203 protein-coding genes and 2 pseudogenes (1 of these 205 cut by a window edge) are annotated in these 230686 nt (G+C 38.5%); 106 read left to right on the plus strand and 99 right to left on the minus strand.

Translation table 11 applies throughout. The features are described 5' to 3' along the window. The coding region (locus AAEU29_RS10785) for an MFS transporter (RefSeq protein ID WP_421973793.1) at positions 1–567 on the minus strand (567 nt) is incomplete at its 3' end. 174 nt (positions 568–741) lie between these two features. Between AAEU29_RS10785 and AAEU29_RS10790 the strand changes: the two genes are divergently transcribed. From AAEU29_RS10790 to AAEU29_RS10800, 3 genes are read left to right on the plus strand one after another with little or no spacing between them, the layout of a single operon-like run. Next, positions 742–2082 carry a GH1 family beta-glucosidase gene (locus AAEU29_RS10790; protein ID WP_421973341.1) on the plus strand — a complete coding sequence of 447 codons (1341 nt, stop codon included), beginning with the start codon at positions 742–744 and terminating at the stop codon, positions 2080–2082. A gap of 42 nt (positions 2083–2124) precedes the next feature. Then, positions 2125–3135, plus strand: a complete 1011-nt coding sequence (locus AAEU29_RS10795) for a LacI family DNA-binding transcriptional regulator (RefSeq protein ID WP_421973342.1) — start codon at positions 2125–2127, stop codon at positions 3133–3135. Further along, a complete protein-coding gene (locus AAEU29_RS10800; protein WP_421973343.1) occupies positions 3125–4696 on the plus strand; it encodes a sugar porter family MFS transporter in 1572 nt (523 codons plus the stop codon). Before AAEU29_RS10795 ends, AAEU29_RS10800 begins: the two co-directional genes overlap by 11 nt. On the opposite strand, the gene glsB is transcribed toward AAEU29_RS10800, so the two are convergent. From glsB to AAEU29_RS10830, 6 genes are all read right to left on the minus strand, one after another. Next, positions 4693–5610, minus strand: coding sequence for a glutaminase B (glsB, locus tag AAEU29_RS10805; RefSeq protein WP_421973344.1), 918 nt, complete (start codon positions 5608–5610; stop codon positions 4693–4695). The two genes, AAEU29_RS10800 and glsB, sit on opposite strands and share 4 nt — an antisense overlap. Positions 5611–5730: 120 nt before the next feature. Then, the gene (locus tag AAEU29_RS10810; RefSeq protein ID WP_421973345.1) at positions 5731–7572 is read right to left on the minus strand and encodes a YfiR/HmsC family protein; all 1842 of its coding nucleotides are present in this window, start codon (positions 7570–7572) and stop codon (positions 5731–5733) included. A gap of 73 nt (positions 7573–7645) precedes the next feature. Continuing rightward, on the minus strand, positions 7646–9661 hold the full coding sequence (locus AAEU29_RS10815; RefSeq protein WP_421973346.1) for a TonB-dependent receptor plug domain-containing protein: 2016 nt from the start codon (positions 9659–9661) through the stop codon (positions 7646–7648). A gap of 195 nt (positions 9662–9856) precedes the next feature. Beyond that, positions 9857–10717, minus strand: a complete 861-nt coding sequence (locus tag AAEU29_RS10820; protein ID WP_421973347.1) for a DNA alkylation repair protein — start codon at positions 10715–10717, stop codon at positions 9857–9859. 3 nt (positions 10718–10720) lie between these two features. After that, entirely contained in the window at positions 10721–10951 is a 231-nt protein-coding gene (locus AAEU29_RS10825) for a hypothetical protein (protein WP_421973348.1), read from the minus strand. Between the two features lie 82 nt (positions 10952–11033). Continuing rightward, positions 11034–11354: a hypothetical protein gene (locus tag AAEU29_RS10830; protein ID WP_421973349.1), complete on the minus strand. Its 321-nt coding sequence runs from the start codon at positions 11352–11354 to the stop codon at positions 11034–11036. 218 nt (positions 11355–11572) lie between these two features. On the opposite strand from AAEU29_RS10830, the gene AAEU29_RS10835 reads away from it, so the two are divergent. The 3 genes from AAEU29_RS10835 (at position 11573) to AAEU29_RS10845 (ending at position 13668) form a co-directional block, all read left to right on the plus strand. Further along, positions 11573–11881, plus strand: a complete 309-nt coding sequence (locus tag AAEU29_RS10835) for a putative signal transducing protein (protein WP_421973350.1) — start codon at positions 11573–11575, stop codon at positions 11879–11881. Between the two features lie 252 nt (positions 11882–12133). After that, positions 12134–12763: a glycine-rich domain-containing protein gene (locus tag AAEU29_RS10840; protein WP_421973351.1), complete on the plus strand. Its 630-nt coding sequence runs from the start codon at positions 12134–12136 to the stop codon at positions 12761–12763. 296 nt (positions 12764–13059) lie between these two features. Next, positions 13060–13668 (plus strand): hypothetical protein, encoded by a 609-nt coding sequence (locus AAEU29_RS10845; RefSeq protein ID WP_421973352.1) that lies wholly within the window; start codon positions 13060–13062, stop codon positions 13666–13668. Here AAEU29_RS10845 and AAEU29_RS10850 read toward each other — a convergent pair. From AAEU29_RS10850 to AAEU29_RS10860, 3 genes are all read right to left on the minus strand, one after another. Then, positions 13625–14056, minus strand: coding sequence for a hypothetical protein (locus AAEU29_RS10850; protein WP_421973353.1), 432 nt, complete (start codon positions 14054–14056; stop codon positions 13625–13627). The two genes, AAEU29_RS10845 and AAEU29_RS10850, sit on opposite strands and share 44 nt — an antisense overlap. 107 nt (positions 14057–14163) lie before the next feature. Further along, on the minus strand, positions 14164–15003 hold the full coding sequence (gene fghA / locus AAEU29_RS10855) for an S-formylglutathione hydrolase (RefSeq protein ID WP_421973354.1): 840 nt from the start codon (positions 15001–15003) through the stop codon (positions 14164–14166). A gap of 85 nt (positions 15004–15088) precedes the next feature. Then, positions 15089–16237: an S-(hydroxymethyl)glutathione dehydrogenase/class III alcohol dehydrogenase gene (locus AAEU29_RS10860; RefSeq protein WP_421973355.1), complete on the minus strand. Its 1149-nt coding sequence runs from the start codon at positions 16235–16237 to the stop codon at positions 15089–15091. Between the two features lie 185 nt (positions 16238–16422). On the opposite strand from AAEU29_RS10860, the gene AAEU29_RS10865 reads away from it, so the two are divergent. Beyond that, positions 16423–17298 carry a LysR family transcriptional regulator gene (locus tag AAEU29_RS10865; protein WP_421973356.1) on the plus strand — a complete coding sequence of 292 codons (876 nt, stop codon included), beginning with the start codon at positions 16423–16425 and terminating at the stop codon, positions 17296–17298. Between the two features lie 44 nt (positions 17299–17342). On the opposite strand, the gene AAEU29_RS10870 is transcribed toward AAEU29_RS10865, so the two are convergent. After that, positions 17343–17792: an RDD family protein gene (locus tag AAEU29_RS10870; protein WP_421973357.1), complete on the minus strand. Its 450-nt coding sequence runs from the start codon at positions 17790–17792 to the stop codon at positions 17343–17345. 477 nt (positions 17793–18269) lie between these two features. Here AAEU29_RS10870 and AAEU29_RS10875 point away from each other — a divergent pair, with 477 nt between their 5' ends. Next, positions 18270–20354 (plus strand): S8 family serine peptidase, encoded by a 2085-nt coding sequence (locus tag AAEU29_RS10875; protein ID WP_421973358.1) that lies wholly within the window; start codon positions 18270–18272, stop codon positions 20352–20354. A gap of 64 nt (positions 20355–20418) precedes the next feature. Here AAEU29_RS10875 and AAEU29_RS10880 read toward each other — a convergent pair whose 3' ends face one another. Further along, positions 20419–22419: a winged helix-turn-helix domain-containing protein gene (locus AAEU29_RS10880; protein WP_421973359.1), complete on the minus strand. Its 2001-nt coding sequence runs from the start codon at positions 22417–22419 to the stop codon at positions 20419–20421. Positions 22420–22537: 118 nt separating this feature from the next. On the opposite strand from AAEU29_RS10880, the gene AAEU29_RS10885 reads away from it, so the two are divergent. Further along, positions 22538–23419 carry a CE1 family esterase gene (locus AAEU29_RS10885; protein WP_421973360.1) on the plus strand — a complete coding sequence of 294 codons (882 nt, stop codon included), beginning with the start codon at positions 22538–22540 and terminating at the stop codon, positions 23417–23419. A 4-nt stretch (positions 23420–23423) separates the two neighbouring features. Then, positions 23424–24221 (plus strand): hypothetical protein, encoded by a 798-nt coding sequence (locus tag AAEU29_RS10890; RefSeq protein WP_421973361.1) that lies wholly within the window; start codon positions 23424–23426, stop codon positions 24219–24221. Between the two features lie 127 nt (positions 24222–24348). On the opposite strand, the gene AAEU29_RS10895 is transcribed toward AAEU29_RS10890, so the two are convergent. Next, entirely contained in the window at positions 24349–27408 is a 3060-nt protein-coding gene (locus AAEU29_RS10895) for an efflux RND transporter permease subunit (protein WP_421973362.1), read from the minus strand. A gap of 11 nt (positions 27409–27419) precedes the next feature. Next, a complete protein-coding gene (locus tag AAEU29_RS10900; protein WP_421973363.1) occupies positions 27420–28520 on the minus strand; it encodes an efflux RND transporter periplasmic adaptor subunit in 1101 nt (366 codons plus the stop codon). 133 nt (positions 28521–28653) lie between these two features. On the opposite strand from AAEU29_RS10900, the gene AAEU29_RS10905 reads away from it, so the two are divergent. Further along, on the plus strand, positions 28654–29277 hold the full coding sequence (locus AAEU29_RS10905) for a TetR/AcrR family transcriptional regulator (RefSeq protein WP_421973364.1): 624 nt from the start codon (positions 28654–28656) through the stop codon (positions 29275–29277). A gap of 460 nt (positions 29278–29737) precedes the next feature. Here AAEU29_RS10905 and AAEU29_RS10910 read toward each other — a convergent pair whose 3' ends face one another. Next, positions 29738–30244, minus strand: coding sequence for a hypothetical protein (locus tag AAEU29_RS10910; protein ID WP_421973365.1), 507 nt, complete (start codon positions 30242–30244; stop codon positions 29738–29740). A 299-nt stretch (positions 30245–30543) separates the two neighbouring features. Further along, the gene (gene norR, locus AAEU29_RS10915; protein ID WP_421973366.1) at positions 30544–32130 is read right to left on the minus strand and encodes a nitric oxide reductase transcriptional regulator NorR; all 1587 of its coding nucleotides are present in this window, start codon (positions 32128–32130) and stop codon (positions 30544–30546) included. A 182-nt stretch (positions 32131–32312) separates the two neighbouring features. Here norR and AAEU29_RS10920 point away from each other — a divergent pair, with 182 nt between their 5' ends. From AAEU29_RS10920 to hmpA, 3 genes are read left to right on the plus strand one after another with little or no spacing between them, the layout of a single operon-like run. Then, positions 32313–32606 (plus strand): hypothetical protein, encoded by a 294-nt coding sequence (locus tag AAEU29_RS10920; RefSeq protein ID WP_274763119.1) that lies wholly within the window; start codon positions 32313–32315, stop codon positions 32604–32606. 8 nt (positions 32607–32614) lie between these two features. Beyond that, a complete protein-coding gene (locus AAEU29_RS10925) occupies positions 32615–33832 on the plus strand; it encodes an NnrS family protein (protein WP_421973367.1) in 1218 nt (405 codons plus the stop codon). Between the two features lie 56 nt (positions 33833–33888). Continuing rightward, a complete protein-coding gene (hmpA, locus tag AAEU29_RS10930; protein ID WP_421973368.1) occupies positions 33889–35079 on the plus strand; it encodes an NO-inducible flavohemoprotein in 1191 nt (396 codons plus the stop codon). A 102-nt stretch (positions 35080–35181) separates the two neighbouring features. On the opposite strand, the gene AAEU29_RS10935 is transcribed toward hmpA, so the two are convergent. After that, positions 35182–35904: a LytR/AlgR family response regulator transcription factor gene (locus tag AAEU29_RS10935; RefSeq protein WP_421973369.1), complete on the minus strand. Its 723-nt coding sequence runs from the start codon at positions 35902–35904 to the stop codon at positions 35182–35184. A gap of 2 nt (positions 35905–35906) precedes the next feature. Further along, positions 35907–37004, minus strand: a complete 1098-nt coding sequence (locus tag AAEU29_RS10940) for a sensor histidine kinase (RefSeq protein ID WP_421973370.1) — start codon at positions 37002–37004, stop codon at positions 35907–35909. Between the two features lie 242 nt (positions 37005–37246). Between AAEU29_RS10940 and AAEU29_RS10945 the strand changes: the two genes are divergently transcribed. From AAEU29_RS10945 to AAEU29_RS10955, 3 genes are read left to right on the plus strand one after another with little or no spacing between them, the layout of a single operon-like run. After that, positions 37247–38230, plus strand: a complete 984-nt coding sequence (locus AAEU29_RS10945) for an SDR family oxidoreductase (protein WP_421973371.1) — start codon at positions 37247–37249, stop codon at positions 38228–38230. Positions 38231–38245: 15 nt separating this feature from the next. After that, a complete protein-coding gene (locus AAEU29_RS10950) occupies positions 38246–39592 on the plus strand; it encodes an NTP/NDP exchange transporter (protein WP_421973372.1) in 1347 nt (448 codons plus the stop codon). Between the two features lie 33 nt (positions 39593–39625). Beyond that, positions 39626–40411: a class I SAM-dependent methyltransferase gene (locus AAEU29_RS10955; protein WP_421973373.1), complete on the plus strand. Its 786-nt coding sequence runs from the start codon at positions 39626–39628 to the stop codon at positions 40409–40411. 129 nt (positions 40412–40540) lie between these two features. On the opposite strand, the gene AAEU29_RS10960 is transcribed toward AAEU29_RS10955, so the two are convergent. After that, entirely contained in the window at positions 40541–41383 is an 843-nt protein-coding gene (locus AAEU29_RS10960) for a LysR family transcriptional regulator (protein ID WP_372771467.1), read from the minus strand. A 141-nt stretch (positions 41384–41524) separates the two neighbouring features. On the opposite strand from AAEU29_RS10960, the gene AAEU29_RS10965 reads away from it, so the two are divergent. From AAEU29_RS10965 to AAEU29_RS11005, 9 genes are all read left to right on the plus strand, one after another. After that, positions 41525–42121, plus strand: coding sequence for an aminomethyltransferase family protein (locus AAEU29_RS10965; protein ID WP_421973374.1), 597 nt, complete (start codon positions 41525–41527; stop codon positions 42119–42121). 250 nt (positions 42122–42371) lie between these two features. Continuing rightward, the gene (gene gcvT, locus AAEU29_RS10970) at positions 42372–43454 is read left to right on the plus strand and encodes a glycine cleavage system aminomethyltransferase GcvT (RefSeq protein WP_421973375.1); all 1083 of its coding nucleotides are present in this window, start codon (positions 42372–42374) and stop codon (positions 43452–43454) included. Between the two features lie 52 nt (positions 43455–43506). Next, on the plus strand, positions 43507–43896 hold the full coding sequence (gene gcvH, locus AAEU29_RS10975; protein ID WP_010558681.1) for a glycine cleavage system protein GcvH: 390 nt from the start codon (positions 43507–43509) through the stop codon (positions 43894–43896). 244 nt (positions 43897–44140) lie between these two features. Next, complete coding sequence (gcvP, locus tag AAEU29_RS10980) at positions 44141–47035, plus strand: aminomethyl-transferring glycine dehydrogenase (RefSeq protein WP_421973376.1); 2895 nt, start codon at positions 44141–44143, stop codon at positions 47033–47035. Between the two features lie 109 nt (positions 47036–47144). Then, positions 47145–47333, plus strand: a complete 189-nt coding sequence (locus AAEU29_RS10985) for a hypothetical protein (protein WP_421973377.1) — start codon at positions 47145–47147, stop codon at positions 47331–47333. A 403-nt stretch (positions 47334–47736) separates the two neighbouring features. Beyond that, positions 47737–48690: a hypothetical protein gene (locus AAEU29_RS10990; protein ID WP_138631186.1), complete on the plus strand. Its 954-nt coding sequence runs from the start codon at positions 47737–47739 to the stop codon at positions 48688–48690. Further along, positions 48687–49226, plus strand: coding sequence for a hypothetical protein (locus tag AAEU29_RS10995; protein ID WP_421973378.1), 540 nt, complete (start codon positions 48687–48689; stop codon positions 49224–49226). The genes AAEU29_RS10990 and AAEU29_RS10995 overlap by 4 nt, the downstream gene beginning before the upstream one ends. Positions 49227–49601: 375 nt before the next feature. Beyond that, on the plus strand, positions 49602–50288 hold the full coding sequence (locus AAEU29_RS11000) for a hypothetical protein (RefSeq protein ID WP_421973379.1): 687 nt from the start codon (positions 49602–49604) through the stop codon (positions 50286–50288). Beyond that, positions 50288–50764, plus strand: a complete 477-nt coding sequence (locus AAEU29_RS11005) for a hypothetical protein (protein ID WP_421973380.1) — start codon at positions 50288–50290, stop codon at positions 50762–50764. Before AAEU29_RS11000 ends, AAEU29_RS11005 begins: the two co-directional genes overlap by 1 nt. Positions 50765–51257: 493 nt before the next feature. Here AAEU29_RS11005 and AAEU29_RS11010 read toward each other — a convergent pair whose 3' ends face one another. After that, positions 51258–51845 carry an outer membrane beta-barrel protein gene (locus AAEU29_RS11010; RefSeq protein WP_421973381.1) on the minus strand — a complete coding sequence of 196 codons (588 nt, stop codon included), beginning with the start codon at positions 51843–51845 and terminating at the stop codon, positions 51258–51260. A 69-nt stretch (positions 51846–51914) separates the two neighbouring features. Here AAEU29_RS11010 and AAEU29_RS11015 point away from each other — a divergent pair, with 69 nt between their 5' ends. Together AAEU29_RS11015 and AAEU29_RS11020 are read left to right on the plus strand one after the other, a co-directional pair. After that, positions 51915–52889: a transposase gene (locus tag AAEU29_RS11015; protein WP_421973382.1), complete on the plus strand. Its 975-nt coding sequence runs from the start codon at positions 51915–51917 to the stop codon at positions 52887–52889. A gap of 462 nt (positions 52890–53351) precedes the next feature. After that, positions 53352–54233 carry a nuclease-related domain-containing protein gene (locus AAEU29_RS11020; RefSeq protein ID WP_421973383.1) on the plus strand — a complete coding sequence of 294 codons (882 nt, stop codon included), beginning with the start codon at positions 53352–53354 and terminating at the stop codon, positions 54231–54233. Positions 54234–54430: 197 nt separating this feature from the next. Here the strand turns inward: AAEU29_RS11020 and AAEU29_RS11025 are convergent, their stop codons facing one another. Continuing rightward, positions 54431–54856 (minus strand): SMI1/KNR4 family protein, encoded by a 426-nt coding sequence (locus AAEU29_RS11025; protein WP_421973794.1) that lies wholly within the window; start codon positions 54854–54856, stop codon positions 54431–54433. Between the two features lie 149 nt (positions 54857–55005). On the opposite strand from AAEU29_RS11025, the gene AAEU29_RS11030 reads away from it, so the two are divergent. Continuing rightward, complete coding sequence (locus AAEU29_RS11030; protein WP_421973384.1) at positions 55006–55980, plus strand: transposase; 975 nt, start codon at positions 55006–55008, stop codon at positions 55978–55980. Between the two features lie 110 nt (positions 55981–56090). Next, positions 56091–57137, plus strand: a pseudogene (locus AAEU29_RS11035) (transposase). Positions 57138–57575: 438 nt separating this feature from the next. On the opposite strand, the gene AAEU29_RS11040 reads toward AAEU29_RS11035, so the two are convergent. Next, positions 57576–58475 (minus strand): LysR family transcriptional regulator, encoded by a 900-nt coding sequence (locus AAEU29_RS11040; RefSeq protein ID WP_421973385.1) that lies wholly within the window; start codon positions 58473–58475, stop codon positions 57576–57578. A gap of 171 nt (positions 58476–58646) precedes the next feature. Here AAEU29_RS11040 and AAEU29_RS11045 point away from each other — a divergent pair, with 171 nt between their 5' ends. Further along, a complete protein-coding gene (locus tag AAEU29_RS11045; protein ID WP_421973386.1) occupies positions 58647–59609 on the plus strand; it encodes an alpha/beta fold hydrolase in 963 nt (320 codons plus the stop codon). Between the two features lie 212 nt (positions 59610–59821). Here AAEU29_RS11045 and AAEU29_RS11050 read toward each other — a convergent pair whose 3' ends face one another. Further along, positions 59822–61858 carry a winged helix-turn-helix domain-containing protein gene (locus tag AAEU29_RS11050; RefSeq protein ID WP_421973387.1) on the minus strand — a complete coding sequence of 679 codons (2037 nt, stop codon included), beginning with the start codon at positions 61856–61858 and terminating at the stop codon, positions 59822–59824. A gap of 146 nt (positions 61859–62004) precedes the next feature. Between AAEU29_RS11050 and AAEU29_RS11055 the strand changes: the two genes are divergently transcribed. Then, entirely contained in the window at positions 62005–64320 is a 2316-nt protein-coding gene (locus AAEU29_RS11055) for a CocE/NonD family hydrolase (RefSeq protein ID WP_421973388.1), read from the plus strand. Positions 64321–64469: 149 nt separating this feature from the next. Here AAEU29_RS11055 and AAEU29_RS11060 read toward each other — a convergent pair whose 3' ends face one another. Next, complete coding sequence (locus AAEU29_RS11060; RefSeq protein WP_421973389.1) at positions 64470–65369, minus strand: tetratricopeptide repeat protein; 900 nt, start codon at positions 65367–65369, stop codon at positions 64470–64472. 345 nt (positions 65370–65714) lie between these two features. On the opposite strand from AAEU29_RS11060, the gene AAEU29_RS11065 reads away from it, so the two are divergent. Then, positions 65715–66797, plus strand: a complete 1083-nt coding sequence (locus AAEU29_RS11065; RefSeq protein WP_421973390.1) for a hypothetical protein — start codon at positions 65715–65717, stop codon at positions 66795–66797. A 101-nt stretch (positions 66798–66898) separates the two neighbouring features. Here AAEU29_RS11065 and AAEU29_RS11070 read toward each other — a convergent pair whose 3' ends face one another. The 3 genes from AAEU29_RS11070 to AAEU29_RS11080 form a co-directional block, all read right to left on the minus strand. Beyond that, positions 66899–68161, minus strand: coding sequence for a serine hydrolase domain-containing protein (locus tag AAEU29_RS11070; protein ID WP_421973391.1), 1263 nt, complete (start codon positions 68159–68161; stop codon positions 66899–66901). Between the two features lie 86 nt (positions 68162–68247). Further along, positions 68248–69207: a helix-turn-helix domain-containing protein gene (locus AAEU29_RS11075; protein WP_421973392.1), complete on the minus strand. Its 960-nt coding sequence runs from the start codon at positions 69205–69207 to the stop codon at positions 68248–68250. A 269-nt stretch (positions 69208–69476) separates the two neighbouring features. Next, positions 69477–70607, minus strand: coding sequence for a serine hydrolase domain-containing protein (locus tag AAEU29_RS11080; RefSeq protein ID WP_421973393.1), 1131 nt, complete (start codon positions 70605–70607; stop codon positions 69477–69479). Positions 70608–70928: 321 nt separating this feature from the next. Between AAEU29_RS11080 and AAEU29_RS11085 the strand changes: the two genes are divergently transcribed. Beyond that, a complete protein-coding gene (locus tag AAEU29_RS11085) occupies positions 70929–71858 on the plus strand; it encodes an ATP-grasp domain-containing protein (RefSeq protein ID WP_421973394.1) in 930 nt (309 codons plus the stop codon). Between the two features lie 332 nt (positions 71859–72190). On the opposite strand, the gene AAEU29_RS11090 is transcribed toward AAEU29_RS11085, so the two are convergent. Further along, entirely contained in the window at positions 72191–74767 is a 2577-nt protein-coding gene (locus tag AAEU29_RS11090) for an AMP-binding protein (RefSeq protein WP_421973395.1), read from the minus strand. Positions 74768–74962: 195 nt separating this feature from the next. Here AAEU29_RS11090 and AAEU29_RS11095 point away from each other — a divergent pair, with 195 nt between their 5' ends. From AAEU29_RS11095 to AAEU29_RS11120, 6 genes are all read left to right on the plus strand, one after another. Further along, positions 74963–76672: a vWA domain-containing protein gene (locus tag AAEU29_RS11095; RefSeq protein ID WP_421973396.1), complete on the plus strand. Its 1710-nt coding sequence runs from the start codon at positions 74963–74965 to the stop codon at positions 76670–76672. A 19-nt stretch (positions 76673–76691) separates the two neighbouring features. Then, positions 76692–77318, plus strand: a complete 627-nt coding sequence (locus AAEU29_RS11100; protein ID WP_421973397.1) for a sigma-70 family RNA polymerase sigma factor — start codon at positions 76692–76694, stop codon at positions 77316–77318. Further along, the gene (locus tag AAEU29_RS11105) at positions 77315–77956 is read left to right on the plus strand and encodes a hypothetical protein (protein ID WP_421973398.1); all 642 of its coding nucleotides are present in this window, start codon (positions 77315–77317) and stop codon (positions 77954–77956) included. The genes AAEU29_RS11100 and AAEU29_RS11105 overlap by 4 nt, the downstream gene beginning before the upstream one ends. Before the next feature lie 582 nt (positions 77957–78538). Beyond that, a complete protein-coding gene (locus tag AAEU29_RS11110) occupies positions 78539–81061 on the plus strand; it encodes a PKD domain-containing protein (protein ID WP_421973399.1) in 2523 nt (840 codons plus the stop codon). Positions 81062–81680: 619 nt separating this feature from the next. Next, positions 81681–83213 (plus strand): LruC domain-containing protein, encoded by a 1533-nt coding sequence (locus AAEU29_RS11115; protein WP_421973400.1) that lies wholly within the window; start codon positions 81681–81683, stop codon positions 83211–83213. A gap of 2 nt (positions 83214–83215) precedes the next feature. Next, positions 83216–83662, plus strand: a complete 447-nt coding sequence (locus AAEU29_RS11120; RefSeq protein ID WP_421973401.1) for a hypothetical protein — start codon at positions 83216–83218, stop codon at positions 83660–83662. A 279-nt stretch (positions 83663–83941) separates the two neighbouring features. On the opposite strand, the gene AAEU29_RS11125 is transcribed toward AAEU29_RS11120, so the two are convergent. Beyond that, positions 83942–84703: a substrate-binding periplasmic protein gene (locus tag AAEU29_RS11125; protein ID WP_421973402.1), complete on the minus strand. Its 762-nt coding sequence runs from the start codon at positions 84701–84703 to the stop codon at positions 83942–83944. A gap of 124 nt (positions 84704–84827) precedes the next feature. On the opposite strand from AAEU29_RS11125, the pseudogene ppiC reads away from it, so the two are divergent. Together ppiC and AAEU29_RS11135 are read left to right on the plus strand one after the other, a co-directional pair. Beyond that, positions 84828–85107, plus strand: a pseudogene (gene ppiC, locus AAEU29_RS11130) (peptidylprolyl isomerase PpiC). Between the two features lie 667 nt (positions 85108–85774). Beyond that, a complete protein-coding gene (locus AAEU29_RS11135; RefSeq protein ID WP_421973403.1) occupies positions 85775–86722 on the plus strand; it encodes a hypothetical protein in 948 nt (315 codons plus the stop codon). 422 nt (positions 86723–87144) lie between these two features. On the opposite strand, the gene AAEU29_RS11140 is transcribed toward AAEU29_RS11135, so the two are convergent. From AAEU29_RS11140 to AAEU29_RS11150, 3 genes are read right to left on the minus strand one after another with little or no spacing between them, the layout of a single operon-like run. Beyond that, positions 87145–87936, minus strand: coding sequence for a heme ABC transporter ATP-binding protein (locus AAEU29_RS11140; RefSeq protein ID WP_421973404.1), 792 nt, complete (start codon positions 87934–87936; stop codon positions 87145–87147). A gap of 1 nt (position 87937) precedes the next feature. Then, a complete protein-coding gene (locus tag AAEU29_RS11145) occupies positions 87938–88993 on the minus strand; it encodes a FecCD family ABC transporter permease (protein ID WP_421973405.1) in 1056 nt (351 codons plus the stop codon). Further along, the gene (locus AAEU29_RS11150) at positions 88994–89911 is read right to left on the minus strand and encodes a heme/hemin ABC transporter substrate-binding protein (RefSeq protein ID WP_421973406.1); all 918 of its coding nucleotides are present in this window, start codon (positions 89909–89911) and stop codon (positions 88994–88996) included. Between the two features lie 62 nt (positions 89912–89973). Here AAEU29_RS11150 and AAEU29_RS11155 point away from each other — a divergent pair, with 62 nt between their 5' ends. The 7 genes from AAEU29_RS11155 (at position 89974) to AAEU29_RS11185 (ending at position 96177) form a co-directional block, all read left to right on the plus strand. After that, on the plus strand, positions 89974–90708 hold the full coding sequence (locus tag AAEU29_RS11155; protein ID WP_421973407.1) for an energy transducer TonB: 735 nt from the start codon (positions 89974–89976) through the stop codon (positions 90706–90708). 15 nt (positions 90709–90723) lie between these two features. Beyond that, positions 90724–91233 (plus strand): MotA/TolQ/ExbB proton channel family protein, encoded by a 510-nt coding sequence (locus AAEU29_RS11160; RefSeq protein WP_421973408.1) that lies wholly within the window; start codon positions 90724–90726, stop codon positions 91231–91233. Further along, positions 91226–91633, plus strand: coding sequence for a biopolymer transporter ExbD (locus AAEU29_RS11165; RefSeq protein WP_421973409.1), 408 nt, complete (start codon positions 91226–91228; stop codon positions 91631–91633). Before AAEU29_RS11160 ends, AAEU29_RS11165 begins: the two co-directional genes overlap by 8 nt. A 190-nt stretch (positions 91634–91823) precedes the next feature. Continuing rightward, entirely contained in the window at positions 91824–93926 is a 2103-nt protein-coding gene (locus AAEU29_RS11170) for a TonB-dependent receptor domain-containing protein (protein ID WP_421973410.1), read from the plus strand. 10 nt (positions 93927–93936) lie between these two features. Then, on the plus strand, positions 93937–94992 hold the full coding sequence (locus AAEU29_RS11175) for a hemin-degrading factor (RefSeq protein WP_421973411.1): 1056 nt from the start codon (positions 93937–93939) through the stop codon (positions 94990–94992). Between the two features lie 256 nt (positions 94993–95248). After that, positions 95249–95653, plus strand: a complete 405-nt coding sequence (locus tag AAEU29_RS11180; RefSeq protein ID WP_421973412.1) for a TspO/MBR family protein — start codon at positions 95249–95251, stop codon at positions 95651–95653. Positions 95654–95745: 92 nt separating this feature from the next. Then, the gene (locus tag AAEU29_RS11185) at positions 95746–96177 is read left to right on the plus strand and encodes an acyl-CoA thioesterase (protein ID WP_421973413.1); all 432 of its coding nucleotides are present in this window, start codon (positions 95746–95748) and stop codon (positions 96175–96177) included. Between the two features lie 39 nt (positions 96178–96216). Here AAEU29_RS11185 and AAEU29_RS11190 read toward each other — a convergent pair whose 3' ends face one another. Further along, positions 96217–97740 (minus strand): LytR/AlgR family response regulator transcription factor, encoded by a 1524-nt coding sequence (locus AAEU29_RS11190; RefSeq protein ID WP_421973414.1) that lies wholly within the window; start codon positions 97738–97740, stop codon positions 96217–96219. Positions 97741–97896: 156 nt separating this feature from the next. On the opposite strand from AAEU29_RS11190, the gene AAEU29_RS11195 reads away from it, so the two are divergent. After that, the gene (locus tag AAEU29_RS11195) at positions 97897–99363 is read left to right on the plus strand and encodes an alpha/beta fold hydrolase (RefSeq protein WP_421973415.1); all 1467 of its coding nucleotides are present in this window, start codon (positions 97897–97899) and stop codon (positions 99361–99363) included. Between the two features lie 141 nt (positions 99364–99504). Here AAEU29_RS11195 and AAEU29_RS11200 read toward each other — a convergent pair whose 3' ends face one another. Together AAEU29_RS11200 and AAEU29_RS11205 are read right to left on the minus strand one after the other, a co-directional pair. After that, positions 99505–100590 (minus strand): M35 family metalloendopeptidase, encoded by a 1086-nt coding sequence (locus tag AAEU29_RS11200; protein WP_421973416.1) that lies wholly within the window; start codon positions 100588–100590, stop codon positions 99505–99507. Between the two features lie 337 nt (positions 100591–100927). Then, complete coding sequence (locus tag AAEU29_RS11205) at positions 100928–102118, minus strand: DUF418 domain-containing protein (protein WP_421973417.1); 1191 nt, start codon at positions 102116–102118, stop codon at positions 100928–100930. Between the two features lie 214 nt (positions 102119–102332). Here AAEU29_RS11205 and AAEU29_RS11210 point away from each other — a divergent pair, with 214 nt between their 5' ends. Continuing rightward, positions 102333–103706 (plus strand): S41 family peptidase, encoded by a 1374-nt coding sequence (locus AAEU29_RS11210; protein WP_421973418.1) that lies wholly within the window; start codon positions 102333–102335, stop codon positions 103704–103706. 101 nt (positions 103707–103807) lie between these two features. On the opposite strand, the gene AAEU29_RS11215 is transcribed toward AAEU29_RS11210, so the two are convergent. Together AAEU29_RS11215 and AAEU29_RS11220 are read right to left on the minus strand one after the other, a co-directional pair. Further along, a complete protein-coding gene (locus AAEU29_RS11215; RefSeq protein WP_421973419.1) occupies positions 103808–103948 on the minus strand; it encodes a hypothetical protein in 141 nt (46 codons plus the stop codon). Positions 103949–103974: 26 nt separating this feature from the next. Further along, the gene (locus AAEU29_RS11220) at positions 103975–104115 is read right to left on the minus strand and encodes a hypothetical protein (RefSeq protein WP_421973420.1); all 141 of its coding nucleotides are present in this window, start codon (positions 104113–104115) and stop codon (positions 103975–103977) included. Between the two features lie 344 nt (positions 104116–104459). Between AAEU29_RS11220 and AAEU29_RS11225 the strand changes: the two genes are divergently transcribed. The 3 genes from AAEU29_RS11225 to AAEU29_RS11235 all read left to right on the plus strand — a co-directional run bounded on the left by AAEU29_RS11225 (position 104460) and on the right by AAEU29_RS11235 (position 108576). Next, positions 104460–105941, plus strand: a complete 1482-nt coding sequence (locus AAEU29_RS11225; RefSeq protein WP_421973421.1) for a serine hydrolase domain-containing protein — start codon at positions 104460–104462, stop codon at positions 105939–105941. A gap of 142 nt (positions 105942–106083) precedes the next feature. Continuing rightward, positions 106084–107970: a hypothetical protein gene (locus tag AAEU29_RS11230; RefSeq protein WP_421973422.1), complete on the plus strand. Its 1887-nt coding sequence runs from the start codon at positions 106084–106086 to the stop codon at positions 107968–107970. A gap of 72 nt (positions 107971–108042) precedes the next feature. Next, entirely contained in the window at positions 108043–108576 is a 534-nt protein-coding gene (locus AAEU29_RS11235; protein ID WP_421973423.1) for a DUF3750 domain-containing protein, read from the plus strand. A 104-nt stretch (positions 108577–108680) separates the two neighbouring features. Here the strand turns inward: AAEU29_RS11235 and AAEU29_RS11240 are convergent, their stop codons facing one another. The 4 genes from AAEU29_RS11240 to AAEU29_RS11255 form a co-directional block, all read right to left on the minus strand. Further along, entirely contained in the window at positions 108681–112484 is a 3804-nt protein-coding gene (locus tag AAEU29_RS11240; RefSeq protein ID WP_421973424.1) for an Ig-like domain-containing protein, read from the minus strand. A gap of 116 nt (positions 112485–112600) precedes the next feature. After that, positions 112601–113368: a hypothetical protein gene (locus AAEU29_RS11245; protein WP_421973425.1), complete on the minus strand. Its 768-nt coding sequence runs from the start codon at positions 113366–113368 to the stop codon at positions 112601–112603. Positions 113369–113593: 225 nt separating this feature from the next. Continuing rightward, entirely contained in the window at positions 113594–113992 is a 399-nt protein-coding gene (locus AAEU29_RS11250) for a hypothetical protein (RefSeq protein WP_421973426.1), read from the minus strand. 138 nt (positions 113993–114130) lie between these two features. After that, complete coding sequence (locus AAEU29_RS11255) at positions 114131–114685, minus strand: hypothetical protein (protein WP_421973427.1); 555 nt, start codon at positions 114683–114685, stop codon at positions 114131–114133. A gap of 278 nt (positions 114686–114963) precedes the next feature. Between AAEU29_RS11255 and AAEU29_RS11260 the strand changes: the two genes are divergently transcribed. The 4 genes from AAEU29_RS11260 (at position 114964) to AAEU29_RS11275 (ending at position 117845) form a co-directional block, all read left to right on the plus strand. Next, entirely contained in the window at positions 114964–115698 is a 735-nt protein-coding gene (locus tag AAEU29_RS11260) for a hypothetical protein (RefSeq protein WP_421973428.1), read from the plus strand. 123 nt (positions 115699–115821) lie between these two features. Further along, positions 115822–116277 carry a hypothetical protein gene (locus tag AAEU29_RS11265; RefSeq protein WP_421973429.1) on the plus strand — a complete coding sequence of 152 codons (456 nt, stop codon included), beginning with the start codon at positions 115822–115824 and terminating at the stop codon, positions 116275–116277. A gap of 140 nt (positions 116278–116417) precedes the next feature. Then, positions 116418–117224 carry a nickel-binding protein gene (locus AAEU29_RS11270; protein WP_421973430.1) on the plus strand — a complete coding sequence of 269 codons (807 nt, stop codon included), beginning with the start codon at positions 116418–116420 and terminating at the stop codon, positions 117222–117224. A 258-nt stretch (positions 117225–117482) separates the two neighbouring features. Next, on the plus strand, positions 117483–117845 hold the full coding sequence (locus AAEU29_RS11275) for a DUF6172 family protein (RefSeq protein ID WP_421973431.1): 363 nt from the start codon (positions 117483–117485) through the stop codon (positions 117843–117845). 97 nt (positions 117846–117942) lie between these two features. Here the strand turns inward: AAEU29_RS11275 and AAEU29_RS11280 are convergent, their stop codons facing one another. Then, a complete protein-coding gene (locus AAEU29_RS11280; protein ID WP_421973432.1) occupies positions 117943–119247 on the minus strand; it encodes a DEAD/DEAH box helicase in 1305 nt (434 codons plus the stop codon). A gap of 213 nt (positions 119248–119460) precedes the next feature. Beyond that, entirely contained in the window at positions 119461–121116 is a 1656-nt protein-coding gene (locus AAEU29_RS11285; RefSeq protein ID WP_421973433.1) for a flagellar assembly protein A, read from the minus strand. A 350-nt stretch (positions 121117–121466) separates the two neighbouring features. Here AAEU29_RS11285 and AAEU29_RS11290 point away from each other — a divergent pair, with 350 nt between their 5' ends. Then, entirely contained in the window at positions 121467–123392 is a 1926-nt protein-coding gene (locus AAEU29_RS11290; RefSeq protein WP_421973434.1) for a S9 family peptidase, read from the plus strand. A 113-nt stretch (positions 123393–123505) separates the two neighbouring features. On the opposite strand, the gene AAEU29_RS11295 is transcribed toward AAEU29_RS11290, so the two are convergent. The 3 genes from AAEU29_RS11295 to AAEU29_RS11305 all read right to left on the minus strand — a co-directional run bounded on the left by AAEU29_RS11295 (position 123506) and on the right by AAEU29_RS11305 (position 125104). Further along, positions 123506–123673: a hypothetical protein gene (locus AAEU29_RS11295; protein ID WP_199775893.1), complete on the minus strand. Its 168-nt coding sequence runs from the start codon at positions 123671–123673 to the stop codon at positions 123506–123508. Positions 123674–123957: 284 nt separating this feature from the next. Continuing rightward, positions 123958–124170, minus strand: coding sequence for a transcription antiterminator/RNA stability regulator CspE (gene cspE, locus AAEU29_RS11300; RefSeq protein ID WP_372765976.1), 213 nt, complete (start codon positions 124168–124170; stop codon positions 123958–123960). A gap of 286 nt (positions 124171–124456) precedes the next feature. Further along, complete coding sequence (locus AAEU29_RS11305) at positions 124457–125104, minus strand: peroxiredoxin-like family protein (protein WP_421973435.1); 648 nt, start codon at positions 125102–125104, stop codon at positions 124457–124459. 106 nt (positions 125105–125210) lie between these two features. Between AAEU29_RS11305 and AAEU29_RS11310 the strand changes: the two genes are divergently transcribed. Further along, positions 125211–126086 (plus strand): LysR family transcriptional regulator, encoded by an 876-nt coding sequence (locus AAEU29_RS11310; protein ID WP_421973436.1) that lies wholly within the window; start codon positions 125211–125213, stop codon positions 126084–126086. A gap of 10 nt (positions 126087–126096) precedes the next feature. Here AAEU29_RS11310 and AAEU29_RS11315 read toward each other — a convergent pair whose 3' ends face one another. From AAEU29_RS11315 to AAEU29_RS11335, 5 genes are all read right to left on the minus strand, one after another. Further along, positions 126097–127602, minus strand: a complete 1506-nt coding sequence (locus AAEU29_RS11315; RefSeq protein WP_421973437.1) for a tetratricopeptide repeat-containing sulfotransferase family protein — start codon at positions 127600–127602, stop codon at positions 126097–126099. After that, the gene (locus AAEU29_RS11320; RefSeq protein WP_421973438.1) at positions 127603–130047 is read right to left on the minus strand and encodes a TonB-dependent receptor; all 2445 of its coding nucleotides are present in this window, start codon (positions 130045–130047) and stop codon (positions 127603–127605) included. Between the two features lie 316 nt (positions 130048–130363). Then, the gene (locus AAEU29_RS11325) at positions 130364–131644 is read right to left on the minus strand and encodes a M23 family metallopeptidase (RefSeq protein ID WP_421973439.1); all 1281 of its coding nucleotides are present in this window, start codon (positions 131642–131644) and stop codon (positions 130364–130366) included. Position 131645: 1 nt separating this feature from the next. Continuing rightward, complete coding sequence (locus AAEU29_RS11330; RefSeq protein WP_421973440.1) at positions 131646–132959, minus strand: peptidoglycan DD-metalloendopeptidase family protein; 1314 nt, start codon at positions 132957–132959, stop codon at positions 131646–131648. Next, complete coding sequence (locus AAEU29_RS11335) at positions 132956–133327, minus strand: BlaI/MecI/CopY family transcriptional regulator (RefSeq protein WP_421973441.1); 372 nt, start codon at positions 133325–133327, stop codon at positions 132956–132958. The genes AAEU29_RS11330 and AAEU29_RS11335 overlap by 4 nt, the downstream gene beginning before the upstream one ends. Before the next feature lie 229 nt (positions 133328–133556). On the opposite strand from AAEU29_RS11335, the gene AAEU29_RS11340 reads away from it, so the two are divergent. Next, the gene (locus tag AAEU29_RS11340; protein ID WP_421973442.1) at positions 133557–133811 is read left to right on the plus strand and encodes a hypothetical protein; all 255 of its coding nucleotides are present in this window, start codon (positions 133557–133559) and stop codon (positions 133809–133811) included. A 76-nt stretch (positions 133812–133887) separates the two neighbouring features. Here AAEU29_RS11340 and AAEU29_RS11345 read toward each other — a convergent pair whose 3' ends face one another. After that, positions 133888–134646 (minus strand): substrate-binding periplasmic protein, encoded by a 759-nt coding sequence (locus tag AAEU29_RS11345; RefSeq protein ID WP_421973443.1) that lies wholly within the window; start codon positions 134644–134646, stop codon positions 133888–133890. A gap of 119 nt (positions 134647–134765) precedes the next feature. Then, positions 134766–135074 carry a hypothetical protein gene (locus tag AAEU29_RS11350; protein WP_421973444.1) on the minus strand — a complete coding sequence of 103 codons (309 nt, stop codon included), beginning with the start codon at positions 135072–135074 and terminating at the stop codon, positions 134766–134768. A gap of 475 nt (positions 135075–135549) precedes the next feature. On the opposite strand from AAEU29_RS11350, the gene AAEU29_RS11355 reads away from it, so the two are divergent. Then, the gene (locus AAEU29_RS11355; protein WP_274761261.1) at positions 135550–136608 is read left to right on the plus strand and encodes a zinc-binding metallopeptidase family protein; all 1059 of its coding nucleotides are present in this window, start codon (positions 135550–135552) and stop codon (positions 136606–136608) included. 83 nt (positions 136609–136691) lie between these two features. On the opposite strand, the gene AAEU29_RS11360 is transcribed toward AAEU29_RS11355, so the two are convergent. From AAEU29_RS11360 to AAEU29_RS11370, 3 genes are all read right to left on the minus strand, one after another. Beyond that, positions 136692–138074: a Na+/H+ antiporter NhaC family protein gene (locus AAEU29_RS11360; RefSeq protein ID WP_421973445.1), complete on the minus strand. Its 1383-nt coding sequence runs from the start codon at positions 138072–138074 to the stop codon at positions 136692–136694. 354 nt (positions 138075–138428) lie between these two features. Then, positions 138429–139091 (minus strand): substrate-binding periplasmic protein, encoded by a 663-nt coding sequence (locus AAEU29_RS11365; RefSeq protein WP_421973446.1) that lies wholly within the window; start codon positions 139089–139091, stop codon positions 138429–138431. A gap of 266 nt (positions 139092–139357) precedes the next feature. Beyond that, positions 139358–141541: a winged helix-turn-helix domain-containing protein gene (locus AAEU29_RS11370; RefSeq protein WP_421973447.1), complete on the minus strand. Its 2184-nt coding sequence runs from the start codon at positions 141539–141541 to the stop codon at positions 139358–139360. A gap of 221 nt (positions 141542–141762) precedes the next feature. On the opposite strand from AAEU29_RS11370, the gene AAEU29_RS11375 reads away from it, so the two are divergent. The 3 genes from AAEU29_RS11375 to AAEU29_RS11385 all read left to right on the plus strand — a co-directional run bounded on the left by AAEU29_RS11375 (position 141763) and on the right by AAEU29_RS11385 (position 144173). Beyond that, positions 141763–142641, plus strand: coding sequence for an alpha/beta hydrolase (locus AAEU29_RS11375; RefSeq protein ID WP_421973448.1), 879 nt, complete (start codon positions 141763–141765; stop codon positions 142639–142641). After that, on the plus strand, positions 142641–143501 hold the full coding sequence (locus AAEU29_RS11380) for a TolB-like translocation protein (RefSeq protein ID WP_421973449.1): 861 nt from the start codon (positions 142641–142643) through the stop codon (positions 143499–143501). The genes AAEU29_RS11375 and AAEU29_RS11380 overlap by 1 nt, the downstream gene beginning before the upstream one ends. 213 nt (positions 143502–143714) lie before the next feature. Continuing rightward, complete coding sequence (locus AAEU29_RS11385; protein ID WP_421973450.1) at positions 143715–144173, plus strand: XRE family transcriptional regulator; 459 nt, start codon at positions 143715–143717, stop codon at positions 144171–144173. Here the strand turns inward: AAEU29_RS11385 and AAEU29_RS11390 are convergent, their stop codons facing one another. The 4 genes from AAEU29_RS11390 to AAEU29_RS11405 form a co-directional block, all read right to left on the minus strand. Further along, positions 144174–144950 (minus strand): substrate-binding periplasmic protein, encoded by a 777-nt coding sequence (locus AAEU29_RS11390; RefSeq protein WP_421973451.1) that lies wholly within the window; start codon positions 144948–144950, stop codon positions 144174–144176. A 93-nt stretch (positions 144951–145043) separates the two neighbouring features. Next, complete coding sequence (locus AAEU29_RS11395; protein ID WP_421973452.1) at positions 145044–145817, minus strand: substrate-binding periplasmic protein; 774 nt, start codon at positions 145815–145817, stop codon at positions 145044–145046. 124 nt (positions 145818–145941) lie between these two features. Next, on the minus strand, positions 145942–146718 hold the full coding sequence (locus AAEU29_RS11400; RefSeq protein WP_421973453.1) for a substrate-binding periplasmic protein: 777 nt from the start codon (positions 146716–146718) through the stop codon (positions 145942–145944). 127 nt (positions 146719–146845) lie between these two features. Continuing rightward, a complete protein-coding gene (locus AAEU29_RS11405; protein ID WP_421973454.1) occupies positions 146846–148027 on the minus strand; it encodes a PQQ-dependent sugar dehydrogenase in 1182 nt (393 codons plus the stop codon). Here AAEU29_RS11405 and AAEU29_RS11410 point away from each other — a divergent pair. Continuing rightward, entirely contained in the window at positions 148012–148455 is a 444-nt protein-coding gene (locus AAEU29_RS11410; RefSeq protein WP_421973455.1) for a hypothetical protein, read from the plus strand. The two genes, AAEU29_RS11405 and AAEU29_RS11410, sit on opposite strands and share 16 nt — an antisense overlap. A 53-nt stretch (positions 148456–148508) precedes the next feature. Here AAEU29_RS11410 and AAEU29_RS11415 read toward each other — a convergent pair whose 3' ends face one another. Together AAEU29_RS11415 and AAEU29_RS11420 are read right to left on the minus strand one after the other, a co-directional pair. Then, on the minus strand, positions 148509–148805 hold the full coding sequence (locus AAEU29_RS11415) for a DUF6482 family protein (RefSeq protein ID WP_421973456.1): 297 nt from the start codon (positions 148803–148805) through the stop codon (positions 148509–148511). Positions 148806–149085: 280 nt separating this feature from the next. Continuing rightward, the gene (locus tag AAEU29_RS11420) at positions 149086–149667 is read right to left on the minus strand and encodes a hypothetical protein (RefSeq protein ID WP_421973457.1); all 582 of its coding nucleotides are present in this window, start codon (positions 149665–149667) and stop codon (positions 149086–149088) included. Between the two features lie 393 nt (positions 149668–150060). Here AAEU29_RS11420 and AAEU29_RS11425 point away from each other — a divergent pair, with 393 nt between their 5' ends. The 5 genes from AAEU29_RS11425 to AAEU29_RS11445 all read left to right on the plus strand — a co-directional run bounded on the left by AAEU29_RS11425 (position 150061) and on the right by AAEU29_RS11445 (position 154011). Continuing rightward, positions 150061–150933 carry a hypothetical protein gene (locus tag AAEU29_RS11425; RefSeq protein ID WP_421973458.1) on the plus strand — a complete coding sequence of 291 codons (873 nt, stop codon included), beginning with the start codon at positions 150061–150063 and terminating at the stop codon, positions 150931–150933. Between the two features lie 288 nt (positions 150934–151221). Next, a complete protein-coding gene (locus AAEU29_RS11430; protein ID WP_421973459.1) occupies positions 151222–152055 on the plus strand; it encodes a DUF3626 domain-containing protein in 834 nt (277 codons plus the stop codon). A gap of 79 nt (positions 152056–152134) precedes the next feature. Then, positions 152135–152974, plus strand: a complete 840-nt coding sequence (locus AAEU29_RS11435) for an alpha/beta hydrolase (protein WP_421973460.1) — start codon at positions 152135–152137, stop codon at positions 152972–152974. Between the two features lie 225 nt (positions 152975–153199). Beyond that, positions 153200–153463, plus strand: a complete 264-nt coding sequence (locus AAEU29_RS11440; RefSeq protein ID WP_274761247.1) for a hypothetical protein — start codon at positions 153200–153202, stop codon at positions 153461–153463. Then, complete coding sequence (locus tag AAEU29_RS11445) at positions 153463–154011, plus strand: hypothetical protein (protein ID WP_421973461.1); 549 nt, start codon at positions 153463–153465, stop codon at positions 154009–154011. Before AAEU29_RS11440 ends, AAEU29_RS11445 begins: the two co-directional genes overlap by 1 nt. Before the next feature lie 90 nt (positions 154012–154101). Here the strand turns inward: AAEU29_RS11445 and AAEU29_RS11450 are convergent, their stop codons facing one another. Further along, positions 154102–154458 (minus strand): winged helix-turn-helix transcriptional regulator, encoded by a 357-nt coding sequence (locus AAEU29_RS11450; protein WP_421973462.1) that lies wholly within the window; start codon positions 154456–154458, stop codon positions 154102–154104. Positions 154459–154561: 103 nt separating this feature from the next. Here AAEU29_RS11450 and AAEU29_RS11455 point away from each other — a divergent pair, with 103 nt between their 5' ends. From AAEU29_RS11455 to AAEU29_RS11465, 3 genes are all read left to right on the plus strand, one after another. Next, complete coding sequence (locus AAEU29_RS11455; RefSeq protein ID WP_421973463.1) at positions 154562–155320, plus strand: SDR family NAD(P)-dependent oxidoreductase; 759 nt, start codon at positions 154562–154564, stop codon at positions 155318–155320. A 42-nt stretch (positions 155321–155362) separates the two neighbouring features. After that, positions 155363–156016 (plus strand): cupin domain-containing protein, encoded by a 654-nt coding sequence (locus tag AAEU29_RS11460; protein ID WP_421973464.1) that lies wholly within the window; start codon positions 155363–155365, stop codon positions 156014–156016. A 262-nt stretch (positions 156017–156278) separates the two neighbouring features. Beyond that, entirely contained in the window at positions 156279–156692 is a 414-nt protein-coding gene (locus AAEU29_RS11465; protein ID WP_421973465.1) for a hypothetical protein, read from the plus strand. 31 nt (positions 156693–156723) lie between these two features. Here AAEU29_RS11465 and AAEU29_RS11470 read toward each other — a convergent pair whose 3' ends face one another. Further along, entirely contained in the window at positions 156724–157497 is a 774-nt protein-coding gene (locus tag AAEU29_RS11470) for an alpha/beta hydrolase (protein WP_421973466.1), read from the minus strand. A 401-nt stretch (positions 157498–157898) separates the two neighbouring features. Between AAEU29_RS11470 and AAEU29_RS11475 the strand changes: the two genes are divergently transcribed. Beyond that, positions 157899–158195 carry a hypothetical protein gene (locus AAEU29_RS11475; protein ID WP_421973467.1) on the plus strand — a complete coding sequence of 99 codons (297 nt, stop codon included), beginning with the start codon at positions 157899–157901 and terminating at the stop codon, positions 158193–158195. A gap of 13 nt (positions 158196–158208) precedes the next feature. On the opposite strand, the gene AAEU29_RS11480 is transcribed toward AAEU29_RS11475, so the two are convergent. Next, positions 158209–159018, minus strand: a complete 810-nt coding sequence (locus AAEU29_RS11480) for a sulfite exporter TauE/SafE family protein (protein WP_421973468.1) — start codon at positions 159016–159018, stop codon at positions 158209–158211. Between the two features lie 556 nt (positions 159019–159574). Between AAEU29_RS11480 and AAEU29_RS11485 the strand changes: the two genes are divergently transcribed. Both AAEU29_RS11485 and AAEU29_RS11490 read left to right on the plus strand, forming a co-directional pair. Beyond that, positions 159575–160549: a DUF1852 domain-containing protein gene (locus AAEU29_RS11485; RefSeq protein WP_421973469.1), complete on the plus strand. Its 975-nt coding sequence runs from the start codon at positions 159575–159577 to the stop codon at positions 160547–160549. Between the two features lie 24 nt (positions 160550–160573). Further along, on the plus strand, positions 160574–161608 hold the full coding sequence (locus AAEU29_RS11490; RefSeq protein WP_421973470.1) for a methionine synthase: 1035 nt from the start codon (positions 160574–160576) through the stop codon (positions 161606–161608). A gap of 158 nt (positions 161609–161766) precedes the next feature. Here AAEU29_RS11490 and AAEU29_RS11495 read toward each other — a convergent pair whose 3' ends face one another. From AAEU29_RS11495 to grxC, 4 genes are all read right to left on the minus strand, one after another. Then, positions 161767–163368 carry a M56 family metallopeptidase gene (locus AAEU29_RS11495; protein WP_421973471.1) on the minus strand — a complete coding sequence of 534 codons (1602 nt, stop codon included), beginning with the start codon at positions 163366–163368 and terminating at the stop codon, positions 161767–161769. Between the two features lie 11 nt (positions 163369–163379). After that, positions 163380–163751: a BlaI/MecI/CopY family transcriptional regulator gene (locus AAEU29_RS11500; RefSeq protein WP_274761236.1), complete on the minus strand. Its 372-nt coding sequence runs from the start codon at positions 163749–163751 to the stop codon at positions 163380–163382. 173 nt (positions 163752–163924) lie between these two features. Then, a complete protein-coding gene (locus tag AAEU29_RS11505) occupies positions 163925–164512 on the minus strand; it encodes an HvfX family Cu-binding RiPP maturation protein (protein WP_421973472.1) in 588 nt (195 codons plus the stop codon). Positions 164513–164523: 11 nt separating this feature from the next. Next, entirely contained in the window at positions 164524–164769 is a 246-nt protein-coding gene (grxC, locus tag AAEU29_RS11510; protein ID WP_421973473.1) for a glutaredoxin 3, read from the minus strand. 62 nt (positions 164770–164831) lie between these two features. Here grxC and AAEU29_RS11515 point away from each other — a divergent pair, with 62 nt between their 5' ends. Beyond that, positions 164832–165767: an AraC family transcriptional regulator gene (locus AAEU29_RS11515; RefSeq protein ID WP_421973474.1), complete on the plus strand. Its 936-nt coding sequence runs from the start codon at positions 164832–164834 to the stop codon at positions 165765–165767. An 8-nt stretch (positions 165768–165775) separates the two neighbouring features. On the opposite strand, the gene AAEU29_RS11520 is transcribed toward AAEU29_RS11515, so the two are convergent. Next, complete coding sequence (locus AAEU29_RS11520; RefSeq protein ID WP_421973475.1) at positions 165776–166243, minus strand: YHS domain-containing (seleno)protein; 468 nt, start codon at positions 166241–166243, stop codon at positions 165776–165778. Positions 166244–166368: 125 nt separating this feature from the next. Beyond that, positions 166369–167169 carry an ion transporter gene (locus tag AAEU29_RS11525; protein ID WP_421973476.1) on the minus strand — a complete coding sequence of 267 codons (801 nt, stop codon included), beginning with the start codon at positions 167167–167169 and terminating at the stop codon, positions 166369–166371. 256 nt (positions 167170–167425) lie between these two features. On the opposite strand from AAEU29_RS11525, the gene AAEU29_RS11530 reads away from it, so the two are divergent. Then, positions 167426–168253: a DUF417 family protein gene (locus tag AAEU29_RS11530; protein WP_421973477.1), complete on the plus strand. Its 828-nt coding sequence runs from the start codon at positions 167426–167428 to the stop codon at positions 168251–168253. 19 nt (positions 168254–168272) lie between these two features. Here AAEU29_RS11530 and AAEU29_RS11535 read toward each other — a convergent pair whose 3' ends face one another. The 3 genes from AAEU29_RS11535 to AAEU29_RS11545 all read right to left on the minus strand — a co-directional run bounded on the left by AAEU29_RS11535 (position 168273) and on the right by AAEU29_RS11545 (position 171134). Then, positions 168273–169031 carry a substrate-binding periplasmic protein gene (locus tag AAEU29_RS11535; protein WP_421973478.1) on the minus strand — a complete coding sequence of 253 codons (759 nt, stop codon included), beginning with the start codon at positions 169029–169031 and terminating at the stop codon, positions 168273–168275. A gap of 53 nt (positions 169032–169084) precedes the next feature. Continuing rightward, positions 169085–169843 carry a substrate-binding periplasmic protein gene (locus AAEU29_RS11540; protein ID WP_421973479.1) on the minus strand — a complete coding sequence of 253 codons (759 nt, stop codon included), beginning with the start codon at positions 169841–169843 and terminating at the stop codon, positions 169085–169087. Between the two features lie 103 nt (positions 169844–169946). Then, on the minus strand, positions 169947–171134 hold the full coding sequence (locus AAEU29_RS11545) for a helix-turn-helix domain-containing protein (protein ID WP_421973480.1): 1188 nt from the start codon (positions 171132–171134) through the stop codon (positions 169947–169949). Between the two features lie 309 nt (positions 171135–171443). On the opposite strand from AAEU29_RS11545, the gene AAEU29_RS11550 reads away from it, so the two are divergent. From AAEU29_RS11550 to AAEU29_RS11560, 3 genes are read left to right on the plus strand one after another with little or no spacing between them, the layout of a single operon-like run. Then, positions 171444–172622 (plus strand): hypothetical protein, encoded by a 1179-nt coding sequence (locus AAEU29_RS11550; RefSeq protein WP_421973481.1) that lies wholly within the window; start codon positions 171444–171446, stop codon positions 172620–172622. Beyond that, complete coding sequence (locus tag AAEU29_RS11555; RefSeq protein WP_421973482.1) at positions 172622–173890, plus strand: DUF885 family protein; 1269 nt, start codon at positions 172622–172624, stop codon at positions 173888–173890. The genes AAEU29_RS11550 and AAEU29_RS11555 overlap by 1 nt, the downstream gene beginning before the upstream one ends. 9 nt (positions 173891–173899) lie before the next feature. Beyond that, positions 173900–175306 (plus strand): PDZ domain-containing protein, encoded by a 1407-nt coding sequence (locus tag AAEU29_RS11560; protein WP_421973483.1) that lies wholly within the window; start codon positions 173900–173902, stop codon positions 175304–175306. Between the two features lie 21 nt (positions 175307–175327). On the opposite strand, the gene AAEU29_RS11565 is transcribed toward AAEU29_RS11560, so the two are convergent. Further along, on the minus strand, positions 175328–176749 hold the full coding sequence (locus tag AAEU29_RS11565; protein WP_421973484.1) for an alanine/glycine:cation symporter family protein: 1422 nt from the start codon (positions 176747–176749) through the stop codon (positions 175328–175330). Between the two features lie 113 nt (positions 176750–176862). Further along, a complete protein-coding gene (locus AAEU29_RS11570; protein WP_421973485.1) occupies positions 176863–179103 on the minus strand; it encodes a TonB-dependent receptor plug domain-containing protein in 2241 nt (746 codons plus the stop codon). Between the two features lie 222 nt (positions 179104–179325). On the opposite strand from AAEU29_RS11570, the gene AAEU29_RS11575 reads away from it, so the two are divergent. The 7 genes from AAEU29_RS11575 to AAEU29_RS11605 all read left to right on the plus strand — a co-directional run bounded on the left by AAEU29_RS11575 (position 179326) and on the right by AAEU29_RS11605 (position 191503). Next, complete coding sequence (locus AAEU29_RS11575) at positions 179326–180348, plus strand: sensor domain-containing diguanylate cyclase (RefSeq protein WP_421973486.1); 1023 nt, start codon at positions 179326–179328, stop codon at positions 180346–180348. Positions 180349–180576: 228 nt separating this feature from the next. Beyond that, positions 180577–181413: an MBL fold metallo-hydrolase gene (locus AAEU29_RS11580; protein ID WP_421973487.1), complete on the plus strand. Its 837-nt coding sequence runs from the start codon at positions 180577–180579 to the stop codon at positions 181411–181413. Positions 181414–181415: 2 nt separating this feature from the next. Beyond that, positions 181416–183002 (plus strand): HD domain-containing phosphohydrolase, encoded by a 1587-nt coding sequence (locus tag AAEU29_RS11585; protein WP_421973488.1) that lies wholly within the window; start codon positions 181416–181418, stop codon positions 183000–183002. 68 nt (positions 183003–183070) lie between these two features. After that, positions 183071–183868, plus strand: coding sequence for an adenylate/guanylate cyclase domain-containing protein (locus AAEU29_RS11590; protein ID WP_421973489.1), 798 nt, complete (start codon positions 183071–183073; stop codon positions 183866–183868). A 61-nt stretch (positions 183869–183929) separates the two neighbouring features. Next, positions 183930–186131: a UDP-forming cellulose synthase catalytic subunit gene (gene bcsA, locus AAEU29_RS11595; RefSeq protein ID WP_421973490.1), complete on the plus strand. Its 2202-nt coding sequence runs from the start codon at positions 183930–183932 to the stop codon at positions 186129–186131. Further along, positions 186128–188311, plus strand: coding sequence for a cellulose biosynthesis cyclic di-GMP-binding regulatory protein BcsB (locus AAEU29_RS11600; RefSeq protein ID WP_421973491.1), 2184 nt, complete (start codon positions 186128–186130; stop codon positions 188309–188311). Before bcsA ends, AAEU29_RS11600 begins: the two co-directional genes overlap by 4 nt. 6 nt (positions 188312–188317) lie before the next feature. Further along, entirely contained in the window at positions 188318–191503 is a 3186-nt protein-coding gene (locus tag AAEU29_RS11605; RefSeq protein WP_421973492.1) for a cellulose synthase subunit BcsC-related outer membrane protein, read from the plus strand. Positions 191504–191541: 38 nt separating this feature from the next. On the opposite strand, the gene AAEU29_RS11610 is transcribed toward AAEU29_RS11605, so the two are convergent. Beyond that, positions 191542–192420: a LysR family transcriptional regulator gene (locus AAEU29_RS11610; RefSeq protein ID WP_421973493.1), complete on the minus strand. Its 879-nt coding sequence runs from the start codon at positions 192418–192420 to the stop codon at positions 191542–191544. A 111-nt stretch (positions 192421–192531) separates the two neighbouring features. Here AAEU29_RS11610 and AAEU29_RS11615 point away from each other — a divergent pair, with 111 nt between their 5' ends. Continuing rightward, positions 192532–193140 (plus strand): glutathione S-transferase family protein, encoded by a 609-nt coding sequence (locus tag AAEU29_RS11615; protein ID WP_421973494.1) that lies wholly within the window; start codon positions 192532–192534, stop codon positions 193138–193140. Between the two features lie 39 nt (positions 193141–193179). Here AAEU29_RS11615 and AAEU29_RS11620 read toward each other — a convergent pair whose 3' ends face one another. The 5 genes from AAEU29_RS11620 to AAEU29_RS11640 all read right to left on the minus strand — a co-directional run bounded on the left by AAEU29_RS11620 (position 193180) and on the right by AAEU29_RS11640 (position 196281). Beyond that, a complete protein-coding gene (locus AAEU29_RS11620) occupies positions 193180–193797 on the minus strand; it encodes a hypothetical protein (RefSeq protein ID WP_421973495.1) in 618 nt (205 codons plus the stop codon). Then, positions 193790–194347 (minus strand): RNA polymerase sigma factor, encoded by a 558-nt coding sequence (locus tag AAEU29_RS11625; protein WP_421973496.1) that lies wholly within the window; start codon positions 194345–194347, stop codon positions 193790–193792. Before AAEU29_RS11625 ends, AAEU29_RS11620 begins: the two co-directional genes overlap by 8 nt. Positions 194348–194425: 78 nt before the next feature. Then, complete coding sequence (locus tag AAEU29_RS11630; protein ID WP_421973497.1) at positions 194426–195064, minus strand: TonB family protein; 639 nt, start codon at positions 195062–195064, stop codon at positions 194426–194428. Positions 195065–195174: 110 nt separating this feature from the next. Further along, a complete protein-coding gene (locus tag AAEU29_RS11635; protein WP_421973498.1) occupies positions 195175–195783 on the minus strand; it encodes a superoxide dismutase in 609 nt (202 codons plus the stop codon). A gap of 36 nt (positions 195784–195819) precedes the next feature. Further along, the gene (locus tag AAEU29_RS11640; protein WP_274759814.1) at positions 195820–196281 is read right to left on the minus strand and encodes a hypothetical protein; all 462 of its coding nucleotides are present in this window, start codon (positions 196279–196281) and stop codon (positions 195820–195822) included. A gap of 283 nt (positions 196282–196564) precedes the next feature. On the opposite strand from AAEU29_RS11640, the gene AAEU29_RS11645 reads away from it, so the two are divergent. Further along, complete coding sequence (locus AAEU29_RS11645) at positions 196565–197419, plus strand: hypothetical protein (RefSeq protein WP_421973499.1); 855 nt, start codon at positions 196565–196567, stop codon at positions 197417–197419. Here AAEU29_RS11645 and AAEU29_RS11650 read toward each other — a convergent pair. Beyond that, positions 197409–198341: a LysR family transcriptional regulator gene (locus AAEU29_RS11650; RefSeq protein ID WP_421973500.1), complete on the minus strand. Its 933-nt coding sequence runs from the start codon at positions 198339–198341 to the stop codon at positions 197409–197411. The two genes, AAEU29_RS11645 and AAEU29_RS11650, sit on opposite strands and share 11 nt — an antisense overlap. Positions 198342–198464: 123 nt before the next feature. Here AAEU29_RS11650 and AAEU29_RS11655 point away from each other — a divergent pair, with 123 nt between their 5' ends. The 4 genes from AAEU29_RS11655 to AAEU29_RS11670 all read left to right on the plus strand — a co-directional run bounded on the left by AAEU29_RS11655 (position 198465) and on the right by AAEU29_RS11670 (position 202735). Next, positions 198465–198683, plus strand: coding sequence for a hypothetical protein (locus AAEU29_RS11655; protein WP_421973501.1), 219 nt, complete (start codon positions 198465–198467; stop codon positions 198681–198683). A 3-nt stretch (positions 198684–198686) separates the two neighbouring features. Further along, positions 198687–199619, plus strand: a complete 933-nt coding sequence (locus AAEU29_RS11660; RefSeq protein ID WP_421973502.1) for a sodium-dependent bicarbonate transport family permease — start codon at positions 198687–198689, stop codon at positions 199617–199619. A gap of 451 nt (positions 199620–200070) precedes the next feature. Then, positions 200071–202305 carry an ATP-binding protein gene (locus tag AAEU29_RS11665; protein ID WP_421973503.1) on the plus strand — a complete coding sequence of 745 codons (2235 nt, stop codon included), beginning with the start codon at positions 200071–200073 and terminating at the stop codon, positions 202303–202305. A 136-nt stretch (positions 202306–202441) separates the two neighbouring features. Beyond that, positions 202442–202735 carry a flagellar biosynthetic protein FliQ gene (locus AAEU29_RS11670; protein ID WP_421973504.1) on the plus strand — a complete coding sequence of 98 codons (294 nt, stop codon included), beginning with the start codon at positions 202442–202444 and terminating at the stop codon, positions 202733–202735. 65 nt (positions 202736–202800) lie between these two features. Here AAEU29_RS11670 and AAEU29_RS11675 read toward each other — a convergent pair whose 3' ends face one another. The 3 genes from AAEU29_RS11675 to AAEU29_RS11685 all read right to left on the minus strand — a co-directional run bounded on the left by AAEU29_RS11675 (position 202801) and on the right by AAEU29_RS11685 (position 205603). Beyond that, positions 202801–203568, minus strand: a complete 768-nt coding sequence (locus AAEU29_RS11675; protein ID WP_421973505.1) for a DsbC family protein — start codon at positions 203566–203568, stop codon at positions 202801–202803. A 123-nt stretch (positions 203569–203691) separates the two neighbouring features. Next, positions 203692–204708 (minus strand): winged helix-turn-helix domain-containing protein, encoded by a 1017-nt coding sequence (locus tag AAEU29_RS11680; protein ID WP_421973506.1) that lies wholly within the window; start codon positions 204706–204708, stop codon positions 203692–203694. Positions 204709–204856: 148 nt separating this feature from the next. Further along, positions 204857–205603, minus strand: a complete 747-nt coding sequence (locus AAEU29_RS11685; protein ID WP_421973507.1) for a transporter substrate-binding domain-containing protein — start codon at positions 205601–205603, stop codon at positions 204857–204859. 351 nt (positions 205604–205954) lie between these two features. On the opposite strand from AAEU29_RS11685, the gene gshB reads away from it, so the two are divergent. Beyond that, entirely contained in the window at positions 205955–207001 is a 1047-nt protein-coding gene (gene gshB, locus AAEU29_RS11690; RefSeq protein ID WP_421973508.1) for a glutathione synthase, read from the plus strand. Between the two features lie 179 nt (positions 207002–207180). Continuing rightward, on the plus strand, positions 207181–209148 hold the full coding sequence (locus AAEU29_RS11695) for an LTA synthase family protein (RefSeq protein WP_421973509.1): 1968 nt from the start codon (positions 207181–207183) through the stop codon (positions 209146–209148). Between the two features lie 49 nt (positions 209149–209197). Here the strand turns inward: AAEU29_RS11695 and AAEU29_RS11700 are convergent, their stop codons facing one another. The 8 genes from AAEU29_RS11700 to AAEU29_RS11735 all read right to left on the minus strand — a co-directional run bounded on the left by AAEU29_RS11700 (position 209198) and on the right by AAEU29_RS11735 (position 218260). Continuing rightward, the gene (locus AAEU29_RS11700; protein WP_421973510.1) at positions 209198–210097 is read right to left on the minus strand and encodes a hypothetical protein; all 900 of its coding nucleotides are present in this window, start codon (positions 210095–210097) and stop codon (positions 209198–209200) included. Positions 210098–210218: 121 nt separating this feature from the next. Next, positions 210219–210452: a hypothetical protein gene (locus AAEU29_RS11705; protein WP_421973511.1), complete on the minus strand. Its 234-nt coding sequence runs from the start codon at positions 210450–210452 to the stop codon at positions 210219–210221. 267 nt (positions 210453–210719) lie between these two features. Then, the gene (gene yiaY / locus AAEU29_RS11710) at positions 210720–211868 is read right to left on the minus strand and encodes an L-threonine dehydrogenase (RefSeq protein ID WP_421973512.1); all 1149 of its coding nucleotides are present in this window, start codon (positions 211866–211868) and stop codon (positions 210720–210722) included. 391 nt (positions 211869–212259) lie between these two features. Beyond that, entirely contained in the window at positions 212260–213531 is a 1272-nt protein-coding gene (locus tag AAEU29_RS11715) for a serine hydrolase domain-containing protein (RefSeq protein ID WP_421973513.1), read from the minus strand. 36 nt (positions 213532–213567) lie between these two features. Then, positions 213568–214170, minus strand: a complete 603-nt coding sequence (locus AAEU29_RS11720; protein WP_421973514.1) for a hypothetical protein — start codon at positions 214168–214170, stop codon at positions 213568–213570. A gap of 17 nt (positions 214171–214187) precedes the next feature. Further along, entirely contained in the window at positions 214188–214415 is a 228-nt protein-coding gene (locus tag AAEU29_RS11725; protein WP_421973515.1) for a helix-turn-helix domain-containing protein, read from the minus strand. Positions 214416–214903: 488 nt separating this feature from the next. Next, positions 214904–216187 carry a hypothetical protein gene (locus tag AAEU29_RS11730; RefSeq protein ID WP_421973516.1) on the minus strand — a complete coding sequence of 428 codons (1284 nt, stop codon included), beginning with the start codon at positions 216185–216187 and terminating at the stop codon, positions 214904–214906. Between the two features lie 189 nt (positions 216188–216376). Then, on the minus strand, positions 216377–218260 hold the full coding sequence (locus AAEU29_RS11735; RefSeq protein ID WP_421973517.1) for a tetratricopeptide repeat protein: 1884 nt from the start codon (positions 218258–218260) through the stop codon (positions 216377–216379). Between the two features lie 286 nt (positions 218261–218546). Here AAEU29_RS11735 and AAEU29_RS11740 point away from each other — a divergent pair, with 286 nt between their 5' ends. Together AAEU29_RS11740 and AAEU29_RS11745 are read left to right on the plus strand one after the other, a co-directional pair. Further along, positions 218547–218885 carry a MaoP family protein gene (locus AAEU29_RS11740; protein ID WP_421973518.1) on the plus strand — a complete coding sequence of 113 codons (339 nt, stop codon included), beginning with the start codon at positions 218547–218549 and terminating at the stop codon, positions 218883–218885. Then, positions 218875–219015 (plus strand): hypothetical protein, encoded by a 141-nt coding sequence (locus tag AAEU29_RS11745; RefSeq protein WP_274759834.1) that lies wholly within the window; start codon positions 218875–218877, stop codon positions 219013–219015. Before AAEU29_RS11740 ends, AAEU29_RS11745 begins: the two co-directional genes overlap by 11 nt. Positions 219016–219034: 19 nt before the next feature. Here the strand turns inward: AAEU29_RS11745 and AAEU29_RS11750 are convergent, their stop codons facing one another. After that, positions 219035–219901, minus strand: a complete 867-nt coding sequence (locus tag AAEU29_RS11750) for a class II glutamine amidotransferase (protein WP_421973519.1) — start codon at positions 219899–219901, stop codon at positions 219035–219037. Positions 219902–220179: 278 nt separating this feature from the next. Here AAEU29_RS11750 and AAEU29_RS11755 point away from each other — a divergent pair, with 278 nt between their 5' ends. Beyond that, on the plus strand, positions 220180–220971 hold the full coding sequence (locus AAEU29_RS11755) for a polysaccharide deacetylase family protein (protein WP_421973520.1): 792 nt from the start codon (positions 220180–220182) through the stop codon (positions 220969–220971). Positions 220972–221091: 120 nt separating this feature from the next. Here the strand turns inward: AAEU29_RS11755 and AAEU29_RS11760 are convergent, their stop codons facing one another. After that, positions 221092–221559, minus strand: a complete 468-nt coding sequence (locus AAEU29_RS11760) for a nucleoside deaminase (protein ID WP_421973521.1) — start codon at positions 221557–221559, stop codon at positions 221092–221094. A 2-nt stretch (positions 221560–221561) separates the two neighbouring features. Beyond that, positions 221562–222233, minus strand: a complete 672-nt coding sequence (locus AAEU29_RS11765) for an FMN-dependent NADH-azoreductase (RefSeq protein ID WP_421973522.1) — start codon at positions 222231–222233, stop codon at positions 221562–221564. Positions 222234–222345: 112 nt separating this feature from the next. Between AAEU29_RS11765 and AAEU29_RS11770 the strand changes: the two genes are divergently transcribed. The 4 genes from AAEU29_RS11770 to AAEU29_RS11785 all read left to right on the plus strand — a co-directional run bounded on the left by AAEU29_RS11770 (position 222346) and on the right by AAEU29_RS11785 (position 227091). Beyond that, a complete protein-coding gene (locus AAEU29_RS11770) occupies positions 222346–223194 on the plus strand; it encodes a LysR family transcriptional regulator (RefSeq protein WP_421973523.1) in 849 nt (282 codons plus the stop codon). Positions 223195–223371: 177 nt separating this feature from the next. Continuing rightward, positions 223372–224376: a tetratricopeptide repeat protein gene (locus AAEU29_RS11775; RefSeq protein WP_421973524.1), complete on the plus strand. Its 1005-nt coding sequence runs from the start codon at positions 223372–223374 to the stop codon at positions 224374–224376. 220 nt (positions 224377–224596) lie between these two features. Continuing rightward, positions 224597–226717 carry a methyl-accepting chemotaxis protein gene (locus AAEU29_RS11780; RefSeq protein ID WP_421973525.1) on the plus strand — a complete coding sequence of 707 codons (2121 nt, stop codon included), beginning with the start codon at positions 224597–224599 and terminating at the stop codon, positions 226715–226717. A 197-nt stretch (positions 226718–226914) separates the two neighbouring features. Then, positions 226915–227091, plus strand: a complete 177-nt coding sequence (locus AAEU29_RS11785) for a hypothetical protein (RefSeq protein ID WP_421973526.1) — start codon at positions 226915–226917, stop codon at positions 227089–227091. A gap of 180 nt (positions 227092–227271) precedes the next feature. Here the strand turns inward: AAEU29_RS11785 and AAEU29_RS11790 are convergent, their stop codons facing one another. Further along, positions 227272–227892: a hypothetical protein gene (locus tag AAEU29_RS11790; protein ID WP_421973527.1), complete on the minus strand. Its 621-nt coding sequence runs from the start codon at positions 227890–227892 to the stop codon at positions 227272–227274. A 10-nt stretch (positions 227893–227902) separates the two neighbouring features. Continuing rightward, positions 227903–229282: an Lcl C-terminal domain-containing protein gene (locus AAEU29_RS11795; protein WP_421973528.1), complete on the minus strand. Its 1380-nt coding sequence runs from the start codon at positions 229280–229282 to the stop codon at positions 227903–227905. Positions 229283–229766: 484 nt separating this feature from the next. On the opposite strand from AAEU29_RS11795, the gene AAEU29_RS11800 reads away from it, so the two are divergent. Together AAEU29_RS11800 and AAEU29_RS11805 are read left to right on the plus strand one after the other, a co-directional pair. Further along, complete coding sequence (locus AAEU29_RS11800; protein WP_421973529.1) at positions 229767–230495, plus strand: DUF4956 domain-containing protein; 729 nt, start codon at positions 229767–229769, stop codon at positions 230493–230495. Between the two features lie 2 nt (positions 230496–230497). After that, positions 230498–230686, plus strand: partial view of a CotH family protein gene (locus AAEU29_RS11805; protein ID WP_421973530.1) — the beginning only. It continues 2448 nt past the right edge of the window; 189 of the gene's 2637 nt are visible here — the first part of the coding sequence; its start codon is at positions 230498–230500; its stop codon lies beyond the right edge, outside the window.

Raw genomic sequence — 230686 nt, forward strand, 5'->3', positions numbered from 1 at the left:
AGCGGTACCATCATGACTTTGATTAGCGCTATCGGCAGAGAAGAAAAGTGCCGCGCCAAATAATGGTGCAACCGTGGTCCCTAATGAGTTAAATGCTTGGGTTAAGGTTAAACGAGACGGCGCAGTTTTAGGGTTACCTAAAGCACTGACATAGGGGTTTGCAGATACCTGTAAAATAGTAATACCACTGGCTAATACAAATAAGGCCATTAAGAAAAGTGCATACATGCCTGAGGTTGCCACAGGGTAGAATAACAAACACCCGAAACAGGCGATTGCTAAGCCGGTAACAATGCCTTTTTGATAACCAATAAGCCCCACCAATTTACCCGCAGGTAGCGAGACAATAAAGTAAGCACTAAAAAAGCAAAACTGAATAAGCATTGCTTGGGTGTAATTAAGGGTAAAAGCTTCTTTTAAGTAGGGAATTAAAATGTCATTAAGACAGGTAATAAAACCCCACATAAAAAAGAGGCTAGTTAAAGCAACGAGCGCAAACTGGGTGTTAGAGGTGTTATTTGCCTCAACTTGCACGGTCTGATTTAGTGGATTGGGTGAACTCACAATGATCTCCAGTTGATTTTTTTGTTGTAAGCGCTTACATTTAATTATGTAAGCGCTTACATTTATAGTTTGATAATTGCAGAAAGCGTTTAAAATATCAAATAGAAATCGGATTTTGATTCGCTAATTTTCAAGTGTCAGCTATTAAAATCACAATAAAACAAGGTGTTAATGACCATGAAGCATTTTCGCTTAGCCAAGACAAGTAACATGATGCAGCGAGATTTTACATTTGGTGTGGCCACATCGTCATACCAAATTGAAGGTGCGCGTAATACACGATTAAAGGCAAACTGGGACACCTTTTGTGAAAAAGATGGCACTATCGCAGATAACAGCAATGGCGATGTAAGTTGTGAGCATGTAACCCACTGGCAACAAGATGTTGCCATCATGGCCGATATTGGTGTTGATGCGTACCGTTTATCATTGTCATGGTGCCGCGTTATGTTAGAAGACGGTACGGTAAACCTTGAAGGTGTTAAGTTTTACATCAACTTATTTCAAGCCTTAAAAGCGCATGGTATTAAGATTTTTGTGACGTTTTATCATTGGGATTTACCAGATTATCTTGATAGACAAGGTGGCTGGTTAAATCGTCAAACAGCCTATGAGTTTGCCAATTATGTAGAAACAATCACGCCTTACATTTCACCTTATGTTGATTCATTTGCTACGTTAAATGAACCTTTCTGCTCTGCTTATTTAGGTTATGAATTAGGTATTCATGCGCCAGGGCATACCGACCAAAAAGCAGGTAAGGTAGCAGCGCATCATTTGTTTTTAGCTCACGGTTTGGCAATGGAAATTCTAAATCGTTTAAGCCCAAGTACTGAAAACGGCATTGTGCTTAATTTCTCGCCTTGTTACCCATTAACAGATTCAATTGAGGATGCTATTGCCTGTCGCCATGCGGATGAATATTTGAATTTGTGGTACTTAATGCCGTTACTGGAAGGGCGTTATCCAGACATTGTTAATCTGTTGCCTGAGGACGTTAAGCCGGATATCGCCGCAGGTGATATGGCAATTATATCTGCGCCACTAGACTTTATTGGTATTAATTATTATACCCGCAAGGTGTATCAAGCAGGCAATAATGTACTGTTTAAAGAAGTAGACTCAAATGAATATGCAAAAACAGCAATGGGCTGGGAAGTTGTACCAAGTGCTTTTTTTGATTTACTGACTGACTTAAATAAGCGCTTTGAATTACCAAATATTTATATCACTGAAAATGGCGCTGCATTTGATGATGAAATCACTGATGGTGAAGTAATAGACCTAGCGCGTTTTGATTACATTGATGAACATTTACTTGCTGTAGAACAAGCAATTCAGCAAGGGGTGCCAGTAAAAGGGTATTTTGTTTGGAGTTTATTAGATAACTTTGAGTGGTCAGAAGGGTATACTAAACGCTTTGGCATAGTGCATGTGGATTACGAAACACAAAAACGCACGCTTAAACACAGCGCGCTTGCATACAAAGCACTAATAAACGCTAGAAATTCAAACTAATAACTATTAAATTTATTGAATGTAGAAGCAGTTTTCTTTTTTATGGCAACTATTTACGAAGTATCAAAAGCCGCTGGGGTATCGTTAGCAACCGTTTCACGTGTGATAAACGGCAATGCGAGAGTGAGCGAGCGCACTAAAGAAAAAGTGCATAAAGCCATGGCCGAGCTTGGTTATAAACCCAATGCAATTGCACAGTCACTCGCCTCAAATCGCAGTAATAGTGTGGGCTTGTTGGTGTCTGAACTGCACGGTTCATTTTTTGGCGACATGATGAGCTCAATAGAATCTATGCTGCGTGATGCTGGCAAGCATGTAGTGATAACCGCAGGCCACAGTGAAGCCGAAAAAGAAAAACAAGCCATTGAATTCTTAATTAGCCGCCGCTGTGATGCACTAATATTAAATGCGGAAGCAGTCTCTGAAGAGTATTTAAAATCCTTACTCGACAACAATATTGAGATCATTCTGATCAACCGAAATATCGAATCTCTACAAGAGCGCTGCATTGTGCTTGATAACCAATTAGGCGGTTATTTAGCAACCAAAGCGGCGATAGAGCAAGGACATCGTAATATTGCCTACATCAGCGGCCCGCATTTTAAAGAAGATGCACAGCAGCGTTTAGCTGGGCACAAACAAGCACTTGAAGAAGCAGGAATTTCGTTTGATAGCAGTTTATGTTTTGAAGGCGGATACCATGAATCAGAAGGGCAAGATGGGTTTAATACCTTGTTTAAACAAAATAACACATTTACCGCATTAATTTGTGCAAATGATGAAATGGCGTCTGGGGCAATGACGGCCGCCCGTGAGCATGGTCTTAGTATTCCAAACGATCTATCGATTATTGGCTTCGATAATGTGTTATTTGCCCGTTACTTATATCCAAAACTCACAACCGTTGATAACCCGATTGCGAAAATGGGTGAAATGGCTGCTAATTGGGTGCTCAGCAATATTTATAATACGAAAACGTCAACGCCAATTAATCATCTATTTAAACCAGAACTAATAATTCGTGACTCTCTCGGAGCTTTGCATGCTGACTAATCGAATCTCTCCCTCAGCTAAATTTGCGCTTATTGCCTCGTTTGGCGGGTTTGTATTTGGTTTTGATGCCTCGGTAATCTCCGGTGCAATCGGCTTTATTTCAGAGCAATTTTCGCTCGATGAATGGCAACAAGGGTTAGTTGTAAGTGCGCCTACCTTAGGTGCAATTATTGCCAGTTTTTTTGCTGCTTTTTTAAGTGATCAATTTGGCCGTCGCAATACCTTAATTGCGGTTGCTTTGTTATACATCTGTTCTGCTTATTTTTCTGCTGTCGCTTTTGATTTTGAAAGTTTAGTTTTGGCGCGTTTTATTGGTGGTTTAGCGTTTTGTTCTCTGCTTATCACGCCCATGTATATCGCTGAGATTAGTTTGGCGAAATCGCGCGGTAGGTTAGTGTCTATCAACCAATTGAATATTGTAATTGGTTTATCGGTGTCGTATTTTTCAAACTACTTTTTACTGCAACTGGGCCATTCAGAAGGTAACACGTTAACGCTTTTTGGTACGCAGGCTGAAACATGGCGCTGGATGTTAGCATTAGAGTTAGTACCAGCGGCAGTGTGGTTTTTAGCACTTTTTTTATTACCGAAAAGCCCGCGCTGGTTGGTGCTCAAAAACCATCACTCGGATGCAAAAGCAGTACTCAAGCGATTGTTTTCGCAAACAGATGTAGACGCACAGCTTGAAGAAATAAGTGTGATTGATCAAAAACAGAGTGCTTTTTTCACCCGTTTAAAAGGTTTATTTTCAGGTAAAGTACGATTAGCTCTGTTGATGGGAATAACCCTTGCGATAGCCCAGCAAATATCGGGTATCAATGTTATTTTCTTTTATGCACCAGTAATTTTTGAGCAAAGTGGTATTGGTACTGATGCTGCGTTTTTACAAGCAAGTTGGATTGGCGCAATTAATGTATTGTTTACCCTTGTCGCGTTGATTACGATTGATCAATTTGGCCGAAAGCCATTACTTATTATTGGTTTGGTTGGGGTTTGTGTAAGCATGCTGATTTGTAGCTATGGCTTTAAACAAGCAACTTATCAAATTAATGATAAAGATGTGGCAGCGTTAGCAGAAACCCATCAAGAGTTAAATACGGCTAATCTATCGCCGCTATTAGCTAAAGTGTATACCTCTGATATTGCATTTAAAAATGCGGTGATTGAGGCCATCGGTGAACAGCAATTTCGGCAATTTGGTAGTGACATTTTAATGCGCGCTACCGATATTAATGCGGCGCTTGTGCTCTTTGGTATCACAGCATTTGTTGCGTCTTTTGCTATGTCGCTGGGGCCTGTAATGTGGGTATTTTTCTCAGAGGTATTTCCAAGCGAATTGCGTAGTATTGGCATTTCCTTTTTAGCGTTGATTAACAGTGGTGTGAGCTTTTTGGTGCAATTAGTATTTCCTTGGGAGCTTGCAACCTTAGGTGCGGCAACCACCTTTTTAATTTATGGTGTGTGCGCATTGTTTGCCTTGGTGTTAATCGTTCGCTTTTTGCCTGAAACCAAAGGGCAGTCACTTGAATATGTGAACCAAGCCAAAGCTTTGGAAAACTAAAATAACTGTATTTCCATTTCTTTGGCGAACATTTCAAGTGCGTGTAAGCCTGCAATCGAGTTGCCATATTGATTTAATTCAGGCGACCAAACAACGACTGTGTAGCGCTCTGGTACTATAGCTAAAATTGCGCCACCAACCCCCGATTTACCTGGCATACCAATGCGATAAGCAAAATCACCCGCGGCATCATATAAACCACTGGTAAACATCAGCGAATTAAGCTGTGAGTTTTGTTTGCGCGAAATAAAGGTTTCTTTTGTAGTTTGCGAAACACCTTTATTGGCTAAAAAACTAAAGGTTTTAGCTAGTTCAACAACGTTCATTTCTATGGCACAGTATTTACAATAATTGCTCAGCACGGCATCTACATCGTTATCAAAATTGTTAAACGACTTCATTAAGTTAGCCATTGCGGCATTACGAAATCGATGCTTGAACTCAGATTTGGACACAAACTTATTAAAATTGATTTTACTGTTGCCGGAGAGCTGTCGCACTGTTTCTAAATAATGATGTAATGGTGCACTTACGCGTGATTGAAGCGCGTCACACACGGCAAGGGCACCTGCATTGATAAATGGATTGCGCGGTACGCCATTTTCCATTTCAAGCTGAATAAGTGAGTTAAACGCCGTACCTGATGGCTCTTTTCCTACACGTTGCCACAAAGATTCACCATAGCGTTGTAATGCAAGCGAAAGCGTAAGTACTTTTGAAATTGATTGGATGCTAAAGCGTGTTTTAGCATCCCCTGTGGTATAAATTTCACCATCAACAGTGAGTACTGCCATAGCAAATTGTTGCGGGTTAATCTTGGCTAGCTCAGGAATGTAATTGGCAACGTTGCCTTGACCAAATAGCGCTTGGCATTGGGTATTTATCGTTGATAGCAATGAAGCGATTTGTGTCATTTGGTTTCCTGAGTAATTTTAGTGAGACGTATCACTATAAAATAATTTAATGACCTTTCACCAACGAAAAGAACTAATTTGAACAGCTTAGAAAATCTAATAAGTGACTTGAAATAAAGCTTATTTGCTGGCGGTGTCTAAGCGTTTTGGAAATTGCACTTGAAAGTGCGCACCACTATCGCATTCAAGTAATTGAATAGAACCTTTTAATTTTTGGCTAGTTAGGTTGTAACAAATACTTAAACCAAGCCCTGTTGAACCTGCATGACGGTTTGTTGTGAAAAATGGGTCAAAAATTTTATCGCTTAACGCGTTATCAATGCCAATACCATTATCTAAATAATCAATGTGTATTTGCTGTTGGTGTTCAGAGATTGTGATGGTAATTTTACCGGCAACATTCTCTTTAAAGCCATGAGTGATAGAGTTTATGATAAGGTTTGTGAATATTTGCGATATCACACCCGGATAGTTATAAACCACAAATGTACTATCACAAATGATTTCGACTTCAATGTTTTGCCGCTTGATTTGGTGACGTAAACTGATCACAACCTCGTTTAGATATTCAACTATTTCAAACTCTCTTGCCATTTCAGAAACTTGGTCAACCGATACTTGTTTAAAACTTTTTATCAGTTCGGCGGCGCGACATAAGTTCTTAAAGACAATATTGGTTGCTTCAATTTGTTCGTTAAGCACTAGCTCGAATTTTTTACTCGATAGTTTTTGATCTTTAAAATCGGCAAATAGATCGGTTGTAATCTCACTTAAGTGAGATATTGCGGTAATCGCAGAACCCAGCGGCGTATTTACTTCGTGAGCAACCCCTGTAACGATCCCGCCAAGTGAAGCCATTTTTTCTGATTCGACTAATTGTTTTTGAGTGGAAACAAGGGCGAGATTTACTTCTTCTAACTCTTGGTTATGGGATGCCAAAATTTGGTTGAGCGTATGTTTCTTTTTATTAAAGTACCAAAGACTTATAGCCAAAATAGCAAACGCCAACAGGCCAAGTAAACTGAGCATTAAGTTGTGCGTGGTCGTTTGAACTTGCTGCTCCTTTGTTAGAAGGGCTTTTTCTTTATCACTCAATTGACCCTCAAGTGATTTCAGCGTATCAAGCTGCTCTTGAATGCGTTGTTGGTTGTTTTTAACTTGTAAATTAAGTGCGGTTTTATCGGATGCAATTTTAGTAAGGGCTGTTTGTTGCTCTTCAAGTGCCAAAGTGTTTTTATCAAGCGCTTGTTGTGAGTTATTTAAATCAATTTCTAGTTGGGCAAGGGCATTTTGATATTTTTCTTCAACTTGCTTAAAGTTTTTGATTAGCTTTTCGTATTCGCTGTTTTTTTCGTTTATTTCCAGTTGTTTTTGATTAATGACGAGTTGTTTTTCGGCAATGTTTTTATTCTGAGAATTTATTCGCTCGTTAAGTTTATCAATAAGTTGTGATGATTCTGAAAGTTTAAAGGACATTTCTTTAACCATATTGGCAACATCAATTTCTGAGCCGCCAAGTAGCACAATGTTTTTATCAATTTTTAAGCCTTGGTATAACAAGTTATAGCGATTTAATTTAAACGACAGTGTTTGATTAGCTGTTTTAAAAAAATTAATACCGATTAGTTTGTTGTCTGTCACATTTTCTGTAATCAGTAAAATTGGGCGTTTTTCTATACTGGCTTGAAGCTGGGGTAATAGTTCATTACGGCTTTTATCCACCACTAAAATATCCATTTGTGTACTATTTACTTCTCTGGGGGTTGAAAGCCGTGAAAGTTTAAAAGGGCCTGCTTGTTTGATGTTTAAAGCCATGTCATTAAGGCTTTGCCAATAAGCATCATCATCACCTAAGTAGGCAATATCAACGTGTTTTAAAGGCGTTGGCCAACTAATAAATTGCGAAAACTGACCGATAAACGCAGATTTTAATTTTGTTTCTTCAACGGTTTTTTCTGCCATTGCTGGCATCAACAAAAATAATAAAAAAATTACAAAAATAATCCGTGAAGAATAATTCAATTCGCCCCCTTAACTAAAATGCCCATTTTATTGTTACGCTCGCATTTCGCCCTTTTAATGGAATGCCATCAGAAAGCGATGGGGTGATTGAAGGGTTATAAAATGTTTCATTTAGCAAATTATTGATACTTAATTGCGTGGATACGTTGCTACTTATGTTATAGCTTATAAAGCTGCGCCAATACCAAAAAGCGTCTAGCTCTTTTGTTTCAGTGAGACTAATTGGTGTTTGCCTTTTTGAGCGATAGGTGCCTGAAATACCGATTTGAAAAGACTCAAAGCGGTGATCAAGTTGCATACTTGCTAAGGTATCTGAGTCTTTAAATGCGGATTTTGGTAATTTAGTAAAGTGCGTTGCAGTAGTGCGAAGACGGGTTTTTTCTGCAATTTGCCATACTAATTCCGTTTCTATTCCGTGGCCGTACTCACTATCCCCATTTACTTGACCATTCAATCCATTAACTAAGCCATTGATGATGGGGTTTTTAAATTCGTTATAAAAAAGGTCGATAGAGAACCAAATAGTTTGCCCTGTATATTGGGCTATAAAGTCTGTAGTTTTGATCCTTTCACTTTCTAAATAGGCATTGCCAGAGCGGCTAATACCACTAAATAGTGTAAGTTCGCTTAATTCTGGGGCGCGAAATGCTTCACCATAAAGTAGCTTTAGTTGCCAATGAGTGTCTGCTAAGTAAACTAAGCCAAGTCTAGGTGTAAATTGAGAATCAAGATCTGGGTATTGATCTAATCGACCACCAACTATCCAATTAATTGCTCCCATATTACTTTGTAGCTGTAAATAAGCACCGTAAAATGGTTGAGACTGCTCACCACCCACTTTAATTTTGTAATCGACATTTGGGTAATAATCTACCGGGAACTGCCTTGACAACACTGCCGCTAAATCAAAGTTAGTAAACCCTTCTGCACGTGATTCTTTATTGTATTGCCACTCTAAGCCAAATTGCATTTCGTAGGTTTGATTGATTTGCCAATTATTATTAAACGCAGTAAGTACCCGGTATGAATCAAGAGCGCCGTAACCATGTAAAGGGGCATCGCTGCTAGGTTCACTAATAGCAGAAAATGCGCCTGCCAGTGAGCTTTGATTGCCGTTGATAAGTTCAGTTTTTAAATAATCTAATGATACCGAGGATGACACCTCTTCAAATAAATCAATTTTTTGCTCGGTAAATAAAAATAAAGCGCTATGAGAGGAGAAGTTATATAGATTACTGGTTCTTGCAGTATGATAAAAATTCTCCATATCAATTTCACGGTAATGCAGTTGATATCGACTGCGTTCATCACTTAAAGCAAGTTGCAGTGAAGATAGCTCGAATGGGTCATCTGTTTTAAACGGTTCGCCTGTAAATACGTCTTTAATTTGGTAATCATCCCCTTGGCTTTTAACTTTATTTACTTGAACATCAAACTGATAGTCATAGAGGGATTGGCTATATGCCGCGAATATGTCGTAGTTAATTTCATTGCCTGTAGCAATGTTCACTTCTTTTGCTTCTTTCCTAGTAATAATATTAATAACGCCAGTAAAGGCATTACTGCCATAAATAGAAGAGCCAGGTCCTCGAATAATTTCAAGTCTTTCAACATGATGAAGCGAGAAATTAGCAAGAAGCGTGGCGTTGCCTGAGCGGGGATCATTTATTTTATGGCCATCCAATAAAAAGAGAATTTTTTTAGAGGATGCACCAAATGTTAAACCGCGCGATGATGCAGAGTATTCATAGGGATAATTACTGTAGCGGGTGACTTGGTAGCCCGGCACGTATTCAAGGATTTCATGTAAAAAGCGCACACCTAGCGCTTCAATTTCGTCACGGGAAAAAATAGTCACAGGAGCAGGAATATTTGAAATATCTTTTTCGGTAAGTGTGCTAGTGGCTATTTTTATTGAAAGCAAATCTTGTAAGTTAAGATTATAAACATCGACGTCTTCATCAGCATAAGCGGGTAGTGCAGTTAGACACAATGCCAGTAAAAATCTATTTTTGCCGCTTTTAGTCATCCAAATCACTTTAATAAGGCATTTAATTAAGCTGCTATTAATGCACAAAGGGGTTTGTTAATTAACACGCTCTTTAGTTGATAAAGTATAGTCAATAATTAAATAAACGGAGGAAATGAAAAGGGATTTTTAATTAAAATTCGATAAAAAAGGATTCATCAAGAGGCTAACTGGAAGAGGCCGTTATAAAAGCATTTATTTAGCAGCGATACGTATTGCTAAAGCACGCTCAACATTTTTCTTAGCGTAATAACGCACAGCATGGCGAATAAGCCATTTTAATTCAGCATTTGCGCCTTCTAGCCATGATTCGAGAAGATCAAAAACCAAACTAGGGTGATCTTTTGCAATATCGCCTAGGCTATTTGCCACGCTCCGCCTGACATACAAGCTAGAGTCATCTTTTAAATGGCTTAGCAAAGGTAAAATTGGCGTAGGATCTTTAATAATTTCAGGTAATCGTTTGCCCCATGGCAGTTTAGGACGAGTACCTTCTGATACTAAACGTCTAATATGGCGGTTGCGGTCGAATTGCCAATCTTTTAGTGTTTCTAAGGTGCGCGCTTGTTGTTCTATTAAGAAAGGGCGAATACAAAACTCAGCACTAAATCGCTGGGTCAATTCATATTGTGCTTTCATTGAAATATCGAAAGGGTCGATACCATCGTTATACTTGGCATCTAGACCATATTGTGCAATGTAAAAACTGTGAGGTAAGTAAAAAAAACCAGCAAGTCCAAACTCTTCTGAAGATTCATCCGCGTCGATTAACGTTTGTGTCAGTATGTTGATAGCAGCCTGATAATTTGAGGGTAAAAATTGATGAAGTACATTGGCAATAAATTGACCTTTTGCCATTAAGGCAAGACCTTCAGGTGCGTTTAAGCACTCTTTAACAAATGCATCACTATCAAAGTTACTGTGCACAATCTCAATATTTCGTGCAAGATAATGAATCGCGTTGTCATTAAGTAAATCGGCTAAAGAGCTGCCTTTTGCAATCGCCCGAGGCGCATCAGGAATGGTAGCGGTGGTGAACAATGGCAGTGATATCATGAGTTAATTGTCTTCTTCAAGCTGAGCTTTTTGGTCATTCTTGAGAGCTAACTTAAAGGCAACAATAACCAGAGCAAACATTAAAAAAGGCAGTGCAGCTAAACTATATTCAGCCCAGGCTTTGTCATAAAAAACCGGTTTCATAATAAAGTGGCCTGCGATCACCAAAATAATGGCAATTAGCAGAATCGGAATTGTGATCAACTCACTTTTGATTTGTCCTTTGCTTCGCATGGTTTTACTTATTTGTTGGTTATTGGTTAAGTTTATCGGCTTTTTAAGCACAGCAATATAATGTAAATCAAGTTTATTAAGCTCATTCAAGCAAAGTAAGCATTTTCGTTATGGATTCTTTGCTTATTTCGCCCATTAACTCACTGTTATTTAATGCGTACAAAAAATCTTCTATTTCATATGAGTCAATTGCTTGCTGATTTTCGATAATAGCTGCCCACAAAGTCAGGTCGTCATCATCAATTGCATTATTTAGAAATTTGGTTAATACGTTTTTTAGATGAGATTTGGTAGCTCTCAGTGGTAACACGTTTATCGATGGCTGCTTTGCTAAAATAAGGTAAGCATTGTTAATGTTGTCACCATAGGTAATCAGTTGGCTTAAAGCTTGTTCGTAAGTCATTTCAATGCTCATAAATCATTGGTATGTTAATTGGCGATTGTGTGATTTTATCTGTAAGTTTAGAAAATAGCAGTGCGTCGACAATGTTATTTAGCCTTTACGCCTCATTTTATGTTGCTCAGTGGCTATTGAGAAAAAGTCGTATTTATAGGGCATTCAAACATTAATATGAAATCACCACGCTAAATCTGCTATTGTGAAAATTAAAAAGGTACTCAATGACCCTCGTTTACACCCACGAAAATTTAACCTTGGTGATGAACATCAATACCGCTCTGCATAATGCTGGTATTAAAACGCAGATTAAAAATCAGTATGCGGCAGGTGGGCGAGGCGAGATCCCGTGTTTTGAAACTTGGCCAGAAGTATGGGTTACTTCACAGTTTCAATTAAAGCAAGCACAAGAAATCGTTGCAAATATTATGTCTCAAGAGCATCAGCCAGATTGGTATTGCCAAAAATGTAATGAACAAAATGGTGCAGCATTTGATTTTTGTTGGCAGTGCGATACTGCAAAACCACATTAGCGACACTTTAAAACTGTAAATATGTAGCTAAATTTGATGTGATTAAACTAATTAAAGTGTGCCTTTCTTGAGTTTCTTTTTCTAATCTTCTTTTATTTTTACGTCTCTTGAACGCTATTTAATTAATGTGTTGTTTAAAGTAAGCGAATTGTTAAAAAGCAATTACAATTAAAAAGTAAACTTTATGTTACTTTTTTGGTCAACTAAGTTAATATTGTATCTACTATATCTTTCGTAGTTGTTTGAGGCGTTATGTCTGCGTTTATTATTATCAGTATGTTACTCGCAATTATAACTGTTTTATTTTTCGCTATTAGTTATAAAAGCAATCAACATACCTTTATTGAAACTTATAAAATGCCAAAGAATATTGCACTTTCTTTGCGCGAACATTATCCGCAGTTGTCCAAAGAGCAATGCGAGCTCGCTATTGAAGCATTAAAAGAATATTTTTTGATCTGTAATTTAGCGAATGGTCAATTGGTTGCAATGCCTTCTAAAGTGGTTGATGTGGCTTGGCATGCCTTTATTTTAAATACCAAAGAATACAAATCGTTTTGTAGAAAAGCGTTTGGCCGTTTTTTACATCATACTCCATCAAGCACCTCAGTTATTTCTGAGCAAATGAACACAAGTTTAAAACGCACATGGCAAATTACCTGCCGTAGAAATTACATAGATGCAAACAGCCCTGATAAACTACCTCTGTTATTCTCAATTGACGATATGGTTAATATTAAAGAAGGATTCAAATACACTTTAGCTAAGTGTCCAGAAAAAGGGGTGGTCAGTGTATCGCTATTTAGCGATGAAAAAAGCGGCACTTTATCAGAGCATAAAGCTACTCATTCTTTAGGGTGTGGTGGCTACGCCAGTCAATAAGAAACTTTTTTAGCCTATCTCCAGATCACATTAAAATTGAGAAGCGCTTACAAAAAAGTGCAGCTCGTTAAACTCTATTTACAAACAACGGGATTAGTTGTTTAACTGAATGATACAATGTTTTATGGTTTGTATATTCATTAAATTTTTCAAGAAACTATTGCTTTTAATATGATTGAGTCTCTAAGTCCTGCCTTATTAGTCGTCTTTATTCTGGCATTTTTTGCTTGGTACATTGCGTTTGTTATGTTTACTACTCGGCCTAAATTTCAAAAATCCGATGAAATCTAAACATCATGTATGATTCTTTTGTTGATTGGTATTGGTCGATTTTTCGTGTAGGGCCAAGTTATGGGGCATTTGCGACCCAAATTGCTGCTTTTTTTTCTTGGCTTATGTTATTTGCTTCAGGCCTTGCTTTTGTGAGGGTGTTTAAACAGCAACTTCCTTTATTTATAGGTTGGGTATTTGCCATTATTGCACTTTCTTATTCGACCACAGATATTGTTATTGCCAGCTTGTATGATTTTTATCGCTATTTTGATAGCAATCAAGATTATCGCGCTATTGCTATTAGTTACACCATTTTAGATAGTATTACTGCAATTATGGTGCTCTTGGTTATGCAGCGTTTTTGCTTGTCAGCTAATCGTTATATTGCCACTGTTGATTTGATTGTTATGATCCTTTTATGTAACGGTGCAGCGCATTTCATAGTAAATGGTTATTACATGATGTTTGATAATAGTGAGAATGAATTAATGGCGATGCTTTATTCCGCAACCATCATGTTTAATGACACTTTATTAGTTGCGTTAATGTTTTTCCCTAAGCTTGGTCAAAAAATCTCGAACAGAATATTTAAAAAGCAATCTGGCTTAGTAGCGCAGCATCATTCAGCTTAATATGGGCAAAAGCATCCTCAATACACTGCTCAGTAAACAGTTTGTAGTGGATGTTCGCCTCTTTTGTTAAGGCAATAAATTCCTTAAGCTGGTGAGAAGTTTGATTTTCTAGATCACTTACTACTATCGCAACCGAGCAATGGACGGGTAACAGTTCATTGCTTGAAATTCCTTTAGCTAATGAATGCCAAATGGATTTATCACCGGTTAATTTATCGACACCTGTAAAATCATAAAAGCCATTCAGCCCTGGGCGGTAATTTTTATCAGCCATTAGTTCGAGCGTGTGTTGATAGATATTTTCAAAAGAAATACCTTGATGCATCTTACAAAAAACAGCGTTTTTGTCGCTGTGAATGGTGTAGGGTATAACAGCAGGCTGACTCATAAAACACTCCTTATTAATGTATTAATATTACCCAATTTATGAGAATTTACACAACTGACTGAGCGAAAAGTACAGGCTTTAGTAAGTATAAAGCCTGTAAATATATCTTAGGCAAACAAATATTTACTATGAAAAGTAAGATGCTCGTTGATAAATGATTGGATAAAGTAATAGCTGTGGTCGTAGCCTGGTTGCATACGCAAGGTGATATCCGTATTACTTTGTTTTGCTGCTTCTAGCAGGTTTTCAGGCTTTAGTTGTTCAGTTAAAAAGCCATCAGCATCACCTTGGTCAACTAAAATCGGCAAGTTTGAAGCCTGCTTTTTAAGTAGCTCTGATGCATCATACTCAAGCCACAACTCTTTATTTGAGCCTAAATAATATGTAAACGCTTTTTGTCCCCAAGGGCAATTAATTGGGTTAGAAATAGGGCTAAATGCTGAGATAGCACGGTAGCTATTTTGGTTTTTAAGGCCAACGGTGAGAGCGCCATGTCCGCCCATACTGTGACCTGAAATAGATTTCACTTTCGTTACAGGGAAATGTTGCTCAATGAGTGCAGGCAATTCATCCACAATGTAATCGTACATATGATAATGGGCTGACCAAGGTGCTTGCGTAGCATTTAGATAAAACCCTGCGCCTTTTCCTAAATCGTAGCCTTCATCATCGGCTACATCTTCACCGCGCGGGCTTGTATCAGGCGCGACAATGGCAATACCCAGCTCGGCAGCTTTGGCAAAGGCCCCTGCTTTTTGCATAAAGTTTTCATCAGTACAGGTTAAACCTGATAGCCAATAAAGCACAGGTACTGGCGTTTCTGCGGTTGCGTTAGGTGGTAAAAAAATAGCAAAGCGCATGTCACAGTTTAAACGAGAAGATGAGTGACTATATTGTTTGTGCCATCCATCACATACTTTTGCTTTACTTAACACTTCTAAAGACATGTTGATCCCTTATAAAAGCGCCTAATTTAAGTTAGACGCTTTAACAAAATTGCTGTGGAAATCGAAAATAAACGCTTAATTCAGGTTATTTATCCATATGAACAACTGAGCGAATGCTTTCACCTTTGTGCATAAGGTCAAACGCATCATTAATCTCATCCAGTGCCATAGTGTGAGTGATAAATTCCTGTAAACCAAACTCACCCGCTAGGTATTGTTCAACAATGCCCGGTAATTGAGAGCGGCCTTTAACGCCACCAAATGCAGTACCACGCCATACACGACCTGTTACTAATTGGAAAGGACGTGTTGAAATTTCTTGGCCAGCACCGGCAACACCAATAATTACTGATTCACCCCAACCTTTATGACAACATTCCAGTGCTTGGCGCATCACATTGACATTACCAATACACTCAAATGAATAATCCACGCCGCCATCAGTCAGTTCAACAATGACTTCTTGAATTGGCTTATCGAAGTTTTGTGGATTAATGACATCTGTTGCACCAAGTTGTTTTGCTAAATCAAACTTAGATTCGTTGATATCAATACCAATAATACGACTTGCACCTGCCATGCGAGCACCAATAATTGCGGATAAACCAATACCGCCTAGACCAAAAATCGCAACAGTATCGCCTTTTTCAACTTTGGCAGTATTGAGCACCGCACCCATACCTGTAGTTACACCACAACCCAGTAAACATACTTCTTCAAGAGGGGCTTCTTTATTTACTTTTGCCAGTGAAATTTCTGGTAATACAGTGTATTCAGAAAAGGTAGAGCAGCCCATGTAGTGATAAATAGGTTCACCGTTTAGTGAAAAACGAGTTGTACCGTCAGGCATTAAACCTTTACCTTGGGTTTCACGTACAGCTTGGCAGAGGTTAGTTTTGCCTGATGTACAGAATTTACACTCGCCACACTCAGCTGTGTAAAGGGGGATTACATGATCGCCAACCGCAACACTGGTAACGCCTTCACCCACCATTTCAACAATGCCGCCACCTTCGTGACCTAAAATTGAAGGAAAGATCCCTTCAGGATCATCACCTGAGAGTGTGAAGGCATCTGTATGGCATACACCTGTTGCAACTATACGTACAAGTACTTCGCCTTTCTTTGGAAGTTGTACATCAACTTCTTCCATTTTTAGTGGTTCACCAGCAGCCCATGCAACAGCTGCTTTTGATTTAATCGAAGTTTGGCCTGGTTTAATTTCTAACGCCATAATCTGTTTCCCATAAGTGATTTACAGTTGCCTTAATAGTGTGAGCTATAAAGGCTAGTTCATTTGCTACTTTGTTGTTAAGTAGTTTATTTATTTCTTTAGAAAAGATAATCATATTATTTTGAAAATTATTATTTCATATATGTAATAATCAAGTTTAATTAATACCAAATTTAAGGTGTGAAATGGATTGGGCAGGCGTCAGTGAATTTGTTGCAGTTGCACAAACGCAAAGCTTTACTGCGGCAGCAAGTAAACTTGGCATATCAGTAGTTTATGTTAGTCGCAAAGTTAATGCGCTAGAGCAGCGATTAGGCGTTAAGTTACTCAAACGAACCACCCGTAAAGTGTCGCTAACTGAAATGGGGCAACAGTTTTATTATGACTGTAAGCCTTTGGTTGAAGGGCTTGCGCAAGCTGAATTAAATGTTAGTAGTATTCAGCACGGCATTGCTGGGCAAATACGTGTAACTGCGCCGGTAACGTACGGTGAGCGTTATATTGCACCGCTTGTAAATACGTTTTTAACTTTGCATGCGCAAATAGAAGTGGATCTTGTACTTACCAATCAAAAACTAGATTTAATTGATGGTGGTATTGATATTGCCATTCGCTTAGGTCATTTAAGTGATTCAAATCTAATGGCGAAAAAACTAGCTTCACGGCAAATGTTTGTTTGTGCGAGCCCACAGTATATTGCACAACATGGTGAACCTCATACCTTGTCAGAACTTAACTTGCACCAATGTCTGGTTGGCAGTAATGACTATTGGCGCTTTTTGTATCAAGGCAAAGCGCGCAATATACGTGTAAATGGTCGCTTAAAATGTAATTCAGGAGTGAGTTTATTAGATGCCGCAATCAGTGGTTTAGGCCTTGCACAGTTACCCGATTACTATGTTGGAGAGGCGTTAAAACAAGGAAGTCTAGTTGAAGTATTACCCAATTATCGCGATAAAGAAGAAGGAATTTGGGCACTTTATGGTCACAATCGTGCATTACCCTCTAAGCTCGATTTATTTATTCGCTTTTTACAAGAAAACATAAAAAAGCCCGCATAATGCGAGCCAAAGTTAGGAAGTCTATTTGCTGTGAAAAGGCGCTATTAAGATTGTTTTACTACTACTGTACCTGCAATAAGGTCGTGCCAAGTACGGTTTTTCTCATCAATTGCTGCCCATAAAAAGCCTAATCCAAGTGGCAACGCTGAAATATAATAACCAATGTAACGAATAACACTTTGACCAACACTTGGCTTTTCGCCTGTTGTTGCGTCAAGTACCTTACTGTCCACAGCCATTTTCCCTGGGGTAGCTGCTTTATAAACCCAGAACATCACCGTCAAAATAAAAGGTAAAATTTCGTGGTTCATAAACTCATTAAATTCGAAAAAGTTAAATGGGCTCCATGACAAGTAATTTTCAAAAAAGGTGAATGCAAAAGCGGCAATTACCAATGAAAATAATATTCCATCAATGATAAGCGCTGCAAAACGTCTAAAAAAGCCTGCATACTCCACCTGTGCTGGTACTGTTTGATAGTGATACTGTGTCATAGTGATTTCTCTTTGCTTCCTGGTTGATGACTTCATACTAGTTTGCAATGAGCAATAAATTGTCAAAAAGTGAATAACGGTCGAATTTGGTTGTTAGCGGCAAAGTTGGCTGATTAATTTTAATGGTTTGGCTAACTGGCTGTTGAATTGCTTACAACAAGGGTTAAAGTTTCTTGGTTTGCTTGTTTTTTATACCAAAAAAATATTTAAAAGATGCTCTGGTTATAACTGGCGGTAACAAAATATTTACATTTCCAAGCTTAGAGTTTTTGCTCTCTGATAAAACCCCTTAAATGGGTACAAATATTCTAAATCTTTCCCGTAAAGGCAATTTTACATGCCAGTTTTTATGTTTATTTTCATTTGTTTACATATGAAATTACAATTGACAGCGTTGTCTATTTTCTGTTTTTGTGACTCTTGTAAATAGTTTGTTAACTGTTTGCATTACTTCACAACAACATTAAGGCAATAGTTATGAAAGCAAAATTTAATAAAACAACACACGCTTTATTACTTTGCAGTACCTTCGCAGGCACAGCGTTTGCGGCGGATAAAGTTTCGTTAGATACAGATAGCTCCGAGCGATTTATTGTTACATTAAAAGCAGATTCACTGAACATTGAACTGCCTGTAACTGCAGATACAAAACAATTACGCGAACTTAAGCACAATCAATTGCAGTCAGTAGCAACTAGCGTTGGTGCTAAAACAATACACGTACTGCCAAGCACAAACTCTGTGGCAGTCGAACTCACCCAAGCAGAGCGAAATGCTTTACTACAACGTGCCGATGTGCAGTCAGTAGAGGTTGATCCAAAGCGCTACCTTCTTGCAGAAAGTACACCTTATGGCATTGGTATGGTGCAGGCTAATCAGCTAAGTGACAATTTAACCGGAAATCGCAAGGTGTGCATTATGGATACCGGTTACCAATTAGGTCACCCTGATTTACCATCTAATGGTATTACCGGTGATGATGGTTACGGCAGCAATAATACGGGCAATTGGTATAACGATGGCAATGGTCATGGTACCCATGTTGCAGGTACCATTGCGGCAATTGGCGGTAACGGGCAAGGTGTGGTTGGGGTAAACCCATCAAACCAGCTTGGTCTTCACATTGTTAAGGTATTTAACGATCAAGGAAATTGGGCGTATGGCTCTGACTTAATCCGAGCAATTGAGCAATGTCAGCAAGCGGGTGCCAATGTAACCAGTATGAGCTTAGGTGGTTCGGGTCAATCAAGCGCCGAGCGCCAAGCATTTGCAAATAGTTACGCGCAAGGCATGTTACACATTGCCGCAGCAGGTAATGATGGCAATAGTTCAATGAGCTATCCAGCATCGTACGATGCCGTAGTGTCAGTAGCGGCGGTTAATAGCAGTGAAAGCAAAGCGTCGTTCTCACAATATAACAGCCAAGTAGAAATTGCTGCGCCTGGGGTTAGTGTTAACTCAACTTGGATCAACAGTGGCTATAAAAGTATCAGTGGTACGTCAATGGCAACGCCCCATGTGTCAGGCGTTGCGGCACTTGTTTGGAGTCATTTCCCAAATTGTTCAAACCAACAAATTCGTGATGCTCTAAATGCAACGGCCAAAGATAAAGGTGCCACAGGGCGCGATACCTCTTACGGCTATGGCATAGTGCAAGCTAAAGCTGCGTATGATTATTTAGCTAGTAGTAGCTGTGGAGGAGGTACTGGAGATGCAAAGCCTGTAGCCAATTTTGCGGTACAAGTATCTGGTAAAACAGCGCAATTTAGTGATAGCTCAAGCGATGATAAAGGCATTACAAGTTATGCATGGCAATTTGGTGACGGTGCAAGTAGTACAAGCCAAAATCCTAGTCACACCTATAGTGTTGCAGGTGATTACACGGTAAGCCTCACCGTTACCGATACAAAAGGGCAAACAAATAGCAAAACACAGCGCATTACAATTAGTGACGACAGCACGGGTGGCTGTAACGGGTTAGCTAATTGGTCAGCGGCAACTGCTTATAAAGTGGGTGATAAAGTCGCTTATCAAAGCAATCAATATGAAGCCACTTGGTGGTCAACGGGGGCACAGCCAGATGTGTATACCAATGTTTGGAAACGCACAGGTGCGTGCTCTGGTGGCGGTGGTGAAAATCAAGCACCGGTTGCTAACTTCTCATTTAATGCTACTGGCTTAGACGTGTCATTCGCACAAGCTGCAAGCGATGATAAAGGTGTTGTTAGCTATGCATGGGATTTTGGCGACAATACATCAAGTAGCGCAGCTAATCCAAGCCATAGTTATGCGCAAGCAGGTACGTATTCTGTAAGCTTAACAGTAGCGGATAGTGAAGGACTAACTAACACCAAAACACAGTCAATTACAGTGAGTAGCGATACGGGTGGTAATGGGTGTAATGGGGTAGTTGCATGGACGGCAAGTGCAATTTTCCTTGCCGGTGAGCAGGCATCTTACAATGGTCGCTTATACACAGCCCAGTGGTGGACACAAGGCGCAAATCCAGAGCAAAACTCAGGCCCTTGGGATGTCTGGCAAGATGCTGGCGCATGTAAATAACATCACAAACGAGTCATAATGGTTCCATTCTATATGGAACAAGGCAACCAATTGGTTGCCTTTTTTAATGGGTGCTTGAACTAATATTGATACGCCAAATTTGGCTTACTTGGTTGTCGAGTAAACTACAGTAAAGTTGTTCGTTGATAATAGACATACGGCAGACATTTGCACTGTAATTAGCTAACTCAACAATAGGTGAAATAGTTTTATCTCGGGTATCAAAAGCAACATACTGCTTGTATTTAGGGTAAATAATTTTATTATTTACCAGCTGCCAATTGCGCCATTGCAATAATGGGAATTCTTCAATTACGACTTCTTCTGTCTTTGAATCTAACGTTTTAAATAAACCATCTTGGCTGAATTTAGTGTAATAAAGAGTGTTTTTGTCAAAATAAAAACTATAACCACCATTAAACGTTATTTGCAAAGCAGTGTTTGAAGAATCGCTTATTTGCCAAATATTCCATGCTTGTTGATGCTCAGCACTGACGTATAAGTTGCTATTATCATCAAAACCAACAAAGTGAATCGCGCTAAAATGATGTTTAATATGCTGCCATTTGGCGTTATTAAAATCATAAATATACAGCTCATCATTAATATTAGCGGCAAGTTTAGATGCATCAAAAGCCCACGCTAAATTAGATACATAGGTGATTTGCTCGTCAAAGGGCAGTATTTCTGAACTATTAGCTGAACTAATTCTAATACTGAGCTTGCCATTTAACGATTCAACATAAGCAATGCGTTCATCTATTGGCGAAGCAGTAAATTGCATTATTGTAGCCTGGCGCTGAGTAAGTGCTAAAGGTGCTTGAACGTCAGTGAGCTGATATAAGTTTGAGATAACTGAATAGTGCTCAGCATAAAGTGCATTATTGCTAGCAAAAATTCGGTTAAAGGTATCAGAATAATCTAGCTGTGAGAGCGTTTGGTTTGTTACGTCGAACTGATACAAACCACTTTTTGCGGAAATTAATAGAGTTTGGTTATGCCAAGTTACGGATATAACATCATCTAAAAGCGGTGCATTATAACTTTCAGAGCGATTATCTATATCGAGTAACACTAACCTGTCTGGCTCTGTGGCATGGTAATTAATATAGGCAAGTGTGTTGTTATTGAGTGCAAACACGCGGTGACCTAATGTATTGCCAACGCTTTCTGGGTGAGTGAGTTGTTGTTGCCGCTTTGTTTGAGTATTTAATACCATCAATTTATAAGGTGACGAGTCACTTTCTCGGTAAGGGTAAATTAGGCGGTCGTTTTCACCAAGTGCAAGGTGCGAAATAACACTATTAGCGCAATCAACTATTGTGGTGATTTTTTTTGTTTTAATTTTAAATTCAACAACTTCACATTTTCGTTCAGTTAAATCCATCAGTCTAGCTAAATAGATTGTATCGCCACGTGCGATAACATCTGTGTAGTATGCTGAGCTTTCAAATAATGGGCTTAGGCTGCCATCTTTTTGCACAATAACGACTTGGCTTAAGCCGTCATTACTTTTTTTATGTAATGCATAAAGGGTTTTTGATGCTTCATCGAAATAGGGATTAAACGTAACGCCTAGTTGCTCAGTTAAAATAGTGCGGTCGGTTAATTCAAGCGTCTGAGAGACGGGTTTTGGCTTTAATAAAACAAAAATAGCAAACACTAAAAGTGCTGCTACAACACCAAAAAACGAGTTTAAATTTGATTTGGACTGAGTAGTTTTGGATATCACAGGTGATTTGTTTTCACTTGCTATTGGGGTTGCAGCAAAGCGATAGCCAATTTTACTAACGGTTAAAATATATATCGGCTGGGAAGGGTTTGGTTCTATTAGTTTTCTAAGCTGGCTGATAGCGCGATTGACAGCCGCATCACTTACTACTCTGCCTTGCCACACATGTTCAATTAGTTCATCTCGCGATAGTGCCCGTTCGCTATTTCGGCAGAAAAAAATCAATAACTCAAATAGCTTCGGCTCGCATTCAACCACCTTTCCGCTGATGGTTAGGGTATTTGTTTGCGTATTAACTTGAATAGCACCAAAGCTAAATGAAGTTCCTATCATTTTGATTTTGCTAGTTATTATAATTTCATTATCAAATTATCATAACTTAATTAAGCCACAATAACAGCTTTTGATTAGTTTTAATCTCGTTTTTTATGGCAAAACTGAGATTAGCAAAATGAAAAAAATAACCCCAATTTTAGTACTAACTACATGCCTTATTTCAGCGTGTGGTGGCGGTGGAAACAAAAAAGTAAACGCCCCATTTATAGAATCAAATAATAAGGATACTTTATGTGCTGCGCGCGCTATTCCCGAAGGGTCAACTTGCGTCAGTGTAGATGGGCGAGAAAACTTAGTTTTTGGCGATACGAACAAAGAGTACAAAGGGCTGATCCTTACTTTGCATGGCGCGCCCGGTTATATGGCAAAAGTAGCCGGAATTTTCGATGCAAGCATGCTCGAAGAAAAAGGGTACTTAGTAATTAGTCCAAATGGTAATGGCAGTGCATGGCAATGGGATAGTAAAACAAACAGCAATACCAGCGATGATACCCACTACATTTCAAATTTGATTGATTACGCCCATGCCAATTACACCATTAATGGTGATAAAGCACGTATATTTGGTTATTCGGCTGGTGGTTTTATGGCTTATACCTTAGCGTGTCAAATTCCTGAAAAACTAGAGGGGATCGTATCATTGGCGGGGCAATTTAGAGGTGATTTTAATGCTTGTACGACTGCTACCGCAGTTGCAATTCACCATTTGCACAGCCCAAGCGATACTGATGTGCCAATTAATGGCCGAGCATATGGCAATATTGCCAGTGTTGAAGATACACTGAACCACTGGCTTACAATTAATGGCTGTGCATCGCAATTTGAGCAAACGAGCCATCCAGCGGTTACAACAAGTAGTAGTGGCACTGTTACCAATACGTGGCAAAATTGTGCAAGCCCAGTTGCATCTTCAAAACTCTTTTCTGTTCCTCATGAATCAGATTATTTAGCAGACAAATTATATGTAATTTATCAGCAAAGTATGGCGCTGGAGTAAGATTATGCGTTTGATTATACTCGTTATATTAAGTGCATTTATCATAGCGTGCTCCGACTCAGCAACACCAACAATTGCATTTGAACCAATTAGTAGTAAGGGCGGTGGGCAAGTCGAACCGCAAAGTAATGAGGCTGTGCCAAACAACCAAAGCCTAAACGCTTATCGAATTGCGCTAACAGGCAATAGTCATGTTTCAGGGTTAGGAAATACTGTTACAGCAGTTATCAAACAAATTACACCTGAGAAAACTGCTGAAAATAAAGTCATCGGGCATGGTTTTTTAGATGTTAGTTTTGCCAGCAATAGCGCACTTCAAATGCTTGCTAATGAAAACTGGTCGCACATTATTTTGCAAGGGCAAAAATACTCACAATCTCGTACTACTAACTACTCAACAAGTGCTGCACAAAATTGGATTGCAAGGGCAAAAGATGCTGGCGTTACACCGATTTTATTTCCTGAACATCCACAGCGCGGTGATAGCACTGAGGCAGAATATGTCTACGGCCTTCATCAAAGTATTGTTGCAAAACAAGCAAGTTGCATAGCGCCTGTAGGGCTTGTTTGGGATAAGGTATTACAACTAATGCCACACCTTAAACTGCATGCTGACGATGGTAATCATGCATCATCACTTGGCAAGTATTTAACGGCATTGGTATTTGCAGAGGTGATTACAGGTCAACGTATTGATTCAGTAGCATTAATGCCGATAACAGGCCTTTTGCCCGATGAGCAATTGTTGATGGCGCAAGTGGTCTCTGAAATGGTCTATCAACATCCTTCTTGCCCTTTTTAATGTAATAAGCGCTAATAAATTAGCGCTTTTATGAGTTTCCCTAAAGTGAGCGTATAAACTTACAACGTTAATACGCTTGGCAAGCACAAGGTTTTTGTTAAAAAACTCTTGTGCTTTTTTACATGCGTTAGTCTTGCTTTTTAACGCGGTAGAACCCAGCATAAAGCGCTGGAACTACACCCAAGGTTAAAACCGTGCCTACGCCTAAACCAAAGGCAATTACACAGGCCATACCGTAAAACAGTGGATCTTGACCAATAATCAGCGGCAGTAATCCCATCATGGTAGTGATGGTGGTCATCGCAATTGGGCGAAGACGCGTTAAGCATGCATCAATAATGGCTTGATACTCGCCCTTGCCTTCTGCTTGTTCAATTGCAATGCGGTCGATTAATACAATGGCGTTGTTGATAATAATACCCGCAAGGCTGTAAAGGCCAAGTGTTACCATAAAACCAAAGGGCGCTTGCATTAACAGTAAACCAATCACCGCACCAATAAATGAAAGCGGAATAGTAAGCGAAATCACCATGGCTTTTCTAAACGAATTAAACTGCGCCACCAATAAAATAATAATAAAGCCAAGTACCATCGGCATATTAGCGCTAAGCGCTTTTTGCCCCGCCTTTGACTCTTTAATTACACCGTCGTATTCAATGGTGTGATTAACTGGTAAGTCGTGTTTAAGCAATTGAATTTGCTCATCGACAAGGGCTTTAAAATCTTCCGCAGAAAGCTTGGTGTTGCGCGCTTCAATGCTAATGGTGCGGAACATATCTTCATGATGAATAATCGAAAACTGATTAATAGGCTCAAAGTCAGCAACTTGAAAAAGCGGTACGGCACGGTCAGATTTTTCTGAATAAACATTTAACGTACGCAATCTATCTAAACTATTACGCTCGTTTTCACCGGCGCGCAGCACAATTGGAATAATTTCATCTTGATCACGGAAGTTAGTAATTACACCGCCGCTAAAGTAGCTTTCTAGGGCTTGTGCGATTTCGCTTGAGGTAAGCCCAGCACGTTTTGCTCGGTGCTGGTCTACTTTAACCGAGATTTTAGTAATCAAATTTTCCCAATCGGTACGCACGTTTAATGAGTTTGGTGCGGCATGTAATACCGCCATAATTTCTTGCGCTTTTTGGTAAATAACCTCTTTATCAGGGCCTTTTACCTGTACTTTTAAAATAGACGAATCCGACGGCCCTAAGAACATTTTGCGCACACGTGCTGATACATTTGGAAAGCGCGCCTCAATTTGCGTATCAAGTTCTAATACCCGCGAGGCAATATCTGTTTCTGGCGTTACATTAAGTACAATAAAGCCTTTATTTTCAGCTGGATCTTCAGGGTTAAGCGAGAGTACGAAACGCGGGCCGCTAAAGCCAACATAACCCGAGAAGCTTTCAATATAGTCAAACTGCTGCTTATTGTTTAACCAAGTGAAAATCTCTTGCATTTGACGATTAGTTTCGCGCGATGATGTCCCGCGTGGCAAATCGATGTTTACGAGTACTTGAGTACGATCTGAATTTGGGAAAAACTGTTTGGCAACAAATTTCATTGATGCCCCAGCGCCAATAAATAGCACAAACATCGCCGCCATAAACAGGGCTTTGTGTTTTAACACCCAATGTAAAAATTGCTCGTATTTCGCATAGTAACTGTTTAGTTTGCCAAATTCATTGCTATCGCTACTGGTGGTTTTTGGCACTTTAATAAAGTAGTAACTTAAAATTGGCGTTACTGTCAGTGCTAATACCCAGCTGCTTAGCAAGGTAATTAAAATCACCAATGAAATTGAACGGGTGTATTCGCCCGCAACATGCTCTGCCAGCATCAGTGGTAAAAAGAATAAAATGGTAGTGGCTGAAGAGCTAAGTAGCGGAATTGCCAACTCTTTACACCCTTGCACCATGGCATTGTAGCGGTCGATGCCAAGCTCTAAACGGCGTTTAAAATCTTCGGCAATAACAATGCCGTTATCAACCAATAAACCAAGTGAAATGATAAGCGTTGCCAAGCTCATGCGCTCAAGCTTAATGCCGCTGTATTGCATAATGGCAAGCGTTACCAGCATAACAAGTGGCACAATGGCACCCACAATTAAGCCGGTGCGTAACCCTAAAAACAGGATCACAACCACTAGCACAATCGCCAGTGTTTGCAGCACATTAATTGATACGCCTTTTACGGTTTTCGCAACTTGGTCGGCCTGATAAGTGGCAATATCCAATTGATAACCAATGGGTAATGTCTGTTCAATGTCTGCAATTTTAGCTTTAAAACGCGGTGCAAATTCTAAAATGTTGTATTCAGGCAGCATTGCATTAGCGAAGAAAATCGCTGGTTTACCATTAAAATACGCCAATTTATCAGGTGGGTCGATAAACCCTTTTTTAATCGTGACGATGTCTTTAAGGGCAATAAAATCTTCAGTACCTGGAATGGTGATATAGGTATTTTCAATGTCTGGAATGCTATTAAAATTACCCGTTGGCTCAATAATAAAGCTGCGGCTTCCAGTATCAACACGGCCACCTGACTGCACTATATTTTGTTTTTGCAGCTCGCTGATAAGTGCTAGTGGCGAAATGCCAAGCTGTGCCAATTTTGCATTAGACGCTTCAAGGTAAATACGCTCGGCTTTAGCGCCTAAAATCTCAATTTTTTTAGTGCCTTCAACACCGTAAAGGGTGTCGCGAATATGCTGTGCAATATCGTACATTTCGGCCATATCAAAGCCATCGGCAGTGAGCGCAAGAGTGATCACTGATACATCACCAAACTCATCATTTACATACGACGGCAAAGTGCCTTGTGGCAGTTTACCTTGGGCATTATTTACCTTATTACGTAAGTCTTGCCAAATATTGTCGAGGTTAAAATAGCGGTCGTAAATTTTAACGTGAATAGTCGAAAGACCAGTGGAAGATGACGACTTAATCTCTTTTACTTCCGGAATTTTTCGGATTTCTTCTTCTAATTTTCGCGTGATCAATTGCTCTACACGGTCCGGCGCCATGCCCGGAAATTGCGTGCTAACAATGGCCTCACGAATCGTAATGGTGGGATCTTCCTGCGCGGGCAGGGTGAAGTAGGCAAAAATGCCGTTTAGCATTAATAGCGCCACCACAAGTAATACGGGTTTTTTATAATTAAACGCCAAAGCGGTAATATTCATATTCCCGCTCCTTAGTTAAAACGCTGCACGGCGTTATCAAGCAGCGATACTTTTTGCCCGTCGCGTAAAAACGCAATGCCAGCTGTGGCAATAATCTCATTATCCTGTAAACCGCTTGAAATTAACACTTGGTTATTAATAACGTTTTCGGTTTGTACAAAGCGCTTTTCCAATAGTTGCGTGTTAGGGTCAAAAACAAAAACAAATGCCTTTTGCTTGATGTCGGCGCCAAGGGCACTTACCGGAATACGAATACTTGGGCCGGTATAACCTGTGCGGCCAACGCCTTGATAAACAAATTCCACTTCGGCAGTCATGCCGGCGCGCAGCACAGAGTTTTCTTCATCAAGAATAACTGTAACAGGGAACGCATTGGCAGATTCTGCGCGGGTGCCTTTTTCTGAAATATGCCCTTTCATCGACAGTTGTGGCATTACAGGGTAGGTTACTTTTAAGGTCATATCGCTGTTTAAGTCATGGATTATGCTCTCAGGCACCATTACACGTACTTCAAAGCCGTGTTGGCCTTCAATTTCAAATACCGATTGGCCAGCAGCAACTTGCTGCGAGGGTTCAATTAAACGTTTGGTGATTACGCCATCGTATGGAGCCAGTAATTCACTATCTTGCACGTTTTTGCGCGCAATATTAAGCTGAGCATTGGCAACATCCACAGCACTTTTGGCAGATTCAAACGCTGATTTTGAATTATCAAAACCTGATTTAGATACTAAACCTTGTTCGCTCAGTTTTTTGTAACGCTCATATTCATTTTGCGCTTCTTGAAGCGCCGCTTCGGCTTGTTTCACCTGGGCTGATGCAGATTCAAAACTTAACTGAAATGTGAGTTGATTAAGCTTGGCAAGAGGTTGCCCTTTACTCACCGTATCACCTAATTTTACAAACACCTTTTCAACTTTACCGTTTACTTCAAAGCTTAAGTTGGCATTTTCAACGGGGGCAACAATACCCGAAAGTGTACGCACTTGTTCAAAGTTTGAGGTTTTTACCGCTGTCCATGCGATTGGGCGGATAGGAGGTTCAGAGTGTTCGATTTCTTTTGAACAGCCAACAAGCGTGAAAATACACGCAACAAGGTAAAGTAAACGCATAACGGTTCCTGTAAAAAGTGCTAATTTTATGAGCACAAATTGAGTAAATTAATTTGGTACTATGCAGTACCAAATATTTTGGTACCATGTAGTACCAAAGTCAACCATGTTTTTTCATTTAATAGGTACAGTCTTGAGTTTAGAACAAATTTTAAATGCAAAGCCGTTATCAGAGCGCGGTAAAAAAATCCTCGCGGTAGCACAAATGCTATTTTTAGAACATGGTTACGACAATACCTCCCTTGAAATGATAATTAGCGAATCGGGCGGATCAAGGCGCAACATTTACAGTGAGTTTGGTAATAAAGAAAAGCTACTGCTTGCTGTTATTCGTGAAAAAGCCGAAGTGCAAGTGGGCACTTTGCTTAATATTGATTACGACTTGCCGCCGCAACTAGCATTAAGCCGCGTATGTTATGGTTTTGCGCAAGGCTTTTTATCAGAAACTATGGTGAAATTGTTCCGCTTAGTGACCAATATTGTACCCAAGCTGCCGGAAGTTGGTGAGCTTATCTATCACTTTGGCCCGTTACGAGGCAGCATTCCGCTGGCAAAATACTTAACCCATTTGCACCAGCAAAATATACTTGATGTAGACGACGCCGAATTTGCCGCAAAGTTATTGATTGAAATGATTAAAGGGCGTTTACACATTAAAGCGGTATTGCTACCAAACGAGGCAATTAGCGAGCAAGAAGTGCGAGAGCATGTTGATAAAGCCGTCGCCCGCTTTTTAAAAGCGTATGCAACGGCTTAGTACCTGAAGCTGTCATTCGTAACGCCGTAAATAAACGACAAAAATTAGTTGGCTAAAATTTGTGAGGCACGAACAAAGCAAACAGTTTCTTGTCCGCGCTTTTAATTTACTTTGTTATACAACCTATTTCTTTTTGCTTCTGTCTAACAAAGTGACAATCAACGAAATCAGCAGTGAACAAGGCAACGTAATAGCCAAAGTGTAAAGTAAATTTAATAATGTGACGTCTTTTAGACCACCATCCCCGAAGACCTTTATAAATGCAATAAGCAAAATCGACAACTCTAGGAAAATTGTATTCCTAAGTACTGAGTCCCAAAAAGGTGATTTACTAAATTTAAATTTCGTCATTTGCTCATGGGTGTATAACGCTTGCCGTAAACGGCACAAAATAGCAGGCTAAAATTAGCGACGAAGGAGCACAAGCCTGCTGTTTTGTGTCCCTGGTTTAACGGCCTTGTTAGCAGTTGCTTTGTTTCCGCCATGCTCTGATTTTTTTAACTAAAGAGACTTCATTTTCACCAGCTACTGAAGAGCCATAGAACTGCGGGTTAATTTTGAAACCATAAGGCCCCATAACTCTGTACTCTGGAGCAACTGAGATAATTACGAGACCAGCTTTTAGACCTCCAGTAGCCCTATGAACTGGATTTTTGCAACCTCTCACGGCTTTTTTAGGTATGGTCTTCATCCCAAAAACTGTGCAAACCTTTAAAGAATCTGAGTTAAGTTCCAATGCTCTACCTCTTGGTAAGAACAGCATTATTTGATAACCAAATTCACACAATACAATCCATATTAGACACGCAACAAAAACAATAAAGTAAAAATCACTTAACTCGTTAAAATTAACAACGCTATCAACAACATCTTGCCACAAAACATTGATCAGCCACACTCCACCAATAAAAAGAAGTATGTTCAGAATTAATGTTGATAATTTGAAGGTAAAATTTTCGTTGTTCACTTTTGACTGCTAACAGTTTATTAAGAGGCAAGTTGCCTCTTTTTCTACCGCAACAACGCCTGTTTACATACTGAAGCAATTTATAACACTAATAATTAGTTGTTACTAGTCAGATAGTTATTTGAAAATTAACATTTTATCAGTTGCAAAAAACAGGCAAATTGCCTGTTAATATTATTAAGGGGGAAATAATCATTAAGAAATGGAATAAGCATATTTTTTTACTTCTAACAACTAAGAGTTTGAAATGTGCATTGAGTAATTTTTCCAACGTCCGCTATTCGCTCCTAAGCGTCAAATCAACTAATCTGTTTCGTCACACTAATACCTAAGCGTTTTGCAAGGCGAGTTAAATTAGCGCGGTCGGTGTTAAGCTCTCGTGCTGCGGCTGACCAATTTCCGTTATGGTTGGAAAGTGTAATTCGTATCATCTCGCTTTGAAAACGCTCTGTGGCCTGTTTTAAACTTTCATCTGGTTTTAGCAAAAATTGCTGCGTTTGAATTGGGTTAGCCTTTGGCTCATCGCTACTTGTGCCGTCAATTGCAAGTTCTCTGACTAATTCACCGCAATCAATCGGGTTAATTATTACAATGGGAGATTTGGCATTTACCGATGCTTTAAGTGCCGCACGACTTATCACATGCTCTAGTTCGCGCACATTGCCCGGCCAGTGATAGGCATTTAAATAGGGTAGAGCGTCTTTGGCGATTTTAAGTTGTTGCAAGCCAAGTTTGCGCCGCGATTGCTCAACAAAATAGCCTGCCAACAAGGCAATATCGCCATTTCGAGCACGCAGTGGTGGAATGTTAACGGGGTAAACGCTTAAGCGGTGAAATAAATCGGCGCGAAAGTTGCCGTTACTAACTTCGTCTGCTAAATCACGGTTAGTGGCGGCGATAACCCGCACATCAACATAATGAATATCATCTTGGCCAACAGGTTGTATTTCATTGGATTGCAGTGCGCGTAGTAGTTTACTTTGCGCTGCAAGTGGCAGCTCGCCCACTTCATCTAAAAATAACGTGCCGCCGTCGGCCAACACAAATTTACCTGCGCGATTTTTATCGGCACCGGTAAAGGCGCCTTTCACATGGCCAAATAACTCGCTTTCAATTAAGTTTTCGGGCAGGGCGGCACAGTTTACATACACCAAAGGTTTATCGGCGCGGCTCGACTGTAAGTGTAAGCGCCGTGCAATAAGCTCTTTACCTACGCCTGTTTCGCCTTGAATAAGCACGCTAAACGGTGATGCAGCGACTAAATTAACTTCTTGTTTAAGCTTTACCATGGCTTGGCTGTCGCCAATTAATTCGTTGCCATCTCGGGCGATAGCTTCTTGACTAAGCTCTGCCATTAGTAAATGCGAGCGCGAATTACGCTGCTCTAATTCATCGAGTGTAAGGGCAATTTTTAAGGTAGCTGCAGCGATGGCGGCTAAGGCATCAAGCTTGTCTTGGCCTAAATCGTCAAAAGCGTTGGGCTTTAGTGAGTCAAAGGTCAAAATGCCAATTAAACGCTCGGCAAAATAAAGTGGTAAGCCCATACAAGCGTGAATAGGTAAATCCCCGGGGTGATCAGCAACTAGCCCATCATATGGGTCGGGTAAGGGGCTGGATGATGCAAAACGCACAGGCCCTTTTGATTCACAAATTGCCGCAAAACGCGGATGCTCGCTAATAACAAAACGCCTGCCGAGTGTGTCGGGTGTAAGCCCTTTAATCGCCAGTGGCTTTAATACCTCGCCACGCATAGCCAACAGTGCAATGGCCTCGCACTCAATTACCGTCGCAAGCGTTTGTAACAGTTGTTCAAATCGGTCTTGATTATCGAGACTGGTCACTTGCGCTTTTGCAAATTCCACTAAGGTTAAAGAGTTAATTGCCATACAAAACCACCTAAAAACACACCTGTGTCATTATGACTTGTTTTTTCGGTGTGTCAAATTGACTAATTTGTTGGTGTTTAACGGTACTTATTTTGATTAACTATATGATTAATATCAATAAAACATTATTGGCATTGTTGCTGCTATATCAAGCTGAATTTAAATGAAATTAAGGCTTAATTATGCAGCAAGTTGTTAATGAGACTGCTTTTATCAATCACGAGCGTGCGCTAACGCTTCCAAATAAAAACAAAAAAAATGTGTTTGGTTTTACTAAGCAAGTGGGTAATTGGTTAATGTTAGTTCCTGTTAGTTTGTTTATTAGCTGTTTGCTAATCAGTTACCCATTTGCTGAGTATTTTTCAATGTCTCAGCAAATTGCCGCTCATATCGGTACTATGGTGTTTCCTGCATTTTTTAAGATTGGCTATGTTGTGCGCTGTATTGGGCAGCATGGCTTAGGTCAACGTGTGTAGGTGGTTCGATGTTAAATATTCAAGAACCACACGCGCAAGATAACGAAGCCGTTGGCGCATTTTCAGAACACGCCTTTTTTCAATTGGCATTTCGCTCAAGCTTTATTTTAGGAGCAATCGCATCAATTTTAGCCATGATAATGTGGCTTGGCTTCTTAAATGCGTGGTGGCAGTTAAATCCAACAGGCTTAACCCCAACGGTATGGCATTTACACGAAATGTTATTTGGCTTTGGTGCCACCATTGCAACAGGCTTTGTATTAACCGCGGTGCAAACATGGACTGGCAGGCCAAGTATACAAGGGGCACCCTTGATTGCCTTGGTTGGCCTTTGGCTCATTATACGCGCGCTGTTTTTTGTTAATTCAACGGCAAGTGTCATTTTAGCTACCGTGCTGCAAAGTATTTGGTGGATATGCATTATCGCTGTGTATGCATACATAGTTTTGCTTGCCAAAAATCGTCGTAACTACTTATTTATCCCTTTATTTACGGTGATGGCGCTACTTGAAATGGTGCTACTGGTAAGTGAACTCACCATAGATACAGCACAGGCACTGCATATTGGCCGTACTATGGTGCTGATGTTTGGCATTTTAATGGGCATTGTGGGTGGGCGTGTTATTCCGTTTTTCACACGTAACGGTGCCAAGCTTAAAGAAGTGTCGCATCCGCCTTTGCTTGATACGCTGTTATTGGTTGTTTCCATACTCGGCACTTTAGTATTTTTTAGCCATTTCTATATTTCCCTGCCGTTATCACCTGCGTATTTAATGATTGCTGCAGGCTGCTTGCACCTTGCAAAGCTGGGTTTTTGGCAAAGTAATAAAACGCTCGGTATCTCTCTTTTATGGTCATTACATTTAGCATACGGCGCACTTGGTCTTGGTCTTATTTTACTTGGTGCGAGCTATTTTACGCCGCTTATTCCTTTTAGTTCAGGGCTTCATGTGATCACTGTTGGCGCCATGGGGCTGATGATTTTATCTATGATGAGTCGCGTTTCGCTTGGCCATACAGGGCGAGTATTAATACCCAAAGTGATTATGGGTAAAGCTTTTTTACTGCTTTTTCTTGTAGCCGTTACACGTGCATTACTACCTGCAATCGGGCTTGCCCATTTGGCATGGCAAGTGAGTGCGGTTGGCTGGATTATCGCGTTTGCAATTTTTGTTTGGGTGTATTTCCCAATATTAATCGCCCCTCGCCAAGATAGTTTTCGTTAATTCCTAATTTTTTATTTCTTATTTCTAACAACACGTTGCAACACACGAGGTATTACATGTTACAACAACGTCATATTGATATTATTAAAAGTTTAGTGCCATTACTTTCTGAGACTGGGCCTGCGCTAACAACCCACTTTTATGAAAGGTTGTTTTTTCATCAGCCTGAACTTAAACATATCTTTAATATGAGCAATCAAGCGTCGGGCAGGCAAAAGGCTGCTTTATTTGAAGCTATCGCAGCGTATGCGCAGCATATTGATAATGTGGGCGCACTAAAAAGTGCGGTTGAGCGCATCGCTCATAAGCATACAAGCTTTAATATTCAACCCGAAATGTACCAAATAGTAGGTCATCACCTAACCGAAACCCTACGTGAATTAACGGGTGAACTATTTACCGCCGAAGTTGAAGAAGCGTGGACTGCCGCATATGACTTTTTAGCGTCTGTGTTTATTCATCGCGAAGGTGAGCTTTATGAAAGCCGTGCAAAAAGCCAAGGTGGTTGGCGCGATAGTCGCCCCTTCGTAGTAAGTGAAAAAATCAAAGAGTCTGAATTGGTTACAAGCTTTGTCCTTACTCCACAAGACGGCAATGATGTGATTGGTTATGCGCCAGGGCAATATTTAGGTATTTCAGTCTCACCAAGTAATTACGACTTTACCGAAATTCGTCAATATTCGTTATCAAACAAGCCTAATGGGCAAAGCTACCGTATTTCGGTAAAACGCGAAAAGGGCGAACCAGACGGCCTTGTTTCAAACTACTTACATGATGAAATTAACTGTGGCGATACCCTTAATGTGTTTGCCCCAGCTGGTGATTTTTTCTTTCAAGATAAACAATCACCGGTAGTACTTATTTCAGCAGGGGTGGGGGTAACGCCAATGCAGTCAATGTTTGAGTATTTATCGGCAGTAAATTACAACGAAGATGTATTTTATCTGCATGCCTGCAGCACAAATAAACAGCATTCATTTAAACAGCGTACCAATGAGCTTGCTACGTTAAATAACTGGCAAACGTACACTTGGTATGAATCGCAGGAGCCGCAGACGGATAATTCAGCTAATAACTTTAGCGGTTTAATGAATTTAGATAATGTGAACTTACCATTTAGCCTAGGTAACTTTTATCTGTGTGGCCCTGTTGCGTTTATGCGATTTGTGAAAAAGCAATTACTGGATATGGGGGTAGCGGCTGAGCGTATTCACTACGAAGTGTTTGGCCCGCATGCGGAGCTTTAAAGCTTAGCGAGGCAAACAATCCAGTCTAAATTAATTACCTTTAAAACCGGATTGCCCTAAATAAAAGTGTGTTGCTATTTGATAAAAGTAGCCGCGCACTTTTTATGCAAGCTTATTGTGTAATTTTTCACGGTATTGCTCGCCAATTGGAATTTCTATCTCGCCCAGCTCTAAATAATGGTGCGCATAAGCGCTGATGTGGTCTAAATTCACAATAAACGAGCGGTGCACACGGGCAAAGTTTTCCGGCAATTGGCTTTCAAACGCGCTCATACTGCTTTTGATAATATGGCTGCCATCACATAGGAAGATTTTTATATAATCTTTTAAGCCTTCTATATATAAAACGTTTTCAAATACAATGCGTACTTGCTTACGGTTTTCACGCACAAACATTGCATTTGGCGTTTGTTGCGTAGCAGTGCTTGGTGCAACGTGATGTGTGTTAGATATGCGCTGCTTAAACTTTTCAATGGCTTTAAAAAAACGTGAAAATACAATGGGTTTTAACAGGTAATCCACGGCATCAAGTTCAAAGCCTTCAATTGCATAGTCGCGATACGCAGTAGTAAAAATCACATAGGGTTTATGGGCAAGGTTTTGATAAAAATCAGTGCCTTTTAACACCGGCATTTCAATGTCTAAAAACAATAAATCAACGCTTTGGTTTTGCAATAATTGATGCGCTTCAATGGCGCTGCTGCAGCTCGCAACGAGTTCAAATTCAGCAAACTGCGATAAGTGTATTTCAATCAGTTCGCGGCCAAGCGCTTCATCATCCACAATGATGCAGCGATAGCGTTTTTGTTGAGTTTGAATTGCCATACTTACTTTGTGTCCATGTTAAGTGTGAGGGTAGCCAAATAACTATCTTTTGTTTGATCAATGGTCAGTGAAAATGCGTTAGGGTAGAGCATTTCCAATTGCTTGGTCATATTGGTTAACCCCACACTGGGCGAGTTTTTAATGGCTTCACTGTGCTCTGGGATTGAGTTTTTAACCTCAAAGGTGATTGCATCACGATTTGAAGTTAATACAATGTCAACAAACGCGGTATTAAGTTCATTACTGGTGCTGTGTTTACAGGCGTTTTCCACCAAGTTTAATAAAAGCAAAGGGGCGATGGTGTGGGGATAATTTATCTTGCTAGAAAAGCTCACTTTGAGCGTATCTGACTTACGAATGCACTCTAAATCAAGGTAGTTTTGAATAAGTGTAATTTCACTATTAAGCGACACATAGCGCTCGTTACAGCGATATACCACGTAATCTAAAATATCAGCCAGTTTTTCAATTACCAGCGGTGTTTGGTCGGACTTTTTCAGTGCCAGTAAATACAAATTATTCAGTGTATTAAAAATAAAATGCGGGTTTAGCTGGTTTTTTAAAGCGGCTAATTCGGCTAAGTTTTTTTGCTCTTTTAATTCCAAAATGTAGCTTTGTTTTTTATAAAACAGCCTTGCCATTAACACCGCCGTTGGAAAAAACAGTTGCGGCATTTTTGAAAAGACAATGTATTTAAATGCCCAAAAGCTAAACAAACGATACTGAATACCTTGATCCTGTGTAACATACCATAAATTTTGATAGGTCTCTGGGTAACTCGGTTCAATGTAAAAATAGCGCACTGTAATCACCCAGTACGCACCAAGAAAAAGCAAACCCAATAACGCGGCGATAAAAAGGGGCGTTTGGTCTTTATCAAGTAACTTAGGCACTAAGAACTTTAAGGTGACAAATGCAACAATGGCTTGCGCAAACACAATACTGCCGATGGTATCTATTATTTCTTTAAATGATGCGTAGTTTTCCCAGTGCGGCCCCATATTCAGTAAAAACACCAATATCCAAAACGCTAACAGCCAAATATGTGTGCTGTTAAGCGCAGTTATGGGATTGTTTGCTTTATTTAGTTCATTCAACATCTTAGTTTGGCAGCTCTGGATCTACTGGGTTATCGCATTCACTATATCTCAATAATAAATCGAAGGGCTAGTGTGTAGACAAGCGTATCGTTACTGTCGACGAAAACAGCTTTTCTATCTTTTTTTATCAAAACGCCCATATCACCAATTTAATCGCTGATTGTAAGTGGTTGGTCGAGTAAATACCCACGCGCAAGAAAACCCATAACACTGAGTCTTACTTTTAACAGCAGGACATTATTATGCGTTTACTCATCACCCTTTTAATTTTAACCACACACATCGCGTTTGCTGATGACAGACAAGCCGCCCTTGAAGCATCACATGCAAAGGCAGTAACAGTGCAGAACCAAAAAGCCATTTTGGTGACTGGTGCAAGTTCAGGCATTGGCCGAACAATCACTGAAACGTTAGCACGCCAAGGGCACTTTGTATTTGCTGGCGCACGAAAACAAAAAGACATCGATGCATTGAACCAACTTACAAATGTGCAAGCAATACGGTTGGATGTAACCATCCAGTCAGATATCGATGCAGCAGTAAACACAGTTAAAGCATCGGGCAAAAAGCTTCATGGCCTTGTTAATAATGCAGGGGTTGCCGTGTTTGGCCCATTAATTGAAATCCCCGAGCGCGATATTCATTTTCAAGATAACGTAAATGTAATGGGGCCATATCGAATCACTAAGGCGTTTGCGCCATTAATTATCGAAAATAAAGGGCGCATTGCCAATATCGGTTCCATTTCAGGATTGATGTCGAGCACCATGTTTGGCCCTTACAGCATGACAAAACACGCAATCGAAGCATTTAGCGAAGCGCTATCATCAGAAATGCGTAAGTTTGATGTGAAAGTCAGTGTTATTGCACCTGGAAATTACAATTCCAATATTATGAAAAACCTGCACAAACGCCAGAAACAACAAGGCAGTGATACAACTAATTCGCTTTACGCTGCGGAATACCAAAAATTTGCCAACTTTACACAACCTGATCGCAGCAAATTTAAAGCACCGGATGATGTAGCCAATGCAGTTGTGAAAGCCCTATTCGATGAAACACCCCATTTGCGTTACCTAGTGGTACCCAACGAGCAAGAGGCCATGATGCCAATTAAAAGCACGCTCAAAAAAGTAGCAGAGCTTAATGCCTCACATGCGTTTACGTTTGATAAAAAACAGATGTTGGCGTGGCTGTCGCACGAAATCGACAAAGCAAATCAGTAGCGTGTAAGGAGTTAAATGATGACCAGCCAAACACGTAAATTGAGTATTTCAGGTTTATTAAACACCTTGTCGCAGGTTAAATCGAACGAGTTAAGCGCCACACTCGCGGCATTTATTATGGCGTTTATTTTAATGGCGGCGTATTTTGTGCTGCGCCCTGTGCGAGACGCCCTTGCCAGCGACTGGAGCGATAGCGAGGTGAGTTTTTTATGGAATATGCAGTTTGTTATTAGCTTAGTGATTGTTTCGGCTTATGGCTTTGCGATAGATAAGCTCAAGTTTAAGTACATAGTGCCAACCGTTTATAGCTTATTCGCAGGTAGTTTTATCGCGTTTTATTTGTTAATGCCGCTATTTTCCTCCGCCGTTTTGATTGAAAAAGCCTTTTATGTGTGGGTGAGCGCATTTAGCTTATTTCATATTTCGGTGTTTTGGAGCTTTATGTCCGACACCTTTAATCAAAAACAAAGCGCGCGTTTGTTTCCCATAATCGCAGCTGGCGCAAGTGCAGGGGCGATTATTGGCCCGTCTATTCCGTCACTTTTTGGCAGTGTATTAGATGAAGGGCAGCTTATGTTAATTGCCGCATCGGCCTTAATGCTGGTGGTGCCTCTGACTTTATATATTTACCACTTAAAGCATACGCAACTACACAATACGCAGCATAGTTTTGATGCAACAACGTCATCATTGGCGCAAGGCTGGGCAAGCGGGTTTAAATCACTTATTTCAAATCCAAAACTGTTAGGTATTGCCGCATTTATTTTGCTCTATGTATTTATTGGATCATTTATTTACTTTGAACAAAAACAATTACTGGCGCCGTATTCGCGGGCAGAGCGCACGCAAATATTGGCAAGCATTGATTGGTTTGTGAATGTGCTGACCTTTGTTATGGCATTTTTTGTCTCTGGGCGCTTGGTTAAAAAGGCAGGGCTAGGCTTGTCTTTGGCGTTAGTGCCACTTTTGTTGATGGCTGGTTTATTGATTTTGGCATTTGCGCCAAGCGTGATGGTGATTTTGCTGATTCAAATTGTGCGCCGTGCAGGTAACTACTCACTTACCCGTCCTGCAAGAGAAATGCTGTTTACTCAAGTAACGGTAGATGAACGCTTTAAAGCAAAACCTGTAATTGATGTAGCCGTTTATCGCGGCGGCGATGCCGTAAGTGGCATGTTATTCGCGGGGTTAACTGATGGCTTAGGACTTGGACTATTTGCAGTCTCACTGGTGGGGGCGAGTATCGCATCACTTTGGGCGTTTTTTGGTTTTTTGCTCGGAAGAGGCTATGCGAGTACACATTCATCGAAAGCTACAAATGCTGAATTATCACCATTAGCAGCAAGCCGTTCGAATGCCTAAAGAGAGTGAACCAAAAACTTTTAAGGAGAAAAGATGCACGTTAAATACCTTATGCTGATGATGGTTTGTGTGAGCTTTTCATGTATTGCTTATGAACCGCTCTCACTCTCTCGATTACAAACACTGTTAACAGAGCCTAATCGCTCAGATGTTGATAAACAGCACGATGCAAATAGAAAGCCAGCCCAACTAATGCGCTTTGCAGGCCTTGCCAGCGGGCAGACCATACTGGATATTTACGCTGGTGGCGGTTGGTACAGCGAACTTTTTGCCCGAGCTGTGGGAGAGCAAGGTAAAGTCTATGCCCATAACGATAGACTTACTTGGCGCTTTGGCAAAAAAGAGATGTTGGCTCGCTCTAAGCGGCAAACGCTAAAAAATATGATGCGCTTTGACCAAGTCGCAATAAAAGATATTCCGCTGCCTTCGTCGAGCATTGATATTGCGTTTATGGGCATTAACTATCACGACTTATTTTTCACCCATCGCAATCGCAATGGTGAACGGCAAATTATGCGCGATAAGGTTGTGGATTATCGAGAAGCCTTTAGCCATATAAAAAACTTACTTAAACCAGAAGGCGTGCTGATCATTATTGATCATCATGCTAAGGCGGGTTCGGGTTATGAAGCAGCAAATAACTTACACCGAATTGACGCAAATATAGTGAAGTATCAGCTGCAATCACTGGGATTTGTTTTAAAAGAAGAAGCCTTTTATTTGCAAAACCCAAACGATGATTTGGAACAATCGGTATTCGCGAAAGATATTCGAGGTAAAACCAGTCGTTTTATTTTAAAGTTTGGTAAAGCCGAGTGACATTTGCGTTGGCAAGAGTGTTTATTTAATAGTGGTTATTAAAAGTGCATATATAAAAGTAATGCCGTACATCAGCATTACTTTTACTTTTTATAAGGTGAGTACTTATTCGATTAAAGTAACTAGCCGTTACTTTAATCGTAATTGAATAAACTCAGCGAGTTTATCAACTGCGTGCGACTCTTCGCTTTGTTTTATTAAGCTAATGCCCACTTCGCCAAGTTCTGGTAATTGGCTTGTGGATTTTGCCCAGTTTAAATCGTTTGGTACCGTGTGTTTGGCAAGTACCGTAATGCCTAGGTTTTCTTTTAATGCGGCGCTAATGCCAGCAAGGTCGGCATTGGTATACACAATACGCCATTTTAATCCTGCTTTTTCCAGTGCTTCAATGGCACGGCGGCGATAAATACAGCCTTCTTCTGCAGCAATAAGGTTAACTACTTCGGTATTAATGTTATTTACATCACCTACCCAAACTAACTCATCATCCATAAAAATAGGGTATTTAGACTGCTCAGGGCCTTCGAGAAGTGCCAATATTAAATCGTATTGTTCGCGGTTATCGCTGTGGCGTAGCTTTTTACTGAGCTCTGACTTTACCTCTAAGGCAACATCAGGGTACAGGCTTACAAAATCACCAATAATGGCAGGCAATACGGTTGCTGCAAATTCGCTTGGAATACCTAAACGCACTTTACCTGCTAATACCTCAGAGCTAAAGGTTTGCAAAATAGTGTCGTTTACTTGAAGCAACTGCTTTGCCAGTGGCATTAAAATTTCCCCATGCTGGTTAAGTACTTGGCGCTGGCCTTGTTTTTTAAACAGCTTGTTACCTAATAACTCTTCTAAACGCTTAATCTGCAAACTTACAGCAGGTTGCGATAAACCAAGCAATTCACCCGCTTTGGCAAAACCGCCAACCTCAACAACAGTAATTAAGGTGCGCAAGCTATCAGTAGGGATATTTTTCATAAAGCACTCCAAACATTAGATTTTGAAATTTATTTTTGTTTGATGATTAGTATTATTTATCAATTTATAAAAAAATACAATTTGATTGTTGCAAGGTGGCCTAACATAATTTTGCTTGTTAATTTTCACTGGAGATTGGGCATGACAACACAAGTGCCTCACTTATTTGGTAGCCATCAAAATGCATACACGGGCGCAAACGAAATTGCGCAAATGAACGATCGCACCATTATTGATGTAACCGGCAGCGCTGCGTTACCGTATTTACAAACACTTATTTCCAGTGATGTACGTCATTTAACTGTGCCGGGAATGGGGCTTCGTTGCATAGCAAAAGTAAATGGCCATGAAATTGCGCTTGAGCTTTACTACTTTACCGAACTAGCGTTTCGTATTTTTGTTGATAACGACATTGCGCCAGCTTTGGTTGCTGCGTTAAGTGAAGGGGAAGAGTCGCACGATATTGATGTGATCACCCGTAATGACTTACGCATTTTAGCAGTGCGTGGTGATAATGCTTTTAAAACGGTATTAAGCGAATTTGCACTAACACCGGGCATTATTTTAACCGGTGAGCAGCAAAGATACGCGCGCCAAGCGGGTAATGTGTTTTTAACGGCAACCCATTTAGAAAGCCACAAGGGCTTTGAACTTGTCGCAAAAAGCGACGAACTCGCTAAATGGCAAAGTCGATTTATTGCACTAGGCTTTAGCGAGCAAGCAGAATTACTAGTTTAAGCAAAGGCTTAACCAACTTAATGGCGGTTAGATTGACCGCTATTTTATATTTAGCGTTGTAATCAATTTAATAAATAAAAATTATTGAAATAAATTAATTACATAATGCGTAAAACTTATAACTTTTCTGGGTGCGAAAGCCATATTGTTTCGGTATAATCGCCGCCCATGTTATTCCCTCAACCGGACAATTGTCCTGTTGAAGCCACGCCGCACCTTGTGCGGGTAGATTTGAAAGTGTAGGAATATTATGACTTCAAAAACTGTATTACACGCCAAGCATCTTGAAGCGGGTGCAAAAATGGTTGATTTCCACGGCTGGGAAATGCCAATCAACTATGGTTCACAAATCGAAGAGCACCACGCTGTTCGTCAAGACGCAGGTATGTTCGACGTGTCACACATGACAATCGTTGACGTTAAAGGCGAAGATGCAAAACCTTTCTTACGTAAACTAGTAGCTAACGATGTAGAAAAACTACAAGTTGCAGGTAAAGCGTTATACACAGGTATGCTTAACGCCGAAGGCGGTGTAATTGACGACCTAATCATTTATTTCTTCACTGAGACTGAGTACCGCCTAGTGGTTAACTCAGCAACGCGTGAAAAAGACTTAGCACACATTGGTGCGGTTGCAGCTGACTACAAAGTAGAAGTTACAGAGCGTCCAGAGTTTGCAATGATTGCGGTACAAGGCCCTAACGCAAAAGAAAAAACTGCTAAAGTACTTGATGCAGAACAACAAGCAGCAGTTGAAGGTATGAAACCATTCTTTGGCGTACAAGCGGGTGATTTATTTATCGCAACAACTGGCTATACTGGTGAAGAAGGTTATGAAATCGTAGTTCATAACGACGGTGCAGAGGCGCTATGGCAAGCACTTTTAGACGCAGGTGTTCGCCCAGCAGGTCTTGGTGCACGTGACACGCTACGTTTAGAAGCAGGTATGAACCTTTACGGCCTAGATATGGACGAAACGGTATCACCACTTGCAGCTAACATGGCATGGACACTAGCTTGGGAACCAGCAGATCGTGACTTTATCGGTCGTGACGTGGTTGCTAAGCAGCGCGAAGAACAAAGTACTGACAAATTAGTAGGTTTAGTACTTGAAGAAAAAGGTGTACTGCGTGCTGGCCTTAAAGTTATAGTGGAAGGCGGTGAAGGTGTAATTACATCGGGTACCTTCTCACCAACACTTGGTCACAGTATTGCACTTGCGCGTGTTCCACGTTCAACTGGCGAAACTGCACAAGTTGAAATGCGTAAAAAGCTGGTAGACGTTAAAGTTGTTAAGCCGTGCTTTGTACGTAATGGTAAATCAGTAATCTAAATCGATATGGGGTGTCGTAATACCCCTTTTAACAACCGAAGGATTTATAAGAATGAGCAATATCCCTGCCGATTTAAAATATGCATCTTCACACGAGTGGGTTCGCGCTGAAGGTAACGGTGTTTACTCAGTAGGTATCTCTGAGCACGCACAAGAGCTATTAGGTGATATGGTTTTCGTTGACCTACCAGACGTAGACGACGAAGTAGATGCAGGTGAAGACTGTGCAGTAGCAGAATCTGTAAAAGCAGCGTCTGATATTTATGCACCAATCTCAGGTACTATCGTTGAAATCAACGAAGAACTTGAAGATTCTCCAGAGACAGTTAACTCTGACCCTTACGGCGACGGTTGGTTATTCAAAATCAAAGCTTCTGACGAGTCAGAACTTGATAACCTACTAGACGCAGAAGGTTACGAAAATTCGATCGATGAAGACTAATTCTTCGTATTGATTTTTGTAGAATGAAAAGCTCCAATTTTGGAGCTTTTCATGTTTTTACACTCAGTAAATATTTAAATCTTTTATTTAAAGATAAAAATTTTAAATATTTATTAAATTTTTGATTAGTAAAACCAATCATTCATACCGTTTATAAAGGTTTGTTTGAGCGGTTGCCTAACCGTACTGAGCACACAGTATTGTTAGCTAGTCGTGTATGTAAATGCCATAGGAAGTTAGACACATGTCAAACGTAAAATCGCTTGAACAACTTGAGCAAAAGCAAGATTTTATCCGCCGCCATATCGGTCCGGACGCAAACCAGATGTCAGCAATGTTAGCTGAGCTGGGCGTATCAAGTGTTGAAGAGCTTATGAACGAAACCGTGCCTGCAAGTATTCGTTTAGAGCAAGGTCTTAGCATTGGTGAAAGCCGCACTGAAGTTGAAACACTTAGCTACTTAAAATCAGTAGCGAGCAAAAATAAGATTTTCAAATCTTACATTGGTCAGGGCTACCACCCAACGCACACACCTAACGTAATTTTACGTAACGTGTTAGAAAACCCAGGTTGGTACACAGCGTACACGCCATACCAGCCAGAAATCGCACAAGGTCGTTTAGAATCACTGCTTAACTTCCAAACGCTTTCTATGGATTTAACAGGTCTTGACCTTGCGTCTGCGTCACTACTTGACGAAGCAACTGCTGCTGCAGAAGCAATGGCACTTGCAAAGCGCGTATCTAAAGCGAAAAAAGCAAACCTTTTCTTTATTGCTGAAGACGTACATGCACAAACAATCGACGTTGTAGCAACACGTGCAGAGCAGTTTGGTTTTGAAGTAGTTGTAGGCCCTGCAGCAGATGCAGTAAACCACGAAATCTTCGGTGCACTTTTCCAATACCCAAGCACTACAGGTGAAGTAGTAGACGTACAAGACCTAATCGCTGAAGTACAAAGCAAAAAAGCAATTGCCTGTGTGGCAGCAGACATCATGTCATTAGTACTGCTTAAAGCACCAGGTAAACTAGGCGCAGACGTAGTATTAGGTTCTGCACAGCGCTTTGGTGTACCAATGGGTTACGGTGGTCCTCACGCGGCATTCTTCGCAACACGCGATGCATACAAGCGTTCACTTCCTGGCCGTATTATTGGTGTTTCTAAAGACCGTTTAGGTAACGACGCACTACGTATGGCGATGCAAACGCGTGAGCAGCACATCCGCCGTGAAAAAGCGAACTCAAACATTTGTACAGCGCAGGTGTTACTTGCAAACATGGCTGCGTTTTACGCGGTTTACCACGGTGCAGAAGGCCTACGCACAATCGCATCACGCATTAACCGTTTCACAAGCATTTTAGCAACAGGCTTAAAAGCAAAAGGCGTTACGCTTAAGCACGACACATGGTTTGACACCATCACAGTAACCAGCAATAAAGATGAAGTTGTTGCACGTGCACTTGCAGCAGAAGTTAACTTTGCAACTAACCACGCAGGTGAGTTCTCGGTTTCTGTGAACGAAACAACAACACGTGAAGACGTAGCTGAATTATTCGACATCATCCTTGGCGCCGGCCACGGCCTTGACGTTGCAGCACTTGATGCACAAGTAACTGCTGACAACATCACGGGTATTCCAGCAAGCCTAGTACGTGACGATGAATTCTTAACGCACCCTAATTTCAACAGCTACCACAGCGAAACTGAAATGCTGCGTTATATCAAGCGCCTAGAGAACAAAGACTTAGCGCTTAACCACTCAATGATCTCGCTTGGTTCATGTACTATGAAACTAAACGCGACAGCTGAGATGATCCCAATCACTTGGCCTGAGTTTGCAAACCTTCACCCATTCTGCCCGCTAGACCAAGCAGAAGGTTACCAAGTAATGATTAACGAGTTACACGATTGGTTAGTAAACATTACAGGTTACGATGCAGTATCACTTCAGCCTAACTCAGGTGCACAAGGTGAATACGCAGGTCTTATCGCAATTCGTAAATACCACGAGTCACGTGGCGAAGGTCACCGTAATGTATGCTTAATCCCAAGCTCTGCACACGGTACTAACCCTGCATCTGCACAAATGGCAAGCATGAAAGTTGTGGTTGTTGAGTGTGATAAGCAAGGTAACGTTGACGTTGCTGACCTTAAAGCAAAAGCAGAAGAAGTTAGCGAAAACCTATCTTGTATTATGATCACTTACCCGTCTACACACGGTGTATTTGAAGATACAATCATGGAAATTTGTGACATCGTTCACCAGCACGGCGGCCAAGTTTACATGGACGGCGCGAACATGAACGCACAGGTTGGCGTAACTAGCCCAGGCTTTATCGGTTCTGACGTGTCGCACCTTAACCTTCACAAAACATTCTGTATTCCACACGGTGGCGGTGGCCCAGGTGTTGGTCCAATCGGTGTTAAATCGCACCTTGCACCATTTATGCCTAACCACAGCGTTATTAACGTACCGGGTACAACTGAAGGTAACGGCGCAGTATCAGCAGCACCTTACGGCTCAGCTGCAATTCTACCTATTTCATGGGCATACATTGCAATGATGGGTTCTGAAGGCCTTAAGCAAGCAACTGAAACAGCGATTGTGAATGCAAACTACCTAACTGAAAAGTTAAGCGAGCACTACCCAATTTTATACCGCGGCCAAAACAACCGCGTTGCGCACGAGTGTATTGTTGACTTACGCCCACTTAAAGAAAGCTCAGGCATTTCTGAAATGGACGTAGCAAAACGCTTAATGGACTACGGTTTCCACGCACCAACAATGTCGTTCCCAGTAGCGGGCACGCTAATGATTGAGCCAACTGAATCAGAAAGCAAAGTAGAGATTGATCGTTTCATCGAAGCAATGATCTCAATCCGTAAGGAAATTGCAAAAGTTGAATCAGGCGAGTGGACAGTAGAAAACAACCCATTAGTATTTGCACCGCACACGCAAGCTGACGTACTAGGTAACGAGTGGGAGCGTGCATACGACCGCTTCTACGCAGCATTCCCAGTACCAGCGGTAGCAAAAGACAAGTTCTGGCCAACAGTAACACGTATCGATGACGTGTTCGGTGACCGTAACTTGATCTGTTCTTGCCCTGCGGTTGATACGTATCGTGATGATGCGTAATTAACTGATTTAGTTATAGAATGTAATAAAAAGCAGCCTAATGGCTGCTTTTTTTATGGGGGGAATTGGGGTAGAGTAAATTAAATAATGTTTGTATAGGAAAAAAATTTTGGAATTTACTTTAGAACAAGAGCAAAACTTTATCATTGAAACATCAGCTCGAATTTATTCTGCCATGCATTCAAATCCAGAGAATTATGCTGATGAGTCCGTAGCTATCGATAGAGCAAAAAAACTATATGATCAACTGATTAGTGAAGATTTAATCATTCCGCCTAGGGCATCAAAGAGGGATTAAAGATACTTTAATTGAAAAAATGAACCTGACTATAAATAATCTAACGGGTCAACTTAAGGTATCGCTTTATAACTTTATTTTAAAAGGATTCTAAAATGCTATGTACTTGCTGCAACGCTGCTCTTTCTAATGGAATGATAAGAAGGAGAGATCGTAACTCAAATAAAAAATATAAATCATGTCCAAATTGCTCAGCAACATCAGCTAATGAGCACGTATTTCATAAATATCCTGAGTCATTTGGAAAAACTTCGGCGAGAATTACAAAAAGGAATCCGGAAGGTTATCAAAGCTACTGCATTTCGTGTCGAAAGTTGGACAAAGGAGCAAAGTCAGTATCTTATGTTTCAGGTAAAAAGTGTTCAGAATTAGTTTAATTTTAGTGCTCAGATAGGAAGTTGAAATGGAAGTAAAGTATTTAGGTTTTAAAATAAGTTCGACAGAACAGCGAGACATTAGTATTCGGGATTTGTTTGAATTTTTATCTACTCCAGAAGGTGTTGTAGATGAATCAAAAAGTAATGTTCGACACTTATATGCTAACGAAAGCACATGCAAAAAATACTACGTTGGTTTAGTTGTTACTGTTAAGAATCAGAAAAAGTTTTGTAAAGCTGCACCTAACTCGGAAGGCTTTACAATTCAAGTAGATAATTTAACAGGCAAGGACAAGTTTCTAGACTTTAATTTCTTTATAATCAATAAATCAAATGGTTTAGGTTTATATCAACACTATCACAACTCATGTTCAATGAATGTATTTGGTAGTTATTTGAAAAGCTACTTTAATAGATTACGTAGAGTAAAAATTGAATCAGAAATAGATACATTAGAATTGGCAAAATCGAGAGAGTTAAAGAAATCTGAGAAAAAAAATATAAATTTGAGGTATAAAGCAACATTAAGTTTCACTCCTCTAGTACGTAAAGAGAAGTTAGAAGAAATTTTAAAAGAATATGCTGAAATCAAGTCGTTTGAGTTTGAGTACTCTTATCTTGAAGACGACGTAAAAAGAGCAACACCACTTTCAAAATATGTAAAACACAAAAGGGAGAAAATTACCTTTGTAAAATCAAATCCACTTAAAGAGGTTGCAAAGGGTATAAAGAACTTCGTTCTAGATAAAAGTATTAATAAGGGGCGTGTTGTAGCTCTTACATATGAAGGTGAAACAGAAGCTATAAGATTATTTGATATACCTGATTGTTTTCACTTAGAGGAATACGACGAAGTAGCTTCTAAGCTTGACGGTTTAAAAGTATCTAGTTTTGAAACTCATTCATTTATCCAAGAGATGATAAATACATATGAAAGCGATGAATATGCGCACATTTTTAGAACATGTGTTGAGCAATGAATTTAATATTACTTAGAAATGTTATTTTCTCTTTTATTTTTACAGTATTAATTTACTTACTATTTGTTAACTTAGTTTGTAATGGAAAAGGTTTCATAGATTTTTATTGTAGCGATATAAAAGAGTTTAATAAGTTTTATGCGGAGCATTTAAGAGGACATTTGTTTGCTGGCTTTTTAGCCCTTGGTGGTTTTTTATTATCCTTGAAGACTTTTATCGTCGTAACTATGAAAGAAAAAGTCTATGACAACAAAGAATATAGAAAAGGTGTTGTGTTAGCTAAGAAACGTAAGACAGAAATTACAGTTTACGGACCATTAAAAGAACTGAGTGATTACCTTTTTTATTCAATCATTGTTTCCATTTTTGCGGCAGTTTTACAGCTAACATTAGGTTTATTTGAACATACATTTACTACTGTCTTATGCTTGTATTTTTGTATATTAGCCACTAGTTTATTGACTCATTCCTTAATGCTTATAAAAAACAATCTGGATACATGGTTTAGTTATTTAGAGGCCGAAGAACCCAAATAAAATGTATGTATCAACAAGAAATAAGAAATAACAAAGACACCCACTCCAATCTGATGTGGCGCGTGGAGATTTGTTTGAGCTTAGAGCTTTGCCTGTAGCGTCTGATCTTTGTTATTACATTCCTAATAAACTCGCGTTGGCGACGCTTCTCGCTCGCTTGTATGGTGAGAGGTTAAGTAACCTGATTTCAGCATAATATTTTATCGCGTTAGTTAATTACTTAACCTACTTTGTGTAAAGTAGGTTAATTGTGCTTAGCAATTTTTTAACCAGTTAACGCACTGTTTATGATAATCTTTGCTGGTATTAAGCTGGCTCTGTTTATCTTTGAGACAAGTATCAGGGTCTTCCGTCTCAATTTTAAAGGTTGAAATAATGGACTATCAAACTCTGCCCAAATTGGTTAGACGCTTGCTAAAAATAACGGCAAATGGCAATGTTACCTTGCCATCAAGAAGTCAAATGTCCTCGAAATTATTTGCTTTGCTTGCGCTTGTACCCGGTATTACGAGTGTGGTGATGGCAATTGCATTGAATCAAACAAGCGTAATCGCTTTTATCATTTCGGCTATATTCTTTTGTAGCATTTCATTGTTGCTATTCAGTCGAAAACGATTATTGGAGTTTGATAGCACTACCCAACAAGTTTATTTATCAACATCCCTTTGGCATTTTTTTCAAAAACGAAGTGCGATAGCACCTTTTAATGCGCTGACATGCGAATTAACCAGCCTTGGAACGAAAGGCCCTTATCAAATAATGTTGGCAGAACAAAAATATGTGTTAGATGACTACCAAGATGCTTACGCTTTATTGGCGTTTTTGTCTGCGCACTATAAGTTACCTGTAACAGAAAACATCTCAAATTGGCCGAACAAAACCCCACTTTGCTTTGATAATATAAAGGCCGCTGACATTACGCCACTTGGCCAAACTGAAACACTCAGTAATAAACGCGATGTGTATATTGAAATATGGGATAGTAAATCAATCATTAAGTTTTCACTGCCCTTTTTCTTGTTTACCGTGCTCGGAGCATTGGTTAAGTACGGAGTGTTTTGATGTACTTTCAGAAACTATCTAATGATGAAGCGGTTTATCGTGTTACTGGTATTGCTAAGTTATTGTTAAGATTGCTGAGCTTAGTGTTTTTACTTGTTGGTATTGCAAGTGTGTTAGGTTCTGGTTCTGCCAGGTCATTACCGATTTGGGTGTCAGGTTTTTTTTGTTGGCTGGGCTGGATTGGTGTGTTTGGCGGCTATATTTGTCGTATAAATTTAAGCTCACAAACAATTCAGCTTAAGGCGAGTAATCTATACACCATTTTCGACCGTGTTTATCGCCTCACAGACATAAAGGGCTTTAGAGCGATGACTGCTCAAGCATCAACTCAGACGTACCGTGTTTATATGGTTTTAAACGATGGCACTCATGTTGCGGTGGCAAACCCTAAAGAACGAGGTATAGCGTTAAATGTGTGCAAAAATATGGCAGAGTTTACTGGTAAACCCTATGAAAATAATTTGCCAGAGTTATAAAGTTTATAATCAATGGGGCAGAGTCGTTGATTTTGAATTCTGATTCCATTCATGTGTGATTAGCTAGAATAAATGGCTGATGCTTTTGACTTGTCTCATCACCCACTTTAATAGAAACACCTAGCTGTTAAGGCTGTTGTTTAAACGCTGAATATTCGGCTACTGGTGTGGGAATAGACTTGTAGGGGTTGTTACCGTGATTGGCCTCTTTGGTAAATTGATGTGCCCAAACTAAGTTCTTTGGCAAGAAATAAGAAATAAGAAATAACAAAGACACCCACTCTAATTTGATTTAGTTTGGGTGTTTTGTATGTTTAGGGTAAGTAATACTTCTTAAGGATGAGAACTATAGTGTTCAACAAATTTGGCCATCTGATTAGAGCTTGAGCTATAGCATAGATAGCCCATAAAAATCATCGAAAATGCACAAACAGCTAATAGCAAAGATATTGAAGCAATATAAAAAGAGCGGGTGATCCGCTCTTTTTAAAGATTAGAACTTGTAAGTCACGCCGAATGAAAATGAATCGTGATCAATTTTAGCGCTGCTTTCTCCAACTTTGATTTCGAAATCAGGGTGTAAGCTGTAATCTGCATAAACTGCCCAGTTTTCATTAAAGTTATATTGTGCACCTAAACCAAAACCCGCACCAGAATCTGAAAATGCAAACGTACCTCGAGACGATACGCCCGTAGTTGCACCATTTTCGTCTAACAGGAACTCTACAAATTCACCTTTAATTTCTGTGTCTAGATACGAAGCATAAGCAAATACGCTAAATGAATCGCTTATAGGGTAAGTGCCTTTGGCTTTAAGTGACCATTGGCTGTCGATGTCTACATACTCTTGGGTGAAATAGTATGTATCTTCTTCTTCAAACAAATCATCGTTTGAAGAAACAACAAAGCTAGCTTCTACAGTGAAGTATTGGTTTACTTGATAACCAGCAACTAGGTCAACAGTTTTAACGCTGAAAGAACCGGCATCAGCTTCATTTGGAGAAAGTTTTTGGTTGTTATAGGCTGCGCCTAAATAAATGCCATTTGCTAGCGCTGAAACAAAAATTACAAAGACACCCACTCTAATTTGATTTAGTTTGGGTGTTTTTCTATGTTTAGGGTAAGTAACACTTCTTAAGGATGAGAAGTCATGGCGGTTCCAAGAAAACAACAAATCAGTCTGGTTGATACACCTTTCTATCATTGTATTTCGCGTTGCGTAAGGCGTGCCTTTTTATGTGGCGAAGATAAAGTGACAGGGCAATCGTTTGAGCACAGAAGAGCTTGGGTTGAAGATAAATTACTTGAATTGACCAAGGTGTTTTGTATTGATGTTTGTGCTTATGCAGTAATGAGCAATCACACTCATATTGTATTGTGTGTTGATGAGAAAAAAGCAAAGCGGTTAAAGCAAAAAGCCATCATTATTCGTTGGCATAAATTGTTTAAGGGTAATTTGCTTACGCAAAAATACCTATCTGGTGAGCGGCTAAACCCATCTGAGCAATTTACACTTGATGAAATGACTCACGTTTTCCGCAATCGGCTAATGGATATTAGCTGGTTTATGCGAGTGCTCAATGAAGATATTGCGCGTAAAGCTAATTTTGAAGATAACTGTACTGGCCGCTTCTGGGAAGGCCGCTTTAAATCCCAAGCATTACTGGATGAAGCAGCACTTGCAGCCTGTATGGCATACGTTGACTTAAATCCAATACGAGCAAGGATTGCAAACACACCTGAGGGTTCAGAATACACTAGCATTCAACAAAGAATAAAATCAGCGTTAACAGGTAAACAACCAAAACCACTTATGAAATTTATTGGCAACCCAAGAAAGCACATGCCAAAGGGATTGCCGTTTGAACTAAAAAGTTACTTAGAACTTGTTGAGCTAACGGGACGTATTCTTAGAGAGGATAAACGCGGTGCAATCCCAAGCGACACACCTCAGTTATTAACCCGTTTATCAATCACCCCTGAAAATTGGCTAAAGCTCACTACTCAATTTACCAAAGCGTTTCATGGTGCAGTCGGCAAACCAGAACATTTACTTGATTACTGCGAGCACCTAGAAAAGAAGCGACGACCTAATTTGGCGAATGCGCACAAATTACTTGCTTAATTAATCGCTAAATCCAACCAATATCGTAAATAAAAATGCCCGCCAAAAAAGGTAAAGGTCTATGGGGAAATATTACCTCCCGATAAGATTAATACATAAAACTATTTACTATTGATATAAAACGGCTTCAATCTTTCAATTTCAGATGGTGAAATCACAGTGCCATTTGTTGGAGTGGTTCTAATTACTCGGTCAACCGAGCAATTAGAAAATTAAAGTGGGTGTCCCCTCTCGGTACTCGTACTCTGGTGGAAAATTAAAGTGGGTGTCCTCGGTACTCCTCTCGCTCGGTACTCTCGGTATTCTTTTGTGCACTGCCAATAAAACGGTTTGGTTAGATTTATAACAAAACCAATCGGGGCTGAGTCCTTGATTCCATTTACATAATCGTTCTATCAATTGATTCTGAATTGGCTTCTGAATTAAACTCTACCCATATAAAATTATATGATAAATGGACTTATGTCAGATTGGGAAACTAATGGTATTGCAGTTCTGGTAGCTGCCGGTGGAATTTATATCATTTTAGGCGTGCTTTTTTGTACCTTGTATTTTCACCAAAAGCGCAATCGATTACCCTTAAAACGCTCAAGCCTGACTCGTTTACCCGCTCAGAAATTAAATCAAGAAATTGCTGATACAGGTGCCGAAATTCTTGGTCTTGCAGGTGTCACTTCAGCGATCGTATCACTTCCATTTATTATATTGGGCGTGAAACACGCCAATTTTAGTTCTCCATTGGCGCTTGGAGCTGGGTTTGGGATTTTTATTTCTTTAATTTACGCAGTGTTCAAAGCCCATAAACATGTTAAAAAATTAATTCTACTAAAGCTGGGAAGAGATGCGGAATTGGCTGTTGCTGGTGAACTTGTAAAGCTTCAAGCCAAAGGTTTTCAAATATTTCATGACGTGCAAGCAGATAATTTTAATATTGATCATCTTGCAGTTGGTACGCAGGGTATTTTTGCTATTGAAACTAAAGGTAGACACAAAAGAACCTCTGATAGTAATAATGGCCAGAAAGACTATAAATTGGTTTTCCAAAAAGGAATATTACATTTTCCATCATGGGTTGAAAATAAACCAATTGAACAAGCGGAACGTCAAGCAAAGTGGGTCAACGATTGGTTAGTTAAGTCTACAGGTATCAAACATCTAAACACTACCCCAGTACTGACTTTTCCAGGATGGTGGGTGGAGCTAAAGTCTAAACCACCTTTTCCAATTGTGAATCATAAACAATTACCAAGTGCTTTAACTTCAATGCAAAGTTCTTCTCTAACAAGCGAAGAAGTTTCACAGATTTGTTATCAGATAGTACAAAGATGTACTTCTGAAAATTAACCATGAATCCAATAACAAACAATAACAAAGACACCCACTCTCTCTATGTGTGGCACCATCAGAAATAACAAGAAATATAACACAGACACCCACTCTAATTTGTTTTAGTTTGGGTGTTTTTATGATTTTAATTAGCTAATGTAGCCAGCTACTGACCCCATAAGCAGCTACATTGGATGTTTCTCATTTGCTGCTATTTAGTTAGATGGAACAATCATCTCTCTATATAAATCATGAAGATGCCCGTCATACAGCAATTCATTCGGCTTGGCTTTAATTAGTGCAATATTAAAATCTAGAAACTCAGTCCAAGAGTTTGCAACAACAAACATATCAGTATCATCTCTACCGTAAACAATGACCTGTCCTGCGGTGCCTTTTTCGTCTGGGTCTAAATCGATGCCAATAAAATTACCACCGTGATCTTTTATCAATGGTAGCCAGCCTACGTTGTAGTAGATGGGTTTAATGCAACCTTTTGGGAAAGATGTTAAGTAGCGGTTAAAGTTAAAGAATTTTCGTTCAAATTTGTATGTGCCGTCGCTGTATAACTCACATGAAATTTCGTCCCAATTATAAGTTTCTTTTTCAAGTTGATGTAATTTAGTAAATAATAGTTGAATCTGTTCTACTTGCTGCTCTGAAAGCTTTAGCCTTTCACCTGAACTGTCTTCATCACCAAAGAAATTACAAAGACACCCACTCTAATTTGATTTAGTTTGGGTGTTTTTCTATGTTTAGGCTAAGTACCACTTCTTAAGGATGAGAAGTCATGGCGGTTCCAAGAAAACAACAAATTAGTCTGGTTGATACTCCTTTCTATCATTGTATTTCACGTTGCGTAAGGCGTGCCTTTTTGTGTGGCGAAGATAAAGTCACTGGGCAGTCGTTTGAGCATCGACGGGCTTGGGTTGAAGGTAAGCTACTTGAGTTGACCAAGGTGTTTTGTATTGATGTTTGTGCTTATGCCGTAATGAGCAATCACACTCACATTGTATTGTGTGTCGATGAGAAAAAAGCAAAGCGATTAAAGCAAAAAGCCATCATTATTCGTTGGCATAAATTGTTTAAGGGTAATTTGCTTTCGCAAAAATACCTATCTGGTGAGCAGCTAAACCAATCTGAGCAATTTACACTCGATGAAATGACCCAAGTTTTCCGCAATCGGCTAATGGATATTAGCTGGTTTATGCGAGTACTGAATGAAGATATTGCGCGAAAAGCTAATTTTGAAGATAACTGCACTGGTAGGTTTTGGGAAGGGCGCTTTAAATCACAAGCCTTACTCGATGAAGCAGCACTTGCAGCCTGTATGGCATACGTTGACCTAAATCCAATACGAGCAAAGATTGCAAACACACCAGAGGGCTCAGAATACACAAGCATTCAACAAAGAATAAAAGCAGCGTTAACAGGTAAACAACCAAAAACACTTATGAAATTTATTGGCAACCCAAGAAAGCACATGCCAAAGGGATTGCCGTTTGAACTAAAAAGTTACTTAGAACTTGTTGAGCTAACAGGGCGTATTCTTCGAGAGGATAAACGCGGTGTAATTCCAAGCAACACACCTCAGTTATTAACCCGTTTATCAATCACCCCTGAGAATTGGCTAAAGCTCACTACTCAATTTACCAAAGCGTTTCATGGTGCAGTCGGCAAACCAGAACATTTAATTGACTACTGCGAGCACTTAGAAAAGAAACGACGACCTAATGTGGCCAATGCTATAAAATTACTTGCTTAATTATCTTACCCTCAAGAGAATGAAATTACAAAGACACCCACTCTAATTTGATTTAGTTTGGGTGTTTTTCTATGTTTAGGGTAAGTAACACTTCTTAAGGATGAGAAGTCATGGCGGTTCCAAGAAAACAACAAATCAGTCTGGTTGATACACCTTTCTATCATTGTATTTCGCGTTGCGTAAGGCGTGCCTTTTTATGTGGCGAAGATAAAGTGACAGGGCAATCGTTTGAGCACAGAAGAGCTTGGGTTGAAGATAAATTACTTGAATTGACCAAGGTGTTTTGTATTGATGTTTGTGCTTATGCAGTAATGAGCAATCACACTCATATTGTATTGTGTGTTGATGAGAAAAAAGCAAAGCGGTTAAAGCAAAAAGCCATCATTATTCGTTGGCATAAATTGTTTAAGGGTAATTTGCTTACGCAAAAATACCTATCTGGTGAGCGGCTAAACCCATCTGAGCAATTTACACTTGATGAAATGACTCACGTTTTCCGCAATCGGCTAATGGATATTAGCTGGTTTATGCGCGTACTCAATGAAGATATTGCGCGTAAAGCTAATTTTGAAGATAACTGCACTGGTAGATTGTATTCGCTGCCATCCATGGCGCTCACCCTTCGGGCTGCCTAGCGGCATTCAAACTTTTTCCCTAAAAGTTTGTGGGAAGGTCGCTTCAAATCCCAAGCATTACTAGATGAAGCCGCACTTGCAGCCTGTATGGCATACGTTGACCTAAACCCAATACGTGCAAAGATTGCAAATACACCAGAGGGTTCAGAATACACCAGCATTCAACAAAGAATAAAATCAGCGTTATCAGGTAAACAACCAAAACCACTGATGAAGTTTATCGGCAACCCCAGAAAGCACATGCCAAAGGGATTGCCGTTTGAACTAAAAAGTTACTTAGAACTTGTTGAGCTAACGGGGCGTATTCTTCGAGAGGATAAACGCGGTGCAATCCCAAGCGACACACCTCAGTTATTAACCCGTTTATCAATAACACCTGAAAATTGGCTAAAGCTCACTACGCAATTTACCAAAGCGTTTCATGGTGCAGTCGGCAAACCAGAACATTTAATTGATTACTGCGAGCACCTAGAAAAGAAACGACGACCTAATTTGGCGAATGCGCATAAATTACTTGCTTAATTATCTTACCACTCAAGAGTGGCACCTCCCTTACAGGCAGTGACGTTTAGTATGGCATTGCCTGTTATTAAGATTTCTACATAAAATCCCTATTTATTAATATCAAACCGCGTCGAATCTTCAATTTTGACAATGAAATCGAAGCGACATTTATTGGAGTGTTTCTATTTGCTCGGTTAACCGAGTAATCAAAATTAAGATGGGTGTCTTTGATAACTCATTTTAAAATCCGCATTTATTAATATCAAACCGCGTCGAATCTTCAATTTTGACAATGAAATCGAAGCGTCATTTGTTGAAGTGTTTCTATTTGCTCGGTTAACCGAGTAATCAAAATTAAGGTGGGTGTCTTTGATAACTTTTAAGGTGGGTGTCTTTGATAACTTTTATCAATCATTGGGGTCAACAAACTAGTGAGCGATCCCTTTTACTTTGTATTTATCTAAGGTCTGTGTTTTGATATTCAACAAGGATAAAATCTAAGAAACAGCGCACTTTTTTGGCCAGATAGTTTCTATGTGGGTAAAGCGCTGTAAGTGTAAATTCATCAATATAATAATTGGGTAAAACACGTTGAAGCTTACCATCAGAAATTGCTTTTTTGGCAATAAATGAGGGAGTCAACGCGATACCTGCGCCAGCAATTGCCAATGCCGTCACAGCGCTTGGGCTATTTGCTGCCACCGCTTTTTTTACGGTAATAGTGTACTGCTGCCCATCTTCTGTTTTTATCGGCCAGTTTTGAGCAATTCTATAGTTACTATCAATGATGCAATCATGTGTTGATAAATCTAAGTAGTCTTTTGGAGTCCCTTTTTCAGCGAGATAACTAGGCGAAGCAACAAGCATCAATTCAAATCGGCCAATTTCCCTAGCTATTAAATTAGAATCACTGACATCCCCAATTCGTAAGCGCACATCAACTCCCTCTTCAATCATATCTACAGGTCGATTGCTTAAATGTAATTCTACTTCTAAGCGAGGGTATAAACGTAAAAATTTAGGCAACATTGGAGCCAACACAATTTCACCAAACGCAATAGGTGCGCTAATACGCAATTTACCTGAAGGTGAAGATTGTGATTCAGTCACTGTATCAACCAGTGCCTCATACTGTTCGATTAAATTTAAGGCATGCTGATAATAGGCCTTACCTGCATCCGTAATTGTTAACTTGCGGGTTGTGCGATTAAATAATCGAATATTTAACTGTTTTTCTACTTGCCCAACATACTTACTCACTAATGCTTTTGACATAGACAAACGTTCACTTGCCGCTGTAAATGAGCCCGTTTCAATCACCGCAATAACGGTTTTCATGCCTTCTAACGTGTCCATATTCTCTTATTGTCAATGTTTTGTTGACAGTGATTCTATATTGTCCCTGTTTATCAATAAAGCGATTATCTAGAAAATACACTCATTCGAAACATACGGCATTCGAAAGTAATAGATAACACCAACTTTGTTGGTATTGATTTGGCAAATAGATGAATTAAGGAAACTAAAATGAGTTTAAACCCGACAACTAAAAATGCACTTATCAAACAAGCTAGCTCGCTTTGCGCTGCAATAACACTTGCTTTTGGTATACAAGGTGAGGTGCTGGCAAAAACACAGCATAAGTACTTAGAAGTAGAGTCTCAACAAATCTTTTATCGCGAAGCTGGGAACACCTCTGCACCAACAATTGTGTTATTACATGGGTTTCCAACATCGTCTCACATGTACCGTAACCTCATCCCTGAACTTGCAAAAAACTATCATGTTATTGCGCCGGACTATCCTGGTTTTGGTAATAGCTCAATGCCATCACTTAAAGAGTTTGAGTACAGCTTTGAAAACTTAGCGCGTATTACGGATCAATTTTTACAAAAAAAAGGACTTGAGAAATACACACTTTATGTGATGGATTATGGTGCACCAATTGGTTTTCGCATTGCTTCAGCTCACCCTGAACGTGTCAGCGGTTTAGTGATTCAAAACGGAAATGCCTATGACGAAGGACTGCGCGAGTTCTGGCAACCAATAAAAGCTTACTGGAAAGATAAAACGCCTGAAAATGCACAAGTACTCCGAGATAACTTACTAACAATTGAAGCAACCGAGTGGCAATATACAAATGGCGCGCGTAATAAAGCCTTGATCAGCCCAGATAACTGGATTGTAGACCAAGCAAAGCTTGATAGACCGGGTAACAAAGATATCCAACTTGAATTATTCCACTCGTACAGTACCAACGTTCCTTTATACCCGCAGTGGCAAGCTTACTTTAGAGAACATCAGCCACCAACATTGCTTGTTTGGGGTAAAGGTGACTATATCTTCCCTGAAGAAGGTGCTCACCCTTATAAACGAGACCTAAAGAATCTTGAGTTTCATATTCTCGACACAGGACACTTTGCGCTCGAAGAAGATGGTGACTTCATTGCAAACAAGATTAAGGATTTCATGCAAGAAAATATCAACTAATACAGTTTTTAGTAATAAGAAAATTACAAAAGAAAAATTACAAAAATTACAAAGACACCCACTCTAATTTGAATTAGTTTGGGTGTTTTTATGTTTAGGGTAGGTAACTCTTTTTAAGGATGAGAGGCTCTATTTGTTAGGCGGTGTTAATTACTGCTGATTTTTTCAAGCATCAACCAGCAGGTTTTCAATTTTCACTCACGACCATTTTTTCATTCTGTAGATACGCTAAATGTTTGGTAAATGTCGCTATCATTGGATTCTGATGATGGTTTATTGATAAGTAATAGATCGCCACGCAGTGAAAAATGACCTAGCTGGCTATTTAATTGGAATACTCGCTTGAGAGAATCGATATTATAAATATTAAGGCTACTCTGATGCCAATCAAAAAACGCAACGCGTTTGCCATTTTTTTTAACAGCAAATTGCCTACCATAAAAAGCGCTCTGGGGTTGATTAGGTAGGGTCAAAGGGGTTTTATTTTGGCCAATATACCAGTTTCCAGCTTGATCTACCCAAAGCCAATTATGCTCAAATTTATCGTATTGAACACTCTGCCATTTTGGATCAAGGCGCTCCATTGAATTGTCAGTTAAGTTAAATTCAACCACTTGCCAGTTTGCGCCAATTTTCATACTAAAAGCGACTTTATTGGCTGATTTAAAGGTCACGCCGCGAAACTCTTTTTCAGGCAACGCCAGTGTCTGTGTTACCCCTGTTGCTATATCAATAATATGAATGGCGTTTAATGTAAGCCCTGCAACTTTACTTGCTCCAGGTGACCAAGTTAAATCAATATAATGGCGACCATCACTGTACTGGGTGATTTTCTTCTTTTTACGGGTTTCTCGGTTATATAGCCACAGTTCTTCATTGCCTGAGGTTAAATTGATGTATGCGATTTGCTGGGAGTTGGGTGATAACACAGCCAGTCGTTCATCAAAGGTATCGTTTAAAATCGATAACGCTTTATTGTCAGCAATATTATATTCATCAACATTTAAGTCATATTTAAATGCGGTAAACACATAATCTACCCCATTACTATGTCGCTCTGGTCGACTTAATTGTTGTGGGCCCGTAAACAGCACTGTTTTGTTGCTTCCATTAAGATCAAATTGAACAATTTCACGGGCAGGGTGTTCACCCATCATAACAACATGTTCACCATCATGAGACCAAATTCCACAACAAATATAAGCGTTTAACTCAAACAGTAATGTTAATTGCTGTGTGTCTAAATCAAGTTGATAAAAGCCTTCCCATTGCTGTTCATTCGGTGAAGAAATTAGAATCTTGTTGTCAGTTGGGTGAAGATCAAACTGACTATTGCCACCTAAATGCAAATCGGGTTGTGGTAGCCACTGTGTTTTACCTGTATCTAGGTGCAGTGAATAGAGCGAGTAAGGCTTGCCCATACCTGGAGATTCAGAAAAAATAAGCACATTATCATCATGGGTAAATTTAATTTGACCAAAGCTCCCTGCTTTACAGGTATAAATTAGTTTAGGCTCAGACATCGTTAGGCCATTAAAATCGCGCATAAAGTATTGGCAAGATCCTTGTGTAGCAACTAAATAAACCAGCTTAGTACCCGTATTATTCCATACGCCAGGGCCTACGCCACTTTGTTCCCCATGGTTTACTTCAACTTGTTCACCTGAAAAAATGTTTTTTACATAGAGTTTGAAGCGCTCGCCAGCATGGTTCATGTACGCGAGCCTAATGCCATCAGGGGCAAAGCTAGGAAAGTATTCACTGCCTTTATCTGATGTAACTGCTTTGGCTGACACAATGCTATTTGGAGCGCTACGATCGTGTAACAACCATACAAATACAAACAAGATAAAGAACAAAGGTAATAGCAGTATGTATTTAAGACTCAAGGGCTTTGTTGGTGCAGTATCGTCTTTGATGAATGGTTTTACTTCTTCAACAATGAGTGTCGCAGTTGCGACAAATCGATAGCCTCGTTTTGGTACTGTGGTTATATATTCAGGATTTCGCGCATCATCTTGCAATGCTTTTCTAAGTTTTGTGATGAGCTTACTTACGGTGTTATCACTGACATAACGGCCATGCCATACATCATCAAGTAATTGCTCTTTACTAATCACTTGGTTTTGATTCTGACAAAAATAGGCCAAAAGTTCACACATCTTCGGTTCAAGTCGAACCTGATTGTGCTCAGTGATTAAGGTTTGTTGTTGTTCATTAAACTCAAAACCCTTAATTTGCCAGCGCATATTAATCCATTCGTTCTATCATGCAGCACTTTAAAATCAGGGCTGTCATAAAAAGTCACATCTTTTCACCACGCTGTCAGGACTTAAAAATAGGCGTTCAGTAGAGTGCTTCACGATTTAGTAGAATTATTAAAATGGAAGCACAAATGAAAAAAATAAGTTTAACGTCAGTAGTGAGCTATTTAGCAATCATCTTACTAAACTTTTTGCAAAATACCTATGCTGAGGATAGTAGCCAATATCCTGTCCCTGCGCTTATTGTCGCAACCGAATTGAGTGCAGCAGAAAATGCACAAGCGATTTTAGCATCAACAGATTTCAAAAAAGAGCTAACGTTATTTGCAAAAAAATTAACGCCAGCACAAATAGACCAACAACCCATGTTTAATAAAATTGCATTACTTTCATTGCGAGGGGATTTTGAAGCCATAGAGACTCACATTGAAAAGCAAAATAATACGTTAGAGTTTTCTCATTACCAGCTATTTCACCAAATAAATCAGGTGTTAAACGATAAAGGTAAGTTGCATGATTCCTTTACAGAAACAAGCCGTGAGTTTATTGGTCAGAAATTTGAAAAACTGGATGATGAAGCGTTTGTGCAATTGTCCTTAGCGTTAGGCTGGTCGGTGTCTAACGCCTATGACTATGTACTAAATATTTATAAGCAGGCACAAAAAGAACAAAGTTTATCGCACGATGAGATGATAAATATTGCGGTTAATACGCATTTATATCATGTGCTTAAAGTAATTATTCCCATTACAAATGAAATTGTAAAACGTGAACAGGCAAGCCGCTTTAACATCCAACCAGATGTGTTAGTTAAATTAAAAAGTGGTATCGAGTTATCCATCACCCTTGTTCGCAGTCGCGGGCTAAAAAAACCGAATAGCACAGCGTTACAGTTTACAATTTATGCAGATGAAACTGCACACATTAAATCTGCCATGCATGCTGCAGCCCATGGGTATATTGGCATTGTGGCTAATTCGCGTGGTAAGCGTTCGAGCAAAGATGCGATTGTACCTTGGGAACATGAAGGGGAAGATGCATCGAAGTTAATTGACTGGATCACCGAACAGGTGTGGAGTAATGGCAAAGTTGTAATGTACGGTGGCAGTTATAATGGCTTTACCCAATGGGCAACCGCAAAGCATATGCCAAAAGGACTAAAGGCGATAGCACCTTATGTGGCGGCCAATTTAATTACAGGTCTACCGTATGAAAACAATATTGCTTTAACAGGTAATTTCGAATGGCCCTTATTTGTGACAAACAACAAAACAGTAGACAACAGTGTTTATAATGACTGGCAGCGAACGAATAATATCGTAAATACGCTTTATAAAACTGGTCGAGCAATTTTTGATATTGATAAAATTGCAGAAAAACCAAGTCCATGGCTACAAAAGTGGTTAGCTCACCCTGAAGACGGGCCATACTATCAACGTATGGTGCCTCATAAAGACGATTATAAACGCATTAATATACCTGTACTCAGTATTACAGGGTATTTTGAAGGCGGTCAGATCTCAGCGTTAAACTACTTGCATCAGCATTATAAATATAACCCAAGTGCTAATCATGCTCTTTTAATTGGGCCATACAATCATTGGTCAGCACAGAATAAACCACGTTCTCACCACAGTAATTATAAGTTAGATCCTGTCGCCCTTGAAAAAGATACAGATGAGCTGGTATTTGAATGGTTTGATCATGTGTTATATGGCAAGCCTAAACCAAAGCTCGTGCAAAATAAAGTGAACTACCAAGTCATGGGGGCAAACGAATGGCGATTTGCGGACTCATTGCAAGCGCTAAACCAACAAGCTGCGACTTTTTATATTCAAGCATCACCGAATGACGCTGAGAATTATTTGTTAGCAAAAGCGCCTTCTTTGCAGACTAATCAATATATTGAGCAGATTGTTGATATGACGGATAGAAGCGAACAACGCAACCTAGCGCCATGGCCAGTAATTCAAGACAGCATTGATAAACAAGGTGGTATTCAAGTTGAAACACCTATATTTACAGAAGATATGGAGCTAACAGGTGCAATATCTGGCTTTTTTGATATATCAGTAAATAAAAAGGATGTGGATATTGGCTTTAATTACTATGAAGTGACTGCTGAAGGTGAGGTTTTCCATTTAAATAACTATCGCAGCAGAGCAAGTTATGCAGATGATATGGGCGAAAGACGTTTGCTTATGCCCAATAAAAAACGTCGCGTTCCTATTGTTAATGCACGATTTACCTCCAAACTTATAAAAAAGGGCAGCAAAATCGTGCTTGTTTTAAACGTCAATAAAAACACCGACGCACAAGTTAATTTAGGTACGGGCAAACCGGTTAATCATGAGAGTATTGCTGATGCAGGCGAACCTATGAATTTGAAATGGTATTTATCATCAGAGATTAATCTACCACTTAAGCCATGGGGAAGCGTGTTGTAATTGCTAACTGAATCAATAGCAATGGCTATTCAATCAGGTTTTATATAGATTCCAAACAAATTTGAATTCATATTTTAAAGGTTAGCGATACTTCAGCTAACCTTTTTTGCTTTCTTTGAGTATGATTTGCATTGTTATTCGCTAAATATTTATTCATTAGATAGTAACAGTTGATATTTATTCAATAACTTTGTGGAAAGTTTGGTTGGGTCAACCTGCTCAAGGTGTATTTTTAACTTTGAGTGATAGTTTTGCTCGCTATAGTACATAGCCAAGCGGTAGTGGCATAAATTCTTGATGGTAGGGTGGCCAATTGTTTTTTCTGCGGCTAATACATCTAAAAAAATTTGTTCCGCCTCATGGTGCATCTCAAGCATTTGGTGGCTGCGAGCTACGTTGTAATGAGTCATTAATGCATAGTGTTTATTTAAAGACAATTGCGCGTTTTCAAACGCGAGCTTGAAGTACGAAAAAGCATCTTTATACAATTTCTGTAGTGCGTGCATATTGCCAAGATTGGTATAAATCGTTTTTTTAAGTTCACTATTGGGGTGATCTCTAAATTTCTCCTCCAAAGGTAAAAGCAGTTCGATACCTGTTTGGTAATCTTTCAAATAAATATGAAAATTTGCATACTCAATCAGTGAATATGGATCGAGCGTATCCAAATTTAGCGCTTTCATTAAGGTAAATGTTTTTGACTTATATAGATCAAAGTCTTGCACGTTATTTCTAAACATCGCATTTTTGGCGCTTAGAATGTAAACCTTAAGCTGCAAAAAAGTCGGTAGGGCTGAAATTGAATTTAGCTCATTGAGAACTTTGGAGAGTGCTTGGGCTTGCTCAAGATCAAATAAGGCTTGAATTTGAAGAAATTTGAAGCGGTACCATTCAGATGTTTTTGGCTCGACACCCGTATGTAAACGCTCTTCAACTAGTTTTAAACACTGTTTAGGGTTAATTTGGCATGTGTCTTCTATCTTAGCGGGAGTCGTCCAACCTTTTGGGCAATAGAAAAAAGCGATAAATAGTACGACAAAAAATTTCATTAACACAGTGCAACACAAAAGAATTCAAACTTCATGCTAATGACTTTAGAACTGATTTGTCAATTTAGGAAGAGCATCTTTAATTGTTAAGCAAGGCATTCAGCCTAGCTTTTATTAACTTGGGTATGTCTATGTTTAAGGTAGATAAAAGCTAATAACAAATCATCTACTTAAACCAATTGATTACTCACCAAATCCTATTTTGATGCTTATTTAGAATCTAATCATCTGGATTTTAAGAGCTTTTTTTATTACCCTGTTCCGCGTTTAGAAACTTTTCCAGGCTATTGGCTGCTTAAATGATAATTGTCATAAAACATGGAAAGTAATAAGAGAAATTATTTTATGAAAACGTTGTTATGGCTTACTTTGGGCCTTATTTTTTCACTAAATTGTTTTGCTTCTAACCCTGAAGATATAACTACTTGGGGGCACATGGAAGGTAAAGTAAAAAGCGCAAATATCAAAGATTACGCCTTTCATGTAGCCAATGGAGAAGCGCATTTGGCTTATCAAGGCGAAGCTGGGCTAAAAAGTTTTGGTGCCGCAGGTACCGACTTTGACGCTGCGCCATTTGTTGGAAAAAAGCTGAAATTTTCCGCTGAAATCAAATCGCAAAATTCTGAATATTCTTCAATTTGGCTTAGGGTGAATGATTCGGAAAAAGTGATTGCGTTTGATAATGCTACCGAACGCAGCCTTATTGGCACAAAAGACTGGACACCTTTTCAAGTTATACTGCCAGTGCCCCCTGGTGCAGAGCATATTTATGCCGGTTTAATACAAGGCGCAAAAGGGTCTATGTCGGCGCGCAATATTTCGTTTTCGGTAACAAATGAAAAAAGCACGGCAAATTACATTTACAAAAGTGATTACAGCCTAAATCTAGACAAGTGGAGAATGGGCTTTTCTGATGTTGGGAAATTTAAAGCTTGGTCAAAAAATGGGGTAGCGACAATTAAACGTAAAAGTAATAGCTACAACGATGAGTCATTTGCTACCTGGTATGAATATTTTGAACCAAGCCAATTTATTGGTAAAAGAGTTCAATTTAGCGCTGAAATAAAAACCGAAAATGTATCTGAAGGTTACGCAGGGATTTGGATGCGGGTAGATGGCAAGCTGAAAAATCTGCAATACGATAATATGAATGATAGAGGGGTGAAAGGTACTACAGGCTGGCAAACTTACACAGTGGTATTGGATATCAAGGATGAACAGTCTAAGCATATTGCATTTGGTGGTTTACTCTCGGGGAACGGACAAGTTTGGATACGTAACGTATCATTTTCACCTGTTGGAAAAAACATTGCATCGACCAACATTTATCAAGGTGAGCAAGAACTTAATACTTATAACTCACATTTTAGTCAGTTTGATATTGCCTTATTATTTGGCAGGTTTTTATATAATACGGCCAATAACTAGCCCCTAATTGAAGTGAGATTAAAAAGGTTAGCAATACTATTAGCTAACCTTTTTCATTTATTAATTTGACGCCCTCACGTAATAGTAATCCGCAAGTCCCTTTATAAATGGGCTTGCTCTTTTAAAGCAATAATAAATATTCTTGCTAGCTCGTAAGTCACTTTATTAAAGTCGCCAAAATTTTTAGTTTTAATATTAGCGTTAATGGCCACCGACATATTGTATTTAGGTATTACCATTAAAAAGCTTTGGGCACCGGCACTCACTCCGCCGTGGTGCATATATATAAGCTTTTCAAAACCTTCACCCAAATCTAATTCGTGCACACGCCATCCAATACCATAACCTTGCCAGTTTTGTTCACCATTATTAAGCTTTTGCACTGTCCAAAATTCATTGCGTACTTGCTCACTGACAAAGTCATTATTGATAAAAGCTTGGCCTAATTTGACTAAGTCTTGTGAGGTAGATACCCAGCCGCCACCTGCTAAGCGATGACTTAAATCTACATGTATCCATGGTTTATATAATGTTGGCGCATTATGATCACGCCAGTAAAACTGAGCCAAGTTTGGTATCTCACGATTTGGCGCTTCAAAAGTGGTACTGGTCATATCGAGTTTATCGAAGACATTTTCTTGCATATAGCACGGGTAACAGCGCTTGGCTGCACCTTGCATAACGGCGCTGAGTAGAACAGTACCTAGGCTTGAGTACTCAAATTTTTCACCAGGGGCGAACAATAACTCGCTTTCATCAAACAATGTAAGCGCTTGGTTTACATCTGTGTAGTGCTCATCTGCAGTAAGGGTATCGAGCATACCAAAAATCTCTGTGTTTTCGCCGTAATGAGGAATGCCCGCCATATGTGACGCTAACTGTCGCGTTGTTATATTTTCCCATGCTGGGTTAGGTAGAGGGTTAATATAAGTACCAATAGGAGCATCTAGGTCGAGTTTACCTGTGGCTACTAGCAGAGCTAGGCCCGTTGCAGTAATGGCTTTTGAAGTACTTCCGACACGCAGCTGAGTTTGCGGCGTCATGGCAATTCTTTTTTCTAAATTGGCCCATCCAACGCTACCAGCCCATACTATTTCGCCATTTATGGCCACAGCGGCTGTATAACCCGGCGCCGCAATCGCTTTTTTTTGTGCTTGCAAAGCGGCAATGGCTTTAACCCCTGATTGTTTAAAATTAGGGTGAAATAGCAAGCTTTGTTGTGGTTGTTCTTCGGGCTGGCTTAGGCTGGCTTTCACCAACATAGGAGCCATATCTTTATACATAAAGGCCTGGTAAATAGGCCAGATAAGATAGCCTAAAATAACTAATAGAAGGGTAATGATAAGGAGTATTTTGTTTTTCATATTTGCTTCCAACTTAATTTAATGGAAGCTATTTAACTGAAATATATAATTATTTTCTTATCAAAAATAAAAAACGCTGATCAATTTTAAAATTGGCCACGATATTGTGTTGGCGTTATGCCCATTTGTGATTTAAAGGCGCGGTTAAATGGCGCAATTGAACCATAACCGGCTTCAAGGGCAAGGGTCAGCACAGGAATGTGCTGTTTGCTTGGATCCTTTAACTGCTCACAAATATAAGGGACACGGTAGCTATTTAAATAGTGAGAAAAGTTACTAAAGCCTAGCTCTTGGTTAATGACTTGTCTTAGTTGATGGGCTGGTATAGCAAGTTGTGACGCCAGTTCTCCAATGGTGAGGTTGGCTTGTAAATATGCACCGTTTTTCATTAATGCATTAAGCTGAATGAGAGCTTGGCTGGCTTTATCGGTTGTGCGTTCAGGTTGAGGTATAACAGGTTTAAAGTCTTGTAACTTTTTAATAAAGTAAGAGCTAACAAAAACAAAGCTTATCATGCTATTTAATAAGCTAAACTGCCAAGAATTTCTTACATCACGTAGCCCAAATTCAAACAAGGTAATCGCACACATATAGGCAACACATATGGCTAGCAATAATAATCTATTGTTACGGCGTTGATTATCGAGGTCATCAAAATATTCGTTTAAACACAAATAAATAACATAAATGAATATAGCTAATCCAAGAGCATGGTTGGCATGGTGCATAATGCCATGACCGTCAAGTACTAAAAAGAAATAAATCAGCCAAAATAAGTAAGTACTTACAATGGTTAGTTTGACTTTATTCATTCTAGCCAAGCGGAACTTAGGGTTTAATAAACTCACCGTAAGCCATAATAATGAAAAGCAGGTGACATCTGTAAGTAGCAAAAGTACTTGTCTAAGGCCGCCATAGTGCGCATTTTCTATTGGGGTGGTAAGCAATATATAACCCATAATACACAGCAAAAAACTCGCTAGCGGCCCACTAGTGTTATTTTTATTTACTTGTGCGCCACGCCAACTCAGCACGATAAGCGTCATTATTATTCCAGCAGCTGCAAAGCGAAAAAATAAGTCAATAACTTGAATACTAGAAAGGGAGATCATAGAGCCAATGTGCTAACAAATAAGTAATAACCTAGAGATTATAAAAACAGAAGGTTTGAGCTGTAAACTATGTTTAGCATTTGGTTACTTAATAAGTGCTTAAAAATATTTTACTAACAAAGACATCAAAGCAAAATCATCGAATCAATGGGGAAAAATCTTGATATGAGTAGATTTCACCTCATTAATTCTGAAAAATTGGCTTATTCTAGACCTTGCAAAACCACCTTTCGTAACTCTTTTACTAGTTTTGCAATATCCAATGAGGTGTCGTTGCAAAATACAATCGATGAATACTGTTTTTCAGGAATGCGCTCATAATTGGTGATTGTGCCTAGCCAGCCGCCGCTATGGTGAATGATTTTTACACCATCTTTTTCAGTAATAAATTGGCCATTGGCATAGAGTTTACCCTCGGCTGTAATATCTGGGTTATTCGGACGCATAAACTGGCTAAGTAATTGCTCTGGCTTTTTACCCAAAGTTGGCTGGTAGAAGTAGGCATCCCATTTTGCCATATCTTCAATGGTGGTATGTAAACCGCCATCGCCAACCCAAAATAAGTTGGTCATACTTGTGTAGTAGTTGCCTTCTTTATTTTTGCTGTAACCATCAGCACGATTTTTAACGATTTCAGTCGGTTCATCACTGAAAAAGGTATTGTTCATGCCTAATGGTTTAAATATGCGCTTTTCGCTATATTCGCGAAGGCTTTCTCCTGAGACGCGTTCAACGAGCATCGACAATAAGAAATAAGCATAGTTGCTGTAGTTAAAGCGTTCGTTAGGCTGATTTCTGAGAGGCACTGTTTTTACGTAATCGTAAAATTCTTGAATCGTTAAATAGTCTTCATTACCTAAACGAAAGTCGCCTGCCATGGTGGATTTAAGTTTTAATGTATCTTTGTCGAGCTCAGTGTTTACAAAGTCATAATCACCCATGCCTGAATAATGGCCTAACATGGCATTGATAGAGACTGGCACTTTGTAGTCTCTTAATTCTGGTAAGTAGGTGCGAATATCTTCGTTTAAGTCAATTTTGCCCTCATCCGCAAGATGCAGCACAGCAAAACCCGTAAACTGCTTTGACACCGAAGCGATACGGTGAACATGTGTGCCATCGAGTGGCACATTGAGTTCCATATTTGCTAAGCCATAACCTGCTTGATGAATAAGCTTGCCATTTTTTATAACACCGACACTACAGCCTGGGCTTTGCGTTTTTATCTCGGCAAATACACTGTCAATTTGTGCTTTACTAGGTGTTGCAGCTTGTACTAAAGCACTTGTTACTAATCCTGATAACAATAACGCAGTACGTGTTTTATATTTCATAATTTCCCTGAATGTTTTGAAGTTTAGTAAAGTCTAATGTACCTATTATTTTCAATTGGGCAATCGATACTTTGTAACAAGGCATTGATTTAAATGTTAAAAATCACATTGGCACTTGCCATTTCAGAAATTTAGAGTTTTTGTTTGGAGATACACTGTGCTTTAAAAACTCACTAACTGGTTTTGATAATTAAAAGTGAAATATTTTATGTAGTAAAAGATGCTGTTAACGATTATTCAAAAAAAGTAACGCATACATACTTTTTGGCTAATGTATAAATTTCGAAATTTGTTATTCCCTCTATTCAGTTTAAAAATTGTATGCAATATTGGGTAGTACAAGCAAAACATCAACATGAGGAAATTATGAGAAAGTGCGCTTTTCTATCTATGGATTGTTTAGATGAGTTTGAAGTTTACGATGAGTTGGTTGAACCCTATTTAAATGAGCTTGGATTTTCGGTGGATACTGTTTCTTGGCGTAATACAAGTGTAGATTGGAATCAGTATGAAATGGTGGTTATACGCACCCCTTGGGATTACCAAGATGCACCAGAGGCCTTTTTATCTGTACTAGAGCAAATAGAAACCAGTCAGGCACAGCTGCAAAATACGCTGGATATTGTACGTTGGAATATCGACAAAATTTATCTTCAGGAATTAGCCAAGTTAGGTGTGAGGTTAATTCCCACCAAGTGGCAAAATAGGCTCGGCGATACATATATAACAAAAGCACAGATAGGCTCATTTTTCAGCGCATTTGATACCCAAGAAATTATTATTAAACCACGCATAAGTGCCAATGCGGATAACACCTTTTGGTTGAATGCAGAGCAAGACGTTGACCTTGCTAGTTTAAATGACGCATTTAAAGAACGCGATTTTATGGTTCAGCCATTTGTGCCAGAAGTTGTAGAGAATGGTGAGTACTCACTGTTTTATTTTAATGGTGAATATAGCCATGCCATACTCAAAACCCCCAAACAAAATGACTTTAGGGTACAAGAAGAGCATGGTGGTAGATTAACTACAGTAACGCCAGATGCGTCGCTACTTGAAGCTGCAAACATATGCATGCTGGCCATTCAAAGTGTGCACACTATGCCGCTCTATGCACGCCTCGATTTAGTTAAATTTAATGGGGAGTTTTGCCTGATGGAAGCAGAGCTAATAGAGCCCTCTTTATATTTTAATATGGATGCACAATCGCCAAAGCGTTTCGCAAATGCTATTAAAGCCAGATTAACGTAAGCTCGCATTCATCAGGTTTGGTTTTGCATTGTGTGTTCTTAATATTGTTTTATTAATAAAGAATAAGGTTAGCTGTATTTCAGCTAACCTTTTTTATTTATTTGGGTTTATGGATAAAGAGGCTGTTTAGTTTCGAATTTACATTACCAAATTAAAAAGCACCCAATGATATTCTTGATTTGATGGCATAGAAATTAGAAATGTGTGTTTTTGTGGTAATTCAACTTCCCGAGAACCATTCAAATCAAAAGCGAGCAGGAACAAAATGCTCAAATAAATTAGCTCTAATTCCTCGACTACTTTAAAAAGGTTTTCCCTATTAAATATGTTAGTTAACGACCCATAAGAGATTGACGCAAAGTCTTTGGGAAAAATTGTGCGGCTTTATACATAGCAATTGGAATAAAAACCCCTACCGCTAATCCACAAATGAATAAAGTCAATTTATCATCTACACCTATCTTCATTAATAGTGTTCTAACTGAAGCGTTTGCCATTGGGTGCCAAAGATAAATAGCAAAGGTATATATACCTATCCATTGAATCGAATTTATTTTAGGGGTAAATCTATAAGTAACTAAAATAAAACAAAGTGAAACCACTGACCAAAATAGCGAGCTCACCTCGGGTATATCGGTTGCGTTAAAAAATAATACAAGCTTAAGTAAGCAACCAACAAGTGTGACTGCAATTGCCATCCTGATAATTAGGCGACTAAGACAGAGACCGGTGTGCTGGTAAAGCAACATGCCCAAGATAAAATGTGGGGCGAGCTTTGCAGCATTGTATAGTTGAAAAGTGTGTACGCCTGATAAATAAAACGAAGCAATATAAAAAAGAGCCGCCAAGCCCAGATAATTAAACAGACTTGGTTTTAAAAATACATGAATTGTCCCTATTACAATTGTTATTACAAATAGCGCATACAAGTACCATAAATGCATGTATCCATAGAGTAATGTTGGTAATAACTCGCCTGTTTCTCTACCAATATAACTTCGCAGTTGAAAATAAATGATTGAGACAACTAATGCTGGCAAAACCAAGGTTAATACTTTATTTTTTACTATCTTAGAAAAGTCAGTAGCACTAGGTGACATTGCAACAAATAACATGCCTGCAAGCGCTGTGAATAGCGGCATTCGGAGCAATTCAAGCAAGTCGAATCCCGAGCGGTATGGAGAATCATAGGCAAACTTTAGCCCGTGGTCTGGAGTATTACCAAAAACATGAAATGCAACAACTAAAATACAGACTATTGCTCTTAAAGTATCAATATTCTCTAACCTATTGAATAGATTGCTTTTACATTTATTTTGATTTTGGTCTGATATTGAGTGCGCTTTTTCTAATTCATTGATACTTAATGTGTGCCAATTTTCGGGCAATTTCCCAAGAATATTTTCAAGTTCCATCATAACTTGAATATAAGTTAATGAATCCCCCCCTAAATCTATAAAAGAATGGCTTTTATCCTTTGCATCCTTACCAAACATGCTAATGTAAATTTCATGAATTGTTTTATCGCTTTGTTCTAAGTGATTTGAAGTTATATTTTTAATTAAATATGGATAATCTATTTTCCCTGTTGGAAGTGTAGGGAATTCATTAGCATATTCTACAAGCAGATTACTTGTTGGCAGTTTTAATCGCTTTGAAAGAAATTGGGTAATTTCCTCTTCGCAGTCTTTATCTAAAGTTAATACAACTAGTTTTTCATCAATACCAGTAGCAATACATGAATATCCTGCTTCATGTAATAATTCTTCTACCTGATCAAGGCTGATTCGATTACCAAAAATTTTAATAAATCGGCTTTTTCTACCTGTTATAACAAATAGGCCATTATCAAGCTTTTTGGCAATATCACCTGTGCTAAGCCGATCTGTTTGATTCTTTATAGTTAAATCGGATTGATTGAAGGCATAACCCATCATTACATTTGGGCCTTGATAGATTAGCTCTCCATCCGCACCATCTGGTAGTTCATTCCCTAATTCGTCAATAACCCATAATTTACCTCCTGGTATTGCAGTTCCAATTGAATCAGGAAACTGGGCAGTATGTTCAGGTGGCAAGTATGCAATACGAGGGGATGCTTCAGTTTGACCATACATGACAAAAAATTCAGCATCACGGGATTGAGCAAAACGGGAAAGCTGTTCTACTTTGTCTTTTGCAAGCTTTCCACCTGCTTGGGTAAAGTATCTAATTGTTGCCGGTATTTTTGTCTCGAATTCGATTTTACAAAGTAATTCGTAATTATGGGGTACACCTGAAAAACTAGTGGCTTGCTCTTTAGAACATAAATCCCAAAAAGCATCTTCAATCATTGAGAATTTATTGAAAAGTATTGTCGCACCAACATATAAATGGCTGTTTATAATGGAAAGCCCAAATGAATAGTTTGTAGGAAGGCTTACAGTGCCAATATCATCTTGTGTAATTTTAAGATATTCTGCAATTGCTGACGAATTCGCATTTAAATTATTATTAGATAATTTTACGCATTTTGGGCTGCCAGTTGACCCAGATGTAGAAAGCATTAGGCATAAATCATCATGTAATGCGACTGGATGATCATGGCAATGCTGAATATCAATTTTAGAGGCAGTTTTTATTATGAAATTGGGCTTAAACTCCTGATTAAAGAAATCTAATGTCGCAGGCTGTTTTTTAGGTAGCAGAATAGGAACGTGCCCGCCTATTAGTGTACTCACATAAGCAACTAACCAATCAATTGATATATTACACTCTAAAAGAACTAATTGTCGTTTAACTCCTAGTTTTTTGCTCACCTGCTGTGCACGAGATAAAAGCTCTGAGTAAGTTATTCTGCTTTTACTATCTATAGCAACAACTTTATCAGCTGGTATATTGTTAAGGTAAGCTTCTAACCTGCTGAACATTTTTTGCCCATTGTTTTATATAGTTTTCAAATGAAATTACGGAATTGATTTTGATGAAATTATAGCTCTAGGTTATAAAAAAACATAAGAAAAATTACAATGCAGGCTTCAGTTAAAAAAATCTTAAAAATAATTCACCCCCAAATTTATAGTCGTCCGTTTATAGCGTTAAACCATCTATAAAAGAGACAGATTATGAAAACAAAGCAAACTTTAATCGCGTTAACAATCGGCACGCTATTTATTTCTGGTTGTTCGAATCAAGAGTCGGAAACAACAATTGCAAAGCAGCCTGAAAATGAAAAACAAGCCCAAACTGCTTTAGAAAATAAAGAGGTTGCGGAGGTTGAAAAAATTGTCGTAACAGGTAGCCGATTAGCTGATGTGCAAACTGATGGGGGAGTTGTGGGGTACATGAAGGCCAGTCAGCCACAAGTATTAATGGCAGCACCTGCAAGGAGAAAGCGCATAGCACCACCACCTGAATATTTTACGCAGCCTCAAAACCAAGATAACTACCTGCCGAGTGATAGTAATGGGGTATTTCAAGCTGCGACCACACCGCTTTCTACGTTTTCGGTTGATGTTGATACCGGAAGTTATGCAAATGTGCGTAGCCATTTAAGCATGGGGCAAAAGCCACCAAAAGATGCCATCCGCGAAGAAGCCTTTATTAATTATTTTGACTACAACTACCGCGTACCAGAAGATAAGTCACAGCCGTTTGCTACTTATACGGAATTAGCACCAGCACCTTGGAGCGATGAGCGCCATATTTTGCGTATTGGTTTGCAAGGTTATGATTTACCTGTGAGTGAACGCAAGCCTTCTAATTTGGTGTTTTTAGTGGATGTATCGGGTTCGATGCATGATAAAAACAAGCTGCCTTTACTGGTACAAAGCTTAACCATGATGGTGAAACAGTTATCGGCAAGAGATACGGTGAGTTTGGTTACCTATGCAGGCAATACTGAGTTAGTACTTAGCCCTACTAAAGGCAATGAAAAGCAAACCATTATCGATGCGCTGCAAAAACTGCAAGCAGGCGGCGGTACACATGGTGAAAGTGGGATAAAAATGGCTTATCAAGCCGCGACAAAAGCCTTTATTAAAGGCGGAGTGAACCGCATAATTTTAGCCACTGATGGTGACTTTAATGTTGGCACAACCAATATTGATGCACTCAAAGACATGATTGCTGACAAGCGCAAACAAGGCATTTCGTTAACAACGCTTGGCTTTGGTCGCGGTAACTACAACGATGCCATGATGGAACAATTAGCAAATATTGGTGATGGCAATCACGCCTATATTGATACCCTGCACGAGGCGCAAAAAGTACTTTTAAGGCAGATGAGTGGCACACTGCAAAGTATTGCTAATGATGTCAAAATCCAGCTCGAATTTAACCCTGCACATGTTAAAGAGTACCGCTTGATTGGCTATCAAAACCGCTTACTGAAAGACGAAGACTTTAATAACGATAATGTCGATGCAGGCGAAATTGGCGCAGGTCATACCGTGACTGCACTATATGAATTAACGCTCGCTGGCAATAAAGGGCAAGTTGATGCGCTGCGTTATCAACAAAAACAAGTGGTAAGCTCAAGCGATGAACTATTACAGGTAAAAATTCGCTATAAATTACCGGGTGAGACGGAGAGTAAATTAATTAGCCAAGTAGTTAATAAACAACGGGTGTTAAATAATTTCGATAGCGCCAGTTTAGATTTTAAATTTGCGACCTCAGTCGCGGCATTTGCGCAAAAGTTAAAGCAAAGTCAGTACTTAGGCAGTATGAATTACCACGACATCGCCACAATTGCGCGAGCAAATAGGGGAGATGATCCATTTAACTATCGCGGTGAATTTGTTAACTTGGTTGAACTTGCCAGTGCTTTATAACTGAATCACGATAGCCTATATGACTCAAAACATTGAACCACACATGGATACGGACGAGGCACTTATGCTTGATTATGGAAAAGGTAATCAAGCAGCCTTTCGTGTCCTTTATGCCCGACACAAAGGGTCTTTGTATCGTTATGTGTGTCGCCAATTAGGCACAAAGTATAACTCTAAAGCACAAGAATTATTTCAAGAAGTGTGGCTGCGGGTAATCGATAATCGTACCCGTTATAAAGTCGAGGCTAAATTTAGCACTTGGCTTTATCGCATCGCTCATAACTTGTTGGTTGATGAACAGCGAAAGTTAACAGCACGAGGTGAGCACCTGTCTTTGGTGAATGATGAACAAGGTGAAGGCGAAAACATTACTCTTGCCTCCAACCAAACGCATCAGGAAAACACTTTGCATAATGATTATTTGCAAAAGGCTATTAAGCATTGTGTTGAGCTACTTGTACCACAGCAACGCGAAGCGTTTTTACTGCGTCACGAAGCAGGGTTTGAGCCCGCACAAGTTTGCGACATTGTTGAAGCAAAACCCGAAACCGTTAAAACCAGGTTACGCTACGCTATGTCGCAACTTCGCGAATGTTTAGAGCGTAAAGCGGGTGCAACTGAATTAGGAGGCGAAAAGCAGGTATGAGTAAGCAATTTGACGATGACGAGATCATTAAGCTTTATCAACAAGGTAATGATGAGCTGCCGCCAAAAGCCCTCGATGACGCCATTTTAGCCCATGCGTCTGATGCAATTTGCAAAGAGCAGCCCGTTATCATAAAGCCAAACCGCTGGTGGCAATATTCAGGTATCGCAGCAGCAATGGTTGCTATCGCCGTGTTTGCACCTTGGCAGTATTATCAAGAACCAGATTTTGAATCAGAATTAAAGTCAGTAGAATCAATTAATAAGCCTGCGTTACCGCAAACCAAGCAAGCAGCCAAACGTGAACCGCAAGTTGAAATGATGGAACTATTAGCAGATGACGTGCAGTTAGAAAAAATAGAAGTAACGGGCTCAAGAATTGAACGCGCAGCCCCAGATCAAAAAGCGCCATCCGTTCCGGCGCCACCTCTTGAGATACAGAATGGAAAAGGCGTTGAACCACGTTCAGAGTTCAAAGTTGTATTAGCCAAACTTGAAGGGAATGATAAAAATGGCGCAGAACAAGCGCTAATTGAATTACTGAAAGCAAAACCAAAACTTCACGATAAGATCCCAGAACCTCTGGAGGGTTTATACAAAGCACTACTTAAAAACGGCAAGCTGACTAAACCAGACTAGAAAGCGTTGTTGGATTCGTTGATTTTTGGTGTGCTCCATTCAAAGGTTAATCTAGTTGTACAGATATAAATGGCTATAACCTTATTGTGTACACAAATTAATTGAAGAATAGAAAAAAGATAAACCACATCTATTTGTAGGTGAAAAAGGTTCTATGCCGTTTTCATAGTTAACAATGAAGGACAGAATTTTATATTCAAATGGTACACTGAAACTTTAAATTACCCGAAATTCGAAGCCATGCAATCCGCAAATAGAATTAATAATAGTCAAACCAATTGTCTAAATTGAAATCATAGTTACGATCTCTTACTAAGATATTTTAAGTAGCAACTATGAGCCAATTTGGATAATTTTTAGAATGTTGAGAGTTAGTTTTTGTTTAATAAATTACTCCATAACAGCGTTTATATCTTATATTACTTATGTATTCCCGTTTTGGGTAAATTTTTCTATTGCTGGTTTGAAAGTGAGCAATTCATAATATAGACTCATTTCGAGTTATGGTTCTTAACTCAAATCTTATTCCAAAGAAAATTCAATATATAAGCAAGTCATAAACACATAGATTAAGGATTAATCATGATAAAAAACTCGTTCAAACTATCACTGATTTCTAGTGCCCTTTTGCTTGTTGGCTGTGGTGGCAGCGACAAAAAAGAAGAAGTCGTTATCGTTGAAAACTCTTTACCAACTGTTTCTTTAAATGCCGTTAGTATAAATGAAAATAAGCCTGTCACAGTTAAAGCTTCTGCTAATGACAGTGATGGCAAAATAGCAACTTATGAATGGACTGTTACATCAGAACATGAAATTCAACTCGAAAATGCAAGCTCAGCAGAAGTTAGTTTTACAGCACCTTCAGTTAGTGATGAAGGAGATATAATCACGCTTAATGTCAAAGTTACAGATGATGATGGTGCCTCGGCTTCAGCTGAAACAAATATTACCGTGGCAAATGTAGTGCCAATGGTTTCTTTCCCCACCCTAACTATGAATGAAAAAGAGACTAAAACGCTAACAGCTACGATTGACGGAGCGGGAGATGAAGTTAAAAATGTTAATTGGTCAATTGTAGAATCTGATAGTGGATTAGAGCTTTCAAATGCTAATACACCAGTGGTAAATATTAGTGCTCCTGAGTTAAGAGAAACCAAATCATTCACATTGTCGTTATCAGTTGAGGATGTTGACGGTGATATTACTTCACTTTCGAATTTAATTACGATTAACCAGTTAACTATTCCATTGACAATTTCAGGATTAGCAACCGATTCCCCTATCAAAAATGCGATTATTACGGTAAGTGTGGGTGGACAACAAGTTGATGTTGAAGCAACAGCAGATGAAAATGGTAATTATACTATTAATTTAACTTTAGATGACTCTGACTCTACCTCAATTTTGTCGATTGTAGCAAAAGGTGTTGAAGAACAAGCAAATGCTGGGCTGATTTCTTTACTTGGCACAGTTGGTGAATTAACTAATTTAGCAGGCGATGATCAAACTCTTACCTCTGATGAATCGTTTTCAGTAAACGTAACCAATATTTCTACAGCTGAATATGCGCTTGCAAAGCTTGCCAATGAGGGAGATGCCATTGCTAGCGATGATGAATTAAGAGCTCTGAAAAGTGGATTAAATTACGATGAAGTTATGACTCTTGCAACAGCTATTAAGGTTGCAATTGACAAAGCTAGCGAAAACCCTGATTTGGCATTACCTGAGGGTACTTCTGACACATTAGAGTTAATTGAAAATATTGAGCAAACAAAAGATTATGTGCAAGAGGTTATTAACACTCCAGAGTTCGAAGAAGCTCAACAAGAAATCTATGAAGATGATACCCTTATAGACAATTCAGGATATGTTGTACCAGAAAAGTACTATGTAACTGATCAAGATGTAATGATATTTAATGATGACAATACTGGTGCTTCTTCCAGAGGAAAATATACTTGGCAACTTACTGATTCAACTATTTCTATTAACTACATTGAACCCAAAAAAGATATCGTTTTAGAGTGGATTGATAATGGCGATGGAACATCTACACAAGTTGAAGTTAGTCGTTACACCAAGACGACCGAATTAAAACGCTTAAATAGCTCTGAACAACAAGACACTTTATTGGTAACGTCAACAACTGTTATTGATTATTTAAATGATGAACTTACTGATTATGAAGAATCTAATACTTATACTGTTACTGGTATTAAAGAGGCAGGAGTATCTCCAATTTCAATAAGCTCTGGGAAAGGATATTTTAGGATACCGAGTGAAACTATCAATGATGTTTTCATTATGGCTGATGAGATTTCTTTAAATGAAAATGGTTCAGCCAGCTTCAAATTAACCAATGCAGATTTAAATGCAAATTTAGTTTGGAAAATTGAAAACGGTAAATTAGAGCTATCTGATCTGAATAATCCTGATGCTGGGAAATTAGTTTATTCACAAGTCGGTGCTACTGGAGCGCATAAGCAGTTCTCCAGAGAATATTACAATGAAGGAAAATCAGTACCAGAATATTCTATCACTGGAATTGGCAACATTGTGCATGAGCAATTACAGTGGAATTTAATTCCTGGTGTTTATGATTATGACTCTTCATTTATGGGTAGTGATTCATCGAAATTTTTCTTTGTGCTTCACGATAATGGTGATGCTGATACAGTTTCCGCTAGTGATGAAAATGAAAATGGCGTGTTTGACCCTGAAGAAATATTTGTTATGTATGGTTCTTGGTATGTAAATAGTGATGGTACATTAAGTATTACACGAATTCGCAACAAACTAACGGGTGAATACGATGTAAATTGCCGAAAGGTTTCTGAGCAATGTGGTCTCTTTCACACTCGTATTTGGAAATTAACTGGTACTCTTGGTACAAAGCGTGCTTTATTCCATAAACACCATTTTACTTACTCTAATATTTGGCCTGAATGGTACACGCCAGCAGATGATTTGATTCAATGGGATAATCGAGAGGTGTATAAACGTGACTCTTCACCTATTGATTACACAAAAGCTAAAGTAAACAAAAAGAGTGTTCGATCTATTATTGGTAAACGTTTTACTGAACTAGGGCCAATAAAACGCTAAATTTAAGATTACAAAACGTCAGTATTGCACTGGCGTTTTTTAGTCACATGTTTATGACTATCCTCTAAATTCTTAAGCTAACTTAGAGATGCGTTACATTAGTAACTTTAATAGTTTAGATTATTTAATTCATTGTTATTCAACAAACTGAAATCATGGCGAGAGTTTTAAGGCTTACCTGTGTTAAAAGGCTGGTTGTTTAGCTCTTCAACAGTCAGCTTTTCAATATAAAATTGAACTAACTTTATACATTTTAAATATACGATCTTTTGTTCTTTTTTCTCTATATGAACTTATTGAATCTTGCTTTTTTAAGTGATTGTTTTGACTTCTAAAGGTGAGCTAGCTATTAGCTTACTATCTAAATATAATAACCATCAATGCTAGCACTGAGGTACCTTGAATGGGTATTTTTAAAAAGCTAATTTTGATCTGTAAATACAAAAGTTATTTGATGCATATATGCAATTCATACCTTATCAAGTGGTTTTTAAAAGAATAACGTTTATCAAAATTTTTCATGTAATAAAGTGTGATAAAAAAGTAATAAGATAGTATGGATTAGTGTGCATGTATCGTGTAACATTTACCCTAATTTTTTTAATTCATAGGGAATAATATGAAATTATTGGGTATATCGGGGTTATTACTAGCAGGCACTGTTAATGCCAGTAGTTTTGTATACCTCGAAGATCAAGCTACAGGATATAGCGCAAATGGCGCACCGCTAAATCGTGTAAATATTAGTTCAATACTACCGCGTGATACACTAAATCACATCTACTCTGTACTACCTGAGTCAACGCCTGTTAACCCAGCTCTAGTTGCAAGTGATGTACGTAGTAATATTGAAATTCGTCGCGATTTTACTGGTTACGCCACAGTAGATTTAACTTTCTTAAATGAAGGAGCAGGTTTTAAAAATTCACTTGCTTACTACATTTATGATATTGATGCTCCACCAATGACACCAAGTGATATTCTGGAGCATGTTATTGTTTTTCCAAATGCTTCAAAACCTTCTGGTGGTGAATTGGTTGAGGGCGACACAGTTGACCTTAAAGTTCAATTGCGCGCAGGTCAGGGCCTAGGCTTTGTGTTGATTCAAAACGGTTATGGCTACACTGGGCCAGATGTAAAATTTGAAAATGCTAAAGTATATACTCATCGTGATTTGAACTCTCCAGCCCTTCCACAAACTGTGATGTTTTTAGATGAATTAAATGAATTCTTTGTTCTAGGCTTTGAAGACATTCTAGGTGGTGGTGATAAAGATTATAACGACCTTTTAATGAGCTTAAATGTAACGCCATATGAAGCCGTTATTCCTGGCACTACACCATTACCACCATCAGGTGGTTCAGGTGGTGGTGTGACTAATTATCCATCATTAACTGGTAAAGCGACGCTATTATTTGAAGATTTATGGCCGTCAATGGGGGATTATGACTTCAACGACATCGGTATTGAATATAATATGCAACGCTTTTTAGTTGGTGCAGACAACTTATCAAAGTTATCAGGTAACTTTAAACTAATTTCATACGGTGCGAGTTACCACAGTGGTTTTGCTCTTCACTTACCTGGTGTTGATAAAGCTAATGTTAAAAGTGTTTCACTTATGCGTAACGGCTCACCTGTATCTCATCCTGTAATTGAAGGTGCTGCGTCAGAATTAGTAATTATATTTTCTCCTGACTTAAAAGCTGAGCTTGATACTGAGTGTGCTAGAGACTTTGATTGCATGAATTACAGCCTATCAATTGAGTTTAACACTCCAGTTTCTAAAGACGTTGTAGGTTTGCCTCCTTTTGACCCATTTATTTTTGCAATAGATGGTCAGCCTCATGGTGGCTACGAAAGTCGTGGCTGGGAAGTGCACCTAAAAGAATTCTCAGGTACATCTTTGTTTAATAGCTCATATATGGGCACTCAAGACGATAAGTCTAACGCTGTTAATAGTTTTGTAAACGGTAATAATATGCCTTGGGCTGTAAATATTGCTGACAAGGTGTTTGTACCTAAAGAGAAAATTGATATTTCTGTTGCTTATCCTCAATTCGTTCAATGGGTTACAAGCAGTGGTCTTACAAATACTCAATGGTATAAAGTTGAAAATGCTACAACTGGTTCAGTGATTGAAAGGAATTAAAAATGCGTAATACTATTAAAAGTACTTTAGTTTTGATGGCGGCTTCGATTACTCTGGTAGCATGTGGTGGTACAACAACAGAAACTCTGCCAAATACTGAAGAGCCGGTATTAGTTACTGGTACAGCAGCAATTGAAGCTCCTGCTGATTTTAACTTTAAAGTTGATCTTAATAAAAAGCTTACGTTAAATAGTCTGCCTTCTGAAGAGGGTGTAGTAAGAATTTATTCAACATATGAATTTTTTGATGAGAAAACTGGCGATTATTACCCAGATCCAACTACGCTACTTGCTAGTTTCTCACCAGCTGAAACTTTGTCATTTGATTTTCAAATGTTAGCTTCTCAAGAGTATGTTGTTGTAGAGTTCGCCCCTTCAGCACCAAGTGGTGTTAATGTATACAAAAAAATTAATATTACTAACAATCAAGAAATTCTGGTAGATTTATAAATCTAGATTTTCTTATTAATTAGTTTTAATTCTTAAACCCATTGCTTTTATTTAGCAATGGGTTTTTTATTTTAATAATTCATCTATGTTGAGTGAAAGGAGATTGGTTTCTATTAGAATAAATTTATTGAAGAGAACGGCTCTGCTTTTCTGAGTAGTTTTTGCTAAATAACTTAACACTTTCGCGCTCAGACAGTTTTATTATCAGATATATTTCATCTCAATTCCTTGTTTAATTAATTGCTTTACAGAAATAAACATAAATTTCAGTTAAATTCTTCAATATAAAAACTCATATTTTGCGACTAGCTTAGTGTAATCATCAGATTGTTTATATGCTTTCATGGCTTTATTAAATGCATGTAGCAACTTTTTATCTGTAAATGCGATATGGTAGTTGGTTTTTGGAAAAAGCCGATGAATATCAACATTTTTAATATGCGATGCACCGATAAGTTCGGTACTTAAATAGTTAAAAATATTAATGTCCATGACAACAAGGTCGATTTTGCCTTTTAACAGCATTTCAACTTGCTTGCGCTGATCTGGCAGTTCTAAATATAGCGGACTGGTTTTTGTTACTCGGCGATATTCATTTCCTAGCACAACAGAAGCATTTTGGAATGCAACAATGGAAAAACGTTTTAAATCAGCTACCGAGTAAATTTTAATACTGCGGCCTTTTAAGCTAATAGCAGCATTTTGATATGAAATATAAGGCTCGCTCAGCACTAAATTTGTTGTTTCCATGTGCTCATTCATTGTTAACGCAGCATCTACTTTGTTAACTTTGATAAGGGTATTTGAGCGACCAAATGGCACATAAACGTAACTAACAGAATGCCCCATATTGTTAAAAATGTCAGACACCATTTCTAACTCAAAGCCGGAGTTTGTTTCTTCAATAACATAGGGTGGTTTGTTCCAACCAACAGAAATTGATAGTTGCTCAGCATAGACTTGATTGGAAAAGACTACGGCTATAAAAAGTAGTGAATACATACCTGCAAAATACCCTTTTTGTTGTTTTAGCTTTTCCATATTTGCGTTTGTACCTTTTTATCTAACTAGACTTAGATTAGGCTAAAACCTCATCTTTCGCTATGCATTCGTGTATTATTACACCATTGTAAAAGATGGTTCTAAATAGCGAGAATTGCGAAATATGGCAAGCACAGCTCACGCATTACACATATTGGTGAAACATAAAGAACAAGCAGAAGACATTCTTGTTCAGTTAAAAAAAAGGTGCTAAGTTTCAAACTTTGGCAAAGAAATATTCTAATTGCCCATCGGGTAAGAAGGGTGGTGATTTAGGAGAGTTTAAACGCGGCACTATGGTGCCTCAATTTGATAAAGTGTGTTTTTCTTGCGAAGTGCTCACTCCACAATTAGTTAAAACCAAATTCGGTTGGCATATTATTAAAGTGTTGTACCGAACTTAAACGTAAGCACCATTTGGCACTTAAAACATGGCTAATCTGTAAAATATGAAAACACTAAGGAATAATATTTCTGTTATTGAAAAAATATAATAGTAAATCACGGAAGTGGGCTTAGCAAAAGCACACCTAATATATTGTTATATTTACTAAATTTAAATGGATGTTAATTTGAAGTTGTTTATCTTTATTTTATGCACCCTTTTGTCATTAGGTGCGATTGTGATGACTGCCAAAATGGGGTTTGAGTTGTATGAATCTGCAATAAAGACAGATTTTTTTGATGTTTAACAAGTGAGTTTGTTTGTCGTTGGTTGTTTATATTTAAGCGTATTAATTTCTGCTTGGGTACTCTATTTTAAAATAGGTTATCGGTGGTCTAAGTCGCTTGTGATAACTCATAAATTGAAGCGGTCTGGTTTAATTTTGGGTTTCTTATCAATCTGCTTAGTGATGATTGTGGGGGCAGTTTTAGCAGCGCCTGCGATATTATTAATGCTTTACATAAACCAAAGTGCGACCCCTGCCAAAAGCAATCTGATGAACCCTGACTAATTTGTTGAATTAATGTCGATTTTATCTCTATTTTCAGTTTTACCCTTGATCCAATTAATAAAAAATATAATGTTGCGCTAAAACAATATTTATAAAAATAAAGTCAGGGACGAAAATGAATAAGCCTATTTTTACTATAATTTATTCAATTGCGCTGTTTGCTTTTGGCGCCTTAGCACATGCGTTATTTGCTGAACCAAATACTCAAATAGCGCCGCTCAAAAGTGATGAGTTTGAAGCAGCAGCCATTACTAATGTACAAACCAATCATTCTAAAGAACCTATATCCATTCAGCCGATAACTGAAATAAAAACAGGTGACGCAGTTAATTGTGAGGCGGTTGAAACACAGTTGAACGAGCTTAAAGAACAAGTCGAAGAACAAGCGCAACATAAAATCAACCTAGAAAGAGCAAAAGCATTACGTAAAAAGCTATACAGCTATCAAGATGAAAACCTTGCCGAACAAAGAATGTTAGATAAGATTGGTGCGTTAAGTGATGAAATTGCAGGAGCTATTGGCCTATCTCGTGAAGAATTTGAAGCCCTGAATAAGATTTTATTAGAAAGGGAACAAGCAGAAAAACAAAACAAAGAAGATTACTACGCGCAAACAAAAAACTCAGAATTACACCTGTCATCAAGTGATAAAAAAGCGCTTTTAGAAAGGCGCATGCAAATCGAAAAAGATATCTTACAGCAATTTGAAACTCAGGTTGTAAGCGCGCTGTCGCCAGAAAGTGTCGAAAAGTACCGCAACTATGAAAAGCAAAAAGTACAAAACCACTACGACACAACTAAAGCTCGCAGAATGCGCGAGGTTTCAGTGTTTATTGATGGTTTGGAGGAATACAAAAAGTTAGAAATAGCCGACTACATAAATAGCCAAGTGCTTGATTTAGATTCGGTAAAACTAGGTGCATATCAAGGTCGAATGGCAGCAATGAAATATGATAGACCACTTTCACAACGTGAACTCAAAGCATTTTTGAAACAAACACTCACATCATCACAATACGAGCAATATATCGCAAATCAGAAGCTGATGCGTTTAAGGCGCTAGTAAAAACACTCAAAAATTAGTGACTCGTAATAAAGCAAATGATCAATGCGGGCAAAACGAATGGTTATTTGCTTTATGTCAGAATAATAACAATTCATTTAAATAGCTGAAGATTATTGCGGACTAAATATTTTGCTAACGGCGTTTAAATTTAACGATGTAGAACAACTACATAAGCAAAATTAACCTTGTTATCATTTCATTTATTCAGAACTATCTTTGATCGCATATTAAACAGAATTGGTATAGAACTGGTTTAGGCATTAAAAAGGTGATTTTGTGCAATGTGATAATCTCGCCAAAGTCATGATGTGCACTTAAATTGTGTCAGGATAAGACTTGCTAAAAGCAACTTATCCCGACTAAATAAGCATAAATAAGTTAATAGGGCAGAGTTCATAATTGCCCCAAATAGCTAAAACTTAGCCGAAGTGTGCGGCAACACGTAAGTTAGGTAAAAAACCGTCACTGGCAGCTAAATGTGCTGAAATACCGTAAGTATTTTTTAGCTGGGGTTCATTAAGCACATTTTTAGGGTTGCCATAAGCAACAATTTTACCGTTTTCGAGCAAATAAGCGGTGTTGGCAAAACTTGCTGCTAATGCTAAATCGTGCACTACGGCAACAACGCCTGCGCCCATCTTTGCCACCTCTTTTGCCAAATGCATCACTTGATACTGATGATAGAGATCAAGGCTCGCTGTTGGTTCATCAATTAACAAATAACAGGGTTTTTGCTTTTCTAAAATTGGCAATAGTTGACAAAGTACACGAGCAAATTGCACGCGCTGCTTTTCACCTCCAGAGAGTCTCGGAAAAGCTTGTTTTGCTAAATGGCCTACATGCAATTGTGCCATTGCCTGCTTTGAAAACGCCGCAAGCTCAGATTTACTATAATCATTTTGATGAACATAGTGCGCCATATCGACAATTTCTTGCACACTAAAGGGAAACTCGCAGTCATAATTTTGCGTGAGCACAGCGCGCATTTTTGCCAAACTATCATTGCTGTAGCTTTCTAATGCTTTATCTTGATAGCTTACAGCCCCTTCACTAATAGCAATATCACCACATAAGGCTTTAAGTAAGGTTGATTTACCCGCACCATTTGGCCCTAAAACAACAGCCATTTCACCTTGCGTTACCTCGATGGATGCATTGCTTAACAAGGTTTTATTACCAATGTTTATTGAAATATTTTTGCCTCGTAACATTTCATAGCTCCTTAATACGGTAGGTTTTAAATAACATTACAAGAAAAAATGGGCCGCCTATGGCATTGGTGATTAAGCCTATTGGCAACTCTGAAGGCAAAATCAAAGTGCGCGCTAAAATATCGGCGAGGCTAAGTAACATAGCGCCACCTAACATCGATACAGGTAATAAATAGCGATGATCAGGGCCTAAAAGTAAGCGCACAATATGCGGCACGATAAAGCCAATAAAACCAATAATGCCTGTAATTGCCACAGCAGCACCAGTGCAAAGCGCGGTGTAAATAAAGACCTGTTGTTTTAGGGAAATAACATTTATGCCTAAATGTTTTGCTTGCTGCTCACCAAGTAAATAGAGGTTTAATGGCTGTGCTAATCTAGCAATACCAATACAACACAGCACAATTAAACATAAAGCAGGAACGATCATCTTAAAGCTATTACCAGCAAGTGAGCCCATGCTCCAAAATGTCAGATCCCGCAGTTGTTCATCGGAACTGATCATTGTCAAAATTCCAATCACGGCGCCAACAATCGCGTTAACGGCAATGCCAGCCAGTAACAGACTTACGATGGTAAAACGATTACCATTACTGGAAAGGCGATAAATAATCGCGCAAATTGCAAGGCAGCCAATAAATGCACCAAGGGGCACTGCGTAAATACCGTAGTTTTCAACAAAGCCACTAAGTAGTGTTGAGCCAAGAACAATAGTCGCAATGGCACCCAATGCAGCGCCACTTGAAATGCCAATTAAACCAGGGTCGGCGAGTGGGTTTCTGAAGATTGCTTGCATGGCAGCGCCACATGCCGCCAAACCTGCACCGACAAACATAGCTAACACCAAGCGTGGCAAACGTATTTGCCAAATAACAACGTGCTCTAAACTTGTCGCATCGGGGTTAGATAAAATTGCGAATAGTCGTGCTAACTCAATATCTACACCGCCAAGCGCTAACGCAAATAGGGCTACGCTAGCTGAGCTCATTACAAGAAAGCTGATTAACAGCTTTCGTGCGGTTTGTTCCGGGATAAGTGACTGATTAAGCACTAACATTTACAAAGACTCAGTTTTTGGTGCACTTTGTAAGGCACTGAATTGATAACCATAAGGAAGCTGCGCATTAGGGTGCAGCTTTGATGCAAGCTCAGTTACCGCTTGTGGTGTTCGAGGACCCATACCCAATAAATAAGAACCATCAAAAATAAGCACTTGATTATTTTTAACAGCGTTTGAAAATTTAAAATGAGGGATGCTGGCTAGGTCTGCCACTTTATCTTGACCATGCCTGCCCATTGCAATAATAAAATCTGGGCTCATCGCCATTGCAGCTTCAGTAGAAAGCGGCTTCCAGCCGGTAAAGTGTGCTGCAGCAATATTATTGCCTCCCGCTGCTGTGAGAACTTCATGAGCAGATGTGCCTGCGCCTGACACAATGGGCTGCCCACTTCGTAAGTTTAAAACAAATAACACGTTAGGTTTGCTCGTTACTTGAGATAGTAAATGCGAAAGTGCGTTTCTATCTTTTGTAATATGATCAATCAGTTGTTGCCCTTTTTCTTCTACATTGAGTAACTGGGCTATTTTTGCGACTTTGTTTTCTATGCCTTTGAGATTGTCATCTTCATTAAAAATATGCGTTTTTAAGCCGGTACTTTGCAGTTGTTTTAGTACCTTTTCGGGGCCTGTGTCGGCTTCGCCGAGCAACAACTCTGGGCTTAGCGATAAAATGCCTTCAACATTAATGCGGCGAACATAACCCACTTGCGGTTTTGAAGTGGCATCAGCTGGGAAAACGCTGGTGCTATCAACACCTACGATGCGCTGCTGTTCATTAAATGCATATATGATTTCGGTGATAGACCCCCCTGAAACCACGATCCGCTCAATGTCTAGAGCGGCCTTACTTAAGAGCGGTGCGAACAATAACAACCAAACATTTAATTTAAAAAATCGTTGTATAGATACTTTCATTGTAATTCCAAAAACAGTAACATTTAATGCAAATGATAACAGTTAGTATTTAGATTAATCAAATGAAGTTTCTTGCTTTTTTGTTATTTTCAGCACTTTTGCACCTTGCTGCATGGCTTGCAAAGCCAACAGAATCAATGGTTTCAGTTTCTGGGGTTAAAGCGCAAGTGTTAGATCGCAAAGTAAAAGTGATGCAGTTATCACTGACACCACCTGTGGCTGAGCCGCTGGTCAAAACAGTAAAGCAAAATCAACATAAAACTGAATTTAATGGTAAAACTCTGCGAATTGCGAAAGCAGCAAAAGCCACCAGTAAACCAGATAAAATAAGCCTTAATGAAGCTAAAGCCATTGTTAAAGCCCCCGAAACACCGCCAAAAGAACAGGTGAAACCAAACGTTAATAAGCCTAAAGAAGTTGCGCCTAAAAAGCCAAGTCCAGCAAAACAATTACAAACAGAGCAGCTAGCAAGTGCTAAGCACAAATCACAACAAGATAATCAAGTGGATGAGTTTGTTGAGCTTGATAAACCCGCGCTCTTTAAAAGCCCAAGGCCTGAACTGATTTACCCGTTAAAAGCCAAACGACGCGGGCATCAAGGTGTGAGTTTGCTGGCAATTGAGCTCGATAAACAAGGCAATATCGTCAAATTATCTGTAGTGAAAAGCAGTGGCTATAAAAGTTTAGATCAAGCGGCGATTAACAATGTCAAACAGTGGCAATTTCACCCTTTTAAACAAGGCCAACAAGCGGTAAGGGCAAGATTTACCGTGCCTATCGAATTCAAACTTTCGTAATTTACAGAGGAAAAAATGCATACCTATTTGCAACAATTAGGCCCAATGCTTTGGCCATTTATTGTCATATCGATTTTTGCCACGGCGGTCATTTTAGAACGCACGGTAGTGTTAACCTGTGCCTGGTTAGATGTACGTAAAATCCTAACTAAAAAAGTCGATTATCAGTTTTCATTACTGGAACTTGCACAAATATCATTGCAGCAAAAAGTAATGTTGTGGCGCAAACGCTTAGCCTTTTTAAGTTTAGTTGGCACGCTAAGCCCGTTGATGGGGCTCTTTGGTACAGTTTGGGGTTTAGTTGTGATGTTTCAAAGCATTGCACAAAGTGAGCAAGCGGTAACTCCAGCATTACTCGCCGATGGCTTATGGGAAGCGATGTACTCGACCATGGCAGGATTAGCCATTGCGATGCCGTGTTTATTACTCTACGGACTCGCACAAGCATTAGTTGAAAGAATGCAAGGTGAACTAACGATTTTCATTAACCAAACTTGGCATGAAAAGGGTGCTGCCAATGCTTGAATTACCAAAAGTAAAAGCACAAAACATGATGGCAGATCTTACCGCGCTATTGGATGTGCTGTTTATCGTGCTGGTGTTTTTACTGTTAAGCGTCGCGGTAAAAGTAAATGTAATGGAAGTTACGTTACCTATGGTTGGCGAAAGCGCTAATACAGTTATTGAGCAAAAACCAAAAGTAATAAGCCTTATCCATGAACAAAATAAAGTGAAATTTGCTTTGGATGATCAACCATTTAGTACGTTAGATCATGTTATCGGTGCACTTGAACATAACGCAACTGCTACGCCTGTTTTTATAGCAGTGGATAAGCGAGTACCGAGTGAGTATTTAGTACAAACCCTGGCAGCGTTAAGCCAGCAAAACATCGCAATTGCAAATATATTGATTGAACACGAATAAAAACAGTTATCATTTAGATTTGTTGTGTTATAGTCCCCACCCGTAAATTAATTAAAGCATATTGAATGTTTGTTGTTTTTATCAGCAAGGGTTTTGCACTTACAAACATTGGATTATCAAAAGCCATCGCTGAATTTAAAGGGACTTTTAAAGTTTACGGCGTAAGAATAATTATACTTTGGAGTAACTCATGCGTTTATCTCTTATCTGTCTTTCTATTGCTGCAACATTGCCAACAATGTTGCATGCAAATGCACTTAAAAAAGACTCTAACTTAGTTGAAACTTCATTAGATGCGGTCACTGTAACAGCAACTCGAACTGAAAAGTCAGTGTTACATTCGGCACAAGCGGTTAATGTTATTTCTTCAGAAGATGTTGAGAAAAAACTAGCAAATAACATTTTTGACACCCTGGATATGATCCCAAACGTGAGTGCAAGTGGCGGCCCTCGCACCACAGGTAATAAGTTCAATATTCGTGGTTTTAGTGATGCAGAAGATGTACTGGTGACCGTAGATGGCATGGTACAAACGTTCGAAAAGTATCGCATGGGCAGCTTATTTACCGACCCAGAACTTTATCGCACAATCAGTATTAAACGTGGTACCAGCACGGTTTTACATGGTGGTGGCGCACTTGGTGGTGTTGTACAGCTGGAACTTAAAGATGCGGCTGATTTTTTAAGCGAAGGTGAAACAGCTGGCGCGTTAGTTAAATTGGGTTACGACAGTAATAACGAACAAAAAAACGGCAGTGTGTATGCGTTTGCAAGGCCAACAGAATCACTCGATTTATTGGCTGCGGTTATCAAACGTGATAGTGACGACTTTGAACTCTCTAATGATGAGACCTTAGACAATTCAGCAGTTAAAAATACGTCTTTATTATTTAAAGGTGAGTATTTCTTAACAGATGAATCTATTGTTGGCGCGAGTTTTTCGCAAACCGAAGATAGTCAACGTACAGAATTTAATACAACCGATCCCGGCGCATGGGGAACGGTTTATCGCGAAGTTGAGCAAACCACTGCTAACGTCAGTTATGAATTAATGCCTGAAAACAATCCGTTGATTGACTTAACAATGAAACTTGGCTTTTCAAACAGCCATGTGACTGAGTCGGATGGTGAAGGCATGCTTGCCGATTTTATTGGCATTGAGTCAAATTACGAATATAACATCACCACATTAGATGTGATGAATAACTCGCGCTTAAGCGGGCATACTTTAACTTATGGTGTGCAATACACAGATCAAGAACGTATCGGTGAAAAAACAGCCTTGCCTTGTGAAGAAGTGGATTATCAAACATACCGCTGCGTGAAGTATGGTGATACACCGCGAAAATCTGAAATGACCTCTCAACCGGGCGGCACACAAAAGCGTACCGGCCTATATATCCAAGACGAATTTAAATTAGCTGACTTAACAGTTATTGCGGGTGTTCGTTATGAGCACTATAAAAGTAAACCAACTGCTAAATTTGCAGGGCAATATAGTAGCCTTAAAACAGAGGTATCACACAGCGACTGGGCGCCTGCCATTAGTTTGAGTTATCAGGTTAATTCAAACTTTGCTGTATTTGCCAATCGCCAATCAGGTTTTCGCGCACCGTTATTGGATGAGCTATATGACCAATATGGCGGCCGTCAACCAGCATGGGACTTAGGCCTTGAATACAGTGATAACACTGAAGTAGGCATGACCTTTGATGCCAAAAATCTTATTACAGACAACGACTCGCTAACTGCACGCTTTATCTATTTTGATATCAATGTTGATGATGAAATTACCTCAGTTACCAGTGAAGCAGCGAATCCGCTACCTGCACCAAGATATGCAAATCGCGCTAGTAATGACCGCGACGGTATTGAGTTTGAAGTCAACTTTGCCACCACCATGCTCTATAGCAATTTAACTTACAGCAATATTGATGGCGAAGATCACAAAGGTGAGCCGTTGTGGTATTTACCAGCAGATAAAGTGGCATTAGATGCAGGTATGTTTGCACTTGATAACGCATTACGTATTGGTTCTCAAATAACGCACAATGCTGCCCGTGATGTACAAGTGTATGACCGTGCAACCCGTTCATATGAAACACAAACTCAAGATAGCTACGTATTGGTTGACTTGTATGCTAATTGGTCGCTGACTGACAAATTGAACCTACGTGTTGCGGTCGATAACTTATTTAATAAAGAGTACAAGCTTATGGCTGGCACCGGTGGCGGCATTGGTGATTACGGTTTAGGCCGTAATATTAAAACGCAAGTTAGCTGGCGTTTTTAGGAGAAGTCACATGAATACATTACTTGAAAACTACCAACAGCTTCAAGCTGAAACGCCACGATTAAGAGCAGTAGATGCTGCAGAAAAATTGGGTGTTAGTGAAGCTGAGTTACTTAACGCCATGGTTGGTATAAATGTAACGAGTTTAGACCCAACTAAAATCCCAGAAATTTTAAAGACGTTTAAAAAGCTTGGCCATGTGATGGCGCTTACCCGTAATAACCATGTTGTAAATGAAATTAAAGGGGTTTATGAAAAACTCTACATTTCAGAGCGTAATGATAGCTTAATGGGCGTTGCCATTAACCCAGGTGGCATTGATTTAAGATTGTTTTTACATAAATGGCACAGTGTATTTTTGGTTGAATCTGAAAATCACTCAAGTATTCAGTTTTTTGATATTGCGGGTAAAGCCGTTCATAAAGTGTTTACCACAGCACAATCAAACATGTCTGAATTGGTTAATTTGAAAGAGCGCTTTAAGGTACCGGCTTATAAACTAACTGTTACATCAGAAGAAAAGCCAACTCAGCTTTTGCGTATACCGAGTGAAGAAGAACTCGTTGCGTTTAGAGCCGCATGGGCAAAACTTGAAGATGTTCACTTGTTTCCTAAATTGCTTGATACGCATAATCTTGGCCGTGTTCAGGCTTTAGAGTTAGTGGGTTCGCCATGGAGTTATGAAATCCCAAGCACTGTATTACCTGAGGTGCTTGAAACAGTGAAAGCGCAAGCGCAAGAAATTATGGTGTTCGTGGGTAATCACGGCGCGGTGCAAATCTATTCGGGACAAGTTAACACATTAAAGCAAGTGGGTGAGTGGTATAACGTGCTCGACCCTATGTTTAACTTACATGCAAAAGCACAACAATTTGATCGCGCATTTGTAGTAAGAAAACCAACAGATAATGGCGAAACTGTAGTCACCTCAATTGAGTTTTTTGACGCTCAAGGCGAGACCGTACTGACACTGTTTGGCCGCAGAACGGAAGGCAAAAAGCAAACCGAAGAATGGCAAACAATTTGCCATAATTTGACTGAAGAAAAGCTTGCTATGATAAGTTAACAAAAGGAAAGGTACAAATTTTAGCCAGTGCTTACTAAAGTAAGTATTGGCAAAATTAGAGGGCAGTTGGTTTTGTTTAACTTTTAAATACAAATCAGCTGCCCTAGTTATTTGGCTTGTTTTTTGGCAGCTCGAAAGTTAATTCCATTTCACTTAAAAGGTTAACAACTAGCAACACAATCGATGGCGAAATGTGATCAGGTTGAAACTGTAATTCGTAGTAATCTTTGTGTAAATAATAAGAAGATAACACTTTATGGAATATGGTAATTTTATCGACTGGTATAACGCATTAGTAAAACCTACCTGGACACCAACCCCGCAATTTATCGGGCTTGTTTGGCAAACCCTTTACCCAATTATTTTGCTAACCTTTGGATTTGTTTTTGTGCAAATTTTTAGAGGCAAACTACCGCGTATAATTGCCCTTCCTTTTATAGTTAATCTTGTAGCTAACATTGCTTTTACGCCAATTCAGTTTGGCCTTAGGAACCTTCCGCTTGCTTCTCTCGACATAGTAATTGTTTGGGCAAGTATCATTTGGCTGAGTTACAAAATATGGCCTTATTATAAATCGCTCGCTCTGTTACAAGTTCCTTATTTTATTTGGGTATCAATAGCCACAATCTTACAGCTCTCCATCACTATTATGAACTGGTAAAAAAGCGCTTTTAGTGCCTAATCACTTAACGCTTGTGACTGGTACAATGAGTTGGTAAGCTGCTTTATCATTAAAATAATAAAGGCATCAAAATGCAGGAATTTTTCGAAAAGTATCCAATTCACACAAAAATTAATGTTGTATGGGGCGAAATGGATGCGTTAGGGCATGTAAACAATGTGTCTTATTTTCGCTATTTTGAAACAGCGCGAATCGATTTTTTAACACAAACGGGTTTACTTTCAGTGTTGTCTGACCCAACTAACAGCCCAGTATTACGTGACACCTACGCACAATATAAACGCCCAGTTACCTTTCCTGATACTCTGTATATTGGCTCATACATTACTGATATTAAAAGTGACCGTTTTACAATGCGCTATGAAGCGTTTAGCGAATCACAGCAAGCCATTTGCACCACAGGCTACGCAAATGTTGTGATGTTTAATATGAAAACTGGGCAAAAATCACCTATTTCAGAAGAAATGTTAGCGGTACTAAAACAGTACGAAAAAGATGAGTAAGCAGTGACGAACAATCTATTGACGATTTAAATTAATTTATCAACTTATTGATTTTAACGAACCTCGCACACTTGGTACAAGGCGCCTGCTGACTGGCACTTCGGCATTGTTTTTTAATACCAAGTGGTTATTGGCTTTTTCATTCGTTGACTTTGTTGAAAGCGAGCTAACTTGTTGTAAGTTGACTACAAATGAGCGATGAACTCTTAAAAAATCATTAGGTAGGAGTGTTTCGAGCTGTTTTAAGGTGCCGGAATAAAGCTTTTCTGTGTTATCGACTAAATGCAACTCAACGTAATCGCCCGAAGCTTTACAATAGGTAAGGTCGGCTACGTTGATTAATTCAAGCTTACCTGCAATAGATACTTCAATTTTTTGCGCTGAGGCTGGCTGACTATTTTGCTTGAGTATGTATTCTAGCTTGGCGATTTTTTCTTTTTCTTGCTGCAAAATCAGTAAATGATGCTGATGCTCTGACGCCTGTTGCCAAAAGAAATAACACAGCAACATACCTATAAAAATAAAGTAAGTGATTTCATGGAAACTGGCCGCACTTAGCAAAATACTAACGGTGATCACCAATTGAACTAACAGCCACACTAGGTAGTTTTGTTGCTTTGTTTTGTACCAACCAATAAACAGCTGTATAACACCAATTATTAACGGAAAAAACACACCTGCTGTGGTTTTTGCATCAAATCCTGGCGCAAATAACACAACCAATAAAGTGATCAATAACCCACCGTAAAACCAATGAAACGCTGATTTTTCAAACATCTTCATAGATGTATAAAGCAATATACAAAGGCCAAATAAAAACGAACATGCTGTGACCACAATTAATCTAATATCGTGCCAAACGTATTCATAATGAATAAAACCGCGCGATATTTCGGCGCATAGTTGCAGCGCTGCGAGTAAACATAAAAACAAAAATATGCGATATGGTGAGCGGTTTTCCGGTGAAAAACTGAGCTTTAAAAAATACACAGCACCAACTAAAAATGCGCCCAGCAAAATTAAGCCAAGCCAGTTAAAGGTTTGAATGAAACTTTGCGGCGATTTAAAGTGACCAAAGCCAATAAAATGAATCGGGTGCCTGAGAGTAATAACACTTTGTTGTGCCGACAAATTCACTACAAGCTCATTGCTTGATTGGCGAAGCAGTTGCTCAGGTACGTAAAAGACGGTGTCCATTTTCCCAACCACTTCTTTACTATCAACTGCGGGTAATCCATTGTGTCCCAGTAGCTCACCATTTAAATAAATGCTTGATGCACTTTTCGCAAATAAAAACAAACCGAGTGGCTTATTAATAGTGTTTAGTGCATCTGGATATGGAAAAGAAATTTTTATCCAGAGATTAGTATTTTGTGGATCAACCTGTCCAAGGGTTGTGTCAATGCAGTTTGGTTCATTAAATCTAGGTTGGGTATTGTTGTTTGTAAGTTCACACACAGTGACGGCTTGATTATGGCTAAAGGGCAGTAGCTCGCTAGTATGAGCAATACAACTTGCGAACATTAAAAAGAATGACATCAGCCACTGAGTTTGTGCACTCATTTTAGTATTTACCTTAATACCGTTAATCGAAAAAACACTACCGTTTATCGTATCTATATGAAAATCAATACCTTCTACAGGTTACTTCTGGCATGAGCCAGCAGCTTAACGCTTAATACACATAACGAAAACAGGTTAAAAAACCGGAGAATGATTATGAAATTTAAGCTCGCTATTATAAGCACAATTGCATTATTAAGTGAATTTTGCGCAGCGTCGGTAACTGCAGCTGACGTTTTTCCAAACGAAAAGCAAATTGAGTTCGCCGCAACGAATGGGACGAAAGTGGCTGCGTATGAAGGACACTATTTTGTACCAGAAAACCGCAACAACCCGAAAAGTAGAACGATACGCGTAAATTATGTGCGTTTTCCTGCGACTGCAAAGTCGCATGGTGCACCCATTGTGTACTTAGCAGGTGGACCTGGTGGCTCGGGGATAAGCACTGCGAAAAGTAAACGATTTGAGCTATTTATGGCACTTAGAGAACATGGTGACGTGATTGCACTCGATCAGCGTGGCACAGGGGTATCAGAGTCTGCACCTCCATGCGTTTCAAGTGTCACTATTGGGTTAACCGAGGTGATTTCAAAAACAGAAGTCGATGCACGATATAAGCAAGCGGCACAAGAATGCTTTACAAACTGGCAAGCGCAAGGCATTGATGTTTATGGCTATACTAGCGTACAAAATGCGCTAGATATTCGTGATTTACGTAAACACTTAAATGCCGAGAAAGTCACTCTTTGGGGTATTTCGTACGGCAGCCACCTTGCGATGACCGCACTAAAATATATGCCTGACGAAATTGAAAAAGTGATTATTGCCAGTGCAGAAGGGCTTGACCAAACAGTCAAGCTACCAAGTGAAACCGACGCTTATTTTGCAAATGTGCAAGGAATAATCAATAAACAAGCATTGAAACAGCAAGTGCCTGATCTGCCAAAGTTAATGAAACGTGTACACATGAAATTAGCCGCTAATCCTGTTAACGTGACTGTGTCTAAACGCGGGGGTGAGCCTTATACTTTACTCTTTCAAAAACATCATATGCAGATGCTAGCAAGCATGATGATTGCCGATCCAAACCAATACTTGGCAATGCTGATACAAGTTTATCAGGACCTCGACAAAGGCAACTATGTACTGTTACAGAATATTTTAGGTCGTGGGATATTTGCAGAGGAACAAATTCAATTTCGATTAATGTCGCTTGCTATGGATGTTGCGTCGGGGATTTCAAATGAGCGCCTCGCGAGAGTGCGTGTAGAAGCAATGTCAAGTTTATTGGGTGAAGCACTTAATTTCCCGATGCCAGCACTAGCTCTTATCGATAAAAAACTCGACTTAGGTGATGACTTTAGAGCGCCGCTAAAGAGTAATGTGCCAACCTTACTGCTAACCGGTAGCCTTGATGGCAGAACCTACCCTAGTGAGCAAATTCAATCAGTTACAGGCTTGAGTAAACTTACTCAAGTAACAGTAAACAATGCAGGGCACAATTTGTACACGGTTTCGCCCAAGGTGTTAGAGTTAATGCATGCGTTTATGAAGGATGAAAAAATAACCCAAACAAAAATTGACCTACCAGAACCTAACTTAATGTTTGCTATGGGAAAATAATGTTTTAAAAGTTATTTTTAATTCGATGCATGAACAAAAACCAATGCCAGCTTTTGGTTGTTAGAATAGAAAGTTGGTAGGTATTAGCAAGAAATGTGTAACGTAAAAGGGGTCAACTAGTGACCCCAAAATCTTTGCTAATTAGTTTTGATTAGGTGTGTTTTCTGCAAAATACTCATGGCTATCTGCATTTTGGATTGCTTGGTTAGGATCAGAAACCGCTAAACTTTGTGCCCCAGATTGACCATAAACAATATCATCCGTTCCCGCTACTGCAGTAAAGTGACTTAATTCATGCACAATTGTTCCTGCGCGCGAATCTGTACCTAGTACATTTGCACTCCAAAATGCTCTGCAAAGGTAAACTTTATACGGTTGATTTGGGTAAACATACGCGAAGTAGGTTTTTTTACAGCTACAGTCAAATGTAAGTGGTTGATTATCAATGGCATCGTTAATTGCATTAAAGTTAGCACTTACTGTGTTGTAGCGTGATGAAGTCGCTGTACCAAACCAAGTTTGGTAACGTGCAGATGTGTTTGAAGCACTGTGACTATTTAAATATGAAACAGAATCATTGGTGATTTGATCTGCTGCTGAAAGCGCGGCCATAATGTCGTTCTTTTGGCTATTATCGCAACGACCTGTAAAGCAGGTGCCATCAATACATTCACCAGTAGAGCCGCCACCGCCTGGCTTTCCTTTATTCGATGTGCCTTTTAGTGATACGCCGTCAAACCAAATCGATACTGTGTTTGACTTTAGTTGCTCTACTTGGCGCTGAGCTTGTTTATCTTTACCCGTTGCACGGCCAAATAAATCAAACGATTTCACTTGGTATGTCACTTCATAATTACCCGCTTGCGAGAAATCGTATAGACCAGAAAGTTCAAAAGTTTTACTTAAACTTTGGCCTGGCTTTAACATAATAAAATCTTTATCTGATGGTGCATGACGTTTGTAATGTGGCCCCATAAACTGGATCACTTCACCGTCGCGCGCGATGGCAAATAAGTTTTCTTCTTCAAGATCGGTATACCAGCTTAAGATTTTTTGCACACCTTTACCGTTATTAGTAATGATTAGCTCTGCTTGTACGTTACCGTTATCTAAACTACTAACGTTTAAATCAACATTAAGTGAGCGATTACTTGCATTGGCAAATGATGATATTGTTAAGCTTATTACTGCAGCTAACGTTATGATTATGCGTGAGATTGTTGTCATAATTGTTCCTGTTATTATTTTAAGTACCCGCATTGGGTAAAATTAATGTAACAGAATTGTTAATGTAAAAGAAGTGTTGATGTTTTCAGGATTATTATTGCTTCACAAATCTAAGCAAGGTTAAAGCTAAAAAGCTCTGAGGAAAGGGTAATAAAGTGGTTTTAGTCGAAGTGAAAGGCGGCTTTGCTTAGCCTTATAATCCTAACAGTAAGTAACCAATACAAGCTGAAAGGTAAATAGCCAATTTAAAAATTGGCTATTTACTCATTGTTAACCGTGCTTTTTTGAGCTTAAACACCCTAAAGAAAAGTGGTCACTGCGCTAAAGCTTGGTGGTTTTAACAGGCGTTCCGCTTAAATGGCATTTTTTGTTTGTAAGTAATGCAGCGCCAAGCCCATTCTAATGGCCCATATTGATAATGTGTTAGCCACCATTTACTCAGCAGAGACTGTAAAACAAAGCTTATTAGTGCAATAACAAAACACATCAGCGGGCTCAGTGTTTGGTAAAGCGAAAGGCCTAAATTTGTGAATAAAAACAAGCCAATTACACTGTGAAGAATGTAATTACTTAGTGCTAGGCGGCCAACATAACTAAATTGCATCAATAGTTTTTTTATAAAGCCGTGGTGCCAAAGCCAAGCAATTGCCCACAGGTAACAAAGGCCAAAGGTAATATCACTTAAAAACATTAATTTAAACCATAATGGCCTTAGTAACTCGTGGCGATAAAGCTCGCTTTCCGGTAACCAAAAAAGGAAAACTGCACGGTAAATACTTGTTAAAACTAATGCAAAAATTGTTGGTTTTTTAAAATAGACTAGCCATTGTTTTGAACCTAATGTAAGCGTACTTTTGCCAGCTGCAATGCCTAATGTAAACATCGCAAATGCCATTGGTGCAAGGTAAAACAATAGCATAGGTAGGTTTGCCATATATTCGTGAAAACGAAGTTGTATTGTCTCAAAGTAAGCGCCATCACGCAGCGTGCTAATAATCCCTTGTTCACCATACGCTAATAGGCCTTTATCAAGAGGTGTAGCTTGGTTTTCGATAAATAATTCAGCAAAATGGTCATAAAACGGAAAGACTAATAAACCAGCACCAATCAAAATTAAAACGCGTACATTTAGCCTAACCATAGCTAAACTAAGCAACCCTAAAGCAGCGTATAAATGTAATACATCTCCCGACCAAAAAAAGGATATATGCAGCAAGCCAATGACGAATAACGCTGCCATCCTTCGCGAAAAAAAGCCCAAATACGGTTTGTTATTTAACTGCTTTTTGATGATCTGCGAAGTGATACCAAAACCAAATAAAAACGAGAAAATAGGGAAGAACTTATTGTAAAAAAAGAGTTGTAATACCCGGTTTATAAGCTCACTCGTAGTATCTTGGAATTGGCTTGAAAAGGCATCTTGGTTGATAAACAAGCAGTGCATAATTGTGATATTAATAAAAAAGATGCCGAAAATGGCAAAGCCACGAAAAATATCGAGCAGTGGATCTCGCTGAAGAGGTTTCATTGTATTTATTATTATTGTTTTTTTATTAATGATGACATGGTCGCATACCTAATTCCAGTCATAATCCATCTGTGCATAGGCCCCTTAAGTAATAAACCTTGCGATTACATCACTTGGTAATCAAAAGGTAATTAAAAAATTAACCTTATTTAAACCTTTCTTAAAATATCCTCGTCTAATAGTGCGTCTCTAATAAAAATAATAATGGAAGAAGATGATTATTAAGCGCTTAATTTTAGTATTACTATGTGTTTTTGCTTTTATGGCTAACAGTGGGTCGGCCAGTGAACACACGCAAAATTTACAAAACATGTTAACGCCAGCGCAGATGAAAGAGGATATAAATACTTGGCAAAACTTTGTAAATAACACCCACCCCGATTTAAGTATTCGAATTAGAAACACAACGGCATTTGAACATTCCCTCAATACCTTTAAACAATCAATTACTAAACCAATGCGAGTAAACGACTTTTTGTCACAATTTGCACAATTTAATAGTCAATTTAACGATGCGCATATGTTGGTTTTTACCAGTAGCCAAAAAGGGCTCGCCAAAGAAGTGATTAAAAAAGAAGGGCTATTTCCTTTTGAAGTGACTGTTAATAAAGGCAAAGTGTACCTTGCAAGCTTACTTGGCGGCAGTGAAACATCGTTTGCTAAGTCTGAGCTTATTAGTATTAATGATCAGCCAATTAATGATATTTACAACACTCTTATAACACGTATGTATGGTGATACTGTAAAACATCGTGAGCGTTTATTGTCAGACAAATTTGCACTTTTTTACTGGTTGTTCGTCAATAAAACTGAGCATTTTAAGCTTGAAATTAAAGAGGGTGCATCTTCTCAAGTGATTGAGATGCAAGCTGCTAAAATTTTACCGAAATCCTTTAACAGCAAAACATTTGAACAAACGTTTAAGTTTGAAATTTTAAATCAGCAACAAGCACTTTTAACAATTGATGAGTTTTGGTGGCAAGACAAAGAACGCTTTTATGGTTTTACTGAAAGTGTTTTTAAACAGCTAAAAGAACAACAGATTCAGCACCTTATTATTGATGTTCGCAATAATGGTGGCGGCGATGACGATATGTGGAAACAAGGTATTGTAAAATACATCGCAAACAAGCCCTATCAACACACCAGTAAATATACAAAAAAAATCATTGCAAAATATATGGATGAAGGTGAAACCGAAGGCGAGGTGGTTACTAAAGTGTTTGACCGTTTTGAGCAACCAGTAAAAGATGAGCCGTTAAAGTTTAATGGTAAAGTTTCGGTTGTTGTTGGTGGTTATACATATTCATCGGCCATTTTATTTGCTAATACCATGCAAGATTTTGGTTTTGCTGAAATTGTGGGAGAAGAGTCTGCGGGCTATTCGTGGCAAACTGGGGGTATTCAATTTTTTACACTACCACATTCAAAACTAAAAGCTGTAACACCCCGTTTTTATTTAGAAAGACCAAGTGGCACACAAAAAGGGTTACCGGTCACTCCGGATAAAGAATTGAAAGACGATGTGCTAAAGCCAACGCAGTTAATTGACAAAATAGTGGATGAATTTAATACATTGGCCAATTAAACAAAAAAGCCTTTCCGCAGTTAAAGTGGAAAGGCTTATTTTAATTGTTTTTTATAATGGTAAAACAGTTTAATTGTTTGCTTCATAGGCTGTCCTAAAGGTTATTTTGTTAGCATATAAATGCCGCCAATTGCTGCGCCAGTTACAATAGCACTTGCCATACCCGCTGTAATTAAACCTGCAACTACAAAGGTGCTTAGTGACGCGACCAATAAAATATCTAAAGTGTTTGCATTGTTCATTTGAATTATCTCTTAATTTTAATCGGTTACTTAGTTAATAAATAAGCGCTGCTAATTGCTGCACCAGTTACGATTGCTGTTGTCATACCAGCGGTTACTAAACCTGCAACTACAAAAGTTGTTAAACCAGCTGCCATTAAAAGTTCGATTGCGTTTGACGTATTCATAATATGTTTCCTATTCAGTTTTGTTTGAGTAAAGCGTTTTGCTTGAGTTAAAGAATAGGCGAATCAGCACTGCGATCCTGCCCTTTGTGATGTTTGGTCAAATAAGGTGATGTTTGGAAAATATCGGGGATAAAGTGTTTTTGAAAGGCGAAAAATTTAAATTGTTCTGATAAGCCAATCTAGGTGCGCAATCTGGAGCACAAATACCAAAGAAGGGCGATGTTAATAGTTTTTTACAATATTGATAAAGCAATTAAAACTAAAATCAATTAAAGTCACGCCGAATTTGAACCGCTTAAAAAATGCAAAGCTATTTGTTTTAATTAAAAAATACAGGAAGAGCAATGTTTAACAAAAATAATAAGTTTGCACTTTATTTATCTATATCTGTAATGGTTATTACCACTACATTCATGCCTTTTACGGCGAATGCAAAACAAACACTTAATGAGTTCATTCACACCGTGATGGCTGAACGGAATATTCCTGGTTTGCAGCTTGCCGTCGTTAAAGACAACAAAATAGTTAAGCTAGAAGGTTATGGCTTTGCTGATCTACAACACAAAGTACCAGTAACAAATAAAACACTATTCCCAATTAATTCAATGACCAAAGGCTTTACTGGCGTTGCAATAGTACAACTTGCTGAAAGAGGCTTGTTAGATTTGAATGACACAATTGGTACACATTTACCTGATTTACCGAAAGCTTGGCATTCGCTAACCATCAAACAGCTAATGGCACACACCAGTGGACTGCCAGAAATTTTAGCCTCTACCAGTACGCTTGAGCTTATCGTCCCTTACGATATTGAATCCTCGTGGCAAGAAGTACAAAAGCTCCCGCTTTTATTTAAAACAAATGAATACTTTAAATATAACCAAACAGGTTATGTGATACTTGGCAAACTTATTGATAAATATGAACCAGCTGGCTTTCCAGCATTTATTTCTGAAAATCAGCTTAAACCTGTTGGCATGACGCAAACCGCCCTTGCAGGTTTTGATAATCTTGAAACCATGGTACCAAATCAAGCAAGACAATACATTTACATAGGTGATGGTGTTTATAAGAATTTTTACGGTGAGTTTGCTTATATTTTAAGAACCGCAGCAGGTATGAGCTCAACGGCAGCCGAGCTGGCCAATTATATGATTGCATTACAAAATGGAAAGTTAGTAAAGAATTTAGACACACTGTGGGAGCCTGTTAAACATAATAACGGCCGTACCGAAGGCTTTGGAAATAAAGAAAACGGCTATGCTATGGGTTGGCAAATTGGTCAGCGCAAATATCACCCTACAGTGAGCGCAAGTGGAGGCAATGCAACGACCCTGATCACATATCCGGAAGATAATGTCTCTGTTGTTGTGCTTACAAATTTACTAGGCGGCTTGCCAATTAGTTTTGTCGATGAAATTGCAGCTTATTACATTCCAGGTTTTAACAATTCTGAAAAATTAAAAGCATATAAACCAATGGAATACCTAAATGAACTAGCAGAAAAGCGTAACTTTAAAGACTTCCCAAGTATATTCGCAAAAGCAGAACAAGATACGGGTGTTATGTATGATCTGGACATTCTAGGAGAGTGGGGGTTTGCTTTATTGGATAAGAATCAAAATGAATATGCTGCAGAAGTTTTTAACTTCTTAGTTTCGCAATCAGACCAAAAATCGTATTTTAATTATGGTTTAGCGAGAGCTTACGACAACCTAGGGCGTTACCCTCAAGCACTTGAAAGCTATAAAGCTGTATTAGCAATCAATCCAAATGCCCAATTAACTAAAAAGCGCATTGCTGAGTTAGAAAAACATTTAAACTAAAGCAATAACAACCAAAGAAAAGCACTCGGTCTAAGTTTTGAGGGGTGCTTTTAAAGTGAAGTGCTTTTTTTTCAAAACTTTACACTGAGCTATAAAAGTGAAATTATATCGTAAATAATGGATTATTACTTTTAGGTGTCCGGTGAAAAAGCTAATTGGATTAGTAATTTTATTGACGATCTTATCTACGTTAATTGTTTTAAATAGCCCTTCAAAGCAAAGTACAAAAAGCATTTCTAACAAACCGGAGTATTTATTAGCACCAACAGTGCCTGAAAATTCGGCAGAAAAAAACAAAAAAATAAGCTTTGTAGAAAAAGAATATCCAACACATGCTCCCAGTGAGGATATGTGCTCAAATTTAGACTACGAGCAATATCAAGCAAAGCAATCCTTTATGAAGGAAATTGAAATTTCGGCTGGGAAATTGCTGGAGCAAGGAAATGCTACCGAAGATGTTGCTAATGCCATTTGGCTTATAGAAAACTGGGATCAAGCACAGCGTTGGTATTACAGGGCTAAAATTTGGCAATCAACTAAAAAGTATAGCGATTTTTTTAAAAGAACAAACAATGGTGAGTCTTTAGTTTATGCTATAAACGATTATCAAATCGAGAGGGATGCTATCCCTAGTTTGGATTCTTCGATAGAAACTTTTTGGAATAGTTATTCACTTAAAGAGTTGGAGTTAGCTTTTAAAGAGAACGCCAGTGCTGATGAAATCCTATTATCTATCACAAGCTTGTTTTCAAATGTGCCAGAGTCGCTTTTGAATGACCCTATCGTAAGCCCACTTTTAACTTTAACTAGAAGCAGCATAAAGCAAAGACGATTTGATGTGGCGATCAAATTGTTAACGAATTACCCAAATCTGACCAATGTAGAAAATAGTTACGAGAACCGCTTTAGTTTGTCTATATTACAAGCAATTAAGCAATCTGGAGTAATTCATTCGAGTGACCTACAAGTATTAAAAGACCTGATCCTAGCTAGCAGGTTATCTGACCAATCGATTAGCTATTGGCATGAAACATTTTGGCTTGGAAGTAATGAGTTTGTTCTTGAAACGATAAACGAGTTGAATCAAGTTGGAATTGAAATTAATTATATTCATACCAACGACTTGAAAGCTGAAGAAAAGAGCGCTTTGATTCAAAAACCCATTTTAAAATTTACTGATGAACAAAAGGCACAACTTAATCAGTGTTATGCAAAAAAAGAGTGGTTTAAAAGCAGGCAGTTAACAATAGATGAATGGAAAACATATTCAGATAGCGAGTTGATTAAGAATGTAAAAAGCTCTCAGGAATTCAAATATTGTGAAAAGCATAAGACTACTTTTAACAACTTAAAAGCGTTAACTACAAAACCAAATCAACAAGCTATTAGTTATGTTCAACAATATTTGGTTGATAATAAAATCAATGATGTAAGTAAGTTGTCATTAACGGATGTAGCAAATAATTCTCTATCAGAATTAGATAATGACCTGCTTATATTAATGTTAACTAATCTGTTTGTAGATTCAAATTTATACACTGAGCAACAGATCTTAGACAAATTTAAAGAGATTGACTTTACTTTGTCACCAAATAATTTACATATTTTCCTAATATTCTTAGACACTAAAGCGTTAACTATTTGGCTTGATGAGGTAAATTTACCTGAACAGGTAGCTCAAGTGTTACTTAACAGGCTTGCATCTCAGGGAAATTTTGCGCTTTTTAACACGATTGCTAGTAAGGCAGAGGTCGACCTTTCGACTATGACAGGTTTAGACCCTTTTTATTTTTTTATCAGTGACTTTTCTTTATTTTCAATGTCCATTGGAAAAAATGAAAGCCGTAGAGACAACAATAAGTTTTTTGAGTATTTTCAAAATAATGGCTATCGTAACGATATTCAGCACCAACGTGCATTGTTAAAACATAAAGAGAATAAAACGGATGCATATAAAACGTTAATCAAAGAGTTTCCTGAACTAACCACCAGCACTCACCAAAATTATTTTAACGTGAGATGCATCTAGTTTTCTTTTTAGAATATAGACGTTTTAGCGTTGTTACACGTATGATGGTATGCAGTAATCTAGAGGTATTCAATGCGACGTTTAATCACATTATTTATTGTTATCGCTTTTTTGAGCGGGTGTAGTAATTCAAATTGGCGAACAGCTAGTCGAGAACCTGCTGGTATTGCACCAAATCCAATGCTGGTTAATGATGCGGTTATTGAATTTTATGGAGCAGACGCCTTTAGTTGGCGAGGCTGGTTTGCCGTGCATACTTGGCTTGCTATAAAACCTGAAAACGCAAAAGAATATACCGTATATGAAGTGGTGGGTTGGCGTGTAAAGCGAGGATTACCAGCACTTAAAAAATATACCACTACAACACCCGACCGTTATTGGTATGGCGCAAAGCCCGAAAAAATCCTCTCAATTACAGGCGAAAAAGCCAAAAAATTAATCCCAGATGTAATTGCCGCGGCCGAACGTTACCCGTGGGCAAATGAATACACGTTAGTGCCAGGACCAAATAGTAATACCTTTCCAGCTTGGATTGGCTTACAAGTAAAAGAACTGGAATTGGAGATGCCATTTAGCGCAATTGGCAGCGGTTATGCTGAAAAATGATAAGAAATTGAAAAGTTGGATTTTTGCTCTCGTCACCAAATTAAATCATAAAAAAAGAAAGCGTAAAGCTTTCTTTTTTTGTGATTAATTTTAGATTAGCTTTGTTATTGACCTATCCCTATTACATAGCCATTTGCCGTGTTGACTATAATCGTTGGAGTGCCATCACCAGTTACATCAGCAATGATTGGATAAGAATGTTCGCAACAATCTCCTAAATCCACAGACCATAAAAATTGTCCTTTACCAACCTCATCTCGTCCAACTGCAAATAAATTACTTTGAATAACAAAAACACCTTCATCGTAGCCATCGCCATTTATATCTCCTGTTGCCACCGAGTTCATTTCTGGCCACTCACAAGATTTTGGTGCAGGTAAAACCCATTCAATGTTTCCATTTGCAGAGTTATAAAGGCGGATCTCTTCTGCATCTTTTCCACATTGGCCCACAACTAATATATCTTGTCGATCTTTAGAGAGGAAATTTCCTACCCCAGCAAGTCCGGCTTGAGGTAATCCTTCATAAAAAGGTGTTTTCCACCTCACATTACCGTTAAAATCTAAAACTGCTAAAGTGTCATCGCTTTTTGTATAGAGAAGCTCTTCAATGCCATTATTATCAAAGTCAATAACACTAATTGCCGGTGACTCTAAAACAGAATACTGAAACAAAGAATTTTCATCATTATCAAAACTCCATCTATTTAATAAAATTTCACCGGTAGTTCCATCTATTACTGAAAAAAGACTTGATAATGTAGATAAAACTTCGTCGCTCCCATCTCCATCCCAATCAAATGAAGGCATATTACTTCCACCTGCTCCATAAATATCGCCAAATGAGCTGTATCTACCGCCAGTGTCAATTGTCCAAATTGATTCACCAGTAAGACCATTTAAGAGGGTTAGGTGATCACTTGCGCTCTTTGCTACACGATAGCTAACCATCACATCTTCATATTCAAGACTAGTAAAATTTCCTGCCAACCAATTGGTAATGCCGGCTTCGTTCCAAATCGGTGTTGCTCCGGGAGTGTTGAACTCAGCTTTCCAAAACAATGAACCATCATTCTTAATAGCTTTTAAAAGACCAAGACCATCATTGCTACTAGTTGCTGTTACCAAAAACTTCTCTGTTTTACCTTGTGCAATTAACATGCTACCAAAGCCATTTATTGTAGCAACCGAACGCCTTGCATCCCCATTTGTCATACCTCTACCTTTAGTCTGCCATTTTTCTACGGGAGTTCCTGAACTCACATCATAAGCTCTGACATATTCTGAAAAGTCTTGCGTTAACAATAAAGGGGGAGAACTTGAATTCAATTTGGCACTTACACTTGCTGTGAGTAAATTCCAATATGCTGCCTGATGACCATCTGGCCAACGACTTCGTTCACTCAAAATCAAGCTTGGGTCAATATAACCTGAAATAGACAAATTACTCCTATCTGCTCTGTTTGCTATGGTTTTAATTAATATTCCCAATTCATTTTTATTTGTTGGAAAAGAAGTAATTGACAGATTTGCACCTGAAACTACAGCGACTTGTTCAGCTTTGCCATTAACCCACTGATATAGCTTAATAAAAGAGTTGTTGTCCGACATCATTCGATAAGTAGAGAATGTCATTTTTTCATTAAATTCTCTAAAGAATAACGTTCTTCTCTCATGTGTTGCACGGCTGTTAGTTAATAAATCAAAGTTCGGAAGAGTAACCCAATTAAAACCTTCGGTTTCTGATTGCCAGATTGAAGAAAAGCCTGATTCAGTAAAGCTCAATATTTCAACAGGGCCATTCTTAGGGCTAGCATGTCCAGTTGTTTTTGTTAAAAATAATTCATCTTTTCCATTTTTAGTTAAATCTCCAGTTCCTGAAATATGCCTATTCTCCAAATCGAATTTTAAGTCACCTGTTACGGAGTTAAAAACTAAAGTGTGCCATTTTTCATCTCCATTTTGGTTAAATATAGAGGTTACAATCTCTAAAGAGTTATCACCGTCTAAATTTACGACAGGGTTTACGCCAGTGTCATGTTTAGCCTTATTTATGAATGTTCCAGCTTCAATCTGATAATCCCATTTTTCAATTAATTGCCCTTCTTGCCAATCCAAAACCGAGACGAACATTTCAAAATCGCCAAGTATTACAAACTCTAATTCAGGATCCGAATCAATATTTCTTGCACCAAACCAACCATAGGCTCTTCCGGTCGTCTTACCATCATTCCTCTCTTCATCTTGAGAGAAAACGCCTGTAGCCTCAATCTTTCCGGTTTTCATATTAATAATATAAACTTCGTACCAACCAAGCGCTGCACCCTCTAGTTCACCATCATTGTCGAAATCACCGACGATGAGCTGTCCGTTTGTTGAAGTACTGTTAGTGAAGCCCCTGAGTGGTTGGGTTTCCCATACTTTCTCCCAACCGGCATCTCCCAAAGTCAGTAAATAGCATGGAAGAGCATCACTTCCGCCAGTACCAACTTGAAAAAGTCCTGTATCACAAGAAAGTAACTCCGAGCCTGGATATTCCGAAAGAAACTCCCCCACTTTTTGACGACCCCCCTCACTTGAAGAAATAGAGAGAGTTGTGCCATTTGGACGTCTTGCTTCATAGTATGTTTCTCTTACTTCGAAGTCGTTTTCAATATTGCCATTATATGGTCGACTGTAACCTGATGTGGGGATCGTGAACGTTTCAGTTTTAGATTCTGCAGAAGGAGTTAGAGCTACGTAAGATTTACGTTTGCCTAAATCTATTGTCCATTTAACTTTGGGGCAGCTTATGTCTCCAACAAGTTCTGTTTTCCTCGTATGTTTTCGATCTCTATAAGCCTGTAACCACTCTCCATTTGCATTAGGATCTTTATTTATACTTGCGGTATTGGGAGACAGAGCAAAGCATTCAACTTTCGTATTTGGTAAATCTTGGCCAAGATCCCAAGTTACGTCTATTGGGACGTCTGTTATTAATACTTCGACAATATCAATACTCGAATATCCAATAGTATCAGTTACGGTTAGTTCGAAATTAAGTATTGTACTGTCAAACACTTCTGGTGCATAAAACTCTGGAGAAGAAGAGTTTTGTGCATATAATTCAATTGATACACCTGATATCTGTCGCCAACTATAATTTAATCCTACTTTATTGGTATCAATACTTCCGTTGGCTGACAATTGTACTAATTGTCCTTCTTTGGCTTCAAAATCTTCGCCAGCCTCAGCTATTGGGGGAGCAAAAATCGTAATTGACTTTGAGGTAGGTTCACTTGATAAAGAACCATCGTTGATTATAACGTTAATCTCATAGACACCAGCATTATTAGGGGTAAATTTAACGGACTCAGTCGTTGTAGAAGAGAGTGATGTATTACTGCCTGCGGGGGTTTTTAACTCCCATTGGTAATTTAATATTCCTGATTCGAATGGTACTGAATCTATAGCTTTAGCAATGATTTCGCGATTTATTTGATGGTTTTCTGTTGGAGTTATTGATAATTCAACAATAGGTTGATCATTTACAGCGGTAATTGTTATAGAAACCTTGCCTGTTGCACTACCTCCTTTGTTATCTGTAACTGTATATGAAAATACGTCGGTTCCATTATAATTTTCATTTGGTATATAAAAAACGTCACTGCCGACAATTTCTACTTCACCGTACTCAGCCTTACCTAAAGTTGAAAATGATAGCGTATCTCCATCTGCATCTCGTGCTAAAGCTATTAATTCAGAAGTCGGAATTTTGAGCTCATTGTCTTCCTTTACTTCAGTTTGGTAATCACTAGTTGTTGGAGCAGTATTTGGTGGATTTTTATTACCACTTGATTCACCTCCACCACACGCAGCAAGAAAAAGTAAAAAGATGAATAGGCTCAAGAGTTGATAGGAGGTTTTCATTAGAGCTCCCTAAACTTAGGAAATTTGTTCTATTGGCTAGAAAGCGTAGAACAAATTAGAAAAATGACCTAGTTTTAGGGAGGAAGCACTTATTGTTTTAAAAGAAACAAACAGATTTAAAGCGCTTGCCCACCAGTTGTCAGTTTTTTCTCTAAACGTGATAACTGTTCAGTAAGAGCTGTTTGGGTAAGTTCAAGCTGTGCAATGGTGCCGCCAATTTCTACTTGTTTTGCATCGCGGCCTTGCGATTGTGCTTTTAACTCATCCAGTTTTGAATTTAAGGTCGCTAATTTCGTTTTAAGCGCGTTCGCTGCTTGTTGTTGTTCTTCTAAATAAGACAGCTTTAACGTAAGTTCTGACTGTGCTTGTGACAAGGCACTGATTTTAGCACTGGCATCACCCACAGCTTTTGTTTGTTTAGATTGGTTGCTGGCCGCTAACTCTTCAAGCTTTTTAATATCAGACTGGTTACGACGCCACGCAGAAGCCCATAACTTGTCCATTTGTGTCCAAAGCTCGTCAGTACGCTTACTCAAAGCTGATAATTTGGCTTTAATGGCACCTGCAGATTCACCCATTTCTTCACCGGTAGCAGAAAGCGCGCTTTCTAATTCAGTAATACGCTGTTCGGATGCGACTAACTGCGCATGAGTTTTTAAATTTTGTTGATGTAAAAAATAACCGCCGGCAGATAATGCTAAAATTGCAGCAAAACCAAGCCATGTTGTAATGTTGCTTTGTTTTACAGGTGTGGTTTGTTGCACTGTATTTTGCTGTGGTGTGGCTGATGAATTATTTGCTTGAGAAGAAGACTGCTTTGTATTTTCAACCTGGCTTAAATCGGGCACTTTACTAAATAATTCAGGTTCAATTCGTTTGTTCACAGTTCTTTCCTATTTCTTATTTTCTTACAACGTAAAGCAGCTTACTGTAAAACTCAACAAGATGGAATCAACAAAAGATAAAGAGATTTAAACAAGCACTGATAGTGCGGTTTATTATCAAAAAAACGAAGGCTTTTTAGCGTCGAGAGGTAATTAATTTTATTTAAAATGAACGATTACACGTTTTCAGGGGGGAACGTGTGAACATTATCTCAGTAAAAATATCTAGATCTCAAAATATTGCACACCTTGATAACCTGCATTGGTAATATGAACTTCAAGTGACGCGCCGTTTAAAATATGGTTTTGCAACTCTTTTGCAAAAACTTCTAAATCACGCATTAGCTGAGGTGCTACGTCACCACCTTGATAAACCGGGAATTTTAACATCCACTGACCTGCATCTGTTTTTTTCAGTAAGAATAATTCACCTGTTTTACCTTGGTAAAGATTCTTATCTAATAGAAACTGATGAATTTGCTGCGCCATTTCTTCATTAACACTTGTTGTGTCATAAACAAACTTAGCCTCACCATGTTGGATGTAATCAAAGTCATTGCTTAACACAATAGCCGCGACGACTAAGGAAATACTTATTACCGTAATCATTAAGCCTTTAAGCATAAATTTTCTCGTATATTTAAAAACCAAAACGTATTGTAATAAAATTAATGTTCAAAAAGCAGTTTTTAAGATAAGTAGCAGGGCGTTTTAAAGAGTGAAACATCATCATTTTAAAAACGCCTTTGTCATTTATTTCGATTAGATTTTTCTTGTCAGCCAGTGCATAACATTCAATAAAAATTGCTCATTTTGTTCAGCCCCTTCGGCATTTAACCCCATTTTGATTTGCTGGTCTTTTTCGCCACTTAATTGTGCTGTAAACATTGCCGCTTCACCAAAAACAGCAATACGCCCTTTATGAAACTCTAATGTTGCCCCTTGTAACCAACCTTCAGCATCGATTTCGGCGCGTGAAAATGCACTAAAATTAGGTAAGTCCCAATCCTTTACGTTCTTTTCATTCAACGCATTGGCAATCACTAAAATATCCGTTTTATCAAGTTGCTCTTTACTAAACTTTGTTGTGCTTTGCGTTAAGTTAAAACCATTAATTTCTAATATTTTGCCAAAGGGTTTATAGCGATCATCTAAGGTATGAAAATTAAAATGCGCTGCATCAAGAGTTACTTTAGGCGCGTTTTGGCTTTGGAAGGTTTTGACAGTGTTTTTCGGAGTAAAGTTTGCGTCAACAATTTGCTCTGCAAAGAGAGGGTTCGACATTAACCAAAGACATCCAATCAATAATTTTTTCATTACATTTCCTTGTTTATGTAGCTGCTTAGTAATGTACATTGAAAAGCTAAATTAATTAATCGTATAAAGTATATCAAATTTTTTAATGTAGAATTAACAATTTATTTGTTATTGACGCAGGTTACAAAGTACGCAAAGATCCAAATCACTCACGCTACCAAATTCTTTATTTCATTTCATATCTAAACAACTGTGTTAATTTAAATTTATAAAAGAAATAATAAATAAAGAAAGTATGCGTAAAGAGTTTTAAGGAAAATTATTAAACAAGGAACAATATGAAAATTATTAAAGTTATTGGAATACTTATTTTATTTGTAATCGTTTTTAATCGACTAGCCTCAGTTATTCTTCAAAAAGAAAACGCAGACTCCCAAAATGAACAGAAACAAGTTGATGAATTTAACATTTCTGAAATGATATCTTCTTCTCGCACAATAGTGCTGCCGGATGGAGGGGGAGAAATCGATTCATTTAAAGTCGATGTAGATGTTTGGAGTATCAAAGTGGATGACTATGATGATGTTCTGGATACAAATTTTGAAAAATACAACATGTCTTTATGTCAAAATGCATTCAGTATGTTTTTGAAATTTAAGGCTAATGAACAATTTCCTGATGAAAATTTAACTGAGACACTTCTAAGTGAGAATTCTGGTTGTGGCGGTTACAGCGATATATATATTAAAGATGAAAAAATTGTTTTAAGTGTTTTAGAAGATATAAAAAATATTTTTTATAACCATACCTACTTTGATAAAGAAATTTCACGCTTCAAAGCTGCAGCTTTAAAATGCGTTAATTCAGACGAAGGAGGTGAAGGATATTTTTGTGAAGAAATAAAACGTTTTCCTATTCATGCACTTGAGCCACTCTATGATTATGACGGTGATAATGAAATTCCTCTCGATCAATTCACCCGCTGTTTTGATGACGCACTTGCTTTAAGTGATGATAGTAATAAAGTTGAAGCTAGAGAGGCTGCAAAATTAAAGTGTAAAGCGGCATGGTAGTTGTCTGGTGTAGGTAAAACGCTGTTATTTAAATGTCGAATTTACAACAGAGTGATTCGACTTTTGTTTTGCAGGAAATTATTACTTCAAAAAAATCTTAGCGTTAAATATTAAGGATAATATATGAAATACGCATTATGGACCCTATCAGTATTATATTCGTCTTCGGCTTTTACGGCTGATTTCATACAGCAAAAATCGCACTGTATCGACGCTGCGAATATTGTTAAAAATCAAAATTATGATGCTTTCACGCAGCTTATCCCAGAACAAATACGTGACGAAAAGGGAGCAATAAAACAACTTGTTGATAAACAAAATAACAAGTATACGAAGTCACGGTACGCGGGTATTAACAATTTTATTATCGAAGACTATGAGCTGGTAGAAAACCCAGAGAATCATCGCTCTAGATCAGTAAGAAAAAGTTTTCAGAAGTGGCAAACAACCCAAGTGTTAAAAGTGAATTACAAGTTTGACACGACAGTAGTAAGAACCAATAAACCGCAGTCGGTAGGAGGGTATTGTTTGTTCGCGTTTATAAATGATGGCTGGTATATGACTAACTTACTTAAATAATCGGTAAAAGTACGTAGTTTTTTGCACTCTAGCCTTTTAAGATTTTAAAAGGCTTTGGTGCCTGTGACCGCCGTTTAATTAATTGGTGCTTTATTTTTAAGACTCTACACTTTATGTAACAAGCATATTAGGAGAGTCTTATGCCACTTTATATGGATAGGCATTATGCAAAAGAAGCAACTCGCCAAGCAATCGAACTTGCTCATGAACAGGATTTAAAAATTCAGCAGCAGTATGATGTAAAATTTTTAACCTACTGGTTTGATGAATCACGAAAAACTACATTTTGTTTGGTAGAAGCACCAAACCAAGCACTTGTGCATAAAGTACATAATCTTGCTCATGGTGACGTACCTCATGAAATTATTGAAGTAGATAAAGCATCGGTATCACTTTTTTTGGGTCGAATTAACGACCCCGTAAATAAAGCGACGGGGCATACGGAACATTGTGATGCGGCATTTAGAGTGATTATGTTTACTGATCTAGTCGATTCAACCGCGCTAACCAGTAAGCTAGGTGATGATGAAGCCATGTTTTTATTACGCATTCATAATTCATTTATTCGAAACGCTATTCGCGCGCATCAAGGAAATGAAATAAAGCATACTGGCGATGGCCTAATGATCACATTTTTAAATGCTGATAATGCCCTTCAATGTGCAAATGCTATTCAGCAAGCGTTTGCTTCTTATAATCAAGAGTGCCCAGAAGTTGAGTTGCATGTGCGCATTGGTTTAAGTGCCGGAGAGCCTGTAGAAGAAAATAGTGATTTTTTTGGCAGAGCAGTGCAACTTGCTGCGCGCACCTGTGATGCCGCAAAAGCAAATGAAATATTATTCACAAGCGAAGTGTACGATAATTTATCAGATAATAAGTTGTGTGTGTTTAAAGACAATTTGCTATTTAAAGGTGTTGATAAACCAATCCCAGTTTATAGTTTGTAATGAATAACACGCTAAGTGCTTGCACAAGTATATTTTCAAGCGGGATTTTAAGTTTGTTTTTAGCTGGCTAAGGTTTTACCAAGTCAGCTCATACAAACTCCAAACAGATGATAATAGTTAATGCTAGTGCGCTAAATTTAACGTAAAATAGCACCATTATTTGAGTTTATAAGCGCATAAGAATGCGGGCTTATAAATCCACTTCTTTTACTCAGCATGCTTATTGCACACTTGAGTATTTCTTATTTGAAGGCAACCATGAAAAAAACATTCGAATTAACGCATCCTAAAATCAAAATCGCAAGGCGAGTTGATGCGGTAAAGCATGAAGTTAAAAAATACATCAAGCGTGAGCGCAATAAAAAATTGCCACAAGGTGCTGACTACTGGGACTTTGATTGTAAATTTGGTAACACTGAAGCAGAAGCGGAAGTAGTGCATTTATCACAAATCAATAAGATGATTGATAAAACCCAGCTTGAAAACTTAACCTCATTTTACATTGAAATTTTAGCAAAGCCTGCAGTGCGCCAAGCTAAACCATCGCATGATGATTATGACTTTGAAGATGATTATGACTTTGAAGATGATTATGATGACGAGTTTGAAGACGAAGAGTAAGACTATTATTAAATAGTGTTAGTTATTGAAAAATAAAAACCGAAGCAACCAGCTTCGGTTTTTTTGTGCTTTCTCACAAAAAATAGCCTGTCTAGGCTTAGCGACGTTTTCGTTTATTTGATTTTTTCTTGTTAGATGAATCTGGCATTGGCTCGAAATTGCCATATTCATCGTCGTCAAACTGATGTTTACTCGCTTTTTTATTGCTTTTTTTGCTCTTAGTTGGTGAGTTATCTTTTGCGCTGCCCCACATTTGCTCTGCACGTTGCCTGCTTGGCACAAAGCCTGCGACAACGTCACGTGAAAATTTGCGATTAATTAATCGCTCGATGGCGTTTAATTGCTTTACTTCGTCGTCACTAAAAAGCGATATAGCTTGCCCTTTTTTACCAGCGCGACCAGTGCGACCAATACGGTGCACATAATCTTCAGCTACATAGGGTAAATCAAAATTGATAACACAAGGCAGCTGATTAATATCAATACCACGCGCAGCAATATCTGTTGCTACAAGCACATTTACCGTCTCGTTTTTAAACTCAGCAAGGGCGATTGTGCGGGCATGCTGTGTGCGATTTGCATGAATAGAATCCGCTGAAATCCCAGCGCTTTTTAATGTGTTAACTAACGCTTCAGCCCCTTGTTTTGTGCGGCTAAATACCAGCACTTGTGGCCACTTTTTCTTTTTCAGTAAATGAATAAGCACATCTGTTTTTTGATGCTTATCAACATGATATAGCATCTGTGTAATGTTTTCTACGGTACTGTTTGCGGCTTCAACTTCAATTAGTACTGGGTTTAACAGCATGGTTTCTGCAAGTGCTTTAATTTGGTTTGTAAAGGTGGCAGAAAACATCAGTGTTTGGCGTTTTGTTGGCAATAGGGCTGAGATTTTTTTGATATCATCAATAAAGCCTAAGTCCAGCATGCGATCCGCTTCATCGAGTACTAATAGAGTTAGCTGATCAAAACTGACAGCGCCTTGCTGATATAAATCCATTAATCGCCCTGGCGTTGCGATAAGCACATCTACGCCATTTTCAAGTGCTGCAATTTGTGGCTCTATTCTTACTCCGCCAAACACAGCCAGCGTGCTCACATCTAAGTGCGCTGCATAATTGTTAATGCTGGTGGCAACTTGGGCTGCCAGTTCGCGCGTTGGCGTGATGATAAGCGCGCGAATATGTTTTGCTTGGCTTGATTGTTGACCGGCTAATAGCTGTAACACGGGAAGTGAAAAACCGGCTGTTTTTCCCGTTCCAGTTTGGGCAATGGCCATCACATCTTTGTGCGCTAAAATAGCAGGTATGGCTTCACGTTGAATGGCTGAGGGTTCTTTATAACCTTGCTCGGTAATAGCCGTTAATAATGCGTTGGTTAAACCTAAGTTATTGAAGCTCATACAAGCTGTTCCTGATAAGTGCTGTAAATTAGTGTACTGACACGCTTTAAAGCTAAAGGGAGAATACTAATTTTAAACTGTATTTGGCTGATTTTGGCAATTCTACCACTATTAACCACATAAACCGCCAGTCTTCGCACAATTAATCGTTGTTAAAGTCATTTAGTGGAAAAGCAAACACTGTTGAGCGTGTTAAAAAGGAAGAGAGTGAGCTTAGGTTAGCGGATCTAACTTGATTTCATTATCAAGGTAAGTAATTTTTGATGGGCCATAGTCCCTGTTACAAACAAAGTGTTTTTGTTCAATGCATATCTCTACACCCGACAAAATGGCTTGTGTTGCGCTTACGGCAATATCACTTCTATGTAGCGAAAGTTTATTATTCTTCGCTTCTATTACTTTAACCAGTTTTTCGACTGCGTCTAAATAACGGGCAAGTGCTTTTTTAAGACGTGCTAATTTATCAGAGTAGTCTTCATCGCGGGAAGCAAGTTCTGAAATTAGATATTTTATTTTTCGAACTTTTGCAAGATAAAGGTGCTTTCGTTCAGTAAGTGCTTTATAAGTTTCTTCTAGTCCTTCAAAAGAGTAATTAAAATTAATGGTCATATGGGTTCCAGCGCGCGATCCTAGGCTGCCTGCCGAAACCGATTTTCCTACCAAAATATCACAACCAACCACTTTGCCATCGGCACGATCTTCTTTGCCAACCCACAAGTGGCCACTCAAACAAAACTTACAGTGTGAAGCAAATTGGCTCACGTGAATATCACCGTTCGCAAAGAGGTTAACGTATTGCACATGATGCACATTAATATTACCTCCAGCGATTATGGTGCAACTTTTATCTTCTTCATCGGTATTTTCTATGGCGTGGCCAATTACGCCTTTGCCAATGCTAACGCTGCCGCCTGCCTCTACGTAGGCCGACTCAACACTGCCAGCAACAATAATATCGCCACTGGCGCGTGCTTTATACCCTTCGCAAATATCACCCTGAACCATAATGGTTCCGTCAAAGCGGATATTTCCAGTACTCACATCAATATTGTTGATGTTAAATACTTTTACCACCGAGACACCATTAGGTTCGTGTTTAGGCATGCCATCAAAATCGGCAATTAAGGTTGATTCTAATTCATCAGCAAACACAGAACCTTCACTTTCAGATAAGGTGGCGGCTTGTCCTGCTTCAGGTTCGAGGGGTTTTTCAAGAACGGTAAAGCCTTTTTCCCCAAGTGTTGGCGGCACGAGTTCAGCTAATTTTTTGCCTTTTTGTACATAGCATAATTCGCCGAGCTCGCGCATATCCACATTGCCGTTTTCAAGCAGTTTTGGGCATAGCTTTCTATCGGACGGATCGGGTACTAAATAATTGATATAACCGTTTTTACCATTTACAGCAACTCTTCCATTTGCCACCATCTTGATCACTTTTTCCCCCGGCTTTGCAGCTTTAGCCTCATTAATAAGTTCGATGATTGACTCTTTTTTAGCTGTTTTTTTGATGCCATTGTCATTGAGTAAAGCAACAATGTCATTTGCACTAATATGTTTTCCGCCAAATGCCGTCGTAATTTCAATGGACGCTGACATTTCATCAGGTGATAAGGTTAATGCCATAGAGGCATCTTTTGTGCTGGCTATAACAGCAGTTACTTCATTGGGGCTATCTTCTTGTTTTTTCTCTTCAAGTGAATCAATTAAGGTTGCCAACTCATTTTCATCAAGCAGCATATTGCGGTAGTCAGATTGTTCAAATAATCGCTTTGCTTTTTTGAGATCAGGTTTCGGGGCTGTGTCGATTTCTCGGATCACTAAAGCCAGTTGCCTGGTGTTTTCGTTGTAGTCAAAGCTCATATTTGCCATAGAGCACCTTAAATTTAAGCGTTTAAAAAATCAAAAAAACAATAGATTCTAATTACTTTAATATTAGACACTTAATAAATAAATGCTTAATTTATGAACACGTTGAAATTAAGTGAAGTATTTGATTATTGGTACATTAACAGTAAGTAATACAGTGATGATTGGCGACGGGATCAAAACGGGCAGTCATAGTTAAACGTTACATAAACACTTCTGTTTATTTTTCAAATGTTTAATCTAGATTGTTCCCATTTCAGAATATTTTGAAACAATTATTTTAAGATGACTCTTGAGTCTAAATTTTGTTCAGGTAACAATCGAAAGCGGATAATTTACAAGGAATAATTATAATGAAAAAGCACTTTCAATTAGCCGCAGTCGCCTGTGCGCTAGGGCTTGCGTTGGCAGGCTGTTCACAAACAAGCACTACATCGCAAGCGGTAGAGGCAGTACAACAAGTACAAACACTAAAACAATATGATGCTGAAACTTTCTTTGACACCACCTCGATTATGGGCAGCAGCTTTTCACCAAATGGTGACAAAATACTGGTAAGCAGTGATGAAAGTGGTATTTATAGCCTTTATGCTGTTGATATTAAAACCGCAAAAAAAACACGCTTAACAGATTTTCAAGACAGTACCTATGCGGTGCGTTATTTTCCAAATGATGAACGCGTGATTTTTACCAAAGATTCAGGCGGTAATGAGCGCTTTCATGTGTATGTACGCGAAGTTGACGGCAGCGTTAAAGACTTAACACCGGGAGAAGAAACCCGCGCGCGCTTTGCTGGTTTCACTGAAGATGGTAGTCATTTTTACATTACCAGTAACCAGCGCGATGCTAAGTTTATGGACTTATACCGTGTTGATGCTAAAAGCTACGAAGTAACCCCTGTTTATCAAAATAAAATGGGGTTAGATGTGGGGGCAATTAGCCCTGACGGCCGTTTTATTGCGCTTTCTAAAAACAACTCAAACAAAGATAGCGACGTGTTTATTCTCGATACGATGAAAAAAACACTGAAACCAGAGTTAATTGCTGGCAAAGGTGTTGAAGCCACATTTGGCCCAGAAACCTTCTCGCGAGATAGTAAGGCACTTTATTACTCAACCAACGCTAAAGGCGAATTTGCACAGATTTGGCGCTACGATTTAACCTCGGGTGAACATCGTCTTGCACTCAAAGATGAGTGGGATGTTAACTTTATTTACTTTTCTAAATCTGGGCGCTACCAAGTGAGTGGTGTAAATGCTGATGCCAGCACTAAAGTCACTGTGATGGATACAAAAACAGGGCAATCGATTGCGATGCCAAGTTTACCTGCGGGAAATTTACGTGGCGTAAATTTCTCAGCAGATGAAAAAACCATGGCGTTTTACTTAAATTCCGATACGTCACCGAATAATTTATTTGTTTGGCAGGTAGGATCATCAAAGGCATCACAACTTACAAACAGTTTAAGTGCTGCAATTGATCAAAATGATCTGGTTGAAAGTACTATTGTGCGTTTTAAAAGCTTTGATGGGCTAGAAATTCCTGGTGTTTTATACAAACCAAAACAAGCAAATAGCAACAATAAAGTACCTGCACTTGTGTGGGTGCATGGCGGACCAGGTGGACAAAGCCGCACGGGTTATAGCGCCATGCAGCAGCACTTGGTAAACCATGGCTATGCTATTTTTGCGGTGAATAACCGTGGTAGCTCGGGCTACGGCAAAACTTTCTTCCATTTGGATGATAAAAAACACGGCACCGATGACTTACAAGACATTGTTTACGGTAAAAAACACCTACAAAGTTTAGACTGGGTAGATGGCGATAAAATTGGCATTATGGGCGGCAGTTACGGCGGCTTTATGACCGCCGCGGCGCTTGCGTTTGAGCCTGAAGAATTTAAAGTGGGTATTAATATTTTTGGTGTAACTAACTGGGTCAGAACGCTTAATTCTATTCCACCATGGTGGGAGAGCTTTAAAAAAGCGCTTTATGATGAAATGGGCGACCCAGCAACAGATGGTGAACGTCACCGCGCTATTTCGCCGTTATTCCACGCTAAAAATATCACCAAACCATTAATGGTAATTCAAGGCGCGAATGATCCTCGTGTACTGCAAGTAGAAAGTGATGAGCTGGTGGCAGCGGTAAAAGCCAATGGCGTACCAGTAGAGTATGTTTTATTTGATGATGAAGGCCATGGTTTTACCAAAAAAGAAAACCGCATTGAAGCATCAAATGCTTACCTTAAGTTTTTAAACACCTATTTAAATAACTAATTAACGTTTTTTAAATTGCAAAAAGCCGGAGTAATCTCCGGCTTTTTTGTGAATGCGAATAATCATAGAAAAGCTACTTTTAAGGGTTTTCACATTAGATTTTGGATAAAATGTTAAATAGTCGTAAGCCAGTTTAAAAACTGTTTTTTCTCGAAGGCAGTTTCAAAACGCACATTCTTACGCTCAGCATTATCGGTAAAGACAACGCTGTTTTTATTTACGGAGATGGATAAAATTGGCGGCTGAGCATTTATGCTAGCGGCACTAAATGTATGTATCATATTAGATCTTTTATATTTTTACTTAGGGGGTACTGTAAGACAAAAACTGATGGGTTAATTCAAGGAGGCGTATTATACCAATTCACTTAAGTAGCTGATCATCCTAGCGGACTAAATATCATGCTAACTGCGTTAGAATTTATCAATGTAGAACAACTACATAAGAAAAATTCCGCCTTGTTACCATTTCATTTATCCAGCGCTATCCCTGATCACATACTTAACAGAATTGGTATTACAGTGATGATAAGGCTAGTTGATACTAGCCCTGGGAGAGCACTTAATTATAGTGCTACAACATTTGAAGCTTGTGGGCCTTTTGGACCCTGTTCAACAGTGAATTGAACCTGTTGACCTTCGTCTAATGATTTATAACCATCAGAAACGATTGCGCGAAAATGTACAAACACATCTTTGCCACCGTCAGTTGGTGTTACAAATCCAAAACCTTTTTCTTGGTTAAACCACTTTACTACGCCAGTTACTGAATCAGACATATTGAAACCTTTTATTAATTAATTTGTGGTGAAATCTCACCGGATAAAGCTATAGATAAACAAGTAAAACAGTAACCAATAAAGCAAATATAGATACCAGTTCGACTTAGATTTAATAAAGAAGAAAGAGAAACAAAACGTGCAGTAGTAGATAAAGCTTTAAATTTCTAAAGCCTGCGCAGTGTACGGTAGTAATGTGAGTTTGTATACTTTTTAATTAGTTTTATTTATAAAAGCGGGTTTATTAAGAGAAACCACTTGGTGATTTCTCTTTGATAAGTAGACCTTATTTGAGCTTTTTTACTGCTTCAAGTACGTCTTCAGGTTCAGCTCTTAAGGTGTAATCTTCTTTTGCAAAGGCAAATTGAATTACGCCATTTTGATCGATGACATAGGTTGCCGGTAGAGGCAATTCATAGCTGTTATCGCCATTCGCTTTTGGAATATCAAGGCCAAGTTGGTGATACACCGGCACTAAACGCTCATCAAGGGTAAATACTAAACCACAGGCTTTTGCTAAGGTATTTTCAACATCTGAAAGTACAGTATACGCAAGCGCATTTTCGTTTTGGGTAGAAAGTGAATTGTCTGGTAACTGTGGAGAAACAGCGACTAACTGTGCGTTATGTGCGGCAAATTCAGCTGAAATTGCATTAAGCGCACGCAGCTCTAAATTACAATATGGGCACCATCCACCACGATAAAAACTAAGTACCAATGGGCCTTTTTCTAGTAACGCGTGTGAACTTACCAAAGTGCCATCGCTATTCGGTAAGATAAATGCTGGCAGCGTAACACCTACTTTAAGTGCATGCTGGCTTAATTGCGCCGCAATTAGTTTATCTGTAGTGATATCCATTAAATCTAAAATATCGCTACTAAGGTTGGTTTTCTTTTCGATTTCAAACGCGTCGATTTGGCTTTTTAATGTCATGTGTATTTCGCTTCTTGAGTAAACAATGTGCTCAGTATAGAGTTTTAATTTTTTAGATATACAATAGAAAAACGAAACCTAAATTCGAAAATGTTAAATCAACGCTATGTACAGTTTATGTGATTTAGAAACCTTTATTGCCATTGTTGAAAATCAAGGGGTGGTGGTTGCGGCAAAAGCACAAGGCCTTTCGCCTGCAACGGTCAGTCATCGTTTAAATAAGCTAGAAAAAGCGCTTAACACGGTGCTTATTTTTAGAGATAGCCGGCGTATGCGACTGTCGCCTGCTGGAGAGGTGTTTTATTTACGTGCGGTGGCAATTCTAGAGGCGCTATACGATGCAGAGCATCAAATTGGTGCTAGGGGCTCGGCCATTTCGGGTGTGCTGAGAGTCACTATGCCACCGTGGGTGTTTTCTAAATTTGTATTGCCTGCACTTGCAGCGTTTGAATCAAACTACCCCGACTTAAAACTCGATTTTATGATCACCGATCAATTTGTGAATGTGGTAGATGACGCGCAAGATGTGGCGATTCGGGTTGGGCAATTGGCTGACTCTAATTTACTGTCGCGCAAGATTGCCCGTAATTCACGTATTTTGTGTGCATCCCCCGCTTATTTGGCAAAGCATGGCACACCAAAATCGATAACCGATCTTAGTAATCACCAATGGGTCTGTTTACCATGGCAACGGCAGCTTAAATTTAAAGACAATGACCGTGTTATTAACCACAGTGTGACTACTCAACTGACGATTTCTAACTCAGATAATATGACGCAAGCGGCGGTTGCAGGGCTGGGCATAGCGATTAAATCACGCTTGGCAATACAAGATGAATTAGCGGCTGGACAATTAGTTGAGATTTTACCAAAGACCTTGTTAGATGATGACGCGCCAGTCTGGTTTTTAAAACCACAAAACAGTTTAGTTACCCGAAAAACCGAAGTGTTTTATGAATTTATGAAATCCCTTTTCCAATAAAAGTGGAATATCAGTTATTAGGTAATGGGTAAATACCGCTATATTTTCCAATTGATTGGGTATTAAGCGGTTGTCTTAGTTGCACTTTGCTGGCCGTTGCTGAAAAGTAATCTTTTTTATAAAAATCCAGTGATTCAGTGGTTTGCGTGAGGTTTAAAAACTGAAAAACCGCAGTTAATTGCGCCTTGGGCTGCTGTACTAACGATTCGTAATTTATACGTAAAAACTGGTTTGGATATTTGCTGCACCAATGTTCACCAAGGCGCACAATATCATCGTAAAAATGATTAATATGCTGCCAGTCATAACTGTAGTGATGAAAAGGGCTATTTGCTTGATATGCTTGACGAAAATTACCAATACACGTGTCGAATTTATCCCTGACCAGCCACACAATTTTAGCGTTTGGGAAAAGCGCTAAAATAATGTCAACAAAGTAAATATTAAACGGTTGCTTATCAATGGCATGCGCTGCTGGCGAGCTTGTTATCTCCCTTGCAAAACATTGGCTGTATTGGTTTAAGATTAGCTCAGCAGCTTTAGTGAAAAGTTGTTTAGCTTGCTTATAAAAGCCGGGTTTTACAGCCATTAGCTGCGGAATAAAACTAAGCTCACCCAGTGCTTTTATGGTGTCTTGTGTCGCCAATAATTGTTCTAGCAGACTTGTGCCCGAGCGTGGCATACCCACAATAAAAATAGGTGAAATGCTATTATTTACCGTTAATTGTGACAAATCACTAGGTAAATGCGATGCTGCAATAATACTGTCGCAATAGGCTTGATGTGCCAACGTATCAAAGTGCACCTGGTTTTTATTATGTTGTTTACTGTGATTAAAACACGTCCATGCCTTTTCGTAATCGGCATTTGCTTCATGATAAAGCGCTTTTGCGTGGTTTAGGTATTGATCCTTTGGCTCATGGCTTAGTGCATTTGTTAATTGCGTTGGCAGGGTATTATTTGATTTTGCTGACAGTTCAGCTAACGATAAATGCGCAAGTGACAGCATTGGCTGTAAATCAATAACCTTTTCGAGCAATGCTTTTGCTGTTGTTGTATCGCCAGCCATTTTTAAGCAAATTGCGTAATTTAGCGTTATTGCTGCGCTATCTGACGCTAGCTGATGCGCTTTTTCAAATTGAGCTAATGCGCGGTAAGGCTGATTTAATCGTAGCCATAAGTTGGCTGACAAATCGAGTTGTGATGCGTTATCACAGGCGCTATTTAACATTGCTTGTTTGGACTCTAAGATATTTTGACACAAGAGGAAATCGCTGGCGTGTAATGCCGTTTTAGCAAGGTGCAGGGCAATTGATAGTGGCGGGGAAAGTGAAAGCGCTTTTTTGATAATGTTAAGTGCTTTTACTTTGTCGCCCGCTAACAGATTCAATTCAGCCATGTAGCTCCAAGCTTCACAATGAGCCACGTCCTTTTTTAAAGCCGCGACTAAAAGTGCGTGCGCTTTACTGAGCGCACCTGTTGCAAGTAGTTGTTTTACTTGGCTGAAATCCGTCATTTAGAGTTCAAATGCATAGTTAAATTTAATGCCTATGGTACGAGGTGTGGTGACATAGTGTCCATACACGCGTTGTAATTCAGGCAATTGTTTAGACAGTTCAGGGAATTTGCCTTCACCAATCCATGATTTATCACGTCGTACTGAGGTTTGCGCATATTTATCAAACAGGTTATTTACATAGAATGTAGTTGACCATGCTTCACCCGCTAAACGTAAACTCAAGTTACTCATTGCAAAGCCAGCAAGGGTTTCACCATCTGCTTTTAAGCCGACTTTAGTAATCACATCACTTTGGGCAGTTAAACCATAGTTAAAAGTGAGTAACTTGTCGTCGAGTACTTCTGTATTGTAGGTAATACCAAACGACACCTGATGCTTAGGTGCACCTGGCAGACGATCGCCTTTTGCACCACTGTAGTATGGTTGGTATTTCGCTATCTCTTCAGGGCTGTAATCCTGTTCTGAGAAAACCGCAAATAACTCAGGTGCATCTTGGGTAAGCTCCGCATTTGCATATGAATAAGTTACGTATGTTGTAATATCATCGCTCAGCATTGCACGTGTTGCTAATTCAATGCCCTTACTTTGCGCCTCACCTGCGTTTGAGGTGATAATCGCCTTACCATTTACGGTTGCTGATTGAATTTGCGCATCATTCCAAAGCACATTAAATGCCGCGATATTTAAATGCAGTTTGTTGCTAAACCAGGTTGATTTTAAACCAAGCTCATAGTTGGTTGTGGTATCTGGCTGATAATCAACTTCGTGCGGGAGCGCACAAATAATTTGTTGCTCTGGTAGCTGCTCTGGGCAAGACATCACCCCATTACCACCACCTAATCTAAAGCCTTCACTAATTGTGAAGTAGGTCATGACATTACGCTGCCATTTGTAATCAATATTGAATTTGAAAAGCGAACCATTGTCACTGGCTGTCACAAGTTCCATGGGTACTTGGCTGATATCACTAATATCACCTGAATAAAGTGGGGTAACAGCACCTGAACGCGACTCAATATCATACTCGTAAAAACGGGCGCCAATGGTTGCATTTAGCTTATCGCTAAAGGCGTAACCGATTTCACCAAAAATAGCGTGTTCTTGGTTGGTGTATTCGCCAAGTGCTAAATATTCAAGGTCTTTTTCAATATTAGTAATGTCGCCGCCCCAAAAATCAGTTAGTCCTGGAGTGTATTCGCGATCATCTGAGCTGCCGTCAGTTTTGCTAAAATAAACACCTGCAATCCAATTAAGAGCGGTGTCGCTTTTTGACACTAAGCGTACTTCTTGCGTAAATGTTTGCGTTTTACTGGTGTCGTCTGTGATTGCAACGAAACTTGGAAAATCAGAATAACCAGGCCAAATATCGTAAAGGAGATCAGTCTGATCGCGTTGACCTACTTGATCATACTGAGTAAAGCCTGTGGCTGAGACTAAATCGGCAAACTCTAAATCGACCTCTAGCTCTAAACTTAACAGCTCATCTTCTTGCATGTTAGGTTCAAGAACACGGTAAGCTGACTCATATTCGCCAACTTTATCTGCCAAAGGGTTTGTTGTTGCTAATGACTGATACTGGCTAATGCTATTAGCGCCATTTTCTTGCTTTTGATAAAAGTAATTAAGAGTTGCAGCAAAGGTGTCTGTTGGCTCAAAACGTAATGACACTCTTGCTGTGGTAATTGTTTCGTCGTTTGCATCTTGATATTGCATTAGGTTATTAGCAACGTCTTCGGCATTTTCCCAATTTGGATCGGGTTTACTCACGCCCGGATTTTTTACCACATAGTTATAGTCGATAAAGCCAGGTTGTTTGAAGTAGTTGATGCTGGTTCTGAGTGCTAAGGTATCGTCAATTAGCGGCAGGTTTACAATTGCACCAAACTCACCGCCTTGATTTTCGCTTTGTGATAATGCAAATACATCGCCGCTTAGCTGTACTTCGGTGGAATCAAGCTCCGGCTTTTTTAACATGTAGCGAATTGCGCCACCTAAGGTACCTGCACCATAAAGTGTGCCTTGTGGACCAATCAAAACCTCAACACGTTCAATATCGGTTAAACGTAAATTTACACTAAGCGGAATTTCACCTAAATAGGTGGCTACTGTGCCTGAGTCTGATGCGCGTTCAGATGAATTTGTATTCAACCCGCGAACAATGATTGGCGAACCTTCACGGCCACCTTGATCAGTAATTGTTAAGCCTGGTACCCAGCGCGCTACAGATTCAAGATCCGTAATGTTCTGTTGCTTCATCACATCATTATCAACTGCAGTAATATTCAAAGGTGCTTCTTGAACAGTACCTTGACGCCTAGTTGCAGTCACTTGAATGGTTTCAATCTCAGCGCTTAACTGCGCTTGTGCCTGAACATGTGTACTTGGTAAAACAGCTGATGATACCGCAATGGCGATCAGTGATGGACGATAAAGCGAAAACACGTAAACCTCTTAATTTAAATAAACAGCATTTTGAGGGCGGTGATTTTACTCATATTTATTCAAAAATAAAGAATTAATATTCACTTTTTGTGGTTTTTTATTAATTTTTAATGCGGCGTGCCTTTTGTTATCAAATTATTGTTGTTTTGGTTACAAAAGTAACATTTGATAACGCAATTTTTTAGTTCGCTTTGAGCTTTGAATGTTTGATTACACGCAAGTACGTATTGCGAGGGGGGAGCGAAAGAAAAGTCTTTTTTATAGGGGTAAAAACAAGGAGAAACCCGTGTTTAACCTTGTTTTTAGTACAAGAAGATTATTCTGCGATAACAGTCACTGCGGATGAAGTTGAGTCACTCGGCGAGACTATTGTTGCGGCATAGCGTTTATTTACAGCAGTAATGTGCGCTTTAAATGCGAACAAATCGTCACCGCTAAGTTGAATATTACTAGGCTGCTTCATCTTTAGAGGGTTAATCACACGGCCATTTTTATGTACTTCGTAATGTAAATGACGTGCTGTGGATAATCCGGTATTGCCTAAATAACCAATTGTTTGACCTTGGCTTACTCGACTTCCTTGCTTTATGCCTTTGGCAAATCCTTTTAAGTGCGCATACAAGGTGCGATAGCCATTACCATGATCAATCACAACACGGTTACCAAAACTTTTGCTATAGCTTGCTTTAATTACCTTTCCTTTACCTGCAGCCATAATGGGAGTGCCAATAGGTGCACTAAAATCGATACCTTTATGTTGGCGTGTATAGCCTAAAACGGGGTGCTTACGTTTACCAAAATACGAGGATAATCGGGCACCATTGAGCGGCGTTTTCATCAAAAAGTTTTGGGCTAGTTTGCCGTCTTCAAAATAAAAGGCGTTTTGGTATTGATATAAGTTGTATTGCTTGCCTTGATTTTTAAAGCCGATGGCGACAAGCGTTTGAGGTGATGAAAACTGCTTAAATAAATGCATATCGTGTTTAACTTCTGATATGGTGAAATTAAGCGTGATCTCATCACCTTGTCTTACCTCCCTTTGAAAATCAATAAAGTGTGACATCGCTAGAATGGCACTATTGATCACATTATGTGGAACATCAGCGTTAGTTGCTGCTTGATAAAGACTTTGATTAATGGAAAACGAACGGCTGACTTCTTGGCTAGAAAGAGGCGTTTCCATTTCAGCAATTTGCCATTTATGATTCTCTAATCTTGCTTCGATGATTTTGGCATAATCGCTCGCAAAGCGAATTGTTTTGCTTTCTTTTGTCTCAATAACATCAAATTGAGTATTGATTCTAATTTTTGTGAAATCAAAATGAGGCTTAACTGATTTTGCTAAATTAACAATATTAGCCATGCTAAAACCCGCTGACGTTAAAACTGAGGTTAGGGTTTCGCCTTGATTTAATGTATAAGTGTTGCGTAATGGTTCTGTGGATATTGACTCTTTTTCGCTCACATCTTGCAGTACATGCTTACTTTGAATTTCAGTAGTATCTGCCTGTTTTACCAATGGCGTATTAGAGTTTTGTTCGTCACTGGCACAACCACTTAACATCAAAATAATCAGGAAAATATATATATACGGCATATTATTTCTCTTTTAAGTAGTTAAGCGGGTCGAGTGCTTGTCCTAAATGCGCAAGCTCAAAATGAAGATGTGTGCCAGTTACTTTGCCTGTGTCTCCCATTTTACCAATAATGTCACCTTGATTGACCCATTGCCCTTTAATGACATTAATTTCATCTAAGTGAGCATAGAGTGTTTGCCAACCATTGGCGTGCTGGATCACAATCACATTGCCATAAGCATTCGACATTGAGACGGCATCGGCAACAATCACTTTACCTGTTTTGGCTGCTAAAATTTCACTGCCTTTGGCGTCAACTAAATCGATTCCGCGATGCGGACGCAAATTCCGCACTTTAGCAATGTGGCCGTAATGTGAGCTGATATTTATGTTGCCCACAGGAAAGCGCCATTCTTCTTGAGTGTACTGTAACTGTGCAAATACTGTTTTGGTAAAGAGTAGAATGCTTGCAATAAAGACAAAGGCTAAAACAGCTTTGCCCACTAATATAGGTGGTTCTTTTATAATAATATCAAAGCGCTGTTTATAATCATTTAAGTTTAGAGCTTGCCCATTAAATGGCGTTGCGAACGGGTTTGATATTGTTTGATGAGATAGCTTTATGCTTAATAAAAGCGTGCTAGCATAGTCTTCTTTTGAAATATGATGTTGCGTTATCGTTTGCAAATCGCAGCGCTGCTCCATGGCGTTAATATACAAGTGGTTGAGCAGTTTTAACGCTGGATTAAACCAGCATATTTCAATAACTACTAGCCATAGCCATGCACGAAGGTGATCACGATTAGCAATATGGGTTAATTCATGAGCGAGAATAATATCTTGCTGTGCTTTACTAAGATGTAAAAAATATTGTGGTAAAACAAGTGTTGGTTTGATGATACCCATAACAAATGGTGATTGGTTTATTGGCATAACAACGCAAGGTATTTTTATCTGTGTGAAGGGCACCGCGTTAGCAATAAGTTGTTTTGCTTGAAAATAACGTTTGAAAACCCGATACAAACGAAACACTGAGATTACAGCCAAGATAGTCAGTAAGAATGTTTCAAGTGGTAAAGTGCTGTGTTCATGTGTTTGTTTTACTACATCGTGAACAAGTGTTAGCTGCTGTTGCGCTTTGTCATTTATCCACATGAAATTAGTTTTACCTACCTCTATCCATTCGATGTTTGGCAGAAAAATGCCAAGAGAAAGAACAAAAGCTGCGAAGCACATATTGGGTGAAATTCGCTCTTTAATCGAGATATGTCTTAGTGCAAAGGCAACAAGATAGGTGACTACTACCCACCCAAGTAAAGTAATTAACAACATCATTTTTGATTTTTTTGTAAGTTATTTAGGTGAGCTTCAAGCTCGTTCAATTCATTCTGCTCAAATAACTGACTGCTTGAGAACATTGCAACAGGTAAAGCACCATCTATTTCTAAGACACGTTCTGAAAAGTCTTTAACAAAGGCAGCCATTGTCGGCACTTTATCTAGTAATGCGGTATAGATTTTTTTGTTGGCCAGTGTTTCAACACTTAAATAAGCTTTTTGTGCCATGCGTTCTAGCGTTTTGCGTGTTGAGGAATAACTCCAACCGTAGAGTGTTTCCATACGTTGATGGATCTCTTTGCCTGTGAGGGGTTGTTGTTGCCAAAGGCACTTTAAAATTTCAAGTTCTGGTGCGGTGAGTTGCAAAACAATTTCCTTGAACAAATACATTCTTGTGTGACAAGTGTCGCAATCTATCACTTGTGCAACTGTGACACAAGTCGCAGTATGAGTTTTTTTAAAATTGCATTTTATAAACAGTTAGGTTACCTAACCTAAAAACGTGGTTAGAAAAGCTAATAGTTAGCTCTATTGGTAATTTTGGTATTAGCTAAATATTTTAAAAGTTAAAAATATCAATAGGTTAAATTTTGGTATGTTGATTGGCTCTGATTACGAGATGCAGCGTGCATTCTTATCACTGCCATATAACAAAATGAATGAAGCGCAAACGGTGCTTCCGCTAGAAATTGCAGGGGCAGAAATTGGTTCTGATTATGAACTAGCTAAAGTGCTTGTTTATGTCTGTGAGCAAAGCCCTTATAAAGCAAGTTTAGTAAAAAGCGTGAAACACGCTATGGCGAGCATTAGCAGCGAAAGTGATAAATTTAAGGTGTACGGGGTGCTTTAACTTAAAAAGCTAACCTTTATTTAAAACGCCAGTTAATAAACTGGTTTATTTGTACTTGAGTATAGATAATGCCAGTTTAACTATTTGAAAGATGCCATTTTGCGAGCAGTGCATTGTAGTGGCCAGAGTGTTTTATGGATTTAATTGCGGAGCTAATCGCATTTTTGGTCTCTTTAGGCAGCGCTTTATTTGCAACAATATGAAGTTCGCTTGGAAAGTCAGCTAAACGTAATTTTTTTTCTATTTTAGTTGGGTCAAGTCCAATACTTTTTAACTCTTCTTCAAGATGTAATGTATTGGTAAGCACCAAATCTGTTCGGTCTTTGTAGAGCATTTTCATTAAACTGGCAGGTTCAGGGGCTAATACCAAGTCTTTTTCAAGGGTAAATCCAGCGTTTTCCAAATAACGTTGGCTAAAGTAACCTCTTACAGTGCTTACTCTTAAGCCACGGGCACTTTGTAAATCGGTTAGTTGAAATTGTCTTTCGTTTTTTCCCACTAAATACGCATGTGCAGTGTAAACCTCCCCTAAAAAGTCATAATTTTTTGCACGGCTAGGCGTTTTAAGTAATGACATCATTAAGGTATTTGCATCGGTTTGTAGCTCTCTAAATGCGCGTGCTTGCGGCATAATTTCAATGCTGCCATCACAACTGCATTCATTTAAAATGGCATTAACTACATCAACTAAAAATCCGTCAGATTGACCTTTTTGATTAATAAAATGAAGAGGATATAGATCTTCAGCGGTAAAACGTAGCGTATTTGCCGACTTTGCATGACCTGCAAAGAGAAGAGATAAAATGATAAGGCAAATAAAGAAAACGTTTTTCATAAAGCGTACACGCTAAAACAACATACCGTTAACATTGCCTAAATTATAAAAGATTTTCCAGCCGTCTAGCATGATATGCCTGAAATAACTCAGGCATATTTTATGTACGCTTACACAAATTAATCTTCAGGGCCTTTCAGGGTAAATTGAAGATGCTTACGCATATCTTTAAGTACCACCCCTTTTTTCACTAGCGCTGCACTTAAGCGTTTTTGCCATTTAAGTAAATCTGGCTCTGCAGCACTAAGGTGTTTTTCATCTTCAAATTGGAAGCAAAGTAATAGAGAGCCTGGGAATAAGTGATACTCCACATCAAACCAACATTGCACCATGCCAGGAATTTCAGCGCGTGCTTGCTCTTCTAACTTATCGGCAATTTCGAGTACTAAGGCTTGTTGTTTTTGTTGAACCTTGGAAAGTTTTTTCATGGTGTGTTCCAAAAAGGAGCTAAAACATTTAAAGCGCTAATTATACCTTTGCTATCAGTTTGCAAACAAGAAAGTTAGCTAAATCATGCTGTTTTAAAGTTGGTTTTAAAATGGGCTTTAATGCTTTTATCCGTCACCAAAAAGATATTTAAAAAATGCATATTGTTTAGGCGTGTTGAACACTTGTAATAACCTTTTCTGTTAACTCATAATAAATTGAAAGCAAAGGATTTGTTTTGTATCTGGTAGGTGAGTTTAACGCCCTGAATTATTTGTTGTAAAAGGTCAAAAATAATCGCCAAACTGCATTAATATTTACTTGCTAGAATTTAAAAAGCGGCAGATACTTGCGCTAAATACATGCTGGTATTAATTGCCTGTGTGTGTTTTTGAAATTTAAATAACGGTGCTTTTTCAATAACTTAATTTATTGCTAATGCGCTATTTTATACGTGTCATTTTAGAGTGAACATTAATGAACACATTGACCAATGAGTTTATCGATTTATTAAAAGAAATTATTCGCCACCCAAGTGTGGTGGGAGCCGAGCATTCCTTTTTTCGCGTACTACAACGTGAGCTTGAAGAGCGTGGCGCCACGGTAACTTGGTATGAAGGTTTATTGGTTGCACAAGGTAAAAAACCGTTCAGTAGCATGTTTTCGGCACACATTGATCGTCACGGTTTAGTGTGTACAGGTCCTAATGAGTTTCAGTATGCAGCATTTATTTCTGCAAACCGTACAGACTTACTGAATAACTCGGTGTCGGAAGAGTTAATGACCAAAATCACTGAACGCTTTAAAGCGACGCCTGTGTATGCGTATGAGCCATGGTCGGGTGCGTATCGTGGACAGGGTCTGATCAAAAGTTCTTATGTTTGCGAATACCGTAATAACCTGATATTTGAAATTGATGGCTTAGAAAGTGCTGTTGCAGGCACGCCAGTTGCTTTTAAAGATAAATTACGTATTGAAAATGAACGCTTAATTGGTCAGCTTGATAATGTACTTTCCGCCGCGGCACTAGTGCATTTATTTAGTTTAGGTTTTGAAGGCACCGTATTTTTCACCGCACAAGAAGAAGCAGGTAAAAGTTGGCGTTATTTACTTGAATGGTTCCGTCGTTTTGGCGGCTCAACTAACCGTTTATTTGTAGTGGATACCAGCCCGTTTCCTGATGAAGACGCTGCAAATGAACAGCTATTAGTATTACGAAAAAAAGACGCCAACGCAGCATTCAATGAAGAGGCAACACAATTAGTTGAAGCAATTTGTAAAGAGCAAAAATTTAGCTACAGCTACAAAGACGAATACATGGAAAAAATTAACCAAGCGTTAGTTGAGCGCGGTGAGGCCCCTCGCTCAATCGGTAGTACCGAGCTTGGCCGCATTATCGCAAGTTCAAACGGGCTAGTTGATGGTACAACAATTCAAGTGCCTACAACGGGCTATCACACAATGGAAGAGTCAGGTTCGCTCGCCTCAGTTGAAGCATTTTTGAAAATGCTGTTGGCAATTTCTAAAAAAGCATAATTAAAAAAGGGTTAGTTTAAAACTAACCCTTTTGTTCACATCCACTTTTGACTCTCAAACTTTTAAATTCATGGCGAAGTGCATTACCCCATGAATAAAAAGCCAACAAATGCGATTGCCGCTGCAAGCAGTGCGTAAGGTAATTGGGTTACAGCATGGCTGACTAAGTTACAGTCAGAGCCTTGTGCTGCAAGCACTGTGGAATCTGAATAAAAGCAGGCTTGGCTACCAAAAGATGACGCTGACAGTAGCGCACCAATCACCAGTGGAATATTTGCATCAACCGCAACCGCAAGTGGCATTACAATTGGGATTGTTACTGCAAAAATGCCCCAGCTTGACCCCGTAGCAAACGCTAAAATAGCCATTGATAAAAACACCATCGCAGGTAGCAACTGCGCTGTCATATAAGGGCTTAATGTATTAATGACATATTGCGGCAGTAATAACTTATCGCACACGTCTTTAAAAATAAATGCAGCGATAACCGTACCAATGGCAGGTAACATGCATTTAAAGCCATCTATCATCTGCTCAAACATATCGGCCAATGGCATTAAACGCTGCGCCATATAAAATGGAATGGTCACTGCTAAGGTGGCAAGTAATCCTTTCCACACATCAATATCAAAATACACGGTGAAGCCAACGAGTAGGGCAATGGGCACTAAAAAGTTATAGAGCTTGCCACTGTTATCTGCGTTTTCAAATTCTTGCTCGATTGCTTTTGATGCGTATTCATCAGGTGTTTGTACTTCGCTTAAATCTACTTGCTCAAGAGCAGGCTTACCCGCTTTAGCAGCCAGCTCTGCTTTTTTCATTGGGCCAAACAGCGGGATCACACCAAAAATGACAAGCGGTACCATTAAAACGGCAACCCAGGCATATAGCATGTATGGAATGGCTTCAATGTATACGCTTATTCCTTGCCCTTCCCCGGCAACACCGTTATCGACCAACAAGCCACCAAAAAATACCGCCCAAGTAGACAGAGGGACTAAAACACAAATAGGTGCGGCAGTTGAATCAACCACATATGCCAGCATTTCTCTAGAGATTTTAAACTTGTCGGTAACGCGGCGCATGGTTTCACCAACGGTCAGGGCATTGAGGTAATCATCAATAAAAATCATAACCCCAAGGAAGTAGGTCATAAGCAGCGATGATTTAGGTCCTTTTGCAAGTTTTAGTGCACTGCGACCAAAGGCAAGGGCACCTCCGGTGCGAACAAGCAGGGCAATTAATGCGCCAAAGCTACCGCACACTAAAATAAGCCAACCTATGGTTTCGTCAGCCATCACTTTTAAAGAAGCTTCGGCGAAATTACCTAAAATGGTGGTGTAGTCAACTAATGCCAAGCCAACAAGCGCACCTATTACAAGTGCAAGAATAGGGCGGCGAAGAATAACAGCAAGGGTTAAAACAACAATCGGTGGAATTAAACTAATAACACTAGGCTCGTTCACTCAAATAGTCCCAATATTATGGTTACCTTTTTCAAGGCGAAGATCGCAACTAAGGTGTGCGGGTATCTGCTTAATATTGGGTTGACCAGTGCTTAGTATGGCCCTTCTTGAAACATCTCGGCGAAAATAAACAGGATTAGGATCTGCGTCAATTTAAAATTTTTGTCATACCAAGAAATAGTTTTAATGGGTAAATTAATTCATTAATTATCAAGTGTTTAAAGGTGGTTTCTTGTGGGGCTTTTCGAACAAACTTAAATTAATTACCAACAAAACAGGCTGATACATGATGATAGCAACTTGGTTTTTTGATTTATCTAATAGACTTCGATGATGTAAGTAATAGGCGGAAACTTATTCAAAATAACCTGTTTGGTATGCTTGAAGTACCTTTTGTTGAATTTCAGCTTCTGTAATTCCGAGCTTATTTACCTTACTAAAGCCAAAAAACGTTTCTTTGTTTCTCATTTCTTCTAAAGCGATAGGCGAGACTTTGAGATTGGCTTCTTGAATTTCCTTTGAGAAGGTTTCTATCATTGCGGGGCTTACCATTATGAGATCGATGCGATTCTTTTTTAATAAGGTGAAGCCAATTCTTACATTTTGGATCTCTATTTTCTGTAACGATTCATCATGATCAAATCTTGTGAAATAACGGACACCCCGTGAAACGCCAATAACTTTATTTTTAAAATCATAATATGACGATATTTGTATTCCATCTTTAGAGATAACTCGTAATGAATCTGCAGCTTTAAATGGCGTAAAAAAAGCGAAGCTTTTTCTTTCAGGTAAAGGCGTTAGTGCAGCAATAACGTCAACATCGCCATTTTCTAAAAGCGCTACACACCTAGCAAAATTCGGGGATTGAACAAATTTAAGATTAAGTTCTAATAGTGAAGCTAGTTTATGAAGCGCTGCAATATGAATACCTGTAGGCGTGTCACCAAGTATTTGATAGGGAGGATGATCATCAATACACGCTGTAATATCTTTGCTTTTTGCATTGGCTGTCACTGATAAACCCAATGCACATAAGAGAAACGCATATTTAATTATGTAACTGTTAACACTCATAATTTTCATCTAATTCACACAACACATCATTTATTTGTTGAAAAAAATAATGCACATTATTTCAATAATTGCTTATTCCTGAATGATTTATTGCACCTAAAAGTGTCACTTAAGAAGCCATAAATCATTTTTCGACAAAACGGAAGATTGGTTATTATACGTTCATTTTATGAGGAGTTTAACGATTTTATAACAATATTACGAAATCAGTTTTTTGCTAAGATGAGTTCCGTTACTTCTTTTTTCGAGAATTTACGAAGTGTCATCAACAATTTACCAGCGTTTATATCATCAATACTATCGAGGTTGGTAGGAAGTATATTCAAAACTTGAAATGATTCATCCGCCAGCGAGTATGCCCAGAGCTCAAGATTATCGTTTACACCATACAGAACGTTATTTTTTACAATAAACCCAAAGCGGTCGCTGCCTTGACTATTTAAAGTAGGGATTGTTATATATTCGGTACTTGTAGATAGCCAAAAACGCTCCATTTTATCAAGATAAATAGTTTGCCCTTGCTTTGTTAATGCGGCCCATAAAGCAGCTTCTTCACTTATTATTTCAAACGAATTAGCGTCGAGATTAAGCATAGCTAACTTAATACTGCCTTTAATTCGAATATTTGCTAAAGCCAAATTCGTATCGCTATTCCAACCAAATAAACGTTGCACTGGGTGACTGAAATTAATCTTGGTATGAACACCTTCTATCGACAGCAGAGTGAGTTCGTCGTTAGCATTTACTAAAAGCTTGTTGCCATCATTAGCCCATTTTAGACCATAAATATAGGTATCCATTGGAAATTGACTGAGTTGATGATTGCTGTTTTGGTTATTTAACCAGATTTGGTCATCTCCTGAGCGTTCTGATTTGTAGGCGATAAGAGTGCCATTTGGCTGAAATAGCCCACTGTCCTCGGCTAAGGTTGTTTTACTAATTACTTCGTCTGTTTCTGCCTGCAGGTTTTTTACTACAATGTCGCTGTCGTAATAACCTTTAATCATTAATATACGGTCACCATTAGGGTTAAATGTTGGAAAACCCATAGGTTCATCAAGAGGAATATTAATTTTGGCAACGTTGCCATCATATGAAAGCGTATAAAACTGTCTGCCAGTACTGAATACAAGTTGTTCTTTGTACGGCGAAAATCGCGGGTAGATAAGGCGATATTTGGCAATCGATGTTGGTTTGATAATGCGGTTACTAGAGAGTAGTGCACCATCTTTTGATAATAGGTCAATGTAATCATGACCGTCGGCATGAATGGTGGTAACTGCAAAAAGTCCAAGTGCTTCTGAATAATCGTAATAGACGATATTGCCATCGGACACCTCGTAAAGCAGCTCGCTTTTATCTTCAGCGACTGAATATTTTATTAATTGCCAGCGATTTTGTTTTTTCTGCATCAGTGCAATATGAGAATTGCCAAGCCACTTAGGCGTACGAATTTCAGTATTCTTACACTGGATTAACTCTGTGGGAGTTTGAGGTGATTTTAACGCAGCGTCAAAATCGATGGTTAATAACCGATAGCACTTCTTTTGTGTAATTGGTTGGCTACAGTCAACCGATTGAACGAATGAAAGCGTTTTCCCATCTTCAGAAAAACTTTGACTACCGTATAAATCTAAGTTTTGCGTAAGCTGAAATTCTTGTTGGTTCTCAATGTCTTTTGCCCAAATATTATTGACACATTTTTCGTCTGAAAACCGATGAAACACAATATATTTGCCATCTGGAGAATAAATGCCTGAACTTTCTTTATGTTCTGTCGCTGTCAATGCTCGCATTTGCTCAACAACCAAGGGGGATTGAGCTGTGTTTGTCATCTCTCGATAGGTAATAAAACCGATAGTTAACATCAGCACACTGGTTAACAGCGCAACTAACCAAGGTGAAAATGTATTGTGTGAATTAGTATTTTCAGCAGTAACAGAGCTCGTTAATGTTTCGTTTTGTTCCAACGGCTCGCTCTGTAAATACTCGCTTTGTGAGGATGAATGTTTGTTTTCATTATTTAAACTGGTTGATTCACTTTCAGCTTGAGGTTCCGTTTTAGTAATCTGATTTTGCCATTGCACTGAACACTCTAGGCTATAGCCTTTCTTGGCATGGGTTTTTATAAATTGCTGGCCTTTACCATCATCACCGAGAGCTTTTCGCAATTGCGCGATACTGCGTTGAAGTGTATTTGGCGAAACAACGCTGTTTGGCCACACCGTTTCAAGTAACGTATCTTGACTGACAACCTGACCTTGTTGCTCTGCTAAGCAGGTTAATACTGCAAGTGCTTTTGGTGCAAGCGTAATGGTTTGGCCGTTATGGGTAATTTGATTCCTTGGTAAGTCGATAAAAAAACCACCAATCCAATATTGCTCAGCCATTCACCCTCTAAATACTCGGTTTGCTTTCTCTCGGATGAAAGAAAATCAGATTAAGCATACCTCTGATTTTTTCCTGAAACAACATTACTCACCAGATAAAAAGTCAGTAAATTCAAGCGTCAGCGAAACGTCAGGTAAAAATCATTTTAACGTCATGTTTTTTATTTTCAGACAGTTATTGTTAGGACAAAAGACAAGAAGTATCTACAAAGGATTTACTTATGAAACCGAAAATATTGACGATTTTCTTATTAACCCCCCTGTTAATTTGGCAATTATGTATGGCTGCATTTGCCGCGGATTTACAACCATTAAAGTACCCAAATGTATCGGTAGCTGCCATAAAAGACAAAGCAATGGATAGGCAATATGAGTTATATATCAAACTACCCGAAAGTTACGAGGCTAACCCAACACAACAATATCCGGTTATTTATTTCACTGATGGGCTATGGAATTTAGAGGGATTATCAGCTGCCACAAATTACATATTACAAGACGTTATTTTGGTTGGTATTTCATGGCAAATCGATATTGATAGCGGATTAAAAGAAGATGTAGGTGAATATTACAGTCGCTTTCGAGATTATTCATTTAAACCATTAGAAGATGCAAAAAGACAAGAAAAATATCAATTAGGGCAAGCGAGTAAGCACCTTCACTTTATTACAACAGATGTCTTTAATTATGTAGAGCGCAATTATCGCTCAGACAGTAACAATCGCACTTATTTTGGTTTTTCAATGGGAGGGTTATTTGGAGCCTATGCGCTAATTACGAATCCTTCAGCATTTAATAATTATATTTTAGGTAGTCCAAGTATTTGGAAAGATGGCGCTGATTTGCTTGCACTTAGAGATGCTAAAAGTGAGCAAAAAATTGAACAAGTCAATGTGCTCATTTCAATCGGGGAATTAGAAAAAGAGTTAAAACCTCATTTAAAAGAGTTTATTCAAGCGATTAAGCGTTCAGATTATCCTCATATTAAACACCTCGAACACATTGAAATTGCCAATGCAGGACACAGTGATTCATCCCCAATGCTGAGCGTTAGAAGCATTAATTGGTTGGCAAGTTTACAACAAAAGGAAGGTAAATAATGAATAAGCATCGTATAACAAAAATAGTATTAGCTTCGGCTTTGATTGTAAGTGCTTACTCGCATAGTGAAACGAATTATCCTTCTTTTGATGGGCCTTTAATGGGGCAAAAAGCTCCTGGTAAAGTTGCTGAACCGTTTGCGCCAGGCATTATTTCAACAAGTGAGTGGGAAGTGGAAGGTGTTTTTGCACCAAGCTTAAATGAATTTTATTATTCGAAACAAATTGAAGATTTCATTACAGTTGTTGGCTTTCGCCAAGAAAATAATGTATGGAAACAATACACGCAATTTAAACGCCGCGGTGAAGTGACCTTTTCTCCTGATGGTAATCGCATGTATATGGCCAATGGTTACAAAGACAGAGAAGGAGATGGTTGGTCTGAAAGGAAAAGTTTAGGCCCAGAAATAGACCAAAAAGAGTGGGGCATAATGCGTTTATCAGCATCATCTAATGAAACTTATGTATTTGATGATTACAAAGGGGGTGATGTGATCCGTATCTCTCAAGTGATTGATGGAGTTCGTCAAACGCCCGTAAAAATGCCAAAACAGATTAACTCAGGTAAATGGACAGCACATCCATTCATTGCTCCTGATGAAAGTTACATTATTTGGGATAGTGAACGACCCGATGGTTTTGGTGATTCGGATTTGTATATTAGTTTTAAACAAAACGATGGTACTTGGGGTAAAGCGATTAATATGGGAGAAACAGTCAACTCAGACAAATGGGATGCTTATGCAACAGTCACATCGGACGGTAAATATCTCATGTTTAACCGTAGTATTAGTAAAGGCAACATCGATATTTATTGGGTTGATGCAAGCATTATTGACACATTACGAGCGAAACAATAGTCAAAAAGCGTGCGCTACAGATATTGCGTAGTACAAGCCCTGTTTTTTGTAATGTGTAACGCAGTTTAAGCTATTAACAGCATTTACTGTTTAGACAATATGCAATATGTCGAATAATAAACCAAGCAAATACAGATTGTTAAAACTTGCTTTAAATTGGCAGTGAGACCTAGTAAGGTCAGCCCCCATTTTAATTTTGGAGCTGAACTTATTATGAGCACTGCCTTTTCTCGTCGTTTTCTGTCACTAATTGAGCAAATCACAGAAGCTAACAAAAAGCGTTTTGCTGAAGTGACCGGGCGTTCAGCGTCTACGATTTATCGATTATGTCGAGGTGTTAGCCGCCCATCATTGCCGTATTTAGAACAATTAAGTGAGCAGTTTAGCATTGACTTAAACTGGCTTATTACAGGTCAGCGTGCAACCGATGACGTTGCTAATAATACAAAAACTGAGATGGTTCTGGCGCCGAAATTTGATGTAGAAGCCAGTGCGGGCTTTGGCCAGGTAGGTGCAAGTGAAGAAGTATCAGAGCATTTTGGTTTTTCTAAGCAGTGGTTATCATCGCAATTAGGTGTGCATTCTGAGCAGTTGGCATTTGTGTCAGTGCGTGGTGACAGCATGCAGCCAACAATTGTGGGTAAAGTTGTGTGGTTTGGCCGCGATGTTTAATTAATCGTTCTTTAAAACGTATTCACGGGCTTTTTGAATGTGCTGCCAAAAGCGCGTTACCTCAGTTTTATTTTGCAAATAAAAATCAAGGTTAAACGGTAGGTACCAATGGGTTTTTCTTATCACGCCTTGGCTGCTTATCACAAAGTCTTGCTGTTTTAATGCCTTGACTTGTGCAAGGCCAATGCGTTTTTCAACTAAGTAGCCATCAAGACGACCTATGGCTACTTGATGAATGCCTAAATTAAGGTCGTAATCGGTATTTGCAGCGATATTATGCTGTTTTATATATTGCTCCAGCACATAACCCGCAGGAGCTTGTAAGCCAAATTGTTTAATTTTCTTATAATAGGCTATATTAAACTCGCCTTTGTCAGTAAATAACTTTCCCGCGAGCTCTGCTTTGTGCAGTATTGAGTCGCGTTTATATAAAATCACATAATCGGCGGTGTTTAGATAATCTTTTTGATTGGTTGGGAAAGCAAACTGTTTAGTGCGTTTAGGGGTTTTTATCATGGCAAAAAGGCCATCATAGGTGCCATCTTTGACTGCTTGTTTGCACCGTTTCCAAGGAAGCGCAGTGAAGTAGAGCTCAATATTAGACTTACTTGCAGCGCGCTCTAAAATATCAACTAACAACCCAGATGAAGCAGAACTCTGAGCCTCACTAGTTATATACGGAGGGTACTGCTTATCTTCATGACATAGGCGCCATGTCTTAGCTGAACTGCTAAAACTAACAACAAGTATAATGAGCAAAAAGATGTTTAAATGCATAGTACTTCTGCGCTAATGAACAGTGATAAGTATATGCTATTTAGCCAATATTTCTATTGGTAAAAACGCTTCGCTAGGTGCTTAAAAGAGTGGTTAGTGCGCGATAAGCATAAAAGGCAGATTTTTAGCGATGAGTTTATCGTAGAGCCCTTCGGCTTTGATTTCTTTAATTACCTTTGCAAGCTTTGGTGCAAGTTCACTATGACGTTTATGAATATAGGCATAAGAATTGTGTGAAGACAAAGTGCCGACAATGCGGATCCGACTATTGGTAAATTGAATCGTTTGTAAATGGGGTTTAGTGCGAATTTCTAAATCAACAAACACATCACTTCGGCCAACATGTAAACGCTCTAACCCTTGAGTAACCGACTTTAAACCTGTGAGGTATTTATCTTCAACGCGTGTGACGAGCGCCTGCTCTGTTTGCAGCGCGCCAATAACATAATCAACATATAAAGAAGTGCCTTTAAAATCATCCCACGTATTGATTTTAATATTTTTATTTGTAGCGAAGGCATACACATTCGTGACAAAAACCGGCTCTTCAACTCGGATTAAATTAGTGTAGGTGTTTGCATAATCATGATAACGCTGAGGTTCACCATCAAGTTTTCCGCTATTTACCATCACTGAGCAGCGTTTCATGGGTAACACTTGGTATGAAAACTCATAATCAAGTCGAGTAAAAGCCTCGCGATAAAGCATCTCGAAAAATTTAAATTGTGGGCTAATTTCAGGGTCGTTTGAAAAAGCAAACGTAATTTTATGAGAAGCAAAAGAGTTTGCACTAAAAGCAGCAAAAAGTACCAACACAAACACTTTGGCTATGTTTGTAACGTGAGTGGTATTTTGAGCATTAAACATGTTGTCGAAACAATAGGTAACCGTATTGGAATTTACTTAAGGGTAGCGTGTTTTGAGTAAAAAAGTATTTATAACATTTAATTTCAGCTTTTAAGCTCAAGAAATCATACACGTTAAAATGAGTTTAATATTTAATAATCGTTGGGTGTTTTCTTACGATTTGCTCTATGGATGTATTGAGTGTTTGAATGACATCGCTTGAAACGCCTTTATTGCAGGCATAGCCTAAGAGGGATTTTAGCAAGGGTTTTACTACCTTAAACTTATTCGGGCTAATTTTAGCTCGCTCAAATTGGTAGCGGGCAATCACATCGCCATAGGCAATTAGGTCGACGCGTTTATGCTCTAGCATTTTTACAAGCTCGAACCCCGTTTTTAAGAAAACAAATTGATTATCGGGTATACCGTATTCCATTAGGGTTTGGTGGCCGATATCGTTTTTAACAACACCATAGCGTAAATTAAAATCCGTTCTTAATTGTATTTCATTAATGCTTGAATCTTGATGCCCGATAATGGCAACCGTGTTTGGCATAACCGTGCCGATAAAATTAAAGTTTTTAGCTCTCTCTTTGGTGAAAGTCATAGAAAACAAACAGGCATTGGCATCACTTTTTAATGTGTAATAAGCACGAGTCCAAGGCATTATCGAAATATCATCTGTGTTAAGCGGCCAATTAAGTTCGCTGTATGCTTTTTTTAAAATATCTACTGCAATGCCTTTTATTTCGCCTGTTTGTTGGTAGTTAAAGGGCGGGTAGTCTTCGGTGTACCATTTTATATTTGGACTTGAAGGCGCAGCTAAGGCAGTTTCAGATAACAAAAAGTAACTCACCATAAATAGGATGGGGGGGATTTTTACTTTTGAAATAATGCTAGTAACTTCTCTAAGTAACAACAAAATAGCTATTCACCTTTTGTAACTCAGCTTATTTAAGAGTGGCACAAATATGTAAAACTGCAGCCCTTTATTTGACTTTGGTAAAGGAAGTACTGAAAAGACATGGGTTTTAACAATGTAGCAGTGGTTACTGTGCTGTTATTAAATGAAGCTTTGCATCTTTGCCATCTGTTAATACCGCGATATTGCCAGCATTTGAAATAAACACATCCCTAAGTCGCCCTGATATTTCAGGAAAAACAGCCGTTTGCTCAAATCGGTTATTTGCGATGTTAACGGCATAGAGCTTTCTATCCACTAATGTGGTGATTAACACCTGCTTTTGCAACGAGGCAAATTGAGTGTGACGTGTGCCATAATACGCCATACCCGAAGGAGCAATGGACGGCGTCCAATTGACACTTGGTTGGTTCATGCCTTTATATTCAGTAAAGGGTGAAATACGCGCTTGTGAATAGTCTTTACCAAAGGTGATCACTGGCCAGCCGTAATTTTCACCTTTGCTTAAAAAGTTAAGTTCGTCGCCACCGGCAGGGCCATGCTCATGGCTCACAATGCGTTTGGCATCATAATCGTACACAAGCCCTTGTGGATTACGGTGCCCTAAAGTAAAAACAGCATGGGCTTTGGCATCAGCATGGCTTATAAACGGGTTGTCGTTAGGTATTGTTCCATCTAAATTAATACGCAATATTTTACCTAACTGGTTGGTAACCACTTGTGCTTGCTCGCGATAATCAAAGCCATCGCCACTTGAAATTAAAAGCGTATTATCAGGCAAAATAAGAGCGCGGCCTGCATAATGTTGTGGTGTGCCTTTATCGGTTGCCACACTATAAATAATTTGAGGTTTTGAAAATTCTGTGCCATTAAACTCAGCTGTTGCCACCACTAACCTATTGGCTTTTAATTCGCCTTGGGCGTAAGTGAAAAAAACGGTTTTCGATTGCTCAAAATCGGGTGCTAATACAACATCTAATAAACCACCTTGCCCAGCGACATATAACCCCGCTAAATCAAGTTTAACTCGGGATTGATTCTCGCCGTTAACAATCACTACATTGCCATCACGTTCGGTGATAAGCCAAGTGCCGTTTGGTAATTCGACCATGCTCCAAGGGGAATTTAGTTTAGTCGCTAAGGTGTGAGTGGTATAGCGCTCTAATGGCAATGCGGCATCGTTTGCTGCCGCATTGCTACAAAACACGCTTACAGCAAAATAAAGCAACCATTGTTTGCATGAAAAGTCTTTGCTAGTGTGAAGGCATAACCCTTTTTTGAGTTGCATTAACTTTGTTAGTTTTAACACGCTTAGTACCTTTATTTTTGATTGCTTGGCTGCTTAGTTTTACCTTAGCTAGCTTGTGTCATAGCCTGTATGTTGTCAATCAGTTAGTCAATGTGGGCATTGAAGTGAGCTTTGATGACAGCGCACGTTTAATAACGGACGACTGGCTAGGGTTACTACCTACTTATGGTGCTATTATTGCCATTGCGTTTGCCTTAGCATTTTGGTGTGCCAGCTATTTAAACAATAAAGTAAAACAGCCAACCCAGTGGGTTTTCGCACTTGCTGGAACAGGGGCAATGGCAATTGTGTTAATTGCAATTGAATCAATAATGAACATTAATATCATTGCTGGCGCTCGCGGCTGGGGATTTTATGCGCAGCTGCTTACAGGTGCCGCAGGTGGTTTTGTATTTGCAACGCTAAAAACTAAATTCGCGTCTAGTTAAAAAAGAACATGGGTAAATTAGCATCTTATATTTACCCACTCACATTGTGCTGTTTAATACAATTTATTGTCACCCAGTGATACTTCCATTTCATTATTGCCTTTTATTGGGCCGCCAATCATTTCATCGTAAGCACTGCTTTGGCGTATCACCTGTTTTTTCGCTTTTACTTTTTTAAAGCGCTGTTGAAGCTCTAATAAATTGTGGTGTTTTATGCGCTCACCTTGTTCATCGGTAATTATGTACTCTTGTCCCTCAACCACAGCGCTTACGTTATAAAGGGTTAAATCAAGGCTATGAAATACCAGCTTTTCTACTTCAAAATATTTTTCTAATTTGCTTAGTTTCATTTTTCAATCCTTATAAATTCACTACAAATTTTGTACGTGACATAAATAAATTTGGATTAATGCTGCAGTCAGATTAAAAAGATCAAAGGCAAAGTTAAAATAAACGCAAAGTGAATTTGATAGCGTTTTACGAAAAAAAGCATGCTTTATCTAAGGCAAACTTAGTGAGCTGCTGTTAAATATGTGAGAGAGAATTTTAAAGTTTAAGGGCAAAACCATATCAGCTCTTATACATGTAAACCTATATAACCTTTTGGTGCCCTGCACCTTTTCTTAAGGGTTATTGGATTTGTTTATACCTATTTATTTCAATGCGAATAACACCCTCATCTGAGCTTGAATCAAAATAAAAGGGATGCTCTTTAAACTTTTCATCATCTTTTAGTTTTTGTGCAATCTCCCTTGCTGCATCAATTGGGTCGCTTTCATTAGCAAAAATATCTACTTTGCACATCGTTTCGCGGCAATCTATATGCTTAACATCTAAATGCGAAAGCTCTTTATGGTAGCAAAGAAAAAAGAATAAATTATCGGAAAAATCTAGCGACCATTGCTCGTCTATATCTTGCTCTGTAAAGCTTTGCTTAGTGTTTGTGAACAGCTCGACTTGCTGAATCATATCTTTACTTGGTTTATTAACGCTTGAGGCATTATCACTTGGCTTAAATGCTAAACGCGGTTGCGTTTTTGTAGGCAAAGGGGTTGTTGTTTGTTCGCTTTCTAAAGCAGCAGATGCACTATTTAAAGACGATGCTAACTGATTTTCTAATTTCAAATTATTTGCTTTTAAATCGGCAATTTTTATATGCAAATAAGCAATATAAAGACACGCTAAGCTTAAAATTATTATTATTTTTTTCATTTGAAATCCATTTCAACTAACAGTTTTAATTATCTAATAATTAAATCAATTTATTCCAATTAAAACCTCTTTACAATATTGATGTGATAACCAAAGTCAGCCCCAGTTTTGCTTTTGGCAAAATTAGAAATAGAAAATCTTCCAATGACGTTAAAGAGCGAATAGCTGTCATTAGTGAATTAGTTTTCAACACTGATTTTATGTCCAGTTGCTATGAGTTTCTCCTATATTCAGGAAAACGACCCATTTGGTCGTTTTTATCCTTTTCATTATTTCTATAATGATTAAAAGTTTATCTGTAGCAACAAGTTAGTTAGTGTGATAGAACTTGTAAAATTATAAAGGTTACCCAATTGGTCGATATTAACTTGCTTTAATCAGGACAAAGGAAAAATGAGTGAAGATAACCTTACGATTAAATTTACATCAGAAAATTTACGAGATAACCACTACCGTGCTGAATTAGAGGAAATATACGAAAAGCATATTCCAAAAGACGAAGGTGATGAATCCTCAATAGAATATGCAGGCAACAAGGCTACATATTTCAGAGCATTTTTTTCAATTGATTCTGAAGCCTTAAATTCTCTATTAAGTGAGTTAGAGAAAAAAGGCGTCTATGATCTTGCCGCTACAGCCTGGTACGATAATGTCGGTGAAGAAATGTACTTTATAAGGAGGAGTGGTGAATTATTAGACTTTTCTTCCAAAAAAGATATGGATGAATATTTAAAGGAAGCTGATAAAGGTAAATTGAATACCGTAATAAATTATGGAAAAACAACCAAAAAAAATACTCTATTGATAAGGTTACATATTAAAGCAAAGGGGAAACGAAAAAAGTTGTTTGAACTATTCTCCTTGGCACTTAATCACCTAAAAAATAACAACTTTAAACAAACCTTTAATTCATTCGTTAAATCTGAGAGCCATGATATCGAGTGGTGTAGATTTAAATGGAAAGAAGACGAGACGTGGAATGAAGTTTGTTCAGAAGAATTATCAATTGCCATCACAGATGCGCTGGAAAATGATGAATACCTATTAATTGCTTTTAATTTAGATCAAATACCAACGGATTCGAACATTGTTATTGATGATTTTATATGGTTTATTTTTAATAGCTTAGATGGTGTTCGGAAGGTGTGGGTGAAATACAGACCAAAAGACGACATAGAACAGTATTTGTATTTCCCTGGAATGGGGGATGAATCATTTTTCGTGGGTAAGGAAATTAAAAATGATAATGACTGGCCAAAACTGTAAGTGTCAATCAAGATATTAAAAACTAACAAATATGTGCACTCGGAAGTAAAAAACCTCGCTCTTTCATAGCTAAGCTTTTTTCTTCCAATGATACAAGCGCTACGAATGTCTGTTTCTGGCACTCTGCAGTCATTGCGCGAAATTAATAGGTCATACTATCAATTTCGATTTTTGAAAGTTATAACCAATGTTTTAGCTACATTAAGCACGTATCTTCAATCTTAATCTATTGTTGCTATTAATAATCCGTTAGAGTGGTAACAGTTAATTTTTAGCCAAAGTAAGTAAATGATGGAAAATGCTGTTGAACAGGCTATTGAAAATATTCGTTTAAAGTCAAAAGGGGCTTTGAGTGAAATTGACTACCCAGTAACCATTAATTTCCACCCGGATCGCTTTACTAAAGAAAATGTGCCGTTATTGCTCGCAATAGCTAAAACGGGTTATTTACAATCGCAATTTGAAACGGGCACCAGTAATGGTGGTTTAACGGCGCATGCTGGTGGAGAACGCTGGCTTTGGGAGCAGCGCGTATTTGATGGCGCTTATGATAATGCACCAAACGCATTAAGGCCAAAATATGGTGCACTTAACTTTCGCAAGTATGAATTTGGGGCATCACCGCGTTTTGGCTCTGGGCATTTTCAGTTGAAACCCCATGTACTCACCCGCACTACTTTTTGTTATCCAGACAGCTATTTTGAACCCGAAGATTTTGCCGTTTTTAGTCAGGTTCAAGCATTAATTGATAAGGTAAATTTAGCAAGAGAAGACTTACTTGATGACTATATTGAAGCACATATTCATGGAGGAATTTCGCTACAAGACGATATTGAATGTGTAGTACTAGACCCAATCTATCGCGGCACTGAAATTGAGCTGCAAGCAAACGCCTTGGGTGTGCCTGTAAAGTGGCACCAAGGCTTTTTGCTTAGTATTGAGGTGATGAAGCAATATCCAGATTATCGCGGCCAGCAGTTTATTGAACTGGCAAAACAATTTGCTGAAAACGGCAATATAAATGCAAAAATAGTGGGCGAAGCAGTGACAAAACTTGGTTTTGATGAACAAGATGTCAAAAAGGTATGGCACTATTTGGCACGATTTGGCTACCCAATGTAATGTGTTATTACCTGATTTTAAATCACATTTATCAGTTACTTTAACTCGCTAAAACTAGAATAAAAACAGGGAAGAGAAAATGAAAAGCGTAATTTCGATTATCTTAATGCTTTTATTTCAAACATCAGTATATGCTTCGGAAATAATCGAGTTTGGCATTGCAACAGCTATAAAATCTGAGGTGATGAAAGAAAATAGACCGTACATGGTTTATTTACCGCCTTCGTATGAAAAAAGTAGCAATACTTATCCGGTTATTTATCTTTTAGATGGTGATATTCATAGGTTTAAAGGCTTTGTTGGTGTACTTGAATCGCTAAGTAGCCAAACGTTGGACAATCAAGTTAAAGAAGCCATTGTAGTTGCAATACCTAATACCAATCGCTCACGAGATCTTACACCTTCTACTTTAAAGGAATGGACGTTTAGAGGCCGTGTTTTAGATACGTTTGAGCAAACTGGTAATGCGCTTAATTTTGCTACTTTTCTTAAAACAGAGCTTATCCCGCATATTGAAAAAACATATCGAGCCTCTGAAAAACGTGTGTTAGTGGGAGAGTCATTTGGCGGTTTATTTGCATCTAATGTGATTGTATTTACGCCAACTATGTTTAGCGATTATTTAATTATTGACCCTACCGCACTTTGGGATAATGACTATTTAAATAGAGCTTATTTAGCTAATCCTAAAAGTACGAACCTTGATATTAATGTGTTTTTTGCTTTTGCAAATAATAGTCACCTTGGTGAAATAGGCTTAACAAATTATGCATTGGGTTCAGCTTTTGCCACTTCAATAATTAAGCATTCAAATGGTATTGCTAAGCAGCAGTATTTTGAAAACGAAACCCATGGCACAGTGGCTTTGCTGGCTTGGTACAATGGCCTTAAAACACTTTTACCATCAGAAAACAAATGAAGATTAGATAAGTTACAAATTAAAAGCTTGTTACAAAGTAAGGAAGAACAAAAGCTGGAGTAAGTTGACATTGTGTAAAACAGGCCTTAGCATGCGCTTAAGGTTTAAGAGACGCCTTTTCCGCTAAAGACAATGTCACTCTCTCAGAATTACATTTATACAATTCGAAACAGATAAGTTTGGTAAGCGCGGAACACCAAAAAAACTTAGGAGTTTTGATTTGTTATGAATCTTAAATCATCTACATTTAATCTCGGCTTTGTTGCCACATTCTATGAATCTTTTCGCGCAGCTCTGCCGTTAGTTTTATCCCTTTTCTTAATTTATACCTTCAACTATTTTGGTTTAGCGAACTTTTCGAATCAGTTAGTGGCTTTGTCACTTTTGTGGTTATCTGAACTATCACTCATTATTTTAGCGTTATTAAGCGTGCTACTTGGCATTTGTTTTGTTTGTCACAATGATTGGCTTATTAAGGAGGCGATGTAATGGAACATGCATTAAAGCAAGCAAAATCACTGGCCAAATTATTGTTAAAAGAGGCGAAAAGCGGTAATGCGGATATTTTAAAACGGCTTAAAAAATATTACCGAATCGATGTTGATACCAAGGCAAACGTAAAGCTGAAAATGTGCCAACATCTTGTTGCAAAAGATACAGGGTTAGCTGATTGGCAGCAGTTACATGAGCTGTTAAGCGCGCAACAAAGGCGAGAAGGTGAGAAAATCAATTTTGGCAGTGTGTTCCATACTAGTGGTTGTGACCGATTTTTAAATAAATGGTTCGCAAACTATGCTGAGGCCAAAAACGCATTAACACAACATAGCTATTTGGTGCCTTATAAGCATCAATTTATTGTGGTGAAAGAGCCTTATCTTACAGAGATAGGTATTCAAGACAAGCAATTACAAAATAATGATTTAGTTACGGTTTATCCAAGTGAATATTGGGATATGCTAGCTGCCAAAGTATTTGCACATAAACGCACAAACATAATGGATTCAGCTACTAAAGCACGCGCGAGTAAAGCGCTGTAATGTTTAAAAAGAAAACACATCCATACATTTATGTGTGGATGTGTTTTTCATGACGTTGTTGTTAGTTACAAAATATAAAGATCAATTTTATTAATGATTATGTGGATTTTGTTGGGCATCAATATCTTCTTGCAGCGCGGAGATTTGCGCTAATACGCCGACAAATTTTTCACCAAATTCTGTAATGGAATACTCCACCCGCGGCGGAATTTCGTTATATTCGATTTTATCTAAAATACCAAAATCAACATTGCGTTTAAGACATTGGTTAAGCACTTTGGTTGAAAGCCCATCGACACTTCGCACCATTTCACCGGGGCGATTAATGCCATTTTCCAGTAAGTGATAAACCGTTAAGGACCATTTGCAGCCAAATATGGTTTCGACCATGCGAGCGCTTTCTTGTGGCGCAATTTTTCGTGTAAAAAACTTTTCTTGTGATTTCATAAAGATGTACCAAAAAGTACCTACCTAACCAAATTGTACTTACTATTCAGCTACCTACAGATGCTTTTAATATTACCACGAGTTTAATTATTGGAAGAAGAATATGACAAATTTTAATTATAAGCGCGCTTTGGTTATTGGTGGCTCTAGTGGTATTGGTTTTGCAGTTGCAAAACAGTTGCTTGAAGCGGGTGTATCGGTTTCGATTATTGGCAATAATGCCCAAAAGTTAGATGATGCGGTTGAACAACTTTCACACTATGGAGAAGTTAATGGCATTCAATTGAACCTTTATGATGAGACGGCCGTAACGCAATTAGCCCAAACGCTAAATAGTAATTATGGGTATTTAGTCAATGCGGCAGGGTATTTTAGCCCTAAGCCTTTTTTAGAGCATTCAATGGCTGATTATGAAAAGTATAATGCGCTAAATAAAGCGACATTTATGCTGACACAAGCGGTTGCTAAGGGCATGATTTCATTAGGTGGTGGTAGTATTGTCAACATTGGCTCTATGTGGGCAAAACAAGCAATTGGAGCAACGCCTTCATCTGCGTATTCAATGGCAAAAGCGGGGCTACATGCGTTAACGCAACATCTAGCGATGGAATTAGCAACGCATAATATTCGGGTGAACGCAGTTGCACCAGCAGTTGTAAAAACACCCATTTATCAGCATTTCATCGCAAAAGATGAGGTTGATTCGGTGCTTAAAAGTTTTGATGATTTTCATCCAATTGGTCGCGTTGGTACGCCAACAGATGTTGCAAATAGCATCGCCTTTTTATTATCAGAACAAGCAAATTGGGTAACTGGCGCGATTTGGGATGTTGATGGTGGTGTTATGGCGGGTCGAAATTAAAGTGAGTTAGCGCCTATTTTTAGGCGCAACTGGGGTAATTTTATGATTAATATGAATTTTGCACAGCGGGTTGTAATAAATACGTCCGAACAAGCGTGGGTTACGAGCCCTGCTAAAGGGGTGCTACGAAAACCGTTAGAGCGAGAAGCAAAAGAGTCAGGCCATACAACCAGTGTGGTGCAATACGGGCCAAATACGGCATTTGCAACACATCAACATCCCAAAGGGGAAGAGATTTTTGTACTAGACGGTGTATTTTCAGATGAGCATGGTGATTACCCCGCAGGCACTTATTTGCGCAATCCGCCTGGTAGTTCGCACGCACCATTTAGTAAAGAAGGTTGTGCTATTTTGGTAAAACTCAACCAATTTTCACCGGGTGATACTGAGCTTGTAAGAATAAATACAAATGAAGCAACTTGGTTGCCAGGCTATGGCGGGTTAGAAGTGATGCCACTTCATGACTTTGAACATGAACATGTGGCCTTAGTTAAGTGGCCAAAAGGGGAGGTGTTTAAACCGCATATGCATTTTGGTGGAGAAGAAATTTTTGTGTTGTCAGGTGAGTTTATTGATGAATTTGGTAGATACCCGAAAGGAACCTGGCTTAGAAGCCCACATATGAGCCAGCATCACCCTTACGTTGAAGAAGAAACCATCATCTTGGTAAAAACAGGCCATTTACCAATTAGCTAAATAAGATACTAACCGCTAAAAATGAAAAAGCGCACAGGCTAGGTGCGCTTTTTATTCACATGGCGAAGGGGTAGTAAGTTGGGCTAGTGCAAGGTGTAAAGCACTTTTCGACCCTTCATAATGTTTAACGGATAGCTAGAACAAAGAGATCATATTTTCTTAAAATTTTTTGTGATAACCCAGCAACTGAAAAACTGGTTTTTATTTTTTACACAATATGGCTAATATTTATATAAGTAAATGGGGTTAACAGTTAGTTTTTATGGCAATTGATCAACATGGTATTTACCATTTATGGTGCAAAGACAATATTATTTATGCTGAGCTGCTTGGCTCGTGGAACAAAGTGGCAGCATTAAATTTTGCCAGAGATTTTAAACGACTTGCCAGTGAATTTGATGGCCCTTGGGGGCATCTTGTTTATCTAGAAGGTTGGGGGCTCTGTACTGATGATGGTATAACAGTAATAAAGCAGTTAGTTGATTGGTGTATTGAAAATGATTTACGTCGTGCAGCTCAGATCTACTCAAAATCCGGTTTAAAAGAAATGTTTGTAGGTAAAATTGTGGTTGAAGAACATGGTAACTTTAAACGTGCGGTGTTTGATGATGTTAATCATGCTGTTGATTGGTTGAAGCTTGAGGGGTTTAATGCGACGACTAGCAAAAACATTTAGCGTTAAAGTCACGCTTTATCAAAAATATAACTTAGCTAGGTGATTGTTTAGTGAAGAATACTTTAAGCATATCATCTAACAAAGGTAGCCAGTTTTTCCAATTGTGCCCCTCATTATTTTCAAAATAATGCACATCGAAATCGAGTTTTTCGAGCGAATCTTTAAACCGCCGCCCGGCTAAAATATTATCGTTTTTTGTACCAAAGCTAATAAAAACCTGAGCGGGTTTTGGCTTTGCTTTATTGTAGGATTTTCTGATTACTTTAAGCATCTCAGTGTTGGCTGGCGAAAACATAGCAAGCCCACCAAAATAATCGTCGATCATTAAACCAAAACATGCCGCATTCAACCCGCCAAATGACACTCCCATAATAACGTTATCCTCACGCTTGTTAGATGATGGGTAATCTCGTTGTATTTGCGGCAGCAACTCATTTATAAAGAAAGCGGCATACTTGGGGTTGCACATAAACTGATCATTACGGCGGTTTAGTGTCAAGTTATGAGGGTCACGACTATCGACAAACACACTAATAATAGGCTCAATATTTTTGTTGCTTATATTTGAGTTGATAACCTCATGTAACTTGCCATTAAAGAGGAATGATTGGCCATCAACTACGTACAGAGTTTTATAGCTTTTACTTGTATCTAAATTTGTGGGTACATGGACTCGATATTGCAAATCATAGCCAAGGCTCTTGCTAGTTATAAGAAAATTATTTGAAAGTGTGTTGGCAAATAACTTAGGTGAAAGCAGCAAAACAAATAACATAAAAAATCGCAAAATAGCTAAAGTACGCATTGTTGCTCCACGTTGAGTTAAAGGTAATTTTAAACTTAAACATACTCAAATTAGTTTTGATTGCATGCAAAAGCCAATTAATACTGTTTTAGCACAGCATCAAACTTCATTTCAAAATACAAATGCAACAAGGTTTTTCAATTGTCATTTCATAAGATTGATGACTAAGGCTTAAATGGGTATACCAAGCATACTGATTTATAACTTTACGTCATTTAAACTGCCAATATTTCCCGTCCCCCGCTCAGCCAAAACAGTGTTAGCGATAACATCTATAGGTATTGCGCAGTTGTTGTGTTCAAACTGCCTTTAAATTGCGCGTTTAAGCCGTAATTGTTGGTATTCGCTATTTTCTTAATATCCTTTATTTTAAAATTATCGCATCGGTTTATAAGGAAAAAATGATGATCACATGTCAGTACGTTGCGAAAAATCCTGATGGAAAATTTATTGATATCACAATTGAAATTGCATTACCTGAGCCAGATCCTGAGATTGGTGGTGATTCTCGCTGTAAGGTGTCAATTGCGGCACTAGAGTTAGAGCAGTACGCTTTTGGTGTAGATGATATTCAAGCATATTGCTTGAGTTCAAAGCTGTTGCAATTAAGGCTAATTGAAAAGCAAAACCAAGGTTGGCAGTTTTATTATCCTGGTTATTTAGACCAACCTTTAGACTTTAATAACGGCTTCTTTTAAAAGCGTTTTTAAATTATTTAAGTAGTATATTGATTGCCATAGCTACTAAAAGCCCTGCAAATACTTTTTTAATGGTGGCAACGGGTAAATGATGTGTGGCTTTTGCACCAAGTGGTGCGGTAAACCAAGAAGTACACACAATGCCAAAAAGTGCAGGTAAATATACAAAACCTACAAATCCATGACTCATTGATAATTGGCTACTGCCAGAGGTGATGTAACCCAATGAGCCAAAAAGCGCAATCACAATGCCACACGCAGAAGCGCAGCCAATGGCTTTTTTCATATCTAGCGAAAAAAACGTTAACAAAGGCACTAACAATGCGCCACCACCAATACCTATCATGGCTGATAAACCACCCGTGATTGTGGTCAAAACAGTTAAAAATCCTTTGTTTGGTAGTTGACGTTGGCTTGGCGTTTCATTTTTACTCGAAAAAAACATTTTAGCTGCGATAAGTACTACGCAAACGGTAAAAACAATTCGCACAATTTTATCGGGCAAAAGGGAAGCTAAAAAACCGCTTATCAGTGCTCCAAATGCCACACCAATCATAATCCAAGGGGCTATCTGCCAAGGAACGTTGCCATTTTTATGATGCGCTAAAGCTGATGATGTCGACGTGAATAAAATCGAAGCAAGGGAAGTCGCAATCGCGCACACTACAACTTGCTCGCTAGGTAAAACATTAAAGTAAAGCAAGATCATACTTAATATTGGCACTATCACTAACCCTCCGCCAATACCAAGAAGGCCTGCTAGAAAGCCAACGACACTACCGAGTAATGCGCAGGATATAACTATTATTAGTAACTCGTTCATTCCATTTATCCCTGTTTTGAAAAGCCTAATGCCATAGCAAAATGCCTGCAGCAGATTAAAAAAGCTTTTAATTCAATAGAATAAATGCTTGTGCTTGAATGCTGCTTTAGCAATCTAAATAGCGTTTAAGCTAGTTATGCAAATGGCTTATTGCTGTGATGTGCCGCGCAGTATAGCAATTTCTTTATAGCCACTTGATACACAAACGTATTGTAATTGCTGAATATTACTCATGTTGAAAATGAAATAAATTCAAAGTGGAGATCTGGACGGCTAGATGTTCATGATTGGTTGGTATGTTGAATTTAATTCATCTAATAAAAGTCATAAATTTAGCCTTAGACGCTTTAAAAAAGTGAAGGTTGTTCATGTTTTAAGTGAAATAAAACCGTTTTTTTTCATGTTGTGATCCGCGTATAAATCACTCAAGCGCTTCTTCAAAAAAGATGTGAGCTTGTTATTTTCATGCCCTTTGGCACCTAACACAGCTACTTGGTTGAATATTGAAAGCGACACACACTCAGGACTTATACTCGAAAAATGGACACACATTGTCATGAATAACGATTTTACCTTTACCATTAAAAGCCAAGTGCTTGATGAAAATTATTTACCATCGAATAGCACGCGTATCACTACAAATTTTGCCAACTTAGCGCGTGGTGAAAGTCGTCAGCAGAATTTACGTAATGCACTCAAAATGATTAACAGCAATTTTAATGCATTAGCACATTGGGATAACCCAGAGGCTAACCGCTATGCTGTTGAGCTTGAAATTATCTCTGTGGATATGACGGTTGCAGGCAGTGAAACTGCGTTTCCATCAATTGAAGTATTAAAAACGACAGTGGTTGACAACGTTACTCATGAGCGTATTGAAGGTATTGTTGGCAACAACTTCTCCTCGTATGTACGCGATTACGATTTTAGTGTGCTGTTGCTTGAACATAATAAAGGGCGCAACGGTTTTAGCATTCCAGAAAAGTTTGGTGATTTACACGGTAAGTTATTTCAAACGTTTGTTAAATCAGATACCTATAAAGAGCATTTTAAAAAGCCACCAGTGATTTGTTTGTCTGTTTCTGATAATAAAGTGTATCAACGCACAGACAACCAGCATCCGGTGTTAGGTTATGAATATGTACCAAATGAAGCATCACTAACTGAGCAATATTTTCAAAAAATGGGCTTGCAGGTGCGCTATTTTATGCCAGCAAACAGTGTTGCGCCATTTGCCTTTTATTTCTTTGGTGATTTATTAAATGATTACACAAACTTGGAATTAATCAGCACGATTAGCACAATGGCAACCTTCCAAAAGATTTATCGCCCTGAAATTTATAATGCGAATGCGGCTGCTGGAAATCGTTATCAGCCAAATTTAAAAAACCAAGATCATTCTTTAACGCAAATTGTTTACGACCGTGAAGAGCGCAGTCGTTTAGCAATAGAGCAAGGTAAGTTTGCCGAAGCGCATTTTATTAAGCCTTACAAAACCGTTCTTGAAAAGTGGGCGGCGAATTTCGCTTAAGAAAATATTAGGACATTATTTAGCATGAAAGTATTACTACCGACGTCTACTGCGGGCAGTTTACCTAAACCGCGCTGGCTTGCAGAACCTGAACAACTTTGGTCACCGTGGACATTAACAGGCGATGCGTTAGTTGATGGTAAGCAAGATGCGCTGCGCGTTACATTACATGAGCAGCAATTGGCAGGGGTGGATATTGTCAGTGACGGTGAACAAACCCGCCAACACTTTGTAACCACCTTTATTGAACACCTTGCAGGTGTGGATTTTGAAAACCGCAAAACGGTGCGTATTCGTAACCGTTATGATGCCAGTGTACCCACTGTGATTGGGCCAGTTTCAAGAAAAACGCCAGTGTTTGTTGATGACGCGAAATTTTTGCGTGCGCAAACAGACAAACCAATAAAATGGGCGTTACCAGGCCCAATGACAATGATTGATACACTGTATGACGACCACTACAAAAGCCGCGAAAAGTTAGCATGGGAATTTGCCAAAATCCTTAATCAAGAAGCAAAAGAATTAGAAGCGGCAGGGGTCAATATTATTCAGTTTGATGAACCGGCATTTAATGTGTTTTTTGACGAAGTAAATGACTGGGGCATTGCGTGTTTAGAGCGAGCAATTGAAGGCCTAAGCTGTGAAACCGCTGTGCATATTTGTTATGGCTACGGCATTAAAGCCAACACCGATTGGAAAAAAACATTAGGCAATGAATGGCGCCAATACGAAGAGGTATTCCCCAAGTTACAGCAATCAAATATCGATATTATCTCGCTAGAATGTCATAACTCACGAGTACCGATTGAATTGCTCGCCCTGATCCGAGGTAAAAAAGTGATGGTTGGTGCAATTGATGTGGCTACTAATGAGATTGAAACACCAGAAGAAGTTGCCAATACTCTTAGAGAAGCACTGAAATATGTCGATGCTGATAAACTTTATCCATCAACCAATTGTGGCTTAGCGCCTTTATCCCGTGAAGTTGCAAGGGGCAAACTGAGCGCACTTGCCGCCGGCGCTGCTATTTTACGAGCTGAGCTTGAAAGCGCAGGTTAATATATAAAGATCCAAAGACCAAAGGCGTACAGTACTACTGTACGCCTTTTTTGTTCGTGCTTAATTAAACAAGGAAAACAGCGCGTGTAAACGACAAAATCGCTACCAAGATAACTTGGTAGCGGGAGCAATTTTATGCGTTTAAAGAGTGCTTAAACTTAAATTTTCTTGAGCAATGGCGATTGCGGTAACGCATAATCAAAAATCCATGGCTGATTCGAGGCAAATTGCGCAGGTAATTTAGATTTTACTTTATCAGCATTGGCCATATCATTTTGTAATAAATATACATGTCGCTTATATACATTGCTCACTAAGTTATCGCCAACATTTGGATGCGATAAGGTTGCAAGCGCCTTTTCGTAATTTTTTTGCTCAATGTATGCTCGAGCAAGCGTTATTAGACTGCCTTCTGTAATCTGTTCGCCTAACTCACTTTTTAATGTTTCCATCTCTTGTGCTGCGAGCTCTGGTTGCCCCAATTTAAGTAAGGTGTCAGCTTTAATATTACGGGTAAAATGAGGCGCATTTTCACTATCTTTATACCAAAGTTCGTAGCTAGAAAGCGCAGCCTCATGATTACCCACTTTATGTAATAGGTGATTAACTAAAGTTAAGCTAAGAATGCGCATTTTGCCTTCTTCAGCATTTGATAAAAACGGTCGCTCTACGTACCACGCAATGATAGCGTCGGCAGTTTTTTGTAGCTCAACTTTATCTTCTGATTTTGCATTTGCAGCTATTTTAAGAAGTTCTGTCATTTGCTCATTGTATGAAGCACTTTCACTTTGATTTAGTGTTTGCTGTGTACTTTGAGTTGTCGGTTTTTTTTCAACAATTTGTGCTGCTGCAATTGTTGTAAATGAAACTGCCGCTACCATCATCGCTATATGTCTTTTTTTCATCACTTTTTCCTTGTTTAACATTTTTACCCGGAGCACGTTAAAGTGCTTGGTATGGGCCATATTTAAAACTGGCGAGCAATAACTTGAACCTTTTCGAGCTCCGGTAAAAGTTTCAAGCGTTAAACTTGCCAGGTCATGTTGATAACGTTGATTTAGTTGATTAAAACAACGTTCATCACAACTCAGTTCTAGTTGTTGTCTGGCTTTAGCGCCAAGCAACATACAGATTGGGTTCCACCAAAATAGGTTTTCGGTCAGGCAAATAAACCAAATCCAAAATATATCTAATTGATTGATATGAGTCGCTTCGTGAAGTAACACTGAATCAAGTTCAGAGCGTTTTATCAGCGTTTCGTCAAGCCAAATCACTGGCTTAAAGAGACCTGTAGTAATGCCTGGTGTACCTAGATTTACAGTATTTACTTGATAGTTGTTGCCTAGATTATGGGCGTTGTACTTTGTCGCCTCTTTATTTAATTGTTTTACAAGCTGAATATAGTGATGCACTTTGCGGGCAAAGAGGTAAATACCAATAGCTGCAGCAACCAAGCCCAAATGCCACCAAGTAAATGTGTGATACCAAGGAGTATTAGTTTGTGCTGTTGGCAAAGCGCTTGGTAAGTTATCTAAATTAAAAATTGGGTCAGTTAAACTCAATTCAGCTAAAAATAAGGTGCTGCTTGAAGGTTGCTCTGATATCGAAACTTCAGGTAAAAGATGCCAAGGCATAAACCAAGCAGCTAAAGCAGTGATTGCAATGAAAAACCCAAGTCTTGCAGGGGCATTTTTTAATATCTTTATCAGCAATAAAGCCAACACGCTGATGATGATATTTGTAAGAATATAATCCGTCATATCGCTTAACCTTATTTATTCGATTTCTTTTTATTTAATAAATCTTGCAGGTAATTAATATCATCTTCGTTGAGCTCCTCTTCTTTAATAAAGTGAGCAATTAAACTACGTGAATTACCGCTAAAGAAACGTTGCATAAAGCTTGGCGTTTCTTGACTAGAAAGCGTACTTTGTTGCACTTTAGAGCGATAAACAATAGCACGGCCTTGTTTGTCGGCCCGCTCTACTGCGCCTTTTTTTTCTAGGCGGTCAATAATTGTTTTGATAGTGGTATAAGCTACGTCTTTGTCTTGAGATAGAAGTTGATGAATTTCGGTTGCAGTACATGGCTCGTGTTGCCACATTAATTGCATTACATCGAGTTCAAAGTCACTTAGTTTCATTCTATTCCTTACTACTACGTTTGTAGTTTTTATTTTCTACAAATGTAGTAGTAAGTGTTTTTTAAGTCAACTCATTTTTTGAACAAATCTACAAATTTTATGAATGTTTCATATTTTTAAGTTTGATAATTTGCTTAATTTCAGTTGGTTAGGTTGTGTGTTTTAAATATTAATTACACACCTGTAATACGCTTTTGCAGCCAGTAATCAAAACTGATAAAGCGTCCGGCGCCTAAAAAGAATAAGGTTAATAACATAATAAAATAGGTAATCGCGAACTCAACACCGTTATTTAAGATGGTGACAGAGCCGCTACTGGTAAGCCATTCATAATTACCGTGCTCATGCAAAATGGCGATAATCCGCTGCTTTTTTTCAGCGGCTTCGAGTACTTGCTGGTTAGCAAGCCAGCTTGAGCTATCTGCAATGGCAAGCCAACCATTTTCAATATGAACCAAAAATGCAGCTATTAATATCACCACCATTAAGGGGGGAGTGATAAAGCGAACACCCAAACCAAGTATTAACAAAATGCCTCCTAAAAGCTCAGTACCCATTGCCAATGCAGCCATTAACGCTGGGAAAGGCAAATTCAAACTGTGTTCAAACCACAGAGTTGTGTCTTCAAAGGCGTGTAATTTTGTCCAGCCAGCTTGCAAAAATATTGGTGCTAAGTAGAGGCGAAGCAAGAGCGCAGCACTCCAATCAAAACGCGATAAATTGGGTTTATTTAAAAAGGTTGATGTTAAAACAGATGACATAATGTGCTCCTTTATAATGATAGTGCCCCGAGCTTTTTAAGATAGGCTTTAAAATCATCGCAGCCGCCAATATGTTCACCATTAATAAATATTTGTGGTACCGTTTTACGCTGACTAAGCGATACCATTTCTGCAAATGCTGCTGCATCATGAGTGACATCAATCTCGTGGTATTGCCAGTTTAATGACTTCATTAATGCTTTTGCTGTTTTGCAGTAAGGGCAGTAATCTTTGACATAAATTTTAATTGCACTCATTTGGGTATTCCTATTTGATTAAATTCTGATTGCAAGTTTAAATAGAAGTCAGCTTTTGAAATATGTTGTATCTATTTAAAAATATGTCTGAAAATCCGAATATTTATTTAAACGACCCAGATCCGCTTAGTGTGTTGTTAAAGCGCTTGTCATTGAATGCAGAGGTTTATGTAAATGGCGATTTTTGTGGAACTTGGGCGGTAGATACTTCAGGCAGTCGGCGTATTCCTTTTCATTTAATTGGCCGCGGCGAAGCATGGCTGCACATGGGCGATGAAAAACACAAGCTTGAAACACGCGACTTAGTGATCTTCCCGAAAGATCATCAGCATATTATTTCAAATAACGACAATAAACCGAGTGCAGAGTTAGTTAATGCGCCAATGAGCAACGATGGCGACACCACTAATATGGTGTGCGGCTTTTTTGAATTTAAAAATGCCATGGTTAATCCATTATTGGATGCATTGCCTGATGTGATCCACCTTCCTGCCAAAGACGCAAATGGAAACACCTCACTTAAATTGATTGATTTAATGATTTTAGAATTACAGCACGCGCGAGCTGGGTGTTATACCGTAGTCGATCAATTAGCTTATTTGCTGTTTATTGAAGTACTGAGGGGGCAAGTTGCCAGCGGTGAATTAAACAGTGGACTGTTACTGGCACTTTTTGACGCGCGCATTGGCAAAGCGTTAAATGCGATTCACCAAGCACCAGAGAATGCATGGAATTTAGAGCAGCTTGCGGGAATTGCCGCAATGAGTCGCTCAAACTTTGCGGATAAATTTACAAAAATGGTGGGTAGTAGCCCAGTGAAGTATCTGGTCATTTGGCGCATGCTTATCGCACGTAAACTGCTAATTACCACTGATATGAGTATTGCCGATATCGCTGAAAAAAGTGGTTATGATTCAGAAGCGGCATTTCGTAAAGCGTTTAAACAAAACCAAGGTGAAGCGCCGGGCGCTGTAAGAAATAGCGCCCATGTAAGTTAAGTTGGGGGTTATAAATCTACTGGGTTTGCCAGTTCGACACTAGGCCATTGTTGATCTGCTTCTGAAATGTGTTTTGGTACAGCTTTCGCCCATGCGTTATAAACATCTTGGTTTTTGTTTACAAACAGTTTGCCGTTCACAATTTCAAATGCTTTGCCATCAATTTCAAACTTTTTACCAAAGGTCATGCCATAGGCACAAAAACCGCCATATTGTGGTGCGTATTTTTCAGGGTTTTGGTTGAATAAATCGCGGTTTTCAGCAGATTTAAAACGGTAAATTGCGTCGTTATATACCGCGGTGAAACTAGCATTTCCTAACACCGGTTTTCCTTCAGTGAAATAACCAATCACATCGTGACCCGCTAAAATAACACCGTTTTTATCTGTTTCGGTATCGAAGCCTGCTTCAGCAAATGATGAAAGGCTTACAAAGGTGATTGCTAAAATGGTTTTGATTGACTGAGAAAGTGTCATAACAAGTGCTCCTATTGCGTTTTTGTTAGGGCACATGTTACGTCTGAGAGCAAAAGCGCTCTATATCCAGAATCTCTGAAACTATGTCATAAAATCCGAATTTAGAAGCGCTTGATTGTGAAGGATTAATCTTTTGCTTTATTTAATACCGCATCTATTTTGGCTTCTAAGCGCAGAATATCTTCTTTAGTAGCAAAGGTTTGCTCTGGTTTACCTTCTTCCTCATGCATTACTTGCATGGCATCAACAATAATACCAATAAATAGGTTTAGTACGGCAAAGCTGGTAATAATGATAAACGGCACAAAGAACAGCCATGACTCAGGGAAAAGCGCCATTGTGGGGCGCACAATACCCATTGACCAGCTCTCAAGGGTCATAATTTGGAATAGTGTATAGGCCGATGCGCCAATACTACCAAACCATTCTTGCATATTGGCATCTGGGTGCTGGCCAAATAGCTTAGTGGCAAGAACAGCTGATACATAAAAGATAATGCCAAGCACACCAATCACAGATGCCATTCCCGGCAGCGAGTGACCTAGTGCACCAATAACACGGCGCATTTGCGGCACCACAGAGAAAAGTCGCAATACCCGTAAGATCCTAAATGCACGAAGCACTGAAAGTGCACCGCTGGTTGGTGCCCACGAAATCGCAACAATAATAAAATCAAACCAGTTCCAGCCCGATTTAAAAAATTGACCGCGATACACAACTAATTTCAGTACCAACTCAATAGTGAAAATTAACAGAATGACAAAGTCGATGATATGTAAGGTGGCAGCGTTACTTTTGCCAAGTTGGGTTGTTTCAAGCCCAAGTGTAAAGGCGTTAAACAAAATGACCGCAACAATAAAATTATTGAAATATTTAGCTTCAACTAGCGTTTTCAATGGTGAAACAAGTGATTTAACGAAAGACATACACATTAAAAATTAAACTCAGTTAGCTAGCATAATCTGGGTTTGATAGCTTTTTTTCAAGTTTAATTATGATCTTAATATTAGGGTTGTTGGTTTGTTTTAATGCACTAAAAACAGTTGTTTGCAAATTAGAAAACATCTGTTTTTAAAGCTGCAAAGAGTTTTCATTAAAAACATTCTTACATTTTGTTGAATAACTTTTATGTTTTATCAGGTCTTCACGCACAAGATTTATTTAATGTGATTGTGTAGTTTTATGAAGTTTATATCTGAAAAGCAGCTAAGTTTTAGTTTGCTGGCTTTATCAAGTTTACTAATGGCAATTAGTACGTTGTTACTTGGTAAAGACACGAGTATTGAGCGGGTTATCGGTTTTTACTTTTTTGATAATGTGTCAAATGCCAATAACGGCAGTGTATTGGCTGCATGTACTTTTCTTTTGGTAGCGGCGTTGGCATTTTTTAGTCTTCGTGATGAGAAATACGAGCGTTTTCTAGTTTATGTTTTATTGCTGACAAGCGTTGTACCGCTTATTACACTCTTTGCCAGTAACCGATGGATTGAATCACTTGGTGGTTTTCCTGCAATTGGCTCAGGGCAGGGTGTTATCAAGTATTTTGCACTGCTCGCCATAGCAATTCATTTACTAGCAAAAGACGTTTTAACCCTACCTCAGCAAAAAATAGTGCAGCTATTTCCAGTGGTATTAGTGCTTCTTTGGATTGGTGGTATGAAGTTTACCGAAATAGAAGCGAAGGGCATTGAAGATTTAGTGTCATCGTCTCCATTTATGGGCTGGATGTATCAAATCTGGTCGCTGCAAACGACTTCAAATATTATCGGTGTGTATGATTTCGTCGCGCTTACTTTATTAATATTGTCACTTCGCTTTAGGGCATTACTTTTACCTGGGCTAGTAATGGCTGGCGCAGTAATGATCACAACCCAAACATTTCTATTTACTTGGCAGGGCGCACTTTCAAGCGAGACGGTGTTGACATCTGGTGGCCAGTTTTTAATTAAAGACCTGTGGTTTATTGCCAATTTAACGCTTTATTATGGGTTATCAAAACAGGCAAATTAACAGCTCAAATCATAGCTGGTTAAATACCATAGCCAGCTTTAATTTTGTTATATAGCCCCAACGCTTTTGATTCTTTAATGCATTTATCAAGTGTATTTAAAAATGCATTTTTATCCTTTATGCGAGTACTTTTCTTAGACACTGCAACAAAGTAGTCTTTGGTTTGTATATCAAAGTCCACAGCAATGATGTCTTCACGCATACCTAATGTTGTTGAAAGCCAATAAACTGTGTCCACAGTATTAACAAACGTATCAATCTTTTGGTCATGTAATAGTGTGATTAAACTGACATTGGTTGTGACACTTCTTACATAGCCAGAATCCAATTTACTCTCTAAATAACGTAAATAGTCAGCGGAATATTTAAGCCCTTGTAAATGACCAATGCGAAGTCCTTTGAAATCTTCAATAGAGTGTATTTCAAAAGGGGACTTTTTATTAATAAATGGCTTGTAACTGGTCTTAAAAATGGGTTCTTTACCAAAGTTTAAAAACGATTCTCGACTTGGTTTGTAAGAGTAGATATGCACATCAATTTTGCCTGATTCGATGTAATTTCGCATACGTTTAATAGGATGGTAAGCAAAGCGCGCTTGGTAACCTGTTTTGGGCAGGCAAAGTTTAAGCACTTCTTTGGCAAAACCAATTGGTTGGTAACGTTCACCTTTAAAAAAATAAGGCGGCCAATCTGGGTCGTTAATAATAATTTCTTGAGCTAATAATGTGTTGCAAAAAGCAGTCACAATAAATAAAAAGATTGCCGCTAGTTGGCGCATCGCTTTTAAACTTAAAAATTATGTTTATTAAATAGAGAGTGTAGATGCTTTTTCTAATTAGGTGTAATCCATTGGCTTTGTAATGAAGAAAAATAGCCACTCTTTTTTAACTGATTGATTGCGCTATTAAGCTTAGAGACCACACTTTCATCAGATGATTTTTTGCTTACCATAATCACTATGTCAGCACTATAAATGGGTAAGGGGTGGGCTTCAAATTTGTCCCAAAGTTGATACTTTTTAATAAAGGCATACATGGTGTAAGGGTCTACTAGCAATCCATCGAGGTGGCCTTTTAGAAACAGCGAAACATTTTGTTCAAGGTCGATAGCTTCGATAATATTTTCTTTAAAGTCATATTGCTTAATTAATTGCTCATATTCTTTGCCATAGTAGTAGCCACTTTCAACGCCTATGATGTAATCACTATCGATGAGATCTGCCAGTTTATTTAATTTTATTGAGTCACTACTGCCTTTTTTGACAAAAAGTTTTACAGTTTCTTCGCGATAAGGCTCACTAAAGTAAGCATACTCAGCACGTTCAGCTGTTTTTGACGCGCCCATTGCTAAGTCGACTTTACCTGTTTTAATAAAATGAAGGTGGGTTTTCCAGGGTATTTCAGCAATGGTAAAAGGTAGATTAGCCTGCTTCATTATGGCTTTAAATGCGTCGATATCAAGGCCAACTAATTCGCTGTTTTTATTATGATATTGATAGGGGTACCAAAGCTCCCAACCAGCGGATAATTCTTTTGAGCGAATGCTAAAAGTTGAAAAGCAAATTGCCAATATTATTATAGTTTTAAGCATTTGAATTGATGTATAAACTGCGTTAATTACAGTATTAACGAAATTTATCAAAAAACAACTCTAACGGGTTTTTAGCTAATACTTCTACTAAATCAGGCGAGAATCAACTCGCATGTTGGCGTTGTTTTTTAAACTCAGAAGCTGTTTGCCCCATAATTTCTTTAAAAGCTTTGCTAAATGTTACGCGATTGGCAAAGCCTGACTCAAATGCAATGCGCTCTAGCGGCCAATGAATACTGTTATCTTCAATCAATGAAATCGCATGTTGAATGCGATAGCCATTAATAAGCTTATAAAAATTGGTGTTCATACTTTGGTTAATTACTTGCGAGAGTGTATGGGCCTTAATTTCGGTTTCATCTGCAAGCATGGTTAAGGTGAGTTTGTCGTTTAAATAAAGCTGTTTAACTTTAATTTGTTGTTCTAAGTGCTTTGCAAGCTGATTACTTTGCTGCTCATTTAAGGCAGAGTGAAAGTATTTTATATTGCTGGATTCATCGTTCTCTGAAGGCGAATTTTTCTGTACTAAAGCATGCTCTTCTTTACTCATTAATAAATCAGTTTTTTGTAGTGCGACATAACCAATTGCTAAGACAATTAGGGCGACAAATAGCAGCCAAACATCACTTACCAAGGCAAGGGTGCCTACAGCAAAAAACTGCTGTGCGACAAACAGACCTACCCACACTAATTCGAGAACAAATAGCGACACCACAAGAAATTTAAGTTGTTTTAACACCGCCGAACTGTTGTCTGCTCGCAAGGTGTTACACACGTTTTCGAACTTTTGAATATGCTGCCAACTTAAATACAGATAAATACTTAAATGTGTTTTGATTGCTAAAAATAAAAACACAAATTTCAGCGGCAAAGCACGTGCTTCAGTTTGCGAAAGTACAAACTGCCACATGTTTATTTTGGCATCGAGCGATTGAAAAACAGAGGGTGCGTTGTAACACCATAACGAAATTGCCGGTATAAAATGAAGCGCCAGTTGCAGTGGTTTAGGCTTTTCTTCACCCACCATCATACTGATATAAACAAATACCAAAGGCCCAATCAGTAGCACCTCTCCTGGAAGTAAATCCATTAAATGTGCTAAGTGGGTATATAAACCTAAATAGAGTGCGCCACCTTCAAATAATTTATAGCTAACGATAAAACAGACGATTGAAAGCCATTTTGCTGCGTCGGTATTAGAGTCACTCGCTTTTTTCCATAAGCTTATGGCAAGCATGAGTGCATGACTAAATGCAACAAAATAAATTATTCCTAATACCGTTTGCGACATAAATTTTCCGACAGTGTAATGATTGGTTACTTAGTTTAAATGCACATAAAAAGCATGTGTAAGGTTCAAGCTATTTTTACAGTTTTTTATTTAACATTATATGTTTCAGCATAAAAAGATAGTCCAAATAAATAGCATAAAGGGGCTGTTTTTACTGTGTGTGTTGAGAGCCCACCTTGAAAATGTTATTTTTAAAAGTTATTTAAAATCAATTGTTTATATTGTAATTTGTTAATCTCAAATTAGCTTTACATACTAAAAAATATAATAAGTAAGCTTATTTATCGAATTAACTTTTAAGGATAAATAATGTTTACTTTGTTTAAGATTGACCGCTTTTTACTGTGTATTTTTGTTGTTTTACTGAGTAGCTTTCCACTAGCAGCTGTTGCCAAAAATGACTCAAAAACGTTTTCACAGCAAAAACACTACCGCCATATTATGTTCCGCGAAACGCCTTATGCATCGTATCGAGGTATTCACCCTATTTCAGATAAGGTATCCGAAACAAATGCGCATTATCAATTTAGCTATGATGACAAAGGACGCGTTAACGAAATACGTTATCAGATGGGGCAGCAACTCATTAGAGATAATGAAGTTTGGGATTCATTTATTTGGTTTGCCCCAAAAGTAAGCATTAGCTATCACAAAGATAAAGAAATTCATACCTATTACAATGCGCAAAATCAGCAGATTGCAGCACATGGCAATGTGTTTAAAGCGGTTTATGCACTAGATAAAAATGGTAAACGTATCGCACTTAGCTTTTTTGATGAAACAGCAAGCCCAGTTGAAAGCGCATGGCATATTCACCGTTATGAATGGCGCCACGAAGGTGGCAAAGTATATGAAAAACGGTTCAATTTAAAAAATGAACAACAACCACTGCGCCCTGAATTTAAGTTTTATGAAGTCGAACTGACCTATGATGAAGACAACAAGCTCACGTTTGTCAAAAACTTAGGTTTGAATGGCACACCTACTAATAATGATAGTGGTGCAGGAATAGATCGCATTATTTACGACCAACATGGCAACTTCACTCGCTGGCAAGTATATAGCAAAGATGGCAATCCGGTGGAGGGTAATCGCCCGATGGTGCACATTGGAGAGCACCTTTACGATACATTTGGTAACAAAGTTGGGTTGAGAGGCTTTGATAAGTTTGGTAATCGTAAAGCCTTTAGTTGGGGTGCGTTTGAACATGAAAGCACTTACTACCCGAATGGCAACCAAAAAAGTCATAAAATTTTTGATGAAAAGGGGCAATTAAGTCGCCACTTACTGCTGGAATATAATCAAGCGCAATCACATATATCTTGGTTAAAATCGCTCGATGAAAATAACCAATTAACAGCAAGCCTCATGTTAGGAGGCGCCGCTGCTCTGAAATATGAATACCTTGATGATGGTAGCCGAAGCCCCACTTTGTTTAATAGCGATTTAAGTGAATTTAAAGCGCCAAAAACCAAAACAGGTGAATAATGTTAATAAGGCTCTTACTACTAAACAGTGTTGTATTGCTAACATCTGGTTATGCTAAGGCAAGTAGCTCTCATTTCGGTGATGGTTTTAACACCTTAGTTAATGATGTAACGACTCAGCCGTATTTGTCGCCGCAACTTGATTTTGCTAATGCGATAACGGTGCTTAAAAATCAGCCGAAAATATCTGAGCATGCCCTTAAAGATTGGCATAAGAGGCTTACAAACCTTAAGCCGCAAACGCACTGCGAAACAATTGCTTATAACAGCTTGGCGAAACAGCTCAAGCTGATAGAAAAGCGAGAGAAGTTGAAAGCAGGGCTAAGTCAAAATAGTCGTTATCAAGGCAGTTTTAGTAACTTACCAAATGGCCGTGAGTGGTATTTACACTGGCTAGATACGTGGCTAATGGACGATATCACTCCCTCACAACTTAAAGAAGTTGCACGTGCTGAACTTGAAAATGCGTTTGCAGAATATCAAAAGCTAAAAGCAGAGGGAGCAGAAGGTGATACAAATGCAATTTCAGCGAAAGAGCATACCCTTATTGTTGACGCATTTCGAAAACGAGAAGAAGTTGCAAAAGCCAGTTTACAGCGCTTATTTGCACTCAGTGATTTAGACGCACCTTTAACCATTGCTGCATCTGGGTTGCCAGAGAGTTTCCCTGCACCAGGTATTTATGATAATCAAAGCCAAACGTTTTTGTACCACCCCCATGGTGGTGTAATGAATCCTTCGCATTTTGATTGGCTTTATTTACACGAGGGGATCCCAGGGCATCATCTACAATTTAATGTTGCTCAAAAGCAAAGTCTTTGTCCTACAAATGCGTTTGCACCGATTACGTTTGTAACGAGTGAAGGGTGGGCGGCTTATGTCGAAACTTTGGGCAAAGAAATCGGCTTGTACCAAATGAAATCCTCTGAGGCTTATGCGTTAAGCTGGCGAGTGCTTCGTGCACTTCGGGTATTGATTGATATTGGCATCCACTACGAAAATTGGTCAGATGAAAAAGCACAAACCCTTTGGCAAAACTATCTGCCAGATCAGCCAGAAATCATGGAACGAGAAATTAAGCGAATTAAAAATTGGCCAACTCAAGTGATTACCTATGTGTACGGTAAATATTTAATTGAAAAGGCCATTGAACCCCACGCTAATAATCGCACTATTGCGCTAAATCACGTGCTTAGATTAAGTAATCAAATGCCGTTAGCACTTTCACATTTAGATGAATTTATGCCAGTAAGTCAGAAGAATAATTAAGAGACTATTATGAAAATAAATAAACCAATATTACTGCTTTTGAGTACCCTTAGTGTACTTGCTCCTTTTACAAAGAGTTACGCGGCTAAAACGAAAACCACAGTTTTAAATGAGTTACCAAGAGCCACTTTGCTCGGGGTTATGCCAAACCAAACTGCTGATAATCCGGGGGTTACACTCGCTCATGTTGCACCAAATAGCACAGCATCAACACTCGGATTAAAGGTGGGTGATGTGATAACCGAAGTGAATGGAGTAAGAACAAATGACTTTCAAGCGCTTCTTTCAAATGTAAGGCCGCTTAAATCAGGAGATGATGTTCGCATCTCGTTTTTGCGCGATAAAAAAGCGCTAACGGTATCGAATAAAATGCAGCCAAGGCCATACGAAATAAGCGATTATGCACACGTTGAATACAGTGCCGTAAGTTATGAAGGTAATACACTTCGCAGTATTGTGCATGTGCCAAAACAGTTAAATCCATCACAAAAAGCGCCTGCTATTTTCTTTATTCAGGGCTACACCTGTGACTCCATTGATTATGGCATGCTACCAAATATCACTACACGGCAAATGATTGATCAATTCACCCAAGCAGGTTATGTGGTTTACCGTGTTGAAAAGCCAGGAATGGGTGACAGTATTTCCGAAAAGCCTTGCCGAGATATTGACTTTACCACAGAGTCAAAGGCGTTTTTACATGGCTTAAATGCTTTAAAAACACATGCGCAAGTTGACCCAGAAAATGTGTTTTTATGGGGGCATTCACTAGGTGTATTACATGCCCCAGTTATAGCTAAACAATCACCGGTTAAAGGTATTATAGGTTATGGTGGTGTGTTAAAGGGCTGGTATGACTATATGCTTGATATTTATTCTAAGCAGTCAGTCAAACACTTCAATGTGAGTGAAAGTCAAGCGCGTGAAAATACCAAACTCGTAACGCCTTTTTTAAATTTGTGGCTAAATACTGATACGCCATGGCAACACATTGTTAATGACGAGCGTGTTAAAAATGCGATTGCTGCAAACTTATTAGAGATTAACGGTGAGTTATCAGTTAACCGTCATTACAGCTTCTTTAGAGATTTAAATCGTTACGACTTTAACAAATTGTGGCAAGAATTAGATACTCCAGTGCTTATGATGCATGGAAGTTTAGATATTCAAGCCATTGAACCTAATTGGGCATTTGATATAGCTAAGTTAACAGCTAAAGAACAAAGTAAAGGGTTACTGATTGATAAGGCAGAGCATGCATTTATGCGTTTTGATAGTAAAGAGGCGTATTTAGATGCACGTCAGTCACGCGAATATAACCCAACAGATCCGAAGGATTTATTTGATACTCGCATTGGTGAACACACGCTAAGTTGGCTTGCACAATTTAAAAGTAGCCAAACTACAACATTATAAAAAAGGGCTAGAAAGGGGAGGTTAATCCCCTTTTTGTTTTGTCCAAATACCTTTTTCGGTTTTGCCTTGAAATTCGATATTTGACTCATCAAAGCTAATTGGCTGTTTTTCTTTTAATTGTGTTTGATAGTCTTTAGTTAAATTGACGATGGTTGGCGTTAATAAGTAAATGGCATAGACATTGACTAAGGTCATTAAACCTAAAGCCACATCAGCCATACTCCACACCAACTTTAATGATGCGCTGGCGCCCCAAAACACCATTAATAAATAAGCAAGGGTATAAAGCGTGCGACCAATTTTATTATCAAGCTTAAATAAATGCAGATTACTTTCAGCATAGGCATAATTAGCCACAACAGAAGTAAACGCAAATAACGTTATGGCTGCGGCAATAAATACCTCGCCCATATCACCCATATGACTGGTCATCGCATTTTGTGTGAGGCTAATACCTTCCATATCGCCACTTATTTGCACATCAGAGAGTAAAATAATTAAAGCAGTACACGTGCAGAGCACTATGGTATCAATAAAAACGCCCAGCATTTGCACATACCCTTGAGCTACCGGGTGGTTAGGGTTAGGTGCAGCCCCAGCTGCTGCATGTGGCACACTGCCAGCGCCTGCCTCATTTGAATATAATCCCCGCTGAATACCGTTTTTGATTGCAGCGCCAAAGGCACCAGCACCAGCTTCATTTAAACCAAATGTACTGGTGATAATATCCCAAAGCATAGCGGGCAGTAGGGAAATATTCATAGCTGTGACAATCAATGCCGTGAGGATAAATGCTATACCCATAAATGGCACAATTCTTTCTGCAAATTTGGCAATACTACGCAGTCCACCAACAACAATGACGCCAGCAAGCACGGCGATGACTAACCCAGAATAATGATTGGGTATTTCAAATGTATTATTAAGTGCCTCAGCAATGGTATTGGCCTGCATAGCACTAAATGAAATGCCATAGCCTAAAAACAAACACAGCGCGAATAACACTGCAAGCCAAGGTTTGTTTAAACCGAGTTTGATATAGTAGGCAGGTCCGCCGCGGAATTCGCCGTTTTCATCGCGAACTTTATAAAGCTGGCCTAACACACTTTCTGCAAAGCCTGTCGCCATGCCAAGTAATGCGATAACCCACATCCAAAAAACGGCGCCACTGCCACCAAGTGAAATAGCAACAGCAACCCCCGCTAAATTACCCGTGCCAACCCGCGCTGAAAGTCCTGTGCAAAGTGCTTGAAACGAGCTAATACCAGACTGATTGCTCTGCATGCTGGTTTTCATCACCATCAGCATATGTTTGAAATGCCTAAGCTGAATAGCACGCAATTTATAAGAAAACCAAAAACCAGCAGCCAGCAAAATAACAATAAGTAGTTGCCCTTGGCCCCAAAGTAGATTGTTGATTGGGTTAATGATATTGCTGAGCATATTAAGTCACTTTAGTATTAACGATTTATTAACACTAAAGCGTTGAAGCGCGCTGTGCAATCGCAAAAATTAATAAGGCAAATGTTTAACTATTCATTTGCTGTAGTAATTAGTTAGAAGTTAACAGTTAACCCAAGCACTATGCGTCTTTCGGCTTGCGGTAAACGCGAGTTATACCAGCCTTGGCTGCCATTCCAAGCCTTTGGATTAGCCTCGTCAAAGCCAATGTCATTCAATAAATATGGGTTGACTAATGGGTCGTTTGCATCGGCATCGCGTATGCCTGGGTGGTAATACTCTTTATCGAATAAATTCGTCACGCGTAAACTTAATGCAATATTTTCAAAGCTGGGGTGTGAAAACTGCATTGCTAAATCAGTTACGCCATAGCCTGGAATTTCTTCAAGAGGGTTAGAGTCTATCGTTTCACGCTTATCAATTAACCGCGATTTTAAATTTACATTTATAAAATCATTAGCTTGCCAGTTTAAAATAAGCCAAAGTTTGGTGGTAGCTAAGTCACCAATGGGTGCGTTACCTGTTCGTACTTGGTGTGTAAGATCTATAACGTCTTCGTCTAATTGCAAATAATGAGTGGCATACATATTAAACTGCCATTTGCCAAAACGTGTGTTATCTAAAGACTTCACAAAATGATAGTCAACGCCTGTTACATTTCGCGCGCCAATATTTTCAGCACCCCCTAGCGTTGTCACAATGCTATCGGTGTTTTTGATGTGGTAAAGCGAAATTAAATGGCGATAATCTTCACCTTGATAAGCGACACTTGATTCAAGGGTACGGGAGCGCTCAGGGCTGAGATTAGGGTCAGCACCTAAGCCGCTCCATGCACCATAAAGGTTGCGTGGTGTTGGCTCATGATAAGCTTCACCGTACATAAACTTAATATTCCACTGTTGATGATTGTAAATATACGCACCACGGAACGTCGTTTCACCACCATAAATATTGTTATCGTCATAGCGTAAACCACCACTTAGCATATGCGATGGATTAAACTTGTATTCACCTTGCAAATAAAAACCAAAATCGCGCCAAATCTCACGATTTGTGTCATCGCTATAAGCGCCTGATGCTGTACTTGGCAGTGTCGGCAATTGTGCTAAAGGTGAAATAGGGCCTTCAGCTGATAATACATAAGAGCGTTGTAAATCTTGATAATCGTACTTAACACCCGTTAAAAACTTAATGGATTCATTAAACTGATAATCAAAATCTTGATTAAATGAAAGTGCATGATTTTTTGTTAGCCAGTATTGAAAGTAAGTCATTCGCGCAGATTCATTTGGTGAAAGCAAAGTGCCCCCAACAAGTTGCTCAGTCTCACTGGTATTAGTTACATTCCAGGCTTCTACATCATATCCATCACCTTTCACGCCATCACTTTGAACATGAAAGCGAGAGCGTGATTCAAGTTTGTCGGATAATTGTGTGGTGTACTTTATAGTGCCGCCGTATTGATAAATTGGCCATTTTCCAGAGGCAGGAAGTCTGTCGGAAGGGTAAGTAGCACCGTAGCCATTTTGTTCTAGCAGGTAAAAAGTTGAAAATTCAAGGTTCTCAAATGCGAGAAATGCTTCTAAACCAAGACGCTTGGTTTTAGAGCTAAAGTGATCAGTTATAAAGCTGGTATTTTCAATAAATCCGCCCCAAAGAGCCGAGTTATAGTGTTTGTCTTGTAGCCAATAGTTATCGTTGTTATTGATGCGGTCGGCGACATCAAATTCTTCATAGTGCATACTAAAACGTGTCGCAAGTGATTTATTTTGGTAGCCAAAACTCATATCAAGGTTGATATCGCCACCATCACTGCCTCTTGAATTGGCAATGAATGTGCTGCCAGATTGTTCGGGTTTTTGAGTAATCACGTTTACAACACCCATAAAGGCATTCGCACCATAAATAACAGAGGCTGGGCCGTAAACAACTTCAATACGTTCAATACTGGTTAGGGGAAAAGAAGCGATTTGTGTCACTTGATTAAAGTACAAACTGTTAATTGTGACGCCATCCACCATCATTAAAAAGGGCGTACCAATAGTGTAACGGTAGCCACGCATATAGTTTGAAAAAAATGAATCACCGTAGGTGTAAATCATTTCCATGCCAGGCAAATCGAGGAAAATCTCATCAAGGCTCTCGTAGCCACGCTGTTTTATGTCATCTTTGGAAACAACAATGACAGTGGCTGGTGCATCATTAATGCGCTCGCCCCGATTAGACGCTGTTGTAATTTCAACTTGGAATAAATCATTTAAGCTTAAATCAAATACATCCTCATACTCAGATGCCACGAGCACAGGTGCAAAACTAAAGCTGATTAAAGACAGCATAATTCGTTTCATAAAGCGTCAATAAGTTAATTTTCAAAACGTTATTATTATTTTTAAAGTGTAGTTCCTTTTTTAATTTATGCTCAAACCAATCAATAGTGGAATCGCTTAAATTTAAAAAATGAACTTTAAAATGCCAAATATCAAGAAAGTGATGTAATAAATGCGGTACATTTTGCATATTGTTATAGACTTAAATTAGTGAATCAGTAGGGGTTATCTTTGACAAAACATCAACTTTTGTTATCAGCTCATCGCCGATTTAATCACTTATTAAGCGTATTAGCATTGAGTGCCGACATTCAGCCTTTTTTAACCACAGTCATTTCCTCGGTGGAAGAGTTTTTACCTGGTTGTAAAGTGTCTATTTTGACTTTAAATCGCGAAACAAACACTTTACACAGTGGTGCAGAAAATAATCTGCCAGAATTCTACAATGAGGCAATAGAAGGGGTTGAAATTGGCGAAAACATTGGCAGTTGTGGTGCAGCAGCATATTTAAATAAAGCCATTATTGTTGAAGACATTAATACCCACCCTAATTGGCAGCCTTTTTTGGAACTTACTAAAAAAGCCAATTTACATGCCTGCTGGTCTGTACCGTTTTGTGACTCCCACAGTAATGTGATGGGCACATTTGCCATTTATCATCATGAGCCAAAAGCGCCTTCTGAGGTTGAAAGAGAGATTGTAAATGTAGCGGCATTAATCACTTCTGTCGCTATGGAAAAACGCGAGCTTGAGGAAAAGCTGAGGTTTAGTGCAACGCACGACGAATTAACAGGGCTATTTAATCGGAGCTATCTTAATAATGTGGGAGATTCTTTTATTTCGTTGTGTTTAAGAAACAACTTAAATTGCTCAATATTATTTATTGATTTAAACAAGTTTAAACGTGTGAACGATATGTTTGGCCACAAAAAAGGAGATTTGCTACTGAGCCAAATTGCCAAGATTATCCAAAAGCAAACTCGTTCTAGTGATATCGCGGCGCGTTTTGGTGGCGATGAATTTATAATTATCATGGAAAACTCTAATGACCGTGATGGCAAAACGGTTGCCAAACGTATTCAAAAATCCATTCTTGAATCTATCTCTGCTGAAATTCTGGCCTTAGATTTTGGCGTCAGCATAGGAGTAGCGATGTTAAATAATCAACAGCAAACTCTCAATCAACTGATTAACACTGCTGATCAAGCTATGTATACCGCAAAACGCAATAATTTAGGTGTTTATTGTAAATAAAAGAACTGCCTATGTGGCAAGCGAGGCAAGATAATAAAAAGTTATTCACTAAAAGCTTCCTTTTATAAAGTTCTATTCTTAACTTCACACCCAATTCACCAAATATGTCTCACGGTTGTTTTTCTTCTTTTCATTCAATTAGCGGTTACTTTGGACGCATTGATAGAATGGACAAGTCAGGGCTTTATCACTATACCTAAATAAGCGAAAAGTAACTCATGTAAGTTAATGATATTATCTTTTTACGGTACGCGCGGCTCAATTCCAACGCCAGGGCCTAAAACAGTCAAGTATGGTGGTAATACAGCATGTGCTGTTATTAGCCAAGGTGATGAGTTTGTGATTTTAGACTCGGGCACCGGCATTCGCGTTTTTGGTGATGAGTTAATTAAGGATAAGCGTCCTATCAATATTCTGCTGACCCATCACCACTGGGATCATATTCAAGGCTTCCCATTTTTTGCTCCCATTTATCAAACGGGTCGGGAAATTAATATATATGTTCCTGAGACGTCTCCTCGCCATGATAACGCCATTTTATCGCAAATGGATGAGAGCTATTTCCCTGTAAATTACCGCCAATTGCCTTCAAATATTACGTTAAAAAACATTAGCCAAGCGAACTTTAATGTTGCTGGGTTTTCGATTAAGTGTTTTCCAATTAACCACCCAAATAATGGGCTGGCGTATATTGTCTCACGCGACCAAAAACAAATAGCGTATGTAACTGATAATGAGTTGTTTCCTGAAATCCATCAAACCACCGATTATGAGCAGTTACTGACTGTTTTAGACGATATTGATGTATTAATTCACGATGGTCAGTATCTCGATTTTGAACTCTATGAAAAACACGACTGGGGTCACTCCAGTGTGGAACAAGCTGTATTGTTGGCAGAGCAATGCAAAGCTAAAAAGACGTTTATTTACAGCCATGCACCTGAGCGTACGGATGATGAAATAGATGCATGTTACGAGCGACTTAGTAAGTTAATGCCAACGACCAATCTTGATTTTGCCAAAGAAGGGTTGCAGTTTGATCTTTCACTTTTGAGGGAACTGTGAGTATGCCTAGTTTAGATAGAGCAAGCGCTCTTAAACAATTACTCGAATTAAGCTACCGCCTTTCAATTGAACGCGATACCACAAAGCTACTTGAAGACATTTTGTTGTCAGCCAAATCACTGTGCCATGCTGATGCCGGAACAATCTATTCGCTAAAAGAAAATAACCTACACTTTGAAACCGTTATTAATGATTCCCTGGAATTATATCTTGGCGGTAGTTCTAAAAATGAAATTACATTTTCGCCTATCCCTCTTTATAACGATGATGGTTCTGAAAATGAAAATGCGCTGGTAACATTAGCATCACTCTCCAAGCAAACTATTCATATACCCGATGTATACAGCTGCACACGCTACCCTTTAACCCAGGCAAAAAAAGTGGATGCGCAAACGGGTTATCATACTACTACAGTGCTTACGGTGCCGATGTTAAATCACGAGGGTGATGTAAATGGTGTGATGCAGTTAATTAACCCAATGGAAAACGGTGAAATTAGCCAGTTTGATGTTGTTAAAATTGATTTGGTCGAGGCACTTGCATCGCTTGCAGCGGTTGCCATGACTAATCAGGCTTTGATAGATAATATGGAGCAGCTGTTTCGATCATTTGCTGAACTTATCGCGCAAGCAATTGATGAAAAGTCACCTTATACCGGCGCGCATTGTCGCAGAGTACCCGAGCTTACAATGATGTTGGCGCATGCAGTTAACGATGTCTCATATGGGCCATTTGCAGATTTTAAGATGACAGAGCAAGAAAAATACGCGCTCAATGTTGCAGGGTGGCTTCACGATTGCGGCAAAATTGCCACACCCGAATACATTATGGATAAGGCCACAAAGCTCGAGACTGTATACGATCGTATTGGCTTAATTAATACCCGTTTTGATGTTATTGAAAAAGAAATAGAAATTGCTTATTTGCGTAATCAATTAAGTGAACAAACATATCAAGAACAACTGCAAATGCTTGCACGTGACAGAAGTTTTTTAGCCATTGTGAATATTGGTGGTGAATTTCTCTCTGATGAACAATGCGAAAAGCTAGCGCAAATCGCCGAACGCTACCAGTACAATACGGCATTAGGACCGGTAAAACTTCTAAATGACGAAGAGCTTAATTGTCTGCAAATTCAGCGTGGTACGCTAACAGATGATGAGCGTAAAATTGTTAATAAACATATTATTATCACTATAAAAATGCTTGAATCGCTACCATTTCCTAAACACTTGAGGCAAGTGCCTGAGTATGCTGGTGGCCATCATGAACGAATGGATGGGCAAGGTTATCCAAGAGGGCTTGAAAAACAGCAAATGTCAGTACCAGCTCGTATGATGGCAATAGCTGATATTTTTGAGGCATTAACGGCGTCAGATAGGCCCTATAAGGAAGCTAAAAAGCTCAGTGAGTGTGTTGATATTATGCTAAAAATGGCAAAGTTTGGCCATATTGACCCAGAAATATTCGCTGTGTTTATAGAGCAGAATGTTTATCAAGAATATGCCGATAAATTCTTAGCTGATTTTCAAAAAGACAATGTTAATAATGTCGAAATATTAGCAATGTTAAATGAAAACTCCCATTAAGATTATTGCGTAAACCCCAAGTACTGACTAACTTTATGTAAAGAGTTACCCACCATGTAAGCACGTTTATGGCGCAAGCAGAGCAATCAAAGCAAACCTCCGCTCAAGAATTACTTGCAGAGCGAAAACGCCTAGAAGAAGAATTTGAAGCGCGCTATACAAAACGTATCACAGTGATGTTTACAGACTTGGTTGGTTCAACCTCAATCACTGAAACTCATGGCGATATTGTTACCCGCGAAATGATCAAACATCACGATGATATTATTCGTGAACGTATTGAAGCTAACCAAGGAAAGCTCGTAAAAACCCTTGGTGATGGCACCATGAGTTACTTCCCAAATACACTTTGTGCTATTGATGCCGCAGTGACAATTCAAAATGCACTAGCCGAACTAAATGACCTAAAAAAATTAGCAGTGCCAATAAAAGTACGTGTGGGTATCAATTATGGCGATGGGATTGTTGAGGAAGATGATATTTATGGCGATGTGGTGAATGTTGCAGCACGCATTGAAGCGCAGGCAAATGAAGATGAAATCTATATTTCGGAATCTGCCTATCAAGAACTTAGTGACAAAGGAAAGTATTACGCCCGCGTGATTAAAACCACTTACCTAAAAGGTAAAGCAAAACCAGTACAAGTCATTAAAGTATTTTATAAAGAAGATGAAATTGATACAGACCGTAAACGCACAATTTTAAGCGATGTAAAAGATAAATTAACGCTTAAAGGTATGTTCCGCATTTTTGTCTTTTTTGCCGTGTTAATTGGCCTTGTTTTTGGCTATATGCAGTTTACAAGCTTGCTTGAACAAGAGCCCAATGTATCTGAAACACGCAGTAAAAAAACCAGTATGGATTGAACAATAACAGGGAAAAGGAGCAGTACTTAGAGGACAGTTTTAATTAGTTTAGGTGAATGCTATGCAACCAAAAACTAAACCGTACTCAAGTTTATCTCTGAAATTAGCGCTGGCAACGTTGTTAATCTTCATAGGCATGCTTGCAACATCGTATCAAGTAAATGATGTAACAATTTGGACTGGCTATGGCCTTGTCGTTGGGGCATGGTTGTTTTCAGGGCGGAAATTTATCAAAGGTGATAAATTTCGCATTTTTATTATTATGTTGCTGAGTTTTGTCAGCTTCCGGTATTTTGCTTGGCGCGCAACAAGCACCTTAGTGTTCACTGGGCCAATCGACTTTATTTTTGTTGCCTTGTTATTTCTAGCTGAGCTTGAAGTAACGCTAGTGCATTTTGTCGGTGTTTTTTCAAATATTTTTCCTATGAAACACCGAAAACCGCCACACCTGCCGTTAGATCTCAGTAAATACCCAACGGTAGATGTTTATATTCCAACCTACAACGAACCAGAAGAAGTCGCTGAGATCACAGCTCTTGCATGTTTGGATTTAGACTACCCCAAGGAAAAAATAAATGTTTATATTCTTGATGATGGTGGCACGAAGGCTAAACGAGAAAACCCCAAAAGTTCCGCAGACGCGTGGTTTAGGCACCGTCGTTTAAAGCAATTTGCAAAAAAAAATGGGTGTTTTTATATCACTCGCGATGAAAATACCCATGCCAAATCAGGCAATATTAATCATGCCATGACACAAACAAAGGGTGAATTAATTTTATGCCTTGATTGCGATCATGTACCTGCAAGGGAGTTCTTAAAACATACCGTGGGTTGGTTTTTAAAAGATCCTAAATTGTTTTTGGTACAAACCCCTCATTTTTTTGTTAACCCAGATCCATTAGAGCAGAGCATGCATACCTTCGCCAAAGTCCCAAGTGAAAATGAAATGTTTTTTCGCTCAACGTTACCGGGAATGGATTTATGGAATGCTGCATTCTTTTGCGGTTCAGCTGCGGTACTAAGGCGTTCAGCCCTTGAAGAAGTAGGCGGCATCGCAGGTGAAACCGTGACGGAAGATGCTGAAACAGCACTTAAATTACATGCCAAAGGTTACAACAGTATTTATTACAATAAACCTATGGTGTGTGGCATGACACCAGAAACTATCAGTGACTTTATGCTGCAACGGACCCGCTGGTGCCAAGGCATGATCCAGATGGGGATTTTGTTTAATCCTTTTAAACAAAGTGGCCTCACTTTGGCACAAAAAGTGTGTTATTCCAGCTTTTACCTGTTTTGGTTTTTTGGTTTAGCTCGCCTAATGTTTTTAATTGCCCCAAGCTTATTTTTAATCTTTGGTATGCAGGTCTACCATGCTAGTGTTGAACAGATAATGATGTATGCGGTGCCTCACGTGATAGGTAGCTTGCTTGTCTCGAATATTATGTATGGGCGTTATCGCTGGCCACTCTTTTCTGAGTTATACGAGAGCATTCAATCAATTTTCTTGGCGCCAGTCGTACTTGGGGTTATTGCTGAGCCTAGAAAGCCTGTTTTTAAAGTTACTCCTAAAGGAAATAAACACGGTGATGATGTATTAAGCCCACTGGCAAAACCGTTTTATTTTATCTGTTTTGTTCTTTTATTGTCTGTGCCCTTTAGTATTTATAAATGGTTTGAATACCCCTTAATGCGTGACACCACGTTGGTATGTTTTACTTGGTTATCTGCAAATATCGTGTTGGTTTTTGCCTCGTTTGGGGTGTTTTGGGAACGTCATCAAGTACGTAACCATCATCGTGCATTGGTAAATTTAACAACAGGGGTTTCAATTGATGATAAATCAAAACCTATCCCTGGGGTTATCCATGATATTTCTATTTCTGGTACCGCAATTTCACTTAAAACAGACGCTTTATTTCTGCAAGACCAGAAAATTAAACTACATTTTAAAGATAAAGTAGGTCGTCGTTATCATCTTGATGCTGAAGTAAAACGGGTGCAAGAAGGTGCTGGTGAAGTCACGTTAGGTTGTCAATTCACGAATGTATCGGAAAATATTGCTGAGTTGGTTCACTTGGTTTACGAGGATAGCGATAAATGGCAAGAGTTTTGGTTTAGGCCATTAAAACAGCCGAATATTGCGCGCATACTTTCGCTCTTTATCACCTGCGGTAAAACAGGCACAGTGGAGTCTCTAAGGGCATTTAAGCGGTTTATATTTTTTAAAATTAATGAGAAAAATAAGGAGCGTTCGGCATGAAATTAGTTAAATTTCTGCTGTTATGTTGTTTTGTATTTTCTGCTTGTATAACGGCTAAAACACTTAAAGTACCTTTAACCGAGGTGTATCCCGTTGAAAGTCTAGATTTGCGCTGTACTGATGCCAAATATGAAATGAAGCTACCCATTCCTGCGCGTTGGCAGGTAAACAGTGCCAAACTATTTTTTAGTTACATTAATTCTGCCTCATTGCTTAAAAAAAACTCTCAACTGGTTGTTCGGCTTAATGGCACGCCGCTGGCTCAAATGAAATTAGACCCAAATGCACCAGAAGGACAAGCTGAAATTGATTTACCCAGTTTGTTACTTCAGCCCGGTTATAATGACCTAGTATTTGAGGTTAACCAACATTATGCCACGCAGTGCGAGTTACCCTGTGTGCCTGAGCTTTGGACAAGGCTAAAACTCGACCAAGCCTATATGGAATTTGATTACACGCTTGCGCCATTACCAAAACAACTTTCTTTAGTGGCTAACACCTTATTTGATGAACGCAGCTTCCTCGAAAACAACATTAATATTGTGACTGAAAATTACAGTGATGAAAGTTTGAGTGTGGCAGGTTCAATCGCCTCAGGCATTGGCGTTCGTTTTAATTTTCAACCTACTAATTTCCATGCCCGAAACTCACTGATTGAAAAGATGGATAACATTGTGATTGGCAGTGAGCAGTTTATCACGGAGTTATTAGCAAAGTATGGTTTGAAACCCTCCATTGAAACGCCAACCGTAACAATATTGTCGATGGTAAAGTCAGAGTTTGATGAGCAAGGTAATCAAGAATTTATTGAGGATTCTAAATACGCTTTAATTCTAATTGCTGGCAATAGTCAAAAAGAAATTCAATTGGCGGCAGAGTCGTTTGATGTGCTTTCATTGCCTTTTCCTGATACCAACACTATGAAGCTGCATGAGTTTGAATTGCCAGATATTCGTATGTATGCCGGTAAAAACACCTTAGCTACCGGAGCTGATTACGAATTTAATAAGTTAGATTTTACAACCCATACCTTTCGAGGATTCTCAGGCTCACAAAAGACCATAAATTTTCGTTTGCCTTCGGATTTTATGATCAAACCAAACCAGTATGTCGACTTAAGTTTAAACTATGCATATGGCGCGGGCTCTCGCACAGATTCTTCACTCAATGTATTACTCAATAAACAATATGTAGCATCTATTCATTTGGATGACCCACGTGGAGGTTTAATTAGTAATTACCAAATATCGATGCCAACGTATTTGTTTCAAGAGGGAAATAATTCGATTTCATTTCAACCGACTATGACACCGTTAGTAACTGAAAACTGTAGTTTTATTCAAACTGAGAACTTATTTTTAACGCTCTTTGATAACTCTTCAATGCGTTTCCCTGCAATGCCTCATAAAATTGAAATGCCGAGGCTTGATTTAATGTTTGTGAATGGCTTTCCATTTACTCGCTGGCCCGATGGCTTTGAAGCGCGCATTGCATTAACAGAGTTAAATGAAAATACGGTGGCATCTGCCTATAACATGATGGCAGTACTGGGCCAAAAAAATGGATATCCGCTGATCAGTATGCAAATTACTTCGAATGTAGATGCAAATTATGATGGCGAGCAAATCATCATCAGTACCATGAGCGCGCTACCTAAGCCCTTTGCTGAAAATGCACCGCTTAAAATGGGTGATAGATTACGTGTGCCATATCCTATTTACCAAGAACTTGAGGGCGAAACAAACGTTGCGATTTCAACTCAGCAAAGCGATATTAGCTTTGATAAAGGGATGATCATGCAATATCAATCACCCGGAGTGCTTGGGCGAAGCGTGGTGCTTTTTACAGCGAAAACAGACAAAGCATTGAGACGCTTAACGCGTTTGACAACCCAAGGTGCATTGCAAAGCCAAGTAAAAGGCGATTTAGTGATGGTGGATATGTTTGATACCTCACAAGAACATTCTCTATCTCAGGCGAAGTTTGCAGCTGTGGCAGTCACTGTTGGTGATAAATACATTACCGGTAAAGCTGGTAAAGTAAATGCGGTTGAATCTGTATTTGTATCAAACCCAAATCTTTATTGGATTGCGATAATTGTGTCAATTCTGTTGTTTTCACTGTTGTATTACTTATTACTGAAACGTCGCAGAGCAATGCGTCAAGAAAACGAGAGTTGATTGCTAATGAAATGGTTTAGTGTGCTTTTTAGCCTAAGCCTGCTCGTTTGCAATACTGCAGCTTTTGCTGACTTCACATTGGTGCTGAGCCAGTCTCAGCACCTTAATGAAAGTAGGGAACGGGCGCTTTTAGTAAGTGGCATTGTGCCATTTAGCTGTGAATTGGTTAATCAACTTGGTACCTATGTGGTGCGATGTGGTAAGCATCCAGATAAACACTTTTTCGAACAGTATGTACAGCAATTAAATAAACTTGATATATATTCTAAAATTGAAGGTTATCAAGAGGTTCCTATCCTTTTTCGTTTTGAGCCCATTACGCTTGGTGAAGAAACACAAATGTTTCTGGAGAAGCTCGCACAGCAAGCACTCGAGGTAAAAACCCGTAAAACAGCGCATAAACCAGTACAGTCAATAGATTCTAAATGGGATAAAGAGCAATTTAGACAAGGTCTTTATTTTATTGATAGAGGCTGGGCGGCATATCGCAACAAAGAATATGCGCTTGCATCAAGTTTATTTGCTCTTGCAAAACAAATACCCAAACTTGCCCTTGCCGCTGATCATGGTCAAGCGCTTACCCTCGTTGCACAAAATCAAAAAAAAGAAGCACTCAATTTGTTATGGCCGATATACCAAGCGGGCTTTAACCGAGAACAAGTGCTGCCAAGTGTTTTGTCATTAGCCAATGAATTAGGCCGCACAGAGTTAATTGCAGAATTGTTGCCACAATTATCCGTTGAAGAGCAGGCTAGATGGCAGTTAATTGCACTTGAAGCAGAACTTAAACAGCGGGTAAAACAGAGAAAAATAAATTTTTCAATGCTGATGGAAGATTATGCCTCTTTGCTTGAGCGTTGTTATGGGTTTGAAACAGTATTAAATGCAGTTAAGCAATTTGCGAAAATTGCTCACAAGTTATCCGCTACAGAAAAGCTGGCTATGAGTTGTGCAAAGCATGAAGAGCAGCTTGCATTGGCATATCTAAACAGTAATTTTTTGAAAAAAGAGGCAAATTACTTAACAGCCCATCATACCTTTGAAAAGCACAAAACACTTGTGTCAGACAAAACAATTAAACAACAAATTAATCGTATTCAATTTGATACTTTAATGCATATCGCAAGTTTAGACTCGACAACGTCTGAGGGAAAACTCGAAATATACCAATTTATGGCTAAACGTTGGCCTAGAAATACGGCACTTAAGTTTGCTACTGCATGGCACTATTACAATACCTCACATTTTAACAGTGCACTTTTTTTGTTTGATGAGATTTATCAGATCAAACCTAATCCTGAAGCCGCAAAAGGTATAGTGCTCTCAACATTAGCACTGGGGGATAATCAAAAAGCCCTGCTTTTGGCAAAAGAAATGGGGGATAAAACGCTGTATTTGTCTGCCCTAAAAAAAGAGCTTTCTAATCACCCTATACCCTCATTAGCAGCATATGAGGCTGCTAATGAAATTATAACGCTCGACCCACACTATATTGCGGCTTACTCAGCTAAAGCTTGGTATTTATTTGAACAAGATAGAGTCAGTGAAGCGCTTGTTGTTTTTGAAACATGGTTTGAGCTTGCCCCTGAAACGGAAGATGCATTACTTGGGCAAGTACTTTGTTTGCAACGTTTAAAAGATGAAACTCAGCTATTGGCATTAATTGAAAAATATCCCAAGTATCAAATAAAAATTTATGAAGGATTAGCACAACATTATTTTGAGCAAGGTGAGTTTGAAAAAGCAAATGTGTATTTTAGAAAATTAGCACAAGCCAAAACCTTGGATGAAGAGCAACAAACGGTCTATGCATGGTCACTGAGTAACGCTAAGTATTATGATGAAAGTAATGTGATTTTTAAAAACTTACTTGGCAAAAGCGATAACGCGAACGCCTTAACTGGTTTAATTATTAACTACCAAGCGGAAGGTAAAACGAGTGAAATTGAAAGGTTAAAACAAAACTATGCTACTAACCCAAAATATAAGGCTATTTTTGCTCAATTTGGTTTTGGTGAAACACAGTGGCTAAGCTTTGCAACAAACGTAGCTTTGGAAAATGAAAATGCCACCACTAGTTTGTTGCACTTAAATAAACCGGCTGTTTGGTATCGCGTTGAAAGCATCAATAAAAAAGGCGACGAAGGAAGCAGTAAATTAGGGCTTTTATCTCAGCAATTGGGCGGTTCAATAAGCTTTAATAAACATCAAGTTAATATTGGGCTACAAGGCTATCGGCTAGATAGTGGCAGTATTTCTTCGACCGCAAATTTAGGCAGTAATTATATCAACAAGGCGATTAATGTTATTTCAAGTCGCGATTCAGATACTTTTTGGCTTGCTCAATATCACTATCAAGGTGAGCAAAGATGGACACTCACGCTGGCTGAGGCGCCAAAAATAGAACAAATCGATAAAAACTATCATTGGTTATTGCAATGGCAATACACGGATTACAAAGTAAAGCTGTTTGATAAACCGGTATATGAATCGAAACTCGCCTTGGTGGGTGAAATTGACCCTTATACCGAGCAAGCATTTGGTAAAGTGCATGATAAAGGGTTGGAGGTGGCTTTAAGTAAAAATTTAACCGCTGCTTGGAATGCCAATTTGCTTGCCAGTTACAGCGAACTTGAAGGTACAAATACTATTGATAATTCACGCGTTAATGTGAACATAAGTGCGGCAACAAATACCCAATTTAAACAAAATGAATTAGTGTATGGTGGTTTTGCTAATTGGCAGCAGTATAAACACAATAGCAATGCATTTTATTTTGGTCATGGGGGCTATTTTAGCCCACAATCGTTAGCTGTTGTGGGAGCATTTGGCCGATACCATCAATACAATCAAGTTGATTGGTGGTTTATAGATGCGTCACTCTCTTATTTTGACTACTCAACAGATGATATAGCCCAATATCCACTGACTGATCGGCCAGATATCATTTTAGGTGAATCAAACAATGGGGTGGGGGTGAATTTTTCACTCGAAAAACACTGGCTATTAGGTCAACATTTCGAGCTTGGTATAGGCGCTCAATATCAAGTAAGCCCAGGCTTTGACTTTTATCGCTTTGGCATAAACTTGCGTTATTTATTTGCGAAACGTCAAAACGTATGGCCACGCCAACATGCTTTAAGCCAAGAATCACTATTTCAATCGTATAGCCCGTGGTTAGAAATGAAGTAACGTGCTTTAGATATCTTTGCAAGAAAGCTTAAACGATTTTATCGCCAATAACGTGAGTGTTCGCCAGAAAAGAAGTGTGAATATTGCGATAAATGCTCGAAGATAAAGTCTTTGGTCACAGTTACTTTAGCTGCGGTTTTTAAATCAGAATGATAAAGTAACCAAAGGCTCCAGATAGAAGGTGTGACTGGTAAGTCCAAACGATACAAATTACTGCTTTTGATACTATCTACCAAACCACAGGGTAATTTGGCGATTCCTAAACCGTTATTTACCGCAGTTACAAGTGGTCCAAGTTGGTCAAACTTAGCGACAATTCGATGGCTTGTAAAATGTGTTAAATACCAATCAGGTTCGAATTCGAGATCCCATAGCAAAATCTGCTGTTCATTTTGAAATTGCTTTAAATAACTGTCGCTGGTATAAATTCCCCACTCAGAGCGAAAAAGTTTCTTACCAATTAAATCCCCTTGTTTGGGCGAAGGTGTAAAACGAAGTGCAATATCTGCCTCTCTGGCATATAAATCTTTGTGATGAGAGCCAATCAACAGATTGATTTGAATATTTGGGTAGCGACAATTAAATTCATTTAGGGCAGGTACTACAAATTGATTTGCAAGTTCAGGTGTTAATGTAATATTTACTTCACCACTCAATAACTTATCTTGGCCAAACAACTTACGCTCAATATTGTTTTGCTGCTCTTTTAACAAGGCAATATCAGGCAACACAGCTTTGCCGGTCTCGGTGAGTTGGTATCCCTTAGGCACGCGTTCAAATAGCCTGACATTAAAACGCTTTTCAAATGATTGAATGCGTCTTGCCACCGTGGTGTGGTTTACGTTTAGTTGCCTTGCTGCCCCAGACAAGCTGCCAGTTAAATACAAAGCAAGTATGTATTGATAATCGTCATCCATGTTCATCTGTGCATTATTGCACAATTAATCTGCATGCATCACTAATTTTTTAATAGCGGTTTTACCGTAAAGTGGAATGAGTTTTTATTAATTAGAGATAGGACGCTTATTATGTATACGCTTTATCATTTTCCAATTTCATGCTCTTCTGCAGTAAAAATGGTGCTTGAAATTACTGGGGCTGCGCATCAAGAACGTAGTGTTAATTTATTTGAAGGCGAACAACATCAGGCTGAGTTTTTGGCGATTAACCCGCTTGGTAAATTACCTGTATTGGTTGAAGGGGAAAACGTGTTTACGCAAGGGGAAGCAATTTTAATTTACTTATCGCAAAAGCATAAAAATGCACAGCTAATGCCCGACTTAGCAACATATCAAGGTATGGAAGCTCTGCAGTGGTTGAACTTTATCGCGAGCAGTTTACATGGTCATTTCACAAAGATATTTCATCCTGAAAAAATCTCGCATGATCATCAAGTAGTAATACAAAATGCCGAAGAAGAAATTGTTAAACTATTAAATTTAATTGATGATACATTGGAAAACCGTCAATTTTTAGCTGGTAATCTACCTTCATTGGCTGATTTATACTTTGCGGTTGTTTTGGGTTGGGGGCAAGTTTTAAGTTTTGATTTATATGAGCGATATCCGCATTTTGCAAGTTATAAAAAACAACTGCAAGCTGAGTTCCCTTTATCACACACGTTACAAAACATTTAAAAAAGTGTGCTAGCAGTTGATTGCTAGCACACTAATAAATTAACTGCAGCGAGAATTGTGAGCACCATATAACGTAAGCGGCGAGCCATTATTATCAAGTGCTAATGCTAACCATTGCCCTGTTTGTAAGTCGTTAAGGGTTTCTCTTTGGTTAATTAATCTTGCAACGATGGACTGTTTCACTTGGATTAGGGTTTCACCATCACACGTTTCTAAATACCAATCAGTGTCTTTTTTCAGTAGTTTTACCGCAACTATTTTCTGATTTTCAATGTCTTGCGCTTGATTTGCAAAATACCAAGTTAACTGAGTTAATTGCTGCTGTGTAGTAACATCGAGGGTATCTTTTTGTTTAGCAAGCACCCATGTTAGCGAGTTTTCATTATTGTTAATTTCAGCAATTTGATTATATTGGCCAAAATCGACTTGTGTTAATGAATGCGTTGGTTTTTGGGACTGCTGCTGAAATAAAACAACACCTAATAAACTCACCGCAATAATGCTTAATGCGTATTGCCCACGTAAAAACCAACTTTTAGGTTTTGGGTTTGATTTGCCATGCTCTATCGACTTAACAAAATTTCGCTTTTCATGGTTTGAAGTTTGTAATTGCGCTTTTCTTTTTTTGTAGAGCGTTGTTAGATCTTCGTTATTCATGGGATAACCCCTCTAATAAGGTGCGCAAATGTTTTTTAGCGTATCTTATACGCGATTTTATGGTTTCAAATTCTTCGTTTGTAATTTCTGCGATTTCACTTAACGAAAACCCTTCTTGTTGCAGTATAAACGCTTCACGCTGATAAAAACTAAGTGAAACTAGCGCAGTATTAAAATGCGACAACAAATCGTTATGTTCATGTATTTTGCTATCTGATGCTTCAAAATGTGTTTCGTTTAGTTCGGTTAGGCGATTTTGTTTTCGAAATTCATCAATTAAAAGCCGTCTTGCTATGGTAAATAGCCAAGCTTTAAAATTATTGTGTGACTGATAGTAATGCCGTTTTTCCATTACTTTTAGCCATGTTTTTTGGGTTATATCTGCAGCTAAATGTGAATTAGATTGGCTTATTAAAAAGTGCAACACATCATCATAGTGCTTTTCCACTAATAAGTTTAAAAAACGGTTTTTCCCGGTTTCTTGGTACTCCAACATCAGTTCTTCAGATGTTCGCGCTGGCGTAAGCCAAGTAGTGAGTGTTAACAGCATATTTTAACGACTCCTTTTCCATTACATCGACAAACTGAATAAGTGCTACTTTGCATCATCAAAGTAGCACTTTAACAATTACCCTTGTTCTAGGTTGAATTCAAGTAAAACAGATTGATTATATTGAATTTGCGCTTGGCCATTTTCAATTTTTGGCTTGTATTTCCAGCGTTTTAGCGCTTTTAATGCTGCTCTATCAAATACCCTTTTTGGTTCAGCATTAACTACTTCAGCATCAATTACGCGACCTGTCGGGTCAATGTTAAAGCGCAGTTCAACCCATCCTTCAATACCATCACGCGCTGCAACAGGTGGGTATTTTGCTGGAATTCGAACGATCGGCTGTGCTTGTCCATCTTGTTTAGCAAAATCACTGGGAGCATCTGTATTTTCTAGTTCAAAGTCAATTGCGGGTTTAAACGTTGGGGTTTCTGTTATAGCCGTCTCACTGGGTATATGTGTTTGTCTTTGCGGTTTTACCTTTGGCTCAGGGGGCGGTGTTAATTTAGCTTTTACTTTAACATCGCTTTCTTGCCTCGCTTGATACAGTGAAATATCAAATTCAGGTTGTACTTTTGCCTCAACTGACGACGGAGATGCTATTAAAAATTGCATAAATGCAAATAGACAAAATGTAATGCCAGTAGCAATTGCAAAAATAGCCGGTGTTTTTATAAATTGTGGTGTTGTATTAAATGAATCAAGTTGAAGTAGCATAGGCCTTTTCCTTTTTAATGGTTCATCAATAAAACGCAGCAAAAAAGGAAAAGGGGTTAATGAGTTTAAAAAATTTAAATGCTAAATTAATAGTGAATTAGTTTTACAACTTAAATGAGTGCCAAATAGCGGCGTTCAACTTCTTGCCAGTTTATAACATTGAAAAATGCCTTAATGTATTCTGGTCGGCGGTTTTGGTATCTCAAGTAATATGCATGTTCCCATACATCTAAGGCGAGAATTGGTGTGAGATTTTCCATTAAAGGACTGTCTTGATTTGCTGAGCTTGTTACCTTTAACTCACCATTTTGATCTACAACCAGCCATGCCCAGCCGCTGCCAAAACGCGTAAGTGCTGCTTGCACAAACTCTGCTTGAAATGCATCAAATGAACCAAAGGTTTTATTTATGGCGATTTCCAATTGACCTGTATGTAAGGTGCCTCCAAATGGTGACATTATTTGCCAAAATAAGCTGTGATTATGATGCCCACCCACATGATCTCTGACAATATTTTGTAATGAATTGGGCAGGGTATGAATGTTCTTTAATAACCACTCATCAGGTTTATTTTCAAACTCGGTGTTTTCAAGAGCTTCATTTGCCTTATTAACATAGGTTTGATGATGTAATGTGTGGTGGATTTCCATTGTTTTTGCATCAATGTGTGGCTCAAGTGCATCGTACTGATACGTTAAAGAGGGGAGTGTAAATGCCATAACGTTTCCTTTTAGTTGAAGTGCATGAATATGTAATTAATGAATTGTGTTGTTCAAAATTGTTTGTGTATTGGTAATGGTTTTAAGCTTTGCAAGAAGCACAGGCTGTTGGGATACCTGCTTTGCTAACATAAAGGCGTATTGTTTAAGTTGAGATAAATGACGCAGTGCGACATTTCGCAGTTGCATGTCAGATTTTTTCAGGCATGTATCAGTACAGATGCGTGCTTTTTCATAGCCTTTTTCGAGTAAATTACAAGCCTTTTCAATGTGCTTATCGGCAAGATGTGAGTCGATTATATTTAAGTATGAAACAATGAGAGCTGGTAAATATTGGTCAATAATCCAAGCGCTTGGAGGAGCAGAGTTTGAATAGATTTCTTTTTCAATAAGCGCTAGTTGTTGTAAACATTGCTCATAAAATTTAATTGCTTTTGAATAGTGATTTAACTCAAATGCTAAGTTGCCCTCACAAATATTTACTTGCCAATGATACATAGAAAGATGAATACACAAATCGCAAACTCAAAAATACAAATAAAAACAATTATCATTATAATTTGATTGTGTTTCAAGTTTTATATGGATTTAGTTTAAAAGTTCAGGGTGATTTATATGAGGTTAACGTGAAAAAAGGTGTCAACTCACTTCAGATTGAAAGTAAAAAACAACTCACAAAGAAAATGTGATTTTTAATTGGCTGTCTAACATAAATGAGAAGGTTGACCCTAAAGAATAAAGACTTTACCTTAAATGTGTTTTAGGGAGATAGGTTATTAAAATGAAATGGATTTTTGGCGTTTTGTTCGTGTTATTTAGTAATGCAACTCTTGCAGACTCGACTTCAAATAAACAGTTATGTATCGACCTTGCGAAAAAAAGAGATGCTATTCGAAAACAGCTTAACCAAAACTCAAATGACTATTTGAATCACCAATATAAAGCAACATTTGAAGAATATAGTCGTTTATGTAAGGACAACGAACAAAATCAAAATCCGTATTCGGTAGTTACAGGTAATAAACACGCATTTCATAATCCGTTTAACCATGTTGCCATTTCTGACATGTCCTCTTTTGCTGCAATGTATAACGGCGAAAAGCAAAGTGCTTGGCAGGCATACTATAAAATACCTAAAGCGTGTCGAGTTAAAAATCCATCAACAACTGATTTTGTTACCTGTTCAGAGAATAAAACGAAACAAAAACAAGCCTTTGAGGTTTATTGGTCATCAAAAATGGCCGATGCCAATAAAGCTGTTAATTATGATTTAAAACCCTTTGCTAAAAGAGCAGGTGAGCCAGTATTAATAACACCCGTTACCGAAGCAAAAAGTGGAGAAACACCGACACCACAAATGGGTTTTGTAAAGGTGCTGCAAGATAATTCAAGCTATTTTATAGCCTTTGGTTTGCTATCATGTTTTCTATTTTTTGTGTGTCTTTCAGTTTGGCTAATGAAGCGCCACCGAGTAAAAAATAAAGTAATCCCGTTAAAAATAACGCCAACAATAAAAACAATAGACAAACATTGTCCTTATTGTTTAAGTCCAGTGTTATTCAATCAAACAACACAAGAATATCGCTGTTCAGATGCGCCTAAATGTCAATTTAGCTCGGATTCAATTATAACCTAATGGCTTTTGTCATCACGTCTTTACCCTCGTTGGCTACATAATCAAGAAACACTTGGGCGATAGGGGAAAGTTGTTGCGATTTTGCCCAACAGAATGACCATTTAGATTGAATTGGCAGTGACTCCACATTAATTACTTTAACATTGTAACTATCCCCAAAAGCGAGGGTGTGAGTAGATAATATGGATACGCCCATACCAGATAAAACCGAGTGAATAATTGCTTCATTACTGGCAATTGTCATTCTTATATTGGGTGATATATTTTGCGATTTAAAGAATTGTTCGGTTGCATATCGTGTACCTGAACCTTCTTCTCGAATTATAAAGTTTTCTTTGCAAAACGCTGCTAGTGATACTTTTTTTTGTTTTGTAAAAGGGTGTTCAGCATTTGCGATTGCCACCAAGTCATTTGACATAAACTCTCTAACTTCAAGATCTAACCCTTCTGGCACATAACTGAATACAAAAAAATCATCGAGGCCTTGCTCGAATCGTTCAATGACTTGCTGGCGATTGGCAACTGTAAATTGAATATCAATACCAGGGTACTGCTTGCAAAACGGGCCGAGCAAATGCGGGATAAAGTATTTTGCTGTGGTTGCGCATGAAATACGTAAGGTTCCTGATTTTAATCCGCGCAAGCTTGATAAATGCATATCAAGCGCTTCACATTGCTGCAAAATCTGACGACTAGTTGCAACAGTCGCAAGCCCCGCGTCAGTAAATTTAATCTTGCGCCCTACTTGTTGGTAAAGTGGAAGCCCAATGGCTTCTCTTAATTTTTTAAGCTGCATGGAGACTGTTGGCTGGGTTAAAAATAAAGACTCCGCAGCGGCTTTGATACTACCACCATCGTAAACCGCTAACAGGATTTCTAGCTGGCGAAATGTGCCAATATGAGCATGTAATCGAGACGCCATTGTTAACCTTAAATTTAATTAATAGATAAAAACCTAATTAATAGATAGTTAATATCTATTTTTATCTAACAAAAGTGCTGTGTAAACTTTTTCTGTCGCTTAATTTTAAAGATGGGAATGGTTATGACAAATCGAAGTTTTGTTTTATCTGTGATTACAAGTTCAATTCTATTGGCTTTTTTTGCTCTCAGTAACTTGATTGGACAGCCACAAATTGCATTTGTGATTGTGTCAGCTTTGCTGTTTGGCTTTTCGCTTTACTCGAAACTAGCTGGGCGTAACAAGCATTTAATCCATCCTCCGAGCGTAACTCATTCATTTCAAAGTGCGGGGCAGAAGTAAATTATGGTGATTGATGCAGTTGTCGCGTTTTTTATTCTGGGCATTGTTTGTCAGTTATTGGGTGCCAAAATGGCATTTCCAGATGGGCTTTACAAAACTTTAAGCATGTTTTTAATGATAGCCATCGGTTTAAAGGGGGGCATAGCGCTTCAAAAACATGTGGATCCTGCACTGATTTCCATGTCGATAGCAGTCGTTGCTTTTGGTTTATTATTACCCTTGGTTGCCTACCCAATTTTACGTTACTTTGGTCAACTAGATAAAATAAATGCTGGCGCTATTGCTGCGCATTATGGCTCTGTAAGTGTGGCAACCTATGCGGTTGCTGTGGCACTGCTTGAAGCAAATAATATTGCCTACGAGGCTTACTTTCCGTTATTTGTAGTGCTCTTGGAAATGCCAGCGATTATTGTTGGTTTAATACTGGCAAAAGGAAGCTTTAAGGTCGTAAATGCGCATTTTGTGAAGAAAGAGTTGATTGCCAATCAAAGCATTTTGTTAATGCTGGGTAGCCTTATCATTGGTTATGTTGGCGGGCAGAGTGTAACAAAATTAGCACCATTCTTTATTGAACTGTTCTCGGGAATACTGGCACTGTTTTTACTTAAAATGGGCCTTATTGCAGGAGAGCAACTATCGTCGCTAAAAAAGAACAGTGTGTTTTTAATTAGCTTTGCTGTGCTTATGCCAATGCTCGGCGGTGTGACAGGCACAGGTTTAGGCGTAATGCTTGGTTTAAGTGCGGGTGGTATTGCCTTAATGGCAGTACTGGGTGCAAGTGCTTCTTATATCGCTGTGCCTGCTGCAATGAAGCAGAGTTTGCCAGAGGCAAATGCAGGTATGTCGATAACCGCTTCGCTTGGTATTACCTTTCCATTTAATGTGTTGATTGGTGTGCCCTTTTTTATCGCCTTAGCAGGTTATTTAGCGAATTAAAAAAGCCCCAACAGGGGCTTTTTTATTGATCTAATATCACATGTATTGCTTTTTATTTTTACGATTTAGTTATCGCAAGCTTGGTTGCAATATGTCTCTTTGGTACAGGTGCTGATTCAAAAACTTGGTGAAAGCCATTTAATCATATGGGGTTATTAGGGCTGCACCTAATATATCCTCTTTTTAACGAGTAACTATTTCAAACGTAACAAATTATTGTCTCTTAAATATCACACAAATATGGCAATGTGTTTGGGGGTCCTGAAATTTGCTATAACTTATCTAGCTACTTAAATGCATTAATTACTGCTAATTTTTGCAATGTACAAGCGGGATATTTGGTAAGCAACAATAGCTCACATACCTTTACACGTTATTACTACTCTTCTATTTTTAAAACAAGCCACGGTTATTCTTTGAGTAATCTCAATATGTTAATTGATGACAATTAATGCAGCTATCAACGTTATCTTTACTTCTAATGAGTGGTGTCGGGGTTTTAATCTCGGCGATATCGCTTATCTTTTTATGGTTCGCAAATAGGGATATTCGCGCTGCGCGTTATTGGGCGCTTTCGCCCTGTTTTTTTACCATCAGTATGCTGTTATTTGCGTTGCAGGATTTATTGCCCATTCCATTACGGTTTATTTTGCCTAATTTTTTCGCACAAGGCGCATTTTTACTGATTATTATTGGCTTGTATTTGGCATGTGATAAAGCTATTCCTAAACGGTTTATGATGGCGTATTTCACTGCTTATGCGGTTTTACATAGTTTGTTTTCTTCTGTGCTGCCAAGTTATCAGAGCCGATTTATTCTCGGTGTAATTATGGTAACGCTATCGTCAACGTGGATTATCTGTATTTTGTATCGCTTTGGCCGTAGTAAGTACCGAGTTTCAAGTTTACTTATTTGTATTAGCCTTTTGCTGATGTTTAGCACATCAGCAAATAAGTTGTTGATGTTTAATGGACAAAGCACAGTTACTTTGCAGCAAGATACAACTTTTGAAACTCAACTTTTTGTTATCGCGCTTTTTGCAAGCCAGCTACTTTTTAACTTTGCTTTTGCAATTATGATTGGTGAATACCGCAATCAAAAGAACAAACGTTACCAGACAGAGCTAATTGAAATAAATCACCAGTTAGAGCAAGCCAAACAAGATGCAGAACATCACTCGCAATTAAAATCAGAATTTTTGGCTAATATGAGCCATGAAATAAGAACACCCATAAATGGGGTTATAGGTAGTTTAGAATTAATAAAAGAGCATGAACTCACCTCTCAGCAGGCACGCTATAAAGTGCTGGCTAGTAGCAGTGCTTATACTTTGTTAGGTGTTATTAATGATATTTTAGATTTCTCAAAAATTGAGTCTGGAAAGCTCACATTACATTTAGAAGAGTTTGATATTTATCAGCTGATTGATAGCGTGGTTAAATCGTTCTCGATCGATATTGCGAAGAAAGGTTTAACCTTCCAACTCGATACCCATTTACTAAACGCACAATTTATTTATGGTGATCCCATTAGAATTCGTCAGGTGATCACTAATTTACTCAGTAATGCGATTAAATTTACACAAAAAGGGCATGTAAAACTGAGTGTTAAGTTAGTACAAAGCAATGATCAAAATTGGATTTTAGAAGGGGATGTTTTAGATACCGGCATAGGCATTGAAGCGCATGCTACTGACAAACTATTCCAATCATTTAGCCAGTGTGATGCATCTACGACACGGGTGTTTGGTGGTACTGGGCTCGGACTCACTATTGTTAAAAGTTTATGCCAAATGATGCAAGGAGATGCGTTATTAATTTCATCAGAAAAAGGAAAAGGCACGCATTTTAGATTTTCCGCAAGCGTTGAGGTTAATGATAAGTCCAGTCGCGAATTGCCTAAGTTTATGTTTACAAAAGTAGCGCTTTATTCAAAAGACCAAACACTTAAAACCAATTTGGAAAACGAATTTAACAAATATGCGATAACGTTAAACTTAATTACTCAGTTACCGCAATCACAGCAGAAGGACAGCTTACTCATTGTTGATTTGTGTAACAGTGAAATAGCACCAAAAGACTTAAATAACTTACTCGCTACTTACCAAGACAAAAATATAAAAGTTGGGTTTATTGTCACCCCTCGCAGCGAATTAGAACAACAGTTTTCAAGTCATTCAGGGTTACAATTTATGTGGCATAAGCCTGTTACTGCGTTTGACGTTATTAAATTAAGTACGTGTCATAAACGACAGCAGCAAGCGCCATCGCTTGTCGATTTATCTGGGCTAAAATTACTGATTGCTGAAGACAATCCAGTTAATTTAATTATTACCGAGCAAATACTGGCAAATTGGAATGTTAATTTCACTAGTGCTAAAACGGGTAAAGAAGTATTAGCAATATTAAAAGGCCAAAAGGCGGCATTATTCGATTTGATTTTGATGGATTGTCAAATGCCAGAATTAGATGGTTATGAAACCACTAAAGTCATTCGAAATGACCCCTCGTTTAGCCATTGCAAAACGATTCCAATCATTGCATTAACAGCCAATGCGATGAAAGGTGATGATGAACACTGTTTTCTGGTGGGTATGAACGGCTATGTCAGTAAGCCAATTAACCCTGAAAACCTATTGGCTGAAATAAAAAAAGTAATTTCAAAAACAAATTTAGCCCAGAATTAACGTATTAAACTTTGTTTAAGGTACCTTTTGTACCAAAAAACATCTTGGTAAGCCGTTGGGCACAAAAATTCGTTAGTCGTCTTAAAAGTCATTATTCTTTGCAGCGGTAAAGGAAAACAATTAAGAGAACAACAAGATGAATCCAAAATGTCCAGAGTGCAATCACAGTATTAATTTTTTAAATAGCTTTCGTAATATAAACCCTTGGAAGTACTCTTGCCCCCATTGTAAAAAACGTATTGAAGTAAGTAAAAACTGGAAAAATGCGACAATAGCGGGATTTTTTGTTGGTATATTTGTCGGCATCGGTATCAACGTTATGAATTTTGCTTTTTTACCGTCGTTTTTGGTGGTTATTTTAATTGCTGTGGTGTTAAGTTGGATGTTATGGCAAAAAGTCACATTTACTCACCTTGAGCCAAAAAATTAACAAAATCAAATGGTAATATGAGTTAAGCGCTTTGTTTTATGCAAAACGCTATTTTTATTTAAATCTTAGCCTTTTTGAACTGTTTTCAAACGCGCCATTAAATCAGATGGTGAAATTAGCCCTGAAATTGCCTCACCGTTTTCAAGTAAGATTGTGGGTGTTGCGGTAAAGCCAAACTGCGCTGCAATTTTTTGTTGCGCTTGCAGTTGTTGATTACAGCTCTCTTTTATCTCACCTTCATATTTACCCGAATACATAGCAGAGTTCATGGCAAATTGTGGACGTTTAGCACATAACGCCGCAGCTGTTTTATTAAATGCAGCACTGCCTTTTACGCCTCTTGGGATCATTACATAATCAATGGTAACCCCTTGTTGATTTAGGTTCTCAATGCTTTGATGAAGCTTGCGACAGAAGGGACAATCGATATCGGTAAAAACGGTGATCAGATGTTTTTGTTGTTTGGCTTTATATCTTAACAATACGTCTCTTGGCATTTCGTTTAGTAGTGATAAACGTTGTAATTTTTGCGCAGCCTCTGTGATATTTATCTTGCTCTGGGTATCGATGACTTGCCCCAAATACAAGTATTTACCATCAGAGCTTGAAAAGAATTGCTGGTTATTGGCAATAACAAGGTAAAAATCGTTGTTATAAGGCTCGATAGTTACTTTGGTTTCCTTGCCAAGTAGTTCAAATAGAGCCCGTTTAATTTTGGCGATTTGCTGGTTGTGGTTAGTAAATGGTTGCAACGTTTCAGAATGGACAAATGCAGCGCTTAAGAAAAGCGACAATGTAAATAACAGCGTTATAAATTTATTTAGTAATGACATATGTAACTCGGTTTTAAATTAGAAAAACCAAACGTACATTATCTTTTGTTTAAACCCATTTAAAACTATCTAAAATTAACTATAAAAAGATATAAAACTTTAATTATCAATGTCTTATTTCCGTTACGAATAAAGCTGTTTTTCGCGAAATAATGTGAGTTGTTCAGGTGTGGTTATACACTCAATTGTGGATGTTACTGGTTGCGTAAGCTGTTGACATAATTGCGACACTGGCACTTGTTTTTGACTGGAGTTTACTTGATTGCTAGACACTAACATTTTGCCTGAAGTGGTATTAATTGGATTTTCTAAAGCATTATTTTGTTCAGTGTATTTAGCGTTTTCAATAATAGATGCAATACGTTTATCAACAACATGCGCGCTGCAAGTTGCCAGTTCACGATTCATTACCTGTTTGCCTTTAACGGCAAAATTTAATGCTTTATCTATCTGATTTGTTTCTAAGGCAATGCGACTTAACAGATCTAAAGCTTGGGCACGATAATAGCTAGTTTCTGATGCGTTGTTTAAAGCTGTAAAAGCAAGGGAATTTGCACTGTTATGCTCATTTTGCTGATATTTTACTTCGGCTAAAAGTAATTGCGCGTCGATGGAATCGGGGTTTTCTTTTAAAGTAAATGTCAGCCATTTTTCGGCGTCATCATAATTTGCTTCTTGAAATGCAACAACGGCATTGGAATAACTGCCAAGTGCTGGCAGCATAACCTGTTTTTGCTGAGTTTGTTCAAAGTTAAACAAAGTAAGGCCAATTGTACTTACCACACAGATCATGCTTGCTGCCAAAGCAAAGGTGTTAAATGGTTTTTTGCTAGTAACTGGCTTTATTGCGACTTCTGTTTGCCAAATATAACCAGCGTTAGGTTGCGTTCGAATAAGCTGTTGCTCTGGTGCAAGTTTACGTAATTCACTGATCACTTGGAAAAGGCGATAGTCCTGCACGTCTTCACTTTGCCAAAGCGCGTTGAAAAGTTGTTGTTTAGTGATAAGTGTTTTTGGGTGTTGCAAAAAGTACAGCAGTGCCTGAGCCGTTTTAGGACGAATGGGCTTTTCTTTACCTGATTGCGTTAAGGCAAATGTGGTTGCGCAAAACGTGAAATCGAGAAATTGATAAATAGCCATAAATTGTCCTTAACAGCATCTGTTTGTTTTTTCTTTAGTGTTATAAAGATAAAACAGCAACATGGCAATTTTTTAGGGACTTTTAGTTAATTTTAGTTTTAGGTATGACTATAAAATGTTGGGTACTAAGAAAAGAGTTTATGCTTAATTATGGTTGTTGATAGTCAGAGAGTATTGTATTTATCTCTTCAGAACGAATAAGAGTTTTAAGCGCTGAATTAAGCTTATCGAGCAGTGCTTTGTTGCCTTTCTTAACTGCAATGGCTACAGGAGTTCCGCGATAATTTGAATGCACAATTTTCACTTTTACATTGTATTTTTTAGCAAGATATAAACCTACTGCACGTGGCATGATGGCTGCGTCGGTTTGTTTAGTTGCGAGCATTTGCATAGCTTTATCTTTGCTTTGTGTTTGTATCAATCGAAAGTGATCTTTGATGTGTTTTTCTTGCCAAATTGTTTCAGTAATTGAATGTTTATCGCCACTTATTTTTTTACCATACAGATCTTGAACGATTTCGATGCTCGGTAGCTCATCTCTTACAAAAACGGACGTATAACGGAAATAATAGGGCACAGTGAAGTCGAAATACTTTTCGCGTTCAGGGCTAATTTCCATACCCGTGATGCAATCAAGCTTGTCAAAACGCAGGCGATTTACTGTGTCATCCCATAAATCTGCCATTAATATCAATTCTTGTTGGCTTTGGGATAATACTTGTTTTAATACATCGTAATCGAAACCGGTTGGCATATTGTTTTCAATAAATTGGAAAGGGGGATAACCCGTAGCCATACCGCATTTAACCGTCGATTGCGCTTTAGCAAAGGCGTTATTACTAAACACACTGCTTAATAAAATAATGCTAAAAAGAGAAAATAAAATGTTGGCCATTATTACCTTTTTCAAAGCAAGTTGTTAAATACGAAAGACATAGCACGCTTAAGATAAAAATGTGTTAGCTATGTGAGTGGTTACATACAGCAAATTATATAAAAATTAAGCTTTAACAATAAAGCTTAATTCGCCCTAAACTAGCGCTATATCAAAGAAATGCCAGATTTAACCCAATTAAAACTAAACATAGCTGATAAAAAAGCCGTTTGAGGGAAGCGTTTAAATACTATTGATAAACGAATATTTTCCGTAACGATAAATTTTTTTTACAACGCTCAAGGCCGAAATTCGGTATGCTCCGCACCCTTAAATTGGTTTTTGAATATAATTTAGACTCGGAAAATATTAATGAAAATTTGTTTTATCATGTACCCATGGGAGCGTGTGGAGCCTGAAACGGATTCAACTCTACGTTTAATTCACGAATGTGTTAAACGTGGTCACACTGTGGCGCTTTCAACGGTTAACAACTTAACTATTCGCGACAGTATTGCAAGTGCATTTTGTGATGTATTCGTTAAGAAGAGCAAACTTTCAGATAATATTCCAAGTTTTTACCGCAACGCGGTGTTTAAACGAGCTCAATTACCGCTTGCAGGTTTTGACGCAATTATTATGCGTGCTAACCCGCCACTTGATACGCTCGCGTTGAATTTCTTGGATTCAGTACGAGGTGATGCATTTATTATGAATGACCTTGATGGTCTGCGTATTGCCAACAACAAAGTATATACCGCTTCGTTCCAAGATACTGAAAGTGAATTTATTCCAGCGACTCATGTATCTAAAAATCGTGATTATTTAGAGCGAATTTTTGAAGAGTCAGAAAGCAATAAAATGATCCTTAAGCCACTTGATGGCTATGGTGGGCGTGGTGTTATCGTACTCGAAAAAGGGGCTCGTCACAGCTTCCGTTCACTGCTTGATTTTTACATTGGCGGTGATGAACATGGCAAAGGCAGCAATTATGTAATTCTACAAGATTATGTGGAAGGTGCTGAAGAAGGGGATGTGCGTATCTTAATGCTGAATGGGGAGCCAATTGGTGCGATGAAACGTATTCCTGCATCTAACGATGTGCGCTCGAATGTTCACGCTGGCGGTAAAGTGGTTAAGCACAAGCTAAGCGCTCAAGAGAAAAAGTTATGCCGTTATATTGGTCCTAAACTAGTGCGAGATGGCTTGTACTTTACTGGGATTGATGTAATTGGCGGTAAATTAATAGAAGTAAACGTGTTGAGCCCGGGTGGTATCACCCGTATCAATAAATTAAATCGCGTTAAATTGCAGTCGCAAATTATTGATTTTGTTGAAAGTGTAGTACACGCAAAAGAGTGTGTAATCAATCGCAAAACCGAATTTAGAAAGGTGATTGAAGAAGCGAATGCCGTTTAACCTAGAGTAAACAAGAGTGAGGTGTGTAAGAAATTTCATGCCTTACAATATCTATTAATAATTTCTAAAAATCAGTATATTCCTTTCGGTTAAAGTGTTTAAGTTAAGCAAACTTTTTAAGCCTTAAGGTTCACTTAAGGAAAATTGAATACGCTCTTAAAAAAGCATCAATTTTCCCTATGTTAAAACCATTTAAACACTATTTAGCTCCGTACTTACTACTTTCCCTCGTAGTACTTATTCTTTTGTCTATTTCACGGCTTAGTTTAAGTTTATGGCAGTTTCAACACTTCACTGATTTTCAGGCGTTACTGGCAGTTGCCGTCGGTGGGTTTCGCATCGATTTAAGTACCGTTGGTTATGTGTTGATTATTCCAGCAGTGTTTACACCCATTTTAAGCGCGTTTAGACCTCTTAAAAGCAGCTGGTTTTGGCTGCTTAAGAATTATTTAGTCTGTGCATTAGCGTTACTAACCTTGCTGGAAATTGCGACACCAACTTTTATTGAAGAATATGGTCTTAGGCCAAATCGACTGTTTATTGAATACCTTATTTACCCCAAAGAAGTATTTTCGATGTTGGTAAGTGGTCATTTAAACACACTAATTATTTCAACCTGTTGTTTAGTTGTTTTTATACTTTTTGTTTTTGTACCTTTGAGCAACGCATTTGTTAAACAGTTACAACTGCAAAAAACACACACTAAAAGCAGCCTTTTTGCAGCTGTGCTTTTGCCTGTATTGTTAATACTAATGGCAAGAGGAACTTTAGGGCATCGTCCCATTAACCCGGCATATGTGTATTTTTCAAATGATGCCTTGGTTAATTCATTAACCCTTAATTCAACTTACAGTGTTGTGCATGCTATTAAAGCACTTAAAAATGAAAAGAATGCGGCAAAAATGTACGGAAACATGTCTGATGAAGAAGTCATCAGTTTGGTACAAACCAAAACAGGCTTAAGCAAAGACGCTTTTGTACATCAGAACCAACCTACTCGGGCAATCCGCGCTCCAAGCTATACTGGCAAAAAGAAAAACTTAGTGATCATTTTAGAAGAAAGTTTAGGGGCGCAATATGTACAACCCCTTGGGGGCTTACCTTTAACTCCCAACATTGATGGGTTTTATCGCGAGGGCTGGGGCTTTGAACAATTATACGCTACAGGCACACGTTCAGTGCGTGGTATTGAGGCAGTTATCACTGGTTTTACGCCAACCCCGGCCAGAGCAGTCGTTAAACTTGATAAATCACAAAAAGGCTTTTTTACCATCGCCAGTTTATTGCAATCACAAGGTTACACAACGCAATTTATTTACGGCGGAGAAAGCCATTTTGATAATATGAAAAGTTTTTTCCTTGGCAATGGCTTTAGCAATATTGTTGATTTAAAAGACATTGAATCACCAAATTTTATTGGCTCGTGGGGGGCTAGTGACGGTGATTTATTTACCCAAGCGGATAAAGAATTAGCAAAGTTAAATCAATCCGATAAGCCTTTCTTTAGTTTGATTTTTAGCTCAAGTAATCATGATCCCTTTGAGATCCCACAAGGGGTTGTCTCACCAATTAACTACTCAGAAGAGCAACGAATGGAATTGGATGAAAAAGAGCTGAAACGTCATCTGGCGATTCAATATGCCGATTATGCGTTAGGCCAATTTATTGCAACAGCTAAAGCCCGTGACTATTGGCAAGATACGGTGTTTTTAATTGTAGCTGACCATGATGCACGGGCATTAGGCAAGGACTTAGTGCCAATAAATAACTTTCATATTCCCGCAGTGATTTTGAATACTGAACATAATCAAACTCGATTCAGTGATATTGCAAGCCAAATAGATTTAGCGCCAACCTTGTTATCGCTTATGGGTGCTGTAAATGATTCTCCTATGCTTGGCAGGGATTTAACAGTAAACACCTTAGAGGGCAGAGCGCTAATGCAATACGCCAATAACTTTGCCTATTTGACGCAGCATGGAGTGACAGTTTTACAGCCAGGTAAAGCGCCAAGTAAGTTTTTATATGATGTGACAAGTAAAGAAATGCAGCCAGTTGCCCTTGATGAAGAGGAAGCCAAAACAGCTTTAGCGCATGCTCTTTGGGGCAGTTTAGCCTACCAAAATGGATGGTATACAAGTCAATAAAGCAAAAAATGTAAGGGCAGCACGCGCCCTTACATTACAAAACGTAAACTTAAAATTCGATGCCTGCTTTTTCTTTAAACAGAGGTACGAGTGCCTTTGAAATCGCTAAAACTTCAGGTTTGTCTTTACGAAGGTAAACTTCACCTTGTTTAAATGCCTGCCATGTTTCATTGTCAAAAACCGCATCTCCAAAATGCGCGGTAAGCTGTTTTGAAATGCGTGTTTGCTCCGGTTTAGCCGTTAAAATCCATGCTAATTCAAGGTGATTATCCCCAAAAACAGCTTCAATTTTGCGAGGAAATCCAAATGCTGGAAAGTTAAAGCAGTTTACTTGCACTTGCTCCTTTGGATTATTAAATAACCAAGGGTCGGATGTTTCAATTTTAAGCGGATCACAATGCGCTTCAAAAAGGGGTTTAAGAGTGTCTAACGATTCGCCAAACTGCAGCAAATTTGCGAGAGTAAGTGCCGGTTTGCTGCGCTCTAAAGCGGTTATCTCTGGATGTGACCAAACAAATAAATTTGGATGTAAAGCGTCTTTACCAATTAACGTGGTTTGATTTTTAGCGTTATTTTGCCAAAGCGTATGCTGGTGATGTGCTTTAAATCCCAAGTATTGTTTAGGATCATTTTGCAAACCAATCAAGGCATCAGGTGCGATATTACTTGCTGATATATGAGCCACTTGGTTATCTGCAATTACTACGGCAATTTTGCCCTTGTTTTTTAATTGATTGCAGCTTAAATGCTGTTCACGTTTACTTGCTAATGGAAAGCTAGGTGTATTTAAAGTGATATCTGAAACGGTGTTTTGACATACCGATTGTAGTTTTGTTTTAGCGGTACTTATTGATTCACCAATTTCAATGCCATAAAGCGACGCGTTAGGCATATTTGCAAACAGGGTGCTTGAGCAAAGAGTGAGTAATGCGGTTAAATAGTATTTCATAGCAATGCGTTTTTCATGTTTTATACATTAGACGCAATAACACACTAAAAGGTTTAAAAACAAAAAAGGTTAGCACTTTGGCTAACCTTTTAGGTCTGTATCAATTTAATTAAAGCGTTTATTAGTCAGCTTTAATGTAGCTTTTGATTGCTTGTAATGAATCAAAAGGTTTGTAACCGAGTGACTTTAATTCGTCATTAACACAAAACAAAACGGCGCTATCTTTGTTTTCTTCATCTGCTGCCATATCAAGACAGAACTCGTAAGAATCTTTTACAGTTTCAACGCTTGCTTGATCTTCGCTAGCAATAACAAGTGTGCTTGCGAGTGCTAATACCATTAAAAAAATCTTCATATTTACCCTTTTACAATTAACTGGAGTGATATTTTTAACGCTCACAAATTAGGTTGATTTGAGAAGCAAGTAAAACGATAAATTATTGTCGTAAAGGTAAAATTTATTTTGCTTTTATTTTTAAGTATTGCAGTACAAGTAGCAGCTCATTTTTGAATAAGTGATTGGTTTTACATACTGAGGTTTACTGAATTAATAAAAAATGGCATTAAAAAAGGTTAACAACAATAGTTAACCTTTTATTGTTCAGAATAAATCCTGTTAGGGTTACATTGCAGCGTGGAAAATCTCAGCAATTTCCTCTGCTGTAGCTTGAATTGGATTAGTAAAGCCACAAGCATCTTTTAAAGCATTTTCCGTTAGTGTTGGAATATCATCTGCTTTGGCACCAAGTTGCTCAATACCTGATGGAATACCAACGTCACTGGCGAGGCTAACAATGGCATCAATTGCGGCATCAGCACCTTGTTCTTCTGAAAGGTTACTTACATCGACTCCCATTGCTTTTGCAACATCACGTAAGCGCCCAGGTACTGCTTTTGCGTTAAAGCGTTGCACATGCGGAAGTAAAATAGCGTTACATACCCCATGTGGTAAATCGTAAAAACCACCAAGTTGATGTGCCATTGCATGCACATAACCAAGTGAAGCATTATTAAACGCCATACCCGCCATAAACTGGGCGTATGCCATTTGCTCACGAGCTTCAATATTGTCACCGTGATTAACAGCATTACGAAGATTGGCTTGAATTAACTCAATCGCTTTGATGGCTACAGCATCGGTAATTGGCGTTGCAGCAATTGATACATAAGCTTCAATTGCATGGGTTAATGCGTCCATACCGGTCGCTGCGGTGAGCGAAGCTGGTTTTGCGAGCATTAATTCCGGGTCGTTTACTGAAACAAGTGGTGTTGTATGCTTATCTACAATGGCCATTTTAATGTGGCGCTCTTCATCAGTGATAATACAAAAACGCGTCATTTCTGAAGCTGTGCCTGCCGTAGTATTAATGGCGATAAGTGGTAACATAGGTTTTGCAGATTGATCTACACCTTCGTAATCGCCAATTTTGCCGCCATTTGCAGCTACAAGTGCAATGCCTTTCGCACAATCATGTGGCGAGCCCCCACCAAGTGAAATAACGAAGTCACAGTCTTCGTTTTTTAAAATAGCCAAACCATCGTTGACGTTACTTACAGTTGGGTTGGGTTGAGTACCATCAAACACAGCAGTCGCAACATCTCGCTTTGTTAATAGTGATTGTACTTTTTCAACAACCCCAATTTGGTTAAGAATTTTATCGGTAACAATTAGGCCTTTTTTAAATCCTTGTGCCTGAATATTATCGGCTGCGTCAGTTAAACAACCTGCGCCCATCAAATTTACGGTTGGAATATAAAATGCGGTAGTCATAGCTTATCTGTCCTTGTGTAAGTGAGAGTTACTTTCTTGCGACAAAGATTGTCACATGCTAAACCGTTAGCCATTTTGATTTAAAACAAAGGTTGGTTGTACATCAACTTAGACTTTAATCTAATAGTGTAAATAGATGAGTTAAAGCGCTGTTTAGCGCTTTATATCCGCTCTGAATGTTCGTTATGCGTGCTTGTGAATTGCTTGAAAAACGCCACTTACGCTTAACAATGCTTTAGATTTTAAAATGGCGCTAAGTTTAACTTTGCCAACAAAATAATTGCCAAATAAAACCCCGACATAACAACTAATAAAGTGAAGTACGGGGTGTTTTGATAAGTGAAATTGTGGACTCAGTTGGTGTCTAACTTTATGAGTTCTATAAGCGTTTTTAATCTTGCAAAACACTATTAGTTGAGGATTTTGAGATTAACTGCGGGGATTTTCGGTAAAACAGCACAAGACTTACGAAAATCACCAAAATACCAAGCCCAATAGGTAAAAACGCACTGGCAATTGTGCTATCAAAGTTTAAAAAGTCGGGGATTCCGGTTTGCCATAATGTCCACTCTGATGCAATGGTGCTTGCAAGGTGATCACCACCCGAGGTTAATACGATTATTGCATCATTGGTATTTGGGTTGATGCGAAGCGCGCTATTAATCGCAGGCTCATTTGCGCCATCATGGCCAAAAATAAAATTTCCCTCTGGTGTTGGTACATACAACATGGCTCCCATGCCCCAAATCGGGGCGCCAAGTTTATACCCGAGCGGTTGGCTTAAATCTTTGATTGCCTGCTCTGAATTTCTGTTACCTTGCTGTAGAGCAATGACAAATTGAGTTAAGTCATCTGCACTTGCCAACAAACCGGTTGCTGCGGGGCTAACATATTGATAAGAAGCTGATTTATTTCCTTCGCTATCATATGCATTTGCAATGTTTGTTTGTTCGCCAATAAATTGATAATTTGCACGGTTCATTTTTAGTGGCGTAAAAACCGTATCCGCCATAAATGCCTCAAATGGGATGCCTGTAATGTTTTCGATAATGTGCTCGGCGATAAGGTAACCACCGCCCGAGTATTGCCACTCTGTTGCTGGGGCGTAGCCTATTTCAAGCTTTGCATTTCCGCGAGAGCTTTTTGGTTGTTGTAGAGATTCAAGTAGCATTGGTAATACTTGCTCTTTAGGTATATCAGCAAAGCCTAACCCATCTACTAATCCTGAAGTATGTGACAGTAAGAGCCTCATTGAGACTTTATTATGATCAAATGATGAAGAAGGTAACTGCCAAGCAGGTGTTAAATAGTTAGCAATTGGCGCATCTAAATCAATTTGACCTTGTTGCGCTAATTGAGAAATACCATAGGCTGTAAATAACTTGCTCATCGATGCAACCGGAAACAAAGTTTCGCCATTTATTTTATCGATTGATGGCGAAAACTGTTTTGATACCACACGACCATTTTCAAGAACGATGAAAGCCAAGTTGCCTTTGGTTTCACTTAAAAAGCGGTGATTAACTGCCTTGATAAAGTGATTTGTATCACCTTGCTTTGCAAGCGGTGTTAACCACCAACCGTTAACTGCGCCATAAAGGCAAATACTGCTCCAACAAAGTGTGAGTAAAGTAAAGCTCACTATATATTTAAATAAACGCATCACATTTCCTTGTTCGGTTAAACTGATTAACGCGGGCTAAATTACTTCGAGTTCTTCTTTTTCTCTTACAAAATATATTGAAAGCAATAGTAGAGCTGCAGGGAATAAAAATACGTTGGTAAAAGATAAAACAAGAGTCATCTGTAAAAGACACATCAGTAACATTAAAACTGAAAACACTTTTAGCAGGGGCGGTAAATGCTGATTTACTAAACATACAATCGAAAAAACAGCGGCAACTAACGAAAATAGCCCAAGTGACCCTAGTGCAATAACCATAACTACCACGCCTGTTGTTTCTGATAAGGTAGTTTGATTTGATAAGGCAAAGTAAATATCAAACAAGACGGTTAAATGAAAGATAGACACAAGCCCTGCCATTATAAACAACAGCATACGAGCAGCCGTTGCGTTAAAATGCGTTTTCAAGTGGTTGCTAAGAGCTAAGTAAATACTTACCTCTAAAGCACCGATTATTACAAACAGTAAATCAAGCCAATTAAATGTGAGTAGATCTTGCTTTAGTGCTTCTTCAAATCCAGCCATGGATTGGCCTAAAAAGGTAATCCAATAAAATGGAAACAGCACAGCGAGCAGCGCACAAGCACCTGCAGATAGTAAATTTTCACGAGAGTTCATATAGCGTCCCTTCTTGCTTAATCCAAATGGGTGTTTGGATTAGTTGATTCGTACTGCAAAATGTCACCAGGCTGACAATTAAGCGCCTGACAGATTGCTTCTAATGTTGAGAACCGAATAGCTTTTACTTTGCCATTCTTAAGCAAAGACAAATTAGTCATTGAAATACCAATATCACCAGATAACTGTTTCAAAGACATTTTGTTTTTCGCAAGTTCTACATCTAAGTTAATTCGTATAGTCATGGCTTATAAATTAACCAGTGAGTTTATGATTGTCAAATAAAGTTTTATGATAAACGTAAAATATTTTTCGAATAACATATTTTAATAATGATACTTAGAATTATGTTTTTGTAGCTGTTTAATGATGATTAATTGAAAAAATATCAAACAAAGAGAAGATGTTTATTTATGTTTCTAAAGTTTAATCTTCAGATTTTAGGGGGGGTTACAATAAGCGATGAAATAATTTCGACACTTTGAAAGCTAAAATATTTTTAATTGGTATTGAGAATTTAATAACTCTCTTAAGTACCTAGATATTTTTCGATGAACAAAATGCAGCTTTTAAAAATATGTAATTATTGTGAAATTTTAATTTATTTATGGACCTGAATAGAACGCTAAATATAGAAAAAGGGCAGTTATGCCCTTATAAAATTTAGTTTTGCTTTGATCCGAGTTAACAAGGATTTGTCGTTAAACTATATTGTTAGCTGAAAATAATAATATTAGTGTAATGGTATTATTTTCCCGCTATAAACAGCATCATCATAAATCTCGAATATTCCATGCCAGTTTGGTGTTTCTAACACCGCTTGTTGCCATTCTATTTTTGCACCAAGCGCTGATAATGCAGCAACAGATTGCCCATGTTTTATATTATTAAATGTCCAAGGCTTTAAGTGGTTTATTAATATAGTGATGATTTGGATATTTGCCTTTCCTTTTGATATTTCATCTAACAGCGCAATTTCTTTTAAGTTACCATTTGCCAATAGCACAAATTTTTGTAAACAGCCTGTGAGCAAGGCAGATTTATTATCTACATCTACAAAAGATACCATTGCATCTTTGTTTTTTATCAGAAACTGATCGTAATTAGCGTCGTTTTCAAAGCAAGGAAGTTTAGTGAGGTTTTTGATTTCAATAGGCTCACCTATGCTAAAACTATTTAACCTACTAAAAGTTGTTTCACCATCATGATGAATAGAACTAAAAGTTACGTCAGAAAATATGTTTTGTAATTCGTTTTTTTGTTTATCTGAAAGGTTATCTTTAATATTGATGCTGGATGAAGCTAGGTTAATTTTAAAATCCATTGCTTCTAGTTCTAGTTGATTTGCTAAAGACATTGGTAACAAATTGCTATGATATTGATAATGAACCAGCAGATTGTCTTCAAATAAGAACAGGTGATTCCTTCCAATTAATGTCATTTTTACTGAATTATTAATTGGCCATACTAAGGTAAACCTTCTTAATTTAGTGATGGTATCATCATAACTATCACCAATAGCTATACCAAAAATTGCGCTTTTTGATATTTGACTATCAAACTTTATTCGTTCAATCTGTTTTGGTATTTGCGGCTCAAATGTATGCTCAGTAGTGAATTTGATTGCAGGAAATGTATTTTCAGACAAAATTGTACTCAGTAAACGGAGGTTATCTTCGTTGATTTCATAGGTTTTCCCTGAACAATTTGCAACCGGTTTGACAACGGCGGTACCTATTAATTTCCTTGTTTGAATGTCATTTTTAAAAATTACACTTTGTTCAATCAAGCCATTTGGGTATTGGCCTAGTTGTTTTTTGATAAGAGTAAAAAGCTTTTTTCTTAACGCATTAAGTTGTTCTTGCTCGTCTTTACTTCGATTATAATTGACCGAGGTTTTGAACTCCTTTCCTTCAACACCTAAGTCAATAGAGCATTCACTCGCTCTGCTATATAGAGTGTTGCCGTAGCTTATTTGGCAAAATAAAAATAATACAAATAAAACAAGTGCTCTCATCTGATTTCCCTATTCTTTTTTAATGCAATGATATTAATATAATTTTTTATAGAAATGTGGTTATTCTTAACTTTATTTAAGAATAACTGATCTATATTGATTAAATTAATAACTAAAACAGTAAGTTCGAACTATAGGTCTAACTAGGCTTGTTTTATTTACTTATAAACCGATTTAAGCGCCAATCTTCTACAAAGATAAACGCTTCTTAATTTTGTTATTGGGGTTGGCCAGTAATAACCCTTTATTTAACACGGCAACAGTTTCTTCATGTAGTCCTTTTAAATCATATATATCTGCCATCAATAAGTAAGTTCTATCAAACTTTGGAGATAAGGCGATTAATGATTCAAGCACCGAAAGTGCATCTGAATACCGTTCTAAATTTTTATATGAAGCTGCAAGATAGTATTTTGCCAAAATAAAGTTTTCTTTCAGTTCAACAGCCTCTTGGAAATGTTTTATTGATTCGATGTAATTATCTGTTGAATAAAAACTTAAACCAAGGTTGTAATGTACCTCAGGTAGGTTATTGTCTTTTTTGATTGTTGCTAAAAGAATCCTTCTTGCTTCATCGTGATCACCTTTTCTTATATTTAGAATTCCAATCCACTGATTTAGAAGCGCTTTATTGTTGAAGCGAGCATATACTTTATCTAAATAGATTTTTGCTTTATCAAATTCACCAATGTTAATTAGTCCTTCAATTAGAGTTGTGTAAAGTGGTAAAGGGGCATTTTTTTGTGTAAATAGGTATTGTTCTAGTTGAATCAGACGATTCTTTGTTGGTCCTATACGCTTAATAATATTCACAACTTGGTAAACTAATTGCTGATTTTTGTCTAAATCGGCAGGAGCGTAATAGCCAATTTCACTCAACTCTGGGCCCACTTCATCAAGTTGCTTTAGCCTTTTACTTTCACTTTCTGGAAGTGATATTTTATGGTCAGTCATAGTGACTTGAACTACATCTTGGGTTCGTTTTTGTTGCATATGGCAAGATACGCATGACTTTCCTGCGATGTTAGTTTTATGCTGTATCAAATCATGGCATGATTTACAGGTATTTTCGGTTTTAGATAGACGCTCGCTTTTGCTAGCTTTGTGATGTGGATCGTGGCAATCTAAACAATAAAAATTTTGTTCACTTTTTGTAAAACAAGCACTCTGCCTTAGGCGATAAGCGTGGTGATTAATCTCAAATCTATGCTTTTGAGGCATCAGCTCATCTGTTATCTCTACATGATAAATGTACTCATTCAAATCTTGGCCAGGAATAAAAGAAAAAGTATTCTTGTTTGGGTTTCTAATACCTGCAAAGTCAACAGCGGGTAAAAGATGACACTGGTCGCAAACCTGGTTTTGCTTTTCAGCCGAAAGTTTTGAAGGATTAATTATCGTATTCCAACTATCGGTTATATCAGCTGAATCTTTTTTTGATGCTTCAATATGACGCTTTCCGGGTCCATGGCACCGTTGACAGCCAAGGCCACTTGGTAAATTTTTAGAGAATGCATGTGCTGCCCATTGTGGATCATTTATATTTTCAAGTGGATAAGCATTATGACAAAACATACATTCTCGTCTAACTTGACGAGTGATTCCTTGATGATTTGAATTATCATAACCAGGTGCCATCCCAAATTGTTCTAACTCGCTATACCAAACAATTGGAAACAAAAAGATCTCACCATTTTCTGTTTGATATAAGTAGCTACGTGATTTATTACCAGAACCCATTACCCAATCTACTTTGCGTTTAAAATAGGCAAGCTTGTTTGCTTTAGAGTCTTTGTGGTAGCGAATGAAATACAAACCTTCATTCTCAAGTTTCATTTCGTAATATGTTTTCGAAGCTTTGTGGTAAAAAGCAGGTAACTGGAAGTTAGCAATTAAATTTTTGGCGATTGCGGGTTTAAATGCATGTGCCATACCTAAGGTTTGATAGTCTTTTGCAATTTTCTCATGGCATTGCGTACACTCTTTATCATTTACATATTCGGAAGGTTGGGCTGTAACGATGTAACTGCTAAGAAGAAAATAGCTAAAGAGAAGCGCTCGAACAAAGATCATATTAACGTGTTTTTATAAACTTTTAGTTACATTTTATTTGTAAATTACCTTAATAACAAATATGTACTTTAATATTAAAAAATCTAAATTAATTTGATAAAGCAAAAGATAATAATTGTAAACATAAGCTATTCATTTAAAAACTTTATTAACTACTAATTTTTATCTTAACGACAATAATTTTTTGATTTTCTTCTTGGCAAAATTTAACTATTTTTCACTTGCGAGCGCACTGTTTATTTGGTGCGAACAAAGTTTAATTTTCTAACATGTTGAGATTAAAAATATGGCAGCTGAAATTAGATTAGGTGGTCGAAAATTTTATGACGATGAACACTTTCCAGGTGGCATCGATAGGGCTGGCTTTTTTACTATTCCTGAGGCAAATTTTTTAATTAATTATGGCTATACATTAAACGGATTGTATTGTGGCGAATTACAACCTGAAAATGAAGTAGAGCAGCGTTTCGTTGATAATGTTAATTCAGAGGAAGAATCAGCATATTACGAAGTGCGTATTTGGCGAAAGTATCTAAAGGCGCTTTATAAAGTAAGCCATAGAGCAAGCGCTAACAGTTCTCGCAATGAAATAACTAGGTCGTTTGAGAGTTTCGATGAAGCATGAGCAAAGTCAAGGTAGTTATCTTGAGAAAAACAAAGCACATAAAAAAGCAAAAAAGGACAAACCAAAAGATAAATTAAGTCATAAATCAAAACGTAAAAAGTTTGATGACGATGACTGGAGTGATGAATAGCACTCCAGTCATTTATTCGTTAAGTTTGATAGTCGACAGGAACAGGCTCACTGTAAACAGAGTTTTGCTTGTCGACTACCACTGAGTGGTTACGCTCTACCTTTATCCAGTCTGTATCTTCTTCCGTTAGTGGCTCTGAGCTGATAATCACGGTTTTATTAGTATTAGCACCATGTAAACTAAAATCTTTTTCTGATGTTAGCTCTAAAGCGCCTACACCATAAAATAAAGAGGCTGGCTGACTATTTCGGTCAGTGGCATAGCGTGTAGCAACTAATGATGTGCCATCTGATACTGCAAGATTAATAAATGCATTGGTGTTTGCCTCAGCGGCAACGCGAATATCAATGATTTTTTTGATAACCAAATAAAGCGCATTTTTAATATCATTAGTTGATAAGTTATCAGCAAATTCGATAGTGTCGAGAAAGAGTGCAAATATGCATTCAGAATCTGTATTCCCTTTAACTAAATCAAACGCTTGGTTTGAGAGTTGATTGAGTATACTGCGTCTAAATTTTACAAACTGATCTAATCGACCATTGTGCATAAACGTATATTTTTGAAAATTAAACGGATGGCAATTAGCTTGAGACACTGGCATGCCAACTGATGCATCACGTACATGGGCAAAAAAACACTGGCTTCTTACTTTGCTCGCAATTTGTTGTAAGTTCTGATTGCTCCAAGCAGGTTCAATACTAACAAACCGTGCTGGGAAAGGATCATCATGGGTAGGATACCAGCTCAAACCAAAGCCATCGCCATTGAGCGGCTTTTTACGCTTTTTAGCATCTTTGCTCTGCTCAACAAGTGAATTGGTAGGTGAAATTACAATGTCGTTTAAGGTGACTTCTGCACCTTTATAAGCAATAAAGCGACACATAGATAAATCCTAAAAAAATTTTTTACACTATAGGTGAATTTTTAAAAAATCATACAAAAAAATAACGGCTTGCCGTTTTTTTGATGCGTTTGTTTAACTTTAAACTATTGCACGGATTTGTTTTAAAATTTTACCGTTAAAAATTATCAAGGCGCAGTGCTTTTCGCCATAAAATTAAACAATATTATTATTTTTCAAGTGAATAAAAACTATTTCACTTGTTAAGAATAGCTTGGCAAGTTAGTTTGAATTATCACCAAGTTATAAACAAACATACTATGTCAAAAACCAGCTTACTTTTGTCACTGTTATGCTTTTCGACTTTTGCAGCAACAGCTAACAACTTTTATCCAGATAATGCACGATATGCAATTAGTTTAAGTTTTGATGATGCGAGAAAATCTCAGGTCGATATTGGTTTACCTTTACTTGATAGATACAAAGTAAAGGGCACATTTTATGTGATGCCAGATCAAATGCAGGAAAAAGCACTCCAGTGGAAAGCCGCTGCTATTAACGGACACGAAATTGCCAACCATACCAAAAATCACTTATGCACAGGTAATTTCCGTTGGCTTAGAGAGAAAGGTAAGGGGTTAGAGCAAGTTAATCTCGATTTCATTGAAAAAGATATTCAACTATCACAACAAGAAATATCTGCTTTAACTGGCAAAACACCAGAAGGTTTTGCCTATCCATGTGGCCAGACCTTTGTCGGGCGTGGCGAAGCTGTCCAGAGTTATGTGCCGTTTATTGCAAAATCCTTTAATTATGGCCGAACGTGGAACGATGAAACTGCCAATGATCCCCTTTATTACGATCCCGCACAAATCAGAGCTTTTAATATGGATGGCAAAACATTCGATCAGCTAAAAGCATTATTAGAACGTGCAAAATTTGAAAATGCATGGATTGTATTTGCGGGTCATGAAGTTGGCCAAAAAGCGCTTTATACGATAGATGAAAAGGCGCTTGAGCAACTTATTGTTTACTTGCAAGAGCCAAAAAATGGTTACTGGCTTGCAACCGTTGCTGAGGTAAACACATTTATTCAAAAAACAAAGCGTTAAATTTTACGACTACATTTGTTGAAGCAATGAATTTCTATTACAAACTGATATTTAAAAAACAGACAAATCAAAAGGTAAGTATTATTTTTTCAAAGGCGCTAAGCGCCTTTTATATCGGTTTTATTTGCACAGTTCTCTGAATCGTTTAAAAGGCGTTAAGCTGTCTGCGTGTTCTAACTTGAGGATGTTGAATTTTGCTAGCAATATTGGATTGATGTATTGATAACTATGCAAGTAATCAAATCCGCTTTCTTTAGCTTGAAAACGGTCTGATAAAATCACTAATTGTCTAATTTTGGCAAAGTACATTGCCATGTAACACAAGGCACAAGGTTCAGCAGAGGCGATTAATATTGTGTCTTCTAGAGAATGTGTTTGCAGTTTTTTACTTGCCGTTCTGATCGCTTGTATTTCAGCATGAGCGGTACAATCAAAACATTCTTTTTCTTGATTAGTGCCAGTAGCGAGTACCTTTCCAGTTTTATCAATTATTATTGCAGAAAAAGGATAATCGCCATTTTTCACATTTCGTATAGCAAGCGTTATTACCTGCGCAAGATGTTTTTCGCTAATTTGCAACGCGGCCATTTTTATACCTCTTTTTTGCTTAATGTTAACGCTAATGTGTGTGCGTCAATATAGGCCTTTGACATAGAGTTATGATGTCTTTCATCATTAAATTCTTGATATTCAGAAGCAATTTCAAACATCTTTGTAACACCTAAGTATTTCGATAAAGTCCGGATATGTGGGCTTAGGTGGCTGTGTTTTTCATTTATACCGCCAGCTTCAAAGCCAAATTCACCACAAGAGGTAATGAGTACTACTGTCTTTCCAGATAACAGAGGTTTTAACGGTGTATCGCCTCGTGCTAAATCAAAATCAAATGTTTTATTTATACGGATCACTTGATCAAACCAAGCTTTAAGTTGTGCTGGCATGCCATAGTTATACATGGGGGTTGATATCAAAATAATATCTGCACGGTACAGCTCATCTAGTAAAGTATCTGATAATGCTAAAATTCGACGTTGCTGTGCTGAACGTTTGTTTTCCGCAGTAAATACCGCACCTATCCATTGTTGGGTTATAAATTCGGGTGGGTTTACACCTAAATCACGATAAATATATTCATCTATATTTTTACTTTTCTGCCAACTGTTTATAAACTCGTTGGCAATATTTTTAGAAATTGAGTTATGATCTGGATTGCTATTTGATATAGCTCTAACGCTTGAATCTAAGTGTAAAATTGTAGTCAAAATCTATTTCCTGATAATTAATTTCAGGGTAAATAGTGAAGATTAATTGTAACTTTAACAAACGACTTATCATCACTCATAGATGAGTAAAACTTTACTATAGGAAGCGGAAATGCATGTTTCTATGCAAGCATTAAAGGTGTTTGACGCGGCAGCACGGCTTGAGAGTTTCAAATTAGCAGCAGAGGAGTTGGCATTAACACCCACTGCTGTATCACATCATATTAAGAATTTAGAGAAACGACTAAACTGCCAATTATTTATTCGTAAAACACGTAAAATTGCGTTAACAGCTTCTGGAAAGCACCTTGCAACGGCAACTCAAAATGGTTTTTCGCTTATTAATTCAGCGCTTGATGACCTGCAAGATGCAGGAAATCATTTGAAAGTGAATACGACATCTTCATTTGCGGCTTTGGTTCTACTTCCTGAACTTAGCCAGTTTAATCGTGTTTATCCTCATATTACACTCGACATTTCAACAAGCGAGGCAATTGAAAATGACCCGTATGCAATTGCAATTCGTTTCGGTGATATGAATAGGGTTGAGCAAAATACCATTTTGACAGCAGAGCATTATAACCTCTTTAGTGCAGGTCCCTTACTGAAAACCTTGCCCGAAAATCAGCTAGTCTATTCAAGTAAATGGAAAAACCATCATTTACCTAGTGTACCGCTTGCAGCATGGTGCGAATTAAACGGATTTAACAAAGCGCAATTTAAAGTAGTGGAATATGACCAAGAGCTTTTTGCTATTCAACAAGCTATTTATGAAAACGCATTTGTGTTTTGTTCAAATACATTAGCAAAGGATTACGTTTCACGCGGTCAGCTTTTTGCATTAAATACAAAAGAAATTGCATCAGAACTCTGTTATTACATTCCAAATAAAACAAAGCTTGGGAGCGTCTCAGCAGATATTTTTTGTGATTGGCTAAGAAACGTTGTTAATAGCATTTAATCTTACCTGTGCATAAAATTTCACACATTTAACTGTGAAGAACGATAGAGTGCTAATTTATCCATTTTTCTTAAAATTAGGCAGTTTCATCTCACAAAGTTATAAGAATTAGACACAATGAGGTATTATTTATTCAATACCTCTGTTGCTGCCTTTTTAATATCTGTTTGGGACATTATGTTACGCTTAGTCTGTTTTTTGTTCGTCATTGTCTCTCCATTTTTGTGGGGGGCAACCGTTGATGAACGATTAAAAGAGGCCAAAGATTATTTAACTGTAAAACCTTCCGAAAGCTACCGTATTTTAGAAGAAATTGATTTAACTAAAAATTTAACTGAAGAGCAGCTAATAGAGTGGCATATTCTTAATATGCGTGCTTCTTTACCTCTTGGTAAGTTAGATAATTTAATCGCGTCGGTTGAATCGGTTTTTAAATACCATCAATCAGCCTATTTCGCTGAGAATATAACGCCCGTCACAAGCGCTTTAGGAATTTGGTTAAGGCGCAACAATTACCTTACGGATGCGGAACTTAGCTTTAAATGCTCTTATCGACATGCCAGTAACGATCGCTTACGCGTTATTCTAAACAACAGTTTGGCATTGTTAGCGCGAGAATCAGGCGATTTAGAAAGAGCTAAGTATTTGTTTGAATATTCTGCCAAACTTGCCAAGGCTGACAAAAATATCAATATGATGGGCATGATAAACTTCAATCAAGGCGTCATTGCTTTTCAAGAAGGTAAGTTTGCAGATGCCGAACAGCATTTTCGAATAGCACTTGAATATTATCAGTCAATTAATAAACGCGCAGGCAAAATTTCCGCGGGTACTTATTTATTGTTTTCGTTTGTGGTGCAAAAAGAGCTGACCAACTATCAGCGCCTTTACCTTCCTACTTTTCAACAAACCGAAGCATTCCCTAATAACGCCTCAAAAGCGCTTCTTGATTGGGTAAATGCAGGGTATTTACAGCAAACAGGCATAGAAATTTCTGAAGAGACCCGTGATTCACTTAAACAGCAGTTTAGTAATATCACAGATCATTTTGAGCAAGCTTTAATTGATAAATATTTAGCAAAACCGCTTGGTATATCACTTATTTTACCATCATTTGAGAGTAATACAGAGCGCTTTGATGCAGAGTGGTTTTCGCTTGTTAAAAATTGCAGCTTTAATTAATCCATTTCCATAATTGAGTTTTTAACATGTGATGTATTGGCAAGTTTTTAAAAATTATGATTTAAATAGTTTTAACGCGCTTTGCTAAAACACTATTTGGTTAAGTCAAAATCACTTTTTAAATTCTGCATAAAAAAATCGTTAAATTAGCAATAATTCCGTTATTTCTCTGTAGTTTGACTATATTGAAAGGAGCACAAAATAACGAGACGCAGGATTTATGCATCATCTTTCTATAAAAACAAAGTTAATCGCATTTATCTCAACTACTTTAGCGCTGTTAGTTATCACGTTAGTCGCAATTAGTTGGGTACAATTAAATAATAATAATCAAACACAAAGCAATCGCGTTCAGTCTGTTTTATTAGATGAAATTAACGATAAGTTAATGAGTAAAACACAATATTATGCGACTGAAATTGCAGGGTACATCAACACTGAATATAAAATTCCGCTGACACTTTCTGGTGGGTTAGCCAATACAGCCAAAACAACCCCATTATCGCGTGAGGGGGTATATCAAATGACCTTAGGTGCACTTGCACAAAACCCTGATATATCGTCGATTTATGCCCAATTTGAAGCAAATGGTTACGACCAAAAAGACAGTGAATTTGGTAATGGCTTTACGCACTCTGTGCCAGAAGTTGGCACGCTTGAAATATACATCACCCGTGAAAGTGACGGCAGCTTAGTACAACACCAAGTTGAAGATGCTGCTGAAAAGTATTTGAGTGAAAAGAATGAATTTGGCTTTCGCGAAAGTGAATGGTATTTGTGCGCTAAGGATACTCAAAAACCGTGCATTATGGAGCCCTATTTATACGAAATTGAGCCGGGGCAGTCTGAATTAATGACGTCATTAACGGTACCAATTATCAGTAACAATAAGTTTATCGGTATAGTTGGAGCTGATATTAACTTACCGAAATTCCAATCGCTTACCGAGCGTATTTCGAATAGCCTTTACAATGGGCAAGCCAAAGTAACCATTTTAAGTAACATTGGCCTAGTAGTGGGTTCTAGCCACTACAAAAAACTTGCACGCCCTTTAAGTGAATCGCTTACAAATGGTGACGCAAATAGCATTATGAACATTCGTAAGCGCCAAGAAAATATTGAGGTAGGCAATAACCTTGTGTTTGCGATGCCCATCAAAATTAATGTTGCAAATACAACATGGAGTTTAATAATTGAACTGCCGAAAAGTGTTGCCTTAGCAAGTGCTGTTGAACTTGCCGAAAGTCAAGCAAGTGCCACAGCAAGTGTTGGTAAAACAATGGTACTGATTGGCGTATTGGTATCTGTTATTGCCATTGCTATCTCAATTGTAATTTTACGTACCATAGTCAAACCAATAACTGACATTAAACAGCGTATTGAAAACTTAGCCAGTAGCGAAGGTGATCTGACTGTTAGCTTGACTGTGACACAGCATGAAGAGCTTATTCTACTTGCATCAGGGTTTAATCAATTTACGCAGAAATTACGCACCATGATTGACGGTTTGAAAGCGCTTGCAAATGATTCATTTAATCAATCGGCCAATACTTCTCAGGCAGCACAAGAAATTAAAGCCAAAGTTAATATGCAGCACATGGAAATTGATAGTGTGGTTACAGCCATTAATGAGCTCAGTGCAACGGCAAGTGAAGTTGCCCGCTCATCAGAAAATGCAGCTACCACAACTAATAATACCAACCTGAAAGTAAAAGAAAGTGAGCGCGGCATTGTGGCTGCATCGCATTCAGTAGAAACCATGACGAGTCATGTAAATAGTGCCAAAGATTCAATCAGTGCAGTTGCCCAGCGCAGTAATGATATTACACATATTTTAGATGTTATTCGCTCTATTGCTGAACAAACTAACTTATTAGCACTCAATGCCGCTATTGAAGCTGCACGTGCAGGTGAGCAGGGGCGAGGGTTTGCAGTTGTAGCTGATGAAGTGCGATCGCTTGCCTCAAAAACACAAGACTCTACCAATGAAATAAGCCAATTGATTGATAACTTACAAAGTGAAGTAGGCACATCTGAGACGATAATTGAAAAGTCTGTGGCTCAGGCAAGTGATGCTATGGCGCATTGTGCTAAAGCAGCATCACAAATGGGTGAAATGGTGAACGAGCTAGCGCTTATTTCAAATGAAGTGACTCAAATAGCCACAGCTGCTGAAGAGCAAAGTGCTGTAACCGAAGACTTAAGTGCCAATATGACAGGTATTTCAGACGCTGCTGCAGAGCTTTCCGAACTGGCTGATACCGTGGAGCAAGCAGCTGCACAATTAACCTATTTAGTTGAGCAAAAACACAAGCAGCTCAGCCAACTTAAAACGGAGTAAAATATTCATGGCTTCAATGTTTAGTTTGCTTTATACGACACATTGAAGCCATTTTCATTTCGCCGCCAATGCTTGAAATGTTCAATTTAACCGTCTATTCAACCAAATATCACCGAATTTAACCGTTAAACACAAAGCAAATTTAATCGCATGAGCCCTGCCTATACTACACCCATCAACACGACAGGATTTTCACCATGACAACTACAGACAACAACACATTAGATTTTGACATTTCTCATCTTATTGAAGGTGGCGTAGCCGTTTTCGCGCTTGGTTTAACGCTTGGCACATTGATTGGTGCTGGTATGACAAGTGCTGTTGTTCTTGGTGCAGTTGCTGCGATAGCAACCTACCTAGTGCGTCACAAATAGATTTCTAAGTAACCAATTATATCCCAACCAGTAAAAACACTTGCCTTCAACCAGCAAGTGTTTTTTTATTCGTCGAGACCATAAATCAAAGATTGTAACGGGGTTGGTTCCAGTGTAGCTGGGCAAAATAGCACATGCTGGTTTTCATAACCTAAAGCGGCATAAAGTGGTAATGTTGCATTAAAAACCAAACACACTAATATGAATGCCTAAGCCATTATCAAAGCCGTTGTCGGCAAAAAAAGTAGAATAATTTAATTGAATATGTACATCTTGAGTTAACTGGTATTCAATAAACCCTTTAGCATACATCGAACTTTCAAAATCACTGAGCTCTTGGCTTTCACAGCTATCGCAACGAAACACTGAACGTTCTATATTGTTATAGCGATAACCTCCTAGTACGCCAATACTCAATCTATCAATACTGTCTGGGGCGAATTTAAAGCCCGCTTCAGCATACATTGCAAACCCGGTAATTGATGACTCTTTATTACTCACTTGCCCAGTTAATTCATTTTTAACTGTTTGCGTAAATGGCGATGTATCATCCATATACATATAGTCTAAACCAGTTGCAAACTGCAGGTATGGGTGGGGCTCACCTTTATAATAAAGCCCTATGGCATGTGCGTTGCCACCATTTATTAGCGGCCCATCAGAAGTGGCGCGATAGTCACTGGCAGTGAGATTTTGGTAACTCACACCGATTGAATAATCATAAAAATTGATTTCACTTTTTGCATTAACATTTGCTGCGAATAAACACAGCGACATGCCAATTGTGCTGACTAGTTTCATAATTTATCTCCTAAAATGTGCTACAGTTGCGCACTAAATGCACGTGATGTTTGCTCTGTCGAGCACTGTAGAAAATAATGCTGTTTTGATATTGGTATTGGTAACTTGCGTTATCGTTACGCGGCGCAGGTGTACTGCTCCACACTTCACCAAACGGAATATTTTTAAAGGCAAAGGGGTTAAGCGGTGGCTCTTCACAGGCCAGTTCAATATTTTGTTGCAGCTCTTTTATGCTGGGTAATCGCCAGGGGTTAGCGTTCGGGGTTTCGTCATTTAAATTAGCTGCGGCCTCAAAGGCTTGTTGCCAATCGAGCTTTTCGGCTTGGCCTTGCTCACAGTTTTCACCACTGAGCCCTATCACACATTTTTGCCAAATTAAGCCTGTTAATGTATCAAGTACATTGCCATTATTATCTTGCTTATAACGGTTACTTGGTGCGGTGTTTGCTTCGATGGTATTACAACGTTGTTGTGGGGCAAATAAACGACGGTTATTTACCAATTGCTCTTCTGCTGTTGGGCTTTCAAATTGATTAAGCATTCTGTTTTGACCACGCACCGCACGAATGTGACGGGTGGTTGAGCTGACACCACCCGCGACTCGGCCAACATTAAAATCGACAGCCCAAATACTGCCTTCATCATCTACATCCAATGTGTTTGACCAGTAAAAACTGGATTTGGTGTTTGGGAAATAATCTGTGTCTATCGCAGGGGTGAATGTGTTGTAGTTAACCAGTTCTTGTAACTCAATTTTACTTGGCAGACGCCAATCGCTAAAACCACAAACTGCTTTTTGATTTAGCCGATTTAAGTAACTTTGGCTATCGCATTCAAGGTCACATTCACCACCATTTAATGTAGAAAATGCGGGGTAATTATCATCACGATAACTATAGGTGTGAGCAGCATCTTGCAAATCACCCGAGCCGGCAAAGGTTTTAACTTCCCAAATTAAACCAGTAACATTATCAAGCACACAAACAGGCGTAAACTCACTGTCAAACGAAGCATTACCATTGTTATCTAATTTTGTGAAACTAAAACCTGCATGTCCGTCGTCATAATTAGTTTGCTCAATATCTGCACCCACATCACAATCCTGTAAAAAGCCAGACTGACTATTGCAGTTTGGAAAATTACCTTCGGGATAATCACCTGCCAACAAAGAGCCGGTATCATTAAAGTCAATTTGCGTTTCATCACAAGTGCATTCACCATCACACATAGGTAAGGCAAAATCGATGGCGCCAACTTGATTTGAAGTAGCACTAGAAGATGTTGCGGGTACCTCACTGACCGCTTCATATTTACAAGAGGCAACAAAAACCAGTGCCGTCACTAACAGCGCATTTTTGATATTTGCGGCTTTATAGACTTTTAACGCCATGACTTTGCTCCATCCTTTATGACTTGATAAATAATGTGCAAATTTAAAACCAGTGATATGTAAAGTATCGACGATACACCTGATCAATAGAAAAGTGCTTTTATTTAAGTTGTTGATAAATAATGGCTTGTTAATTATGTGTGGATGCTTTATTGGTGTTAGGCAGGTTAGTTCTTTAAGTAAATTTGCTATTGAGAAGTTAAATAAATTGCAAATCGAGTTCTGAATATTTGCAAAATGCGAAGCATTATCTGCGAGTTAATATCGATTGGTTATTGTAAAAGTATTACCGAAAAGCATTGGTGAAAAGTTCAAGGCGTTGATTTTTATGTTTTTTATTTAAAGTTTCAGATGTTGCATGTAGCGGTATGGACTGATTTGGATTGGTAATTGCCTAGATGTTGTTAAGCGTGTTGCGTTGTTGAACATTAAACACAATAGCTTCACCGCCCTTAATTACGTTAGCAATCTATTAGGAGCCGTTATGGAATCAGTCGACCCAATGTTAATTGCGTTTCTGCCTAAAGACATTCGCAATATGTTTTTTCCTTACGCAAGCGTGCAGCTTGCGTCACTGGTACTCAACCTTGTTATTGGTTTTGTGATGGCGAGCATTATAGGCGCGCACTTTCGCAAATACGCCAGTGCCTTTTGTAATCGCCAAGACTTTTCGCGTTTATTTCCACTGTTAATGCTAAGTGTCATTTTAATTATCACTGTGGTTAAGGCTTCACTGGCGCTCGCGCTTGGTTTAGTTGGCGCGCTGTCTATTGTCCGTTTTAGAACGCCGATTAAAGAGCCTGAAGAGCTGCTGTATCTGTTTTTAAATATCGGTATCGCGGTAGCGCTTGGGGCGGGTCAAACGTTAGCGGCCGTGGTGTCGTGCTTTGTCACCCTATTACTTATTGCCTGGGTAAAAAAACGTGACAGCCAAACAAAGCAAGAAAATGGCCTTTTTCTATCACTTAATCATGTATCAGATACAGGTTATCAAGACACTCAATTGGTATCAGAGCTCAAATCGTTACTTGCAAGCCATGCTGACCGTATTGAACTGCGCCGTATTGACATTGCAGATACCCGTTTTGATGCCAGTTTCTTTATCTCAGTGAGCGATGAAAAGCAAATCGATGCTTGCATGAATGCCCTTTCAAATGCGTTTAATGGCATCAATATTTCGCTTCTCGAGCAACACAATATTGCAGGAGTCTAGTTATGCGTTTAGACACAGCAAAACAGCAATCAAACCGTGGTGAGCAACTTAAATTGGTATTCAGCCTGATACTGTTAGCCATTTTGTTGTTGCCATCAACTGGTGCAGTAAAACGTTTTTTAGTTGATAAAGGGTTTGTCGCAACACACCTTTCAAGCAAAGAAAAAGCAGTGCAGTTGGCATCGAGTTTA

This window comes from Pseudoalteromonas aquimarina (genome assembly GCF_049257255.1).
GTDB lineage: Bacteria > Pseudomonadota > Gammaproteobacteria > Enterobacterales > Alteromonadaceae > Pseudoalteromonas.

What these genes read in the sequence shown, in the direction of transcription:
- AAEU29_RS11465 (WP_421973465.1), top strand. Translation starts at nt 156,279, where the DNA reads ATGGCAATTGATCAACATGGTATTTACCATTTATGGTGCAAAGACAAT.
- AAEU29_RS11520 (WP_421973475.1), bottom strand. Translation starts at nt 166,243, where the DNA reads ATGACACTTTCTCAGTCAATCAAAACCATTTTAGCAATCACCTTTGTA.
- AAEU29_RS11650 (WP_421973500.1), bottom strand. Translation starts at nt 198,341, where the DNA reads ATGGCGTCTCGATTACATGCTCATATTGGCACATTTCGCCAGCTAGAA.
- AAEU29_RS11560 (WP_421973483.1), top strand. Translation starts at nt 173,900, where the DNA reads ATGAAAATAAATAAACCAATATTACTGCTTTTGAGTACCCTTAGTGTA.
- AAEU29_RS11725 (WP_421973515.1), bottom strand. Translation starts at nt 214,415, where the DNA reads ATGACTATACGAATTAACTTAGATGTAGAACTTGCGAAAAACAAAATG.
- AAEU29_RS11770 (WP_421973523.1), top strand. Translation starts at nt 222,346, where the DNA reads ATGCATGTTTCTATGCAAGCATTAAAGGTGTTTGACGCGGCAGCACGG.
- AAEU29_RS11210 (WP_421973418.1), top strand. Translation starts at nt 102,333, where the DNA reads ATGATTATTAAGCGCTTAATTTTAGTATTACTATGTGTTTTTGCTTTT.
- AAEU29_RS11515 (WP_421973474.1), top strand. Translation starts at nt 164,832, where the DNA reads ATGTTGTATCTATTTAAAAATATGTCTGAAAATCCGAATATTTATTTA.
- AAEU29_RS11055 (WP_421973388.1), top strand. Translation starts at nt 62,005, where the DNA reads ATGAAAAAAATAAGTTTAACGTCAGTAGTGAGCTATTTAGCAATCATC.
- AAEU29_RS11800 (WP_421973529.1), top strand. Translation starts at nt 229,767, where the DNA reads ATGGAATCAGTCGACCCAATGTTAATTGCGTTTCTGCCTAAAGACATT.
- AAEU29_RS11125 (WP_421973402.1), bottom strand. Translation starts at nt 84,703, where the DNA reads ATGGAAAAGCTAAAACAACAAAAAGGGTATTTTGCAGGTATGTATTCA.
- AAEU29_RS10935 (WP_421973369.1), bottom strand. Translation starts at nt 35,904, where the DNA reads ATGGCAATTCAAACTCAACAAAAACGCTATCGCTGCATCATTGTGGAT.
- AAEU29_RS11430 (WP_421973459.1), top strand. Translation starts at nt 151,222, where the DNA reads ATGATGGAAAATGCTGTTGAACAGGCTATTGAAAATATTCGTTTAAAG.
- AAEU29_RS10925 (WP_421973367.1), top strand. Translation starts at nt 32,615, where the DNA reads ATGTTAAATATTCAAGAACCACACGCGCAAGATAACGAAGCCGTTGGC.
- AAEU29_RS11555 (WP_421973482.1), top strand. Translation starts at nt 172,622, where the DNA reads ATGTTAATAAGGCTCTTACTACTAAACAGTGTTGTATTGCTAACATCT.
- AAEU29_RS10940 (WP_421973370.1), bottom strand. Translation starts at nt 37,004, where the DNA reads ATGTTGAATGAACTAAATAAAGCAAACAATCCCATAACTGCGCTTAAC.
- AAEU29_RS11240 (WP_421973424.1), bottom strand. Translation starts at nt 112,484, where the DNA reads ATGAAAACCTCCTATCAACTCTTGAGCCTATTCATCTTTTTACTTTTT.
- AAEU29_RS11540 (WP_421973479.1), bottom strand. Translation starts at nt 169,843, where the DNA reads ATGCTTAAAACTATAATAATATTGGCAATTTGCTTTTCAACTTTTAGC.
- AAEU29_RS11020 (WP_421973383.1), top strand. Translation starts at nt 53,352, where the DNA reads ATGTCAGATTGGGAAACTAATGGTATTGCAGTTCTGGTAGCTGCCGGT.
- AAEU29_RS11485 (WP_421973469.1), top strand. Translation starts at nt 159,575, where the DNA reads ATGAATAACGATTTTACCTTTACCATTAAAAGCCAAGTGCTTGATGAA.
- AAEU29_RS11745 (WP_274759834.1), top strand. Translation starts at nt 218,875, where the DNA reads ATGAAGCATGAGCAAAGTCAAGGTAGTTATCTTGAGAAAAACAAAGCA.
- AAEU29_RS11200 (WP_421973416.1), bottom strand. Translation starts at nt 100,590, where the DNA reads ATGACAACAATCTCACGCATAATCATAACGTTAGCTGCAGTAATAAGC.
- glsB (WP_421973344.1), bottom strand. Translation starts at nt 5,610, where the DNA reads ATGACACAAATCGCTTCATTGCTATCAACGATAAATACCCAATGCCAA.
- AAEU29_RS11780 (WP_421973525.1), top strand. Translation starts at nt 224,597, where the DNA reads ATGCATCATCTTTCTATAAAAACAAAGTTAATCGCATTTATCTCAACT.
- AAEU29_RS11795 (WP_421973528.1), bottom strand. Translation starts at nt 229,282, where the DNA reads ATGGCGTTAAAAGTCTATAAAGCCGCAAATATCAAAAATGCGCTGTTA.
- yiaY (WP_421973512.1), bottom strand. Translation starts at nt 211,868, where the DNA reads ATGACTACCGCATTTTATATTCCAACCGTAAATTTGATGGGCGCAGGT.
- AAEU29_RS11460 (WP_421973464.1), top strand. Translation starts at nt 155,363, where the DNA reads ATGATTAATATGAATTTTGCACAGCGGGTTGTAATAAATACGTCCGAA.
- AAEU29_RS10950 (WP_421973372.1), top strand. Translation starts at nt 38,246, where the DNA reads ATGATGACCAGCCAAACACGTAAATTGAGTATTTCAGGTTTATTAAAC.
- AAEU29_RS11340 (WP_421973442.1), top strand. Translation starts at nt 133,557, where the DNA reads ATGTTGATTGGCTCTGATTACGAGATGCAGCGTGCATTCTTATCACTG.
- hmpA (WP_421973368.1), top strand. Translation starts at nt 33,889, where the DNA reads ATGTTACAACAACGTCATATTGATATTATTAAAAGTTTAGTGCCATTA.
- AAEU29_RS11790 (WP_421973527.1), bottom strand. Translation starts at nt 227,892, where the DNA reads ATGAAACTAGTCAGCACAATTGGCATGTCGCTGTGTTTATTCGCAGCA.
- AAEU29_RS11705 (WP_421973511.1), bottom strand. Translation starts at nt 210,452, where the DNA reads ATGAAGATTTTTTTAATGGTATTAGCACTCGCAAGCACACTTGTTATT.
- AAEU29_RS11475 (WP_421973467.1), top strand. Translation starts at nt 157,899, where the DNA reads ATGATGATCACATGTCAGTACGTTGCGAAAAATCCTGATGGAAAATTT.
- AAEU29_RS11500 (WP_274761236.1), bottom strand. Translation starts at nt 163,751, where the DNA reads ATGAAACTAAGTGACTTTGAACTCGATGTAATGCAATTAATGTGGCAA.
- AAEU29_RS11170 (WP_421973410.1), top strand. Translation starts at nt 91,824, where the DNA reads ATGCGTTTATCTCTTATCTGTCTTTCTATTGCTGCAACATTGCCAACA.
- AAEU29_RS11185 (WP_421973413.1), top strand. Translation starts at nt 95,746, where the DNA reads ATGCAGGAATTTTTCGAAAAGTATCCAATTCACACAAAAATTAATGTT.
- AAEU29_RS11100 (WP_421973397.1), top strand. Translation starts at nt 76,692, where the DNA reads ATGACTCAAAACATTGAACCACACATGGATACGGACGAGGCACTTATG.
- AAEU29_RS11265 (WP_421973429.1), top strand. Translation starts at nt 115,822, where the DNA reads ATGAAATACGCATTATGGACCCTATCAGTATTATATTCGTCTTCGGCT.
- AAEU29_RS11305 (WP_421973435.1), bottom strand. Translation starts at nt 125,104, where the DNA reads ATGACATTAAAAAGCCAAATCGACGCGTTTGAAATCGAAAAGAAAACC.
- AAEU29_RS10960 (WP_372771467.1), bottom strand. Translation starts at nt 41,383, where the DNA reads ATGAAAAATATCCCTACTGATAGCTTGCGCACCTTAATTACTGTTGTT.
- AAEU29_RS11445 (WP_421973461.1), top strand. Translation starts at nt 153,463, where the DNA reads ATGGAACATGCATTAAAGCAAGCAAAATCACTGGCCAAATTATTGTTA.
- AAEU29_RS11385 (WP_421973450.1), top strand. Translation starts at nt 143,715, where the DNA reads ATGAGCACTGCCTTTTCTCGTCGTTTTCTGTCACTAATTGAGCAAATC.
- AAEU29_RS11345 (WP_421973443.1), bottom strand. Translation starts at nt 134,646, where the DNA reads ATGAAAAACGTTTTCTTTATTTGCCTTATCATTTTATCTCTTCTCTTT.
- AAEU29_RS11740 (WP_421973518.1), top strand. Translation starts at nt 218,547, where the DNA reads ATGGCAGCTGAAATTAGATTAGGTGGTCGAAAATTTTATGACGATGAA.
- AAEU29_RS11380 (WP_421973449.1), top strand. Translation starts at nt 142,641, where the DNA reads ATGAATAAGCATCGTATAACAAAAATAGTATTAGCTTCGGCTTTGATT.
- AAEU29_RS11720 (WP_421973514.1), bottom strand. Translation starts at nt 214,170, where the DNA reads ATGAACTCTCGTGAAAATTTACTATCTGCAGGTGCTTGTGCGCTGCTC.
- AAEU29_RS11085 (WP_421973394.1), top strand. Translation starts at nt 70,929, where the DNA reads ATGCAATATTGGGTAGTACAAGCAAAACATCAACATGAGGAAATTATG.
- AAEU29_RS11255 (WP_421973427.1), bottom strand. Translation starts at nt 114,685, where the DNA reads ATGAAAAAATTATTGATTGGATGTCTTTGGTTAATGTCGAACCCTCTC.
- AAEU29_RS11005 (WP_421973380.1), top strand. Translation starts at nt 50,288, where the DNA reads ATGTACTTTCAGAAACTATCTAATGATGAAGCGGTTTATCGTGTTACT.
- AAEU29_RS11375 (WP_421973448.1), top strand. Translation starts at nt 141,763, where the DNA reads ATGAAACCGAAAATATTGACGATTTTCTTATTAACCCCCCTGTTAATT.
- AAEU29_RS11070 (WP_421973391.1), bottom strand. Translation starts at nt 68,161, where the DNA reads ATGAAAAACAAAATACTCCTTATCATTACCCTTCTATTAGTTATTTTA.
- AAEU29_RS11015 (WP_421973382.1), top strand. Translation starts at nt 51,915, where the DNA reads ATGGCGGTTCCAAGAAAACAACAAATCAGTCTGGTTGATACACCTTTC.
- AAEU29_RS11495 (WP_421973471.1), bottom strand. Translation starts at nt 163,368, where the DNA reads ATGACGGATTATATTCTTACAAATATCATCATCAGCGTGTTGGCTTTA.
- AAEU29_RS11050 (WP_421973387.1), bottom strand. Translation starts at nt 61,858, where the DNA reads ATGCGCTGGCAAATTAAGGGTTTTGAGTTTAATGAACAACAACAAACC.
- AAEU29_RS11060 (WP_421973389.1), bottom strand. Translation starts at nt 65,369, where the DNA reads ATGAAATTTTTTGTCGTACTATTTATCGCTTTTTTCTATTGCCCAAAA.
- AAEU29_RS11215 (WP_421973419.1), bottom strand. Translation starts at nt 103,948, where the DNA reads ATGAACAATGCAAACACTTTAGATATTTTATTGGTCGCGTCACTAAGC.
- AAEU29_RS11715 (WP_421973513.1), bottom strand. Translation starts at nt 213,531, where the DNA reads ATGCGTTTATTTAAATATATAGTGAGCTTTACTTTACTCACACTTTGT.
- AAEU29_RS11390 (WP_421973451.1), bottom strand. Translation starts at nt 144,950, where the DNA reads ATGCATTTAAACATCTTTTTGCTCATTATACTTGTTGTTAGTTTTAGC.
- AAEU29_RS10840 (WP_421973351.1), top strand. Translation starts at nt 12,134, where the DNA reads ATGTCTGCGTTTATTATTATCAGTATGTTACTCGCAATTATAACTGTT.
- AAEU29_RS10825 (WP_421973348.1), bottom strand. Translation starts at nt 10,951, where the DNA reads ATGCGAAGCAAAGGACAAATCAAAAGTGAGTTGATCACAATTCCGATT.
- AAEU29_RS11395 (WP_421973452.1), bottom strand. Translation starts at nt 145,817, where the DNA reads ATGTTTAATGCTCAAAATACCACTCACGTTACAAACATAGCCAAAGTG.
- AAEU29_RS11580 (WP_421973487.1), top strand. Translation starts at nt 180,577, where the DNA reads ATGATATTATCTTTTTACGGTACGCGCGGCTCAATTCCAACGCCAGGG.
- AAEU29_RS11045 (WP_421973386.1), top strand. Translation starts at nt 58,647, where the DNA reads ATGAGTTTAAACCCGACAACTAAAAATGCACTTATCAAACAAGCTAGC.
- AAEU29_RS11635 (WP_421973498.1), bottom strand. Translation starts at nt 195,783, where the DNA reads ATGGCATTTACACTCCCCTCTTTAACGTATCAGTACGATGCACTTGAG.
- AAEU29_RS11620 (WP_421973495.1), bottom strand. Translation starts at nt 193,797, where the DNA reads ATGAATAACGAAGATCTAACAACGCTCTACAAAAAAAGAAAAGCGCAA.
- AAEU29_RS11425 (WP_421973458.1), top strand. Translation starts at nt 150,061, where the DNA reads ATGAGTGAAGATAACCTTACGATTAAATTTACATCAGAAAATTTACGA.
- AAEU29_RS11450 (WP_421973462.1), bottom strand. Translation starts at nt 154,458, where the DNA reads ATGAAATCACAAGAAAAGTTTTTTACACGAAAAATTGCGCCACAAGAA.
- AAEU29_RS11625 (WP_421973496.1), bottom strand. Translation starts at nt 194,347, where the DNA reads ATGCTGTTAACACTCACTACTTGGCTTACGCCAGCGCGAACATCTGAA.
- AAEU29_RS11285 (WP_421973433.1), bottom strand. Translation starts at nt 121,116, where the DNA reads ATGGCAAATATGAGCTTTGACTACAACGAAAACACCAGGCAACTGGCT.
- AAEU29_RS11700 (WP_421973510.1), bottom strand. Translation starts at nt 210,097, where the DNA reads ATGAAATACTATTTAACCGCATTACTCACTCTTTGCTCAAGCACCCTG.
- AAEU29_RS11120 (WP_421973401.1), top strand. Translation starts at nt 83,216, where the DNA reads ATGCGTAATACTATTAAAAGTACTTTAGTTTTGATGGCGGCTTCGATT.
- gshB (WP_421973508.1), top strand. Translation starts at nt 205,955, where the DNA reads ATGAAAATTTGTTTTATCATGTACCCATGGGAGCGTGTGGAGCCTGAA.
- AAEU29_RS10885 (WP_421973360.1), top strand. Translation starts at nt 22,538, where the DNA reads ATGAAAAAAATAACCCCAATTTTAGTACTAACTACATGCCTTATTTCA.
- AAEU29_RS11440 (WP_274761247.1), top strand. Translation starts at nt 153,200, where the DNA reads ATGAATCTTAAATCATCTACATTTAATCTCGGCTTTGTTGCCACATTC.
- AAEU29_RS11235 (WP_421973423.1), top strand. Translation starts at nt 108,043, where the DNA reads ATGCGACGTTTAATCACATTATTTATTGTTATCGCTTTTTTGAGCGGG.
- AAEU29_RS11275 (WP_421973431.1), top strand. Translation starts at nt 117,483, where the DNA reads ATGAAAAAAACATTCGAATTAACGCATCCTAAAATCAAAATCGCAAGG.
- AAEU29_RS11735 (WP_421973517.1), bottom strand. Translation starts at nt 218,260, where the DNA reads ATGATCTTTGTTCGAGCGCTTCTCTTTAGCTATTTTCTTCTTAGCAGT.
- AAEU29_RS11565 (WP_421973484.1), bottom strand. Translation starts at nt 176,749, where the DNA reads ATGCTCAGCAATATCATTAACCCAATCAACAATCTACTTTGGGGCCAA.
- AAEU29_RS11270 (WP_421973430.1), top strand. Translation starts at nt 116,418, where the DNA reads ATGCCACTTTATATGGATAGGCATTATGCAAAAGAAGCAACTCGCCAA.
- AAEU29_RS11570 (WP_421973485.1), bottom strand. Translation starts at nt 179,103, where the DNA reads ATGCTGTCTTTAATCAGCTTTAGTTTTGCACCTGTGCTCGTGGCATCT.
- AAEU29_RS10875 (WP_421973358.1), top strand. Translation starts at nt 18,270, where the DNA reads ATGAAAGCAAAATTTAATAAAACAACACACGCTTTATTACTTTGCAGT.
- AAEU29_RS10815 (WP_421973346.1), bottom strand. Translation starts at nt 9,661, where the DNA reads ATGACTAAAAGCGGCAAAAATAGATTTTTACTGGCATTGTGTCTAACT.
- AAEU29_RS11180 (WP_421973412.1), top strand. Translation starts at nt 95,249, where the DNA reads ATGGAATATGGTAATTTTATCGACTGGTATAACGCATTAGTAAAACCT.
- AAEU29_RS11680 (WP_421973506.1), bottom strand. Translation starts at nt 204,708, where the DNA reads ATGGCTATTTATCAATTTCTCGATTTCACGTTTTGCGCAACCACATTT.
- cspE (WP_372765976.1), bottom strand. Translation starts at nt 124,170, where the DNA reads ATGTCTGATTCAGTAACTGGCGTAGTAAAGTGGTTTAACCAAGAAAAA.
- gcvH (WP_010558681.1), top strand. Translation starts at nt 43,507, where the DNA reads ATGAGCAATATCCCTGCCGATTTAAAATATGCATCTTCACACGAGTGG.
- AAEU29_RS11755 (WP_421973520.1), top strand. Translation starts at nt 220,180, where the DNA reads ATGTCAAAAACCAGCTTACTTTTGTCACTGTTATGCTTTTCGACTTTT.
- AAEU29_RS11295 (WP_199775893.1), bottom strand. Translation starts at nt 123,673, where the DNA reads ATGATACATACATTTAGTGCCGCTAGCATAAATGCTCAGCCGCCAATT.
- AAEU29_RS11165 (WP_421973409.1), top strand. Translation starts at nt 91,226, where the DNA reads ATGCTTGAATTACCAAAAGTAAAAGCACAAAACATGATGGCAGATCTT.
- AAEU29_RS11415 (WP_421973456.1), bottom strand. Translation starts at nt 148,805, where the DNA reads ATGAAACTAAGCAAATTAGAAAAATATTTTGAAGTAGAAAAGCTGGTA.
- AAEU29_RS10810 (WP_421973345.1), bottom strand. Translation starts at nt 7,572, where the DNA reads ATGGCAGAAAAAACCGTTGAAGAAACAAAATTAAAATCTGCGTTTATC.
- AAEU29_RS10795 (WP_421973342.1), top strand. Translation starts at nt 2,125, where the DNA reads ATGGCAACTATTTACGAAGTATCAAAAGCCGCTGGGGTATCGTTAGCA.
- AAEU29_RS11370 (WP_421973447.1), bottom strand. Translation starts at nt 141,541, where the DNA reads ATGGCTGAGCAATATTGGATTGGTGGTTTTTTTATCGACTTACCAAGG.
- AAEU29_RS11590 (WP_421973489.1), top strand. Translation starts at nt 183,071, where the DNA reads ATGGCGCAAGCAGAGCAATCAAAGCAAACCTCCGCTCAAGAATTACTT.
- AAEU29_RS11545 (WP_421973480.1), bottom strand. Translation starts at nt 171,134, where the DNA reads ATGTCGCAAACGGTATTAGGAATAATTTATTTTGTTGCATTTAGTCAT.
- AAEU29_RS10870 (WP_421973357.1), bottom strand. Translation starts at nt 17,792, where the DNA reads ATGACACAGTATCACTATCAAACAGTACCAGCACAGGTGGAGTATGCA.
- AAEU29_RS11435 (WP_421973460.1), top strand. Translation starts at nt 152,135, where the DNA reads ATGAAAAGCGTAATTTCGATTATCTTAATGCTTTTATTTCAAACATCA.
- AAEU29_RS10995 (WP_421973378.1), top strand. Translation starts at nt 48,687, where the DNA reads ATGAATTTAATATTACTTAGAAATGTTATTTTCTCTTTTATTTTTACA.
- AAEU29_RS11140 (WP_421973404.1), bottom strand. Translation starts at nt 87,936, where the DNA reads ATGTTACGAGGCAAAAATATTTCAATAAACATTGGTAATAAAACCTTG.
- AAEU29_RS10865 (WP_421973356.1), top strand. Translation starts at nt 16,423, where the DNA reads ATGGATTGGGCAGGCGTCAGTGAATTTGTTGCAGTTGCACAAACGCAA.
- norR (WP_421973366.1), bottom strand. Translation starts at nt 32,130, where the DNA reads ATGGCAATTAACTCTTTAACCTTAGTGGAATTTGCAAAAGCGCAAGTG.
- AAEU29_RS11310 (WP_421973436.1), top strand. Translation starts at nt 125,211, where the DNA reads ATGTACAGTTTATGTGATTTAGAAACCTTTATTGCCATTGTTGAAAAT.
- AAEU29_RS11350 (WP_421973444.1), bottom strand. Translation starts at nt 135,074, where the DNA reads ATGAAAAAACTTTCCAAGGTTCAACAAAAACAACAAGCCTTAGTACTC.
- AAEU29_RS10990 (WP_138631186.1), top strand. Translation starts at nt 47,737, where the DNA reads ATGGAAGTAAAGTATTTAGGTTTTAAAATAAGTTCGACAGAACAGCGA.
- AAEU29_RS11665 (WP_421973503.1), top strand. Translation starts at nt 200,071, where the DNA reads ATGCAGCTATCAACGTTATCTTTACTTCTAATGAGTGGTGTCGGGGTT.
- AAEU29_RS11655 (WP_421973501.1), top strand. Translation starts at nt 198,465, where the DNA reads ATGACAAATCGAAGTTTTGTTTTATCTGTGATTACAAGTTCAATTCTA.
- AAEU29_RS11065 (WP_421973390.1), top strand. Translation starts at nt 65,715, where the DNA reads ATGAAAACGTTGTTATGGCTTACTTTGGGCCTTATTTTTTCACTAAAT.
- AAEU29_RS11250 (WP_421973426.1), bottom strand. Translation starts at nt 113,992, where the DNA reads ATGCTTAAAGGCTTAATGATTACGGTAATAAGTATTTCCTTAGTCGTC.
- AAEU29_RS11640 (WP_274759814.1), bottom strand. Translation starts at nt 196,281, where the DNA reads ATGTATCATTGGCAAGTAAATATTTGTGAGGGCAACTTAGCATTTGAG.
- AAEU29_RS10920 (WP_274763119.1), top strand. Translation starts at nt 32,313, where the DNA reads ATGCAGCAAGTTGTTAATGAGACTGCTTTTATCAATCACGAGCGTGCG.
- AAEU29_RS11685 (WP_421973507.1), bottom strand. Translation starts at nt 205,603, where the DNA reads ATGGCCAACATTTTATTTTCTCTTTTTAGCATTATTTTATTAAGCAGT.
- AAEU29_RS10890 (WP_421973361.1), top strand. Translation starts at nt 23,424, where the DNA reads ATGCGTTTGATTATACTCGTTATATTAAGTGCATTTATCATAGCGTGC.
- gcvT (WP_421973375.1), top strand. Translation starts at nt 42,372, where the DNA reads ATGACTTCAAAAACTGTATTACACGCCAAGCATCTTGAAGCGGGTGCA.
- AAEU29_RS11115 (WP_421973400.1), top strand. Translation starts at nt 81,681, where the DNA reads ATGAAATTATTGGGTATATCGGGGTTATTACTAGCAGGCACTGTTAAT.
- AAEU29_RS11760 (WP_421973521.1), bottom strand. Translation starts at nt 221,559, where the DNA reads ATGGCCGCGTTGCAAATTAGCGAAAAACATCTTGCGCAGGTAATAACG.
- AAEU29_RS11615 (WP_421973494.1), top strand. Translation starts at nt 192,532, where the DNA reads ATGTATACGCTTTATCATTTTCCAATTTCATGCTCTTCTGCAGTAAAA.
- AAEU29_RS11490 (WP_421973470.1), top strand. Translation starts at nt 160,574, where the DNA reads ATGAAAGTATTACTACCGACGTCTACTGCGGGCAGTTTACCTAAACCG.
- AAEU29_RS10955 (WP_421973373.1), top strand. Translation starts at nt 39,626, where the DNA reads ATGCACGTTAAATACCTTATGCTGATGATGGTTTGTGTGAGCTTTTCA.
- AAEU29_RS10965 (WP_421973374.1), top strand. Translation starts at nt 41,525, where the DNA reads ATGACAACACAAGTGCCTCACTTATTTGGTAGCCATCAAAATGCATAC.
- AAEU29_RS11195 (WP_421973415.1), top strand. Translation starts at nt 97,897, where the DNA reads ATGAAATTTAAGCTCGCTATTATAAGCACAATTGCATTATTAAGTGAA.
- grxC (WP_421973473.1), bottom strand. Translation starts at nt 164,769, where the DNA reads ATGAGTGCAATTAAAATTTATGTCAAAGATTACTGCCCTTACTGCAAA.
- AAEU29_RS11280 (WP_421973432.1), bottom strand. Translation starts at nt 119,247, where the DNA reads ATGAGCTTCAATAACTTAGGTTTAACCAACGCATTATTAACGGCTATT.
- AAEU29_RS10895 (WP_421973362.1), bottom strand. Translation starts at nt 27,408, where the DNA reads ATGAATATTACCGCTTTGGCGTTTAATTATAAAAAACCCGTATTACTT.
- AAEU29_RS11135 (WP_421973403.1), top strand. Translation starts at nt 85,775, where the DNA reads ATGAATAAGCCTATTTTTACTATAATTTATTCAATTGCGCTGTTTGCT.
- AAEU29_RS11150 (WP_421973406.1), bottom strand. Translation starts at nt 89,911, where the DNA reads ATGAAAGTATCTATACAACGATTTTTTAAATTAAATGTTTGGTTGTTA.
- AAEU29_RS10830 (WP_421973349.1), bottom strand. Translation starts at nt 11,354, where the DNA reads ATGACTTACGAACAAGCTTTAAGCCAACTGATTACCTATGGTGACAAC.
- gcvP (WP_421973376.1), top strand. Translation starts at nt 44,141, where the DNA reads ATGTCAAACGTAAAATCGCTTGAACAACTTGAGCAAAAGCAAGATTTT.
- AAEU29_RS11785 (WP_421973526.1), top strand. Translation starts at nt 226,915, where the DNA reads ATGACAACTACAGACAACAACACATTAGATTTTGACATTTCTCATCTT.
- bcsA (WP_421973490.1), top strand. Translation starts at nt 183,930, where the DNA reads ATGCAACCAAAAACTAAACCGTACTCAAGTTTATCTCTGAAATTAGCG.
- AAEU29_RS11645 (WP_421973499.1), top strand. Translation starts at nt 196,565, where the DNA reads ATGAAATGGATTTTTGGCGTTTTGTTCGTGTTATTTAGTAATGCAACT.
- AAEU29_RS11750 (WP_421973519.1), bottom strand. Translation starts at nt 219,901, where the DNA reads ATGTGTCGCTTTATTGCTTATAAAGGTGCAGAAGTCACCTTAAACGAC.
- AAEU29_RS10880 (WP_421973359.1), bottom strand. Translation starts at nt 22,419, where the DNA reads ATGATAGGAACTTCATTTAGCTTTGGTGCTATTCAAGTTAATACGCAA.
- AAEU29_RS11535 (WP_421973478.1), bottom strand. Translation starts at nt 169,031, where the DNA reads ATGCGCCAACTAGCGGCAATCTTTTTATTTATTGTGACTGCTTTTTGC.
- AAEU29_RS11675 (WP_421973505.1), bottom strand. Translation starts at nt 203,568, where the DNA reads ATGTCATTACTAAATAAATTTATAACGCTGTTATTTACATTGTCGCTT.
- AAEU29_RS11040 (WP_421973385.1), bottom strand. Translation starts at nt 58,475, where the DNA reads ATGGACACGTTAGAAGGCATGAAAACCGTTATTGCGGTGATTGAAACG.
- AAEU29_RS11080 (WP_421973393.1), bottom strand. Translation starts at nt 70,607, where the DNA reads ATGAAATATAAAACACGTACTGCGTTATTGTTATCAGGATTAGTAACA.
- AAEU29_RS11000 (WP_421973379.1), top strand. Translation starts at nt 49,602, where the DNA reads ATGGACTATCAAACTCTGCCCAAATTGGTTAGACGCTTGCTAAAAATA.
- AAEU29_RS11090 (WP_421973395.1), bottom strand. Translation starts at nt 74,767, where the DNA reads ATGTTCAGCAGGTTAGAAGCTTACCTTAACAATATACCAGCTGATAAA.
- AAEU29_RS11330 (WP_421973440.1), bottom strand. Translation starts at nt 132,959, where the DNA reads ATGATGTTGTTAATTACTTTACTTGGGTGGGTAGTAGTCACCTATCTT.
- AAEU29_RS11480 (WP_421973468.1), bottom strand. Translation starts at nt 159,018, where the DNA reads ATGAACGAGTTACTAATAATAGTTATATCCTGCGCATTACTCGGTAGT.
- AAEU29_RS11355 (WP_274761261.1), top strand. Translation starts at nt 135,550, where the DNA reads ATGAACACATTGACCAATGAGTTTATCGATTTATTAAAAGAAATTATT.
- AAEU29_RS11190 (WP_421973414.1), bottom strand. Translation starts at nt 97,740, where the DNA reads ATGAGTGCACAAACTCAGTGGCTGATGTCATTCTTTTTAATGTTCGCA.
- AAEU29_RS11470 (WP_421973466.1), bottom strand. Translation starts at nt 157,497, where the DNA reads ATGCGTACTTTAGCTATTTTGCGATTTTTTATGTTATTTGTTTTGCTG.
- fghA (WP_421973354.1), bottom strand. Translation starts at nt 15,003, where the DNA reads ATGTCTTTAGAAGTGTTAAGTAAAGCAAAAGTATGTGATGGATGGCAC.
- AAEU29_RS11505 (WP_421973472.1), bottom strand. Translation starts at nt 164,512, where the DNA reads ATGTCATCTGTTTTAACATCAACCTTTTTAAATAAACCCAATTTATCG.
- AAEU29_RS11670 (WP_421973504.1), top strand. Translation starts at nt 202,442, where the DNA reads ATGAATCCAAAATGTCCAGAGTGCAATCACAGTATTAATTTTTTAAAT.
- AAEU29_RS11290 (WP_421973434.1), top strand. Translation starts at nt 121,467, where the DNA reads ATGAAAAAGCACTTTCAATTAGCCGCAGTCGCCTGTGCGCTAGGGCTT.
- AAEU29_RS11585 (WP_421973488.1), top strand. Translation starts at nt 181,416, where the DNA reads ATGCCTAGTTTAGATAGAGCAAGCGCTCTTAAACAATTACTCGAATTA.
- AAEU29_RS11220 (WP_421973420.1), bottom strand. Translation starts at nt 104,115, where the DNA reads ATGAATACGTCAAACGCAATCGAACTTTTAATGGCAGCTGGTTTAACA.
- AAEU29_RS11155 (WP_421973407.1), top strand. Translation starts at nt 89,974, where the DNA reads ATGAAGTTTCTTGCTTTTTTGTTATTTTCAGCACTTTTGCACCTTGCT.
- AAEU29_RS11775 (WP_421973524.1), top strand. Translation starts at nt 223,372, where the DNA reads ATGTTACGCTTAGTCTGTTTTTTGTTCGTCATTGTCTCTCCATTTTTG.
- AAEU29_RS11525 (WP_421973476.1), bottom strand. Translation starts at nt 167,169, where the DNA reads ATGTCTTTCGTTAAATCACTTGTTTCACCATTGAAAACGCTAGTTGAA.
- AAEU29_RS11095 (WP_421973396.1), top strand. Translation starts at nt 74,963, where the DNA reads ATGAAAACAAAGCAAACTTTAATCGCGTTAACAATCGGCACGCTATTT.
- AAEU29_RS11660 (WP_421973502.1), top strand. Translation starts at nt 198,687, where the DNA reads ATGGTGATTGATGCAGTTGTCGCGTTTTTTATTCTGGGCATTGTTTGT.
- AAEU29_RS11610 (WP_421973493.1), bottom strand. Translation starts at nt 192,420, where the DNA reads ATGGATGACGATTATCAATACATACTTGCTTTGTATTTAACTGGCAGC.
- AAEU29_RS10860 (WP_421973355.1), bottom strand. Translation starts at nt 16,237, where the DNA reads ATGGCGTTAGAAATTAAACCAGGCCAAACTTCGATTAAATCAAAAGCA.
- AAEU29_RS11075 (WP_421973392.1), bottom strand. Translation starts at nt 69,207, where the DNA reads ATGACGCTTATCGTGCTGAGTTGGCGTGGCGCACAAGTAAATAAAAAT.
- AAEU29_RS11455 (WP_421973463.1), top strand. Translation starts at nt 154,562, where the DNA reads ATGACAAATTTTAATTATAAGCGCGCTTTGGTTATTGGTGGCTCTAGT.
- AAEU29_RS11605 (WP_421973492.1), top strand. Translation starts at nt 188,318, where the DNA reads ATGAAATGGTTTAGTGTGCTTTTTAGCCTAAGCCTGCTCGTTTGCAAT.
- AAEU29_RS11030 (WP_421973384.1), top strand. Translation starts at nt 55,006, where the DNA reads ATGGCGGTTCCAAGAAAACAACAAATTAGTCTGGTTGATACTCCTTTC.
- AAEU29_RS11420 (WP_421973457.1), bottom strand. Translation starts at nt 149,667, where the DNA reads ATGAAAAAAATAATAATAATTTTAAGCTTAGCGTGTCTTTATATTGCT.
- AAEU29_RS11110 (WP_421973399.1), top strand. Translation starts at nt 78,539, where the DNA reads ATGATAAAAAACTCGTTCAAACTATCACTGATTTCTAGTGCCCTTTTG.
- AAEU29_RS11315 (WP_421973437.1), bottom strand. Translation starts at nt 127,602, where the DNA reads ATGACGGATTTCAGCCAAGTAAAACAACTACTTGCAACAGGTGCGCTC.
- AAEU29_RS11550 (WP_421973481.1), top strand. Translation starts at nt 171,444, where the DNA reads ATGTTTACTTTGTTTAAGATTGACCGCTTTTTACTGTGTATTTTTGTT.
- AAEU29_RS11145 (WP_421973405.1), bottom strand. Translation starts at nt 88,993, where the DNA reads ATGTTAGTGCTTAATCAGTCACTTATCCCGGAACAAACCGCACGAAAG.
- AAEU29_RS11205 (WP_421973417.1), bottom strand. Translation starts at nt 102,118, where the DNA reads ATGAAACCTCTTCAGCGAGATCCACTGCTCGATATTTTTCGTGGCTTT.
- AAEU29_RS11530 (WP_421973477.1), top strand. Translation starts at nt 167,426, where the DNA reads ATGAAGTTTATATCTGAAAAGCAGCTAAGTTTTAGTTTGCTGGCTTTA.
- AAEU29_RS10945 (WP_421973371.1), top strand. Translation starts at nt 37,247, where the DNA reads ATGCGTTTACTCATCACCCTTTTAATTTTAACCACACACATCGCGTTT.
- AAEU29_RS10900 (WP_421973363.1), bottom strand. Translation starts at nt 28,520, where the DNA reads ATGCGTTTACTTTACCTTGTTGCGTGTATTTTCACGCTTGTTGGCTGT.
- AAEU29_RS11175 (WP_421973411.1), top strand. Translation starts at nt 93,937, where the DNA reads ATGAATACATTACTTGAAAACTACCAACAGCTTCAAGCTGAAACGCCA.
- AAEU29_RS10835 (WP_421973350.1), top strand. Translation starts at nt 11,573, where the DNA reads ATGACCCTCGTTTACACCCACGAAAATTTAACCTTGGTGATGAACATC.
- AAEU29_RS10790 (WP_421973341.1), top strand. Translation starts at nt 742, where the DNA reads ATGAAGCATTTTCGCTTAGCCAAGACAAGTAACATGATGCAGCGAGAT.
- AAEU29_RS11600 (WP_421973491.1), top strand. Translation starts at nt 186,128, where the DNA reads ATGAAATTAGTTAAATTTCTGCTGTTATGTTGTTTTGTATTTTCTGCT.
- AAEU29_RS11225 (WP_421973421.1), top strand. Translation starts at nt 104,460, where the DNA reads ATGTTTAACAAAAATAATAAGTTTGCACTTTATTTATCTATATCTGTA.
- AAEU29_RS10800 (WP_421973343.1), top strand. Translation starts at nt 3,125, where the DNA reads ATGCTGACTAATCGAATCTCTCCCTCAGCTAAATTTGCGCTTATTGCC.
- AAEU29_RS11160 (WP_421973408.1), top strand. Translation starts at nt 90,724, where the DNA reads ATGCATACCTATTTGCAACAATTAGGCCCAATGCTTTGGCCATTTATT.
- AAEU29_RS10845 (WP_421973352.1), top strand. Translation starts at nt 13,060, where the DNA reads ATGTATGATTCTTTTGTTGATTGGTATTGGTCGATTTTTCGTGTAGGG.
- AAEU29_RS11325 (WP_421973439.1), bottom strand. Translation starts at nt 131,644, where the DNA reads ATGCCGTATATATATATTTTCCTGATTATTTTGATGTTAAGTGGTTGT.
- AAEU29_RS11695 (WP_421973509.1), top strand. Translation starts at nt 207,181, where the DNA reads ATGTTAAAACCATTTAAACACTATTTAGCTCCGTACTTACTACTTTCC.
- AAEU29_RS11260 (WP_421973428.1), top strand. Translation starts at nt 114,964, where the DNA reads ATGAAAATTATTAAAGTTATTGGAATACTTATTTTATTTGTAATCGTT.
- AAEU29_RS10850 (WP_421973353.1), bottom strand. Translation starts at nt 14,056, where the DNA reads ATGAGTCAGCCTGCTGTTATACCCTACACCATTCACAGCGACAAAAAC.
- AAEU29_RS10820 (WP_421973347.1), bottom strand. Translation starts at nt 10,717, where the DNA reads ATGATATCACTGCCATTGTTCACCACCGCTACCATTCCTGATGCGCCT.
- AAEU29_RS11105 (WP_421973398.1), top strand. Translation starts at nt 77,315, where the DNA reads ATGAGTAAGCAATTTGACGATGACGAGATCATTAAGCTTTATCAACAA.
- AAEU29_RS11730 (WP_421973516.1), bottom strand. Translation starts at nt 216,187, where the DNA reads ATGAGAGCACTTGTTTTATTTGTATTATTTTTATTTTGCCAAATAAGC.
- AAEU29_RS11630 (WP_421973497.1), bottom strand. Translation starts at nt 195,064, where the DNA reads ATGCTACTTCAACTTGATTCATTTAATACAACACCACAATTTATAAAA.